The organism is Bradyrhizobium sp. (genome assembly GCF_035935975.1).
Lineage (GTDB): Bacteria > Pseudomonadota > Alphaproteobacteria > Rhizobiales > Xanthobacteraceae > Bradyrhizobium.
On sequence record NZ_DASYWN010000024.1, the window covers coordinates 110,997 to 341,682 of the forward strand.

Below are 230,686 nucleotides of genomic sequence, written 5' to 3' on the forward strand. Positions count from 1 at the left end.
TTTGGAAACAATCGACGGGGCCGGCCCTTGGATAAGGTCGCGAGCCTCCGGGCCTTCGTGAAGGTGGTCGAAAGCGGCAGTTTTGCAGAGGCGGGCCGGCAACTGCGGCTGTCGCGCTCGGCGATCAGCAAATACATCGCCGATCTCGAGGAGAGCCTCGGCGTCCAGCTTTTGAACCGGACCACGCGGCACGCCAGCCCGACCGAGAACGGCCAGCGCTATTTTGAGCGCGCGGTGGTGATCCTCTCGGAGATCGAGGCGGCCGACCAGGCGGTGACGCAGGCACAGTCGGCCCCGCGCGGACTGTTGCGCGTCAACGCGCCGATGTCGTTCGGCACGATGCGGCTCGGGCCGGTGCTGGCGGATTTCATGGCGCGCTATCCGGAGCTTCAGCTCCAGATCGTGCTCAGCGACGATCTGCTCGATCCGGTGCAGGATGGTTTTGACGTGACGCTGCGCATCGCGGAGCTGGAATCCTCCAGCCTGATCGCACGAAAGATCATGCCGGTGCCACGCATGATCTGCGCTTCGCCCGATTATCTCGCGCGTCACGGTACGCCCAAGCATCCGCAGGATCTGCGCGAGCATGCATCGCTCACCTACGGCTTCCTGCTCACCGGCAATCAGTGGAAGCTCACCGGCAGCGACGGCGATCACTGGATCCAGCCGGCCTGGTCGCTCTGCGTCAACAATGCCGAGGTGCTCCGCGACGCCGCGATCAAGGGCAGGGGGCTCGCGCTGCTGCCCGAGTTCATCGCGGCCGATGCCTTGCGGAAGGGCGAGTTGCGAACTGTGCTGGACGATTATTCTGCGCCGCCGCTTTCGCTTTATGCAGTCTATCCGCCGACCCGGCATTTGTCGGTGAAGGTGCGGCTGTTCATCGATTTTCTTGTCGAGCGGTTTGGGCGGGACGAGGAGACTCGCGTGGGGACGGGCTGAGGCTGAGACTCGTCATGCGTTGAGCCTGCCGACATCTGACTGGGCCGAACAGCCGCCAAGCAGTGGGAATGTGCGGTCACTTCGTCTTTGGGCCATAACCGGACCTTTCAAAGGGACTGCACTGGCGGCTCGTCTGGATCAATCAACGCCAAGGTGATCCAGTGCGCTTCGATAGCTGGCCTGATCATACCTTCAACTTCTACCACCGTGTCCCATGCTGACTGGATAGACACCGCGCGCTCGGTCAATCCAATTAGACGGAATTTACCTCGGACCCGGGCTCCAGATTTAACCGGGCTAAGGAAACGAACCCGCTCGAACCCGTAGTTGACACCCATTCGCATCCCCTCGACGCCCGGCATCGCATCGAAAGCGAGCGCTGACAGGAGCGATAGCGTGAGAAATCCATGCGCAATTGTTCCTCCGAAGGGCGCTTCGCTCTCGGCTCGTTGACGGTCGGTGTGAATAAACTGGTGATCGTGGGTGGCATCGGCGAACGTGTCGATCATCGACTGATCGACCACCAGCCAATCCGACACGTGCTCGGGGCCGTTGAGAAGCTGACGGTACGCTGTCAGAGGAATAAGCTTTCGGCGGATAGCTTCGCGTTCAGCGGCTCGCTTGATGTCTGACACCTTCGACCTCTGCAATGATGATTTAACCCCGTTTAAGCGAGCCCACCGCATCGCACCAGTGGTAAGATAGGTTCGGCACAGACCGTCCTTGTGACGGCTGAGAGCCGCTCGAAATCTGGTCGGCTGTGGGTCAATAGGCGACGCGAAAGCGCCGCGGCGCTGTGACCAACTGCCTGTCTCCGCCCGATCAGGAAGGCATTGCAGCAGGCAGGATAAACTCGTTCAGCAGAATTTCCTCTGGAAGGGTCATCCGTTTCGGCAGCCATGCGAGGGCAAGCGCGACCAGACCCAAATCCGGAACAATCATCAATCGCTGACCGCCCCAGCCCATGGCCCCGGCCCATTCGACGACTTTTCCGCGGCAGAACGAGCGCCCGAGCCACCAATGATAGCCGTACAGGAACAATCCAGGTCCATTGTTGTGAGGCTTGATCGAGTCCGCGATCCAAGCCGACGGGACAATCTGCCGGTTATTCCAGACACCGCGATTTATCACCAGCTGACCAAGCTTCGCCCAGTCGCGTGGGCGAGCCCGCAATGCACCGCTCGCCTGCGGCTGACCATCCGGCAATTGTCGATTCCATTCGACGTCCTCGATGCCCAGCGGCTCGAACAATTCGTCTCTCGCCAGCGAGTCAAGGGACTTGCCACTCGTCTTCCGCAAGACCGCGCCAATCAACTCGGTCGCTCCGCTATTGTAGTTGTAGGTGTGCCCGGGCGGCGCAGCGGCCGGCTGTTCCAGGACGTAGCGATAGGCGTCCTTCGCGCCACGCATCTTGCCGAAGCTATCGAACGGCGGCTTGAACTCGGACCAATCAAGGCCGTCCGACATTGTCAGCAGATGGTAGAGCGTGATCGCGCCCCTCTCCGGCGTGCGCAGATCGGCATATTCCGGAAAGTAGTCCAGAACCGGTGCATCCAGAGTTTTGATCCAGCCACGTTGCAGGGCGACGCCGACCAGGAGCGAGATCACGCTCTTGGTCATCGAGTTACCATTGTGCTTCGTTGCCGCGTTGAAGACCGTATGCTTTGCCGGCTCAAGACCATTTTGATCCTGTCCGGCCGCGTATTGCTCATAAACGAGCACACCGTCGCGCGCGACGATGATGGCGTGAACGTTGTCGAGCCGGCCATCGGCCACGCGCCGGCGCATATCCTGCAGCAGCGCGGGGTCGAACCCATGCCATGTAGGATTTCCGACACGCCAACCGTCACGAAGATCCTCAGGACTGTCCGACACGCTCTCCGAAGTCATCGGGGCCCCCTTCGCCGAACCGTGCCCAGCCAACAGCAATGCTCCGGAGCCGACAATGACGGCGCGTCGATCCACTCTGCAAATCACGTTGCAAACTTCTGTAAATGAGAACGAGAAGTTGTCTCTTCGGCGGTAAAGAATCAAGACCAACTACGCTGTCATGCCAATTCTATTGCTCCGATCACAAGGCGACGCGACCCAGGCCTCTTTCCGGCTCCAAAGGTCCGCTTCGGGTCACAAGGGGACGCCTCGCTTGTGCTCGGAGGGTCCGCCAAAGGAAAAGCCGAGCTGAGACACGCCAGTTCGGCTTGTCTTTCTATTTCTTCCCGTCGAGAAACTCGCGCACCGCCTTGATGGTCGCGGCCGGATCCTCCTCCATCAGCCAGTGCCCGGCGCCGGAAATCACCACCTCAGTCACGTCGGTCGCCGCATTGCGCATCACAACCGCTTCCATCTTGCCGAATGATTTCTCGCCGCCGACCGCAAGCACGGGAATGGACAACTTGGTTGCAATCGCCTTCTTGTTGTCTTCGGCGTCGGTGCGGATCGACCTGAACTGGGCGAATGCGGCGCGCATCGCGCCCGGCCGTGCGTAAAGCTCCGCGTAATGACGGCGCGTCGCTTCCGTGATTTTCGACGGCGTGCCCGCAAAATCATTCCAGAAGCGATCGAGATAGATGCGCTCGCGGCCCTTGACCAGCCGCTCCATGTCGGGGCCGCCGAGATCAAAGTGCCAGAGCAGGGGGCTGCGGACGACCTCGTCCCACGGCGGCACGCCGGGCACCGGGGCATCCATGACGACCAGTTTTTCGGTGAGGTCGCGATACCGGGCCGCATAGGCATAGGCCACCATGGTACCGATGTCGTGTCCGACCACGACGGCCTTGTCGATGCCGAGCGACTGCAAGACAGCGCGCATGTCGGCCGCCTGGGTCCATTTGTCGTAGCCGCTGTCGGGCTTGGCTGAGAGGCCCATGCCGCGCAGATCGGGTACGACCACGGTGTGATCACGCACGAGGTCCGTGCCAAGCTTGGCCCACATGTCGCCGGTGTCGCCAAAACCGTGGATCAGGATCACGGCGGGCCCCTTGCCGCCGACGCGCACGTGAATTTGCGTGCCGTTGGCCGGGACGGTCTTGGTCTGGAAGCTGGAAGGGAACGACTCCTCGGCGCGGGCGGCAGGCGCGAGCAGCATGAGGAGAATGGCGAGACATCTTGCGCGCACGGGCGGCCCCTATCATCTTGTATGTCGGTCGGCGAGAGCTATTGTAGATCGATCGATCTACAATAGGCAAGCGGAACGTATTTGCGCACGAGGGTGGATCATGAATGCTGGGCGACCTCGCGAATTCGACATGGATCAAGCCGTCGAGCGCGCGCTCGCCCTGTTCTGGCAGCGCGGGTACGAGGGGACATCGATGTTCGATCTGACCGATGCCCTCGGCATCACGCGGGCGAGCCTTTATGCGGCGTTCGGCAGCAAGGAGGGGCTGTTCCAGCGCGTGATGGATCGGTACGAGGCCGAGGCAGGCGGCTACAGGATCGCGGCCGATCAGGCGCCGACATCTCTGGAAGCGGTGCGGCTCTGGCTGACCGGGCCGGTCGAGCTTCACGGCAACAAGAAGAATCCGCCCGGCTGCCTCGGCGTGCAGGGGGCGCTGGCCTGCGGCGTCGAATCGGACGCGATCCGTAGCGATCTGGCATCGCGCCGCCATCAAGGCGAGCTCGCGATCCGCCGCCGCCTCCAGCGCGCTGCGAAAGAACACGATCTATCGGAGGATGACGATCCCGCGGACCTTTCGCGATATCTCTCCGCCTTGATTTACGGCATGGCCGTGCTGGCGGCAGGCGGGGCCACGCGCGGCGAGCTGAAGGGCGTGGCGGACGTCGCTTTTCGCCATTGGCCCAAGTCAAAGGAAAAGCCCAAGGAAGGGACCAAGGAAAAACCCAAGTCGAAGCGTGCTGGCCGACGTCCGGGGGCTGGCTGACCGAGCGCGGCTCGGTGGTCGGGCTCTAGGGTTCTCCCTCACCACACGACAAGTTCTTCAATCCCAGCACTTGCCTGCTTTGCTCGGACAGTCGTTCGAAGCTCTGTGTGCGGTACGACCAGTTGAAGAGCTGGTTGCTCTGTGTCAGGAGCAGGGCATGGAAGTCCCATTGGCAGCAGTCTCCCGAGCCGCCGGCGCCGCGCGGAGAAAACATGTGCCATCCGGTGAGACCCCAATCGTCCGGCACCTTGCGATATCCGCCCGAGAAGATTCGCCCGTCTGAAACGAGCAGGCAATATGGCTCGCCTTGCGAGACCAGCGGCGCATTGACTTTCACAATGCCGATATTGGCGACGGACCACACGGCAAATCCGAACGGAATTGCAACCAATCCGATCAGTCCAAGCACCAGGACGTTCGTGCCTTTGTAAAACCACTCCCACCACAATTGAGGGAGTACCGCGACTGCGGTAATGAACAGTGTCTGATGCGCATAGGGCAGCACCCCGACGCCAAAGGACGTTACGCCGGCGAGCAGCATCAGTGCCGCCGCGAGCACAAGGCCGTAACGAATATGCCGTCTGCGCGGCAGATAATGAACTGCCAGCTGCAAGGCCGCTGTTCCAAATCCAATAGCCAAGGGAGCCGTCATGACCACGCCGCCTCGATTGCTGGCACCTATGAAGACGGAGAGGGCAAAGCACCCAATCAACTCAAGAACGACGATCGCAATGATCACTGTCTTTGTCTCCCGAGTGGAAGCGGCGGACGCGAGTCTTCGCTAGCCGACTGACCGCTGCTCCGCAGGCCCGAGCAACTCGTCCAGCGCGTTCATCGAGGCCTTTTGAAGCACGGCGAGCTCGCGTGCGGCGTCCTGGCATTCGGCGGCGGACATCGAGGGGGCCGCGAGCTCGATCTCGCGGCAGCGCTCGAACAGGCGGACGAGGCCGAGCGCGCCGGCGGCGCTGCCGAGCTGGTGCGTGAAGCGCGCGAGCTGCCTGTGATCGCCGATTGCCGCAGCTTTGGCGATGTCCTCGATCAGTCTGTCGCTGGTCTCCTGGAGCAGATGATGGAGCTTTGCGATCTGCGTCGGTCCCAACAATTCTCGCTGGTCGTCGAGGAAATGCCGGTCGATCAACGCGCCCGCGGCGAGTTGCGCGGCGGGCGGCGCGGCCGGGGTGTCCTCGATCGCCTCGCGCAGCGCGTTGATCAGGATCGGCTTGCTGACGATCTTGGCGATGCCGGCGCCGGCGAGACGCTCGCGGGCGCTGGGTGAGACGTCGGCCGTCACGGCGATGATGCGCGGCATCTTCGGCAGATCGAGCTTGCCGATCCGCGAGGCCGCCTCGACGCCGTCCATGTCGGGCATGTGCAAATCCATCAGGATGATGTCGAAAGCCTGATCGCGGGCGAGCGCGACGGCCGAGGCGCCGTTGCCGGCCATGGTGGGGCGATGGCCGAGCCGGTTCAGGATGGCTTCACCGACCTCGCGATTGACGGGGTCGTCGTCGACCAGCAGCACGCGGAGCTGCCGCGACGGCGGCGGCAGCGCACCTTGCGCGATGCCGCTCGCGGCGCGGCCGAGCGGCACTTCAAGCGTGAACGTGCTGCCCGCGCCCGGCTTGCTTTCCACCGTCAGCTCGCCGCGCATCAGGCGCGTCAGGCGCCGCGCGATCGCAAGGCCAAGGCCGGTGCCGCCGAACCGCCGTGCGATGCTGTCGTCGGCCTGGACGAAATCCTCGAAGATGCGCTCATGCATGTCGGGCGCGATGCCGATGCCGGTATCGCGCACCGTGATGTGCAGCAGGATGTGATTGTCGAATTGCTCGGCGGATGCCTTAAGGCCGATCCCGCCGCGCGGGGTGAACTTGATCGCATTGCCGATCAGGTTGAGCAGGACGCGGTTGAGCCTGACGGGATCGCCGTGCACGGAGGTGTTGACCGTCGCGTCGCAGGCGAGGTCGAAGGAGAGGCCCTTGCCGAACGCCTGCGGACGCATCAGCTCCGCGGCGGTCTCGATCAGCTGGTCGAGGCGGAAGTCTCGCGTTTCCAGCGTTTCGGTGCTGGCTTCCAGGCGGGCGTATTCGAGAATGGCATCGACCAGCGCGATCAGCGTTTCGCCCGATGCGGCGGCGGTCGCGAGGTGGCGGCGCTGCGCGTCGCTGAGGCTGCCGTCATCGAGCAGTTGCAGCACGCCCATGACGCCGTTGAGCGGCGTGCGCAGCTCGTGGCTGACGACGGCGAGGAAGCGCGACTTGGTCTCGTTGGCCTGCACAGCCGCGCTGCGCGCGCGCTCGGCTGCATCATGCTCCGCAAGCGCGTGATCGCGCGCCTTCTCGAGCTCGGAGGTCCGCTCGATGACCTTGCGCTCGAGCGTCGCGTAAGACTCGTGCAAATGGGCGGCCATCCGGTTGAACTGGTCGCCGAGCGCTTCCAGCTCGTCGCCGGTCTTGATGTCCAGCCGGAGTCCCAGATCGCCGCTGCCGATCCGCCGCGCGCCCTGCGTCAGGATCTGGATCGGCACCGTCATGCGCCGGCTGAGCCAGAGCGACACCAGCACCGCGCAGGCCAGCAGGATGACCAGCAGAAACGTCGAGCGGCCGATCGACGCGTAGATCGGCGCGTAGGCCTCGCTGAGCGGAAGCTCGACGAACACCAGCCAGCCAAGCGACGGCACCGTTGCATAGGTCGACAGCACGCGCTGGCCCGATAGGTCTTCCTTGACGAGGCCACCCGAGGGCGGGCCGACGCCATCGAGCGCGGCGCGCACGTCGGCATGCGAGGAGAGATCGCTGCGGCGCAACGCGGGCCACAGATCGGGATGCGCGATCAACAGCCCCATGCGGTCGACCACGTAGGCCTTGCCGGTGTTGCCGACCCTGATGCCGGCGACGAGATCCCAGATGAAGCGCAGATTGACTTCGGCAACGACCACATTGGGCGCAGGCCCGTTGCCGCGCGTGGCGAGCGTCATGAACGGCTCGGTGTCGCCGAAGAAATAGACCGGCCCGTAATAGGCGCGACTGTCATTGGCGCCGCGAAAGGCGGCCGAATCCGAGAGGTCGGTCTTGCTGCCGATCCTGTCGGCGACGCGGCGCGACACCCGCACCTGCTCGCGGCCCTGCGCGTCGAGCTCGGTGATCTCCGCGATCGCGGGCGATAGGCGCAACAGCCGGATGGCGTTCAGGCGATCGTCTTCGTTGCTCGACAGCTCCGGGGGCAGGCGGGAGAGCCATCTGATCTGATTCTCGATCTGGCCGATGAACTGGCCGATCTGGATCGCTGCGCTTGCGGCTTGCTCGCGCTGGGTCGCCGCAAGGAGCTGCTTCTGCTCGCGATAGGAGAACCAGACGTCGAAGCCGGTGCTGATGGCGAGCGCGGCAAAGGCGAGGGCGACGATCGAGTAGAGATATTTCCGGAACAGCCTGCCGGGAGGCGTCCGCAAATATCGCTGGTCGATCGGCTCGTTCACTCGCGGATCTCATCGGCGCGGGCGAGCAGCGTGAAGGGAATCGTCAGTCCGAGCGCGCGCGCGACCGTGCGGTTGATCAGCAGCTCGTATTTCCGCGGCGATTGCACCGGCAGATCGCCGGCTTTGGTGCCGCGCAGGATCAGATCGACATAGTCGGCCGAGCGCACTTCGAGCGTCGGCCCGTAGCTCATCAGCCCGCCCGCATCCATGAAATAGTGGAACGGATAGATCATGGGGACGCGGTACTTCTCGGCTGCCGCGATGATTGCCTTGCGGTTGATCACCAGAAAGCTGTCCACCAGAGAGATCATTGCCGCCCGCGGCGGTTCGGCAAAGCGGCCGATCGCACCGTCGATGTCCGCTGGCGCGCTGACGGGAGCGAGGACGACGGCAAGTCCGGATGCCGCGGCCTCCTGCTCGATGGAATCGAGGAAGAAGCGGCCGGCGCGCGGCGTCGTCGCCGGATTGAACAGCACGCCGACGCGCGCGATGTCAGGCACGGCCTCGCGGATGAGCTGAAACCATTTGCCGCCCATCTCGGCGGTGCTGCTGGTGAAGCCGGTGACGTTGCCGCCGGGATGGGCGAGGCTTTCGACGAAGCCGTTTCCGACCGGGTCGTTCGCCGTCGCGAAGACGATCGGGATCGTCTTTGTGGCTGCCATGACAGCCGCGGTTTCGACCGTCGAGCCGGTCAGGATCACGTCCGGCTTGAGATCGATGAGCTCGCGAACCGCGGTCTTCATCTTGTCGGGCCCACCGAACGTCGAGCGAATCTCGAAGCGGTAGTTGACCCCTTCGACCCAGCCTCGCTGCTTCAGGCCCGCGATGAGTCCGCCGAGGCGAGAGGTCACGTTGCCGTCGGACATGTTTCGCTTGGTCAACTCGTCATCGAGCGACAGGCTCGTCAGCGAAGCGACGATGCGCATGCGATCCGACGTTGCGCCAAGCGCAAAAAATCCCGCCGCAGTTGTGCCGGCGAGGCGAAGGAAATCGCGGCGGTCGACCGCCGGCAAATCGCGGGCAGGAGCGGACCGCTGAGTCATGAAATGTTTCGCAAAAATTGTCCCTGACGTTGTGCATAACGCGAAAGCCTAACGACCACAATTGATGAAAAAATGCGCTTGTGAACCTTCATTCGCAGCCATGCGCAGTCCGATACCGTATTCCTACGCCCGCTGAGGAGTCGTTGTTTCGATCCTTCTCTACTCCGTGACATTTCGTAACGTCTTGTGGCGTTGCAATATTTTCCGTCCCGGTCGCGACGGCGGTTTGGAAAAGTCGATTCGTAGCAGCCGATTGTTGAAGCGTTGTTTCAAGCTTGTTTCGAAGGTTTTCGATGCGCAAAATCTATCTCGTTCCGGCTCTCGTCGGTCTTCTCACCACCGTTGCTGCGGGTCCGTTGGCTGCTCAGGGAGCAGTCCCGAAGCAGAAGGCCGCGCCTGCACCCAGGGCCGCCGCTGCCGGTGCGGCGCCTGCTGCCGCCGCCGGTGCGCCGGTGGCTGCTGCGACCGAGGCGCCGTCCACCGCTGCGGACGACAAGGCGGGCAAGGCGATCGACGGTTTCCGCTCCGCCAAGTTCGGCATGAACGACGCCGACGTCCGCGCCGCCATGACGAAGGATTTCAACGCCAAGCCCGACGCGATCCGGGCACAGGACAACGCGTCCGAGCTGACGCACAGCCTGCTGCTCTCCGTTCCGGAGCTGCTGCCGAACGGCGGCACCGCCGAGCTCTCCTATGTGTTCGGCTACAAGTCCAAGTCGCTGATCCAGATCGGCGCGGTCTGGTCGAAGACGACCGACACCGCGATGACGCCGGAGAAGCTGTTCTCCAACGCCAATATCCTCCGCGCGCATTTCCTCAACGAGGGCTTCAAGCCCGATTCCATCGCGGTCAACATGCCCGTCAGCGGCGGCATCGTGATGTTCCGCGGCAGCGACGCCAAGGATCGCTCGGTGATCCTGCTGCTGCAGGGCACGTTCGAGAACAAGGAGAACAACCAGCGTGTGCTGACGCCCGCCAGCCTGCTGCTGTTCTACGTGGCCGACGCCAAGAGCCCCGACATCTTCAAGCTGCCGCCCGGCCAGTTCTGAGACCGGACGCTTCTCTCGACATTCTCCCACCCGGTTGTGGATCGGCGCCAATGCCGATGATGAGGATCTGAAATGCGCGGACCATCTGCGACGCGAGACAAGAACGGGGTGACGACGCTGCGGAGGCTGGCGAGCTTCCGTTCGATGTCGCTGCTCTGCGCGATGCAGATGGTCTTCCTGCCGGTGTTCAGCGTCCGCCTCCAGGCGCAGACGGCGAACGTCATCGTTCCGGACGGACGCACGGGAACGAACCTGCAGACCTCCGGCGGCGTGACCAACGTCACGACGTCGACGGTCTCGGGCAACAACGCCTTCAACTCTTTCTCGCAGTTCAGCGTCGGGCAGGGCAACACCGTCAACCTGCAACTGCCGACCGGCACGCAGAACCTCGTCAACATCGTTCGCGACGCGCCGGTCTACGTCAACGGCACGCTGAACTCCTACATGAACGGTGCGATCGGCGGTAACGTCTATTTCGCCGATCCCAAGGGGTTCGTGGTCGGCCGTTCCGGCACGGTGAATGTCGGCAGCCTCAACGTTTCGACGCCGACGCGCGAGTTCACCGACAGCCTGATCGGCCCGGGTGGCGCGATCAACGGCACCGCCGTCGGCAATTTGATGGCGGGCTCGTTCCCGGTGTCGCCGGACGGCAACGTCAGGATCTACGGCCGCATCAATGCCATCGACGGCGTCCGCCTGACCGGGCAGAATGTGTTTGTCGGCGGCGCCAGCCAGCGCGATATCGCCAATCTCGATCACGCCGCGAAGTTCGCGGCCTCCGTCAATTCGAAGGGCCTGCGCAGCGCCAGCGCCATCACAGTCAGCAACGGCTCGATCCATATCGGTGCCGTCAACAAGGCAAGTGTCAACGGACGGCTGACCGCGCGCAGCACGACCACGACGCCCAGCAACATCACCGTCACGGCCGGCAACGCCATCGAAGTCGGCCAGAATGCGCGGATCAGCACCGCCAGCAGGACCGGCGATGCCGGCAACATCACGCTGAAGACCCAGGGTGACCTGACCGTCCGGAGCGGCGCCAAGATCAATGCCAGCTCCGCCAGGGGCAATGGCGGCCTGGTCGACTTCAGCGCCGACGGCAAGTTCGATATCGGCAACATCAAGGTCAATCTGGCGGCGCCGAACGGCAAGCAGGGCACGCTGGTCCTCGACCCCGAAGACATCATCATCGGCGACGCTGCCCAGGGCGACGCCAATGTCAACATGTCGAATGCGACGGTCGCGGCCGCGATCGCGGCGCTGAACGGCACCGGCACCTTCACGCTGCTGGCGAGCAATTCGATCACGATCAGCCAGCATGGCCGGGTCGACGCCGGTGCCAGCGGCGTCAACGTCACGCTGACCGCGCCGACCTTGAGCCTGCTGGCCGGCAGCTATGTGCGCGGCGATACGGTGCTGCTGGATGCCGGTGCTGCCGGCACCATCAACGTCAACGCCGCCGCCAATGGCGGCGCGCAGGTGGTGACCAGTACCGGGCTGCAGTTCATTGCGGCGCATCTGAATCTCACCAGCACGGCCACCGCGTTCGTTGGCGACGGCACCAGCTCTGCCAACAGGAACGCGGCGGGCTTCATCTCGAATGCCAGCATCGCCCGCTATTCCGCCGCGATGGGCGGGCTGGGCGACCTCACGGTGAGCGCGGCGAGCGCGCTGACCGTCGATGGCAGCGGTATCATCGATACGCGCCGGCTCGGCAGCGACGGCGTTTCGAACGGAAAGTCGCTCGACGTCACGCTCAAGGCGCCGACCATCACCATCGCCTCCGGCGGCCAGGTGCTGGCGCAATCGGTCAATACGTCGGACGTGATGTACACCGCCGGCAACATCATCCTCGACGCGACGTCGGGGGCGCCGGGTGCGGTGACGGTGGCGGGCCTGCTCTCCGGCGGCAGCGTCGCGCTCAAGGGCGCCTCGGTGGCGCTGAATTCCACCGCTGTTCTCGACACCCGCAACCGCGATTCCAGCGGCAACGCGCTCGGCAATTCCGGCGACGTCACGATCACCGCGAGCAGCATCACCGCTGTGGCCGGCAGCCAGATCCTCGCCGGCGCGATCAATTCCGGCAGCGATACCTATGTCGGCGGCACCGTCACCTTCGATGCGACCGCAGTCAGCGCCGGCACCCTAACCGCCAGCGGATCGATCACCGGCGCCAACGTCGCGCTGATGGCGGGAACCTTAGTCAGTGTCGGAGCTGCGGCCCGGATTGTGGCCTCCGTCCCGGCTGGCACGGCCGCGATCACGCTGCAGGCGCCGACCATCGGCGTGGACAGTGGCGCGCAGTTCACCGCAAGCTCCGTCGTCTACGACATCCAGCGCAGCGCGGTGATCGTCGGCGATCCCACGCTGGACGCGGCCGATGCGTCCAACGCCGGTTTCGTTTCCAACACCACGGTCGCCAATTACATCGCCGCGCTCGGCGGCTACGGCGTCGCCAAGCTGTCGGCGATCGATACGCTCGCGGTCGACGCGCATGGCGTGATCGCCGGTGGCGCTGCCGGCGTGGCGCTCACGGCGGGAACGTCGATCTCGCTGGCCGGCAACAGCACCGTGACCGGCAGCAGCGTCGACATCAACAGCCCGACCGTCACCATCAACGCAGGCGTGACCGGCGGCGCCGTGATCTCGCCGCAGCTCACGCTGGTGGCCTCGGTCCTCAATCTCACCAGCTCGGCCGACATGGTGGTCGGCGATTCCGCCAATGCGGCCGTCAACCTGACCAACGCCACCATTGCCGGCTATCTGTCCGGCAGCAGCTCGGTCGGCACGCTCAGGCTGAGCGCCGCGTCTTCGATCACGGTGAAGAACGGCGGCGTGATCGATCTCCGTCATTACGACGCTGCCAGCGGACATTCCTCAGGCATATCCGGAAGCCTCGCGCTGACCGCGCCGACGATCACGATCGAGAGCGGTGCCAGCCTGCGGACCGATGTCAGCAACGTCGCGGGGCAGACCTACTATACGCCGGGAAGCATCACGCTGGCGGCGTCGAGCATCACGGCCGGCGCCGGCACGATCAACGGCGGTGTCGTGACGTTCAACGCGGGAGCGGGGACGATCTATGTCGGGCCGGCCGGCGATCCGAACGGCGTCACTCCGCCGGCCGGCACGATCTTCCTGAGCAACGCGACGGTCGCGAGCTATCTCGCTGCGCTGGCCGGTTCGAGCACGTTCGCGTTGACCGCGACCAATTCGCTCTACGTCGACAACGGCGCCAGCATCGCCGCCGGCGCGTCCCGCAACGTCAACCTGACCGCGGGCTCACTGATCTCGTTCGCTGCCAATTCGACGCTGACCGGCAACACGGTCTTGCTGAACGCCGGCCGCAACGGCACGCTCGCGGTCAACGGCGCAAGGACCGGCGGCACGACGATCACGGCACAGGCGCCGCTTCTGCTGAATGCCGCCCAGGTGCTGCTGACCAGCACCAGCGACATGGTGATCGGCAATGCCGCAACCGACGTCAATGCCGGTGCGGCCGGCTTCATCGACAATGCCACCATTGCCCGCTACGTGACGGCGCTGGAAGGCGTCGGCCGGATTTCGCTGTCCGCCTCCAACTCGATCACCGTCGACGCCAGCGGCAAGATCGACGGCACGCTCAAGGGCTCGGGCTCCAACTCGACCGCCAATGGTGTGGGCATCTCGCTCTCGTCAGCCTCGGTGACGGTTGCCGCGGGCGCCGTGATCGATTCCCAGGCCGCCAATACGGCCAGCAGCCATTACACTTCCGGCACCGTTTCGGTCGCCGCATCCGGCCTGCTCACGGTCGCCGGGACGATCAAGGGCAGCACCGTCTCGCTGTCCGGGCACGGGATCAACGTCACCAATCCATCTGCGTCGCTGACCGCCGATAGCGGGGGCAGCGTCAAGTTCGGCTTCACGACCGACGAGAGCGTCGACAGCTCCAGCGGCAACAACGGTTCGACCGGCGTGCTGTCGAACGACGTGATCGCGACCTACATCGCGGCGATGCAGGCGGGCGGGACCTTCGTTCTGTCGACACCGAACCACGCCCTGACGCTGACCGCGAGCGCCAGGATCAATGGCGGCAGCACGGTCAATGTCGGGCTGTCGTCCGGCACGCTCACGGTTACATCCGGCGCCCAGATTCAGGCGCGCGGGGTCGGCGTCGGCTTCGATCAGGACGACGTCATCATCGGGGCGGCCGGCGACCCCAATTCCGGCGCCGCCGGGTTCGTCAGCAACGCCACGGTCGCCAATTTGATCCTGGCCGCGGTCACCGCGGACACGTTCACGATCGCGGCCAACAATTCGATCACCATCGATGGCGGCGGCATCATCGACACGCGTTTCCTCAACGCCTCCAACGTCTCCCAGCACAATGCGCTCGGCGTCACGCTGAATGCGCCGACGATCACGATCGCGCAGGGCGCCGAGATCAGGGCGCAGGCGATCAACAGCGGCGGAACGACCTACACCGACGGCGACGTCAGGCTGACGGCGACCGCGAGCCAGACGCTGCTGTCCGGACTCGCGAGCGCGACCACCGCCATCAACATCGACGGCAAGATCACCGGCGGCGCCATCATCATCCAGGCGATATCGACCGCGACCTCAAACCTGACGAGCACGACGCTCGGCAAGCTCGCGACGATCGCCGAGATCGTCGGCACGACCATATTGGGCGTCAACGGCGGGTACGTCGCCGCCGATACGGTCGCCAAGGTGGCGATCATGAGCCACGCCGATCTCAACGCCCGTGGCAACGTGCTGATTTCCGCCCGCGGCACCCAGGACGCCGAAGATCCGGTGATCGCCTCCGGCTTTCTGTCGCCGCTCGGCGCGGCCGTCGTCGTCGGCAAGGTGACGGCAGACGTCTCGACGATCGTGTCGTCCGGCGCCGCGATCAGGGCGGGACAGGGCATCCTGGTCGGTGCCGCCACCGATACCACGCTGAACGTGTCGGCGCTTTCGGTCACGACCCGCGGCCAGTTCCTGGCAACGGTCGCGATCGGCCTCGCCGACATCAAGACCCAGGCGATCATCAATTCGGGCGCGATCCTCGACAGCGGCAGCCAGGGTCTGCAGGTCAGCGCCAACAACTACAGCAACTTCTCGGTCAGCGCGACGGCATTCGCATTCAACCCGCTGGTGACGAGCTCCAGCGATCCGGGCGGTGTCGGCGCCGCGGTGGCCCTGAGCAACCTCAATGTCGCAACCACGGCAATCCTGGGCGCCAATTTCGGCAGCAGCGGCGCCAACGAGTCCGGTAACGTCCTGGTGGCCGCCGCGACCAACATCGCGAAGAATTCGACCAGTTCGTCCGTCACGCTCGGAACGCCCGGGTTGCTCGGGGCCATCATTACCGGGGCGGCCGGCAAGGCCGACACGACGCCCTACAAATTCTTCGATGGCTTCCTGAAGCCGCTCGCCAGCGTCAGCCTGCCCTTCAAGGTGGCTGGTTCGATGTCGCTCGCGACCACCACGGAATCCGCCAACGCGGCCATCACGAGCACGGGCGGCGGCGCGGCGCCGCAGATCTACACGACCGGCGATGTCGGCGTGGTCAGCCAGCTGATCGACGACCAGATCCGCAACAACTCCTCGTCGACGGTGAACGTCAGCACCGCGGACAACGGTCCCAAGGTCGCGATTGCGGCCGCCATCGCCTACGGCGATTACACCCATAATTCGAACGCCTATATCGGCTCGAACGTGGTGATCCGCGCCTCCGACATCGGCGTTTCCGCCTCAACGACGATCCCCAACACCAACTCCTGGACGGAGTGGAACGGCATCAGTGAGGTGCTCGGCCATCTCAATGCAAACTTCGGCGTCGTCAACAATATCGTCACCACCTATGCCAATGCGAACTCCAGCGGCGGCCAGACCGTTTCTGTTGCCGGCTCGTTCGCCTATTTCGGCTTGCACGACAACACCACGGCCTGGGTCGGCAGCGGCGCCAATCTGACATCGACGCATGCGCTGAGCAGCGCCGGCTCCTGGACGGCGACGGCGTTCGCCAACATCGACGGCGTGATCATTTCGCAGGGCTTCGCCTCGGCGCTGACGGTGTCGGCCAACACCTACAACATGTCGATCGACATCGGCGGCGTGTTCGGGCCTCTGGTGCTGCTGCCGGGCTCCGACAGCCCCGGAACCGCGGCGGGCGGAACGCTCAACCTCATTCAATCCACCAGCAACACCATCGCCGGCGTGTCTTCCGGCGCGACGCTCACTTCCGCAAGCGACGTCTCGGTCACCGCCAACACGACCGACATGCTGTTTGCGATCGCGCCGACATCCGGCTCGTCGTCCGGCAGCCTCGCGCTGAACGGCATCCTGTCGATGGCGTTCATCAACAACACGACCCACGCCTCGATCAGCTCGCTGGCGACCATTCTCTCGCCGCGTTCGATCAACGTCTCGGCCAATCAGAACGTGTCGCTGTTCTCGCTGTCGGGCGCGATCCAGCTCGGCACCACTTCCGGCGTCGGTGTTTCCGCCGCCTACATGACGGCGGTCACCGATACCGCGGCCTATATCGGCGATAACCGCAAGGACATCACCGACGGCCCGTTCAGCAGCGACGATTCGAACCCCATGAGCGGTTCGGGCGGTCACGTGACCACCAAGAGCCTGCAGGTCAACGCCGCGACCGCGGGCCGGGTGACGGTCGCCGCCGTGGCGGCGGTGGAATCGGATCCATACGCCCAGGTCGGCTATGTGAAGAAGGCCGGGGCGCTCTACAGCGCGCCGGACTTTGGAGGCTTGGGGGCCCTCGAGGTCGCCAAGCAGGCCGCCGCGAAGAAGAACGGAACCTCGAAGTTCAGCATCGATATCGCCGGCAGCTCCGCGGTCTCGGCGACGTCCCTCGGCACCACAGCCTACATCAAGGGCGTCAGCGTCAACAGCGGTTCTCCGTATACGGCCACGGACGCGCCCGTCGTCCAGGTCCAGGCGCTCAACAACACCATCACCACCAACGGTTCCGGCTCCGCCGCGCTCAACCTTTCGGGTGGGAATATGACGAGCGCTGCGATCGCCGGTGCGATCGCGATCGCGCTGTCGAGCAACTCGACCACAGCCTACATCGCCAATTCGACCATTGTCGATGTCACGGCGGTCAACGTCCGGGCGCTCAGCGGCGGCTCGCAGACGGCGGTGGCGCTGGCACTCGCCGCGACGCGCACCGGCACTGCCGCCTCGGTCTCGGTGTCGGTCGGCTCGATCTCGGATACGGCGACCGCCTATATCGACGGCTCGACCATCACCGGCGTGAGCGGCGGCACGGCGAACGCAGCCAATGTCAACGCCTACCAGACCTCCAACATCGCGATCGGCGGCGGCTCGCTCTACCTCAACGGCGACAAGAACGCGTTCGGTATCGCGCTGACCTATGCCGAGATCCGCAACCCCGGCGGCGGCAATGCCGTCGATGCGCATATCTCCAATTCCACCGTGACAGCGCTCAACTCGCTGACGGTCATCGGCGACGACGCCGCCGTGATCGCGGCCGGCGGCGCGTCCGGCGGCTTGGCCGATAACGGATTGGCCGGGGCCATCGTCATCAGCGAGATCAGCCCGAGCGTGCTCGCCTATATCACCTCGAGCACCGTCACGGTTTCGGGCGGCAACGTCATCGTCAACGCCGAGAGCGTCGATATCGCCTCGCTGGACGACGCGCTGGGGACGCTGGTGCGCAGCACCAACAGCGGCCAGCTTGCGCATGACAATTGCACGACCTCGAGCGGGTCGCAGGCCTGCGTGGACTTCACCGGCGCCGCGCTGAACGGCGGCGTCGGCACAGGACCCGGCGCCGCCATCACGTCGGTTGCCGGCATCATCCAGGCCGGCAAGAACAATGTCGGCGTGGCGATCGTGGTCGACGGCATCAGCACGACCCATTCGGCCTACATCACCAAGACCCTGATGACCGTGACGAGCGGCGACGTGCTGGTCACGGCGGAGGACTCCTCGAAGATCAAGTCCGTTGCGGTCGGCTTTGGTCTCGCGACCGGGCAGTTTGCCGGGCAGGGCGGGGCCGTCATCAGCACCATCAGGAACAACGTATCCGCGGCCATTGGCGATGGCTATTCGACCACCTCCAATACGGTGGTGAACGCGGGCAACGTGACCGTCCAGGCGTTCGACACCGCCGCGATCAACGCCACGGCGGCGGTCGCGGGCGCGTCCACCCAGGGCAGCGCCGGCGGTCTCTCCCTCGTCTATAACGAGATCGACAACCAGGTCAGCGCCAACATCACGAGCGCGCAGGTCGTCGCCGGCAGCGATACCGTGGTCAAGGCCACCTCGGTCAGCACGATCTCGACCGTCGCCATCGGCGTGGCGATGTCCACGCAGGTCGGGCTCGCCGGCTCGGTCGTCACCAGCCTGATGGGGACCAACGTCAGCGCCAGCATCACCGGCGGCGCCGATGTCATGGCAACCAACAATGTCGGCGTGCTCGCCAGCAATTCGGACAAGCTGTCGGCGATCGCCGGCGCGCTTGCCATCTCGACGGGTTCGGTCGGCGGCGCCGGCTCGCTGGTCGTGAGCCAGATCACCGGAAGCACTGCGGCCTATATCAGCGGTGCCAACACCAGGGTCGATGCGCTCGGAACCGATTCGTCCGATACGCTGTCGGTCAACAACGGCACGCTGGTCCATGCCTTCGATCTCGGCACCGCCCACGCGCCGACCGACACCACGCCCGACCTCTCCGAGAACCGGGACAATGTGCGCGGTCTTGCCGTCGTCGCGAGCTCGCACCAAGCCGTCGTGACCAACGTCGCTTCGATCGCCGCGAGCAGCGGCATCGCCATCATGATCAACCCGATCACCAATGTGATGAGCGGATCGACCAAAGCCTATATCGACAGCGCATCCATCGACACGCGCCTGACCTCTTCCACGCTGGTGCCGCAGATCGAGGTGGCCGCGTCGAGCTTCTCCTATTCCGGCGCGTTCGGCTCCGGCATCGTTCCGCCCACCGGCACCGGCGGTGGCGGCGCCACCATCATCAGCACGACGATGATGCGCGATACTTTCGCTTACATCACCAATGCCACGGTCGGCGGCGTCCAGTCGTCGAGTCCGACGGTCGGCGCCGTCATCGTGAAGGCCAATGCCGAGCAGGATGCGTCCTCGATCGCGGTCGGCTTCAACACCGGCTCGGTCGGCCTGAACGTCTTCCAGGCGACGACCGAAGCCTATGTCGACGGCGGCGCGCTGACGGCCCAGTCGCTGACGGTGAACGCCAAGAACAACACCGGCATCTTCTCGGCGAACGGCTCGGGCGCCTATGGCAGCCAGGCCGCGATCGGCGCGGCGTTCCTGGTCCAGGTCTCCTCGAACCGCACCGAGGCCTATGTCGGCGACGAGTTCGCCTATCACGGCGGATCCGCAACGCACACGACCGCGATCAACCTGACCGGCGCGCTCGACGTTGAAGCCACCACCAAGAACCGCTTCGAGGCCTATGCGGTGGGCGGCGCGCTCGCGACGGGCTCGGCCGCGGTCGCGGGCATGGCGAACGTCGAGATCGCCAGCAACACCACGATCGCCGGCGTCTACGACGTCACGCTGCGATCGCCGACGGGCGGTACCGCCGGCGCGGTCACCATCAACGCGACCGAGGACGTCGCGATCAAGGAGATCGCCGGTGCGCTCGCGGTCGGCGCCAGCGGGGGAGGCGTCGGTGTCGGCGCTGCCGCCAATGTGATCGTCTTCAAGAGCCAGACCACCGCGGAAAGCATCAACAGCAACCTGAATTCGGCCGGCGCGATCAACGTCAATGCGCTCAGCACCAAGGAAGTGCTGTCCTACGCGGTGACGGCCGGCATCGGCGGCAGCGTCGGCATCGGCGCGACAGTCGGCGTCATCATCATCGGCGAGAACCTCGGCGATGCGCACGAGCAGGGGCAACTCACCGGCACGCTCAATGCCGTCAATTCCGCAACCAATTCCTCGCACGGCAGCGACGCGGTCGCGAGCGGCACCGCCGGTAGTCCGAGCAATGCCAACGTGACGTCCACCTACAGCGTCAGCGGCGTGCTGACCGATGCCGGCCGCGACGGCGTCACGGCGCAGGTCCTGGGCGGCAATGTCACGGGCTCGCAGGTCAATGTCGCCGCCACCAGCGCCAATGCGGCCAAGATGTACCTGCTCGGTGCCGGCTTCGCCAAGGATCTCGGTATCGGCGCCGGCATCGGCTACACCAGCGTCAAGAGCTACGTGCTCGCCAACCTCACTGCGAACGTCACGGCGCCCTCCGTCACCGTCGCGGCGGTGGTCAAGGACGCCACCACCGGTCCCTATGCCGGCAAGACCATCGACACCGAGGCGATCGCCGGCGGCGCGGCGCTGTACTTCGGCGCGGATGCGGCCGTCGCGGTCGGCAATGTCGCCAACCAGGTGACGGCGCAACTCGGCGGCCACGTCAACGGCACCGGCGGAACCGGCGCCGCCGTCATGGCGATGGACTCCACCAGCCAGGTCGTCTTTACGGGCGGCGTCACGGCCGGTGCCGCGGCGGTCGGCGCCTCGGTCGCGACGGCAGGACGATCGAGCACGGTCGAAGCGCAGGTTCTGGACGGCGCCGTCGTCAATACGACGGCACTGGCTGTCGGCGCATCCGGCGCCGGCACCGTGTCCACGACCGCAACCGCGCTGGGCGGCGGTATCATCTCCGGAATCGGCGCGGATGCGGAGGCTCACGAGACCTCGAACGTGACGGCCGAGATCGGTTCTGGCGCCACCATCACCACGTCTGCGACCGGTGCCGGCACGTTGGTCTCGGCGTCGATCACGCCCAATCTCAGAAGCGAGGCGTACGGCGTCTCGGTTGGTGGGGGTGCCGTCGGCGTCGCCATCGCCCAATCGACGGTCGGAGCCACGGTGACCGCCGATGTCGGTGACAACGCCATCTTCTCGGGCGGTGCGCTCGCGGTGACGGCCATGGCGCTGGTGCCGGCGGGCACCGGCACGTCGACCTACGCCAAGGCCCTCGCGGGCGGCGGCGGCTCGCTGATCGGCGCGCAGGGCAGCTACGCCAAGGCGTCAGAGAACGCGACGGTCAGCGCCTATGGCGGGACCGGGATCACGCTTCCCAACGGTGACGTGGTCATCGCGGCCGAGAACGACAGCGCCCAATATGCCGAGGCGACCGGCCTTTCGAGCGGGTTCCTGGCGGTTGGCGCGAGCGTGGCGCAGACCTCGTCGAGCTCGCACACCTACGCCTATCTCGGCGCGGGCGCGATCACGTCGGCGTCCAACACGGGCGTTCTCCAGATCACCGCGACCGGCACGGATGCGAACGTCTCCAGCGCCATCGTCGGCGCGGGCGGCACCTATGCGGGAGCCGCGGCTGTCGGCACGACCAGCTCGACCGCCGTGACCAACGCCACGCTCTATGGCAACGCGACCGACAACACGCTCTATTTCGGCGGCCTCAACATCCGCGCCAAGCACACCACGAATTATTCAGCCAGCGGCGATGCCTATCAGGCCTCGACGGCCGGCGTCTCCGGCGGCAGCGCCACCAACACCGTGACCTCGACCACCACCGCCGAGGTCGGTACCCACCTGATCGCCAACTCGGCCGGCGGCGACATGGACGTCATCGCCAACGACATTGTCAATCAGGCCGGCGGCGGCGCGCGTTCGGGCTCGGGCGGCATGTTCTCGGGCGCTGCGGCGCTCAGCAACTCGACCGTCACCCAGACCGTCAACACCAACGTCGACGCCGGGACGATCCTGAGCCTCAACGCCGATCCGCGCACGACGACGGCTGCGATCAACATCGAGGCCTACAACACGCTGAGCACGAACGACACGGCGAGCATCGCCACGGCCAGCTTCTTCGCCGGCGGCGGCGCCGAGTCCGACATGATCGCGAACGCCACGCTCACGGTCAACATCCAGGCGAGGGAGCTGTTCAGCGCCGGCAACATCTATATCGGCTCCGCCTCGCGGATGGCGGCCAGCAACAATGCCAACGCCAACATCTACGGCGCGATCGGCGGCGTCGGCGCCAGCACCAACACCTGGGCGCATGCGACCCAGAGCGTCAATGTCGGCGGCAGCTCGACGGTGGAGGCCTGGGGCAAGATCAACATCGCAGCCGGCCTTGCCGGCGACGGCAGCGTCTACAGCAGCATTTCCGCGGCCGCGACGACGGTCGTCTACAACAACACGGTCATCCCGATCTCGGGCCTCTATCGCGGCACGGCCAATGCCGACAACGACACCAGCCTGACGCTCGCCATCGGCTCGAAGGTGCTCGGCGCCAACGACATCAACCTCACCGCGACCCCGGGCCTGGTCGCCGCATCCGGTCTCGGCAGCAACTACAATCCCTATCTGGAGATGTTCAGCCAGAAGAACAGCGACAACCACAGCCATATCAACGACGGCGGAACCGGGACCGTCGCGCTCAATGGCCTGGTCGTGGCCGGCATCCACAACGACGAGTTGATCACGATCGCGCTCGGCGCCAGCGCGCCGACGCTGTCGACCACGAGCCCCTACGATCCGCTGTCGCTGGAATACGTGGCCGACGTCAATCACTTCAGTGCGGTGAAGAGCTGGAACCACCAGAAGATCCAGTACACCATCGTCGGCGGCTTCAATCCCTACCAGACGATCGTGTCCCAGATCGCCACGCTGAGCGGGTTGACGACGACGCAGGTCCAGACCGCGCTGACCGCGACGCATCCCGAGATCACGTTCACCGGCTCCGACCCGACCGGCGACATCCAGCGTCAGATCAACACGCTGATCCAGCAGGCGCCCTTCGCCGCCAACGCGGCCGGCAACGCCTTCGCGTTCGGCGACATCCTGGTGTCGGGCGGCAACGTCTCGATCGTCGCGAAGACGCTGACCGGGGCGGGTGGTGCGGGCAATGCGGCGCCGTCCGTGATCGCGCGCTCCTCGCCGCTGATCAAGATCGAGAACCAGGGCCTCGACTTCATCGCCCTGTCGAACCTGACCATCACCAATGTGACCGGCGGGCTGGTCACGCACCCGGACGTCGCTGCCGGCTCCGGGTCCAACGTGACCTTCACGTCCAACAACAGCGCCACGCCGTTGATCGACATCTCGGCGACCTACAACACGCGAGATCCGTCGACCGGTCTGCCCGTCTACAACGGCCAGACGCTGACCCGCACGCCCGACATCTATTTCGACGGCGTCGTCACCAACCAGAACGGCCTGCTCAAGATCACCAACAACCTCGGCAACGTGGTGGCGTCGCAGACGCTCGATGCCGCGACGATCCAGATGGTGGTGCCGAACGGCTCGTTCACCTTCAACGGCGGTGTCGGCAGCATCTTCAGCACCAACCACGACGTGGCCTCGCAATGGGCCAACACCGAGTACAAGCCGGATGACTGGGATACGCTGACGGCGGTGATGGCGGCCGCGACCTATCTCGGTGCGTACGGCGACTGGAATTCCGGCGTCTATATCAACGGCGCCGGCAACCTGCATCCCTATTCCGCGTATTGCTGCACCGGCACCGGCACGCCCGCGTCGAATGCGGTCTTCACAGCCCGCCTGCTGGATTTGTTCTTCGACGGACAGTCGCTTTATTCGGCGATCTTCCTGCCGATGGGACAGGGGACTCCCGGCAATCCCGCCGTCGGCATGCCGAACGCAGCCACGCTGCCGTCGATCGAGGGCCCGACGCGCCAGACCATCACCACCTCGCCGTGGGAGGCCGCAACCTTTGACAACCGGGGCGTCTACACCAACAGCAGCCCGTTCAACTGCGCGCGCTGCGCGGAGTACTTCCAGGTCATCAACATCCAGAATGAGGTGATCACGCCGAAGACCGCGCCCGCGGCGCAAAGTCCGCCCGACAACGCGCCCTTCATCGTCGGCAAGGCCATCATCCTGTCGGCATCGGTGCTGAACATCAACGGCACGATCCAGAGCGGATCAAGCAGCAACTACTCCGTCAACATCGGTGACAACGCGCTGCAGGCCATCAACGACCTCAAGGGCAATGCCACGGCCTTCGCGCAGGCCCAGACCAACGCGCAGCACGGCAGCTACATCGACCTGACGCAATACCTGTCGAAAGTGAACACCTCCGACGTGCAGGTCGGCGCCAAGTATAACGCCGCCACAGACCAGATCATCCTGAGCAGCGTGGTGCAGGGTTCGGGCGGCTACGTCTATCTGAACGGCAAGATCATCTCGACGTCGACCGACGGAACCGTGCAGGGCAACATCATCGTCAACGGCGGCGCCGGCACGATCACGGTGAACAACACGACCGGGGTCCAGCTCGTCACCAACACGATCAACACCGGCGTCAGTGCCAACAGCGTGATTCAGATCGTCGACCAGCTCAAGGGACAGACGACCTGGTACGTCTACAATCCGGCAGCGCCAGGCGGCCAGCAGGTCACGGAGTATCGGGCCAACGACGTCACGACGAGCCAGTACACGTCCGCGGCGATCAGGGCGGTGACCGGCACGGCGGGTATTCAGTACGAGACGACCCCCAACATGTACTATCAGTGGGTCGACCAGGCGACGCTCGCGCGTCCGAGCACCAGCACCCAGTTCGACTATGGCTGGCAATACACCTCGCGCGATCCGAACAGCGGCAGCGTCTTCGTTCGTACCACCAGCCTGGTGTCGGACGTCAAGAAGGTGGTCAACGGCGTCGTCACCAATGATTTGCAGGACACCAACTTCCAGGAGGTCGTCACCGCGACTGGAAGCTATCATGGGGCCGGCTACAACACGACGGCTGACAAGTGCTGCGGTGCGGACGGTCATTACAACTGGTACCAGCAGATCTATGACAACCTGACCCTGACGCTGACCAACACGGTCAAGGCGTCGAACCCGATCAACATCAAGTTCAACGGCGGCGGCACCAGCACGGTTGCGGTCACCTCGAACTCCGGCATCGTCATCAACGGGCCGATCAACAACCTTCAGGGCACCACGACGATCACCGCCACTGGCGCCAACTCGGCGATCACGGTTGGTGCGAATGCCAACAATCCGGTCATCTCGGGCACCAGCGTGACGCTGTCCGCGGCCGGCGGCATCGGCACGATCGGATCGGGCGGGGCGCCGGTTTCGGTCCAGGTCTATGGCGGCAGTCTCACCGCCAACACCATCGACCACGACATCGCGATCTCCGCCATCGGCTCGCTGTCGATCAACCAGGTAAAGGTCAATTCGGCGGTCGCCGGCAATGCGCCGCGGGGCAGCGTCTTCCTCTCGGCGACCGGCGACATCAACTCGGCGTCGCCCTACAACGTCGCCAACCCGGTCGTGGTCGGCAAGAACATCGAGATCAACTCGATCAACGGTGCGATCGGTGCGAAGTCCGGTGTCAGCGGCGGCAACGCCGTGCTCACCGACATCAACCCGCTGGTGATCCAGGCGACCGGTACGACGCTGGCCGACGGCAGCGTCGACGGCGGCCTCTTCAACAGCTCGTCGAAGACCGGCACCTATATCGTGCAGTCGAAGGGGGACCTGCGGCTCGGCACGGTCCAGTCGCAGGCCGGCCCGGTGTTCCTCGAAGCCGCCGCTTCCGACGGGAACCGCGCCAGCATCCTGAACGGGTTGACGTCGGGCGGCCTGACCGCCGAACAGAGCGCGCATCTGGCCGATGTCTGGACCAGCCTCGACCTGCTCAGCGGCAATGCGCGCACCGTTGCGGTCAACAGCTACCAGTCGATGGTGACGTCCGCCTACAACGATTACTTCCAGCTCCAGAACATCGCTTTCCCGAACGGCGGCGCCTACAATCCGACCGCGACGGGGCTGACGGTGCTGCGGGCGCAGGTGGCGGCGAAGCTCGGCATCGATCCTTCCGCCGTCACGACGACGGACATGAAGATCGAGGCGACGACGCGCCTGCTGAAGGACCAGTTCCTGCTCGGCATGATCAGCACCGATCAGCTCAAGACCTCGCTGACCACGTTGTATGGCACGGCGCCCGCGGATCCGCTGGGCACGTTGTTCGGCAGCTCGCTGTCGTCGACCCTGTTCACCAAGCTGTTCGACGGCGTGACCGCTGATCAGCAGTTCATGCCGACCAACGCCGCGCTGCAGGCGGCGCTGACCCCGGGCAACTACAGCTCCAGCTATACCTACACGCTGGCATCGACCGAGCGGGTCTACGGCATCATCACCGCGGGCTCGCAGTGGTCGCAGAGCCAGCTCGCCTACACGGTGTCCTCGTCGGCCGTTGGCGCGCCGCCGCCGCCGATTGGCGACAACACCGTGCCCAACATCAAGGCCGACCAGGTCATGCTGTACACGCCGAACGGCTCGGTCGGTCAGCTCGCGGCGCCGCAGACCTTCACCTTCACCAGCGTCAACGCCTCGTCGCTGACGGCTGCGCAGAAGGGGCTGCTCGCCTCGGCCGGTCCCGGACAGCTCGTCGTCGACTCCTCGACCGACCCGACGACCGGCATCGTGACCTACCACGTGACCCTGTCGCAGCAGAGCCTCGTGATCCTCGATAACCCGATCGCGGTCACCGCCAAGGCGGCGTCCGAGGTCTATCTCGGCAGCAAGGGCAGCCTCGTGCTCGGCGGTATCGACGCCGCGAAATACGGCCCGATCGCCGCCGCACAGGCCAATGGCATCCAGATCACCGGCCGGGGCGACGTCAAGCTCGACGCCGTCACCAGCATTTCCGCAGGCGTGACCGGCGTGCCGGTGATCTCCGGCGACATTCCGAACCTCACCCTGATCGCCGAGCACGGCAATATCGGCGGTGCCGACACCTCCGGAAACGGTCCGGCCAACAACCCGAACGCGCTCCAGATCGCCTTTGCAAGCCCGACGACCGATCATCTCGACCAGGTCTCGGCCGTGCAGGGCAACGTCTATGTGAAGCAGACCACCGGCGACCTCGTCCTCGGCAACGTCTCAGCGAACGGCACGATCCAGCTTGCCGCGACCGGCAGCATCTATGCCGAAGCCGGGTTCACCGATCGCACGGCCGTGCACATCGTGGGCGCCGATCTCGATCTGCGCGCCGGCGGCAACATCAGCTTCAACGGAACCACGTTCCAGCCCTTGCAGGTGCACCTTTCGGGCGCGCTCACCGGCTCGTCGGTCGGTGACCTCAGCATCCTCGCGGTTGCGGGCGATCTCAATGTCGGCACGACCGGCACTTACGGAACGCTGACCGCGGGCGGCACACTGACGCTGAACGTGCCGCATGGAGCGATCAACATCAACGCCGACGTCAGCAGCACCGGCCTGATGCAGTTGCTCGCCAATGGCGCCGTGACCTTTGCGGACGGCACCAGCGCGGCACCGGTGGTTGCGACCAGCTCCACCGGTGGCGTCACGCTGGCCTCCGCCTCGCTGACGATGGGCGCCTATTCGGCCATCAACGCGGCCGGCGTGATCTCGGTGACCACGACGGGCGATGCGATCATCGGTCAGCTCAACTCGTCGCTGTCCTATGCGGCCGCCTCGAATGCGCCGTCGATCGTCGTCACCGCCGGCGGCGTCGCCTCGCTCGGGGCGATCGTCGACAATGGCGACGGCCAGACCAAGTTTGTCGCCTCGGGCTCGGGCGCCGAAGTCTCGTTGAGCGCATCCAACGGCATCGGCAGCGCGACGAACCGGCTCACGCTCAGCGCTGCGCTGCTGTCGGCGAGCGCGAGCGCCGGCGACATCTATCTGAAGGCCCTGACCGATACCGAGGCCAGCCTGCTGTCCGCGGTGAAGGGCAATGTCGACATCCTCGGCACCGGCAGCCTGACGCTCGACCAGGTGTTGGCGGGCACCGCGACCGGCGCAAGCGGCAGCTTCAAGGCGGTGGCGAGCAATGGCAGCATCGTCATCGGCACCGCCGGCAGCAGCGGCTCGCAGACGGTCCACGCCACCCGGAATGTGACGTTCAAGTCGCTGGCGACGACCGGCAACAGCGGCGACATCGGCAATATCGACGTCACCGCCGACAACGGCTTCATCCTGGCGCAGACGGTGACCTCGGGCGGCGTGACCACGCTGGGCTCGGTTTCGGCCAATGGCTCGGCGAGCCTGGTTGCCGCCACCACCATCACCGGCAACACGCTCGCGGCCACGACCGGCTCGGCGATGCTGACCGCCGCTGGCCCGATCAACTGGAACACCCTCAACGTCGCTACGACCTTGGGTGCAACGTCGAGCCAGAGCAGCATCACCTTCAGGACCGCACAGAGTGGGGGCACGCAGACCATCCACGCCCGCGACAACGTCACCTTCAACGCGCTGACGGCGACGGGCATCGTCGGCGACATCGGCAACATCAACGTCACCGCCGACAACGGCTTCATCCTGGCGCAGACGGTGACGTCGGGCGGCGTGACGAGCCAGGGCTCGGTTTCGGCCAACGGCTCGGCGAGCCTGGTTGCCGCAACGACGATCGCCGGCAATACGCTGGCCGCCACCACCGGCTCGGCCATGCTGACCGCCGCTGGCCCGATCAACTGGAACATCCTCAACGTCGCCACGACCTTGGGTGCAACGTCGAGCCAGGGCAGCATCACCTTCCAGACCGCGCAGAGCGGGGGCACGCAAATCATCCATGCCCGCGACAACGTCACCTTCAACGCGCTGACGGCGACGGGCATTGCCGGCGACATCGGCAACATCAATGTCACCGCCGACAACGGCTTCATCCTGGCGCAGACGGTGACGACGGGCGGCGTGACCACGCAGGGCTCGGTCTCGGCCAACGGCTCGGCGAGCCTGGTTGCCGCGACGACTATCACCGGCAACACGTTCGGCTCCACCACCGGCTCGGGCCTGCTGACCGCCGGCGGTTCGATCAACTGGAACACGCTCAACGCAGCGACCACGCTGGGGGCGACGTCGAGCCAGGGCAGCATCACCTTCCAGACCGCGCAGAGCGGGGGCACGCAGACCATCCACGCCCACGACAACGTCACCTTCAACGCGCTGACCACGACGGGCATTAACGGCGATGCCGGCAACGTCAACATCAATGCCGACAATGGCTTCATCCTCGGGCAGACGGTGATGTCAGGCGGCGTCCCCACGCTCGGTTCGGTCGCGGCCAACGGCTCGGCCAGGCTGATCGCGGCGGGGACGAACACCGGTCACACTCTCACGACCGCGACCGGCAACGCCGTGCTGCAAGGCACGATCGTCAATTGGGACAATCTCAACGTCGCCGGCACGCTCGGCATCACCGCGACATCAGGGGCGATCACGCTCGGCACGGCCATCAGCGGCGGCACGCAGACCCTGCACGCCGTGAACGACATCGTCTTCGCCCAGCTCACGACCACGGGCATCCCGGGCGATGCCGGCGATATCGACCTGCGCTCCGATGCGGGCTCGATCCGTGGCGGATCGATCTCCGCCAACGGCGACACCCATTTCGACTCGGCGGGCTCGATCTCGCTCGACCGCATCCGGGGCAACACGGTCAGGCTGTCCTCGCCGGGCGACCTGACGATCGGCTTCGTCAGCGTGGTGAAGGAGCTCGACCTCGCGGCCGACACGATCAACGTCAGGGGTGAGCAGATCCGCTCGAACCCGCCGATCCCGCTGATCATGAACGTCACGGGTTACAACGGCGGCGTCGCGACCTCGGCCGACATCTCGATGGATCCGAGCAGTCTCATCATCAACCAGTTCAGGGTGGTGGACGCGAACCTCTTCACCGATGCGCACGCCGTCGCGATCCTGAACGGCTATGTCCCGGGCCAGCTCGTTCTCACCACGGCCACGGAGCAGGTGCTGATGAACAACCGCTCGCCTTCGCCGACCACCGGGCCGACGCTCCAGCTCTACCAGCCGAGCGGCGTGTTCACGATGACCCAGATCGGCAACGTCAATGTCAGCAACGCCTATGTGGTGTTCTACACCGGCGACATCTCGGCGACCGTCACCAACTACCTGCCGAGCCACACCTGCTGCGCCGACTTCACCGGTGCCAGCGCGATGCGCAACATCTCCGTCGACGGCGAGGGCAGCGAGAGTTTCGAAAGCTGGCTTGCGCAGAAGGACGGCGGGGCGTTCTACCTGCTCGGTCTCTCGGGCAAGGCGCGGCTCGATGCGTTGCTGATGCCGCGGCCGGTCGAGACCATCGGCTCCGGTCCCGCCGTCAACATCGAGGGACTGAGCGACCTGCGCAAGCGCTTCCGTCACGGGCAGCGCGGCGGTCGCATCGGCTGGAGAGACGCTTCTGTTGAGATGGCGAAGCCGGCCGTTGGCCGTCTCGCACAAGCATGGTAGCGGGATTCGGGATGCGGATTTGGGGGGCAGTGATGGGTGTGGGGCTTGCAGCTTGCTGCATCGTGCCCGCGCGCGCCCAGATCCCATCGATCAATCCCGGCGCGATCCAGAACGACATCGATCGGCAGCGCCGCCAATTCGAACAGCAGAGCGCGCCGCCCAAGCTGACCGGGCCGGCCGTGGTCGGCGGCGAGCGGGAGAAGTCCATGCTCCTGAAGCCGGGCGGGCCGAAATTCCGTCTGCGCAAGCTGGAGTTCGACCCGTCCAAGTTCATCACGCCGGCGGAGCTCGACGAGATCGCGAAGAAATATGTCGGCAAGAATGTCGACATCGCCGCGCTGTTGCAGCTTGTCGCCGACATCAACGCCATCTACGCCGCGCGCGGCATCGTCACGGGAATCGCGACGCTGCCGGAGCAGGATCCCAGGGACGGCGTGGTCAAGATCAAGCTGACTGAAGGCCGGCTGCAGAAGACGACCATCCAGGGCAACAAGCAGACCCGCGCCGACTACATCCTTCAGCGCGTGAAGGAGCCCGAAGGTGAGGTCCTCGACGTTCCCAAGCTCAATCGCGACGTGATCTGGTTCAACCGGACCAACGACGTGCAGATCAAGGCGCTGCTCCAGCCCGGCACGAGTTTCGGCCTCACCGACCTCCAATTCGCGGTGATCGAGCCGCCGGTCGATACCTTGCAGCTCTTCACCGACAACCAGGGCGTGGAGAACACCGGACGCTGGGAGGGCGGGGCCTTCTACAAGCGCCACGGCCTGTTCGGCGTCGACGACCGCCTGACCTTCTACGGGGTGCGCGCCGACGGCAATCTGAACGGCAACGTCGCCTACAGCGTTCCGGTCAATCCCTGGGGCGGCCGCGCCGGCGTCAGCTATACCGAAGGCAAGATCAAGATCATCCAGGGACCGTTCGTCGCGCTCGACGTCACGGGACGCTCGAGCCAGGCGGCGGTCAATTTCAGCCAGCCGGTCTGGGTGACACAGAACTGGCTGGTGCTGCTCAACGCCGCCGAGACCGAAGGCAAGACGGTCAGCCGCTTCTCCAGCGTCTCCGTGACCGACGACCACTACGACAAGGCCACGGCTGGCGTTTCGGTGACGAATTCCGGCAACACCTATTCGATCACGGTCTCGCCGGCCATCAACTACATCGAATGGCAGGACCACGTTCTCTCCAACAACAACCGCACGTTCAACACCTATACCGGGTCGTTGATCGCGAGCAGCGCCGCCGGTCCCGCGAACTTCAGCGCCAATGTGCTGGCGAGCTGGCAGTACACGCAGGAAAAGCTGTTGCCGGGCGACCAGATCTTCTCGATCGGCGGCCCCACCACCGTGCGCGGCTATCCGACCAATGCGGCCTCCGGCGACAGCGGCTATTATGTCAACGCCGAGCTGCACTACAACTGGTCGCAATGGCTGAGAGGCTTTGACACCTATGTCTTCACCGACTGGGGTGCGGTGTATTCGACATTCCCCGGCGTGACCGAAATGGCCTCGGTCGGCGTCGGCTTCTCCTGGACCTACGCGCAATTCATGACGTTCGAGGCGAATTACGCGACGCCGCTGAAAATGGCCGTCTCGACCCAGAACCATTACGAGGCCTATGGCCGCGTCATCCTCCGGCCGCTGCTGATGTTCCAGAAACAGGAAAGCCCCGCGCCGGTTGCGGCCGCGGCCGCCAGGAGCAAGTCGTAGCAGCGCGTTGCGCTGTCTCTCCGCCGTCATTGCGAGGAGCTCTTGCGACGAAGCAATCCAGAATGTTTCCGCAGAGATATTCTGGATTGCTTCCGCCTTCGCCAAAGGCTTCGGCGGACAAGTCGCTGCGCTCGCAATGACGGAGGATGGTGCGATCGCTCGCGTCCGGCTGAGCCTGGGGTCAGCGCCGCAGCGTGAACTCGTCCGCGCCGCGCCGGTGCTCCCATTTCGCCTGCTCCAGCTCCGGCTGGTCGCACTCGACTTGGGGATAGCCGATGCAGAGATAGGCGATGAACTTCCAGGAGGCGGGTACGTCGAGAAGGGCGTGGATGCGGTCCGGATTGAGGATCGACACCCAGCCGAGGCCGATGCCCTCGGCGCGCGCCGCGAGCCACATCGCGGTGATCGCGGCGACCACGGAATATTCCGTCGTCTCCGGCATCGTCGCGCGGCCGAGGCCGTGGCCGATGTCGCTGGCCTTGTCGGCGAACACGGCGAGGTGGCCCGGGGCCTGTTCGAGGCCCGAGAGCTTGAGTGTGGCATAGCGCGCGGCGCGTTCGCCGGAATAGCAGTTCAGCGCATCGGCGTTGCACGTCTTGAAATCGTCGACCACGGCGCGGCGGCGCGCGGCATCATCGACGATGACGAAGCGCCAGGGCTGGCTCAGGCCGACCGAGGGCGACAGGCACGCTGTCTCGATCAAGCGGTCGATCGCGCCATCCGGCAGCGGATCGGTGCGGAAGCGGCGCACGTCGCGGCGCCACACGAACAACTCGTGCAGATGTTGGCGAAAGGTGTCGTCGAACTCGACCATGAGGTCAGCGTCCCATCTGGAAGGCGGCGGCGACCAGCAGGATCAGGATCTCGCCTGTTTGCTCGAATGCGCCGAGGATGTCGCCGGTCTGTCCGCCGATCTGGCGGATGGCGAGCCGCGCCAGCAACAGGCCGGCAAGCGACAGCAGGATCAGACTGACGAGCGCCTTGCCGGGTCCGAGGGCGAGGGCGAGGGCGAGCGTTCCAAGCGCGAAGGCGATGGCAACGCTGCGCCCCGGCGGTACGCCCGCGCTCGCTGAAAGCCCATCGGGCCGCGCCGGTGGCACCAGCGACATGAACGCCGGCACGCCCGCGCGCGCTGCGGCATGCGCCGCGCACAGCGCCAGTGTGACCGCCCAGGGACTTGCGATTGCCGCAAGCGCGCTCCAGCGCAGGCCGAACGACAGGATCAGCGCGCAGACGCCGTAGGTGCCGATCCGGCTGTCGCGCATGATCTCGAGCTTGCGGTCGCGCGTGCGGCCGCCGCCGAGGCCGTCGGCGGTATCGGCAAGGCCGTCCTCGTGCAGCGCGCCGGTGATGAGGGCGGTGGTCGCGAGTGCAAGCAGGGCGGCAAGGTTCGGCGTCAGCCCGAACCGGCTCGCGACCTTGTAGACGAACGCACCGGCAAGGCCGACCAGCAGTCCCGCGAGGGGAAGCGCCCAGGTCGCGCGCGCGACGGCGCCGTCGGCTGCGGGCTTCGACGATGCCACCGGGAGGATCGTGACGAACGACGCCGCCATCCTGAGATCCGCGACCACGTCTTTCCAAAATTCGGCGCGCGGCGTCATTTCAGTTTCATCGGCAGGCCGGCGACGACAAACTCGACCTCGTCGGCGACACCAGCAATGACCTGGTTCATGATCCCGGCGGCATCGCGATAGCTGCGCGCCAGGGCGTTGTCGGGCACGATGCCGAGGCCGACCTCGTTGGTGACGAAGACGACGGGGCTCTTCAGGCGGGGCAGGGCGCCGGCGAGCTCGCTCACCTCACGTTCCCAGTTGCGCTCGGCGTGCATCAGATTGGAGAGCCACAGCGTCAGGCAGTCCACCAGCCGCGCGCCGCCGCCATCGCTCGCGAGCAGCGCGGGCACGAGATCGAGCGGCACCTCGCGCTCGATCCAGTCGGTTCCGCGCCGCGCGCGGTGCTTTGCGATGCGTGCTTCCATTTCGGCATCGAGCGCCTCGGCCGTCGCGACATAGACGTGCTGCCCGGGGAAGGCGCGCGTGCGCATTTCCGCACGCTTGCTCTTGCCCGATCGCGCTCCACCCGTGATCAAGATGACGGCCATCAAAGTCTCCTGTGGGCCTGACTAATCACCAAACGCGGCCAAAGACAAAGCCGAAATCAGGCGGGTAGGGGCTTGCGCTCGCCGCTGGCTTTGCGCAACAGGGGCGGGACAGGAGGCGGGTTTGGGCTTTGCGGGCGCGATGGTGGTGGCGATGGCGGTGGATGCCCTCCTGGGCTGGCCGTCATGGCTGTTCGCGCGGATCGGCCATCCGGTGACCTGGCTGGGCCGGCTGATCGGTGCCGTCGATACCGCCTGGAATCGCGAGGCCGACACGCCGGCGCTCCGCCGCGCCGCCGGTATCGCCGGAGCGCTTGTGGTGATCGCGCTTTCCATTGCACTCGGCTGGGTGCTTCAGTCCATGCTCCCCCGGAGCTGGATCCAGATCGTGCTGGTCGGTGTCCTGGCCTGGCCGCTGGTTGCCTTGCGTTCGTTGCACGATCATGTCGCGGCCGTCGCAAATCCCTTGCGGGCCGGCGACATCGCCGGCGCACGTGAGGCTGTTTCGCGCATCGTCGGCCGCGATCCGGCGGCGCTCGATGAGGCCGGCATCGCGCGCGCGGCGATCGAGAGCCTCGCCGAAAACGCCTCGGACGGCATCGTCGCGCCGGTGTTCTGGGGCGCGCTGTTCGGCCTGCCCGGCATCTTCGGCTACAAGGCGATCAACACGCTGGATTCCATGATCGGCCATCGCAGCGAACGGCACGAAGCGTTTGGCTGGGCCGCGGCGCGCATCGACGATGTCGCCAACTTCATCCCGGCGCGCCTGACCGGTTTTCTGTTCGTGCTGCTGGCATCGCGGCGATCCGAGGCGCTGTCGTGCATGACGCGGGATGCGCGCCGTCACCGTTCGCCCAATGCCGGCTGGCCGGAAGCCGCGATGGCGGGCGCGCTCGGCGTGCGGCTCAGCGGCCCCCGCATCTATCACGGCAGCGCGACCGACGAGCCCTGGCTCAACGAAGGCGCGCGCGATCCGCTCGCCGCCGACATCGTCGAGGGCTTGACCGTTTACCGCCGTGCCATGCTCTTGCTCGCAGGCGTGCTTGCGATCCTCGCCTTCGCGTGAAAGAACAGGGCATGCGCGAGCACGGTGGAAATCTCGATCTGGCCCAGCAGCGTTTTGGCGGACGCGCGGAGGACTGGATCGATCTGTCGACCGGGATCAACCGGTTGCCTTATCCGGTCGGTGAGGTGAGTGCGCGCGCATGGAGCGCGCTGCCGTCGCGCGCCGAGATCGAGGCGCTGCACCTTGCGGCGCGGCACGCCTATCGCACGAGCGCGCCGATGATTGCGCTTGGCGGTGCGCAGGCCGCCATTCAATTGCTGCCGCAACTCGCCGCAGCCGGCCGTGCGCGCATCCTCGCGCCGACCTACAATGAATATGCCGGCGTGCTGTCGGCCGCGGGCTGGGATGTCCAGGAGGTCGCGCAACTCGACGCGCTGGTGGGCGCGGACCTCGCCATCGTCGTCAATCCCAACAATCCCGATGGCCGGAGTTTTGCGCCAAAGGATTTGCTGGCGTTGCTGCCGCTTGTTGGCCGTCTCGTCATCGACGAGAGCTTTGCCGATGCCGTCCCGCAATTGTCGCTCGCGCCCGAAGCCGACCAGCAGGGACTGCTGGTCCTGCGCTCGTTCGGAAAGTTTTACGGCCTTGCCGGCCTGCGGCTTGGGTTTGCGATCGGCAATGCCGCCGACATCGGCAAGCTCGCGGCATTGTCAGGCCCTTGGCCCGTGTCCGGACCGGCGATCGCGATCGGCAGCCGCGCCTTGCGTGACGATGCCTGGGCCGAAGCCACGTCCGCGCGACTTGCTGACGACTGTGACCGTCTCGATGAGATGGCGCGCGCGCAGCGCTGGACGCTCGTCGGCGGCGCATCGCTGTTTCGTCTCTATGAGACACAAGATGCATGCGCAGCGCAGGAGAAGCTGGCGCGCTGCCAGATCTGGTCGCGCGTCTTCGCGCAAAAGCCGACATGGCTGCGGCTCGGACTTCCCGGCAGCGAAGCCGAATGGACGCGCCTCGGCGAGGTCCTAGCGCGCTAGTGCGAGCAGGCCGTCGACGTCGAGATGTTTCTCGATGTGATCGGCGAGGGCATCGAGCGCGCTTTCGACCCTGGCGTGATAGGGCTCGTTGCCGGCAGGAATATCCAGTTTCGCCAGATATGCCTTGCGGAAATCATCCGACGTGAACAGGCCATGCAGATAGCTGCCCTGCACGCGGCCATCGTTGGAGACCGCGCCTTCCGGTTCGCCGTTGAGCTTCGCGAACGGGCGGACGCGATCGGGACCGTCGGTGCGGCCGATGTGGATTTCGTAAGCCGCGATCGGCTGGTCCGTGGCGGCATGCACGGCCGCGACACGCGTCAGCGTTTTCTGCGGACTCATCACCGTCGCCACGTCGAGAAGTCCGAGGCCCGGCGTGTCGCCGGCAGGACCTTCGATGCCATCGGGGTCGGCGACGCTGCGCCCGAGCATCTGATAGCCGCCGCAGAGGCCGAGCACATGGCCGCCCCTGCGGTGATGGGCGAGCAGGTCGATGTCCCAGCCTTGTGCGCGCAAAAAGGCGAGATCGCCGCGGGTGGATTTTGAGCCGGGGATGATGACGAGCCTGACGTCGCCCGGGATCGCTTCGCCAGGACGCACCATCACCAGGTCAACGCCGGGTTCGAGCTTGAGCGGATCGAGATCGTCGAAATTGGCGATGCGCGACAGTGCGAGGCAGGCGATCTTGCACTGGCCCGGCTTGCGCGCGTCGCTCAGGCCCAGCGCGTCCTCGGCCGGCAGCTCGCCGGCGCGCGAAAACCACGGCAGCACGCCGAGGCCGCGCCACGCGGTCTTCTGCGCGATCAGCTGGTAACCGTCGTCGAACAGCGTGGGATCGCCGCGGAACTTGTTGATGACAAAACCCTGGATCATCGCGGCATCGTCGGGATCGATCACCGTCTTGATGCCGACGAGCTGCGCAATGACGCCGCCGCGGTCGATGTCGCCCACCAGTACCACTGGAACGTCGGCCTTGCGGGCAAAGCCCATATTGGCGATGTCGGCCTTGCGCAGATTCACTTCGGCCGGACTGCCGGCACCCTCGACCAGCACCAGATCGGCGCGGGCCTTCAGCCGCTCAAAGCTCTCCAGCACCGCGCCCATCAGCGAGGGCTTCATCGCCGCGTATTCGCGCGCCCGCGCGGTTGCGATGCGTTTGCCGTGAACCACGACCTGTGCGCCGACATCGGTCTCGGGCTTGAGCAGCACCGGGTTCATGTCAGTGTGCGGCTCGACGCCGGCGGCCAGCGCCTGCAGCGCCTGGGCGCGGCCGATCTCGCCGCCATCGACGGTGACGGCGGCGTTGTTCGACATGTTCTGCGGCTTGAAGGGGAGCACGCGCAGGCCACGCCGCGTGAAGGCGCGCGCGAGGCCTGCGACGATGAGCGACTTGCCCACGTCCGAGCCGGCCCCCTGGATCATCAGCGCGCGTGCCATCGACGTCAGAACTCGACGCCGGCCTGCGCCTTGATGCCGGAGCGGAACGGATGCTTGATCAGCGTCATCTCGGTGACGAGATCGGCGATCTCGATGAGTTCGTCCTTGGCATTGCGCCCGGTGAGCACGACATGCGTCATCTCCGGCTTTTGCGTCGTCAGGAATTCGACGACCTCGGCGATGTCGAGATAGTCGTAGCGCAGCGCGATGTTGATCTCGTCGAGCACGACCATCCGCAGGTTGGCATCAAGGATCAGCTCCTTGGCCTTCTCCCAGCCGGCGCGCGCGGCGGCGATGTCGCGGGCGCGGTCCTGCGTCTCCCAGGTAAAGCCTTCGCCCATGGCGTGAAACTGGCAGAGCTCGCCGAAATGGCCGGTGAGCAGGCGACGCTCGCCGGTGTCCCAGGCGCCCTTGATGAACTGCACGACCGCGCAGGGGAAGCCATGGGCGACGCAGCGGACGATCATGCCGAAGGCGGAGGAAGACTTGCCCTTGCCGGCGCCGGTGTGGACGATGATGAGGCCCTTTTCACCGCTCTTGGTCGCCATGATCTTGTCGCGGGCGGCCTTCTTCTTCGCCATCTTCTGGGCGTGCCGGGCGTCGGTTTCCTCAGCGGTTTGGGTATCCGGTTCTGGCGTCATCGTACCCGGTCCTTCGGCTTGACAAGAGGCGGCCGGGGGCAAATGGTGGCCCGGCGTTGGTTCCTGTCCTATGACAGGCGAAGAGGGAATGCGATAGGGTCCGAATCGGCAAGATTTTGATCCAAACTGCAGCCGCCCCCGCGACCGTGACCGGAGAGATGCCCAAAGCCACTGATCCCTCAGGGGATCGGGAAGGCGGGGATCGAAGGGCCAAAACCCTGCTCCGCAAGCCGGGAGACCTGCCAGCGCGGACGAGTTTTGGACCGGCGGACGGGGTGTTCCGCGACGGGGAAACGGCCTCTCAAGTCAGGGTCCGTGCGCCTCATCGCCTCCCGCTGTTTATCCTGGAAGAGGCGATGACCGTCACACTTCACGTCTGTATCACCTGCCGCGCCGGCCAAACGCTCGGCGAGGGCGAGACCACCCCCGGCAAACGCCTACATGGCGCGATCCTCGAGGCCGGCGTGCCCGAGGGCGTGAATGTGGTTCCCGTGGAATGCCTGTCTGCATGCAGCCAGGGCTGCTCGGTGGCACTCAGTGCGCCCGGCCGCTGGTGCTATGTCTATGGCCGCCTGTCGGATGCGAACGCGCAGGACGTGATCGCCGGTGCCGCCGCCTATGCCGCCGCGCCCGACGGCCTCGTGCCCTGGCGCAGCCGCCCTGAAATCTTCCGCAAGCAGTCGCTTGCCCGCATTCCCCCCATTGCCGTGTTGCCGGAGGCCGCTGAATGAACTCGCTCGCAAAAGTCCCGGTGACGGTGGTCACGGGCTTCCTCGGCTCCGGCAAGACGACGCTGATCCAGCACCTGCTCAGCAATGCCAACGGCAAGAAGCTCGCCGTGCTCGTCAACGAGTTCGGCAGCGAGGGCGTCGACGGCGAGATCCTGAAATCCTGCGCCGATGCGAACTGCCCGGAAGAGAACATCGTCGAGCTCGCCAATGGCTGCATCTGCTGCACCGTCGCCGACGATTTCATTCCGACTATGGAGCAGCTCTTGGCGCGCCCGGTGCGGCCCGATCATATCCTGATCGAGACCTCGGGCCTCGCGCTGCCCAAACCGCTGCTGAAGGCGTTCGACTGGCCGGAGATCCGCTCGCGCATCACGGTCGACGGCGTGATCGCGCTGGCCGATGCCGAGGCCGTCGCGGCCGGCCGCTTCGCGCCGGATCCGGAGGCGGTCGAGGCGCAGCGCGCGGCAGACGAGAATCTCGATCACGAGACGCCTCTCTCAGAGGTGTTCGAGGACCAGATCGCGTGTGCGGATATCGTGCTGCTGACCAAGGCGGACCTTGCCGGTGCGGCCGGGTTGGAAGCTGCCAAGGCGGCGATCACTGCCGAGATGCCGCGCCGTGTGCCGATGCTGCCCGTCACCGACGGCGCGATCGATGCGCGCGTCATCCTCGGCCTCGGCGCTGCCGCCGAGAACGATCTCGCCGCGCGCCCCTCGCATCACGATGGCGAGGAGGAGCACGAGCATGATGATTTCGCCTCCGTCGTGATCGATCTTCCGGAAGTGGCGGATGTCGATGCGCTGGTCGCGTCGGTGCAGAAGCTGGCGCGCGAGCAGAACGTACTGCGCGCCAAGGGCTATATCGCGGTCGCGGGCAAGCCGATGCGCCTGTTGCTTCAGGCGGTCGGTGAGCGCGTGCGCCACCAGTTCGACAAGCCCTGGGGCGCGGGCAGCCGGCAGTCGAAGCTCGTCGTGATCGGCGAGCACGGCGATATCGACGAGGCCGCGATCAAGGCGGGATTGGGAGTCTGATGCACGTCGTCTTCCGCGAGAGCCGCGGTCTGGAGGAGACCGCGACGCCAAGAGACATCGGCCAGGACCCGGCCGATCTCGTGGTGCTCTCGTACTCGGATTCCGACCTTGCGGCGTTTGCGGCCGGCTGGCGGCGGGGGCGCAACAGCCTGCCGTCGCTGCGGCTCGCCAATCTCGCGGAGCTGCGTCACCCGCTGTCGGTCGACACCTATATCGAGCGCACGCTGTCGCAGGCGCGCGGCATTCTGGTGCGGCTGATCGGCGGTGAGTCCTATTGGCCGTATGGCCTCGCGGCGCTTCAGCAACTCGCGAAGGATCGTGGCATCGTGCTGGCCGTGCTGCCGGCCGATGGCCGCGACGACACGCGGCTGGATTCGTATTCCACCTTGCCGGTCTCGACGCTGCGCCGGCTCAAGGTGCTCTGCGACACTGGTGGGCCGGTCGCGGCGCAGGCGGCGATCGCGCAACTCGCGCTGGCCTCGGGCCTCTATGCGGGACCGGTCGTCGGCGAGATGACTGTGCCCGAGATGGGCTTTTACGATCCGGCGCGTGGCGTCATTGCCGCGCCGACAGCCGGCGAGGGGAAGCCGCGGGCGCTGGTGACCTTTTATCGATCCTATCTCACCGCCGCGGACACTGGCCCCGTCGATGCGCTGATCGTCGCGCTGCGCGAGAAGGGATTTGACGCCCACGGCGTGTTCGCCACCTCGCTGAAAGCCCCGGGCGTCGCGGACTGGCTGTGCGAGCATCTTCCGCAAGTTCCTCCGGCGGCGATCGTCAACGCGACGGCGTTCTCCGCCATCGGCGACGACGGCACGACGCCGTTCGATGCGGCCTCTTGCCCCGTGTTCCAGGTCGCGCTCTCCACCGCGCGGCGCGAGGACTGGGCGGAATCGCTGCGCGGCCTGTCGCCCGGCGATCTCGCGATGCATGTCGTGCTGCCCGAGGTCGATGGCCGCATGTTCACGGGCGTGGTGAGTTTCAAGTCCGCCGCGGAGCGCGATCCCGATCTGCAGTTCTCGCATCTCGCGCACCGAGCCGACGAGGAGCGCGTGAGCGCCGTGGCCGCGCGCGTTGCGGCGTGGCGGCGCCTCGCGGAAAAGCCGGCTGCGGAGAAGCGCGTCGCCATCGTGCTCTCGAACTATCCGGGACGTCCGCACCAGATCGCGCATGCGGTTGGTCTGGATGCACTGGCTTCGGTCGAGGCCCTGGTGTCCGACCTCGCAAAGGCCGGCTTCGACGTCGCGCCGGTCCAGGCGCTCGGCGAGACGCTGCTGAAGCAGCACCTAGCCTGGAGCGTTGCCGATTACCGCGTCGCGCTCGCGCACCTGCCGCAAACCTTGCAGGATGATCTCGCGCAGGCCTGGGGCGCGCCGGAGACCGATCCGAGCTGCCGCAAGGGGGCGTTCCATTTCCCGGCCCTCGCGTGCGGCCGATCAATCATCGCGGTGCAGCCGGAGCGCGGCGATGCGGTGACGCGCGAGAGTGATTATCACGATCTCGCCCGCACGCCGCGCCACGCCTATGTCGCGTTCTATCTCTGGCTCCGCGGGCAGCGGATCGATGCCGTCGTGCACATGGGCGCGCATGGCACGCTGGAATGGCTGCCCGGAAAGTCCGTGGCGCTGTCTTCGCAATGCTGGCCGGAAGCGCTGATCGGCGATCTCCCCGTCATCTATCCCTTCATCGTCAACGACCCCGGCGAAGCCGCGCAGGCCAAGCGGCGCATCGGTGCCGTCACCATCGGCCATCTGCCGCCGCCGCTCGAAACATCCGCGGTCCCCGAAAGCCTGCGCCGGCTCGAACGCCTGCTCGACGAATATTCGACCGCCGATGGTCTCGATCCCGCCCGCCGCCAGCGCCTGATCGCCGCGATCCGCGATGAGGCGCGCGCAGCGGGCCTCGAAGACGATCTCGGTCTCGATGCATCGGCAGCGCCGGCCGAAGCGATCCCGCGCATCGATCGCTTCGTCTGCGATCTCAAGGAGAGCCAGTTCGGCGACGGTCTGCACGTGTTCGGGCGCGGCGCGTGCGGCGATGCCGAGCGGGACGCGCTGCGTGCCGCGCTCGCAGGGCAGCGCGTTGCGCCGGGACCGTCAGGCTCGCCCTATCGCGGGCGCCAGGACGTGCTGCCGACGGGACGCAATCTGTTCGCCGTCGATCCGCGCGCGGTGCCGACGCCGTCGGCGCATGCGCAGGGGATCAAGCTCGCCGAAGAGCTGCTCCGCCGCCATCTGCAGGATCACGGCGACTGGCCGAAGGGCCTCGTCGTCGATCTCTGGGGCTCGGCGACGATGCGCACCGCGGGCGAGGAGTTTGCGATGGCGCTGCATCTCGCCGGCCTCGCGCCACGCTGGGATCATGCCTCCGGCCGCGTGACCGGCTACGACATCATCGCGCCGGCCGAGCTCGGCCGCCCGCGCATCGACGTGACGCTGCGGGTCTCAGGCCTGTTCCGCGATGTCTTCGCTGGCCTGGCGCAATTGTTCGAGGCCGCCAGCGAAGCGCTGGCAAGCCGCGAGGATGAGGGCGAGGAGAATCCCTATCGCCATCGCGTCTCACGCGTGTTCGCGCCGCGCCCCGGACAATACGGCGTTGGCCTCTCGGCGATTCCCGATGCCTTCACGGCAGAGACCCGCGACGCCGCCGGCGAAGCCTGGCTGTCGGCATCGTCCTGGGCGTTCTCCGCCGATGGCGAGATCAAGCCGGATCGCACCGGCATCGAGCAGCGTCTTGCATCTGCCGATGCGTTCGTCCACGTCCAGGATCTGCCGGAAACCGATCTGCTGCTCGCCGCGGACTATGCCGCGCATGAAGCCGGCATTGCGGCGGCCGCCGCCCATCTCGGCGCTGCGGGACCCTCAATCTATCATCTCGACACGACGCGGCCCGACGAGCCGCACGCGCGCACGCTGACGGAAGAGATCTCTCGCGTCGTCCGGGCACGCGCGGCCAACCCGGCCTGGATCGCCGGCATGATGCGCCACGGTTTTCGCGGCGCGGCCGAGATCACCGCGACGTTGGAGCACATGGCGGCGTTCGCGCATCTCGCTGGTGCCGTGCCGCCGCATCTGTTCGATCTCTATTATGACGCGACGCTCGGCGATGCAGACGTATGCGCCTTCATGGCCCGCGAAAATCCGGCGGCGCTCGCCGCGATGGAGACCTGCTTCACGCGCCTGCACGAGGCCTCGCTCTGGCGGACGCGCCGCAACTCGATTGCGGCTGCGCTGCGGGAGGCGTCATGAGCGCGTCCGCGATCAAGGGCTGGTGTCCCGGCGCCTTGCGCCCGATGCTATCGGGCGACGGGCTCGTAGTTCGCGTGCGCCCGTTCGGCGGACGGCTCGATGCGGCGCAGATCTCGGGGCTTGCGCATCTGGCGGAGCGCCACGGCAATGGCCTGATCGACGTGACCAGTCGCGCCAATCTCCAGATCAGGGGTGTTACCGAGACCAGTCACCGCCTGCTGCTTGACGGTCTTGCGCAGCTTGCGTTGCTCGATCCGGACACAGAGACCGAATCCCGCCGGAACATCCTCGTCACGCCGTTCTGGCGCGACGGTGACGAGAGCCAAGCGCTCGCCGCGGAGCTCGAGGAGGCGCTCGAGGGCTGTGCGCTCGCGCTTCCGACGAAGTTCGGCTTTGCCGTCGATGACGGCACCTCGCGCGTGCTGGCCGGCGATTCCGCGGATGTGCGGATCGAGCGCGATCGCGCCGGCGGCCTCCTGGTGCGGGCTGATGGTGCGAAGCTCGGCCGTTCCGTTGTGCGCGGCGAGGCCGTGGCCACTGCACTCGCGCTCACCAACTGGTTTGTGACGTCGGGCGGTGCGAAGGGCGGGCGCGGCCGCATGGCGGCGCATCTTGCTGCCGGGGCAATCCTCCCCGAGACGTTGCGTGGCGAGGCCGAGCCCGCGCCGATCATGGCAGCGGCGCGCCCCGGCCTTTATCCGCAAGGCGCAATGGTCGGCGTCGCCTTCGGGCAAATGCCGCATGCGACGCTCAGCCAGTTTGCAGGCTGTGGGCATGCGCTGCGCATGACGCCCTGGCGCATGGTTTTGAGCGAAGGCAAGCGAATGATGCCGTCCGCGGCGGGCCTCATCACGGAGGCCTACGATCCGGCGCTGCGCGTCATCGCCTGCAGCGGCGCGCCGCGTTGCCGCGAGGCGCATGCCGACACCCGCGCGCTGGCGGCAGCACTCGCGCCGAACATCGGCTCAGCCGCGCGACTCCATGTTTCCGGCTGTGCCAAGGGCTGCGCCCATTCCGGCGCGGCCGCGGTCACGCTGGTCGCGACCGGCGCCGGCTTCGACCTCGTGCGCGGCGGATCGACGCGCGATGAGCCTATCCTGCGCGGCCTGGATCGCGACGACATCGTCAAAAATCCCTCCATCCTGATGGGAGGGCACTGATGCCGCACGTTTACGAAACCGACGGCGCGGCGATCTACCGACAATCCTTTGCGACCATCCGCACTGAGGCCGATCTTGCCCGCTTCACGCCCGACGAGGAGCAGGTGGTGGTGCGGATGATCCATGCCGCCGGCATGGTCGGCCTGGAAGCGCATATCCGCTTCACATCAGGCATGGCGACGGCTGCGCGCGCCGCGCTGCAGAAGGGCGCACCGATCCTGTGCGACGCCCGCATGGTCTCGGAAGGAATCACGCGCGCCAGATTGCCTGCGGCAAATGCCGTCATCTGCACGCTCGGCGACGAGGCCGTGCCTGCGCTGGCCCAGTCCATGCGCAATACGCGCTCGGCCGCGGCGCTGGAGCTGTGGCGTCCGCATCTCAGTGGTGCGATCGTCGCGATCGGCAACGCGCCGACGGCACTGTTTCATCTGCTCAACATGCTCGAGGACCAAAGCTGTCCGCGGCCTGCGGCGATCATCGGTTGCCCCGTCGGCTTCGTCGGCGCGGCCGAATCCAAGGCTGCGTTGATGGCCGATCCACCGGCGCCGGCGCTGACGGTCGAGGGCCGCCTCGGCGGCTCCGCGATCACGGTTGCCGCGGTGAATGCGCTGGCGAGCCGGAGCGAATAGAGATGGCACGCATCATCTGCTGCGGTCTCGGCCCTGGCGATCCTGATCTGATGAGCGTGCGTGCCGATCGCATGGTGCGCGGCACAAAGCACGTGGCCTATTTCCGCAAGAAGGGCAGGCCCGGCCAGGCAAGGCGCATCGTCGAGGGGATGCTGGCGGCCGACGTCACCGAATATCCCATGGAATATCCGGTTACGACGGAGATCGCGTTCGACAGTCCTGAATATGTCCAGCTCCTCGCCGGCTTCTACGACGAATGGGCCGAGCGGCTGGCGCGGCTTGCGCGCGCGGTCGACGTCGTCGTGCTCTGCGAGGGGGATCCTTTCTTTTACGGCTCCTTCATGCATCTGCACACGCGCCTGCAGGGCCGCGTCGAGATCGAGGTGATCGCCGGCATTCCCGGCATGGTCGGCTGCTGGAATGGCGTCGGCCAGCCGATCGCGCTCGGCGACGACGTCACGACGGTGCTGATGGGCACGCTGCCCGAAGCCGAACTCGAACGCCGTATGCGCGATTCCGATGCGCTGGTCATCATGAAGACCGGCCGCAATCTCGCGAAGGTGCGGCGCGCGCTCGCATCCGCCGGCCGGCTCGACGATGCCTGGCTGGTCGAGCGCGGTACCATGCCGGGCGAACGCGTGGCGCGGCTCGCCGAGATCGATGCCGCCGACTGTCCTTATTTTGCGATCGTGCTCGTGCATGGCAAGGGCCGGCATCTGGACGCCGCCGAATGACGGGCACGCTGACCATCGCGGGCCTCGGGCCGGGCAGCGATGCGCTGGTGACGCCTGAGGTCTCTGCGGCGCTTGCAGCCGCGACCGACATTCTGGGCTACGCACCTTACGTCGCGCGCGTGCCACCGCGGCCCGGTCTCAAGCTGCATCCTTCCGATAACCGCGAGGAGTTGCAGCGTGCGGGCGAAGCCCTGCGGCTTGCGGCTGAAGGCGGGCAGGTGGTCGTGGTCTCCTCCGGCGATCCCGGCGTGTTCGCGATGGCCTCGGCCGTGTTCGAGGCGCTGGAACAGGCGCCACAATATCAGGAGCTGCCGATCCGCGTGCTGCCGGGTATCACCGCGATGCTGGCCGCGGCCGCGCGCGCCGGCGCGCCGCTCGGCCATGATTTCTGCGCGATCAATCTCTCGGACAATCTCAAGCCGTGGACGGTGATCGAGAAGCGCCTGCGGCTCGCCGCCGAGGCCGACTTTTCGATTGCGATGTACAATCCGCGTTCGGCGAGCCGGCCTGAGGGCTTTGGCCGCGCGCTCGCGGTTTTGAAGGATGCTGGTTGTGGTGATCGCCTCGTGATCTTCGCGCGCGCGATCAGCGCGACAGGCGAAAAGATCGAGACCGTCACGCTGAACAACGCGACGCCCGAGATGGCCGACATGCGCACGCTTGTCATCGTCGGCAATTCGCAGACGCGCCGCGTCGGCCGCTGGATCTACGCACCGAGGCGGGTCGAATGACCGAGCCACTGCATGATCTCGGCCACGCTCTCGACCTGCGATCGCGCGGGCAGTTGCGGCCGCGCAATCATGATCACGGGCAGGCCGAGCATCCGCGCCGCGTCGATCTTGGCGCGGGCGCCATCGCCGCCGGAGTTGCGGGCAACGATCCAGGCGATGCCGCGCGTACGCATCATCTCCAGTTCGCCGCCAAGCGTGAACGGTCCGCGCGATACGATCACGTCGGCCGCGAAGGGCAGCGGCGCTTCGGCCGGATCGACGAACCGCAGCGTGTAGGCGTGCTGCGGCTTGCTCGCGAATGGCGCGATGTGCTGGCGGCCGATGGCGAGGAAGATGTTTGCCGGCGCCTCGGGCAGCGCGGCGACCGCGGCGTTGACGTCGGAGACCTCGATCCAATTGTCGCCGGGCACTTTTGTCCAGGAAGCACGCTCCAGCGCAATCAGCGGCGTGCCGGTGTTCGCGCACGCTTCGACCGCATGACGGCTCATCTCGGCCGCGAAAGGATGCGTCGCGTCGATCACATGCGTGATGCCTTCGTGCCTGACATAGTCGGCAAGTCCGATCACGCCACCAAAGCCGCCGATCCGGGTCGGCAGCGGCTGATCGGCGGGCGCGCGGGTGCGACCGCCATAGGAATAGACGGCATCGATGCCCGCGCGCGCGATCGCCGCCGCGAGCAGGCTCGCATCGGCGGTTCCGCCCAGAATGAGGGCGCGAATCATGGCTGATTCCTTGGCTGATCCCTGGCTGACCATCATCGGTATCGGCGAAGATGGCCTCGCGGGCCTGTCCGAAGCAAGCCGAAAGGCGCTTCAAGAGGCCGAAACAATCTTTGGCGGTGAACGCCATCTTGCGCTTGCCGGCGTGGCGGGCCGCGGCCGCCCGTGGCCGGTACCGTTCGACGCAAGTGTCGTGCTGAAGTGCCGCGGCCGGCCAACGGCGGTGCTCGCCTCCGGCGATCCGTTCTGGCACGGCGCCGGCGCAGGCCTTGCCGAGAAGCTCGGTGGCGACGAGTGGATCGCACATCCGGCGCCGTCGACCTTCTCGCTTGCTGCCGCGCGGCTGGGCTGGCCCATCGAAGCAACCGCTTGTCTAGGTCTCCACGCAGCGCCCTTCGAGCGTCTCGTGCCGCATCTGGCGAATGGCGCGCGGGTCATTTGTCTCGTACGTAATGCGAAGGCCGCAGGCGATCTCGCGAAATGGTTGACTGAACGCGGATGGGGCGCCTCACTCGTGTGGACTCTCGCGGCGCTGGGCGGCCCACGCGAATACATCGACCAGCATCGCGCCGATCTGTTTGCTAAGGATCTTGCTGGTAATCTGGTTGCCGTGGCCGTACAGGCGTGGGGAGGCCATGGCCTTCCCCGCAGCTCCGGACTTTCGGACGATCTCTTCGTCCACGACGGTCAGATCACCAAGCGGCCCGTGCGTGCGCTCGCGCTCTCGGCGCTGGCGCCCCGTGCGGGCGAACGGCTGTGGGACGTCGGCGCGGGCTCGGGTTCGATCTCTGTCGAGTGGGCGCTGTGCGGCGGGATGGCGATCGCGATCGAGGCCCGCGAGGATCGCGTCGCGAACATCCACGAGAACGCAGCGGCCTTCGGGCTGGCGCATCGGATCACGGTCATCACGGGAAGGGCGCCCGAAGCTTTTGTTGGGCTGGACGCGCCGGATGCCGTCTTCATCGGGGGCGGTCTCGATAGCGCGATGTTCGATGCGATCTGGTCGCGTCTCGCGCCGGGCGCACGGCTCGTTGCGCATTCCGTGACGCTCGAGACGGAAGCGCTGCTCGGCGAGCTGCACCAGCGCCATGGCGGCGAGCTGATGCGGGTCGAGATCGCGCATGCCGCTCCGCTCGGCCGCTATCGCTCCTGGGAGGCGGCGCGGCCGGTGGTGCAGTGGAGTGCGGTCCGATGAAGGTCGCTGGCCTCGGATTCAAGACGGATGTGACGCTGGCGTCACTGCGCGAGGCGCTGCAGGCGGCCGGCGGCATGGAAGGCCTTGCGGCGGTGGCAACCGTCAGCGACAAGGCCGATGCGGAGCCGTTGAAGCAGCTCGCGCGCGAATGCGGTGTGCCGATCAAGGCTGTTCCGGCCGATGTGCTCGCGCGCGTCGACACGCCGACGCAATCGAAGCTCGTCGCCGAAAAGTTCGGCACCGGCTCGGTCGCCGAAGCCGCGGCGCTCGCGGCGGCCGGCCCTCGCGCGCGGCTGATTGCGACGCGCGTGGTCTCGCAAGATCGCACCGCGACCGCGGCGATCGCTGAAGGAGATGGCGCATGACCGTGCACTTCATCGGCGCCGGGCCGGGCGCGCCTGATCTCTTGACGCTGCGTGGCCGCGATCTGATCGCGGCGTGCCCGGTCTGCCTCTATGCCGGCTCGCTCGTGCCCGAAGGCGTGCTCGCGCATTGCCCGTCCGGCGCGCGCATTGTCAACACGGCGCCGCTGTCGCTCGATGAGATCATCGCGGAGATTGCCGCCGCCCATGCCGAGGGCCAGGAGGTCGCGCGGCTGCATTCCGGCGATCTCTCGATCTGGTCGGCGATGGGCGAGCAGCTTCGTCGCCTGCGCGCGCTCGGCATTCCCTTCACGGTCACGCCGGGTGTGCCGTCCTTCTCGGCCGCAGCCGCCGCGCTGGAGGCCGAGCTGACATTGCCCGGCCTTGCGCAAACAGTGGTGCTGACGCGCACACCGGGCCGCGCCAGCGCGATGCCCGAAGGCGAAAAGCTCGCCTCATTCGCCGCGACCGGTGCGGTGCTTGCGATCCATCTGTCTATTCATCTGCTCGACAAGGTCGTAGCCGAACTGACGCTGCATTACGGCGCGGATTGCCCGGTCGCGATCGTCTGGCGCGCGAGCTGGCCCGACCAGCGCATCGTCCGCGCCACGCTGGCAACGCTCGATGCGGCCGTCGGCGCCGAGATGGAGCGCACCGCGCTGATCCTGGTCGGCAAGACGCTCGGCGCTGCGGATTTCGACGAGAGCCGCCTCTATGCCGTCGATTACGATCGCCGCTATCGGCCCGTCGGTGCCGAGCCGCGTTTTCCGGAGGCAACGTGATGGCGGTAGGCCTCGTCATCTCCGCACCGGCCTCCGGTGTCGGCAAGACCACGCTGACGCTGGCGCTTGCGCGCGCCTGGCGTCATCGCGGATTGAACGTGCAATGTTTCAAGAGCGGGCCTGATTATATCGATCCCGCATTCCATGCCGCCGCTACGGGCCGCGCCTCCGTCAACGTCGATAGCTGGGCGATGGATCGCGGGGCCATCGCGCATCTCGTCAGCCGGAGTGCCGATGCCGATGTCGTGCTCGCCGAAGGCTCGATGGGCCTGTTCGACGGCGTCGCCGCGCGCGGCGTCTCCGGCACCGGCGCTACCGCCGACATTGCGGAGATGCTGGGCTGGCCGGTGGTGCTGGTGATCGATCCTTCCGGACAGGCGCAGACAGCGGCTGCGATCGCCGCGGGCCTTCGCGACTATCGCGCGGGCGTGCGCCTTGCGGGTGTCGTGCTCAACCGTATCGCCAGCCCGCGTCACGAAGATCTCGTGCGGCGTGCGCTGAACGACGTCGGCATCGCCGTGTTCGGCGCGCTGCCGCGCCATGCCGAGATCAGCCTGCCGAAGCGGCATCTCGGCCTGGTGCAGGCCGAGGAGCAGGCGGAGATCGGCAAGCTGATCGACGAGGCCGCACGCTTCGTCGCCGAGCATGTCGATCTCGATGCGGTGCTGCGCTCGGCCGCCAGCTGGTCGCCGCAAGCTGCCGCGAACGGCCTGAATGTGACGCCGCCCGGCCAGCGCATTGCGCTCGCCCGCGATGCGGCGTTCTCCTTCGTCTATCCGCACATGCTGGAAGCCTGGCGGGCAGCCGGCGCCGAGATCTCGACATTCTCGCCGCTCGCCGACGAAGCGCCCGACGCGAGCGCCGATGTGTGCTGGCTGCCCGGCGGCTATCCCGAGCTGCATGCCGGCAAGATCGCGGCCAATGCGAACTTCCGCAGCGGCCTGCGCGCCTTCGCCGGGACGCGGCCGGTGCATGGCGAATGCGGGGGGTATATGGTGCTGGGAACTGCGTTGACCGATGCCGAGGGCGTCCGCCACGAGATGACGGGCCTGCTCGGGCTGGAGACGAGCTTTGCCAAGCGCCGTATGCATCTCGGCTATCGTCTCGCCGCGCTCGCAGCGCCGATGCCGGGCCATCAGGCAGGCGCGCGGCTGCGTGGCCACGAATTCCACTATTCGACCATCGTCGCCCAGCCCGATACGGCGCTGGCGGTCGTGCACGACGCGACGGGGGCCGTCATCGCCGAGACCGGCTCGCGCCGCGGCCACGCCACCGGCACGTTCTTCCATCTGATCGCGGAGGACCGGTGAGCGGTTTTGTCTCCTTCATCTCCGCCGGCCCCGGCGATCCCGAGCTGCTCACGCTCAAGGGCGCCGCGCGGCTGCGCGAGGCCGATGTCGTGCTCTATGACGATCTTGCGTCGGGCGCGATCCTCGATCTGGCCCGGCCCGGCGCCAATCTCGTCGCGGTGGGCAAGCGCGCAGGGCGTCCCTCGACCAAGCAGCACCACGTCAACCGCTTGCTGGTCGACTATGCCGCAACCGGCGCGCGCGTGGTACGGCTGAAGTCGGGCGATGCCGGCATTTTCGGCCGGCTCGAGGAGGAGCTCGACACGCTGCGCGAGGCCGGTATCGGCTACGAGATCATTCCCGGCGTCACCTCGGCCTGTGTCGCCGCCGCGCAGGCCGGCATTCCGCTGACCCGGCGCCATACCTCGCGCCGGGTGCAGTTCGTGACCGGGGCCGACGTCACCGGCGAGCTGCCGCAGAATCTGAACTGGGCGGCGCTGGCCGATCCGGAAGCGACGACCGTGGTCTATATGGGCCGGCGCACCTTTCCGGCGCTTGTCGCAAAATTGATCGAGCATGGCCTTTCGCCAAGCACCCCGGCGCTATTCGCCGAATCCCTCGGGCGCGAAGACGAGCGCCTGCTCCGCACAACTATTGTCGAGCTTGCGGAACAGCTTGCGCGCGGCGGCGCGGCTTCGACGGCGGCGGTGATCCTGTTCGGTGCGCTGGCGGGGGATTATCCGTCATGAACGCCCCTGCCGCTGGTCTCCCCTTGACGCCCGGCCGGCGAAAGGGGCACACAGGAGGGGCATGGTGCTCGACGCAGCGCAAAGCGCTGGAGCATAATCGGGAATGGGGGTGGGCGGACCCAGTTGCGGCGCCCAAAACCCCAGCCGCCCCCGCGACTGTAAGCGGTGAGGGGCTCCGATCAGCCACTGGGCCGCAAGGTCCGGGAAGGCCGGAGAACCCCAGTGAACCGCGAGCCAGGAGACCGGCCCTGCACGTTTTGAGGCCAAGGCCGTCGGGTGTGACGGCAGGAAGGATCTGAGCCATGCATATCGAACCCGGAATCGTGACGGGCGCCAAGCTCGTGTTGAGTTACGCAACCGGCATCGCCGCAGGCGGCGTTGCCTTGAAGCTCGCGGTCGAGACCGTGCGCGAGCAGGGCGTCGTTTCGTTCGCCGTGCGGACGCTCGCCACCACCGCCCTCGTGTTCACCTTCTTCGAGATCCTGCCGCACTTCCCGGTCGGCGTCTCCGAGGTGCACTTCATCCTGGGCTCGACGCTGTTCCTGCTGTTCGGTGCTGCGCCCGCCGCCTTCGGTCTCGCATTCGGCCTGCTGCTTCAGGGCGTGTTCTTCGAGCCGGCCGACCTGCCGCAATATGGCATGAACGTCACGACGCTGCTGGTGCCGCTGTTCGGCATCCAGGCGATCGCTTCTCGGATCATTTCGCGCAACACCGCCTATGTCGATTTGAAGTATCGCCAGGCGTTGGCGCTCTCGACCACCTACCAGGCCGGCGTGATCGCTTGGGTCGCGTTCTGGGCGCTCTATGGCTCCGGTTTCGCGATGAGCAACCTTGCGAGCATCGCGACCTTCGCGGCCTCCTACGCGCTGGTCATCGTGATCGAGCCGCTGGCCGATCTCGCCGTGCTGGCGCTGGCGAAGTCGCTGCGCGGTGTCACCGCGCCCGGCCTCGTCACCCCGCGCCTGCATAACGCGGCGTAAGAGACAAAGGGGCGGCCGTCACGGCCGCCCCTGCACGCGCGATGCTCACGCTCTCCCTGATAGGAATCGGTTGCGGCGATCCCGGGCAGCTCACGCGTGCCGCCATTCAAGCCATCAACGCAGCCGATCTCGTCCTGATCCCGCGCAAGGGGACAGCGAAGTCCGATCTCGCCGACCTCAGGCGAACGATCTGCGCGGACGTGCTCACCAACGACAAGACACGCATTGCCGAGTTCGACCTTCCCGTGCGCGATGCCGGCGAGGCGGATTATCGCAAGGGCGTGGATGATTGGCACGACGCTGTCGCCGCAACCTGGTCGCAGACGATCGCTGACCATCTCGACGGCGAGGGCAAGGTCGCGCTGCTGATCTGGGGCGATCCATCGCTGTACGATTCCTCGCTGCGCATCGCGCGGCGATTGAAGCCTTTGCCGAAGATCGAGGTCGTGCCCGGCATCACCTCGATCCAGGCGCTGTGCGCGGCGCATGCGCTGCCGCTCAACGACATCGGCGAGCCGTTCCTGGTCACGACAGGACGCCGCCTGCGCGAGGGCGGCTGGCCGCAAAGCGTCGATACCGTGGTGGTGATGCTCGACGGCGGCACCGCGTTCCAGTCGCTCGATCCTGAAGGCCTCCACATCTATTGGGGCGCCTATCTCGGCATGCCCGATCAGATCGTCCTATCCGGCGCGCTGGCCGAGGCCGGTCCGCGCATCGTCGCTGTGCGGCAAGAGGCGCGCGAGCGGCACGGCTGGATCATGGACAGCTACATTCTCAAGCGCAGACCGTAAGCGAGGCAGCATGCTCCCCGAATGGGTCACCCAGAAATGCCCCGACGTCTCCGCGATCCATCGCGACGCGGCGCTCGCGCGGCAGGCGCAACTGACAAAGCCGACCGGCGCGCTCGGCCGGCTCGAGCAGCTCGCGGTCGAGCTTGCAGGCCTGCAGGCGACCGAGCAGCCGCGTGCGGGACGCGTGCCGATCATCGTGTTCGCCGGCGATCACGGCATCGTCGCGCAGGGTGTCTCGGCCTATCCGCAAGCCGTGACTATCGCGATGATGGCGAACTTTGCTTCGGGCGGAGCCGCGATCTCGGTGCTAGCGCGCGAGCTGGGCTCGAGCCTTGAAGTCGTCGACGCCGGCACGCTGGCGCAGGAGGCGATGGCGGGCGTCGTCACCGATAAGCCGCGCAGCGGCACGCGCGATTTCAGCGTCGAATCCGCGCTCACGCCTGCGGAGCTGGTGTTTGCATTCGAGGCCGGCCAGCGCGCGGTGGCGCGTGCCGAGGCCAGCCTGCCTGACCTGCTGATCTTCGGCGAGATGGGAATCGGCAACACCACGACGTCGGCGGCGATTGCCGCGAGCCTGCTTGGCATCAGCGCCGGGGAGATCGCGGGCAGCGGCACCGGCGTCGATGCGGCGGGCCGCGCGCACAAGGCGCGCGTGATCGATGCGTCGATCGCGCAGCATGGCGTTGCGGGCGCTGCGCCCGAAAAGATCCTGTGCGCCGTCGGCGGGCTCGAGATCGCGGCGATCTGCGGCGCGATCATCGCGGCCGCACAGCGCCGTATTCCCGTCTTGATCGACGGCTTCATCGTGTCGGTGGCTGCGCTCGCCGCAGCGCGGCTCAATCCGTGGTGCCAGCCGTTCCTGTTGCCGTCGCATCAATCGGCGGAGCAGGGGCATCGGCTGGTGCTGCGCGCATTGAACGTGCAGCCGCTGATCAGCCTCGATCTCAGGCTCGGCGAGGGATCGGGCGCTGCCATCGCGCTGCCGCTGGTGCGCGCGGCCTGCGCGCTCCACAACGGCATGGCGACCTTTGCGCAGGCCAATGTGCCGGATCGGCCTAGCTGATCCGCTGATTGACGGAGACGACACGCCAGCCGTTCACGAGGCGATCAATCCGGGTCAGCGACAGCGGATCAATCACGAAGCGCAGGGCTGCCTGAGGCGTGAGATCCAGCGCGATGCAGAGTGCTGCGCGGATGGTGCCGGAATGGACGACCAGCGTTGCGGTGCCTGTGCCGATCCGTGACAGACCCAATCGGACGCGCGCAACCTGGTCTTCAAAGCTCTCACCGCCCGGCGGCTTTCCACGCGCCGGATCGCTCCAGAACTGCGCATAGGCCTCGCCGCCGGTCGCGGCGAGCGCGTCATGCCGATGGCCGGTCCAGTCACCAAAATCCTGCTCGCGGAAGTCGCTCACCAACTCCGGCGCGAGCCCGAGTGCGCGCGCGGTCTCGACCGTGCGGCGCGACGGGCTGGCGTAGCTCGCAGCATCCTGCGGCATGCGCTGCCGCAGTGCCTCCAGTTGCGCGCGGTCGCCGAGATCGGCCGGCGCATCGGGCGCATGGATCGTGCCTTTGACGCCGTCGACGGGCGCATGCCGTATCAGCCAGAGGAAGGTCTCGCCTTCCATGCTCATCTCCAAGGAAGTTGCTCGCTGTGGCAATAACGCCGCAGCTTGCACATTGACTCTGTCCTGATCGTAATCCTAGATGGCTTTGACGGTTTCCCCGAGAGGGGATGAAAAGGGAATGCGGTGCGGGGACGTTGTCCCCAATGCCGCGGCTGCCCCCGCAACTGTAAGCGGTGAATCCTTCGTCAGAAGCCACTGGGTCCTCGGTCCCGGGAAGGCGACGAAGCGGTCACGACCCGCGAGCCAGGAGACCTGCCGTCAGCCGTGGTCACACGCGAAGATGTCGGTCGGGGAGTACAGACATTCGGCTTCATCGGAAGGCTGAGCGCCGGAAGATGGGACCTTGGTTCGCTGTGACGTGCCACTGACGTCATACCGAGGTCCATACCCGTGTCTTCCATCCGTCTTGTACGACCGCGCGGCTTCGTGCTCGCCTCTGCCGCGCTGACATCCTTTGCCGCCATCGATCCGCCCGCCGCACTGGCACAGGAGGCGCGCGAACGCCTGCCGCCGGTCGAAGTGTCGCCCGCTCAATCCCGCAAGCAAGCAAAACCTGCCGGACGGGACGCGCAGAGCGTCCGCCGCGCGGTACCGCGCCGGTCCGCCACCGCGACGGCCGCGCCAAAACCGGCGGTGCCGGGCGCGGCAGCGCAGGGACAGGCGCAGACGCCGCTCAACAGCAATGCGGTCGCGGAAAGCGCTTCGCGGCTCGGCCTGACCGTGCGGGAGATCCCCGCGACCGTCGAGGTGATCTCGGCCGCGACGATGCGCGAGCAGGGCTATCGCACCGTGTCCGAGGTGGCGCAAGGAGCCGTCGGCGTCACCTCCGGCGACAATCCGGCAGAACCCGCGGCCTTCTCGATGCGCGGCTTCACCAACAGCCAGATCAACATGCTCTATAACGGCATCAAGATCGGTCCGCAGAACATGACCTCGCGGATCACCGACACCGCCAATCTCGAAGCCGTGGAATTCCTGAAAGGCCCGGCCTCGCTGATATCGGGCGAGGGCGCCGCCGGCGGCTCGATCAATCTCGTCACCAAGCAGCCACACACCGGGCCGATCCGCAATGAAGCCGATTTCTCCTGGGACTCGCTGAATTCATTCCGCGCGCATTACGGCTCGGGCGGCAGCACCAATGTGCAGGGGCTCGATTATCGCTTCGACATCAGCCGCGCCTCGCTCAGCGGCTTTGCCGACGACACCAACACCAAGACGTTCGATGTCTCGGGCCAACTCAACTACCGCATCTCCGACAGCCTCAAGGTCTGGGGCGCGATCGAGTATCGCGAAGACCGCTCGAAGGCCTATTGGGGCGCGCCGCTGGTGCCGATCGCCTTCAGCGGTTCGCATGCGACGAGCGGCATCGTCTCCGGCAATTACGTCTCGAACTACAACGGAACCAATCTCGGCGCCGTCACCATCGACGACCGCACCTTCAACACCAACTACAACGTGCTCGACAATCGCAACGTCGCGCAGGAGGTCTGGCTGCGCGGCGGCTTCGAGCTGAAGCTCGCGCCTGATCTGACCTTGAAGAGCCAGGCTTATGGCTATGGGGCGGAACGGAGCTGGTTCAACAACGAGGTCGAGGCGTTCAACGCCGGGACGAACCTGGTCGATCGCGAGCGCTTCTTTGTCGCACACAGCCAGCGCCTCGTCGGCAACATCACCGACCTGATCTGGGACTCGAACATCGCGGGTTTCGACAACAAGCTCGTCACGACATTGTCGTCGAGCTACCTCGACTTCGTCAGGCCGGGGGCTGCAAACTTCCCCGGCGATTCCGTTTCGCTGGTTGATCCCAATCGCGGCTTCTACGGCCTGCTCACGACGCAGCAGCAGACCGCGCGCATCGACAACGAGGCGCTCTCGTTCGAAGACCGGTTGAAGCTGACACGCAGCTTCGCGCTGGTCGGTGGCTTGCGCGTCGAGCATATCGGGCTCGACCGCAACTCGACCGACAAGAACGGGCTGGAGAAGGCGAACTTTCCGTTCACGCAGGACTGGGCACCGGTAACGGGTCGTATCGGCTACACGTGGGACGCCGTGCCCGGCCTGACCTTCTTCAGCCAGTATGCGACCGGCGCCGACATCTCGGCCAACAACATCTTCCTGCTCGGCCCGACCCAGAACCTGGACCTGACGACCGCGCGCACCGTTGAGACTGGCGTCAAGCATCTGCTCTGGGACAACAGGGCGGAGTGGTCGTTCTCGGCCTACGACATCGTGCGCAAGAACGTCTATGCGGCCGCCGGCGGCCAGACGCTCAACATTGCGGGACGGCAGGAGTCGAAGGGTGTGGAGCTTGCGGCCGCGGTGCGCCCGATCGAACCGCTGCGCCTGTGGGGCAACATCGCCTATGTCGATGCGCGCTACGCCGACTACAACTTTGCCGGCGGCTCGTTCTCCGGCAACACGCCGCCGAACGTGCCGCGCATCGTCGCCAATGCCGGCGCGTCCTACCGGTTCTTCACGCCCTGGCCGGTGGAGCTCGGCATTACCGGCCGCTATGTCGGCGACCGCTACAACACCGACGCCAACCTCGTGACGATGAAGGCGTATACCGTCGCCGACGTCTATGCGTTCGTCGACATCCCCAGGACGGTGTTCAACGCGGTCGACCAGGCCCGGCTGACGTTCCGCGTGCGCAACATCACTGACAAGCGCTACGCGGTCTGGGGCGATCCGTTCTACCCGGATCAGATCCTGCTCGGCGCGCCGCGCACCTATGAACTCTCGGCCGCGTTCAAATGGTAGGATGCTGACCAGATGATGAGCGCGATCGTCCTGCTGCACCGCTGGCTCGGGATCGCGTTCTGCCTGCTGTTCGCGATGTGGTTCGCGAGCGGGATCGTGATGCACTTCGTTCCGTTTCCGTCGTTGACGGAAGCGGAGCGTTTTGCCGGGCTTGCAGCAGTGCACCGTTCCGAGGTGAAGATCACGGCGGCCGAGGCCGCGAGCAAGGTTGCAGATGCGACCCGTGTGCGCCTGGTTCAACGGAACGACGGGCCGGTCTACATCGTGTCGGCGCCGTCGCTCTTGCGTGCGGTTCGTGCCGCTGACGGGCTGGATGCATCGGTGCACTCGCCTGAGGTCGCTCTCGCCATTGCGCGGGATCATGCGCGTCAACGCGGGCTCGATGCAGCGCGGGCGGTTGTCGTCGCACGCGCGGACTACGATCAATGGAGCGTTCCGAACGGCTTTGATCGCCACCGGCCTTTGTATCGCGTCGCCCTCGGCGATGCCGCCGGAACGGAGGTCTATGTCTCGTCGCGCACCGGCGAAGTTGTCCTCGATGCGACACGGAGCGAACGTGGATGGAATCTCGCCGGCAGCGTGCTGCACTGGATCTACCCGACGGTGCTCCGGAGCAATTGGGCCCTGTGGGATCGTGTGGTCTGGACGCTGTCGCTGCTGGCCATGATCGCGGCGGTGCTGGGCGCGGTGCTCGGGATCGTGCGGGCCAAGATTCGGCGAGGCCGGATCACGACGCCTTATCGCGGCTGGCACGCGCTGCATCACATCATCGGTCTTGTGGCCACGGTCTTCGTGCTGACCTGGATTTTTAGCGGCTGGCTCTCCATGGATCACGGCCGGCTCTTCTCGCGCGGGCAGTTGAGTTCGGACGAGGATGGTGTGATCAACGCTGCGCCGAACTGGACCACGGCTCCGGCGTTCGATCGTGGACCGACATCGCCGTTGGCCCGTGAGGTCGAGTGGTTCGCCCTCGATGGCAATCTCTATCGACGCGAGCGGATTGGTCTCGGGACGCAGATTGTGGTCGGACCGGATGGTCGCGGGTCGGCGGTCATCAGCGTGGAGGCGATCGGGAGCCTGATGGCGCGGCTTGCGGCGGGTTGCGGCACACCGTCGACCCTCGCGGATGACGACGACTATCCCGCGCACTCCGCCGTGCCCGGCGCGCCCGTCTACCGCTCGCGCTGCGGCGATGTCTGGTTCGACATCGACAGCGCCGACGGCAGCGTGCTGCAAAGGCTTGATGCGTCGCGGCGGGCCTATCGCTGGGCCTACAGCGCGCTCCACACGCTGGATTTTCCAATCCTCATGGCGCATCCGCGTTTGCGCGATGTCCTGATCGTGAGCCTCTGCGCGCTCGGGCTGGTGTTTTCGATCACCGGCATCGTCATCGGCTGGCGGCGGCTGCGGCAGTCTTTTGCCGGTTAGGACCCTCGATCAAACAAAAAGTGCGAAAACAACCCCATGCACAGTAGCCGGCGATAATGAAATCAATGGCTTACGCGGGCCATGATGCGATTTGACTCGTCGGGCAAAACAGGGGTATATTGCGACTATTCCGAAATCGCTCCGTTGCACGAAACTAGGCCTGCAACTGCGCCTCGATATGCTTTGCGGCGCGCAGCAGCGTGCGGTCCTGGCCGCGCCGGGCGATGATCTGGAGGCCGAAGGGAAGCCCGCGCTCGTCCGCGCCGCAGGGAATCGAGATCGCGGGCAGGCGGGCGTGATTGACGAACGGCGTGAACACAGCATGCCCACGCGGACTTGCGGCGCGGCCGCCGATCATGTCGGGCGCAAGCTGTGTGAACGGCCAGGCGACGCAGGGGACTGTTGGCGCCAGCAGCAGGTCGGCCTCGGTGAAGAAGGCAGCGAAGCCATTGGCGATTGCGGTGCTTGCGACCAGTGCGCCCGCAACGTCAGCGCCTGACCAGGCGAGCCCGCGCTCGATCTGTTTGGCGATGTCGGGGTCGAACACGGCCGCGTCCTTGCGGAAGGCATCGCCATAGAGCGCGGCGAGGCCGGCATGCTGAAGCGGCATGATGGCGTCTTCCGTCGCGCCCGGCGGCCAGACGGGATCGCGGTGAGAGATCTGCAGACCGGCGGCGGAGAGACGTTCAATGACGGAAACGAGTCCATTCGCGACGACATCGTCGACGGCGACGTCAAGTCCGAGGCGCGGCGAGAATGCGATGCGCAAGCCCGCGATGTCGTCGGCTTCTGGCGCAACAACAGCGGAATCCGGATCGCGCGGATCGGCGCCGGCCATGGCTTCGAACGCCAGCGTGATATCCGCGACATCGGCGGCGATCGGTGCGATCACGGAGAGACCGAAGAACGGCTCGGCAAAGCCGGGCCCGTACGGGATCGCGCCATAAGACGGCTTGAAACCGGCAACGCCGACATGGGCCGGTGGCCTGCGGCTGGAGCCGCCTGCATCGGTGCCGATCGCGAGCGGCACGAGGCCGGCTGCGACGGCCACCGCGGGGCCGCCGGACGAGCCGCCGGGTGTCAGCGTGGGATCGAGCGGATGCCGGGTTGGTCCGTACAGTTGCGAGGTCGTGACGCCCTTGCTGGCGAATTCCGACGTCGCACCGATGCCGACGATGACGGCGCCTGCCTTGCGCAGCCGCTCGATCGCAATCGCGTCCGTTGGTGCGATGAAATCGGCGAACAGGCGCGAGCCCTGCGTGATGCGCCAGCCGCCGGCCCAGATGTTGTCCTTGACGATGATGGGGACGCCGGCCAGCCGCATGGTCTCGCCGGCGCGCAGGCGCGCGTCGACCACTGCGGCATCGGCAAGCGTGCGGACGGGATCGATGGTCACGACCGCGTTCAGCGCTTTGGCCGCATCGATACGCGCAAGCGCTGCCTGTGCGGTGTCGACTGCGCTGGTTCGTCCGGCCGTCACGTCGGCCGCGATCTCGCGCGCGCTATTTGCTCGCTTTGTCATGGCCTCCCCCGATCAATGCCACTGTGCCGCACAGTGCAAGGCAGGCCAAGGCGAAGAATGCCGCGCCGAGGCTGGCTGCACCGTCGAGGATCGAGACCAGCGCCGGCGCCGCCAGCAGCCCGGCATAGGACGCCGTCAGCACCGCGCCGGTGGTGTCGCCAATCCTGTCCTGCGGGGCGAGGCGAGCGATCTCGGCGATGAAGACGCCGTTCCAGCCTGATGCCGTCAGGCCGAACAGCGCGGCAATCGCGAATTGCGAGGTGCGGCCGAGCGAAGCGCCATCGAGGCCGAGCAGCGCCGCACAGAACGCCATGCCGAGGCCGATGACGACGAGCACTGCGCGGGAGGCATTGAGGCGCATGGCAACATAACCCCAGCCGAGACGGCCGACGAGGCCGCCGGCTTGCGCGCAGGCGAGCGCCATGCCCGCCTCGATATGGCTGAGGCCGAGCTCGCGCGTGCCGAGCGTGACGAAGACGGTGTTGAGCGACACCTGCATCGCGCTGAACGGCATCGAGGCCAGCGCCAGCATCGCGATGCGCCGGTCTGCGGTGACAAGCGCCAGCCGCGCGCGGAGATCGAGCTCCGGAGGCGGGGCGGCCTTGCCGGCATAGGCCGGCCGCAGCCGCTCGTAGATCAGGATCGCGATCAGCGCACAGGCGCCGACGGCCGCGTAGCACCAGGCCGGTCCCAGCGCGATCGCGATCGCGGGCAGCAGCAGCGAGCCGCAGACGGCGCCGATCTGGTTGCCGGTCTGGCGCACCGAGAACACGAAGGCGCGCCGCTCGGCGGTCACGAGCCGCGCCAGCAGCGCTGCACTCGCCGGTGTTTCCGGTCCGAAGGCAAGTCCGAGGCAGAGCCCCGCGGCCAGCAGGGTCGCGGTCGTGCCGAGCGAGGCCAGCGCCATGCTGACCACGATCGCGGCCGCGCACAGGCTCGCGATCCGCAGCGAGCCCAGGCGGGCAATAAAGCCGCCGCCCCAGAACGAGGCGGGAATGCCGACGGCGAACACCGCGCAGGAGAACATCGAGAGCTGCCAGACCTCGATATGGGCGCGCGGTGCGACCACGCCCGGCGCAAACAAGGCCAGCGCCACCAGCGCCTGGAGCGAGGTCATCGCACCCAGGGCCGGCAGCAGCGCGGGCGCTGGCCGAACAGCCGTGTTTGCGTCTACCATGGTGTTGCGCTCACGGGAGGAACATGGTGGCAGGCGGTATTTCCATTCACGCGGTCGATGTGGCGAGCGGCCGGCCCGCGCAGGGTCTGCGCGTCGAGATCTGGCGAATTGGCCCGGACTCGTTGCGGATCGCCGACGGGCGGCTCGGCGCGAACGGCGTGCTCGATCATCCCATCGCGCAAGGCGCGGGCGTGACGGCGGGCGAGTACGAGGTCCTGTTTCATCTCGGTGAATTCTTCGGCGACAGCGACGGTTTCCTGACCGTGACGCCGTTCCGCTTCCGCATCAAGAACGTTGACGAGCATTTTCATCTGCCGCTGAAATTCACGCGCTGGGGCTATTCGCTGTTTCGCGGCGCCTGATCAGTTGGTCAGTCGGCGCGACAGGCCGGTGACGCGCTCCATCACCGCGACCAACGCGACGGTTGCGATGATCAGCACGCCCGACAGCGCGGCGATCGTCACGTCGAGCTTGCCCTCGAGATCCTGCCACATCCGGATCGGCAGCATGTCGGTGGCGGCATCGCGCAGGAACAGCGAGACCGGCACGTTGTCGAACGACGACATGAAGGCGATGAAAGCGCCCGCGATGATGCCGGGCCGGATCAGCGGCAGCACGATGCGCCGGAAGGTGTAGAGCCGGCTCGCGCCCAGCACCGCCGAGCTTTCAAGCAGGGTCGGTTCGAGCTGGGCGAGGGCGGCGACGGTGTTGCGCACGACATAGGGCACGCAGACCACGGTGTGGCCGATCACCAGCGTCAGCGGCGACACGGGGAGGCCGACCAGCGAGAACAGCATCAGGGCGGCGAGGCCGAAGGCGAGCGCCGGGAGCACCAGCGGCGACATGAAGAGGGAATCGAGCAGGCGCGCCGACAATGTCCGCGACCGCGAGATCGCCAGCGCAGCGGCAACGCCGAGCCCGACGGAGAGGCCCGTCGCCCACAGCGCGACGATGAGGCTGTTCTTGGCGGCGAAATGCAGCTGCCACGCATTCCAGAGCTCGACATACCAGCGCAGCGAATAGCCAGGCGGTGGGAAGCGCAGCGAGAAGCCTGAGGTGAAGGACACGATCAGGACCACCAGCGAGGGCGCGATGATCAGGATCAGCGCGATGATCGCCACCACGGTCATCACCAGCTCGAAGCTGAACGATTCCAGCGTGCGCTTGCGGCCGCTCATCATGCGCCTCCATAGCCGCGCGACATGCGGCCGAGCGTCGTGAACACGGAGACGACCGCGAGCACGGCGAGCAGGAAGATGATCGAGATCGCCGCGGCAAAGGGCCAGTTCTGCAATGTCGAGGCTTGTTGATAGAGGTACATCGGCATGAACAGCATCTGCCCGCCGCCGACCAGCGACTGGGTGATGAAGGCCGTGATCGCGGCGGCATAGGTCAGCGTGCAGCCGGCGATCACGCCGGGCAGCGACAGCGGCAGCACGATCCTGAAGAAGGTGCGCCAGCTTCCGGCGCCGAGCGAGCAGGAGGCGTCGTCGAGATTGGGATCGATCCGGCCGAGCGCGGTGATCAAGGGCAATGTCATCAGCGGCATCTGCACCTGCGCCAGCGCGATCACCACGCCGAACTGGGTGTAGAGCAGCTTCAAGGGCGTATCGATGATGCCCAGGGATTGCAGCGTTGCGTTGATGATGCCCTGGCGTCCCAGGATGACGATCCAGGCGAAGGTGCGCACCACCACGCTGGTGAGCAGCGGCAGCAGCACGATCAGGATGATGATGGTCTGCAGCCGCGGCCCGACCCGCTGATAGAGCCAGGCGATGGGAAAGCCGAGCACGAGGCAGACGGCCGTGACCTCGGCGCCTAGCAGCAAGGTCGAGCCGAGCACGCTGAGGCTGAAGGGATCGGTGAGGAAGTGCAAATATTGGCCGAGCCCCCAATGGAGCCCGGCCGTGTCGTTGTGCAGCGAGAGCCAGAGCAATTGCAGCAGCGGTGCGACGAAGAACAGCAGGAAGAACAGCGCCAGCGGCGATGCCAATCCCATTCCATAGGACGTGACGTCCCGTGATGCCGGTGCTGCGCCCATGGCTCAAGCCTTCAAGGTGCTAGATCTTGATCTCGCGGTTGAAGCGCTCGATCCAGGCCGAGCGCTGCTCGTTGATCTTCTTCCAGTCCTGGAACACGAATTTCTGCTTCAGCTCCGCGGTGTCCTTGGCGAGCACGCGGGCGATCTCGCCACCCATCGTCACCTTGGAATTGGTCGGCACGATCAGATAGGGCGGGTTCATCAGCGTGGTCTGCACCTCGGGCGCCAGCGCCGCCTCGATCAGCTTGAAGGCGAGCTCGCGGTTCGGCGAGTTCTTGACGATGTGGATCGTGGTCTTGAAGGCGATGGCGCCTTCCTTCGGCGCCACGAACTCGACCGGCACGCCACGGGCTTTCAGGATCTGGATGGCGTTGAAATTGCCGGGCGAGATGTCGATCTGGCCCTGCTGGAACAGGGTGGCGAGCGCGCCGGGATTGGCGGCGACCGCGGCGAGATTGGGCTTCAGTTCTTCAAGTGCCTTGAAGGCGGGATCGACATTCGCTTCCGAGCCGCCGCGCATCTTGGCGATCTCGACCAGCCAGCCGGTGCCGAGCGTCGAGTTGAGATTGGTGATGCCGACGCGGCCCTTGAACTCCGGCTTCCAGAGATCGGCCCACGAGGTCGGCGGCGTCTTGATGGCTTCGGGATTGTAGGTGAGGCCGACGACCTGGAAGAACGGGGCGGGGCCCATCGGCTCCTGCGCCTCACTGATCAGGTCCTTGTAGTACGCGCTCTTCTCGACCGGATAGGGCTCGACGAGGTCCTGGCCGATCGCGACCAGCGCCGGACCCGGATCGTGCAGCATGACGTCGATCGGCGGATTGGCCTTCGCGGCGTTGACCTTCGCGATCTGGTCGACCGACAGCATGGGGTCGAGCACGATCGCCGCATCGGCATTCGCCTTGCGGAAGGCCGGCACCAGCACGGCCTTGTGCGCTTCTTCCCAGCTTCCGGTGAAGGTCGCGAACACCAGCGGGCGGGCCTGGGCAAAGCTCAGTCCGGGAAACGCTTTCATGGCCCCGAGGGTGAGGGCCGTCGTCATCAGGCTGCGGCGGTTGAGGATCATGTCGAACTCCGTTGTGGACAATGACTGGAACTAAAGCGTTGCGGGAAAGGCGTTGGCGAGCGACGGGGCGAGCGGAGCGAGGCGCACGGCCGCGCCGCTCTCCAGCGCGCGCGTCTCGCCGATGCGCGCCTGGGAGACCTTGACGCCGGAGCCGTCGGCGGTGGTGACCTCGTGGACGACGGTGGCACCGAGCGGCAACGACATGCCGACCACGCCGGCAAAGCCGCTCTCGTCGCCGACGAATTGCAGATGCTCAGGCCGGATGCACACGGTGACGCGGCCGCCTTCGATAAGGCTGCCGGCCGCCGGCCGCGCGATGATCTCCGCGCCGGCATCGAGGCGCACCTTGGCTTCAGTACGGTCTGCCGAGACGACGATGCCGGGCATGCGGTTGGTCGAGCCGACAAAGGTGTTCACGAACAGGGTCTGCGGCCGGTCGTAGACGTCGGACGGCGTGCCGAACTGCTCGAGCTTGCCGTGGCTCAGCACCGCGACGCGATCGGCCATCGACAGCGCTTCTTCCTGGTCGTGGGTCACGATCAGCGTGGTGATGCCGGAGACGCGCTGCAGCCGCTTGACCTCGATCTGCATGTCGAGCCGCAGATTCTTGTCGAGCGCGGCAAAGGGCTCGTCGAGCAGCAGGATCGACGGCTTGATCGCGAGCGCGCGGGCGAGCGCGACGCGCTGCTGCTGGCCGCCGGAAAGTTGGCGCGGTAGCCGCTCGGCCATCGACGGCAATTGCACCAGCTCCAGCAGGCGCTGGGCCTCGCGCTGCCGCGTCGCCTTGTCGATGCCGCGGGCGGCGAGGCCGTAGCCGACGTTCTCGCTGATCGACAGATGCGGGAACAGCGCATAGTTCTGGAACACGATGCCGACGGCGCGCCTGTTCGGCGGCAGCGCATCGACGATGTCGTCGCCGATGATGATGCGCCCCTGAGTCTGCGCGATGAAGCCGGCGATGATGCGCAGCAGCGTGGTCTTGCCGCAGCCGGACGGGCCGAGCAGGGCGATGATCTCGCCGCCCTTGATGTCGAGATTGATGTTCTCGACCGCGAGCGCGCCGCTGGGATAACGGTGGGTGACGGCGTCGACGACGAGTGAACGCCCGCCTTGCGCTTCAGCCATGGTGTTGCCTCCGGTTCTCCCGAGGAAGAAAGCAAGTCTCGTGCCCGCCGCGCTCGCCTTTCGTTGCGAGGTTTGGCATGGTGCGGCGATGACATCGAAGCCATCGATCTGCGACCTCACTGCCAAAAACCTTGCGCGCGCCATCGCCAAGGGCGAACTCTCCTCGCACGACGCCGTCGAGGCGCATCTGGCGCGGATCCCGGAACAGGATTCGCGATTGGCGGCGTTCGTGACCGTCGATGCGGAGGGGGCCCGCCGTGCCGCTGACATCTGCGATGCCGCGGCCGCGCCGGTCGGCCCGCTGCATGGCGTGCCCGTCGGGATCAAGGATCTCACCGACACTGCGGGGCTTGCGACCACCTATGGATCGGTGCTGTTTCGCGATCACGTCCCGACCGAGGACGATCTCGTGGTCGCGCGGTTGCGGCGCGCCGGCGCGATCATTCTGGGCAAGACCAACACGCCTGAATTCGGCTTCGGTGCGCTCTGCACCAATAAATTGTGCGGGCCGACGCGCAATCCGTTCGATCCCGCGCTCACCTCCGGCGGATCGTCCGGCGGCTCCGCCGTCGCGGTCGCTGCCGGCATGGTGCCGCTCGCGCACGGCACCGATTTCGGCGGCTCGGTGCGCACGCCCGCCAGCTTTTGCGATGTCGCCTCGATCCGGCCGACGCCCGGCCGCATCCCGTCGCCGCGGCGTCCACTCGGCTGGGACATGCTGGCGACGCACGGTTTTCTTGCCCGCGGTGTTGATGATCTCGAACTGGCGCTGTCGGTCTGCGGGGAAGGCTATGCGAACGATCCGCTCTCGGCCGGTGTCGTCAATGACGATCGGCCGCTCGCAGGGCGGGCCAAGATCGCAGCCACGCCCGATTTTGGCGTCGCGATGGTTGCGCGCGATGTGCGTGCCTGCTTTGCCGCGGCGTGCGATGCACTCGCCGGCGTGGCCGATGTCGTGCCGTCCTCGCCCGATTGCGGCGGTGCGGTCGAGACCTTCCGCACGCTGCGCGCGGCGCACATCGCCAACAATTATGGCGAGCTGCTCAGGACACGCCGCGCCGAGCTGACGCCCACCGTGATCTGGAACATCGAGGCGGGCGCAAGGCTCTCCGCCGAGGATTACCTCAACGCCGAGCGGCGCCGCACCGCGATCTACCGCAGCTTTCGCGAACTGTTCGCCCGCGCCGATTTCCTGGTCGCGCCGGCCGCGTCCGTCTTCCCCTGGCCGAACGAGATCAGCGATGTCACCGCGATCGACGGCAAGGCGCTGGAGACGCCGATCGATTATCTCGCCGTCACCTTCGTCGTCTCGCTGGTCGGCTTCCCCGTGCTGACCTTGCCGGTGCGGCGGCAGGCGCACGAGCTGCCCTTCGGTATCCAGATCATCGCGCCGCCCGGGTGCGAATCCCGTCTGTTTGCCTTCGGCCGTGCCATCGAAAACGAATTGGGCTTTTCGCATCGGCGGCCAACGCTCCCCTAGCTGTCGCGATGCTCGAGCCGGGCGGCGAGCGCGTCGGCAAGACCAAGGGTGGGTTTGGCGGCGGGCCGGCGGTAGGTACCGGCAGTCGCTTTGCGCAGGCGCAGCGCCACCAGCGCCTCGGCCTGCTTCACGGCGGCGACGACCTGGTCGACGACGGGGACGGGGATCCGGTCGGCGACGCGTTCGGCAAGACCCGAGAGCGGCGCGCCCGCGAAGATCAGCACGTCAGCCTCGTCCTCGACGATGGCGCGCTGCGCGAGTTCGACGAGCAGATCCTCCTTCTCGGTGCCGACGTCCGAAATCGCCTTGAACGGCGTATCGAGCATGCGGATGCCGGCGCAGCGCTCGCGTAGCCCGTGATCGCGCACGCATTCCTCGTACCAGGGCCCGAGCGCCTGCGCGAAGGTGACGATCCCAAAACGGCGTCCGGCCATGCAGGCCGTCAGCATCGCGGCTTCCGCAAGGCCGATCACGGGAATGTCGAACGTCTCGCGCGCGGCGAACAGGCCGGGATCGCCGAAGGCTGCGATGATCGCGGCGTCGACCTTGGTGTGCTGCTCGGCCAGCATCTCCAGCGCGATGGCGCCGCCGATCTGCGCCTCGGTGCGCGTCGCGATATAGGGCACGCCGCGCGAGGCGGTGCAGGGGACGATCTCGGTGCCGGGCGCGGCGGCGCGCTGCCCGACATCGGTCATCAACTGCGTGACCGAGGCGCTGGTGTTGGGGTTGAGCAGCAGCAGCTTCATGGTCAGGCCGCCGTCAGCTTGGGTTTGGGGGCGAGGGTCTCGAGCAGCGCGGTGCCGGTCTGGCGGACATGGGCGCCGAGCAGGCGTCCCGCGGCCTCGCTGTCACGCGCCTCGAGGGCGGCGAGGATGCTGGCGTGCTCGTCGACCGAATTGCTCCAGCGCTTGTCGGCGCCGAGCGCCAGATAGCGCGCGCGTTCGGCGCGGGAGATCAGCGTCTCGTGCGCCTCGCGCAGCGGCGTGTTGCGGGCCATGCGGACGATGGTGTTGTGGATCTCGCCATTGATGGCGAAGTACTCGTCGAGCTTGCCGTTGCGGTGGTGACCCTCCATCCGGGTCTGGAGCGTGCGCAAGCGAGCGAGATCGCGCTCGGTGGCGCGCTCCGCGGCGAGCTCGGCCGCAAGCCGCTCGATGCCGGCCAGCGCCTCGAACAATTCCTGGATGTCCTCGACCGCGATATCGGCGATGCGCGGGCTGCGGTTGGGGCGCAGCTCGATCAGTCCTTCGGCGGCGAGGACCTTCATGGCCTCGCGCAGCGGGGTGCGCGACACGCCGAGCTCCTTCGACAGCCTGGTCTCCTGGGTCTGCGATCCCGGCGCCAGCTCGCCGCGAATGATCATCGTCCGCATCCGCGCGGCGGCGCGCTCATGCAGGCCCATCCTCTTGAGTTTGGGCGATTTTCGGCCCTTCGGGGTTTCCGACTTCTGCTGCACGCGCGCCTCTTTGCTTCAGTTCATCCTAGCCGTTTCCGGCCCCTTGGCTTGCCCAAAATACCGACGCATGTAGCTGAAAACAATGGCACAACGCGCAAATTGTATGCAGCATGCAAAAACCGGATTGCGTTGTCGCGAAGCCCGGCCAATGATCTGGCGCGACGCGCGAGATCTCGCGCCTTCCGAAAACGGAGTAAGCGATGCGGACGAGTTTGCGAGTGGGCCTCGTGGTGATGGCGGCGATGTTCGGCGGTGGCGATCTCGCCATGGCGCAGACCGCGAAGATCAAGCTCGGCTACGCCAAATGCGCGCACTGCCTGCCGATGTCGCTAATCCCAAGCATGGCGAAGGGCGTCGAGGTCGAGGCGACCGGCTTCAACTCGGGCAATGACGTGCTGACTGCGCTGGTGTCGAAGAGCATCGACGTCGCGCAGGTCACCTACCTCCATTACATCACCGCGCTCGACAAGGGCTTTGACGTCGTCGCCGTGTCCGGCCAGATCAATGGCGGCTCGGAATGTCTCTCGTCCGCCAAGCTGAACCTGCCGCCGGAGGACTGGGCCGCGTTCAAGGCGACCGTGACGAAGGCAAAGAGCGACGGCCAGCCGCTGAAGGTCGCGGCCTCCCGCGGCAACGCGCAGGACATCCACATGCGCGGCGCCTTCCTGAAGCAGGGCGTCGACCCCAACAAGGACATCCAGTTCATCAACATTCCCAACCCGTCCGACCACCTCGCGGCGCTGCAGCGCGGCGAGGTCGACATGATCTGCTCGGTCGAGCCGTTCGCCTCGCAGATCCGGCTTTCGGGAGCCGGCAAGCATTTCGTGCTGCCGTATGACCAGGCCGCGGGCAACCTGACCAATCTCATCGTCACCCGCTCCGACGTGATCGCCAGCCAGCGCGCCGGCGTGCAGGGCATCGTTACGGCCGTGGTCGAGCTCGACAACAGGCTGATCGCCGACAAGGGACCGTGGATCGAGGTCATCAACAAGCTCACCGGCCTCGACAAGACGGTCGCGACCGAAGCGCTGAACAATGCCTCGCCCGATCCGGCGATCCATCGCTCGCAGACGCTCGCGATCGCCGCGATGATGCGCGACCTCAAATACATCTCGAAGGACGTCTCCGCGGAAGCGGAGAAGAACATGGACTATTCGTTCCTGGAGAAGGCCACCGGAAAGGCCAAGAATGACCTCGGTTACTGACGTCACGCCCGCAAGACCGGGATTCCGGCTGACGCGGGCGTTCCAGGGGCTCGAACGCCTCATCGTGCCCGCGCTGCTGATCGCGGGCTGGGAGGCCTTTGCCCGCAGCGGCATGCTGCCGCCGGCGCTGCTGCCGGCGCCGAGCGCGGTGCTGCACGCGCTCGGCGACTGGGTGTTCGGCTTCGACGAGACCACGCAGACTTATTCCGGGCACTGGCTGCGCGACGCGCTCGCCAGCGCTCTTCGCGTGTTCGGCGGCTTTGCGCTGGCGAGCCTGCTCGGAATCCTCGCCGGTGTCGCGATCGGCTGGTCGCGCCTGTTCGAGAAGACGCTGGAGCCGACGCTGCAGATGCTGCGGCCGATCCCGCCGGTGTCCTGGATTCCACTCGCCATCATCTGGTTCGGCATCGCCGACAAGCCGGCGATCTTCCTCGTCTTCCTCGGCGCCTTCTTCCCCGTGCTGATGAACAGCATCCATGGCGTGAAGACGGTGGACCACAATCTCGTCCGCGCCGGCGCGATGATGGGCGCGAACGGGCGGCAGATGCTGACCGACATCGTGCTGCCGGCGGCGCTGCCCTCGATCTTCGCAGGCCTGCGCATCGCGGTCGGATCGGCCTGGATGCTGACGGTCACCGCCGAGATGGTCGCGGTCAAGAGCGGCCTCGGCTACGTGCTGTGGGATTCCTACTACTTCCTGCGCTACGACATCGTGCTGGCTGCAATGATCTCGATCGGGCTGCTCGGCTATCTCTCCGACCTCGGCCTGAAGGCGGTCATGGCGCGCACGCTGCGCTGGCAGCAGACAACCACCGTGCAGGGCAGGGCGGGCTGATGGCGGCAATCGAGCTTCGCAACATCGTCAAGGTGTTCTCCGACAAGCGGCGCGGCCGCGACCTGCTGACGCTGGACAACATCAATCTCGACATCGAGGCCAACGACTTCGTCTGCCTGCTCGGCCCGTCCGGCTGCGGCAAGTCGACGCTTCTGAACATCATCGCCGGCTTCGAGCAGGCGACGTCCGGCCGTACGCTGGTCGATGGCAAGCAGGTGGAGCGGCCCGGCTCGGACCGCGGCGTGGTGTTCCAGCAGCCGACCCTGATGCCGTGGCTGACCGCGATCGACAACATCGCCTTCCACCTCAAGCTCAAGGGCGTCGCCAAGGCCGAGCGCCACGACCGCGCCATGGAGTTCATCGATCTCGTGGGCCTGCGCGGATTCGAGCACCATCACCCTTCCGAGATGTCCGGCGGCATGAACCAGCGCGTCGGCATCGCCCGGGCGCTGCTGATGAACCCGAGCGTCATCCTGATGGACGAGCCGTTTGCCGCGCTGGACGCCCAGACCAAGCTCGAAATGCAGGAAGAGCTGGTCGCGATCTGGCAGAAGCGCCGCTGCACCATCGTGTTCGTCACCCACAGCGTCGACGAGGCGCTGGTGCTCGGCAACAAGATCGTGGTGATGACCAAGCGGCCTGGCCGGATCCGCGAGGCCGTCAATTTCGACCTGCCGCGTCCACGCGACATCACCAGCCCCGAATTCAATGACGCAAAGCGCCACATCCTGTCCCTGATCCGGGAGGAGTCGACGCGCCTTGCACAAGCGTCGTGACCATGGAATCCGCAACAACACCGCGCGCCTGTGATCTCCTGGTCAACGGCGGGCTTATCGTCACGCTGGATGGCGCCGATCGCATGGTCGAAGGCGGCGCGGTCGCCATCGAGCAGGGCCGCATCGTCGACGTCGGCGATGGCGACGAACTCGCGAAGCGCTGGTCGCCGAGGCGCACGATCGATGCGCGCGACAAGCTCGTGATGCCGGGGCTGGTCAACGTACACAATCATACCCCGCTGATGATCACCCGCGGCATGATCGAGGATCTCGGCTTTGCGCCGATGTTCACGGCCGGAATTCCGCAGGGACATCGACTGACCGAAGGCGAGGCCACGGCGCTGTCGCGACTCGGCGTCTACGAGATGTTGCGGACCGGCTCGACGACGATCGTCGATTTCTATCGCTACCCGGAAGCGCTGGCCAAGGCGCATGCCGAGCTTGGCTCCCGCGCCGTCATCGCGGGGCGGATCCACGACGCCGATCCGGAAGCCCTGACCCAGAAGCGCTACGACTATTCGGCCGCCATCGGTGCTGCGAGCATCGCCGAGAACGTCGCGCTGGTCGAGCGCTGGCAGGGCCACGACAATGGCCGGATCAGGTGCGACTTCGCCCCGCATGCACCGGACACCTGTTCGGACGAACTGCTGCGCGAGGTGGCCGGTCTCGTGCAGAGATATGGCGGCAATGTCCACACCCACGTCTGCCAGAGCCCGATCGAGGTGTCGCAAACCCAGGCGCGCAGCGGCCGGTCTCCGGTCGAGGTGCTCGATGCGGCCGGGCTGCTCGACCAGCGCCTGATCGCGGCACACTGCATCCATGTGACCGCCGATGACGAAGCCGCGCTTGGCGCGGCGAAGGCGACCATGGCCTATACGCCGATCGGCAACGCCAAGACCGGCCGCATCGCGCCTGCGGCCTCGATCGCGCGTCACGGCGCCCGGATGGCGCTATGCACCGATACGTTTTCGGGCGACATGTTCGAGGCGATGCGCTGGGCGGTTGCCATGCAGCGGATCCGCGGCGAGAAGGACGGGCTGAATGCGCGGACGGCGCTCCGGTGGGCGACACAGGGCGGCGCCGAAGCGCTCGGGCTCGGCGACGAGATCGGGTCCGTTACGGTGGGGAAGAAGGCCGACCTGGTCCTGCTCGACCTGTCCGAGCCGACACTCGCGCCTGTCATCGACGGTTTCGGCGCGCTGGTGTGGTCCGGTAACGGCAATAACGTGAAGACCGTCATTGTCGATGGCCGTGTCGTGATCGAGGACGGTCGCCTGCTGAGTGCCGACGGCGCCGAGCTGGTTCGCGAGGCGCAGAAGGTTGCGGAAGCGCTGTGGGCCAGACACAATGTCGCCCCCGTCAGGCAACGGGTCGCAGGAAGATGACCAGCATGCGCAAGCGCCTCGGCATGATCACGCCGTCCTCCAACTCGGTGCTCGAACCCGTCACCAGTGCCATGCTGGCCGGTGTCGAGGGCGTCACCGCGCATTTCTCGCGCTTCCGTGTCACCGAGATCGCGCTCGATGCGGCGGCGCTGAGCCAGTTCGATGCCTCGGTGATGCTGCCGGCGGCTGATCTGCTGGCGGATGCCAAGGTCGGCTCCATCGCGTGGAACGGCACCTCCGCAAGCTGGCTCGGCATTGGCCGCGACCGGAGCCTGTGCGAGGCGATCACGGCGCGCACCGGCGTGCCCGCGACGACGTCCACGCTCGCCTGCATCGATGCCGTCCACGCGCTCGGCGCCAAACGCGTCGGTCTGGTCTCGCCCTATACGGATGACGTGCAGCGGCGCATCGGCGACGTCTGGGCCGAGGAGGGCGTCGCCTCGCATGCCGAGCGGCATCTCGGCCTGCGCGACAATTATTCCTTTGGCGAGGTTGCGCCCGCGACCATCGCGGACATGATCCGCGCGGTGGCGGCAGAGGGCGCCGATGCCATCGTCATTCTCTGCACCAATCTCGATGGCGCCGCGCTCGCCGCATCGCTGGAACGGGAACTGAATATCGCGGTGCTCGACTCGGTCGCGGTCACGCTGTGGCGAACGCTCGAACTCGCCGGCGGCGACATCGGGGCTCTTGCGCAATGGGGCCGGATCTTCCAGACATCAGCAGGCATCAAGTGACGGAGACTCCTGTGACGCAGCTCGATCTCGCCATTCGCGGCGGCACCATCGTGACGGCCGGCGACGAGTTCCGCGCCGATATCGGCATTCGCGACGGTCGCATCGTCAGCATCGCTGACCGTATCGAGGGCGCCGCGCGGGAGATCGATGCGACGGGCCTGCTGGCGCTGCCGGGCGGAATCGACAGCCACGTCCACATCTCCCAGTCCTCGGGCCCCGATGTCGTCATGGCCGACGATTTCGCCTCGGCGACGCGCGCGGCGGCGGCCGGCGGCAACACCATGGTGCTGCCCTTCGCGCTGCAGGAGAAGGGGACCTCGCTGCGCACCTGCGTCGAGAACTACCGCAAGCTTGCCGAGGGCGAGTGCTACATCGATACGGCCTTTCACCTCATCATCTCCGACCCGACCGCGGTCGTGCTCGGGCAGGAGCTGCCGGCCCTCGTCAAGGACGGCTACACCTCGTTCAAGGTGTTCATGACCTATGACGACCTCGTGCTGAGCGACAAGCAGCTGCTCGAGGTGTTCGACGTCGCGCGCCGCGAGGAGGCGCTGGTGATGGTCCATTGCGAGGGCTATGACGCGATCCGCTTCCTCACCAGCAAGCTCGAGCGCGAAGGTCACATTGCGCCCTATTATCACGGCACCTCGCGGCCGCAGGCGGTCGAGCGCGAGGCGACGCATCGCGCCATCAGCCATGCCGAGGTGATCGGCGTTCCCATCATGATCGTGCACGTCTCAGGCCGCGAGGCGATGGAGCAGGTGCGCTGGGCCCAGCAGCGCGGTCTGCCGGTGCATGCCGAGACCTGCCCGCAATACATCACGCTGACGGCCGACGACATGAAGGGCCTCAACATGGACATCACGGGCGCGAAATATGTCTGCTCGCCGCCGCCGCGCGATGCCGAAAGCCAGCAGGCGATCTGGGAAGGCATCACCACGGGCGTGTTCCAGACTTTTTCGTCGGACCACTGCCCGTTCCGCTACGACGATCCCAAGGGCAAGCTGACGCCGAATGCGCGGACCTCGTTCCGCTGGGTGCCGAACGGCATTCCAGGCGTCGAGACGCGGCTGCCGATCCTGTTCTCGGAAGGAGTCTCGAAGGGACGCATCACGTTGCAGAAGTTCGTCGAGCTGACCGCGACCAACCACGCGCGCATCTACGGCCTCTACCCGCGCAAGGGCTCGATCGGCGTCGGCTTCGACGCCGACATCGCGCTGTGGGACCCGAAGCTGACCAAGAAAATCCAGCAGGCCGATCTGCACCACGGCTCCGACTACACGCCGTGGGAAGGCTTTGAGATCACCGGCTGGCCCGTCACCACCATCGCGCGGGGGCGGGTGGTGTACGAGCACGGCAAGATCGTCGGCGACAAGGGCGCCGGCGAAGTGCTCAGCCGCGGCAAGTCGAGCCTAGTGTGATCCTTACATAGGCTCAATGCCGATCTTCTTGATGATGCCGGCCCATTTGGTGGTCTCGGAGGTCATGAAGTCCGTCAGGCTTTTGGGGTCCATCACCAGCGGCTCGGCGCCCTGTTCGACGAAGAGGGCGCGCACTTTCGGATCGTTCACGGCTTCGACCATCGCCTTGTAGAGCTTGTCGACGACGGCCTTGTCGGTATTCGCCGGCGCGAGCAGCGCAAGCCAGGCGGCGCTCTCGTAATTCTTCAGGCCGGCCTCGGACGCGGTCGGCACGTCAGGCAGCGCCGTCATGCGGTTGTCGTTGGCGACCGCGAGCGGGCGCGCATCGCCGCTCTTGATCAGGCCGAGGACGTTCGGCAGGAGCTGGAAGCCGAGCGGGACCTGGCCCGCGATGAAGTCCGGCGTGTAGGCGGCGATGTTGCGGTAGGGAACGTGCGTGAGCTCGGTGCCGGTAAGCTGCTCGAAATAGGCCGCGGCCAAATGCTGCGACGAGCCGACGCCCACCGTTCCGTAGTTGAGCTCGCGGGGATGGCCTTTGGCGTAGTCGATCAGCTCGGCCAGCGATTTCGGCGGCAATTTCGAATTGATCACGATGACATTCGGCAGCGTCGCGAACAGGCCGATCGGAGCGAGGTCTTTCAGCGGATCGTAAGGAAGGTCCTTGTAGAGCGCCTTGTTCGCGGCCAGCGGGCCGGAGGTGCTCATCAGCAGGGTGTAACCGTCAGGGGCGGCATGTGCTGCGGCTGCGGTGCCGATATTGCCGCCGGCGCCGGGGCGATTGTCGACCACGAAGGCTTGTCCGAGCGACGTCGACATGCGGTTGAGCAGGATGCGCGTGATGACGTCGCTGGCGCTGCCGCCGGCAAAGGGCACCAGCACCTGCACGGGGCGGGCGGGATAGTCTTGCGCTTGCGCGGAACGCAGTCCGGTCGCGGCGACAGCGGCGCCGACACCGAGCGACAGCAGAGTGCGGCGGTCGGGACGAAACTCCTCAGCGTACGCGCTATCCGTGATCTTGCTGCGATCGAACCGTGTCATCTCGGACTGAATCTCCCGACTGTGTCTTGTTCTGCCAGACCTGGGACCGTCCGGGACAGGAATCGTCGGGATGAGCGCCAGGTCGCGATTTTCTACGCCTGGATCGTAGTTAGCTCGCGAATGCGACCGTCATGCCTGCTCGTCTCAAAACTTACCAACCCGTCTCATTCTGCAGTGGGCGCGACATCTTGTCCGAGTGAAGAAAAGCTTAATCGAGCCCGGTCTTGCCCAATGCCCAATAGGCCTTGGCCTTGATGCGCGATGACGCAACGCTTGCAGATTTCAGCGTGCGGCTGATGCGCTGGATCGCGGATGCCTTGCCGGTGAGGACGAACTGCGCTCCGTTTGCAGCAAGGCGCAGCATTTCCGCTTCAATGGCAGCGAGATGGTCCTCGCTGGTGCTGCGTGCGATCAATCGCGCCTCGCCAAGATTGATCGCGTCCAGTACCCGCCGCGACTCCACGATGTCCGTGGCTTCGAACATGTGGAGCGCACCGCCGGCCTGCAGATTGTTGCGCAGAGCTGCAGCGACGGCGAACGAGGTTTCGTCGCCGAACACAACGACAGGCGCCTCCAGACCGGCAAGATCGAGCGAACGGCGTGGGCCGAAGAATTGACAGGAATCGCCCGTGCGCAAGCCGCTCACCCAACGGCTCCCGGGGCCATCGCCATGCGCAAAGGCAAGCAGCCGCGTCTTGCCGTGGCCCGCATCCCATGACATCGGCGTATAGGTGCGTGCGCTGAGGCCCGCACCCATCGCGATCTGGATCTTTTGCCCGGCAGTCCAGGCGACGTCCCTGAGGGCCTCGCCTTCGAGGTCGATGAGTCGAAAGCGCGGCGACAGCGTCTCGATGGCGGTGACGCGCGCCGGGCGCATCAGCCAGCGCAGCAGCATTTTTGTGACTCGTCCCTGCGGGGCCTGCGATGAGTCGGAGAGGTGTGGTGACTGGCCGGGCTCGTTCAAGGCTTGGCTCCCGGATGATCAGGTCTTGATGGTGAGTTCGTTGCCGCGACCGGGGTCGAACGGCAGTGACATCGAGAGATAGCCGTTCTGGGGATCTCTGACGTAGTCGATATAGCCCGAGGCTTCCTCGAACGCGTTCTCGCCGACAATGAGCGCACCGGGCTTCAATTGCGGCTCCAGCAATTGGAGAATGGGAAGATAGAGCGTGAAGGCGCCGTCGAGCATCACCATGTCGATCTCACCGATGCCGGAGGCGAGCGTCTCGCGGGCATCGCCGAGCCTGAACTCGACGAAGTCGGTGAGCCCCGCGGCGGCGACGTTGGCGCTGGCGCGCTCGATCTTGCCGGGTTCGAGATCGGTCCCGATCAGGCGGCCGCCGCCCATGTCGCGCAGCGCGGCCGCCATGTAGATCGCCGAAATCCCCATCGACGAGCCGAACTCGACGATGCGCTTCGCCTTGCAGGCGCGGGCACACATGTAGAGGAAGCGTCCGAACCGCGGTGAAACGCTCAGAAAATTGTCCGCATAGGTCTGGTAGACCGCGTTGAGATCGCGGCTCTCGGCCGCGATGGCCTGGCTGATCATCTCTTCGCGGCTGCCGGCTTCATCGACGAGGGCCTGCATCAGCGGCGCGTCGGCAATCTCCGCTTCCTGGTGAAGGCGATTGAGGACGTCGGCGACGAGGTCCGTGCTGAGTGAATCCATGATGATCGGCTCCTTGCAATGCGCCACCGGCGCTTCGGAGCCTGGATACGAAATCGTCCCTCAAGCCGCATTCCGCGAACGGGACAATCGATTGCGATTTCCGGTCAGTGTGCGGCGATACGGCGTTCGGCGAGATATCGCGCCGGTGGCTTGCCCAGCGCCTTGCGGAACATGGTGACGAAGGCGCTTGCGCCCTCATAGCCGAGGTCGAGCGCCACTGTTTGCACCGATGCGCCCTGGTCGAGCCGCTGAAGCGCGATCAGGATGTGGAGCTGCTGGCGCCAGCGGCCAAAGCTCATGCCGGTCTCGCGTTGCAGGATGCGGGTGAGGGTGCGCGGGGCAACGGCGATGCGCCGGCCCCAATCGTCGATCGTGGCGCGATCCGACGGATCGGCGATCAGCGCGCTCGCGATCCGGCGCAGCCTCGTGTCGACGGGCATCGGGAAGCGCAGCTCCTCGACCGGCGCGACCGCGAGCTGGTCGAGCAGCACCGTGGCGATCCGGCCGTCGGCGCCGTCGACGTCGTACATCACGGGCATGTGGGTGGCATGGACCAGCAGGCTCGCCAGCAAGGGCGAGATCGACAGCGCGCAGCATTGCCGCGGCAGCGCCGGCACCGCCTTCGGTTCGATGAACAGGCAATGCATCTCGACATCGCCGATCACGCTGACGCTGTGCGGGACATTTCCGGGAATCCACACCGCGCAGCGCGGCGGCACGATCCAGACGCCGTGTCCGGCCTCCAGCCTGACGATGCCGCGCAAGGTCAGAACCAGCTCGTCCTTGCGATGCGTGTGCATCGCCAGCTCCATGCCCTTGGTGACCATGCGGCCACCGAAGGCGGCGAGGGTGCGCGGCACGGTCTCGGGGTCGAACTCCCCGAGATCGTCGGGGAGAACATGGTCGTCGTTGAGCCGGAAGAAGGGCATGGCGGGCGATGGTCGGCTTGGGGCGCGAGGAGCGGGCACAGGCAATATCTGGCGCGCGATCGCGACTTTCAACGCGAGAGGCTGCAATCTCGATCAGTTCTAACCGGCGCGATTCCGTGGCTTGCGCTGCTCCTTGCGGGACGACGCGCCTTTGCCGCCGGGGGAGGGCTCTACAAATTCGCGTGCCACGGCGGCGGCTTGCGCCAGGTCGTGGCTGATGACATCGAGTACGGCCTTGGCCGCGACCGATACCGCGCGCCGGGGGTGATGCACCCAGGCGATCGAGCGCACGATCCGCTGCTCGTCGAAGCGATGCGCCCGGATGGCGCCGCTCGCCAGCGATTGCCGGAGCGCGATGGTCGGCAGCACCGTGGCGAAATCGGTGGTCGCGATGACGTCGCAGAGCGCGGGCAGGGTGTCGAGCTCGAGCCGCGGCCGCAGGTCGATGCCGACCGCGGCAGCCTGCTCGTCGAGGATCAGCCGCAGGCCATGGCGCTTGGAGGGCAGCACGAGGTCGAAGCCAGCGATATGATCAAAGCGCAGCTTTGCCGGCGGCCTGATCGGGCTGTCCTTGCGGCAGGCGAACACCATCTCCTCGTCCATGATGTGATGCGCGGCGAGCGGCGTCTTTCGGCGCGGCACATTGATCAGTGCGAAATCGAGCTGGCCGGTGTTGACCCAGTCGACCAGCGTCTCGGTGTAGCCCTCGCAGGCCGACAGCGTGATCTCGGGATAGCGGCTCGCGACGGTGGCCGACGAACTCGCCATAGTGCTCTGCGCGACCGAGGTGATGAGGCCGACCGAGACGCGGCCCGAGATGCGGCCGCCGAGCTGCGCCATCTCCTGCCGGGCATATTCGGCATCGCGCACGATCGGTGCCGTCAGCCGCACCAGTGCTTCCCCGGCGCTGGTCAGCGTCATGCCCTGGACGCTGCGGTCGAACAGTTTTTGGCCGAGCTCGGCCTCGAGCTTGGCGATCTGCATGCTCAGCGCCGGCTGCACGATGTTGAGCTGGCGCGCGGCCCTTGTGACGTTCTTCTCCTCGGCCAGGCACAGGAAATATTGCATCTGCCTGAGTTCCACGGGGCTGTCCTTCGTTCGCCAATCCAGCTCAGTCCATCATCTCAGATGATGAATGATATAATCAATCATTATTTGTGGTGATGGCTTGGATTGCCTAGTCTTGCGGCGGACCGCGTAACCTCAGAGGCGCGTCCCAGGGAGCGAAATCAGACCTATGCAGGACGCCACCCCCAAGCGGATGATCATCGGCATTTCCGGCGCCTCCGGCGTGACCTATGGCGTGCGCCTGCTGCAGCTCCTGCGCAATGCCGGCGTCGAGACCCATCTCGTGATGTCGAAGACCGCCGAGCTGACCTTTGCCTACGAGACCGACCTGAAGATCGCGGAGGTGAGGGAGCTCGCCAATGTCTGCCATGCGATCGACGACATGGCCTCGGCGATCTCGAGCGGCTCGTTCCGCACCGCTGGCATGATCGTAGCGCCGTGCTCGATGCGCTCGATGTCCGAGATCGCCTCGGGCGTGACCACCACGCTTCTGACCCGCGCCGCCGACGTGGTGTTGAAAGAGCGCCGGCGCCTCGTGCTGATGGTACGCGAGACCCCGCTGCACACCGGACATCTCAGGACGATGACCGCGCTGTCCGAGATGGGCGCCATCATCGCGCCGCCCATGCCCGCCTTCTACGCCAAGCCAGAGAATCTCGAAGACATGGTCGAGCACACCGTCGGCCGCGTGCTCGACCTGTTCGACATCGATATCGGCGTAGTGCGCCGCTGGGGTGAGGACGAGGCGCTCAAGCGCCGCTCGCCGACGCTGCGCAAGGTCGCGCCCTGATCTGAAGACCAAGGAAAGCCCGTTACATGCAAATGGAAACTCCGGCCCGAACAGCTGCGAAGGCGCAAGCCGATCTGCGCGGCTGGCTCGCTTACCTCGCCGAGCGCGGCAAACTCGCGATCGCCCGCGAAGGCATTGGCTTGGCTGATGAGCTCGCCGCCGTCGCCAAGCGGCTGGAGCGCGACAGCGCGGTGCTGTTTCCGCGCCCCGACGGGCACGCGATTCCCGTCGTCGCCAATCTCTTCGCCGGGCGCGACTGGGTCGCCGATTCCATCGGCGTCACCGAGGACCAGTTGCTGCCGCGCTTCCTCGCCGCCGCGAGCCATCCGCTGCCGACCCATGAGGTCGCGAGCGGGCCGGTGCAGGAGGTCGTGCACCAAGACGTCGATCTGCTGCGTCAGCTTCCGGTGCCCAAGCATAATGAGCGCGACAGCGGTCCCTATATCACGGCCGGCCTGTTGATCGCCCGCAATCCCAAGACCGGTGTTCAGAACGTCTCGATCCACCGCTGCCAGATTTCCAGCAAGAACCGCATCGGCGTGCTGCTGCTGCCGCGCCACACCTTCTCCTATTATCGCCTCGCCGAAGAGCTGGGCCAGGCGCTGGAGATCGCGATCGTGATCGGCGCGCATCCGGCGTTGATGCTGGCCTCGCAGGCGATCGCTGCGCTCGACGAGGACGAGATGGCGATTGCCGGTGCGCTGCTCGGCGCGCCCGTCGATGTCGTGAAGTGTCGCACCAATTCGGTCCGCGTGCCCGCTCATGCGGAGATCGTGATCGAGGGGCGCATCCTGCAGGGCGTGCGCGAGCCTGAGGGACCGTTCGGCGAGTTCCCTCAATATTACGGTCCGCGCGCCAATCGCGAGGTGATCGAGGTCAATGCGATCACGCATCGCAAGGCGCCGATCTTCCACACCATCGTCGGCGGCGGCTTCGAGCATCTGATCCTCGGCGGCGTGCCGCGCGAGGCGACGCTGCTGCAACACCTGCGCCGCAGCTTTCCCAACGTGCTCGACGTCCGCCTGACGCGCGGCGGCACCTGCCGCTATCACCTCGCGATCAAGATCGACAAGGCTAATGACGGCGAGCCCAAGAACATCATGATGTGTGCCTTCGGCGCGCATTACGACATCAAGCAGGTGGTCGTGGTGGACAAGGACGTCGACATCTCTTCGTCCGAGGAGATCGAGTGGGCGGTGGCGACGCGCTTCCAGGCCGATCGCGACCTGATGGTCGTCTCAGGCGCGCTCGGCTCGAAACTCGATCCGACCACCGACAACGGCATCAGCGCCAAGATGGGCCTCGATGCGACCGCGCCGGTCAGCGCGCCCGAGCTTGCCTTCAAGCGCATCCGCGTCAAAGGCGAGGAGGACGTCGATCTCGCCACTGCGTTGCAGGCCGACCCGAGCGCCGCGGTCGCGCGCCTTCTCGCGGAGGCGCGTGCATGAGCCGATTACCGCCTCCAGGCAACTTGCGTCGGTTTGCGTCGTTGGAATATGAAGCGGGTGCCGGCTATAGTGCCGCGCCAACAAAGCAACCGTTTTGCAGCGCAATGCTGGGAGGAAGGAACTGATGTCGACGGCCCTGCGCATCGCTCATGGCGCTTTCGGCAGGGTCGCTCTGCTCGACATGGACCGTTCGCTGGTCCGCCACGCCCACCATCACTGCCACGTCCTGCTCAAGGTTGAGGGCGCCGACACGCAGTTCATGGTCGGTGACCAGGTCACGCCGCTGACCGACACCGCCGCCGTGCTGGTCGACGGCTGGAAGCCGCATGCCTATGTGCATGATGTCAACCGTCCGCGCACGCTCATCATGGCGCTCTATATCGAGCCGGAATGGTTGAAGGAGTTCCGCCCTGGTTGGGCCGCGAGCGGCGCGCCGGGCTTTTTCGAGCGTCCCTCGGGCGAGGTGTCGCCGCGCATTCGTCAGCTCACGCTGCATCTGGCGGCTGAAATGATGGCGAATCCCGATGCGGTGCGGACCCATGAGCAAACGCTGTCGGACCTCATGATCGCGGTGATCGAGCGGTTCACGCCCTGGCGCAGCTTCCCGACCTCGATCCGCGGCATGAGCGCGGTGAGTTGCGACTGGCGCATCCGCCGCGCGATGGATGCGATGCGCGTGCATGACTCCTACGCCAATGTCGATCAGTTCGTGAAGGGTGCAGGGCTCTCGCGCGCGCAGTTCTTCCGCCTGTTCGAGACCTCGCTCGGCGTCTCGCCAAAGATCTATCTCAACGTCGTCCGCATGGAGCGCGCGCTCGAGGCTGTGATGCGCGAGGACACGCCGCTCGGCGAGCTCAGCGAGCGCTTTGGTTTTCCGGAGCCGGCGCATTTCACGCGCTTCTTCCGCGATCACGCCGGCGTCAGCCCGCGCGAGTTTCGCAACGTCTCGCGTCTTGCGGGTTGATTCCTGCAAGCTGATATTGCGCTGCACGCTCTCGAATGAGACGATTTGGTAAGTCGTGAGAGCGGGCGGTATGGCTCCCGCACACCCAATCCTGACAAACGTCATCGTCGCGTCAAAGAGCGCGTCGGGAGGTATGCCGGGATATGCTGCAGGCGGTCAAATCCGCAAATCCGGGAAGTGGCGATGAGCCGTGGGTCGGACGTTCGATCGAGCGCGTCGAGGACGCCGCGCTGCTCAGCGGTCGCGGCCGCTTCATCGACGATCTCGGCGTCCAGCCCGGCACGCTGCACGCAACCATCCTGCGCTCGCCGCACGCGCATGCCGATATTCTCTCCATCGATGTTGACGCTGCCAAGCGCCTGCCGGGCGTAGCAGCAGTTCTGACCGGCAGCGACATCAAGGCCGTCACCACGAGCCTCGTCGTCGGCGTGAAGGCGCCGGTCGAGTGCTGGCCGATCGCGATGGATCGCGTGCGCTATGTCGGTGAGCCCGTGGCCGTGGTCGTCGCCACCGATCGCGCGCGGGCCGAGGATGCGGCCGAGCTCATCAATGTCGAATATCGCCCGCGTGGCGCCGTCGTCGATCCACTGGGTGCGATCGCGCCCGGCGCGCCGGTGCTGCATGACGGCTTCCCCAGCAATCTCGCCAGCGACCGCGCGTTCCGCTACGGCGATCCCGAGAAGGCCTTTGCGGATGCGCCGCATCGCTTCTCCATCGACATCAGATATCCCCGCAACTCCTGCACCCCGATCGAGACCTATGGCGTCGTCGCCTCGCACGATGCCGGCGAGGACGCCTATGAGGTGCTCGCCAATTTCCAGGGCCCGTTCAGCATCCACACCGTGATTGCGCGTGCGCTGAAAGTGCCGGGCAACCGGCTGCGGCTGCGCACGCCGCCGGATTCCGGCGGCAGCTTTGGCGTCAAGCAGGGCGTGTTTCCCTACATTGTGCTGATCGCCGCGGCCGCGCGCGTCACGGGGCGGCCGGTCAAGTGGATCGAGGACCGGCTCGAGCATCTCACCGCATCGGTCTCGGCGACCAATCGCGCGACGACGCTCTCGGCGGCGGTCGCGGCTGACGGAAAAATTCTCGCGCTGGACTGGGACCAGGTCGAGGATTGCGGCGCGCATCTGCGCGCGCCTGAACCGGCGACGCTCTATCGCATGCACGGCAACCTGACCGGCGCCTACGACATCCACAACGTCAAGATCCGCAACCGTGTCGTCGTCACCAACAAGACGCCGACCGGGCTCAATCGCGGCTTTGGCGGCCCACAGGTCTATTTCGCGCTGGAGCGATTGGTTCAGCGGATTGCGATCGGCCTCAAGCTCGATCCGCTCGATGTCATCAAGCGCAACCTGATCGATGCCGGTGCGTTTCCCTATCGCACCGCGACCGGCGCGTTGCTCGATTCCGGCAACTACCAGGAAGCCGTCGCGCGCGCAGTGGAGCAGGGCAGGCTCGCGGAGCTGAAGGCGAAGCGCGACGAGGCACGGGCGCAGGGGCGTCTCTACGGCATTGGCTTCACCGCGGTGGTCGAGCCCAGCGTCTCCAACATGGGTTACATCACGACCGTGCTGACGGCGGCCGAGCGCCGCAAGGCTGGTCCCAAGAACGGCGCGCAGGCAACGGCCACCGTCGGACTCGATCCGGTCGGCAGCGTGACCGTTCATGTCGCCTCGGTGCCGCAAGGGCAGGGCCATCGCACCGTGCTGTCGCAGGTCGTCGCCGACGTCTTTGGCCTTCAGCCGAAGGACATCCGTGTCAACACCGAGATTGACACCGCCAAGGATGCCTGGTCGATCGCTTCAGGGAATTACGCCAGCCGCTTTGCGGCGGCGGTGGCGGGCACCGCGAAGATCGCGGCCGAGCGCGTCGCCGGCCGGCTTGCGCGCATCGCTGCCAGCCAGCTCAACGTCGAAGCCTCCGACATCGTCTTCGCAAAAGGCTTCGTCGCCTCGAAGCACAATCCGGAAAACCGGATCGCATTCTCGCGCGTCGCCGCGCTCAGCCATTGGTCGCCGGGCTCGCTGCCTGACGATGCCGGCCAGACCATCCGCGAGACCGTGTTCTGGACCCCGCCGGAGCTGACGCCGCCCGACGAGGACGATCGCATCAACTCCTCGCTTTGCCACGGCTTCATCTTCGACTTCTGCGGCGTCGAGATCGATCCTGTTACGCTGGAGACGCGGATCGACCGCTACGTCACCATGCACGATTGCGGCACCATCCTGCATCCCGGCATGGTCAACGGCCAGATCCGCGGCGGCTTTACCCAGGCGCTCGGCGCGGCGCTCTACGAGGAATATGCCTATGCCGAGGACGGCAGCTTTCTGACGGGAACGCTTGCCGACTACCTGCTGCCGACCACCACCGAGGTGCCGGAGCCCGAGATCTTCCACATGGAGACGCCGTCGCCGTTCACGCCGCTCGGCGCGAAAGGCGTGGGCGAGGGCAATTGCATGTCGACGCCGGTGTGCCTCGCCAATGCGGTCGCCGATGCGCTCGGTGTTGCCGATATCACCTTGCCATTGGTGCCAGCGCGGCTTGCCGAACTCGTACGTGGCGCCGAACCGCCGCCGCCCGCGGGCGGCGCGACCGCCGCACCCATGCGCGAAGGCGACCGCCGACTGCGAGGCGAAGGACAGGCCTTGGTGAAGGGCGCGCCCGAGCAGGTCTGGGCGATGCTGCTCGATCCCGCCACGCTGCAATCCGTCATTCCCGGCTGCCAGCGCGTCGACAAGATCACCGACACGCATTTCCGCGCCGACGTCACGCTCGGCATCGGCCCCGTGTCCGGACGCTACCGCGCCGATGTCGAGCTGTTCGATCTCGATCCGCCGCGCGCCGTCACTTTGCGCGGCGGCGCGACCGGCGCGCTCGGCTTCGGCAACGCGGAAGGACGCATCACGCTCGCGCCCGATGGCAACGGCGGCACCAAGCTGACCTACAGCTATGACGCCGCCATCGGCGGCAAGGTCGCCAGCATTGGTGGCCGTCTGCTCGACGGCGCAACGCGGGTGATCATCGGCCAGTTCTTCACCGCGCTCGCACGAAAGGCCGGCGGCGGTAGCGCCGAGGGCGGCGGCTTCTCGCTGTTCGCGCTCTTGGCGAAAGTCGCCAGCCTGTTCGGGGGGCGTCGATGAAGCCGCCCGCATTCGATTATCTCCGCGCCGGGAGCGTCGGCGATGTCCTCGAAGGACTGGCGCAGCAGGGCGGCGATGCCCGCGTGCTCGCCGGCGGCCAATCGCTGATGGCGATGCTCAACATGCGTCTCGCCAAGCCAAAGCTGCTGATCGACATCATGCGGATCAGAGAGCTTCGCAAGATCGAGCGCAAAGGCGATGCCGTCGTGATCGGCGCCGGTGTGCGCCAGGCCGACCTGCTCGCATGGCCTGATCTCGCCGAGGCGCTGCCGCTGGTCGCGCTGGCGTTGCCCTGGGTCGGGCACATGCAGACGCGCAGCCGCGGCACCATCTGCGGCTCGCTCGCACATGCCGATCCCAGCGCCGAGATGCCGCTGGCGCTGGTCGCGCTCGGTGGGGAGGTGTTGTTGCGCAGCGCCAAGCGGCGCCGCCGGGTCGCCGCAAAAGACTTCTTCGCCGGCATGATGCTGACGGCGCGTGCCGATGACGAACTGATCGAAGGAATCTCGCTGCCTGTTGTGAAGGGATCGCGCGTCGCCTTTCGCGAGGTCGCGCGCCGGCATGGCGATTTCGCCATCGTGGCCTGCGCCGCGATGAAGACGCCAACGGGTGTGCGTCTCGCTGTCGGTGGCGTCGCCGACGTTCCGACTGCGCGCGACTGGCCTCGCCTGGAGGGCAACGCGCTCGACGATGCGCTCAACGCCTTCGCCTACGAGCTCGGCGCCCGCGACGACGTCCATGCTACCGCGCGCTACCGCCGCGACCTCGTGCGCATGATTGGTCGCGACCTGATCGGCGAGGTGCTGCAATGACCCGTCTCAAGGCCGATCACCGCCATCCCGTCCGCTTCTCGCTCAACGGCAAGGCTGTCGAGGGCGAAGCCGAGCCGCGCATGCTGCTGTCCGATTTCCTGCGGCACCAGCTTGGTGCGACCGGTACGCATGTCGGCTGCGAGCACGGCGTTTGCGGTGCCTGCACCATCGTCGTCGATGGCATGCTGACGCGGTCCTGCCTCACGCTCGCCGCGCAGGTCGATGGCTGCGAGCTCAAAACGGTCGAAGGGCTCGCGCCCTCGGCCGACCGGCTCGGCGTGCTGCAGCAGGCGTTCCGCCGCAACCACGCGCTCCAGTGTGGCTTCTGCACCGCCGGCATCCTGATGTCGCTCGACCACTATCTCGCGAAGAATCCGGCGCCGACCGAGGCGGAGATCCGCGATCTCCTCAGCGGGCATATCTGCCGCTGCACCGGCTACACCCCGATCATCCAGGCGGCACTCGAAGCCGCCGCCCAGCTCGCTTCATCCAAAAAAGAGACGTCAGATGCTTGATCTCGCCAGCAGCTTCATGGCCAGCGCCGCGCGCGATCCCAACGCCATCGCATTGGTCGACGGCGATCTCCGCCTGACCTACCGGCAATGGTACGACAAGATTTCCTCCCTCGTGGCGTCGTTCGACCGGCTTGGCCTCAAGCCCGGCGATCACGTCGTCACGCTGCTGCAGAACCGCTGGGAAGCGGCGACGCTGCACTGGGCCTGCCAGTTCGCCGGCCTCGTGATCACGCCGATCAACTGGCGCGCCAAGGCCGACGAGCTCGATTACTGCATCGAGAACGCCGAAGCCTGTGCCGTGTTCTACCAGGACATCTCCGCCGAGGCCGTGCAGGGATCGGCGCTCTCGCGCAAGCTGCTGCGCGTCTCCGTCGATCCCGGAACGGGTGAGGCGACGAGCTTCGCCGGTCTGATCAAGGACGCTGCGCTCGACGCCGAGCCGCGCGTCGGCGCTGACTCCTGGTCGATCATGCTCTACACCTCGGGCACGACCTCGCGGCCGAAGGGTGTGCCACGCAGGCATCGGGCCGAACGCGCCGCGGCGATCGCCCATGTCGCGCAAAATCTCTACGGCCGCGGCGAACGCACGCTCGGCGTAATGCCACTCTACCACACCATGGGCGTCCGCTCGCTGCTGGCGATGTCGCTGATCGGTGGTACCTTCATCTGCCTGCCGCGCTATGACAGCCGCCAGGCGCTGGCGCTGATCGAGCAAGAGAAGATCACCAATCTCTATCTGGTGCCGACGCTCTATCACGACCTCGTCCATCACGATGCCTTCGCCAAAACCGACGTCTCCAGCGTGCGCAAGCTCGGTTTCGCCGGTGCATCGATGACCGACGGCCTGCTGAAGAAGCTGAACGAGGCGTTCAAGCCCGACCTGTTCGTCAACCATTACGGCAGCTCGGAGATCTACACCTTCACGATCGACCAGAACGCCGCGGCAAAACCGGGCTCCGCGGGCAAGGCCGGGCTGAACCAGCACGTCAAGGTCGTGCGCATCGCCGCGAAGTCGGTCGCGGAGCTTGCTGCGGTCGGCGAGGAGGGCGAGATCATCGCCACGCTCGCCGGTGATGAGGCCTTTGAGGGCTACTGGCGCCGCCCCGAGGCGGACGCGAAATCGCTGCGCGAGGGCTGGTACTTTACCGGCGATACCGGCTTCGTCGATCCCGACGGCGATCTGTTCGTCACCGGCCGTGTCGACGACATGATCATCACCGGCGGCGAGAACGTCTCGCCGGTCGAGATCGAGAGCTGCCTGTCGCTGCATCCGGCCGTCGACGAGGTCGCGGTGGTCGGCGTGGCCGACGAGAAGTGGGGCAAGATCGTCGCCGCCTTCGTCAAGCGCAACCGCGCGGTCTCCGAGGTTGAGCTGGAGCAGTTCTGCCGCACCACGGGCCTTGCCAATTTCAAGCGGCCGCGCCGCTACGTCTTCGTCGACGCGATTCCAAAGTCGCCGGTCGGCAAGCTGCTGCGGCGACTGCTCGTCGCCGGAGAATACGAGGCCGAGCGCCTGCCGCCATCGGACGCGGCCTGATCATCACCCCATCAACAGAAGGAAGAAACCATGCCGTCACCCTATACATTTGCCGATCCTCGGCTCGCCAAGCTCGACGGGTTCAATGTCGAGATCGACGAGGCGCATGAGCGCGCCGACATCATCCTGGGCCGTCCGCCCTACAACGTCGTGGCGATGCCGCAGCGCGACCAGCTCCGCCTGACCTTCGAGACGCTGGACGAGGATCCGCGCGTCCGCGTCATCGTGGTGCGCGGCGAGGGCGAGCATTTCTCCAGCGGCGGCAATATCGGCGGCTTCATGGAAGCGAGCCCGGAGCACGTCTCCAAGCTCGCCTGGAACATCGCCGCGCCCGCACGCTGCGCCAAGCCCGTGATCGTTGCGAACCGCGGCTATTGCTTCGGCGTCGGTTTCGAGCTGTCGCTGGCCTGCGACTTCCGCATCGCCTCGGAGACCACGCAATACGCGCTGCCGGAGCAGAAGCTCGGCCAGATCCCGGGCTCGGGCGGCTCGGCCCGCCTGCAGAAGATGGTTGGCATCACCCGCACCAAGGACATCGTGATGCGCTCCAAGCGCATCTCGGCCAAGCAGGCCTATGACTGGGGCATCGCGACCGAGTGCGTGCCGGATGCCGAGCTGGAGAAGGCGACCGACAAGCTCGTCGACGAGCTCCGCACCTTCTCGCCGCTGGCCCAGCGCACCGCCAAGAAGCTGCTCAACGACACCGAGGATTCGACGCTCGCCATCGCGATCGAGCTGGAAGGCCATTGCTACAGCCGCCTGCGCCAGTCGGAAGACTTCAAGGAAGGCGTCGAGGCCTTCAATGCCAAGCGCCCGCCGAAATTTATCGGCCGCTGAGACGAGACTGAACGAACTGCCGCGGTTCGCAAGGACGCGAGCCGCGGCGCTACTCAAACGGGGGAGGTAAAACAACATGGCTGAGATGGATATGCCGGTCGCGGGTGCGCAAGCATCGGCCGATAACAAGCAGATGGTCAACGCGATCATCGCATCGGTGCTCGGATGGGCGCTGGATCTGTTCGATTTGTTCATTCTGCTCTACGTGGCGCCGGTCGTCGGCGCGCTGTTCTTTCCGTCGAGCAATGCGGCGCTGTCGCTCGCCGCGGTCTACGGCTCGTTCGCCGTGACGCTCTTGATGCGGCCGCTGGGATCGGCGGTGTTCGGACATTTCGCCGACGTGCACGGCCGCAAGCAGGCCATGCTGATCGCCATCATCGGCGTCGGAATCAGCACGGCGGCGTTCGGCCTGCTGCCGACCATCGCGCAGGTCGGTGTGGTTGCTCCGATCATCTTCCTTGTGCTGCGCCTGGTGCAGGGCATTTTCGTGGGCGGCGTCGTGGCGTCGACGCACACGATCGGCACGGAATCGGTGCCAGCGCAATGGCGCGGCGCGATGTCGGGCCTGGTCGGCGGCGGCGGTGCTGGCATTGGCGCGCTGCTCGCGTCCTTCATCTTCCTGATCACGTCTTCGGTGTTTCCCGGCGATGCGTTCGCGGTGTGGGGCTGGCGCTTCATGTTCTTCTCGGGGCTGCTGAGCTCGCTGCTCGGCTGGTTCATCTTCCGTAATCTCGAGGAATCCCCGTACTTCAAGGAGCTCAAGCGCCAGCAGGGCAACAAGCAGGCGAAGGTCTCGAAGGCGCCGGTCAAGGACGTGTTCTCCGGCGAGTATCGCGGCGTGCTGCTGGTCAATTTGCTCATCACCTTCGGTGGCGGCGCCGGCTACTACCTGACCTCGGGCTATCTGCCGAGCTTCCTGAAGGTCATCAACGCGGTCCCGAACCAGACCTCGTCGCTGATCCTGATGGGGGCGAGCGTGTCGGCGTTCTTCTCGGCCGTGGCGGTTGGCGCGCTGAGCGACGTCATCGGCCGCAAGAAGACGTTCCTCATCATCGGCGTTCTGGCCGCGGTGCTGCTGCCGCTGTGCTATCTCCATCTGGCCGGCGCCAAGGATACGACACAGATTACGCTTCTAGCGCTCGCGATCGCCTTCATCGGCAATGCCGGTTACGCGCCGGTGCTGATCTTCCTGAACGAACGGTTCCCGACCGCGCTGCGCGCGAGCGGCACGGGCCTGTCCTGGAACATTGGCTTTGCGCTGGGCGGCATGATGCCGACCTTCGTCTCGCTGGTGAGCGGCAGCCCCGCGGAGATTCCGATGTCGCTGGCCTACTTCGCGGTCGGCGTGTTCGTGATCTATCTGATCGGTGCGATCGTGATCCCCGAGACCAAGGGCAACTTCCGCTAAAGCATGATCCGGAAAAGTGCGCAGCGGTTTTCCGAAAAGATCATGCTCAAACAACAACCTAAAGCGCGATGACGATTCATCCAAATCTCATCGCGCTTTAGGCTCAATCGGCGCGGCTGCATCTGCGGCCGCGCCGATCCATCGAATTGCGCGACGAGACGGGAATGGATGAGCTGCATTTCGACGATGTGATCGTCGGCGGCGGGTCGGCGGGCTGCGTGCTCGCCAATCGGCTTTCTGCGGATGGGAGCCGCCGCGTGCTTCTCATCGAGGCCGGGATGGACACCCCGCCGGACGCGACGCCGCCGGAAATCCTCGACAGCTATCCGATGACGCTGTTCTTCGGCGACAAATACATCTGGCCGGGACTATCGGCCACGGCCGGCTGCAATGCCGAGGGCAGGCCGGTCGTCCGCGCCTATGAGCAGGGCCGGGTGATGGGCGGCGGCTCCAGCATCAACGTGCAATCGGCCAATCGTGGCCTGCCGCGTGACTATGATGAGTGGCGCGATCTCGGCGCGCGCGGCTGGGGCTGGACGGATGTGCTGCCTTACTTCCTCAAGCTCGAGACCGATCTCGATTTCGACGGCCCGCTGCACGGCAGAAGCGGTCCGATCCCGATCCGCCGCATCGCGCGCGAGGCGATGCCGCCATTCGGCAAGGCAGTGGGCGAAGCGTTGTCTGCAACCGGCCTGCTGTTCCGCAAGGACCAGAACGCCGAGTTCGAGGACGGCATTTTTCCGCCGGCCTTCTCCAACCGCAACGACCGGCGCGTCTCGACCGCCGCCGGCTATCTCGACGCGGCGACGCGGGCGCGGCCGAACCTCACCATCTGGGCCGACAGTGAGGTCGAGCAGGTCAAGCTCGAGGGCCGCCGTGCGACGGGCGTCGTGGTCTCGCGTGGCGGGCAGAAGGTCGCGGTTGGTGCCGGCCGCGTGATCCTCACCGCGGGCGCGCTGCAATCGCCGGCGATCCTGATGCGGGCGGGCATCGGCCCGGGCGCGGCGCTGCAGGCGCTCGGCATTCCCGTGGCCATTGATCTGCCCGGCGTCGGCAGCAATCTGCACGATCATCCCGCGCTGACCTTCTGCCAATATTTGCCGCGCGGCTTGCGGCTGCCGCTGGCCCGGCGGCGCCCGAACTTTGCGGCGATGCGTTTCTCGTCGGAGCATCCGGGTTGCGATGCCTCGGACATGTACATCACGGCCTCGGCCCGTGGCGGCTGGCACGCCCTGGGCACGCGGCTCGGGCTCTATTTTCTCTGGTGCAACCGGCCGCATTCGCGCGGCTCGCTGACGCTGACGAGCCGCGACCCCAGATCCTATCCGGTCGTCGATTTCAACCTGCTGTCCGATCCGCGCGATCTCGAACGGATGGTCGCGGCCGTTCGGCTGCTCGCGAGGCTTGTCGTCCATTCCGCGCTCAACCCGGAGGCGGGCGATTTCTTCCCAGCCTCCTATTCCCCGCGCATCAAGCGGCTGAGCCGGTATGGCACGGCCAACCGCATCGTCGCCTCGATCCTCGGGCCGATGCTCGACGTGCCAGCGGGCCTGCGGCAGCTCCTGATCCGTCTCGTGCTGCTCAATGGCACCGCGTTCCAGGCGACGCTGGCGGACGACCGCGCCCTGGAGGCCTTCGTGCGGCAGAGTGTGTTCGGCGTTTGGCACCCCGTGGGCACCTGCCGCATGGGCGATCCCGCCGATGCCATGGCCGTGGTCGATCCCGAGGGCAGGGTGATCGGCAGCGACAACATTTTCGTGGCGGACGCCTCGATCATGCCGCGGCTGCCGACGGCCAATACCAACATCCCCGTGATCATGGCCGCCGAGAAGATCAGCGATGCGCTGCTGCGGCATCATTGATCCCTTTCCGCCGGGCCCCTTTCGGTGTAGCTCTGCGCCCACTTATTAGGCGGCTGATCGCCGCTGAAATCATGCAGGAGACACCAGGGATGTACCCGAAAGTTCAAATGTTCATCGCCGGCGAGTGGACCGACGGCACGTCCGGCAAGTCGGAGGACATCCTCAATCCCGCCACCGGCCAGCCGATCGGCAAGACCCCGCACGCCTCGAAGGCCGATCTCGACCGCGCGCTGGAGGCTTCCAAAGCCGGCTTCGAGGTCTGGCGCAAGACCTCGCCGTTCGACCGCTACAAGCTGATGCGCAAGGCCGCGGACATCATCCGCTCGCGCGCCGCCGAGATCGCGCCCGTGATGACCATGGAGCAGGGCAAGCCGGTCGTGGAGGCCCAGGGCGAGACCATGCTCGCCGGCGACCTCATCGACTGGTTCTCCGAGGAAGCCCGCCGCGCCTATGGCCGCATCGTGCCGCCGCGGATGGGCAACGTCTCCCAGCTCGTGACCAAGGAGCCGGTCGGCCCGGTCGCGGCGTTCACGCCCTGGAATTTCCCGATCAACCAGGCGGTGCGCAAGATCTCGGCCGCGCTTGCCGCCGGCTGCTCGATCATCGTCAAGGGTCCGGAAGAGACGCCCGCAAGCTGCATGGAGCTGGTGCGCGCCTATGCCGACGCCGGCATTCCGCCCGGCGTCGTCCAGCTCGTGTTCGGCGTGCCGTCGGAAGTGTCGGAATATCTCATTCCGCATCCGATCATCCGCAAGATCAGCTTCACCGGCTCGACCGCGGTCGGCAAGCATCTGGCCGCGCTCGCCGGCCTGCACATGAAGCGCGTCACCATGGAGCTCGGCGGTCATGCGCCGGCGATCGTGTTCGCGGATGCCGATCTCGACAACGCCGCGAAGATCCTCTCGGCCAACAAGTTCCGCAACGCCGGCCAGGTCTGCGTCTCGCCGACGCGCTTCCTGGTGCATGAAAGCGTCTACCAGCCCTTCGTCGACAAGTTCGTCGCGGCCGCCAAGAGCCTCAAGGTCGGCAACGGCCTGGACAAGGACACCCGCATGGGGCCGCTGGCGAACCCGCGCCGCGTCGACGCCATGGAAGGTCTCGTCTCCGACGCGGTCCAGCGCGGCGCCAAGGTGCAGGCCGGCGGCAAGCGCATCGGCAATGAGGGCTTCTTCTTTGAGCCGACCGTCATCACCGACGTGCCGCGCGATGCCCGCATCATGAACGAGGAGCCGTTCGGCCCGCTGGCGCCGATCACGTCCTTCCGCAGCTATGACGAAGTGGTCGCCGAGGCGAACCGTCTGCCGTATGGCCTCGCGGCCTATGCTTACACCACCTCGACCAAGACGATGCAGGCGATCGGCTCCGACATCGAGAGCGGGATGGTCTCGATCAACCACCACGGCCTTGCGCTGCCGGAAGTGCCGTTCGGCGGCATCAAGGATTCCGGCTACGGCTCGGAAGGTGGTCTCGAGGCGATCGAGGGGTACCTGAACACGAAGTTCGTGACGCAGGCGAGCTCGTAAGAAAAGGTGCGTGGGGTGGGTTGCGTTTGCGTTACGCTAACCCACCCTGCAACGCCGCTGACTATGCGAGAGCGGCGATCGTAGCCCCGATGAGCGAAGCGACATCCGGGAGCGCTCTCGCCGTTGTCCCGGGTATCGCTTCGCTCACCCGGGCTACAAGAGCTTTCGGGATCTGAAAGCTTCGAACGAGAGCCCTCAAACCCTCAATTCGTCGGCCCATCCCCGCGGATGGCGAACGTCGTCGCCTTCAGCTTGGTCATGCCGAACTTGTCGAACAGCTTGTCGTAGGTGCCGTCGGCGCGGATCGCGGTGAGGGCATCGGCAGCGGCCTGAGCCAGCAGCTTGTCGCGGAAGGCGAAGGTGATGTCGGTGCCGGCGATGTCGCGGACCCAGATTTTTGCGATGCCCTTCTGCTCCAGCGCGTTCGCGGTTTCGTTGATGTTGAGGGCGGCTTCGAGCTGACCGGCGCGCAGCGCTGCCGACGTCGCGGTCACCGTCGCGAAGGTGCGCAGCTCGACCGGCTTGAGGCCCTTGGCCTCCATCGCGGTGCTGAACTCGCGCGCCTTGCGCTCGGTGTAGGTCGCCGATTCCACGCCGACGACGCGGCCGGCGAGATCCTCGAACTTTTCGAGCTTCAGGCTGGAGGAGGGATCGGTGTAGATGCTGATCGCCTGCTGCGCGTAGGGCACGAGATAGAGCATCTTCGAGCGCTCCTCGGTCCAGAACAGGCCGGTGTTGATGGCGTCGAAGCGGCCGGAGCGCAGCGCCGGGATCATCGGCGGGAAGTCCATGCGCAGGAACACCGCCTCGACGCAGATGCGCTTGGCGATCTCGCGGGCTAGCTCGACATTGAGCCCCTGCAGCTCACCCTTGTCGTCGACGAATTGCTGGGGCGGCAGCGTCGGGTTGATCGACATCTGCCATTTCGGCGCCTCGATCAGGCTCGATGCCGGCACTTTCGGCGTGCAGGTCTGCGCGCCGGCCGCCTGCGTCAGGCCGACCAGAACGGCGAAGGCGGAGAAGGTTTTTGGAAATCGCATCAAGGTACTCCTGTCAAATCGTGGGTGGCAGTTGAGCCGTCTCCGGTCCGACGTCTATTTCTTGACCTAAGTGGCAGCCGTCGCGTCGCGCACGGCCTGCCGGGTGAGGATCAGCGAGATGTGGCGCGCGGCGGTCACGACCTCGTCGCGCTGGTTGAGCAGGTCGAGCGTCTCGACGACGATGCCGCGCTCGGGGTTCTTGGTCGGCCGCTTCTCGACGAAGCGGAAGCGGACGCGCAAGGCGTCGCCGGCGACGATCGGGCCCTTGAATTTCACCTCGTCCCAGCCGAGAGAGGCGACCGAGGTCTCCTCATAGAGCTTCAGCTCCGACTTCAGCCCCTCCATCAGCGACAGGCCGAACAGCCCGTGGCCGATCACCGCGGGAAAGCCGCGTGACTTCGCGTAGCCTGAATCGACATGCAGCGGATGATGGTCGCGCGTGACGTCGGCGAAGGTCGCGATGTCGGCTTCCGTCACGGTGTGCACGGCCGTCTCGAATTCCGCGCCGAGCGCGATGTCCTCGTAACGGAGATTGATCGGGGCGCTCGTGTCCATGATGATCCCTCAGGCGACCTTGCGCGGCCGCGCCGGCAGCGCCTTGAAGCTCTGTGCAATCCCCATCGGCCCGGAGCGGAAGATGCGCGGGTCCATGTCTTTCAGCTGCGGGCTGATGCGCGGCCGGAAGCCCATATGGGCGAGGATGTCTTCCTCGAGCCGCACGCCCGGCGCGATCTCGGTCAAGGTCACGCTGCCGTTCTCCAGCTCGAACACGGCGCGCTCGGTGACGTAGCTGACGTGCTGGCCGCGCTGCGCGGCAAGCGAGGCGCTGAAGCTGATCTGGCCGACTTGCGGCACGAATTTGCGGAAGGCGCCGTCGCGCCGGATCGCGAGCCGGCCGTTCTCGACGCCGATGTCGAACTTGCCGCCGGTCATGGTGCCGCTGAAGATCAGCCGCTTGGCGTTCTGGGTGATGTCGATGAAGCCGCCCGAGCCGTCGCGGCGATCGCCGAAACGGGTGACGTTGACATTGCCGGTCTCGTCCACCTCCGCGAAGGAGAGGAAGGCGCAGGACAAGCCGCCGCCGTCGTAGAAGTCGAACTGATAGGCCTGGTCGAGAATGACGCGCGGATTGATGGCGGTGCCGAACTCGCGGGCGTGACCGGGCACGCCGCCGACGACACCGGATTCCACCGTCAGCGTGATCAGGTCGGAGATGCCTTCCTCGGCCGCGACATTGGGGATCATCGCGGAGATGCCGACGCCGAGATTGACGACGTCGCGCGGGCGCAGCTCGAAGGCGGCGCGGCGGGCGATCACCCGCCGCTCGGTGAGCGGATCGGGCGTGATCATCGCGACCGGCACGCGCGTTTCGCCGCAGCGCGCCGGATCGTAGACCGTGCCGTAGGTCTGCATCTGGTCCGGCTCGAGCACGACATGGTCGATCAGGAAGCCGGGGATCTTCACCATCTGCGGATGGATCGAGCCGCGCTTGACGATGCGCTTGACCTGGCAGATCACGGTGCCGCCGGCATTGTGCACGGCCTGCGCGATCGAGAGATCCTCGCGTGTCGTGCCCTCATGCTCCATGCTGACATAGCCGTCCTCGTCGGCCGAGGTGCCGCGGATGAGCGCGACATCGGGCGGGGCGGGGACGCGGTACAGCAGGTACGACTGGCCGTGCAGCTCGAGCAGATCGACCAGCGGCGCGGTGGTGCGCTTGTTCATGCGGCCGCCGTCCTGGCGCGGATCCATGTAGGTGTTGAGGCCGACATGGGTGAGCACACCCGGATGCTTCGCCGCCATGGCGCGGCAGAGCTGGCTCATCACGCCTTGCGGGAAGTTATAGGCGTCGATCAGCTCGTCGCGGACGAGGCGCATGAACGGCACCTGAAGCCCGAAATTGCCGCCGATCACGCGCGCGATCAGGCCTTCGTGGGCGAGATGGCAGATGCCCTTCTCGGTCACGGCGCCGACGCCGGTGATGTTGATCAGTGTCAGATTGTGCGGGCCCTGGCCACTGACGAAGCGCCGCTCCAGCGCGTCGAGGATGGATTCGGCAACGCCGGTGCCGCCATTGCCGCCGACGATCATCGTGTCGGTGTCGCGGATGAGGCCGGCGGCCTGCTCAGCCGTGATGATGCTCAGCATGAGTGCGCGTCCCGCATCACGCGGCCTCCTTCTCGACCTGGCGGGCGATGATCAGCCGCTGGATCTGGTTGGTGCCCTCGTAGATCTGGGCGAGGCGAACGTCGCGGAAGATGCGCTCGATGCGGTACTCGCGCGAATAGCCGTTGCCGCCGTGGATCTGCAGCGCGTTGGAGACGTGCTTCATCGCCATGTCGGTGGTGAACAGCTTTGCTTGCGCCGCTTCCTTGGCAATGGGCTCACCGGCATCGTGCAGGCGCGCGGCGTGGTGGATCAGCAGGCGCGCGGCGGCGATGTCGGTCGACATGTCCGCGAGCATGAACTGCACCGCCTGGAAGCCGATGATGGCCTGGCCGAACTGCTTGCGGTCGCGGGCGTATTTGGTGGCGTCCTCGAACGCGGCCTGCGCCATGCCGAGCGCCATCGAGGCCATCATCAGCCGGCTGAAGTTGAAATTGCTCATCGCCATCTTGAAGGCCTGGTTCTCCGGCCCCATCACGCTGTCCGCGGGCAGCCGCACGTCGGAGAAGGTGATCTGGCAGTCGTCGAGGCCGTGCATGCCGAGCAGCTCCTCGTTCTTGCCGCGCGCGATGCCGGGGAGGGCGCCGTCGACCAGCAGGCACGAGATGGACCGGTGGCCGGCATCCGCGCCGGTGCGCGCGAACACCATGATGCGGTCGGCGACGCCGCCGAGCGTGACCCAGGCCTTGGTGCCATTGAGCCGCCAGCCGTTGCCCTCGCGCACCGCATTGGTGCGGATGCCCGCGACGTCGGAGCCGTGGTCGGGCTCCGAGACGGCGGTGGCGGGAATGATGTCGCCGCTGAGAATCCTCGGGATCAGTTCCTTGTGCGCGTCGGTGCCGTGATGGTCGAAGAACAGCGCGGCTTCGACAGGAATGGCGAAGGCATTGGCGACCGCACCGGAGCAGCGCGCCAGCTCCTCCATCGCAATGCAGGCCGCGACCGCATCGAGGCCCGCGCCGCCGGCGCCTTCGCGCAGGCAGATGCCGAACAGGCCGAGATCGGCCATGCCCTTATAAAGTGTGCGGTCGAACCGGTCCTCGCGGTCGATCGCAGCGGCGCGCGGCAGGATCTCGGCTTCCGCGAAGCGGCGGGCGGTGTCGCGGAGAGCCTTCTGATCCTCGGTGTAAAAGCGGTCCATCGTGTGCTCCCGTCAGTCGCTGGCGAGCTTGGAATCGTGCGAGACCTCGCTGCGGTCGCGGTCGAGGAAATAGACCGCGACGTCGTCGCCCGGCACGCCGTAGGCGCTGCACACGCCGCGGGTCAGCGCGATCGCGGCGGCGCGCCGTTCGGCCTCGCTGCGGCGGAAGGCGTGGACCTTGAGCAGGATCCGCTGGCCGGTGGCCTCAGCGCCAAACCTGCCGGCATGGGCGTAATCGTCCGCGGCAATCGGCAGGAAATAGAGCGTGACCGTGTCGGCGGTCACGCCGAACGCCGACATCAGGCCGTCGGTCACGGCCCGCGCCAGCGCGGCCTTGCGCTGGGACGGAACTTGCGGGGCGAGCACTTCGACATAGGGCATCGATCAGACCTTCGCGGACTTGGCCGCAGATGATTTGGATTTCGAGGCGGGCGGCTTGGACTTGCCGCCCCTTCCGTTGCTTGTGGGCTCGTACTGGCGGCAGGAATCGCGCTGCACCAGGCGCGCACCGACGCGATATTCGCGGACGCCGTCATTGCCGTTGCCTTTGGCATCCATGCGATGCAGCAGCCTGTCGACGGCGAGATTGGCGAGATCGCGCGCGCCGTTGTCGACGATGCTGATCGCCGGGCGATGCCATTCGAACCAGGGCATGTCCTCGTAGCAGAGCAGCGAGAGATCGGCGGGGATGGCGATGTTCCGCTCCGCCGTGACGCGCAGCACGCCGAGCGTCGCCTCGTGATTGGCGACGAAGATCGCGCTGGGCGGGCGGGGCAGGTCGAGCAGCTTGCGGGCGCAGGTCGCGCCGGTCTCGGGCACGAAATGGCCCGCGTGAATCAATGTGTCGTCCTTGGCGATGCCGGCTTCGCGCAGCGCGCGGACATAGCCGGACAGTCGCTCGCGGCCGGATGTGGTGTCCTGACGGCCGACGATCAGCCCGATGCGCTTGTGCCCGAGCTCGATCAGATGGCGCGTGCCGAGATAGGCACCTTGCGGATCGTCCGCGAGCACGGTCTCCAGATCCGTTGCGTCATCGCGCCGCACCAGGCAGACGATCGGGACGTCCTTTGCCAGCGCCTCGAGCTGGGCGCCGTTCTTGCCGGTGGGAACGACGATCAATCCGTCGATGCGATGGTCGACCAGCGTGGTGAGGGTGTCGCTCTCCTGCTCCGCATCATCGCCGCCGATGCACAGAAGCATCTGATAACCCAGCGCCTTGAGGCGCGCCTGCACCACTTCGGCCATCACCTGGAACGAGGCGTTGGTGAGATTGTGGACCAGCAGCGCAACGAGCCGCGACTGCCCAGTCTTCAATCCGCGCGCGATCGGGTTCGGCCGGTAACCGAGCTCGCGCGCGATGCGCGTCAGGCGTTGCCGCGTGCGCTCACTCGTCAGCCCGGTTCCCGTCAGAGCTCGGGAAGCAGTGCTGACCGAAACGCGGGCCGCCTGTGCCACATCTTTGAGCGTGACGCTCATCAAACCTGCCGATAGACTGCAAACGATTGCAAAAAGCTAAGAGCTAATTCTACGCGGATCAAGCTCAAAAAATGGATGGTGTTGCCCAATGCAGAGCCAGTTTCGCAATCGTTTGCAGAAAAGATGCGGATATTCCGCAGGCGGCTCCCGCCCGCTCCATTCACCTGAATTCCCGGCAGTTTCCTGATGAAGACGTTTCGCGGCACCTACACCGTCATGATCACTCCGTTCACGGCCGCCGGCGAGGTCGATGTCGCGGCGTTGCGCGCCTTCGTGGACTGGCAGATCGAGGCGGGCATTCACGGCTTGATCCCGCTCGGCTCGACCGGCGAATTCCTCTCGCTCGACGATGATGAGAAGGCGCTGGTTGCCGAGGTCGTCATCGAGCAGGCCGCGGGGCGCGTGCCCGTTCTGATCGGCACCGGCGCGGAAGATACGCGCGAGGTGGTGCGTCTCAGTCGCCGTGCCGAAAAATTGGGCGCGGACGGCGTGATGATCATTCCGCCGTTCTATTCGACGCCGACCGACGACGAACTCGTCCACCACTACAAGACGGTGGCGGATGCGATCTCCTTGCCGATCATGGTCTACAACAACCCGGCGACCGCCAATGTCGATCTCAAGCCGCCGCTGGTGGCGCGCATCGCCGAGATCGACAACTGCCTCTATATCAAGGAGTCGACGCTAGAGGTGACGCGGGTGCGCGACATCATCCGCCTCTGCGGCGACAGGATGACCGTGTTCGGCGGCATCCTCGGCTTCGAATCCTTCGTCGAGGGCGCGCAGGGCTGGGTGGCGGTCGCCTCCAACGTCGTGCCGTCCGAGATGGCGCGCATCTTCAGCCTGGTTGCCGATCAGGGTGCGATCAAGGAGGCGCGCGAGCTCTACCTGAAATACCTGCCCGTGATCGAATTCGTCGGCGGTCAGGCCTATGTCGCCGGCAGCAAGGCGCTGCTCGGCCATATGGGTCTTGCGGTCGGCCATCCGCGGCCGCCGCGGCTGCCGCTGCCGGCCGCGCAGGATGCGGCCGCGCTGGCCCTCGTCAAGCGCTTCGACCTGGCATGGCGCGCCGCTGCATTATCGCGGGCGAGCGCATGACCGCATCACTGCCGCGCCGCCGCAATCCGGGCCGCGATTTCCTCGCGCGCATGCTTGATCAGGGATTGCGTCAGCCGCTGTTGCATGCGGCCGGCCGGCACGATGGCGGATATTGTGACCTCCGTCCTCGGCTTGAACGCCACGCTTTTGAGGCGGCTGTAGCGCTTGGAGGACGCCGTCAGCTCGTCCATGATGGTCACGCCGAGGCCTTCCTCGACGAAATGCCCGGCAACGTTCATGAAGCGCACGTCGATGGCGGGGGCGAAGTTGACCGCGCTGCGGCGAAACGCCTCCTGGATCAGGCTGCTGATGCGGCTCGAGGTGCGGGCGTTGATCAGCGGCGTCTCGCGCAGGTCGGTCGGGCTGACGAAGCTCAATTGCGCCAGCGGGCTGTCGGCGGGGCAGGCACAGACCATGTCGAGTTGCGCCAGCGGCAGATAGTCGAGCGTCGGGCGCGGATGCGGCTCCATGGCGAAGCCGATGTCGACGATGCCGGTCTCGACATATTCCAGCAGATCGTCGAGCCGCTGCGTCTCCAGCGAAATCTCGACGCCGCCATGATCGCGGCTGAAGCGCGCGACCACCTGCGGCAGCAGCGATTCCGACAGCTCCGAGGTCGCGACGATCCGCATCCGGCCCTTGCGCCCGGCGCGCAGATGCGCGGCCGTCTGGCTGATCAGGTCCTGCATCAGGAACAGCGGCTCGGCCTCGGCGAGCAGGATCTGCGCCTCCTGCGTCGGGATCATGCGCTTGTTGACGCGGTCGAACAGCAGGAAGCCGAGCGCGGTCTCCGCATGCTTGATGGCGTTGCTGACGGCCGGCTGCGACATGCCGAGATCCTTCGCCGCCGCGACCGTGGATCGCGTGCGCATCACGGCGCGCAGGATTTCAAGCTGTCGAAGATTCATCAGGTCGGTCCGGTCATGGATGAGCGTTGACAATGTGCATCATAGCTTTCGGTTATCAACCTCGCGCGGAAAATAATTGATGGCGATGTTGTCGATGGTTCAGGCGCCAGCTTACGCTTCACGCAACGACATCGCGCGATGGCCGCAGCATTTGCGAATGCGAAAGCCCAAGCGCCAGCATGGTGTGAATGCATGAACCTGCTCGACGGCGTCAAAATTCTCAGCTTCAATCATTACCTCGCGGGACCGCTCGCCGCGCAGACGCTCGCCGATCTCGGCGCCGACGTCATCGCGGTCGAGCCGATCGAGGGCGCGTTCCAGCGCAACTGGGCGGTCGCCAATCATTTCGTCGCAGGCGACAGCGTCAATCACCTGGCGACCGGGCGCAACAAGCGCAGCATCGCGGTCGATCTCAAGCATCCCGACGGCATCGCCGCCGTGAAGAAGCTGGTCGCGACATCCGACGTCGTGATGGAGAATTTCCGGCCCGGCACCATGGCCAAGCTCGGCCTCGGCTATGAGACGCTGAAGGCGATCAACCCCGGCCTGATCTATGCGGTCGCAACCGGCTTCGGATCGGACGGGCCGTACAAGGATCGTCCCGGCCAGGACCTGCTGCTGCAGGCGATGTCGGGCCTTGCCATGCGCACCGGGCGGGCCGATGGCGAGCCGACCGCGGTCGGTGCCGTCATCGTCGATCAGCACGCCGCCTCGCTCTATGCCATGAGCATCCTCGCCGCTCTGTTCGCGCGGACGAAGACCGGCAAGGGCCAGCTCGTCGAGGTCAACCTCTTTCAGGCCGCGATCGATCTCCAGGTCGAACCGCTGACGGCCTGGCTGAACGGCGCGCCGTCGCCGACGCCGCGTGGTCCGGCCGGCATCGCCGCCTGGTTCAGTCCCGGCCCCTACGGTGTTCACGCCACGGCCGATGGTCATCTCGCCATCTCGATGGCCGCGCCCAAGGCGCTGGCGATCGCGCTCGACAGCGAGGAGCTGAAGCAGTTCGGCGAGACCGACAGTTTTTCGAAGCGCGAGGAGATCACGCGGATCGTTGCGGCCAGCCTGAAGCAAAAGTCGACGGCCGACTGGTTGCCTTCGCTGGAGGCTGCGCGCGTCTGGCACGCGCCGGTGCAGGATTATAGCGACCTCGTGTCCGATCCGCAGCTCAGCCACCTCGGCGCCTTCAAGAGCGCCGAGAGTGCGGGCGGCGCACCGATCCGGATGGTCGCCCATCCCGCGCGCTATGACGGCCAGACGCCGGAGGTGCGGCTGGTGCCGCAACGGCTGGGCGCGCAGACGCGCGAGGTGCTCGGCGAGATCGGTTACGGCGCTGCCGACATTGACGCGATGATCGCCGGCAAGGCCGTGGGGGTGGCGCGATGATCGATTTTTCGCTGCCCGAGGATACCCGCCTCCTGGTCGATACCGTCCGCCGCTTCGTCGAGACGGAAGTGCAGCCGCTCGAGGACGTGGTGGAACAGACCGCAAAGGTGCCGCCCGACGCTTTGGCGACCACCAAGGCCAAGGCGCAGAAGCTCGGCCTTTACGCCATGAACATGCCGACTGACGTCGGCGGCGGCGGGCTGTCCTGCGTCGAGCACTGCCTTGTCGAGGAAGAATTCGGCAAGACCTCCGATGCGCTGATCCGCCGCGTATTCGGCCAGGTCTATCCGATGCTGATGGCCTGCAAGGGCGACCAGGTCGAGCGCTATTTGTTGCCGACGGTGAAGGGCGACAAGATCTGCGCTATGGCGATCACCGAGCCGGGCGCGGGGTCCGATGCCGCGTCGATCAGCACCACGGCCCATCTCGATGGCGACGAGTGGGTGCTCAACGGCACAAAGCACTTCATCAGCGACGGCGACATCGCCGACTACGTCATCCTGATGGCGCTCACCGACAAGGACAAGCGGGCGCGGGGCGGCATCACGCTGTTCCTGGTCGATCGCGGCACGCCCGGCTTCAAGGTCGCGCGCACCCAGCCGATGATGGGTCATCGCGGCTACGGTCATGCCGAGCTGAGCTTCGAGGATTGCCGCATTCCGAAGGCGGCCGTGCTCGGTGAGGTCGGCGGCGGCTTCAAGCTGATCATGCAGAGCGTGCTGCAGATCCGCCTTGCCCATATCGGCGCGCGCGCCGTCGGCATGGCGCAGCGGGCGCTGGAGATGATGCGCAAGCACGCCGGCGAGCGGCGCCAGTTCGGCCAACTGATCGGCGATTTCCAGATGGTGCAGAAGCTGATCGCCGATTCCGCGACCGAGATCTACGGCGTCAAGATGATGGTGATGAACGCAGCCTGGGACATCGATCAGGGGCGGGATGCGCGCGACAAGGTCTCGATGATCAAGGTCGCGGCCTCCGAGATGCAGGGCCGGGTGGTCGACCGCGCCATCCAGGTGTTCGGCGGCATGGGCTTCAGCAAGGACCTGCCACTGGAGCGCATGTATCGCGACGCCCGCGTCACCCGCATCTATGACGGCACCTCCGAAATCCACCGCATGCTGGTTGCACGCAGCACCATCAAGAACGGCTTGCAGCTCTAGGGAACGACCGATGTCTCACACACCTCTCAATCCCGGCGCCGCCTTCGCCTTTCGCAAGACCATGACGGTCGCCGAACAGGCCATGTTCACCGGCATCAGCGGCAATCTCGGCGGTCTCTATGTCGATGCCGTCCGCGCCAAAAAGGCGGGCGCCGCCAACATGGTCGCCTTCGAGCTCGCGGTCGGCGGTCTCGCCACCACCTGCCTCAGCCAGCTCGGCGGGCCGACGCGGCGGATCGGCAGCATTGCGCTGAATTTTGCGGCGCCGGTGATTGTCGGCGAGTCCGTCGAGGCCAGGGCCGAGATCGTCTCGGTCGCAGGCGAGGAGGCGACCTGCCGGGTCACCTGCACGTTGTCGCCGTCGGGGACGACCGTGATCGACGGCACCGCGACGCTGGTTCCCTTTGCCAAGGTCTGAGCCATGTACGAGCCAAAATCCTTCGACGATCTGAAGGTGAACGACAGGGTCAGCCTGAGCAAGACCATCACCGAGGCGGATGGCGCGCTCTATATCGCCGCGACCGGCGATTTCGGCCCCGTTCATGTCGACGAGATCTATGCCGGCGCGACGCGCTTCGGCCGCAGGCTGGCGCCGGGGATCATGGTCGCCGGCCTCTGCACCAGCATCCTCACCAGCGAGCTGGTGGGCACCATCGGCGTGTCGGTGGAGGACCGCTTCTGGTTCACCGGGCCGGTGTTCTACGGCGATACGCTCACCTTCGACGTCTGGATCGCCGAGCAGCACGACGAGACCCGCACCATCATCTGGGAGGCCAGCGCCCGCAACGAGGGCGGCCTCGAAGTGCTGAAGGCGCGGGCGAGCCTGAAATTCCCGCGGCGGAAACCGTCATGAGCAAGCCGATGACAAAACCTGATCTGCGCGGCGTCACGGTCGCGACCGTGCTGCCCTTCAGGGACGACAGCTCGATCGACTGGGACGGCTATGCCCGGGTTCTCGACTACTGCGCCTGTCCCGACGGGATCGCGGCGGTGTTCGTCAACGGCCATGCCGGCGAAGGCGGATCGCTCTCGGAGGACGAACGCCGCGCGGTGATCGAGCGGACGCGCCGGCAGATCGGCGGCAAGCCGCTGCTTTCCGGCATCATCGCGCATTCCACCGCGGAAGCGATCCATCAAGCGCAGCAGGCCGAGGCGGCCGGAGCCGACTGTGCCGTGCTGTTCCCGCCGGCGCCGCTTGGCGGCGGTGCATCGGCGACCTCGCGCGCGCCGGTGGCCTTCGTGCAGGCGGTCAGCTCGGCCATCGCGATCCCCGTGTCGATCTTCCAGTATCCGCTCGCGTCGGGCTTCGGCTATTCGCCGGAGACGCTTGCGAAGCTCGCAGCCCTCGATAGCGTGATCGCCATCAAGGAAGGCAGCGATACCATGCTGGCCTATGACGAGAACCGCCGCGCGGTGAAGCAGGCCGACCCGTCGGTCGCGATCCTGCCGTCGAACTTCAACTGGTTCCTGCCGCAGCTCGCGGTCGGAGGCGACGGCATTCTCTCGGGGCTTGTCAGTCTGGCGCCGCATCTGTTCGCGGAGCTGTGGCAGGCATCGCTCGCCGACGATCTCAAGGCGATGCGCGCCACCAACGAACGGCTCTATCCGATCGTCCGGGCGATCTACGGCCCGGCGCCGATCATGGACATGCACACGCGGATGAAGGTCGGACTCAAGGCACTCGGCCTGATCGGCAACGCCGATCCGCGGCCGCCGCTGCTGCCGGTCCTGCCGGCGCTGTGCGACTCCATCGCAACCACCGTCGGCGCGGCGCGCGCGGCCGGCGACATCAGGGTGGGATGAGGGACGCAGCCATGGCGGACGAAGCCTTCATCCACATCGTGCGGGTCGACATCGATCCCGAGCACGAGGCTGCGTTCAACGCCTGGTACGAGCAGCGGCATTTTCCCGATCTGCTCGCCTGTCCCGGCTGGCTGTCGGCCAAGCGCTTCGTCTCGGTCGGCGAGGGCCCGAAATACGCGGCCATGTACGAGGTCGCGGGACGGTGGGCGTTCGAGACGCCCGAGTTTCTGAAGGTGAAGGGATTCGGTCCGTTCGAATCCCTGGTGAAGAATTTCATGCGCATCCAGCTCAAGCCGATGTCGGGACCGGCCTGAGGGGATCGATGATGATGCAGCCTGCCGTGTCGAAAGATCCGGCCGGCGGCATCCAAGAACGTTGAGGGGGAAAGCCGGGCGAGGAATTGCATCGGTCATTGGCGTCTTACTGGAGGTACAACATGTTCTCGACACTGCTTCGCTTGAGTGCCGCTGCCGCACTCGTTCTCGCATCCCATGCGGCGCATGCCGCATGTGCGCCGGCGATCGCCGACAGCGATCTGATCGCGCCGGGGAAATTGCAGCTCTCGATCAACCCGACCAACCCGCCGCAGCAATTCGTCGACAAGGACGGCCAGTTGCAGGGCCTCAACGTGGAACTCGCTGCCGAGCTCGGCAAGCGGTTGTGTCTTCCGGTCGAACTCGTCCGGATGGATTTTCCGGCGATGATCCCGGCCATGGGCGCGGGCCGCATCGACGGTATCAACACCGGCATGTTCTGGACCGAGGAACGTTCGAAGCTGATGTACATGGTGCCCTATTCCATCCAGGCCATTTCGGTCGTGGTTGCACCGGATAGCGGCACAAAAATTGCTACCGAGTCTGACCTGATCGGAAAAACATCCGCGGTCGAGGTCAGCACCTACCAGATGAATTGGCTCAAGAAGCTCAGCGATACCAACGTGGCGAAGGGCGGCCCGGCCATCGAGATGCGCACGTTCCCGACCGCGACCAACGTCGTCAGCGCGCTGCTCGCGGGCCAGGTCGACAACGCGCTGCTCGTCGACAGCGTGGCGCGCGATCTCGTCGGCCGCGGCCGCGTGAAGGAAGTTTTGAGCGGGCTCGGCACGGCGCGGACCACGCTCGGCTTCCGCAACAAGACGGTGGCCGATACCGTCGTCAAGGCGCTCAACACGATGCGTGCCGACGGCTTTTATCAGAAGCTGTTCGACAAGTTCGGCCTGACCAGCATGCCGGCCGACCAGCCGCTCGCGATCGCCGGCCCCGGTCCGGCCTGATACCTACGGAGACGAGCCGATGAGCCATTTCAGTCCGACGGCCGCCGTCAGCTACTTCTTCAACTACTTCCTGATGAAGGGAGTGCTCGTCACCATCGGCTTGACGGTGGCGGCGGTCATCGGCGGATTGATCCTCGGCATGGGCATCGCGTTGATGCGCATGTCGTCCAATCCGGTATTGTCCGGCTTCTCGCGCTTCTACATCTGGTTCTTCCGCGGCACGCCGCTGCTGATCCAGCTCGTGGTGATCTACAGCGGCTTACCGCAGCTCGGGATCAAGTTCTCGGTGATCACCTGTGCGCTCGTCGGCCTGATCCTCAACGAGGCCGCCTATCTCGCCGAGATCGTGCGCAGCGGCTTCATGGCGGTCTCGGCGGGGCAGCGCGAAGCTGCCTGGGCGCTCAGCCTGTCGCCCTGGGTGACGTTCCGTCGCGTGACGCTGCCGCAGGCGTTCCGGCTGATGATCCCGCCGCTCGGAAATTCCATCAATTCGTTGCTGAAGGCGACCTCGCTCGCCTCGGTGATCTCGGTGGAGGAGCTCATGCGCCGCAGCGACATGCTGATGCAGGAGCATTTCCAGATCCTCGAGGTCTATGCCGCGGCAACGGCGTACTATCTGATCCTCACCTCGGTCTGGGATGCGATCCAGCGCCGGCTCGAGAAGCATTTTGGCCGGTCGAGCGCCGCGAAATCCCGGCGGGTCGCGGCAAGGGCGCCGGTTGCACAGGCACAGGCGAGCGTGGAGGCGAGGGCATGAGCGAGATGTCGATGGCCACGAATGGCGGCGTCGAGAGCGCAATGGTGGAGTCGCAGCTGCGCGATATCCCGGCGGTTCGCATGGAAGCCGTCTACAAGCACTATGGCGACTTCACTGCGCTCGACCAGATCGATCTCAAGGTCGCCAAGGGCGAAAAGATCGTGGTCTGCGGGCCCTCCGGCTCGGGCAAGTCGACGCTCATCCGCTGCATCAACCACATCGAGAAGCACGACGAGGGCCTGATCTACGTCAACGGCGTCGAGCTCGACCATCAGCGCAAGAATATCGATGCGATCAGGCGGGACACCGGCATGGTGTTCCAGAGCTTCAACCTGTTCCCGCACATGACGGTGCTGGAGAACTGCATCCTGGCGCCGATGACCGTCAACGCCATGACGGAAGCCGAGGCGAAGGACCTCGCCATGCATTTCCTCACCAAGGTCAGGATTCCCGACCAGGCCGAGAAATTCCCCGGGCAACTCTCGGGCGGCCAGCAGCAGCGCGTCGCCATCGCGCGCGCCCTGTGCATGCGGCCGAAGATCATGCTGTTCGACGAGCCGACCTCCGCGCTCGACCCCGAAATGGTCAAGGAAGTGCTGGAGACCATGAAGAAGCTGGCGGAAGAGGGCATGACCATGCTGTGCGTGACCCACGAGATGGGCTTTGCCCGCGAGGTCGCCGATCGCATCGTGTTCATGAACGACGGCAAGGTCGTCGAGCAGGCCGCGCCGGTGGAGTTCTTCAGCAATCCGAAGTCGGAGCGGGCGCGGACGTTCCTCGACCAGATCATTCACTAGCCGATGTCGGTCGGGACCCGCGCATTCGGCGATCGCCTTCGCGGCATTCATGCCGCCACGATCGTGCCGATGTCGCCTGACTTCGGGATCGACGAGCCGAAGCTCGCCGCGCATCTCGCTTCGGTCGCCTCCGCGCCCGGCATCAACGGGTTGCTGGTCAACGGCCATGCCGGCGAGAACTTTGTTCTGTCGCTCGCGGAAAAGCGGCGGGTGGTGGAGCTGGCGCGCGAGCACGCTCCGAAAGACTGCCTGATTGTTTCCGGCGTCAATCATGAATCCAGCCTGGAGGCCGCGCGAGAGGCGGCCACGCTGGAGCAGGCGGGTGCGGACGGGCTGCTGGTGTTTCCGCCCAACAGCTGGGCGCTCGGTCACGCCGACGACTGCGTCATCGAACATCACCGCCATATCCGCGATGCCACGACGCTGCCGTTGATGCTCTACGCCGCGCCGGTTGGTGCGGGCGCGATGGCCTATGCGCCGCGGCTTCTGGAGCGACTTGTCGCCGACCCTCGCTTCGTCGCGATCAAGGAGGGCAGCTGGGAGGTCGCGGCTTACGAGCAGAATCTGCGGCTGATCCGCAAGCTGCGGCCGGAGTTCGTCGTGCTCGGCTCCGGCGACGAACATCTGCTGACGAGCTACCTCGTCGGCTCGGCCGGCAGCCAGGTCAGCCTCGCCTGCGTGGTGCCGGAGTTCGTAGTCAGCCTCTGGACCGCAGCGGAGGCCGGCGATTGGGAGCGGGCGCGCGCGGCGCACGAGAAACTGTATCCGCTTGCGGTCGCGATCTACCGCGATGCGCCGGGCGGGCGTGCGACGGTGCGGCTCAAGGCCTGCCTGAAACTGCTCGGGCGTCTGTCATGCGACGCGACGCGACCGCCGCAGCCGCCGGCCACACCGGACGAGTTGCGCTCGCTCGAACAGGCGCTGCGAAGCGCTGGCGCGCTTTAGGCCGCGAAGAATGGATTGGCCGGCCGCGCGAGGCCGAGATGATCGCGCAACGTCGTGCCCTCATAGTCGGCGCGGAACAGCCCGCGCTCCTGCAGGATCGGCACCACGAGCTGGACGAAGTCCTCGAACCCTTCGTGGAAATAGGGCGGCATGACGTTGAAGCCGTCGGCGGCATGCTCTTCGAACCAGAGCTGGAGCGTGTCGGCGATCCGTTCGGCGGAGCCGCACAGCACCCAATGGCCGCGGGCGGCGGCGGTGAGATTATAGAGGTCGCGCAGCGTCATGTTCTCGCGACGGCCCTTGGCAAGCATGACGCTGGCGAAGCTGTGATAGCTGTCCGACGGTGCGATGTCAGGGATCGGCCCGTCGAGATCGTAGGCCGACATGTCGCGCCCGAAACGGTCGGACAGGATCGCGAGCGCATTGCTGCCACTGACGAAGCTCTGCAGCGTGTTGAGCTTCTCGAACGCCTCCTTGTCGGTGCGGCCGACAACGGGCATCACGCCCGGCAGCACGGTGACGTCCTCAGGTCTGCGGCCGAATGAGGGCAGGCGTGTCTTCAGTGACGCGTAGCCGGCCTTGGCCTCCTCGATGTCCTGCACCACGGAGAATACGATGTCGGACGTGCGCGCAGCGAGCGATTGTCCGGCCTCGGAGCCGCCGGCCTGGAGCACGACGGGACGGCCCTGCGGGCTGCGGCCGATGTTGAGCGGACCCTTCACCTTGAAGAACGCGCCGTCATGGTCGATCGGGCGGAGCTTTGCCGGATCGATGTAGAGGCCGCTGGCGCGGTCGGCGACGATGGCATCGTCGGCCCAGCCGTCCCACAGGCCCTTGACGACGTCGAGGAACTCGCCGGCCATCTCGTAGCGCCGGGCATGGTCGGGATGGGTGGTGCCGAAATTTGCGGCCGTCGCCGGATTGGCCGTCGTCACCGCATTCCACGCAGCGCGGCCTTTCGAAATGTGATCGAGCGACGCGAACACGCGCGCGACCGAGAACGGATCGCTGTAGGTGGTGGAGACGGTCGCGCCGAGGCCGATATGGCTGGTCGAGGTCGCGAGCGCGGCCAGCATGGTCAGCGGCTCCAGCCGCAGCGTGTAGGAGGGATGGGCGGCGGCATCGGCGTAGAGATTGTCGCCCATGAAGATCAGGTCGAACTTGCCGCGCTCGGCGGTGCGGCCGATCTCCTGGATCGCAGCAAAATCCTGGAAGCTGTCGACTGCGCCGGGATAGCGCCAGCCCGCGACATGGCTGCCGGTGCCCAGGATGAACAGCCCGAGATGCATCTGTCGTTTCATTGTGTGTTTCCTGGCGTCATGTCCAGAACAGGAGCTTGCGTTCGAGGAAGCCGATCAGGCCGAAGAAGGCGAGGCTCGCGGCGGAGGCGACGAAGATCGCCGACCAGACCTGGACGAAGTCGATCTGGAGCACGGCCTGATAGATCACCCAGCCGAGCCCGCCATGCGCGCCGAGCATCTCGGTAACGATCGCCACGATCACGCTGCGCACCGTCGAGACGCGCATGCCGGCCAGCAGCAGCGGCAGCGCGGTCGGCAGCCGCAGGCGCCACAGCACGCCGAAGCGGCTCGCGCCAAAACTCTTCATGAGGTCGACGGCGCGGCGATCGACGCGATCGAGCCCGGCCAGCATCGACAGCAGGATGGTGAAGCTCACCGCCATCGCCACCATCACGATCTTCGAGCTGACGCCGATGCCGAACCAGAGCAGGATCAGCGGCGAATAGCCGACCACGGGCACCGAATTGATCGCGGTCGCGAGCGGCAGGATCGCTGCGCGAAGCGCCGGCACCAGGGCGATGGCGACGGCAAGGCCGATACCGATCAGGCAGCCGAGCCCGTAGCCCGCCAGCGCCTCGAGCAGGGTGTAGCCGGCGGCGTCGATGAGGATTGCACGCTTGGACCAGAGACCGACGAGGATGTCGCTGACGGCGGGGAGCACATAGGCCGGCAGATGCAGCCCGCGCGCCGTGCCTTCCCAGCATGCGATCAGGAGGACGGCGCCGAGAATGCCGCGCTGGACGGCGAGCGAGGGGGAGGCGAGCGCGCAGCTCATTGCTCGGCGCTCCAGAACACGAGGTGACGCTCGACCGCGGCAACCACGGCATAGAAGCTGGTGCCGAGCAGGGCGGCGGCGAGCAGGGCGGCCCAGATCGCGACGACGTTCTCGGTGAACATGGCCTGGAGTAGCAGCACGCCGAGCCCGGTGGTGTCGCCGAACCACTCGCCGACGATCGCGCCGACAAGGCTCAGCGATGCCGCGAGCCGCAGCGCCACGAAGATCTGCGGCAAGGCGGTCGGAAGCTGCAGGCGCAGCAGGAGCTGCCGGTTGGAGGCGCCAAAGCTGCGCATCAAGTCGACCTGCTTGGGATCGACGGTCTCGAGGCCCAGCAGCGTGTTCACCGTCACGGGAAAGAAGGTCAGGTAGAACGCGATGATCGCCTTGGCGAGCAGCGTATTGCCGAACCAGAGCACGACCAGCGCACCGAAGGCGATGACCGGAATGGTCTGCGACACCACGAAGATCGGGAAGATCATCTCGCGCAGTGCGCGGACGCGGAAGAACACGACGCCCATGAGCACGCCGAACGCGCCGCCGGAGGCGAAGCCGATCAGCGTCTCGGCGAGGGTCCGCAGGAAGCCGTCGACATAGGCGCGGGGCGTTGCCGCCATCGCCATCAGGATCGTGCTGAGGCGCGGCAAATAATAGGGGCGGATGCCGAACAGCAGCACAGCGCCTTCCCAGATCACCGCCGCGATGGCGAGGCCGAGCACGAGCCGGATCAGCTTGCGCAGCGAATCCGGCATGGCGATGGGCCGCGCAGCCGCGCGGCCTTCACCCAGCGATGTCGCCGCAGGGCTGCTCACGGCAGCCGGTCCGCCGCCGGGACGCTCTGGATGAAGCTGGCGTCATAGGCTGCGGCGAGATCGACCGGCTTGGAGATCACGCCATACTTGAGGAAGAAATCATGCGCAGTCTTGACCGCGTCAGCATCAATCCAGAACATGCCGTTCTTGGCTGCCGCGCCTGCCGTCATCAGGCGCTTGACCTCGGTGAGCATGAACTCCTGCTGCGCGCGATCGAGCGTCGGAGCTACGGCCATCACGGTGTCGACGGCGCCCTTGGGATCGGAGAACGCATCCTTCCAGCCCTTCAGCGAGGCGCGCAGGAAGGCCTTGACGAGCTCCGGCTTCTCCTTGGCGGTCGCCTCGGCCACGATCAGCGTGTCGCGCGGGAATGTGATGCCGTAATCCTCGGCGACGAAGGTCTTCAGGTTGTCCTTCGGCATGCGCGACTGGATGGTGTAGAACTCGTTGTAATAGGTCGCGGTGACCACATCGACGCTGCCGTCCACGAACGGCGTCACCGACACCTGCTGTGGCTGGATCTTCAATTCGTCCGGCTTGATGCCTTCCTTGGCGAGCATGCCGTTGAGCACGTGGTTGGCGCCGGTAAACCAGGTGGTGACGGTCTTGCCCTTGAAGTCCTGGATCGTCTTCACCGGCCCGTCCTTGCGGGTGACGAAGATGAAGGGCGTGATCTGGTGCGACACGCCGATGCAGACGATCGGCAGTCCCTTGTCGCGCGCCGCGAACACGCTGTCGGTGCCGCCGGACAGGCCGAACGTGTCGGCGCCGGTCGCGACCAGGTTTTCGGTCAGCAAGTTAGGCCCGCCGGGATTGATGGTGAGGTCGATGCCCTCGGCCTTGTAGTAGCCCTTGGCGGCTGCGACGTAGAAGCCGGCGAACTGTGCCTGCGGCAGCCATTTCAGGCGCAGGCTCGCCTTCTGCAATTCGGCTGCGGGCGCGGCCGTGACCAGCGAGCCGGTCGCCAGTGCGACGGCGGAGAGGACGGAGAGGGCGTGGCGACGGCTCAACATGGTCATGCTCCAGAGGATGAAATCAATTGCGATAGGATGGATCGGTGCGGTCGAGCTGGCGCATCAGCGCAGGCCATTCGCGTTCGCCGGGCACGAGGATGTCGCCCTGCAACTCCCAGAACTGGCGGGCGGCCTTGTCGCAGACCTCGTGCGGCGGCATCACCAGCTTGGCGCCGGCCGCGGCCGCCGCCTGCATCTGGAGCTGGATCCGCGCGGCGCGCTCGAAATAATAGAGCAGCATGAAGGCTTCGCCCGGTGTCCGGCCAACGGTGAGGATGCCGTGGTTGCGCATCAACATCACCTTGTGCGGGCCGAGATCGCGCACGACGCGCGCCTGTTCGTCGAGGTCGATGGCAACGCCTTCGTAATCGTGGAAGGCCTGGCGCTCGTAGAAGCGCATGGCGAACTGGCTGAGCGGCAGTAGGCCCTTCTCCTGCCCGGAGACCGCAACGCTCGCGTCGGAATGGGTGTGCAGCACGCAGGCCGCGTCGTGGTTCGAGGTGTGGATCGCGGCATGGATCACGAAGGCCGCGACGTTGACGGCCTGGGGCGCGTCGTCGAGCTTGTTACCCTCAGTGTCGATCTTGACGAGGCTCGACGCGGTGATCTCGTCGAACAGCAATCCATAGGGATTGATGAGGAATTGATCGTCGTGGCCGGGAACGCGCAAGGAGATGTGATTGTAGATCAGGTCGTCCATCCCGAGCCTGGCGACCATGCGATAGCAGGCCGCGAGCTTGATGCGGGCATCCCACTCGGCCGGATCGATCCCGCGCGGTTCTCTCGCTGGCATTGCGTTCACTGCGATTTCTCCTGCGCGATGGAGGATTGGAACGATTTCATGCTTTCCTCCTCGATCGCATCGAGCAGCGTGCGCTTGAGGCGCACGAATTCGGGAGAGGTGACGATCTCGGGCCGGCGCGGCCGCGGAAGATCGACGACCTGTTCGAGCTTCACCGAGCCGGGGCGTGCCGTCATGACCAGCACGCGGTCGCCGAGAAAGATCGCCTCGTCGACGTCGTGGGTGATGAAGAGGATGGTGCGGCGGTATTTCTGCCAGACGTCGAGCAGCCAGCGCTGCATCATCGCCCGCGTCAACGCGTCGAGCGCGCCGAACGGCTCGTCCAGCAGCATCAGGTCGCGTTCGAACAGGAAGGTGCGCATCAGGGCGACGCGCTGGCGCATGCCGCCCGACAATTGATTGGGATACTGCTTCTCGAAACCGGCGAGGCCGAACTCGGGCAGCATCTTGAGCGCCTTGGCGCGGGCCTGGTCGCGTGGCATGCCCTCGACCTCGAGCGCGAGGATGGCGTTGTCCACCACGTTGCGCCAGGGGAACAGCAGGTCCCGCTGCGGCATGAAGGAGACGCGGCCGAGCAGGTCGGCGGCATGGCAGCTCTTGCCTTCGAAACGAAGGATGCCGCCGGCATCGGGCTCTTCGAGGCCGGCGACGATGTTGAAGAGGGTGCTCTTGCCGCAGCCGCTCGGGCCGACGACGGTGACGAACTCGCCCGGGGCGACGTTCGCCTGAAGTCCGGACAGTGCCGCCACGGCGCCGAAGGTCTTGTTGATCGCGCGCAGTTCGAGCAGCGGCTCAGGCGTCGGGTGAGCCTGCGGGGCTTCGGTGGCCGGTCCGGGATTGGGAAGGCGGGCAGCCTGCACCGGGATGTCCTTGTATAATGACGGCGGCCATTCGCATACGAAAGCGGACCGCGTTGAAATCTCTTAGCAACTCATGTGCCAGTGCGATTTTCCGGCAAATCAGGCATAAGACTTGCGAGATCGGCGGCGAACCTGCCGGGAGTTGCGGGTGTCTCCGCGAGAAAACCGGTCCTTTCGCTGAAAGATGAGTGCCATTTTGTATACTTGTATCGATATCGGAGAAACATGATGGCGGATATTGGTGCACATAGCGGAGGCAAGCGCGTGAAAAATGGGCACGAAACGCTTCCAGCAAGCCCGGGCATGACCCTCGCCGAGAGCCTGCGCCAGAAGCTCGAGGGCGCGATCGCGGCCGGCCATCTCGAGCCGGGCAGCCGGCTCGACGAGCAGGAGATCGCCCAGCGCTTCGGCGTCTCGCGCACGCCGGTGCGGGAGGCGTTCCGCCTGATGGCTGCCAACAATCTGGTCGAGCTCCGTGGTCGGCAGGGCGCGACCGTCCGCAGCATCAAGGCGCAGGCCCTGATCGAGATGTTCCAGGTCATGGCGGAGCTGGAGGGGCTCTGCGCCCGGCTTGCCGCAAGGCGCGTCTCGCAGGCCTGGGGAGCTGAAATAGGCGAGATTCACCAGCGGCTTGTCGCTGCGGGCGAAACCGGCGACATCGACGTCTTTTACGACATCAACCAGGAATTCCACGAAGCGATCTACGAGGCCTCGCGCAATTCGTTCCTCGCCGATCAAACCCGCAAGATGCGCAATCAGGTGGCGGCCTATCGCCGCCGGGTCACGCGGATGCCGAACCGGATTGCCGACACTGTCCGCGAGCACGAGGCGATCATGCAGGCGATCCTGGCGCATGATCCCGAGCGGGCGCACAGCGCCATGCGCGACCACGTCAACCTGCTCGGCGACAATCTTCTGGACTTCCTCGCCGCCTTCGAATGACCCCGGGCCTCTTGGTATGCAAATTGCTAGACCTTGTATATCTAGCTTGCATCCTGGAGACCCGGAGTGGACCTGAAGCTGACGAACAAGACCGCCCTGATCACCGGCGCGTCGAAAGGAATTGGACTTGCGGTGGCCGAACTCTTCGCCGCGGAGGGGTGTCATCTGCATCTCGCCGCCCGCAACGGCGAGGCGATGCTCGAGGCCAAGAAGCAGCTCGAAGCCCGCCATGGCGTGAAGATCACGATCCATGTACTCGATCTGTCGAGCACGGCTGCGATGGAGAAGCTCGCGGCCGAGGCCGGCGACATCGACATCCTCATCAACAATGCCGGCGACATCCCGGCCGGCTCGCTGGAGATCCTCGACGACGCCGCCTGGCGGCGCGGCTTCGATCTCAAGGTGTTCGGCTACATCACGCTGTCGCGCCTTTACTATCCGCGGATGAAGGGCAAGGACGGCGTCATCATCAACATCATCGGCAATTCCGGTGAGAACTGGGACGCGAGCTACATCGCGGGCTCGACCGGCAACGCCGCGCTGATGTCCTTCACCAAGGCGCTCGGCGGCCGCAGCCTCGATCACGGCGTGCGCGTCGTTGCGGTCAATCCGGGTCCGGTGGCCACCGATCGCATGCTCAAGATCATGAAGCGCAAGGCGATCGATATGCTCGGCGACGAAAGCCGCTGGGAGGAGCTGTTCGACAAATATCCGGGCAAGCGCCCCGCGACGTCGGAGGAGGTCGCCGATCTCGTCGCCTTCCTGTCCTCGCCGCGGTCCGGCTACATCACGGGCACCGTGGTGACGATCGACGGCGGCATTGCCGCGCGCGGCTCGGTGATCTGAGGCGTCGATGTCGGGGTCTCAATCCGCGGCGCTGGTCCGCAACCGCTATTTCGACGAGCTCTCGGCGACGCCGGGGCTCTACTGGCTCGGCCAGAACACCAACCATATCGAGAGCCATCCCGCCGTCCGCGAGGCGATGCTGCGCTCGATCGAGGCGGGCGAGTTCAACGCCTATGCCCCGCCGCTCGGCTTCGAGGCGCTGCGTGCCGCCATCGTCGCTGATCTCGGCACGCCGGGCGCAGAGGCCCTGGTGACCGAGGGCGGCGTCAACGCGCTGGCGATGATCTGCCGCGCGCGCTGCAAGCCGGGCACCACGCTGGTGACGACCGATCCGACCTGGAAATGGCCGTGCCTGTTCGCGCGCCAGCAGGGCGCCGAGGTGATCGAGATTCCGATCTACGATCCCGCCTGCAATTACCGCCTGACGGCGGAGGCGTTGAAGGCGAATGTCGATGAGCGCACCGCGATCATCTATCTCGTCGATCCCAACAACCCGCTCGGCATTCGCTACACCCGTGAGGAGATCGAAAGCTTTGCCGCGATCGCGCGCGATTGCGGTGCCCTGCTGGTACACGATTGCACCTATCGCGATTTCGCCGATGGCCACACGCCGGCGCTTCATGTGGCTCCGAAAGGCTCGGTGGTCTCGACCAGCTTTTCGAAATGGCTCGGGCTTGCGGGCTTGCGGATCGGCGCGCTCGTCGCGGCGCCCGATCTGTTCGAGGAACTGGCGCAGACCTCCACCAGCGTGCTCGGTGCGAGCGTCATCGCACAGCGCGCGGCGCAGGCGGGGCTGTCCGTCAAGGCCGAATGGATGAAGAAGGTCCGCAGCACCGACCGGGCCAACAAGGCGATGATCCAGGAGGCGGCGGCCGGGATCGAAGGGCTGGCGCTGCCGATCATGCCCTCGCACGGAAACTTCCTGGTGCTGGAGACCATCGCGGCCGGCATCCGCCCTGAAGCGCTGGTCGAATGCTATCGCCGTCAGGGCATCATGATCCGCCAGGGCACCTATCACACCCAGCGCTTCGGCGATCGTTTCGTGAAGATCAGCACCTCCGTGCCGCAAGCCTGGGTCGAAAAGCTCTGCACGCTGCTGCCGGAGATGGTCGCACAGGCGCGCACGCTGAACGACTTGCCGCCGCAATTCTAGGGACGATGTCGATGACGATGATCACAGCGAAAGACGGCGTGAAGCTCCATGTGGAGGAGGCGGGCGAGGGCACGCCGATCCTCTTCATCCATGAATTCGGCGGCAATCACGACAGCTGGGAGCCGCAGCTGCGCTATTTCAGCCGGCGCCATCGCTGTATCACCTACGCCGCGCGCGGCTATCCGCCGTCGGAGGTGCCTGACAGCGTGGAGGCCTATTCGCAGGCGATTGCCGCGGACGATGCGGTCGCCGTGCTCGACGCGCTCGAAATCGACAAGGCGCACATCGTCGGACTGTCGATGGGCGGATTCTGCACGGTCCATTTCGGCCTGCGCACGCCGGAGCGCGCGTTGTCGCTCACCGTGGCCGGCGCCGGCTATGGCTGCGAGAAGGAATTCGAGGACTATTTCCGCGGCGTCTCGCTCGAGGTCGCCGACAATTTCGAGAAGCAGGGCGCGAAGGAGTTCTCGAAGATCTATGCGCTCGGCGCGAGCCGGGTGCAGTTCCAGAACAAGGATCCTCGCGGCTGGAAGGAGTTCGCCGATCGTCTCGCCACCCATTCCGATCGCGGCGCCGCCAACACCATGCGCGGGGTCCAGGCGCGGCGGCCGTCGTTCTACGATCTGGAAGATGGCCTGAAGAACATGATGGTGCCGACGCTGGTCGTCGTCGGCGACGAGGACGATCACTGCCTCCAGCCCGGAATCTTCCTGAAGAAGACCATTCCGGCCTGCGGCCTCTCGGTCTTCCCCAAGACCGGCCATACGCTCAATCTCGAAGAGCCGGCGGCGTTCAACGCACTGCTCGCCGAGTTCATTGCGCAGGTCGAGGCCGGATACTGGCTGCCACGCGATCCCCGCGCGCTGCCGGGCCAGATCATGCGCACGAAGTAGCCGATGACGAGCCTGCCCCTGATCAACGCCGACCGGCTCTGGACCCGCTTGATGGCGCTCGCGGACATCGGCGCGACGCCGGCCGGCGGGGTCAACCGTCAGGCCTTGAGCGATGGCGAGATCGCGGCCTGGCGTCGCGTCATCGGTTGGGCGCGCGAGGCGGATCTGTCGCCTTCGACGGATGCCGCGGGGAACCTGTTCCTGACGCTGGCCGGCCGCGATCGCGCAGCGCCGCCGCTTCTCCTTGGCAGTCATCTCGACAGCCAGCCGACCGGCGGCAAGTTCGACGGTGCGGCCGGCGTGATGGCGGCGTTAGAAGCAGTCGTCTCGCTGGTCGAGCAAGGCGACAAGCCCGCGCGCGATGTCGTCGTTGTTGCATGGATGAACGAGGAGGGCTCGCGCTTCGCTCCGGGCATGATGGGCTCTGAGGCCTTCACCGGCGAGCGCGACATCGACACGATCCGCGCCGCGCGCGATGCCGATGGTATCACCGTCGGCGAGGCGCTCGATCGTCTGCACCAGGCCTTTCCCGATATGCCGCACAGGCCGCTCGGCTTTGCCGCCGGAGCCTATCTCGAATTGCACATCGAGCAGGGACCCGTGCTGGAAGCGGCTGCCTGCACCATCGGGGTTGTCACGGGCATCCAGGGCAAGAAGACCTTTCAGGTGGTGGTCGAGGGCGCCGAGGGCCATGCCGGTACGCTGGCGCAGCAGGAGCGGCGCGATGCGCTCGCGGCCTTTGCCCGGATGGCGACGGCGCTTCACGCCGAGATCGGCAGCATCGATGCCGACATCAAATTCACCATCGGCCGGGTCACGGTCACGCCGAACGCACCGTCGGTGGTGCCGTCGCGCGTCAGCTTCAGCATCGATCTGCGCCATCCCGATAATGCGGTGCTCGATACGGCCGGTGCGCGCATCAAGGCTCTTTGTGAGCAAGGCGCCCCGCCGTGCACGGTGACGGTGACGCCCCTGGTCGATGCTCCGTCGAACGCCTTCGATGCGCGCCTGCGGGCCAGCATCGCGGAAGCCGCGCGCGAGCAGGGGCATTCGGCCATGGCCATCCTCTCGGCCGCCGGTCACGACGCCCGTCATCTCGCAAAAATCTGCCCGGCCGCGATGATCTTCATCCCGTGCCGTGACGGTGTGAGCCATGTCGAGCATGAATGGGCCGAGCCCGATCATGTTGCCGCCGGCGCTTCTATGCTGGCGCAGGTGTTGCGCGGACTCGCCTTCGCGCCCGCCATCAAGATATGAGCGCTCCGATGGAGGACGTCGCCCCTCGGGATTACCGCGACGCGATGGCCTGTCTCGGTGCCGCCGTCAGCATCGTTACGACTGATGGAGCTGCGGGCCGCGCCGGATTTACCGCCTCGGCGATTTGCAGCGTCACCGACGATCCGCCGACGCTTCTGGTCTGCATCAACCGCGGCTCCTCCGCCTATGCCGGCGTGACGACCAACAAGGTGGCGTGCGTCAACGTGCTTTCGGCCCGGCATGAGCCGCTGTCGCGCCTGTTCGGCGGCAAGGTGCCGGCCGAGGAACGCTTTGCCGCAGCCAATTGGTCGACCCTCGCAACCGGCGCGCCGGTGCTGGTCGATTGTGCCGCTGCGTTCGACTGCCGGATCGTTGATGTCGTCAATGTCGGCACGCACGATGTGCTGTTCTGCCGCGTCGTGGCCCTCAAAAGATCCGGCTGCACCGACAATCTGATCTATTTCGGCCGCGCCTACCACACGGTCGGGAGGACCGAGCCAGCCGAGACTGGACCCGAATCCGCTTCTAGCCCATCCTGAGGCGACGCCGGCGGGGATCGCCGGCCATTCCAGCAACCGCCGCCACGTGATGGACAATAGCCGTCAACCGCACCCGCGCGTCTCCCTTGCGGGGATGCATATCGACCGGACTTCGGCCGTGCCGCTGCATCTGCAGATCGCGGCCCATATCCGCGACGGCGTATTGCGCGGCGTCTTTCCGGCCGGAACGCAGTTTTTGGGCTCGCGCGAGATCGCGCGGGAACTCGGCTGCTCGCGCACCGTCGTGCTGACCGCCTGGGATCTGCTCTATGCCGAGGGCTATCTGGAATCGACGCCGCGCGGCAGCGTCATGGTGGCCTCCGTCGCAACGCCGCATGCGAAGTCTCCGTCCGCGACGCCGCCTGCGACCGCGCCCGGCCATATGTCGGAGCGCTGGCGCTCGCTGCTGGCCTCCGACTACGAGACCAACTGGCCTTCGGAGTTCGCCCCCGGCGCGCCTGATATCTCGACATTTCCCTTCAAGGAATGGTCCCGCCTGCTGCGCCAGACCTGGCAGAACCCGAGAGAGCAGGAGTGCCTTGATCTTCCCTCCGAAGGGCACCCGCGCCTGCGCAGCGAGATCGCGAATTTCCTCGGCTCGGTGCGCGGGCTGGTTTGCTCGCCGGAAGAGGTGGTCGTAACCTCGGGAACATCAGGCGCGCTGGATTTCTGCAGCCGGATGATCCTCGATCCCGGCGACGAGGTCTGGGTCGAGGAACCCGGCTTCGTCGAGGCGCGCTGGGCGCTCACGGCGGCCGGCGCAAAGCTCGTTCCGATCCCGGTCGACGACAAAGGCCTCGTCGTCTCCGAGGGCATCCGGCGCGCGCCGCGCGCGAAGCTGATTGTCGTGACGCCGTCGCATCAATATCCGCTCGGCGTCAGCATGGGGCTGGAGCGGCGGCTCGAGCTGCTGGACTGGGCCAACAAGAACGACGTCTGGGTGATCGAGGACGATTACAATTCGGAGTTCAGGCACCAGGACAGCATGATCGCGTCCTTGCGCTCGCTCGATCGCGAGGGGCGGGTGATCTATTTCGGCACGTTCTCGAAGATCATGATGCCGAACCTGCGGCTCGGCTACATGGTCGCCAACAGGCATTTCATCGAGGGCTTCTCGAAGGGCCGCGCGCGGATCGAGGTCCACACCTCCGGCATCGGCCAGCTCGCGCTGGCGGAGTTCATGCGGGAAGGGCATTTGCTGCGGCATCTGCGCGGGATGCGGCGGCTCTATGCGGAGCGGCGGAAGGCGCTGATCGATGCGATCACGGCGCTGATGCCTGGCGATCTGACGGTGTCCTCCGCCGTCACGGGCCTGCATCTGGTAGCGCTGTTCACCGATGCGATGCAGGCGCGGATGAGCGACCGCGAGGCGGCGGCAGCGCTGAAGCAGGCCGGTCTCCACGTGCAGCCCTTGTCGCAGAATTTCCTGGAGCAGCCGACGCGGCAAGGCCTGGTGTTCGGCTACGGGCGGCTGCACGTCGAGGATGCGGCGCCGCTGCTCGCGAGAATCGCGGTGTGCATCGGCAGCGGCCGCCGCAATGCACCATCCGATCCGGCAATATCCTCCCGTACTGTTCGTACAATAATGAAAAGCTGAGCCGACGGCCGTGCATAGCTCGTAGGCATCTGATGATCCCGCAGTGCCGTTCAATCGCCTGCAAATTAGACAGACGATTTTGAGTGGTCAGATTGCGCTGCAGCGAGCGTCACGATTTGCGCCGAAGATTCCGTGGTGCGCTGCACTTTCTCCGCGTGGAACGATCGTCGTTCTTGTGCACTCCGCGCAGGCATCCCTGCACCAAAACGTGCAGCAGGTGGCGCGGCGCGCGGCTGCGGTCGTGTGCTGGTTTAGTGGTTTGCGACAACTCTGGCCCTATCCTGAGCCAGTCGCTCTGTCGCACGCTCGCAGTCGGTGGCATGACAAGGGATGCATGATGAGCGCTCTCGGTTTGGCATTGGACGTTGCGATGGACGGCAAGGACCCGGCGTCCGGTCCGGACGTCAAGCGTAGCTGACCCCTGCACATGAGCTCTTCCGAACATCACTGGGAAGTCGGCACCGATATCGGTGGCACCTTCACCGACATCATCGCCATCCGCCGCGACTCCGCCGAGGCGCGGATCGCAAAAGTGCCGTCGCGGCCGCAGGCGCCGGTTCAGGCCATGCTGGAGGCGATCGAGGCGGTGGGCCTGCGCAAGAGCGAGGTCAAGCGCTTCGTCCACGGCACCACGCGCGTCACCAATGCCATCGTCGAGAACCGGCTGCCGAAGGTGGCGCTGGTCGCGACCGCTGGATTTGCCGACGTGCTGGAGATCGCGCGCTATCGCCGCCGCGATCTCTATCGTCTCGACATTCCCCCAAAATCGCCGCCGCTGGTGCCGCCCGAACGGTGCTTCGGGCTTGCCGAGCGCCTCGATCACGAGGGGCGGGTGCTGAAGGCGCTGGACGAATCCGAGATCGAGCGTCTGGTGGCGTGGCTGAAAGAGAGCGGCGTGCAGAGCGTCGCTGTCGCGCTGCTCCACGCTTATGCCAATCCCGTCCACGAGAAGATGCTGGGCGAGCGCCTTAAGAATGTGGTCGCCCACGTCTCGCTGTCGCACGAGGTCAATCCCGAGGCGCGCGAATACGAACGGACCTCGGCGACCGTGTTCAACGCGGCCGCGATGCCCATCGCGGTCGAATATCTCAGCGAGCTGGAGCAGCGGCTGCCGATCGGCCCCGGCCTGCAGGTGTTTCATTCGGCCGGTGCCATGATCCCGATCTCGGCCGTGAAGCGGCGGCCGCTGGTGATGGCGATGTCGGGTCCGGCGGCCGGTGTCTCGGCCTCCGTCAGCATCGCGCGCCAGCTCGGCACGTCGCGGATGCTGACGTTCGACATGGGCGGCACCACGACCGACGTCTGCCTGATCGTCGACGGCCAGGCCGAAATGACCGACGGTCGCATGCTCGGCGACAAGCCGCTGCGCCAGCCGATGCTTGCGGTTCATTCGATCGGCGCGGGTGGCGGCTCGATCGTGCGCAACGGTCCCGGCGGCCTGACGGTCGGGCCGGAAAGCGCCGGCTCCGAGCCGGGCCCGGCCTGCTATGGCCGCGGCGGCACCGAGCCGACCATCACGGACGCTAATGCAGTGCTCGGCTATCTCAATCCCGAGACGAAACTCGGCGACCGCATCGGGATCGACATCGAAGCTGCAAAGCGCGTCATCGAACCGATCGCGCGCGCTTTGGGCCTCAGCCTGACCGAAACCGCGCTCGGCATCATCAAGGTCGCGAATGCGACAATGGCGCGCGCGCTTCGCCGCGTCACGGTCGAGCGCGGCATCGACGGCCGCGACTGTACGCTGCTCGCCTTCGGTGGCGGCGGCCCGATGCATGCCGCAGGCCTTGCCGATCTCTACGGGATTGCGGAGGTCGTCGTGCCCAGCGCGTCGAGTGCGTTCTCGGCGCTGGGGTGCCTGACCGCCGATTTCAGCTTCCTGCAGCAGCAGACGCTGCGCGCCGCCCTCGACGGCATCGACCTTGCGCGCGTGTCGGACCGGATCGGGGCGCTGATCGAGGATGCTTCAGCGCCGCTGATCGCCAACGGCGTCGCGAGGGCCGAGATTCAGGTCGAGCTCGTCGCCATGATGCGCTACGCGGCGCAGAACGACGCTATCCCGGTGCCGTTCACGCTGCCGCTTGATGTCGGCAAGCTGAAGAAAGATTTCCTGGCGCGGCATCATGAGCTGTTCGGCTATGCGACCGGCGAGGCTTGTGTCATCGAATCCGTGCGCGTGCAGGCGCGCCGCCCGTCCACGACGGTCGTGAGCCGGCCGGCGACCGCGGTGAGGGCCGTGTCGACGGGCAAGCGGACCTGCTCGTTCGACGGCCTCCACGACACCGCGACCGCGATCATCGATCGCGCCGCGCTCACCGAAATGGTCAACGGCCCCGCCATCATCGAGGACGCCTGGTCCACCGTAGTGGTGCCGCCCGGCTGGCAGGCAAAGCCTGATGCCGCCGGCAATTTGTTCCTGACGCGGAGGGCGGCATGAAGCTCGATCCATTCGTCGTCGAGGTCATCAGGCACGGCCTTTCGGCCGCGGCCGAGGAAATGAGTCTGGTGATGACGCGTTCGGCGCGCTCGCCGCTGCTGCGCGAGGCCGGCGATCTGTCGTCGGCGATCACCGACGGCCACGGTGGCCTCGTCGGGCAGGGCCGCGACATCCCGATCCATCTCGGGGCGATGGCCTACACCATCCCCGAACTGCTGAAGGTGGTGCCGCGCGACAGCCTCAACGACGGCGATGTGCTGATCTACAATGTCGGCGCGCTCGGCGGCAATCATCTCAACGACGTCAAGGTCGTGCGGCCGGTCTTCGTGGACGGCGAGATCGTGGCCTTCGCGATCAGCCTCGCGCACTGGCCTGACATCGGCGGCACCTGGCCCGGCAGCTATTTTGCCAAGGCGATCGACACGTTCCAGGAGGCGATGCGGATTCCGCCGGTTCTGATCGCGACCGCGGCCGGCATCAGCGCGCCGATCGTGCAGTTGCTCAAGGCCAATGTCCGCGACGCCGAATCCTGCGAGGGCGATCTGCTCGCCCAGATCGCGGCGACCAAGGCCGGCGAGAAGCGCATCGTCGAGCTCTGTCGCGAGCACGGCAAGGCCGTCTTCATGGCGACGCAGTCGCGCCTGCACGATCTCTCGGAGATCGAGATGCGCGAAGCGCTGCGTGCGCTGCCGGATGGCGTCTACGAGGGCGAGGACTATCTCGACGACGGCAGCGTGAACAACGCGCCGGCGCGTATTCACGTGAAGATCACCATTCGCGGGGACGAGGCGACCTTCGACCTTTCGGGGAGCTGCGACCGCGTCTCGAACTTCTGCAACACGACGCCGTTCATGGCGCGCTCGGCCGTTGCCTATGCCGCGCGCATCATGAGCGGGCGCGACATGCATCAGAACGCCGGCGCGCTGCGGCCGCTGACCATCATCACGCGCCCGGGCTCGATCCTGGAGCCGGGCTGGACCGCGTCGGTTGCCGCCGGCAATCACGAGACCTCGATGCGCATCGTCGACGCGATCTTTCGCGCGATGCAGGACACCATCCCGGAGCGGCTGTCGGCCGGCGGCGCGACCACCGCAGGCGTGCTGTTCTTCGCCGAACCGCGGCAGAACGGATCGTGGAAGATGCTCTATGAGGTCCACGGCGGCGGCGAGGGCGCGCGGCATGACCGTGCCGGCATGTCGGCGACGCGCGTGCATCTGTCCAACACCTCGAACACGCCGGTCGAGGTGATCGAGGCGAATTACGCGATCCGCCTCGAGCAGCAGGCCATCCGCTGGAATTCCGGCGGCGCAGGTACCCAGCGCGGCGGTGACGGCTCCGTCCGCACCTATCGCGTCCTGGCGCCCTCGATGCATCTGACCACCTGTATTGAGCGCATGGTGGTTGCGCCCTGGGGCATGCAGGGCGGCGAATCCGGCAAGGCCTGCCGCATCTCGCTGGTCAGGCAGGGCGCGAACGTCGCCATCGACGGCAAATCGAACCTGGTGTTGCAGCAAGACGATCTCGTCACGATCGAGATGTGCGGCGGCGGCGGCTACGGCGCCGCGGCCGCGAAGTGAGGGGATTGCGATGAGCAGATTGTTGCGAACCGGGCTGAACGCTGGCGAGAGCGCGCCGATGGCCGTGGTCGGCGGCGAGGGCGTCTACTTCCATCTGTCGGATGGCCGCAAGTTGATCGACGGCAGCAACACCGGCGGCGGCCTCGGCCATCGGCATCCAGCGATGGTCGAAGCGATCCGCCGCGCGGCCGATACGCCTGTCGTCAACGAGGGATGGACCTGGGTCGGCCGCGAGCAGGCCGCCGACGATCTGATGGCGTCGGCCTTCCAGGGCGAGGAGGATTGGGTCGGCGCGGTGCGCTTCTGCATCAGCGGCAGCGAGGCCAACGACATGGCGCTGTCGCTCTGCCAGGCGCTGACGCAGCGCTCCGCACTGGCGACGCGCGAGCGCGCCTATCACGGCATCACCGGCCTGTCGCGCAGCATGACCGTGCAGCCGCAATGGCACGGCGGCCTCGCGGTGCACACAGGCGGCTCGAAACTGCCGGCGCCGATGGCGCCGGTGCGGATCCTGCCGGCGCCTGATGGCGCGATCTATGGGGCTCCCGCCAACAACACCCCGCCGAGCGAATATCTCGCCGATGCGACGCGACTGCTGTCCGATACGGCGGCGACGATCATCGACTATACCCAGGGCGGCATCTATTACGACGGCGCCTATCAGGACGAGGTGGCGAAGCGCGCGCGCGAGGCCGGTTCGTACTGGATCGCGGACGAGGTCGTCACCGGTGCGGGACGTGCCGGGCGCTGGTTTGCTTTCCAGGGCGCCCAGAGCCGCCCGGATATCGTCACGCTCGGCAAATCACTCGGCGGCGGTGCGGCCGCGGTCGCCGCAGTCGTGGTGTCGAAGGATATCGTCGAGCGGCTGAAGGGCACGAGCTGGCAGAATTACGGCACGTTGCGCGGCCATCCGATCAGCATGGCGGCCGTCAGCGCCTATCTGAAGGTCGTCACCGACGACAAGATCCTCGAGCACGTGCAGATGCTCGAAAAGGTGTTCATCCGCCGGCTGCTCGCGATCGCGCAAAAGCATCCGAGCGTGCAGCGCGTGGCCGGGCAGGGCCTGCACTGGACGGTGGAACTGCACGGTCCGGACTGGCGCACCTGGCATGCCGACACCACGGAGGTGCCGATCGCCTCGCGTGTCGCAGCGCGGGCGCTGGAGGCTGGTGCGGTGATCGGCACCAGCGGCGAGCAGACCTCGCTGTTCCTGGCGCCGCCGCTGGTGATCTCCGAGCGCGAGGCGACGCTGCTGCTCGATGCGCTCGACCACGGTCTCGATATCGCTGACGAGGAGCACCGGTGAACGAAGAGTCCGCAGCGTCCCGACGATCGCCGGCCTGGCCGGCGGACGAGCCCTGGCATCTCGCGATGCCGGAGGGAACGCTGTACGATGCGTTGGCACGTGTTGCGCGAGAACGGCCGTCGCACCCGGCGATGGCGTTTTACGGTGCAAGCCTGAGCTACGCCGAGTTGCGCGAGCGAGTCGACGCCTTGGCTGGCTTCCTGCAGAACGCTTGCGGCGTGGCGCGCGGTGACCGCGTCATGATCGCGCTTCAGAACTCGCCGCAATATGTCATCGCCTATTACGCGGTGATGCGGGCCGATGCCGTGATCGTGCCGGTCAATCCCATGAACAAGACCGCCGAGATCGCCTATCTCGCGGAGGACAGCGGGGCCAGGGTTGCGATCATCGGCAGCGAGCTGAGCGATGTGTTTGCGCCGCTGGTGGGCGAAGCCGTCACGCATGCGATCGTCGCGCAATATCGCGACGAGGTGCCTGCGGCCACGCCGTATACGCTGCCGTCATGCGTGACAGAGGCGCCCTCGGACGTGCCGTCCTTGCCGGGCTGGCAGTCCTGGTCGTCCGCGATCGCGCAAGGCTTGGCGCCGGCTGCGATGAGTGCAGGGCCGGACGATCTCATGATCCTGCCCTATACGTCGGGGACAACGGGAAAGCCCAAGGCGTGCATGCACACGCATCGAAGCGCGCTGTTCACCGCCGTCCTGCAGGCGCGCTGGTATGGCATGGGCGGCGGCGACGTGATGACCGGCTTCATGCCGCTGTTCCACGTCGCGGGCATGCAGGGCTCGATGAATGCGGCTGTTGTCGCGGGTGCCACCCTGCTGTTGATGGCGCGCTGGGACAAGGACCTGCTGCCTGATCTGTTCGAGACCTATGGCGTGACGTTCTGGAACGCGGCGCCGACCATGATCGTGGATGTGCTTGCCAGCGCCAGGTTCCGCGACCGTTGCTTTGCCAAGTTGAAAGTGCTGACCGGCGGCGGCGCGGCGATGCCGACCGCGGTCGCCGAGCGGTTGAAGAGCCGCTTCGGGCTCGATTTCGTCGAGGGCTACGGCATGACCGAGACGATGTCGCCGACCCATCTCAATCCGATGGCCGCGCCGAAGCGGCAATGCCTCGGCATTGCCGTGCAGGAGACCGATGCGCGGGTGGTCGACCCTGATAGCCTGATCGAACTCGACGACAATGTCGTCGGCGAGATCGTCGTGCACGGGCCGCAGGTGCTGCAGGGCTACTGGAACAGGCCGCAGGCCAACGCTGAATCCTTCATCGAAATCTCTGGCAAGCGGTTCCTGCGCACGGGCGACCTCGGCTATCGCGATGCCCAGGGCTATTTCTTCGCGGTTGACCGCCTGAAGCGGATGATCAATGTCAGCGGCTTCAAGGTGTGGCCGGCAGAAGTCGAGGCCGCGATGTACCAGAACCGCGCCATCCGCGAGTGCTGCATCGTCTCTGCCCCCGACGATTATCGCGGCGAGACCGTCAAGGCACTGATCGTCCTGGACGAGGCCGCGCGCGCAACGACCTCGCCGGACGAAATCGTGAGCTGGGCGCGCGAGGCGATGGCGAGCTACAAGGCGCCGCGCGCCGTCGTCTTCGTCGACGAGCTGCCGCGTACCGCGAGCAACAAGATCAATTGGCGGCTTTTGCAGGACGCCGAATGGGGCCGGACGGCATGAAAGCTGCTTGGCTGGAAAACCGGCGCAGAAGCGCGTTATGCTGCGCGCGCCGACACACCCCCGAAGCTGCGATCGCCAGCCTCACCAAGAAACTCGCGAAGAAATCAGGAACTCGCTGATGCGTATCGTCACCGTTGCCGCCGCCCAGATGGGCCCGATCCAGAAGGCCGACAGCCGCGAGGCCGTGGTCAAGCGCATGATCGCGCTGATGGACGAGGCCAAGGCGAAGGGCGCCGACCTCATCGTCTATCCGGAACTGGCGCTGACGACGTTCTTCCCGCGCTGGTACTCGGAGGACCGGGCCGAGGCCGACATCTGGTTCGAGCGCGAGATGCCGAACGCGGCGACCAAGCCGCTGTTCGAGCGTGCGGCGCAGCACCAGATGGCGATGAATTTCGGCTATGCCGAGCTGACGCCCGACGGCCACCACTTCAATACCGCGATCCTCACCGACAAGTCCGGCAAGATCGTCGGCAAATATCGCAAGGTCCATCTGCCGGGCCATGTCGAATACGACACCAAGCGCTCGCACCAGCATCTGGAGAAGCGCTATTTCGAGCCGGGCGATCTCGGCTTCAACGTCTGGCGCGAGCTCGGCGGCGTCATCGGCATGGCCATCTGCAACGACCGCCGCTGGCCCGAGACCTATCGCGTCATGGGCCTGCAGGGCGTCGAAATGGTGCTGATCGGCTACAACACGCCGTCCGTGAATGCCGAGAAGAGCGAGGAGGGCGTCGAGAAGCGCCTGTTCCACAACCGCCTCTCGGTGCAGGCCGGCGCCTACCAGAACGCGACCTGGGTCGTCGCGGTCGCCAAGGCCGGCAATGAGGACGGCCATCCGCTGTTCGGCGGCAGCCTGATCGTCGATCCCAATGGCGAGATCGTCGCTGAAGCGAAGACGGAAGAAGACGAGCTTCTGGTTCATCCTTGCGACCTCGACGCCACCACCTTTGGCAAGACCACGATCTTCAACTTTGCGGCGCATCGCCGCGTCGAGCATTACGGCCTGATCACCAGCCGCACCGGCGCAGTGCCGCCGCCGGAGAAGTGACGCCGATGGCGGACAAGGGCACATCCGGCATTTCCTTGCGCGAGCTCGATCCGCGCGATCGCTACAAGCTGCTCTGCGGCGTGATCGTGCCGCGGCCGATCGCGTTGGTGACGACGCTGGACGAGAACGGAGCGGTGAACGCCGCGCCGTTCAGCTTCTTCAATGTGTTCTCCGAGAGCCCTGCGCTGATCGTGCTGGGGCTGCAGCACAAGCCGGATCACGCGCCAAAGGACACGACCCGCAACATCCATCGCGACGGCGAGTTCGTCGTGCACATGGTGGACGAGGCGCTGTCAGGCGCGATGAACGACTGCGCGGTCGATTTTCCCTCCGGCGACAGTGAGGTCGCGGCGACGGGTCTGGCGACGCTTCCATCCGTCGACGTGAAAGTACCGCGCCTTGCCGCCGCGCCGTTCGCGCTTGAATGCCGCCGTCACGTCGTGCTGACCTTCTCGCCGGATCGCGAGCTGCTGGTCGGCGAGGTGCTCAGGGTGCACGCGCGCGACGGCCTTGTCGACGAAGCCAACATGTATGTTGATCTCGACGCCTACCGGCCGATCGGCCGCATGTTCGGCAATCTCTACACGACACAGCGCGACACGTTTGCGCTGTCGCGCGAGAGCCATGCGCAATGGCTCGCACGCCAGGACAAGACGGAGCTCAAGAAAGAGCTGAAGGACGCCTAGTGAGCCGAGAACTGCACCGTACCCAGCGCCATGGTGACGGCCGCCTGTGTCGGGTCGATCACGGGAATGCCGAGCGCGTCCTCGAGCGGGCGGCGATGGCGCGCCATGCCGGCGCAGCCCATCACGATGGCGTGGGCACCGTCCTCGTCGCGCAGCGCGCGGCCGATTTCGATCATCTTCGCCAGCGTGCCTTCGCCCGAGGCGGTTTCCGCAACGCTCATGTTGAGCGGGCGCTCGCCGGCGAGACGCTCGGTCAGTCCCATCTGCCTGAGATAGCGCATGTGGCGCGGGATCGAGCGCTGTGCGATTGCGATGACACCGAAGGTTTCGGCGCGGGCGAGAGCCGTCAGCACGCCGCATTCGGCGATGCCGAACACGGGACGGTTGGTGCCTTCGCGGCAGACCTGAAGCCCGGGATCGCTGTAGCAGGCGATCACGAAGGCGGCAGAACTGTTGTCGCCCTCGACCAGTTTTCGCAGCGGCATGGCGACACCGTCGACATCGGCCTGGCTTTCAATGCCGAACGGTCCCTCGGCCAGCGACTGGCAGACCAGTTCGGGACCGCCCTCGAAGCCGAGCGGCTTCAAGGCTTCCTCCAGCCCTTGCGTGACCGCAGGGTTGGAGTTCGGATTGATGACGAGAATGCGCGGCCGGGACATGCTGGTCTTCCTACAAAAGGGCGATCACTTGGCTCAGGCATATCATGGAGTGCCTCATGACTGAACCCACTTACGACCTGATCATTCGCGGCGGACGCGTCGCCACCACGACCGACGTGTTCGAGGCCGATGTCGCCATCTCCGGCGAGACCATCGCAGCGATCGGCCGCGGGCTTCCGCCCGCCAAGCGCGAGATCGATGCGCGCGGCAAGCTGGTGCTGCCCGGCGGCGTCGACAGCCACGCACATATCGAGCAGCTCTCGGCCGCCGGCATCATGAACGCCGACACCTTCGAGAGCGCGACCGTCTCTGCCGCTTTCGGCGGCACCACCACCGTGATCCCGTTCGCCGCCCAGCATGTCGGCATGAAGCTGCCGCAGGTCGTGGAGGACTATCACGCGCTCGCCAAGAAGGGCGCCGTGATCGACTACGCCTTTCACATGATCATCGCGGACGCGACCAAGGAGACGGTCGAGGAGCACATTCCGGCGCTGGTGAAGCAGGGCCACGCGTCGATCAAGATCTTCATGACCTATGACCGGCTCAAGGTCGACGATGAGCCGTTGCTCGACATTCTCCTCGCCGCACGTCAGTCCGGCGCGATGTTGTGCGCCCATGCCGAAAATCACGGCATCATCGCATGGATGGTCAAGCGCCTGCTCGCGCGCGGCTACACCATGCCGAAATACCACGCCGTCAGCCACGCGCGCGTGTCGGAAGCCGAGGCCTTTACCCGGCTGATCGGCATGGCGGCACTGATCGACCAGCCGATCATGATCTTCCATGTCTCGACCGCCGAGGGCGCCAAGGTCATCCGCGACTCCCGCGGGCAGGGGCTGAAGGTGTTTGCCGAGACCTGTCCGCAATATCTGTTCCTCACTGCAAACGATCTCGACAAGCCCGGCTCCGAAGGCGCCAAGTGGATGTGCAGCCCACCCCCGCGCACGCACGCCGACCAGGAGGCGCTGTGGCAGGCGCTGTCGCTCGGCGATCTCCAGACCATCTCGTCGGATCATGCGCCGTATCGCTACGACGAGACCGGCAAGCTGCGCGCCGGCCCCAATCCGAACTTCAAGCAGGTTGCCAACGGCCTGCCGGGACTGGAGCTGCGGCTGCCGCTGCTGTTCGACGCGATGGTGTCGAAGGGCCGGCTGGGCCTCGAAAAGTTCGTCGAGCTGACGGCGACGGCGCCGGCAAAGATCTACAATCTGCATCCGCGCAAGGGCTCGATCGCGGTCGGCGCCGACGCCGATATCGCGATCTGGGATCCCAACCGCGAGACCGTGATCGCCGACGAGATGATGCACGACCTCGCCGGCTACACCCCTTTCGCAGGCCGCAAGCTGAAGGGCTGGCCGGTGTCGGTGCTGTCGCGCGGCCGCGTGATCGTCGACGGCAACAAGTGCCTCGCGAGCGCGGGCAGCGGAAAGTTCCTGGCGCGGAGCGGCGGCGAGGCGGCCAGGCCCACCGGCCGGCTCGTGGCCGACATGGATCCGGAGCGGAATTTCGGGGCAAAACTGCTGTGATGATGGATCGCGCGCGATGAAGGTCATCATCTTCGGCGGTGCCGGTTTTGTCGGCCTCAATGTTGCTGAGGCGTTGCTTGCGCGCGGCCATGACGTGACGCTGCATGATCGCGCGGAGCTGCCGCCATCCGCGCGGCGATCTCTCGCTGGCTACGGCGCGGGGCTCAAAGCGGTGCAGGGCGATGTCACCGACGCTGCAGCCATCGACGCCCTCATCGCCGGCGGCTGCGATGCGATCGTGCTCGGCGCTGCGATCACGGCGGGCGACGAGCTCGAGCGGGCCTCCACCGCGCGCGTTCTCGAAATCAACGTGATGGCGCAGATCCCGATCCTGCTCTCGGCGATCCGTCATGGCGTTCGCCGTGTCGTCAATCTGTCGTCGGCCTCGGCTTACGGCGCCGCGGGTGGACGGGTCGAGATCCTGAGCGAGGACACGCCCTGCGATCCCGTCTCGTTCTACGCCATCAGCAAGTTCACCTCGGAGCGATCGGTCGCGCGTCACGCCGAACTCTTCGGCGGCGATTTCCTGAGCGTGCGGCTGAGTGCCGTGTACGGTCCGTGGGAACGGCCGGGCTCGGTGCGCGATACGCCGAGCCTCCAGTACCAGATCCTGGCCGCGTTCGCGCGCGGCGAGACGGCCATCATGCCTGAACCGGGCATGAGGGACTGGATCTACGCGCCGGATGCAGCCGAAGCCGTCGCGATCCTGGTCGAAGCCGAGCGGCCGCGCCACCGGCTCTACAACATCTCCAACGGCGGGTTATGGCCGGCGCTGCAATGGGGCGAGGCCTTTGCTGCGCTAAATCCCGGCCTTGAGTGCCGGCTCGCCGCGCCCGGAGAGAAGACTGTCATCAAGCTGCACGGGCCGGCTCGCGCGCCGCTCGCGATCAATCGGATGGAAGATGAATTCGGCTGGCGCGCGCGGTTCGGCCGCGCCGAATCCGCCGCCGCGATGAACACCTGGTTGACCGAGCACAAGGAGTGGATCTGAGATGCGGCTGCAAGGGCGCACGGCCATCATCACGGGAGCAGCATCCGGCATCGGCCGCGCCAGCGCAAAGCTGTTTGCAGACGAAGGCGCGAAGCTCGCGCTGGTCGATCGGGATGCTGCTGGGCTTGAGGAGACGCTCAAGCTGGTGAGCGAAGCAACGAGGCATGTCGGCGATGTCGGCGATGGCAAATTCGCCGAGACCGTCGTCGGCGAGGTCGTCGCGCGCCACGGCCGTCTTGACGTCCTCATGACCGCGGCCGGCTTCTCCTGCGGCGGCACCGTGCTGACGACGAGCCCTGAGGACTGGGACGCGGTGTTCCGCGCCAATGTCGGCGGCACCTGGCTGTGGGCGCGCGCGGCCGTGCCGCAGATGCAGCGGCAGAAGGGCGGCTCGATCATCACGCTGGCGTCGCAGCTCGCGATCGCCGGGGGCAAGGGCAACAGCGCCTATATCGCCGCCAAGGGCGCGATCGTCAGCCTGACCCGGACCATGGCGGTGGATTTTGGGACCGACGGCATTCGCGTCAACGCGATTGCGCCCGGCGCGATCGATACGCCGATGCTTCGCCGCAGCTTTGCCCGCCACGCCAATTCGGAGGAGGTGCGCGAAGCTTCCCGCAATCGCCACGCCATGAAGCGGTTCGGCCAGGCGGAAGAGATCGCCCAGACCGCGCTGCATCTGGCGAGCGATGCGTCATCGTTCACGACCGGGACCGTTGCCGTGGTCGACGGAGGCTGGCTCGCGGCATGAGTGACGCGCTGACAGAGCTCGAAGCGGGCGTTCGCGCGGATCTCGCCAGGATCGCGCATCCCCACGCCGCCTGGCTCGAACCGAAGACGGGACCGGACGGCAAGCCCGCGCTCGACGTGCTCATCATCGGCGCCGGCCAGTCCGGCATTGCGATCGGCTTCGGCCTGATGCGCTCGCGCGTCAGCAACATCCTGCTGCTCGACAAGGCCGAGGAGGGGAAGGAAGGCCCGTGGCTCACCTATGCCCGCATGCCGACGCTGCGCAGCCCGAAGGATTATACCGGTCCTGACCTCGATATCCCGAGCCTGACCTATCAGTCCTGGCACGAGGCGCGCTTCGGCAAGGAGAGCTGGCAGTCGCTGAACCTGATCCTGCGCGAGCATTGGGCTGAGTATCTGCTCTGGCTGCGGCGCACGATCGGCATGCCGGTGCGCAACGGCTGCGAGCTTCTGGAGATTGCGCAAGCCCCCGACGGCTTGCTCGCCGCGCGCGTGAAGCGGGCGGGCACCGTCGAAACGCTCTATGCCCGCAAGATCGTGCTCGCGACGGGGCAGGAGGGCATGGGCGACTGGATGATCCCTGAGCCGTTGCGCGATCTGCCGAAGAGTTCTGTCGCAACCGTTGCCGACGACATCGACTTCGAAGGCCTGCGCGGCAAGCGTGTCGCCGTGATCGGCGCCGGCGCCTCGGCCTTTGATAATGCAGCGACTGCGCTGGAGGCGGGGGCGGCCGAGGTTCATCTGCTCTGCCGTCGTCCAAAAATCCAGGTGATCCAGCCCTATCGCTGGCTAACCTTTCGCGGCTTTCTGCGCCATCTTGGCGATCTCGACGATGCCTGGCGCTGGCGCTTCATGCGCAAGGTCCTGGAAATGCGCGAGGGCTTTCCGCAGCCGACTTATGACCGCTGCGCGTGTCACGCCAATTTCACATTGCACGAGGGCGCGCCGCTCGAGGCCGCGCGCCAGACGGTCGCCGGCGTTGAACTGGAGACGCCGCGTGGGTCGATCATTGCGGATTTCGTCATCTGCGGCACCGGCATCGACATGGACTTTGCCGGGCGAGGCGAACTCGGCCGGTTTGCCGGCAACATCGCGACCTGGGCCGATCGCTACCAGCCGCCGGACGACGAGCGCAACGAACGGCTCGGCCGCTTTCCCTATCTCGCCGACGATTACGCTTTCACCGAGCGCGTGCCGGGTGCAACGCCGTGGATATCAGACATCCATCTCTTCGCCATCGCCTCCACCATGAGCTTTGGTCCGTCGGGATCGTCGATCAATGCGATGACGACCGCTGTACCGAAGCTCGTGAATGGCCTGACGCGCGGCCTGTTTCGCGCCGATGTCGAACGCCACTGGGCCTCGTTCAGCGCCTATGACGTGCCGCAGGCCGTGGTTGCGCGGCCGGCGCGAACAATGGGGCAATCGCAATGACCATCCATGCGCTGCCGCGACGATGCGCCCATCCTGATTTGGCGCGCAACTTGCTTCTTTCTTGACCAGCCTTGCCGACCTTCCTGCTCGAAAATTCAAGGGAAAACGAATGCGTTTTGTGTCTTTCAGGTCCGCGACCTCAGTCCTCGCCACCACTGCGCTGTTGCTTATCGCGACCGCGCCTTCGCAGGCGCAAACCCGGGCGGAGACGCTGCGCTACGTCACCGGCGCATCGGTCAATACGCTCGATCCCAACATCCCTGGCTCGACGCGCGAGTCCTTTGCGCTGAGCATGAGCACCTATGACCGGCTGGTCGCGTTCGGCCGCAAGCAGCTCAACGGCAAATGGGTGTTCGATCTCGACACCATCACCGGCGAGCTCGCTGAGTCCTACGACGTCAGCCCTGATGGCCTGAAGATCACGTTCCGTCTGCGCAAGGATGCCAAATTCCAGGACGGCTCGCCTGTTACGGCCGAGGACGTGAAGTGGTCGCTCGATCGCTGCGTCACCGCGCCGATCCTCGGCAAGGCGCAACTCCTGACGGGCTCGCTGACGTCGGCTGATCAGTTCAAGGTGATCGATCCGCTCACGATCGAAGTGACGCTGCCCAAGCCGGACAAGCTGGCGCTGCCCAATCTCGCCACCGTCTATCCCATGATCATCAATTCGAAAATCGCCAAGGAGCACGCGACCGCGGATGATCCCTGGGCGACCGCATGGCTGAAGGAGCATACGGCCGGCAGCGGCGCCTATACGGTCGAGACGTTCAAGCCCGGCGAGCAGGTCATCCTCAAGCGCGACGAGAGCTGGAATCGCGGCTCGGCCAACAAGCCGGCCTTCTTCAAGCGCGTGATCGTGCAGTCGGTGCCGGAGCCGGCGACACGCGCCAACCTGGTCGAGCGCGGCGATGCCGACATCGTCGTCGATCTCCAGGCCAGCGACGTGCAGTCGCTCGAGGCCAAGGGCAAGCTCAAGGTGATCTCGACGCCGCAATACAACGCGATCACCTACGTCTCGATGAACAACCAGATGCCGCCGTTCGACAACGTCAATGTCCGCCGCGCCATCGCTTACGCGCTGCCCTATGACGACATGTTCAAGGCCGCCCTGTTCGGCCGCGGCGCGCCGCTGTTCGGCGCGAGCTGGCCGGACGGCAAGCCGCTGAACGGCATCTATCCGTTCCAGCAGCCGGTGAAGCTCGATCTCGACAAGGCCAGGGAATATCTCAAGGCGGCCGGTCTTCCCGAGGGTTTCTCGACCACCTTCAGCTTCAACGTCGGCCAGTCCTCGACCGCCGAGCCGATGGCGGCGCTGGTGAAGGAATCGCTTGCGAAGATCGGGATCAAGGTCGACATTCAGAAGTTGCCGGATGCGCAGATGTCGACGCAGATCAACGAGAAGAAGCTGCCGTTCTACACCGAGGGCATCGTCGCCTGGCTGCCGTCGACCGACTATTTCTACCGCAACTTCTACACCGGCAACCAGCGCTGGAACTACAGCTCGATCAACAATCCGGATCTTGCCGCGATCGCGCAGGAAGCTCGCTTCGAGCCGGATAAGGCCAAGTATGAGGAAGCCGGCCGCAAGCTCAATGCGATGCATGCCGACCTGATGCCGCAGATCATGCTGTGGCAGCCGAACCAGGATGCGGTGATGGCGGCGTCGATCGAGGGCTACACCTACGAGTTCCATCGTCAGGTCGACTATCGCGACGTCAGCCGCAAGTGACATCCGCAAAGAGGAGCTCTGAAAGGTGACGACCGGTCTTGGTGCAACATTGGTGCGGGCGGGCAGGCGACTGTTGTCGTCACTGCCGGCGCTGTTCGGTGTGCTGGTGTTCACCTTCCTCCTGATGCGCGTCCTGCCTGGCGACCCCGCGGTGTTCTTCGCCTCGGGGCCCAATGCCGGCAAGGAGGAGATCGAGCAGATCCGCAAGCAGATGGGGCTGAACAGGTCGGTGCCGGAGCAGCTCGTGTTCTATCTCTCCGACATCGGCCACGGCAATCTCGGCCGCTCCATGATGACGGGGCAGCCGGTGCTGAAGGATCTGCGCGAGCGGCTGCCGGCCTCGCTCGAGCTGACCTTCACGGCGCTGCTGATTGCGCTGATCGCGGCGGTGCCGCTTGGCGTGATGGCGGCGCTCAGACCGGGATCGGTCGTCGATCACGGCGTGCGGCTGTTCTGCGCGCTCGGCGTCTGCGTGCCGACCTTCGTCTCGGGCCTGCTGCTGATCTACGTGTTCTACTATCTGCTCGGGCTTGCGCCTGATCCGACCGGGCGGATCGACGTCTTCACCTCGCTGCCGCCGCAGCGCACCGGATTCCTCTCGATTGATTTTCTGCTGGCCGGCGACATGGAAGGCTGGTGGGCGGCGTGCAAGCAGCTGATCCTGCCGGCGGTGAGCATGGCGCTGTTCGTGATCGCGCCGCTGGCGCGGATCACGCGCGCCTCGATGCTGGTTTCGCTCGGCAGTGATTTCGTGCGCACCGCGCGCTCGGTTGGATTGTCCTGGCACAAGGTCGTCGTCACTTATGCGTTGAGGAACGCGATCCTGCCCGTCATCACCATCGCCGGCATCGTGTTCTCGACCATGCTCGGCGCCAACGTTCTGGTGGAGAAGGTGTTCTCCTGGCCGGGCGTTGCCTCCTATGCGCTCGATGCGCTGTTGTCCTCCGACTATGCACCGGTGCAGGGTTTCGTGCTGCTGATGGCCAGCCTGTTCGTGTTGGTCAATCTCGTGGTCGATGTCGCCTATGGCATCGCCGATCCCAGGGTGTCGATCGAATGACCAGCGCCACGCTTCGCCATTCGGTCTGGATCCTGCGCGGCAACCCGCTCACGGCGGTCGCCGCGGCCGGCGTGACATTGTTCGTCCTGCTCGCGATCTTCGGGCCGTGGATCGTGCCGTACGACCCCGTCGTCTCCAACGTCTCGGAGGCGTTGCTGCCGCCGAGCGCCGCCCATCTGGCCGGCACCGATCAACTCGGCCGCGACGTGTTCAGCCGTCTCATCATCGCCGCGCGGCTTGACCTCGCCATTGCGGTGTCCGCGGTCGGCATCTCCTTCGTGATCGGCGCGGTCGTCGGCGCGTTCTGCGGCTATGCGGGCGGCCGGCTTGATCGCGGCGTTGGCCGCTTCGTTGATGTCATGATGGCGTTTCCGCTGTTCGTGCTGGCGATGGCGATGGTCGCCGCTCTCGGTAACCGGATCGAAAACATCGTGATCGCGACCGCGATCATCAATCTGCCCTTCTACATCCGCTTCGCGCGCGCCGAGGTGAACGTCCGTCGCAATGTCGGCTGGGTCGAGGCCGCGCGCGCCTGCGGCGAGAGCCATTTCTCGGTGGTGCTGCGCTTCCTGCTGCCGAACATCCTGCCGGCGATGGCGGTGCAGATCTCGCTCAATCTCGGCTGGGCCATCCTCAATGCAGCCGGCCTGTCCTTCATCGGTCTCGGCGTCAAGCCGCCGACGCCGGAATGGGGCATCATGGTCGCGGAGGGCGCGCGCTTCATTTCGACCGGCCGCTGGTGGCTGGTGGCCTTTCCGGGCCTTGCACTGATGATGGCCGTGCTGTGCTTCAATCTCCTCGGGGACGGGATGCGGGACATTCTCGACCCGCGCATGCGCACATGAGCGAGGATCTGCTCAGCATCGAGGATCTCCACGTCGCATTCTCGACGCGGCGCGGCATGGTCGAGGCCGTGCGCGGCGTCACGCTCTCGGTCGCGAAGGGCGAGATGCTCGGCCTCGTCGGCGAGAGCGGCTCGGGCAAGTCGGTCACCGGTTTTGCAACGACGCGGCTGCTGGATGCGGCCGGCCGCGTCACTGGCGGCAAGATTCTGTTCCGCGGGCAGGATGTGACCAAGCTCCGGGGCGATGACCTCCGTCATCTCCAGGGCGCCGCGATGTCGATGATCTTCCAGAATCCGCGGGCGGCGCTCAATCCGATCCGGGCGATCGGCCTGCAGATTGCGGATGCGATCCTCACCCACAAGCGCATCTCGAAAGATTCCGCGCGCGCCGAAGCGCTCGACCTGCTGCGCGCGGTCCAGATCCGCGACCCCGAGACGCGGATGAACGCCTATCCGCACGAGCTCTCCGGCGGCATGTGCCAGCGCGTCATGATCGCGATCGCGATCTCCTGCAATCCCGCGCTCCTGATCGCGGACGAGCCGACCACCGGTCTCGACGTCACCACGCAGAAGGTGGTGATGGATTTGCTGGCGGACATCGCCGCCGCGCGCGGCATGGCGACGATCCTGATCACGCACGACCTTGGCCTTGCCGCTCGCTATTGCCGTCGCATTGCCGTGATGGAGCGCGGACGCATCGTCGAGGAAGCCAGCCCCAAGACACTCTTCACCGTGCCGCAGCACGCTTACACGAAACGCCTGGTGGCGGCCTCGCCGACCGCGACCTCCCGGATCGAGGATCTCGTCACGGAGGAGGAGCGGGAGCGCAGCGCGAACATCGTGATCAAGCCCCGTCAGGAGCCGGCGCACGGCACGCCGCCGTTGCTGGAGGTGCGGAAACTCGCCAAGCGTTTCGACCAGGGCTCTGCGGCGGTTGCCGATTTCTCCATGACGATGGCGGGCGGCGAGAGCGTCGGCCTCGTCGGAGAATCCGGCTCCGGCAAGAGCACGACGTCGCGGATGATCTGCCGCCTGATCGACCCGAGCGAAGGCGACATCGTGTTCGACGGGCAGTCGATCGGCCACGTCGCGGCGCGCGATTTTCATCGCTCGCGCTTCCGCAAGGACATCCAGATGGTGTTCCAGGATCCGAACGAGAGCCTCAATCCGCGCTTCACGGCCTTCGACTGCATCGCCCATCCCCTGATGCGGCTCGACGGCATGCGGGCCGGCGATGCGCTGCGCAAGCGGGTGGAGGAATGCGCCGAGCGGGTGGGCTTGCCGCTCGATCTGCTGCCGCGGTTTCCGCACCAGCTCTCCGGCGGCCAGAAGGCCCGCGTCGGCATTGCCCGCGCCATCGCCTGCCGGCCGCGTCTGCTGGTGCTGGACGAGCCGACCGCGGCGCTCGACGTCTCTGTGCAGGCGGTCGTACTGCAACTGCTCGATCGTTTGCGACGCGAGAACGACATCGCACTGCTGTTCGTCAGCCACGATCTCAACGTGGTGCGCATGCTGTGCGACCGCACCATCGTGCTGCGCAACGGCGGCATCGTGGAGCAGGGAGAGAGCCGGGCGCTGTTCGACAATCCCAAGACCGACTACACGCGCAAGCTGGTCGAGGCGATCCCCCATATCGAGACCGGACCTGTGCTCGCGGCCGCTCTCTGAGACCATGGTCAAATCAACCTGGTTTGGCCCGAAAGTCGGCAAGATCCAGCTGGCGAGGGCGCATTTACTGGCATACCATTTGCAAGCTAATGGGCTCGGTTTCACTTGCCCTTGGCCAATGATTGGCCGGCATCACGGCATTATTGGAGGACTTCATGGATCGCAGGACCGTATTGAAGGGACTGGCTGGCGCGGGCGGTCTGGCATTGACGGGCGGCATCGCGGCCCCGGCAATCGCGCAGGGCGCAGCAGCCAAGACCCTGCGATTTGTGCCGCAGGCCAATCTCGCCAATTTCGACCCGATCTGGGGCACGCAATATGTCGTGCGCAATGCGGCCGCGATGGTCTGGGACACGCTCTACGGCATCGATGCGAAGTTTCAACCACAGCGGCAGATGGTCGAGTCCGAGCAGGTGAGCGACGACGGCACGACCTGGACCTTCAAGCTGCGATCGGGTCTCAAATTCCATGACGGCGAGCCGGTGCTGAGCAAGGACGTCGTCGCAAGCCTCAACCGCTGGGCGGCGCGCGATCCGATGGGCCTGATGATCAAGGCGGTCCAGCAGGAGCTCACGGCCGTCGATGACCGCACCTTCAAATGGGTGCTGAAGCAGCCTTTCCCGAAACTGCTGTTCGCGCTTGGCAAGAACAACGCGCCGGTCGCCTTCATCATGCCGGAGCGCATCGCGCAGACTGATCCGTTCAAGCAGATCTCGGAGTATGTCGGCTCCGGCCCGCTGAAGTTCGCCAAGAGCGAGTGGGTCCCCGGCGCAAAGGCCGTGTTCGAGAAATTCACCGACTATGTGCCGCGGCAGGAGAAGCCGGACTGGCTCGCCGGTGGCAAGCAGGTGATGATTGATCGCGTCGAATGGGTGATCATGCCGGACCCGGCGACCGCGGCGGCCGCGTTGCAGAACGGCGAGGTCGACTGGTGGGAGAATCCGATCGCGGATCTCGTTCCGGTTCTGAAGAAGAACAAGAACATCAGCGTCGATATCGGCGATCCGCTCGGCAATATCGGCTCGTTCCGCATGAACTTCCTCTATCCGCCCTTCAACGACGTCAAGGCGCGGCGCGCGGTGCTGATGGCGATGAGCCAGGAAGACTACATGCGCGCGCTCGTCGGCGACGACAATTCGCTGTGGAAGCCGCTGCCCGGCTTCTTCACGCCGGACACACCGTTCTATACCGAGGCGGGCGGCGATATCCTGAAGGGCAAGCGCGACTTGGATGCCGCCAAGAAGCTGCTCGCCGAGAGCGGCTATTCCGGCCAGCCGGTGACCTGCCTCGTCGCGCAGGACCAGCCGATCACCAAGGCGATGGGCGACGTGACCGCCGACCTCCTCAAGAAGCTCGGCATGAACGTCGACTTCGTGGCGACCGATTGGGGCACCGTCGGCTCCCGCCGCGCGCAGAAGACCCCGCCCGGACAGGGCGGCTGGAACATGTTCCACACCTGGCATGCGGGCGCGGATTGCGTCAATCCGGCTCCCTACACCGCCATTCGCGCCAACGGCGACAAGGCATGGTTCGGCTGGCCCACCAGCGCGGCCTCCGAGAAGGAGGTCGGCTCGTGGTTCGAGGCCAAGAACATCGACGAAGAGAAGGCCGCGATCGGTCGTCTCAACAAGGCGGCGATGGACGACGTCGTCTACGCGCCGACCGGCTTCTTCCTCAGCTACACCGCGTGGCGCAAGAACGTCTCGGGTGTCGCCAAGGGACCCGTGCCCTTGTTCTGGGGCGTGTCGAAGTCCGCTTGATCGTGCGTTGAGGCCAGATGCTCTCCTACATCCTCCGTCGCATCGTCGCGACCTTGCCGGTCATGGCAATCGTCGCGCTGTTCGTGTTCAGCCTGCTTTACATCGCGCCGGGCGATCCCGCCGTGGTGATCGCGGGCGACCAGGCGAGCCCGGAGGATGTGGAGCGCATCCGCCAGAGCCTCGGCCTCGACCGGCCGTTCCTGATCCAGTTCGGAAGCTGGGTCTGGCGCATCCTGCACGGTGATCTCGGCACCTCGATCTTCACCAATCTGCCGGTCTCGACGATGATCGGACAGCGCCTCGGACCGACGCTGTCGCTGATGATCGTCACCCTGCTGCTCACGATCGTCGTCGCCGTGCCGCTCGGCGTGGTGGCGGCGTGGAAGGCCGGCAGCCTGATCGACCGCGTCATCATGGGCTTTGCCGTGTTCGGCTTCTCGCTGCCCGTGTTCGTGGTCGGCTACATGCTCGCCTACATCTTCGCGCTCGAGCTCGAATGGCTTCCGGTGCAGGGCTACACGCCGATCACCGCAGGCTTCTGGCCATGGCTGGAGAATCTGATCCTGCCGGCGATCGCGCTCGGCTGTGTCTACATCGCGCTGGTCGCGCGCATCACCCGCGCCGCCATGCTCGAGGTGTTGCAGCAGGACTATATCCGCACCGCCAAGGCCAAGGGCATGGGGCAGGGCGGCATCCTGTTCATTCACGCGCTCAAGAACGCGGCCGTGCCGATCGTGACCGTGATCGGCATCGGCATCGCGCTGCTGATCGGCGGCGCGGTGGTGACCGAAAGCGTGTTCGCGATCCCCGGCCTCGGCCGGCTCACGATCGATGCGATCCTGCGCCGCGACTATCCCGTCATCCAGGGCATCGTGCTGCTGTTCAGCTTCGTCTACGTCCTCGTCAATCTGATGATCGACGTCACCTATACGCTCGTTGACCCGAGGATCCGCTATTGACCGACATCACCGTCAATCCTCAATCGCTTCCGGCCGGTCTCGTCCTCGCGCCGCAACTGCCGGACATCCTGCGGCCGGTCAAGATCCGGCGTGGCTTCTTCGGGTTCCTGCGCAGCCATCCCACGGTCGCGATCGGCGGCGCTTTGCTGCTGCTGCTGGTGCTGATCGCGGTCTTCGCGCCGTATCTCTGGACGGTCGATCCGACCGCGCTCGCGCCCGCCAAGCGCACAAGGGCGCCGTCGGCCGCCTACTGGTTCGGCACCGACGTGCTCGGCCGCGACATCTATTCGCGCGTGCTGTTCGGCGCGCGCGTCTCGCTCACGGTCGGCCTGTCGGTCGCGATCTTCGCGTCCGCGATCGGTCTTGCCATCGGCATGGTCTCGGGCTTCGTCCGCTGGGCCGACGGCATCCTGATGCGCTTCATGGACGGCCTGATGTCGATCCCGCCGATCCTGCTGGCGATCGCGTTGATGGCCCTGACGCGCGGCAGCGTCGGCAACGTCATCCTGGCGATCACCATCGCCGAGATCCCGCGCGTCTCGCGCCTCGTCCGCAGCGTCGTGCTGTCGCTGCGCGAGCAACCCTATGTCGACGCGGCGGTCGCCTGCGGCACGCGCACGCCGATGATCATCCTGCGCCACATCCTGCCCAACACGCTGGCGCCGATGCTGGTGCAGGCGACCTACATCTGCGCCAGCGCCATGATCACCGAGGCGATCCTGTCCTTCATCGGGGCGGGGACGCCGCCGACCATTCCGTCCTGGGGCAACATCATGGCCGAGGGCCGCGCGCTCTGGCAGGTCAAGCCCTACATCGTGTTCTTCCCGGCGGCCTTCCTGTCCGTCACCGTGCTTGCCGTGAATCTGCTCGGCGATGGCCTTCGCGATGCGCTCGATCCGCGCATGGCCAAGAGCCTGTGATGTCGAGAGGCTGAACACGATGGCGCTGCTCGAAGTCGAGAACCTCCAGACCCATTTCCGCACGCCCGGCGGCATCAACCGCGCGGTGGACGGAGTATCCTTCCATGTCAACGAAGGCGAGACGCTCGCCATCGTCGGCGAGTCCGGCTGCGGCAAGTCGGTGACCTCGATGTCGCTGATGCGGCTGGTCCCGGAGCCGCCCGGCAGGATCGCAGGCAGCATCCGCTTTGCCGGAAAGGATCTCCTGAGACTGTCCGACCGCGAGATGCGCGCGATCCGCGGCAACGACATCTCGATGATCTTCCAGGAGCCGATGACGAGCCTCAATCCGGTGCTCACCGTCGGCCGCCAGATCCGCGAGACCCTGATGATCCATCAGGGCCTCGACAAGCAGGCCGCCGAGGCGCATGCGATCGAGATGCTGACACTGGTCGGCATCCCCGAGCCGAAGCGGCGCGTGCGCGAATATCCGCACCAGCTCTCCGGCGGCATGCGCCAGCGCGTGATGATCGCGGTGGCGCTGGCCTGCAATCCAAAGCTCCTGATCGCGGACGAGCCGACCACGGCGCTCGACGTGACCATCCAGGCGCAGATCCTCAAGCTGATGCTCGACCTGAAGCGCCGGGTTGGTGCTGCGATCATCCTGATCACGCACGACCTCGGCGTCGTCGCCGAGATCGCCGAGCGCGTCATGGTGATGTATGCCGGCCGCAAGGTCGAGGAGGCGCCGGTGGCCGAACTGTTCCGTTCGCCGCGTCATCCCTATACGCAGGGACTGTTGGGCGCGGTGCCGCGGCTCGGCTCCTCGCTCGCGGGCACCGCGACGCGGCTCTCCGAGATTCCCGGGCAGGTGCCTGATCTGCGCAAGCCGATCGTCGGCTGCGTGTTTGCCGGACGCTGTGCGCTCGCGACCGATCTCTGCCGTCAATATGCGCCGGGGCTGGAGGAGAAGGGGCCGCGCCACATCGCCGCCTGTCATTATGCCGCCAAGGGAGCCGTTGCGGCATGAGCGTTCCGTTGCTCCAGGTCAACGACCTCAAGAAGCACTTCCCGATCAACAAGGGCCTGTTCGGGCGACAGACCGAATTCGTCTATGCGGTGGACGGCGTGTCCTTCGAGATCGCGCGCGGCGAGACGCTCTCGCTGGTCGGCGAATCCGGCTGCGGCAAGTCGACCGTCGGCCGCGCCATCCTGCGCTTGTTCGACATCACCTCGGGCCAGGTGATCCTCGACGGCCAGCGCATCGACGATGCGCATCCGAGCACGATGCGCCAGATGCGGCGCCGCGTGCAGGTCGTGTTCCAGGATCCGTTCTCCAGCCTCAATCCGCGCATGCGCGTGCGCGACATTCTCGCCGAGCCGATCCGCAATTTCGGCCTCGCCAAGTCCGCGGAAGACCTCGAGGTCCGCGTCACGGAGCTGATGGACACCGTGCGCCTGCCGCGCGAGGCGCTGAACCGCCGGCCGCACGAATTCTCGGGCGGCCAGCGCCAGCGCATCGGCATCGCGCGGGCGCTCGCGGCCGAGCCCGAGCTGATCGTCTGCGACGAGGCGGTCTCCGCGCTCGACGTCTCGGTCAAGGCGCAGGTCGTCAATCTGCTTCAGGACCTGCAGCAGAAATTCGGCCTCGCGCTGCTGTTCATCAGCCATGACCTCGCCATCGTCGAGCACATGACCCATCGCGTCGCGGTGATGTATCTCGGCAAGATCGTCGAGGTGGCGCCGCGCCGGGAGATCTTTGCCGCGCCGAGACATCCCTACACCAAGGCGCTGCTCTCGGCGGTGCCGCTGCCGGAGCCGGGCGCCCAGCGCAATCCGATCATCCTCGGCGGCGACGTGCCGAGCCCGATCAATCCGCCGAGCGGGTGCCGCTTCCACACCCGCTGCCCGTTCGTGTTCGACCGGTGCCGGACCGAGGAGCCGACGCTCCGCGCGGCCGAGGGCGAGCAATGGGTGGCGTGCCATTTGGATGCACTGCCGGCGTAAGTCCCTGGAACGGCATCAGCCGATCGCGGTCAGGGCACGGCGGATCGCCGCGAAGATGTCCGCGATCTGCTCTTCGGTGATGATCAAGGGCGGCGAGATCAGCAGCGTGTCGCCGCTGCCGCGGATCAGGATGCCGTCCTCATAGCAGCGGCTGGCGCACTCGCTGCCGCGTGCACCCGGCGCACCCTCGCGCGGCTTCAAATCGATCGCGGCCAGGAGCCCGATGTTGCGGATGTCCACGACGTGGGGAAGATCGCGCAAGCCATGCGCGTGGTTCTCCCACACCGGCGCGAGACGGCGCGCCCGCTCGAACAGGCCGAGATCCTGATACACGTCGAGCGCGGCGAGCCCCGCGGCGCAGGCGAGCGGGTGCGCCGAATAGGTGTAGCCGTGGAACAGCTCGATCGCGTTGTCCGGCCCCTGCATCAGCGCGTCGTAGACCTTGCCGCTGACGATGACGCCGCCCATCGGCACAGCGGCGTTGGTCATGCCCTTGGCGCAGGTGATGATGTCGGGCGTCACGCCGAAGGCGTTGGCACCGAATGCCGCGCCGAGGCGTCCGAAGCCGGTGATCACCTCGTCGAAGATCAGGAGGATGCCGTGCTGGTCGCAGATTGTTCGCAGCCGTTCGAGATAGCCGACCGGCGGCGGCAGCACGCCGCCGGAGCCGGTGACGGGCTCGACGATGACGGCGGCGATGGTCGAGGGATCGTGGACCTGCAGCTGCTTTGCAAGCTCGTCGGCCAGATGCGCGCCCCATTGCGGCTGCCCCCGGGAGAACGCCGCGTGCTCCGGATCATGTGTATGCGGGAGGTGATCTACCTCCGGAAGCAGCGGACCGAAATCCCGGCGGTGGCGGACGATGCCGCTGACCGACAGGCCGCCCCAGCCCATGCCGTGATAGGCCTTGGCGCGCGAGATGAAGCGGATGCGGCTGGCTTCACCGCGGGCGCGGTGATAGCCGCGCGCGATCTTGAGCGCGGTGTCGACCGATTCCGAACCGGAATTGGTGAAGAAGATGTGGTCCAGCCCGTCGGGCGCGATCTCGGTGATGCGGCGGGCGAGCTCGAAGGCCGCCGGATGGCTCATCTGGAACGAGGAGACGAAGTCGAGCTTCGCCGGCTGCGCCTGGATCGCCTCGACGATGCGCCGTTGCGCATGTCCCGCGTTCACGCACCACAGTCCCGCCATGCCGTCGAGAATGCGCCTGTTGTCGTCGGTGATGTAATGCATGCCCTCGGCGCCGACGAAGATGCGCGGTTTCGCCTTGAACTGCCGGTTCGGCGTCATCGGCAGCCAGAACGGCTCCATGGCCTCGCGGGTGAGGGGGCTGTTGGACGAGGCGAACGCATTCATGGTCATGGCAACTCTTGTACGTCGTTAGGCGGTCTTTGATGGGGCGGCGGAATTGGCGGGGCTGCGCTTGAGCTTCGCTGCGCCTTCGAGATGGCGGCGCAGCAGCGCGGCTGCAGCCTCGTTCTGGCCGGCTTCGAGCTGGTCGAGGATCGCGAGGTGCTCGCGGCAGTTCACGATCACGCGCTCATGGCCGAAGGTCCAGTCGTAGTTGCCGAAGCGCCGCAGCCGGTTCTGCTGCTGAACCGCGACCAGCAGATAGCGGTTGCCTGATGCCGCGGCGAGGCCTTCGTGAAAGGCCGCATTCATCTCGTAGAGCGCGATGCTGGCCGTATCGCTCCATGGCATCGCCAGCATCTCCTGATGGCGTCCGCGCATTTCGGTGGCCCAGGCCGGATCGAGCCGGAAGCCCGGCTCGAGCAGGCCGGCCGGCTCGATCAGCAGGCGATAGCGGTAGCTCTCGTCGCGCGCCTGCGTATCCGCAAGCGTCGGCTGGAAGCGCCAGCCGTGGCCGGGCTTGCGCTGGACCGCGGCGACTTCCGCAAGCTTGGTGAGCACGCGCTGCACGATCGGCCGCGTCGCATCGTAGCGCTGCATCAGGTCGCGTTCCGAGACCTCGTCGGGCAGGCGACCGGCACGGCGATCGCGCGCGATGGCGAGAAACAACCGATCGGTCTCGTCAGGGCTCGGCTTCGGTGGTGCCTTGTGCGGGGCAGGGGTGGTCTCGGCGACGAAATAGCCGCGGCTGGCGCCCGCATGCACGAGCTTGCGCCGCGCCAAAAGCTTCAGCGCGGCGCGCACCGGCGTGCGCGAGACCTGGAGGCGTTCGGCCAGCGCGACCTCGGCAAGCCTTGTTCCCGGCGCAAGCCCGTCGCTCCGGATCAGGTCGATGATCCCGGCGGAGAGTTCACGCTGGAGCCGGCTTGGAGACGTTTTTTCCACTGTCGATTTCGCGGTAGAAGATTTTTGTTTCATGTCATCACAAAATACATTACGCTTCCCGAGAAAGCAAAAGGAACTTGGCGTCCCATGGTCGAACCCTTTCCCCTCATCGAAATCTCCGGTGCTCCGCGCGAGCGTGGGCGTCAGTACGGGCAGAAGGCGGCGGGCCGCATCAAGAAGGGGACTACGCATTACTTCGCGCAGTTGAAGGAGCTCTCGCTCGATGCGAAGGGTGTCGCCGAGCTGGTGCGGGACTATCTGCCCGTCATCGAGGCCTTCGAGCCGAGCTACATCGAGGAGATGCGCGGCATCGCCGAGGGCGCCGACGTCCCGTTCGAGGATATCGTCCTGCTCAACGCCCGCACCGAGATCCTCAAGCTTGCCAATCCAAAGATCCGCGCGCGCCTGAAGACCCCCGACGAGCCCGATGGCTGTACCGGCGTCGTCGTGATGCCGCAGGCGACAGGTAGCGGTCGCCTGATCCATGCCCAGAACTGGGACTGGAAGCGCGAATGCGCGGAGACCGCGGTAGTGCTGAAGGTGCGGCGCGACGACGGTCCCGATCTCATGACCTTCACCGAGGCCGGCGCGCTCGGCCGCTGTGGCTTCAACGCGGTCGGCATCGCGATCACCGCGAACTATCTCCAAAGTGACCGTGACTATCGCCAGGTCGGCGTGCCGCTGGCGCTGATCCGTCGCAAGGTTCTGGAGCAGGAGCATGTCGCGCTTGCCATGCGGGCGGTCTATTGCACGAAGAAATCGGCTGCCAACAACATGATCGTCAGCCATCGCGAGGGCGTGGCGATCGATTTCGAATGTGCGCCGGACGAGACCTTTCAGGTGCATCCGCAGAACGGCCTGCTGGTGCACGCCAATCACTTCGTGAGTCCGGTTGCGCTTGGCAAGCTCAAGGACGCCGGTATCCAGGATACGCCTGACAGTCTCTACCGCGACATCCGCGTCCGCGACCTGCTCCAGCCGCATATCGGCAGCATTACCTTCGACACCGTCAAGAACGCGCTGTTCGACGAGTTCGCCTATCCCTGGTCCGTCTGTCGTCCGCCCCGCCGCAATCTCAGCAACAATCTCAGCGCCACCGTCGCGATGATCCTGATGGAGCCGGCCACGGGAACGATGCAGGCGGCGCCGCTGCCGGCGCTCAACCGTGAATTCACCGAATACCGGCTGGAGATCGACGAGATCGGGCGGGCCGCGTTCGAGCGGTCGGCCGCGGCGGGGGCAGCGTGATGCGGCGGCGTCGGCCATCACCGGCATGGGCGGTCGGTCTGGCCGCGCTCGCTTTGTGGGCCATGCTGGGGAAAGCCGGCGCCGAGACATTGTTGCGGACGCGACTCAACGCCGACATCCGCTCGACCGACCCCGGCACCAACCGCGACGCCAATACGGATGCGGTGGTCGCCCACATCGTCGAAGGCCTGGTCGCCTTCCGCGACGATACCTCGATCGGCCCGATGCTCGCCGACAGCTGGACCGTCTCGAACGAAGGCAAGACGTATACGTTCCGCCTGCGCCAGGGCGTCAAGTTCCACAATGGCGCGCCCATGACCGCGGATGACGTGGTCTGGTCGTTGAAGCGCTGGCTCGATCCGGCGACGCAGTGGCGTTGCCTGTCCGAATTCAGCGCGACCGGCATCGCGCGGATCGAGAAGATCGAGGCGCCCGATCCGCAGACGGTCGCCGTTACGCTCGACCAGCCGACGGCGTTGTTCCTTCCAACCCTGGCACGACCCGATTGCGGCCAGACCGCTGTCATTCACCGCGACTCCGTCGGCCCGGACGGCAAGTGGATTGCCCCGATCGGTACCGGCCCGTTCAAGCTCGGCGAGTGGAAGCGGGGGCAGTATATGGATATCGTCCGCTTCGACGGTTATGTCTCGCGCAGCGAGCCGCGCACCGGTTACACCGGCGCCAAGGACGTCAAGGTCGATCGCGTGCGCTTCAACGTGATCCCGGACAGTTCGGCGGCGAAGGCAGGGCTGCTCAGCGGCTCGCTCGACGTCATCATGAGCCTTTCGATCCCTGATCTCGAAGAGCTTAAATCGCGCCCCGAAGTGCAGCTCAGCATCACGCCCGCGCTCGGCCTCACCGGCATCCTGTTCCAGACCAGGGATCCACTGCTCAAGGACGTCCGGATCCGCCGCGCCATTGCGCTCTCGCTCGACACCGCGCAGATCGTCGATGCCGTGACGCAGGGAACGGCGCGCTCCAACAATTCCGCGTTGCCGCTCGGCAGTCCCTTCTACAGCCTCGTGCAATCCCGTGGTTACGCGCAGAACATCGCGGAAGCCAAGAAGCTCCTGGCGGAGGCCGGCTATCGCGGCCAGCCGATCAAGATGATCACCAACAAGCGCTACAGCTTCGTGTTCGATGCCTCCGTGCTGGTGCAGGCGATGGCGCAGGCCGTCGGGATCAATATCGAGCTCGAGGTGATGGACTGGGCGGCGCAGCTCGACCGCTACAATCGCGGCGACTACCAGTCGATGGCCTTCGTCTATTCGGCGCGGCTCGATCCGTCCCTGAGCTTCGAGATGCTGACCGGGCCGAAGGCGACGCAGCCGCGCAAGGTCTGGGACAATCCGGAGGCGCAGGAGATGCTGCGTCAATCCATGATCACGGACGATACCGTGAAGCGGCAGGCGCTGTTCGACGAGATGCACAAGCGCTTCATTGCCGACGTGCCGATGATCGTGCTGTTCAACGGTGCCGAGCTGACGGCGCTGCGCAAGAGCATCAAGGGCTATGCCGGCTGGCTCTATCCGGAGCCGCGGTTCTGGGGCGTCACGGTGCAGTAGGCAAGGGCGCGCCATGTTGGGTTACCTCGCAAGACGGCTGGCCATGACGATCCCGACGCTGCTGCTGGTCGCGATCGCCGTGTTTGCGCTGGTCCGGCTCATCCCCGGTGACCCCGTGCAGGTGATGCTCGGCGATGCCGCTGATCCCGCGCAGGCGGCGCAGCTCCGCGCCCAGCTCGGCCTCGACCAGCCGATCCCGGTGCAGTTCATGCACTGGATCGCAAAGCTTGCGGCCGGCGATTTCGGGCATTCCATCACCAACAATCTCGCGGTGCTGCCGCTGATCCTCGATCGCTTCCAGGTCAGCGCCGTGATCGTGCTGGTGGCGGTCGCGGCGGCAGCCTGCATCGCGGTTCCGGCCGGCCTCGTTGCCGCCTGGAAGCAGAACAGCCTGCTCGATCTTTCCGTCGTCGGCGGCGCCACGCTGCTGCTGTCGATCCCGAGCTTCTGGCTCGGCCTGCTGCTGCTGCTCCTGTTCGGGCTCAAGCTGAAATGGCTGCCGGTGATCGGCTATGTGCCGTTCGCCGAGAATTTCTGGCAGGCGGCGACCTTCATCGTGCTGCCGATTGCCACGCTCACCATGGTCGAGATCGGCGTGCTCACGCGCATGGCACGGGCCGCCTCGATCGAGGTGCTCAGGCTGGAATATGTCACCCATGCCCGTGCCAAGGGCGTGCCGGAATGGCGGGTGCTGGCCCGCCACGTGCTGCCCAACGCGTTCGCGCCGACCTGGACGCTGATCGGTCTCGTGCTCGGCCATCTCCTCGGCGGCATCGCGGTGATCGAGACGGTGTTCACGCTGCCTGGCCTCGGACGACTGCTGGTCGATTCCATCTTCGCGCGCGACTATCCGGTGGTGCAGGGCTGCCTGCTGTTCACCGCCGTGATCTATGTCGTGGTCAACCTCATCGTCGACCTCTGCTATCCGCTGTTCGATCCGAGGGTGACGGTGGCATGAGGATGCGCGCCAACACCGCGATCGGCGGCACTCTCATCGCGCTCCTGCTTGGCGCGGCCGTCACCGGCGCCTTCTGGACGCCGTTCGATCCGTTGCGCATCAATCTGCGCGCACGGCTTCAGGCGCCGTCGTCGCTGCATTGGCTCGGCACGGATGAATTCGGCCGGGATGTGCTGAGCCGCATCATGGTCGGCGCGGGCGCCAGCGTCGTGATTGCCCTGGTCACCGTGCTGCTGGCCGTTGCCGCCGGCATGGTGATCGGCTGCGCGGCCGGTTACATCCGCGGCTGGGCCGACCGCATCATCATGGCCGTCAACGACGCGCTGCTCGCGTTCCCCGGCATCCTGCTGGCGCTGGCCGTGATGATCGTGGTCGGTGCCAACAAGCTCGGGCTCATTCTCGCGCTCGGCCTTGCCTACATCCCGTCGGTCGTCCGCGTGGTGCGCGGCACGGTGCTGTCGATCCGCGAGAAGGAATATGTCGAGGCCTCGCGCGTGATCGGCAATTCCGAGGTCTACTCGATGCTCCGCCACGTGATGCCGAATGCGGTCGCGCCGGTTGCGGTGCTCGCGACCAGCATGTTCGGCTGGGTGCTGTTGGCCGAGAGCGCGCTGAGTTTCCTCGGGCTTGGCGTGCCGCCGCCGGCGCCGACCTGGGGCAACATGCTGGCGGCGAGCCGTCCGTTCATGGAGACCGCGGCCTGGCTCTCGATCGCGCCGGGCCTTTGCATCGCACTGACGCTGCTCGGCATCAATCTGCTCGGCGATTCCTTGCGCGATCGCCTCGATCCCAGGATGGCGCACGGATGACGCTGCTGTCGGTCGAAAATCTGCTCATCGAGGTCTCGGCCAGCAAGGCCGTGATCGTCGACGACGTCTCCTTCGCCGTCGACCGCGGCGAGTTCCTGGCCGTCGTTGGCGAATCCGGCAGCGGCAAGACCGCGGCGGCGCGCGCCGTGCTCGGCCTGTTGCCGCCGGGGCTGCGCAAGGCCGGCGGCCGTATCGTGCTCGACGGCGTCGATCTCGCGAACGTGTCGGCGCGCCAGATGCGGACGCTGCGCGGGCCGACCGTCGGCATGGTGTTCCAGGAGCCGATGGTCTCGCTCAATCCCGCCATCAGCGTCGGCGCGCAGATGGCGGAAGGGCTCGGCCTGCACGAGCGGCTCGGCAAGCGCGAAATCAGGCGCCGCTGTCTCGACATGCTCGCGCGGGTCCAGATCCGCGATCCCGAGCGGACCTATGACGCCTATCCGCACGAATTCTCCGGCGGCATGCGCCAGCGCATCATGCTGGCCTCGGTGATGCTGCTGAAGCCGAAGCTGCTGATCGCGGACGAGCCGACCACGGCGCTGGATACGCTGACCCAGCGCGAGGTGCTCGATCTCATGGTTGGCCTCGCGCGCGATCACGGTACGTCGGTGATGCTGATCACCCACAATCTCGGCCTGGTGTCGCGCTATGCGCAGCGCGCGCTGGTGCTGCGCCAGGGCAGGATGGTCGAGACCGGCACGACGCGGCAGATCCTGTTCTCGCCGCGCGAGTCCTACACCAAGCGTCTGGTCGAAGCCCTGCCGCGCCGCGGCGCCACGACCAAAGCGCGGCAGGCCGGCGAGCCGCTCGTCAGCGTGCGCGATCTCAAGGTCGGCTTCGCCGGGCGGCAGCGGCTGTTCCGCCGCGACACCGGTGTCTCCGCCGTCAACGGCGTCGATCTCGACATCGCCGCCGGCGAAACGGTCGCCGTCGTCGGCGGCAGCGGTTCCGGCAAGACCACGCTCGGCCGGGCCATGTTGCGGCTGATCCCGACGTCGGGCGGCGAGATCAGGTTTCGGGGCAGGGACGTCACCACGACGGTCGATCGCGACTTCCGTCTCGCTTCGCAGCTCGTGTTCCAGGATCCATACTCCTCGCTCGATCCGCGCATGCGCGTCGGCGAGATCGTCGCCGAGCCGCTGCGCCACGTGCCGCAACTAGCGGTCAGTGAGCGCGACAGGCGGGTGGAGGCGATGCTGGACGAGGTCGGGCTTGCGGGCCTCGGCAAGCGCTGGCCGCATGAATTGTCCGGCGGTCAGCGGCAGCGGATCGCGATCGCGCGCGCCATCGTGCGCGAGCCGGCCTTCGTCGTCGCGGACGAGCCGGTGTCGGCGCTCGACATGACCATCCAGGCGCAGGTGCTCAAACTGTTCGAGCGGCTCCAGGCGCAATACGGCTTTGCCTGCTTGTTCATAAGTCACGATCTCGCGGCCGTCGAGCAGGTCGCTGACCGCGTCGTGGTGATGCAGGGCGGCAAGATCGTCGAGCAGGGCTCGCGCGACGAGGTCTTCGACCATCCCCAGCATGACTACACCAAGGCGCTGCTCGCAGCCGCGCCCGTATTGGACTTCGCCGGTGAAGCGGCGGCGCGTGCCTCGGGTTAGACAGGATTTTGCGTATGAAGCGTTTTGTCGTTGCGTTGTGTCTGATGCTGGTATCGCTCTCCGTAGCCCGCGCCGAAAGCGTTTTGCGCAGCATGGTGACGACCGACATCCGCGGCCTGATGCCGGGCAACAGCCCTGACGACAACACCGGCCTCGTGTTGCAGCAGATCTATGAGGGCCTCGTTGCCTGGCGCGCCGACGGCACCGTCGTCCCGATGCTGGCCAAGACCATCGAGACGTCCGCGGACGGGCGGGCCTACACCTTCACGCTGCGCGGCGGCGTGACCTTCCATAATGGCGCGCCGTTGACCTCGAAGGAGGTGGCGTGGACCTGGGAGCGCTTCCTCGATCCGAAATCCGCTTGGCCGTGCCGGACCAATTTCGACGGCACGCGCAAGATCAAGATCGTCGAGATCACGGCGCCGTCGCCGGAGCAGGTGGTCTTTCGCCTCGCAGAGCCAAGCGGCGCCTTCCTCAGCACGATGGCGCGAGCCGATTGCGACGGCACCGGCATTGCACATCCGGATTCGGTCGGCGCCGATGGCGTCTGGCAGAAGGCCATTGGTACCGGTCCGTTCAAGCTCGCCGAATGGCGCCGTGGCCAGTTCATCGAGCTTGCCCGCAACGAGGCGTATACCGCGCGCAGCGAGCCGGCGGATGGCTTGGCCGGAGCCAAGCTTGCCAAGGTCGATCGTGTCAGGCTGTCGATCGTGCCGGACCCTGCGGCGGCGAAGGCCGCGATCCAGTCCGGCAATCTCGATCTCTGGCCGTCGGCCGATCCCAAATTCGCGGGCGAGCTGAAGTCGGCAGGCCTTGTGATCGCGTCGGCGCCGGTCGCCTCGCTGAACGCGATCGTGATGCAGACCAATGATCCGCTGCTGAAGGACAAGCGCATCCGCGAGGCGATCGCGGCCTCGCTCGACTATCCCAGCATGAGCGACAGCCTGACCGACGGCTATGCCAAGCCGAGCACGTCGCTGGTGCCGCTCTCAAGCCGTTACTATGGCGCGGTCGAGCAGGCCGGCTACAGTCTCGACATCGCGCGTGCGAAGAAGCTTCTGAAGGAGGCGGGCTACAAGGGCGAGCCGATCAGGATCACCACCAACTCGCGCTTTCCGGTCATGAACGACGTTGCCGTGCTGGCGCAGGCGATGGCGCAGCAGGCGGGCCTCAACCTCACCGTCGAGGTCGTCGAATTCGCGACCCAGCTCAGCCGCTACAACAAGGGCGACTATCAGCTCATGGTGTGGAACTACACGCCCTATCTCGATCCCGCATTCGGCCTCGACCGCTTCGTCGGCGACAAGGCCGCGCAGCCGGATCGCGTCTGGGGCAACGCTGTTGCGATCGACCTGCTCGGCAAGCTGATGGAGACGGCCGCGCCCGAGGCGCGTCAGCCGCTGTTCGATGCGCTTCACAAGCTGTTCGTCGACGACGCGCCGATGATCGTGTGGAGCTCGGGCGTCAACGTCTCCGCGGTCTCGCCCGCGGTGCGCGGCTATGCGCCGTGGGCCGGCCGCAAACCCCGCTTCTGGAACGTCGAGGTTGTCAGATGATCTCTCTTGCCCAACGCAGGCAACATGCCTGGCCGGATCGCGCGCGCTGCGTCGTCGGCCTCACGCTCGATTTCGACGGCACCTCGCTCGAGCGCGGTCGCGGGCAATTGCCGCTCGGGGCCCGCTCGCACGGCCGCTATTCCGCCAAATGCGGCATCCCGCGCTTCGTCGACATGTTCACGCGCCACAACGTGCCCTGGACGTTCTATGTCTCCGGCTACGACGCCGAGGAGAGCCCCGATCTCGTCCGCGACATCTCGCGCTCGGGCATCGAGATCGGCTCGCACGGCTATTTCCATGAGGGCGTCGATCCCGGCGATGCCGAGCCGGAGCTGCTGGAGCGGACCCACCGGCTGCTCACAGAGATCACCGGCATCGCGCCAAGGGGATGGCGCTCGCCGTCCGGGCACAAGACGGCGCGGACGCTGCGCAAGCTGCGCGAGCTCGGCTATGTCTACGATTCCAGCGACAAGGACTTCGACCTGCCGTATCTCGCGCGCTATGACGGCGAGGAGCGCAGCGACTATGTCTGCCTGCCCAACAACACGTCCAGCCTCGATGATTTTCCGTTCTACCGCGTCAGCTACACGCCGCCGTCGGAAGTCCTGACGCATTGGGAGCAGGAGTTCGACGCCATCTACGCCGAGGGCGGATACTACAACCTGACCTTCCATCCGCGCGTCGGCTACGGCTCCGGCTCGCCCGCGCGCGTCGCGGCGGTCGAGGGGCTCATCAACTACGCCAAGCGCCACGAAGGCGTGCGCTTCGTCGGCATGCTGGAGCTGGCCGAATGGTGCCTGAAGCGTCCGTCGGACTGGCGGCGGGAGTGGAGCGGACAATGACGCAGCCGATCATTCCCGTTGTCGTGACCGTCAATCTCCAAGGAAAGACGGTGGAGCTGACCCAGCTCCCTGAGGACGCGCTGTTCGGCCGTGCGTCGTACGGGAAATACGCTTACGCGGTCGGCTGCGAGCGGCTGTTCGGCCTGCTCGATCGCCACGGCATCAGATCCACCGTGTTCGTGCCGGGCGCGGAGGCGGAAGCCAATCCCGCTTACATCGCTGCGCTCGCCGGCCGCGGACATGAGATCGCCGCGCATGGCTGGGCGATGGAGGAGATGGACGCGGCTGGGATCGACGAGCGGGCGCTGCTGGAGCGCACGCATGCGGCGCTGTCGCGGATCGTCGGCCGCGCGCCGCGCGGATTTCGGGCGCCGCATGGCCGCCTCACGGAACGCACGCTCGGACATCTCGCCGATCTCGGCTACCGCTATGATTCGAGCTTCCAGGACGACGACCATGCGTATCGGCTCGATGCCGATGGCGGCCGTGGCATGGTCGAGGTGCCGCATGCCGAGATCCTGATCGACGCGATCCTCTACGGCCAGCGCCAGACGCATGATCGCGTCATGAAGATGTGGCGCGAGGAGATTGAGGCGATGCATCGCGAGCGCTGCCTGATCACGCTGACGCTGCATCCGCGCAGCGACTACGGCAGCGCGCGGGCGAGCCGCGTCGCCGCGCTCGACGGGCTGCTGACCTGGTTGCGGGGGCTCGACGGTGTTGTGTTCCTGACCTGCGAAGACGTCGCCGGCCAGACGCTTTCGTAAGGCCCATCGCGCGCCTCGTCCGCCCGGACGGCCTGCACATCCGGCGGGAATCCCGCCGGCGTAGCGGTGTGGTTGCATCCACCCCCGCCGGTCGCGCTTGTACCGTTCATCGGAATAAGCGGCAAATCGCCGCGCGATGCATCATTCCGGCCGGCCTCCCCTTCAAGCCGGCCGCGCGAGAATCCAGAAGGGGCTCGCCGACGAGGCGAGTCCCTTCCAGGTTTTGCGTCCGTCTGCCGGAACGGATCGGCCCTGTTTGCCTTCCTGGCTTCGCCCGCGGCTTACGCCGCGTGCGAGATGGAAAGCTGGGCCTGCGGCTGATCCACCGGATTGGTGATGACCGAGCCGCCATGGCCGTCCGCGGCGAGCGCGAAGTCTGCGGCGCTGTATTGGCCGAGCAGGTGCAGCGAGGCCGTATGCGTGCCGTTGGTGATCGTCAGCGTGCCGCCGGTGTTCTCGGCGTTTGCGGCATAGGCAAGCGCGGTGGTTTCGCCGAAGGCGATGTCACCGAGATCGAGCTCCACGCCATCCTGCCAGCCGGCGATCGTCCCGCTGAAGGCCGACGACTGCTCGAGCACCAGCTTCGCAGAGTCCCCGCCGAACGTGACGTCGGTGAGTGTGCCGCCGGTGTAGACGTATTCGAGACCGTGTGCGCCGATGGTGGTGTCGCTGGCGTTGCCACCGGCACCGACATACTGCGTCCCGGAGACGATCGTGGTCTCGCTCGCCGTGCCCCAGACGTACTGAACGCCGCCGTTGATGGTCGTGCCGCTGGCGTTACCCCAGTCGACCTGCATGCTGCCGGCGTTCAGCGTGGTGGCAATGGCAGTTCCGCCCGCATAGACGCGCTGCTCGCCATCATTGACAGTGGTGTGCGAAGCCGTGCCATGGATCATCTGCACGCCGCCGCTGCCGATCACAGTCTGGTCGACCGAGCCGTAGACGTCCTGCAACCCACCCTGGACGGTGGTGCCGGTCGCCGTGCCGCCGCCGTAGATGTCCTGCTCGCCGCCTGCGACGATCAGCGTCGTGCTGGCGGTGCCGCCGGCTTCGATCACCTGTCGGCCGGCGATCGTCGAACCGGTGGCGACGCCGTAGACATATTCCGAAGCACCGAGAGCCACGGCGGTGCCGTGCTCGGTGCCCCAGTTGATCTGCATGCTGCCGACGTTCAGGGTCGTGCCGACCGCCGTTCCACCCGCATAAATGTGCTGCTCCGCGCCGCTGCCGAGGACGTAGCCGGTCGCCGTTCCGTAGATATATTGATGGCTGCCGGCGCCGAAGGTCCGGTCGCTCGCAGTGCCGTACACGTAGTGCGACACACCGGTGTTGCCGGCCGCGTCGGTGGCGACGAGATCGATGGCGGTGTTGAACTGATCCCAGGACAGATCGGCGTTCCAGGCGCCGTTGCCGCCGACGGTCACAGTCGTGCTCCAGCCGCTGTTTTGCGACGTGCCGTCGCGCAGCGTGAGGGTCTGGCCGGCGGCGTCGAGGTCGACCGAACCGGAGAGCCCCGCAATCCACGGGCTGGTGGACGACACGCCCGTCAGCACCGGCACCGGCTTCACGGTATCGACCGAGAACATTTGCGCCTTGACGTCGGTGCCGTTGGCGTCCTGCCAGGTAACGACGAAGCGACCGTCGGCATAGGCGGCGATCGAGGGATGCAGCTGATTGGACGTCGTGCTGGTGTTGACCAGCAATTCAGCCCCGACCTTGCGCCCATCCGCAGTGAACACCTGGAGCTTGATGCTGCTGCCGCTGGCATCTCCGCCGGTGCCGCTCCAGTCCTGCCAGGCAATGGCGAAGTCGCCGTTGCTGAGCGCGGTCACCGTCGGTGTGAACTGGGAGTTCACCGTCGTGGTGTTGACCAGGAATTCGCCGCCGACCTTGCTGCCATCGGCCGCATAGATCTGCGCCTTGATGGCGCTGCCGCTGCTGTCGCCGCCGGCCTGGCTGAAATCGTACCAGGTCACGACGAAGCCGCCATTGGGCAGCGCCGAGATGGTCGGCTTGAGCTGGTCGGAGCTGGTTGCGGTGTTGACCAGGAATTCGCCGCCGACCTTGCTGCCGTCGGCAGCAAAGATCTGCGCCTTGACGCTGGTCGCATCGTCATCGCCGAGCGTTCCGCTGAGATCTTCCCAGGTCACGACGAAGCCGCCATTGGCGAGGCCCGTGATGGTCGCGTTGTCCTGGCTGCCGCTGGTCTCGGTGTTCACGAGGAATTCGGAGCCGATCTTGCTGCCGTCGGCCGCGAACAGCTGCGCCTTGATGCTGGTGCCGTCGTCGTCGCCGCCTTCGCCGCTGTCGTCGGTCCAGGTGATGGCGAAGCCGCCATTGGCAAGACCCGTGACTGTCGGCGCGAACTGCGAATAGGACGTCGCGCTGTTGACGAGAGTTTCCGATCCGACCGGCGTGCCGTTTGCCGAGAACACCTGCGACTTGATGCTGGTGCCCTCGCTGTCGCCGAGCGTCTGGCTGTTGTCGAACCAGGTGACGACGAAGCCGCCATTGGAAAGGCCGGTGATCACGGGCGCGAGCTGGTCGTCGGCGCTCTCGGTGTTGACGCGGAATTCCGAACCGACCTTGCTGCCGTCGGCGGCGTAGATCTGCGCCTTGATGCCGGTGCCGCTGGCATCGCCCAGCGTGCCGCTGGTGTCGTCCCACGTGACCACGAAGCCGCCATTGGCGAGCCCGGTGACTGCAGGCGCCTCCTGGCTGCCGGACGTATTGGTGTTGACGGAGAATTCGGAGCCGACTTTTACAACGGGAGCAGCCATAGTTCTGGATCGCTTTCATTCAGACTGTGCCGACTGCGGACATCGTCCGCCGGTTGACGGCAATAAGTTGCGAGAGCGCTCGTATTGCATCGCAATATATCACATATTTGATGATATGTTATGTATTGTGTGAATGACGCGGCGCCGGTGTGGATTGCAGCAATCTGCGTGCAGGCGTTGCGCAGCAACGCCCGGACAGGGCGCGATCGCTGTCGCAGCGAATGCAGCAGAAGATCGTGGAGCTCGTCGCAACGAGCTCCACATTGTCTGTGTCGGTGATCGCGCCGCTCGAGCATGATCCGGAAAAGTGCGAAGCGGTTTTCCGAAAAGATCATGCTCAAACGATAATCTAAAGCGCGGTCAGATCAGCTCCGGCGTGCGGTCAGCCATTGGTCGCGACCGATCGGACGGTAGACCATGCGAATCTCTCCGACCGCGCCGAAGAAGCCGTCGGACAGAACGCCATTCCACCAGCCGGCCCCGAGGATCCACGGCTGCGGCGTGCTCTGCGAGCGCATGCCGATCGCCGCATTGCCGACGTTGCGCAGCACCGGTGCACCGTCGATGTACATGGTGGTGGTGAGGGTCGCCGGATCGTTGACGATTGCGATGTGATACCAGCTGTCGCGAATGATCTCGCCGGACCAGTTGGTCTGCGCGTAGTGCGAGACCGACGCCGGCACCACTTCCCACTGCACTTCGCGTAGGTTCGAGATCGCGAACAGCACGCTCGACGCCTCGGGATCGCCGCCCTGATAGCCGCCGGGAACGTTGCCGCGATTGCCGACGCGACCGAGGATGTTGCCCCATTTGTGCAGGTTCGCGGTCCAGCCGGCCGGGATCTTCACGAAGGCCTCGACCGTGTAGCCGTTCCAGAAGCTGCGGCCGTTGAGCGAGGCGGCTGACGCCGTCAGGAAGGCGTTGAGGCGACCGACCGTGTTGTCGGTGTTGAGAAACACCACGCTGCCCGCGGCGGACGACAAGCGATGCTTGTCCGTGCTCCACACGACGTCGCCAAGCTGCGCGGATGCGACCAGCGCCGCACGCATCAGATCGTTGCCGCCGGCGACGTCCGGCAGGGCGCCGCCGATCGGCACGGCCTGACCGTCGACGAGCGAGGCGGGCGCGCGCCAATGCGCCACGGTGTCGGCGACGTGCGGATAGTCCTCGGTGTCCGCGGGCAGCGCGACTTCCGGCGTCGGCGGCTCGACGTAGCCGGCGAGCAGGTCGGTGCGCACGGCCGGAATGATCGCTGGTCCCGTCAGCGTCTTGCTCGGGCTGAAACGCGTGAAGCGGGCGAAGCGGTTCTTGAAGTTGATCGGGATCGAGAAGCTGTTGTTCGGCGCCGTCAGCTCGGCGTGATCGAACTGGTTGAGCGTGTTCTTGGGCTTCTGCACCACCCAGGGCGAGAACGACATCACGTCGATCTTGTTGTTGGTGAAGTCCACTTCGTAGAGCCGCATCATGGCGTTGCCGCCCTGATAGTCCATCTGGTAGTCGACCACCATCTGGTGGACCGGGTTGCCGAAATTGTTGGTCTTCGACAGATGCGCCGCACCGTGGTAGTGGCCGTTCAGCGTCATGAATATCTGATCCTTGTCGCGGATCAGATTTTCCCACAGCATCTTGCCGTAGTCGGTCTCCAGCGGCGACAGGCCGTCGCTGTCGATATTGAGCAACTGATGATTCGACAGAATGACCGGCAGCGCCGGGTTGCGATCGATCACGTCGCGGGCCCAGGCGATCGCGCCGTCCGAGATGCGCCAGGACAGCGAGAGCACCATGAACTTCACGCCGTTCGCCTGGAAGATGTGATATTCGTGGAAGCCGCTGCTGTCGCGCTCGCGGAACGTGGACTGCTGCGCCGCGCGGCTCGACGGGAACCACTTCAGATAGGGTTCGGAATTGAGCGTGCGCTGGGCGTCGGTGCCCGAGTTCTGATCCCAGGGATTGTGGTAGTCGTAGTCGGTGATGACGTCGTGGTTGCCGGCGAGGATCGAATAGGGGACCTTGGCATCTTCCAGCTTCTTCATCGCGGCGTCGGCGATGATCCACTGATTCGGCTTGTTCTGCTGGTCGACGACGTCGCCGAGATGGATGACGAAGCGAATGCCGTATTTCGCGGCGTTGTCAGCGATCCACTGGGTCTGCGCGTCGTAAGGCGTCGAGCCATAGGCCTTCTGAAACTGCTGGCTCTCGTCGGTCGTCGCATAGCGCGAATAGAACTGCGTGTCGGGCAGCACCGCGATCGTGAAGCTGTTCAATGACGGAGGAGTGGTCTGCGCCTTGGCCGCGCCCGCGCCGAGCGCCAGCACGGAGAGGCTGGCGGCGCCCTGAAGCACCGCGCGGCGATCGATCATTTGGCGCATGGAGTTGTTGCCGCCGGAACGATCGTTTCCAGCGCGGTCGATGTCGTCATTGCTCATAGAAGAAGCCCAATCCTACTCGGTCGGAGTTGTGAGAGTAGGCGGGTCTCTAGCGATCGTAGTTAACATTCAGATTAAAGAAATGTATCATGAGTAATGTTATCAGCAACTGCGCCGAGCATTGAATTTGTCGCGCGCGTTGTGCGAGACGAACCGGGCCGAACGCGTGGGCTCGCTCAGCTTCCGCCTGACAGCGGCATGCGGGATTTGGCCAGCACGCAGTGAATGCCCTTGTTGCCGTCGACGAGCTGCGTGACGCGCAGGTCGGCGGCGATCGAGCAGAGCGTATAGGCGTCCTGCGCGCTGAGGCCGGTTTTTTCGCGGATCAGCGCGATCATGTCGCGCAGCGCCGCCTTGGCTGCGTCGTCGAGATCTTCGTCGAAGCCCATGGTGATCCAGTCCGACGCGGTCTCGGCGCGCGGCGAGGTGAGGCGGAGATCGCGGCGGATGTGGAATTCGAAAGTGCCGGTGAGCGCGGCCTCGATCGCGGTCAGGCAGACCTCGCCGTCGCCCTGCAGCGCATGGCCGTCGCCGGCGGAGAACAGCGCGCCCGGCACGAACACCGGAAAATAGAGCGTGCTGCCGACGCCGAGCTCCTTGTTGTCCATGTTGCCGCCGAAGGCGCGCGGCTCCTTCGATGACAGCCGGCCCCAGGCCGGCGGCGGCGCTACGCCGAAATTGCCGAAGAAGGGCGCGAGCGGCAGCTCCTGCCCCCAGGGAAGTGTCGCGACGTTGCGCGCGCGGTCCAGCGGAATGTGGATGCGGCGGAATTCCGGGAAATCCTCCGGCAGCGTGCCGAGCGTCGGGACCTGGATATTCCAGCCCCAATTGCAGCGCAGCGCAATGTCGAGGACTCGCACCTCGAGGACATCGCGGGGCTCAGTGCCCTCGATGTGGATCGGCCCGGTGAGAAGGTGCGGCCCCGGACCGCGAAAAGTGCTTGCCAGCACCTCCGCATGTCCGGGGACGCTGTCATAGCCGAGCGCGGGATCGGGCAGATCGTCCGGCTCGCCCGAGAGCGTCTCGATGGTCACCCGGTCTCCGGATGCGATCCGGAGCACGGGTTTCAATCGTCCATCCCAGAGTCCCCATTGGACGTTCCCGGGTGTGGATCGCAGCACGTGGTCCATGACCGTGCGCTACCGGCCTGCGCTGCTCGCGACGATCGAGGAGGGCGACGTCGCGAACTTGCCCAGTGCAAGGTAGACAAGGGCCGAGACCCCGATGCCGAACAGCCAGCTCAGATCGGCGCCGCCGAGCAGATTGGTCGAGATCGGCCCCTGCAGCGCGCCGACGAGGCCGTCCTCGACCAGCCACCCGGAGACGAGGCCCGCGAAGAACGCGATCATGCCGGCCCAGTTGATGTCGCCATAGGCGCTGGTCTCTGGCGAGCGATAGAGCTCGGCGACCTCGATCTTGCCCTTGCGCTTGATGAAGAAGTCCGCGAGCACCACGCCGGCCCATGGGCTCATCCACAGCAGCAGGCTGATCATCCAGTTGTCGAACGCCTTCGCAAAGGACGGCGCGAAGATGAAGTAGAGCGTGACCAGATAGCCGGCGATGCCGACGATGACCGTGAGCCAGAAGCGCGGAATCTTCAGCCCCGCGCTCAGCGCCGCCAGCGTCGCCGAGTAGACGTTGAGGATGTTGGTGGCGATCGGGCCGTGCAGCACCATCAGCAGCACGAGGATGCTGACCGGCCCGCCGAACACCGCGCTGACCATTTTTGCAGGGTCGGTGTCCAGTGTCGTCGAGGCGATGGTCGCGCCGAGGATGCCGAGCCAGACCGTCGGCACGAACATGCCGACATAGCTGTACCAGAATACGGATTTCGACGGCACGCTTCTCGGCACGAAGCGCGAATAGTCGGACGCCCACGTGACCCAGGAGATGCCCCAGCCGACGCCGATCGCGGTCATCAGCAGCGTCAGCATCGCCATGTGCGCGCTTGGCGGCAGCGAGGTCGTGAGGCCCCAGTTGACGACGCCGGGGCGCGTCCACGCCAGCACGCTCATCAGCACCATGATCGCGATGGTCGGCGGCACCGTGTATTTCTCGAAGGTGCGGATCGCGTAGAAGCCGTAGACGCCGATCAGCACCTGCACCACCATCACCAGCGTGATGACGACGATCTCGATGAACCAGGTGTCGGGAACGCCGAACTGGCCGAGGATGCCCATCGACACCTTGACCGGGAAGTAGGTGTTCACCCCGATCCAGCCCAGCGTCATCAGGAACATCAAAATGCTGGGCAGGTAGGCGCCGCGGACGCCGAAGGCGGAGCGGCTCAGCACCATCTGGTTGACGCCGGTCTTGTGTCCCATCACCGTGAAGGTCGCGAAGATCGCGCAGCCCACGATGTTGCCGAGCACGATGACCGCGATCGTCTCCATCAGGCCGAGCTTGAGAATGATGCCGAGCGCGCCGAGCGCCCAGTTGACCGGTGCGATGTTGGCGCCGGCCCAGATCCACATCTGCTGCGGGCCGGTGGAGTCCCGGTCCGCATCGGGAATTGGCTCGATGCTGTGAATATCAGCGCGAAGTTCGGAATCCGTCATGACATCCCCCAAATACGAAGCACGCTTCGCATCATCGCAGCATAAATCGTGCCATGGGTTGTGGAGCGGCCGGAGCAGGGGCGCGCGTGGACGTCGGGTGCAGCGTCGCTCGCGCCGATTGCTGTTGCGTTTTCAAGTGTGCGCGCGACTTCTCACGCCGGCTCGCCGCTGCACGTTTGCGGAAGCGTTGCTTGGTTCGGGCCTGTCGCCGCGAGGCGGAGGAGGTTGCACGGCCGGGCAGCGGTACGATGATAAATTAAGCAGCCCAACTCAAAACGGCAGCAATCTCTTCTAGTCGAATAGGGCAGTGGCGCTGTCGCGACTGGGATTGCCGGCCACGATGCGCTGCATCATCTCGATGAACAGTGCCTGTTCGCGCTCGTTGAGATCGCCGAGCGTTGCACGATGCGCGCGCCTCGCGGCGCCCTCGATCTTGACCAGAAGGGCAGCACCGGCGGGTGTCAGGCGGCACGATCGCGCGCGGCGATCGTCCTTGTTGACGGCGCGCTCGACCAGGTTCCGCGCGGCGAGCCGCTTCAACGCGCCGGTCGTCGTGGTCCGATCGAGGGCGATATCGGCCGCCAAAGTGGTCTGATCGGCGGTTTTGCGCACCGCCAGCGCCGAGAGCAGGCTGTATTGCAGCGGCGTGACCTCGAACTCGCCGCAGGCATCCTGAAACAGCGCGACGTGAATCTGGTGCAGCCGCCGGATCAGATAGCCGGGGCGTTGCGACAAGGGCCAGGGCCTGTGCTTGCCCCCGCTGCGCCGCTTCTGTGCTTGCCGCAATGCACGCTCTCCCAACCCGAACCCCCGCCGCGCTTAGCTCGATTCGAGCGCGGCGGCCACCGCCTGATCATGGCACGATGCTTGCTTTTGTCAAAATACGAAGCATACTTCGTATTCAAATGCGAAGCATGCTTCGTAATCCGGGGCGGGACAACCGCCCGCGCGGGACCGAGGAGAGCACCATGTCCGTTACTGCCAGCTTCGACCTTCTGCTGCGAGGTGGTCGCGTGATCTGCCCGGCCTCGGGCGTGGACGGCATCAGGGACGTCGCCATTCGCGGCGGCAAGATCGCGGCGGTCGCGGCCGACATCCTGCCGACCAGCGCGAAGGAGGTCGTCGACGTCAGCGGCAAGCTGGTGCTGCCCGGGCTGATCGACACCCATGCCCATGTCTATCAATATGTCTCCGGCCGCTTCGGCATGAACCCCGACATGGTCGGCGTGCAGTCGGGTGTGACGACGCTGGTCGACCAGGGCGGCCCGTCCTGCATGACGCTGCCCGGCTTTCGTCATTTCATCGCCGAGCCCTCGGCCTCGCGCGTCTACGCGTTCCTGTCGGCCTACCTCGTCGGTGGCCTCGAAGGGCACTTCTATCCGCAGCTCTACAGCCCCGATGGCGTCGATATCGACGCGACCGTGAAGTCGGCGACGGCCAATCTCGACCTCGTGCGCGGCATCAAGGCCCATGCCGAGATCGGCGGCTTTGCGCGCTGGGGCATCCGCGTCATCGAGATGGCGGCGGAGATCGGCAAGCGCGCCGATCTTCCGGTCTATGTGCATTTCGGCCAGCTCTGGGGTCTGCCCGAGAGCGGCGCCAATGGCGAGGATGCCGACACGATTCTCACGCGCGTGATTCCGCTCTTGCGCGAGGGCGACATTCTCGCCCATCCGTTCACGCGCCATCCCGGCGGCTTCGTCAATCGCGAGGGCGAGGTGCATCCGGTGATCCAGGCCGCGCTCGATCGCGGCCTGAAGGTCGATGTCGGCCACGGCAGCCACTTCTCCTACCGGCTCGCCAAGAAGGCGATCGCCGCCGGCATCATTCCGAACACGCTCGGCGCCGACATTCACGGCTACAACACCCATGTGCCTGCACCGGCCGGAACGCCCGACCAGCACGAGGACGACGAGAACCATCCGTTTGCCGGCCAGGCCAAGTTCAGCCTGGTGCAGGCGATGAGCTCGATGATGGCGCTCGGCCTGTCGCTGGAGCAGGTGGTGCCGATGGTCACCGCCAATCCCGCAAAGATGCTCGGCCGCAGCGCCGAGATCGGCGCGCTCAAGGTCGGCATGGACGCCGACGTCTCCGTGCTCACGGAGCAGAACGGCCGCTTCGTCCTCAAGGACAATGAGAAGAACGAGGTGATCGCCGAGCGCCTGCTGCAGCCGGCCTTCTGCCTGCGCGCCGGCACGCGCTTCGACGCGGTCGCGCCGATCCTGCCGCAGGCCGTCGCGGCGTAAGGCCAGGCGGTGAAGGAGGACGCCTTCGTGCGCAACGAGCGGGAATTTCCTTCTGGCAAGTCCGGGCAGGGCGTCGGTGCGCGCCTGCCGCGGAAGGAGGACGATCGCCTGATGCGCGGCCGCGGCCAGTACGTTGCGGACATCAGGCTCGCGGGCCTTCAGGACGTCGCCTTTGTGCGCAGCCCGATGGCCCATGCCCGCATTCGCGGCATCCACGTGCCCGAACGCTATCGCGGCAGCGTGTTCACGGCAGCCGACCTCGTCGGCATCAAGCCGATCCGTGCGGTGTCGGGTCTTCCCGGCTTCAAGATCTCGGAGCAGCCGGTGCTGGCCACCGGAAAAGTGCGCCAGGTCGGCGAGCTCGTCGCGATGTGCCTCGCGCCGACGCGCGCCGAAGCGGAAGACATCGCGGCCGCGGTGACGCTCGACCTCGAAGAGCTGCCGGCGATCTACGACATGCTGAAGGCGCGCGACCCCGGCTCGGCGCTGGTGCACGAGCATTGGGGCGACAACGTCTTCCTCGAGACCAATTACGAGGTCGACATCTCCGCCGCGCTCGATGCCCCGATCAAGGTGACGCGCGAGATCTCGACCGCGCGGCAATGCATGTCGCCGCTGGAAGGCCGCGGCGTGGTCGCGACCTTCGATCCTCGGCTCGACCAGCTCACGCTGCATTCGGCGGCGCAGATGCCGCACATCACGCGCAGCGGCCTCGCCGAGTGCCTCGGCATGGAGGAGGGCCAGATCCGCGTCATCTCGCCCGATGTCGGCGGCGGCTTTGGCCACAAGGGCATCCTGCTGCCCGAGGAGGTCTGTCTGTCCTGGCTGACCATGCGCTGCGGCCATCCCGTGCGCTGGACCGAGGACCGCCGCGAGCATCTCGTCGCCAGCTCGAATTGCCGCGAGCATCATTACAAGATCACGGTCTATGCCGACCGCGACGGCACGCTGCGCGGCATCGATTGCGAGGCGACGGTGGATTCCGGCGCCTACTCGTCTTATCCGTTCTCGGCCTGCCTCGAGGCCGCGCAGGTCGCGAGCATCCTGCCCGGCCCCTACAAGATGCCGGCCTATCGCTGCCGCACCTTTTCGGTCGCCACCAACAAATGCCCGATCCTGCCGTATCGCGGCGTGGCGCGCACCGGCGTCTGTTTTGCGCTGGAACTGATGCTCGATCTCGTGGCGGCCGAAGCCGGGCTCGAGCCCGGCGAAGTGCGGCTGCGCAATCTGGTGCTGCCGGAGCAGATGCCGTTCGACAACATCACCAAGAAGCATTTCGACAGCGGCGATTATCCGGAAGCGATGCGCCGCGCGCTTGCCGCGATCGGTATCGAGTCCATTCGCGCCCGGCAGAGCCAGGGCGAGGCCGATGGCCGCCGCATCGGTGTCGGCGTCTCCATCTATTGCGAGCAGGCCGCGCACGGCACCTCGGTCTATTCCGGCTGGGGCATCCCGATGGTGCCGGGCCACGAGCAGGCATCGGCCCGACTGACGCCGGATGGCGGCCTCGAGCTGCGCGTCGGCGTGCATTCGCACGGGCAGGGCATGGAGACCACGCTCGCCCAGGTCGCGCACGAGATGCTCGGCATCGACATCGCCAAGATCCGCATCATCCTCGGCGACACCGCGATGACGCCGTATTCCACCGGCACGTGGGGCTCGCGCTCGATGGTGATGGCCGGCGGCGCGGTGGCGACCGCCTGCCGCGAGCTCGGCGAACGGGCAAGGCGCATCGGTGCAAAACTGCTGCAGCACGATCCGGCCTCGGTGGTGCTGCAGAACGGCGAGGTGCGCGGCGTCAATGGCAGCGTCAGCCTGAAGGCGATCGCCCACACCTGGTACCGCCGTCCGCAGGATCTGCCGGCCGACGTCGATCCCGGCGGGCTGGAAGTGACGCAAGGCTACAAGCCCGTGCGCGACAGCGGCACCTTCAGCTACGCCGCGCATGCCGCGGTCGTCGCGGTCGACCCTGATCTCGGCGAGGTCGAGATCCTCGACTACGTGATCGTCGAGGACGGCGGCGTGCTGGTCAATCCGCTCGTCGTTGACGGCCAGATCTATGGCGGCCTCGCGCAGGGCATCGGCACCGCGCTCTACGAGGAGATGCCGTTCGACGCCTCCGGCCAGCCGCTGGCGACGACGCTTGCCGACTATCTGTTGCCGGGACCGACTGAAGTTCCGGCCGCGCGCCTCGATCACATGGAGACGTCGTCGCCCTATACGCAGTTCGGCGTCAAGGGCATCGGCGAGGGCGGGGCGATCGCGCCGCCGGCCGCGATCGCCAACGCCGTCAACGATGCCTTGCGCCCGCTCGGCGTCGAGCTGATGCAGTCGCCGATCACGCCGTACCGTGTCGTCGAAGCCGTGCTCGCGGCGCGCGCCACTGAGAGGAGCGTGGCATGAAGCCGGCGCCCTTCAGCTATGAACGACCGTGCGATCTCGACACGGCGCTGTCGATGCTCGCGGCCAGCGGCGGATCGGCAAAGATCATCGCCGGCGGCCAGTCGCTCGGGCCGATGCTCAATCTGCGGCTGGTGCAGCCGGAGCTGGTGGTCGACATCTCCGGCCTTGCCGAGCTCAAGCGAGCCGAGATGTCTGGCAGTGAACTCGTACTCGGTGCTCTCGTCACCCATGCCGACATCGAAGACGGACGCACGGCCGACGTGACCCGCGGCGCCATGCGCGGCGTCGCCGCCAACATCGCCTATCGCGCGGTGCGCAACCGCGGCACCATCGGCGGCTCGCTCAGCCATGCCGATCCCGCCGCGGACTGGATTTCGGCACTCGCCGCCCTCGGCGCGCGGGTGACGCTGCGCAGTCTTGCCGGTGCGCGCATGATGGCCGTCGAGGCCTTCGTCGTCGGCGCCCTTGAATCGGCGTTGCACGCAGGCGAGATCGTCGAGGCGATCCACGTCCCGTCTCGCTCGGCCTCGGCGCATTGGGGTTATGCCAAGAGCTGCCGCAAGACCGGCGAGTTTGCCCATGCCATCGGCGCCGTGCTGGTCGATCCGGCCGTAGCCTCCGCGCGCGTCGTGATCGGGGCGATCGATACGACGCCGATCGTCGTGACCGATGCCGCCGAGCTGTTCGGCGGGAAGATTGCCGCCGACTACAAGCAGCGCTTCGACGTCCGCGTCGCCGACGCGATTCTCGCCAGGGCCGGCATCGACGATGCCGCGCAGCGCCATATCCATGTCAGTGTGTTGAAGCGCGCCGTCGTGGAGGCCACGGCATGACCACGATCGCGCTCAACGTCAATCGCCGCGCGGTCGAGCTGTCGGCCGAGCCGCGCACCAGCCTTGCCGATTTCGTTCGTGACAGGCTCGATCTGACCGGCACCCATCTCGGCTGCGAGCACGGCGTCTGCGGCGCCTGCACCGTGCTGCTCGACGGAGTTCCGGCGCGCTCCTGCATCACCTATGCGGTGGCTTGCGCGGGCGCCGATGTCACCACGATCGAAGGCCTCGACGAGGACGAGGTCACGACCGAGCTGCGCGCGGCCTTCACCCGCGAGCATGCCCTGCAATGCGGCTATTGCACGCCGGGCATGCTGGTGTCGGCGCGCGATCTCGTGCTGCGTCTGCCCGACGCCGACGAGCGGCGTATTCGCGTCGGCCTCAGCGGCAATCTTTGCCGCTGCACCGGCTATGTCGGCATCGTGCGGGCGGTGCAGTCCGTGATCGAAGCCCGGCGCGCACGCAACATCGCGCCGCAGGCCGATGGCGGCCGCACCAGTCTCGGCCCCGCCGGATCCGGGCACGCCACGTCGGGCGGAGAGGCATTATCTGCGCGGCAGGTGGCGGCGCCGGCATCTGAGAGTGCCGCTCCGGTCCGCATTCCGGACTTCACCCCGGCGACCGTGCTCGACCAGCGCTTCACGCTGCCGTATGCACCCGCAAAAGTGTTCGCGATGTTCGATGACATCGCTGCCATCGCGGCCTGCCTGCCCGGCGTATCGCTGAGCGCGCCGCCAAGGCCCGAGCGCGTGGAAGGCTCGATCCGTGTCAGGCTTGGACCGATCGCGGCGGCCTTCGAGGGCGCCGCGCGCGTCGAGCGCGATCCAGCAACGCTGTCCGGTCGCATTGTCGGCATCGGCGCCGACCAGCGCAGCCATTCGGCGACGCAAGGCGAGATCCGCTATCGCCTGCTTCCGCGCGAAGGCGGCGCGGCGACCGCCGTCGAACTTTCGATCGGCTACACGCTCACGGGAATGCTGGCCCAGGTCGGCCGGCCGGGCCTCGTGCGCGATCTCGCCAAGCGCCTCGTTGCCGAGTTTGCGGCAAATCTCGACCGCCACATGTCCGGCGCGACGTCGGCGCAGGCGGCCGCTACGGAGCTCAGCTTCTGGTCGATCGCATCGGACGTCTTGCGCGCCCGCCTTGCGCGCATGTTTGGCCGCGTCTTCACCGGAAAAGGTGACGCGGGATGATTGGCGCGCCGGCGCCGCAGAGTGACGAAGCCTGGACTGCCCTGGACATCAACAGCGTGGGATTTGGAGAGACAACATGACACGAGCACTCGGACTGGTTCCGGCCATCGCGCTGGCGACGGCCTTGTTAGGCGGCGCAGCGGGGGCGCAGACCATCAAGATCGGCGTCAACGAGCCGCTCACCGGCGCGTTCGCGGCGTCCGGCACCTATGTCGTCAACGGCGCCAAGATCGCCGCCGACGAGATCAATGCCAAGGGCGGCATCCTCGGCAAGAAGATCGAGCTCGTCATCGAGGACAACAAGAGCAACCCGACGGAAGCCGCTGCCGTCGCCGAAAAGCTCATCACCAGCGACAAGGTGCCGGTGCTGATGGGCGCCTGGGGCTCGAGCCTGACGCTCGCGGTGATGCCGAAGCTGATGGAGTACGAGACGCCGATGGTGGTGGAGACCTCGTCCTCCGGCAAGATCACGACGACGGGCAATCCCTTCATCTTCCGCATCTCGCCGCCCTCGGCGGTCGAGGCCGCGGCGTTCAAGGGCATCGTCGACAAGCTCGCGCTGAAGAAGGTCGACTTCCTCGTCATCAACAACGACTGGGGCCGCGGCACCGCCGAGGACTTCAGCAAGATGATGAAGGACAAGGGCATCACCATCGGCCTCGTCGAAACCATGGACCAGGGCGCGCAGGACATGAGCGCGCAGCTCTCCAAGATCAAGAGCTCGGATTCCGAGACTGTCATCGTCACCACCGCCGTCGACCAGCTCACCCTGATCTTCAAGCAGGCGGCTGCGCTCGGCCTGAAGAAGCGCATCATCACCACCGGCGGTTCGCAGAACCCGGACCAGATCATCGCCCAGGCGGGCGCTGCCGCCAACGGCACCATGCATCTGACGACCTTCCTGCCCTGGTTCCCGGACAAGACGCCGAACCCGGAGGCGACCAACTACTTCATCACGGAGTGGAAGAAGCGCGGCTTCGACTTCGCCGGCTGCACCGAGAGCTTCCGCGGCTATGACGGCATCCGCACCGCGGCGGCCGCGATCGAGAAGGCTGGCAAGGCCGAGCCGGCCGCGATCAAGGCGGCGCTCTGGGAGATCAATATTAAGGGACTGAACGGCGACATCGTGTTCCGCAAGTCCGGCCCCGAGGGCAAGGAGAGCGGACAGAGCCAGCCGAACGTCTATCTCATCGAGATCAACGACGGCAAGGTCGGGATGAAGACGCTCTAGAATCGCTTGATCAGAGGCGAGGGCGGCATACCGCCGCTCTCGCCGCATTATTGGTTCATCGGGAACGGTCTTGAGCGAGTTTCTCCAGCATCTGGTCAACATGCTCGTGCTCGGCGGCACCTATGCGCTGCTGGGCATTGGGCTGACGCTGATCTTCGGCATCATGAACGTCGTGAACTTCACCCACGGCGTGCTGTACACGTTCGGCGCCTACATCATGTTCATCGTGGTGCAGCAGCTCGGGCTGAACTTCTTCCTGGCCTTGCCCGTGGCGGTGCTGGCCGGATGGCTGCTCGGGGCGGCGATCGAGCTGACATTGCTGCGGCCGCTACGCGGCTCCGACATCGACATCACGATGCTGGTCATGATCGGCGCCTGGATCGCGATGCAGTCGGGCACGCTGTGGATCTGGGGCGGTGTCGCCAAATCGGTGGCCTCGCCGTTCCCGGAAGCGCCGCTGGTGCTCGGGCCGGTGTCGGTCTCCTGGCTGCGCCTGTTCGTTCTCGCCGCCGCAGCCTTGCTGATCCTGGTGACGTATCTGCTGATCAACAAGACCAGTCTCGGCCGCGCGATGCGGGCGACGTTCCAGGACCACGACACGGCCTCGCTGATGGGCGTCAATGTCGACATGATCTACACCTCGACCTTCGCGATCGGCTCGAGCCTTGCTGCCGCCGCCGGGGCTCTGCTCGGGCCGGTCTACGTCATCTTCCCGCAGATGGGTGATCTCGCCGCCGTCAAGGCCTTTGCCATCGTCATCCTCGGTGGTCTCGGCAACATCACGGGTGCGGTGATCGGCGGCTTCATCCTGGCGCTCGCCGAGGAGCTCGGCGCCGGTTACATCTCGTCGGGCTATCGGGATGCGATGGGCTTTTTGATCATCATCGCGGTTTTGATCTTCCGGCCGACCGGCCTGTTCGCGCGCGCGGAGCGGGTCGGATGAGAACAGTCGTCACCATTCTCGCGGTCGCGGCGCTGGCCTCGGTGCCGCTCTGGCTGCGCGATCCCTATCTCCTCAACGCGCTGATCACGACCGGCATCTTCGTGATCGGCGCGATGAGCCTCAATCTGCTGCTCGGCTTCACGGGCCAGCTCAGCCTCGGCCACATCGCCTTCTTCGGCATCGGTGCCTATGTCAGCGCGCTGACGTCGCTCGGCTTCGACATCGGCCTGCCCGGAGACATCCGTCTGGTCCACGCACCCTGGCCGCCGATCGCAGGCCTCGTGCTCGCGATCATCGTCGCAGGACTCTGCGGCTATTTCGTCGGGCTGTTGTCGTTCCGGGTCCGTGGGGCCTATTTCGTCATCGTGACGATCTCCTTTGCCGAGGTGGTGCGGCTCGTCGCGCTGAACTGGGTCGAGCTGACGCAGGGCCCGCTGGCGCTGACCAACATTCCCTCCATCGCGCTGCCTTTGCCCGGCTTCGGCGAGCTGACGCTACGCACCAAGATGCAGAACTACTATCTCGTGCTGGTGGTGGCGCTGATCGCCTATCTCCTGATCGCGCGGCTCGTTCATTCCCATTTCGGCCGCGCCATGCGCGGGCTGATGGAGAACGAGACGCTGGCGGTCTCAGTCGGCATCGACGTGACCAGGACGCTGACGCTGGCCGCGGTGATCTCGGCCGCGATCGCGGGGGCCGCCGGCAGCCTCTATGCGCACTACATCCGGATCATCGATCCAGAGGTGTTCGCCTTCATCAACACCGTCACCATGGTGATCATGGTCATCAGCGGCGGCAAGGGCTCGCTGGCAGGCCCCGTCGTCGGCGGCCTGATCTTCGGTCTGCTGCCGGTCGCGCTGCGTCCGGTAATGGCGCCGGAAGCGCAATGGATCGCCTATGGCGGCGTGCTGATGGCGATCCTGTTCGTGTTGCCGCGCGGCATCGTGCCCTCGCTCGCATTGCGCTTCGCCAGGCGGCGGAGCGGGACGGCGGCGCTGGCGCCGGTCGCGCTCAGTGATACCGGCGCCAAGGAGCCGGCGTGATGACGGCGCGCAGCGTAGCCATGACGATCGAGCAGGTCGCCGTCCGCTTCGGCGGGCTGGTTGCGATCTCCGACATGAGCTTTACCGTCGGCGAGGGCGAGATCGTCAGCCTGATCGGGCCGAACGGGGCCGGCAAGACCACGGCCTTCAACGTCATGACCGGCTTCCTGACGCCGAGTGCGGGCCGCGTCACCTATCAGGGCACGACGCTCACCGGATTGAAGCCGCACGAGATCGCCGATCTCGGCCTGATCCGTACCTTCCAGCGCACCAGCGTGTTTCCCAACGACACCGTCTACGACAATCTCCTGATCGGCCTGCATCGTCAGGGCAGGGTCCGGCTGCTCGACGCCATTCTCGGCCTGCCCGGCGCGCGTGCCTCGGAGCGCAAGCTGCGGGCGAAGGCGAGCGAGCTGATCGAATGGGTCGGGCTCGAACGCCGCGCACATGATGCGGCGGGTTCGCTCTCCTACGGCGAGCAGCGCCTCGTCGGCGTCGCACTGGCGCTTGCGGCGGAACCCTCGATGCTGCTGCTGGACGAGCCGGTCTCGGGCATGAACGCCTCGGAGACGCACCGCTTCGTCGAACTGATCCGCAGTGTTCGCGACCGCGGCATCACGATTCTGCTGGTCGAGCATGACATGCCGATGGTGATGACGGTCTCGGACCGCATCGTGGTGCTCAACTACGGCCGCATCATCGCCGAGGGGACGCCGGACGTGATCCGCAACGATCCGGCCGTGATCGAGGCCTATCTCGGACATGGAGCCGCGCGTGCTTGAGATCCGCGACATGGTCTGTAGCTATGGCGGCGTCACCGCGCTGCGCGGTATCTCGCTCGACGTGAAGGCCGGGCAGCTCGTCGCGCTGATCGGCGCCAATGGCGCCGGCAAGAGCACGACGCTGCGTGCGATTTCCGGCCTCGTGCCGCCGCGATCCGGGCAGATGCGGTTCGAAGGCATCGACATCACCGGTGCGAGGCCGCCGCGCGTGCTGGCCAGCGGCATCGCGCATTGCCCGGAAGGGCGGCGGGTGTTTCCGCACATGAGCGTCGAGGAAAATCTCGACATGGGGGCTTACCTCCGTCGTGGTTCAGGCGAGATCGCGGCCGATCGCGATCGCATCTACGCCGAATTTCCGCGGCTTGCGGAACGGCGCAAGCAGGCGGCGGGCACGCTGTCGGGCGGCGAGCAGCAGATGCTCGCAATCGGGCGCGCGCTGATGTCGCGGCCGCGGCTGGTGATGTTCGACGAGCCCTCGCTCGGGCTTGCGCCCAACATCGTCGAGCGCACCTTTGCGATCATCCGCGGCATCCGCGACGCCGGCACCACGGTGCTGCTGGTCGAGCAGAACGCGTTCGCCGCGCTCGAGATGTGCGACTACGCCTATCTGCTCGAGAGCGGCCGCATCGTGCTGTCGGGCGCCGGCTCCGAGCTGATCGAGAACGAGCATGTGCGGAAGGCCTATCTCGGTGGGTGACGCCGGCGCCGGTCCGGACGAGGGATGGACCGCTGTCTGCGATCTCGACCGGCTGAAGGCAGAGACGATCGTCCGCGTTGCCGGGCGCGATTTGCTCGTGATCTGGAACGACGGCGATGTCGTCGCCTGCGAGCGCGCCTGTCCTCACGAGCAGGCGGATCTTGGTCTGGGACGTGTAGCTGCGGGTCGGCTCTTTTGCCCGCGCCATGCAGCATCATTCGATCTGTGCGATGGAGCGATCACTGCGGGCTGGCCGAGCCCACCGCTACGGCTCTACCCGGTGCGCGTCGCGGGCGAGAAAATCTGGGTCGAGGTGCAGGAGCGCCGGCCGGGGCGATGATGACATCATGCTCCTGTTTTGCCCGACGAGTCAAAGTCACCTGCGGTGAAAATTTCGCCTTTGAAAACAACGCCGTTCTACTGTGCATGGGGTTGTTTTCAAAGTTTTTTAGTCAAGCAGCCGCCTTGCGGCCTCGACCAGGACGCCGTCCGGGCGCCGTAATGTCTCGAGAATGGTGAAATGGTCGGCGCCGTCGACCGGGATGAGCTTGCCGGGCGCGTTCGCGGCCACGCGCTTGTCGTGGAGAGCGATTGAATCGCAGACGAGCGCCGGCAGCTCGTTGGTGCCATAGGCGATGTCGAGCCGCTTCTGCGTCACCGGCAGGCGAAGCGGCGAGAGTGTGGCGATCTCCGCATCGGTCAGCTTCAGCGCGGTGTTGAGGCCGGTATCGCGGATCGGCGCGAGTTCGTAGACGCCCGATATCGCGAGCCCGGCATGGACGCGCGGATGGTCCAGCGTCATCGCAACGAGATGGGCGCCGGCGGACCATCCGGACAGAACGACCGGTCCGGTCACGCCATAGTCTGCGCCGTGCGCGGCGAGCCAGTCGAGCGCGCGCGGGATCTCGGCGACGATGTCAGTGAGGGATACTTCGGGCGCCAGCGAATAGCCGGGAAGGGCGACCGACCAGCCGTGTGCCGCGACGCCTTCGACCAGCATGGCGAACAGCTCGCGGGAATTGCGCTGCCAATAGCCGCCGTGAATGAACACCAGGCAGGGTGCATCGGGTTTGGCGGCCGGATAGAGATCGATCTTGTTGTTCGCGCGCGGACCGTAAGGCAAGTCAAGATGGGACTTCCGCGTGCTGCGCAGCCGCGCCGAGGCTTCGTTGCGCTCGGCGATCAGCGCCGGGCTGTTCTTGACGGCCGCGTTGTTGTCATACGCGGCGCTGCGTTCCGCCGGGGACAGTTCGGCCCATTTGCTGCGTGGGTCGAAGGGCCGGTGTATCGAGCTGGTGTCGTTTGCCATGGAGAGTCTCCCGCGCGGCGGCGTCGCTCGCTCCTCTTTGCCACGAATCCTGTTCGAGTTGAACATCGCTCGTGCTCAGGCGAGCAATGCGTCGCTCGCGGGCCTCGCTTCAGCAGGCGGTGGAAGGACGGGGACGCGGCGGCAGAACCGCCGACGGGAGCTGGCGCGCGAAGGCGCTCGTCTTTGGCTGAACGCGCGATCCGTCGATCACCTCGAGCCGGCCGCAGCGATTCAGCGTGTGCAGCTTCCGGCCGGGCCATGCCGGACCGGGCTTGAGCGAGTGGCGGACGATTTGCCTGAACGTCGTCGGCGTCAGCTCGACGACTTCAGCAAGGCCAAGCGCCGCACCATATCCAGCGGCGCAGTCCTGCACCGGTCGCCACAGTCTGCCGTTGATGGTGACGAAATTCCCCGCCGGTCGCGTGCTCGCGCGATCGATCATGACCGGGTTGCTGGCATGGGGCCGCCAGGGGCCGAGCAGATGATCGGCGTAGTAGATCGCAAGCGAGTCCGAATAGCCGCCGGTGCCGTCGCGCCAGGCGCCGAACAGATAGTGCAGGCCGTTGTGCCGTGTGATCGTGGCGTCGGCGAGCTCGAGGCCCGACAGCAGCGTCGCGTGCCGTTCCCATTTGTCCGGGAAGCGAACGCATTTGTAGAGGGCGACGTCGCCGTGGAGCGAGCTCTCCGGGATCATCCACAACTCGCCGTCGTCCTCGATCAGGAACGGATAGGAGAGGTGCCAGGGCTCTTCCAGCACGGGGATGACTTGTCCGATCGGTCCGGTGTCGCCGAACTCGATCGCCGAGATGATCCCTTTGCCGACGCGGTGATCGAGATCCTCGAAGAATACAAATGTCCGTCCCCGCCACGTGATCGGGAAGGGATCGGCGTAGAAATGGTTTCCGGGATCGCCGAGCACGTTCCAGCCCGGCCCGGAGAGATCGCCGGTCTGCCACACGCCGGCATTGTCGTTGAACCGCCAGCCGACATGCCAATGCGGGGCATAGCAGCAGAGGCGATAGATCTCCTTGGCGATCGACACGGCAAGGCCGCGCACGACGTAGCCGGCAGCTCCGCGGCGGCCGGCGTCGACGGCGGGCCGCGCGAGCTGCGGCACAAGGCGCGGCCGGCCCGACACGATAGCCGCCACCATGGTCAAGGTTCGCGCCATGACCGTTTCGAGCGCGCCGCTGAGGCCCGCTGCAATCTCTGCGGACGGGTGGCCGCGATCGAGCACCGCGCCGTCGATCTCGTTGACGATCTCGATCACCGGCAGGTCGCCGGCGAGAATGGCGGCGAGCGCGGCGTTCTCGCCGGCGGCGCCATTGAACAGCGGGCGGAGATACATTGAAGCCGGACAGTCGGGATCCCGCGCCGCGCCGGTGAAATCGACGATCACATCGGCCGCGCCGGTGCGCGCCTGCGTCCGTTCCGGAACGGCCTCTAGCCTGTCGGCGCCGCCGGGTGCGCCCCTGCGCAACACCACGCGTTCGAGCCCGAACAGCGCGTCGAGACCCGCGGGCCGCGGCTCCGCCGTCGTCGTCCATGCGATCTGCACCGGAACGTCCCGGCCGTCGACCGACAGCGTCTCGCGGTCCATCCAATGCCGCGCATAGTCACGTTCACAGCGAAACTCGATGATCATGTCGAGCCAATCTATTTCAGATTATCAGGTCAAATGACTTGGCCGAGAATTCGAACGTATTCCTCCACCATCGCGTCTACCGAATACCGCAACCTCAGGCCTTTGGCGTTTTGTCGCAGCTCGTCGCTCAGCGCCTGGTCGGTCAGGAGTTGGGAGACGGCCGCCGACAGCTTTGCGTGGTCGGCGGCGTCGACGAAGAGGGCAGTCGGCTTACCTTCGAAGGACAACACCTCGCGCAGCACCGGAAGATCGGTGACGACAGAGGGAACGCCCGCATTTGCGGCCTCCACTGCTGCGAGACCAAAGGTTTCGGCCTGGGTCGGAAATACGAACAGGTCGAGACAGGCGAGAAAGTCCGCCATCCGCCGCGGCGGGATTTCGCCGAGCAGATACAGCCGGTCCGATACTTTCAATTCATTTGCGAGCTGCCTCAGCCGGGCCTCGTCGGCGCCCTGGCCGGCCAATGCGAGATGCCAGGATGGTTGATCCGGCAACAGGCGGATCGCGAGATCGAGCCGCTTGTGCGGATGCAGCCTTGCGGCGCAGCCAAGCAGGACGCAGTCCGGCGGCAGGTTGAATGTCTGCCGCGCGGCCTGCTTCGACAGGGTGAGGGCCTTGTCGTCGAAGCCGTGCGGGACATGCATCATGCGCGAGCGGTAGGCCGCGGGGTAGCGCGAATATTCGCGCTCCATGTCCTTCGAATTGAGCGTGATGCGGTCGAAGAAGCCGAGGCTGCCCATGACGATGTCGGCGGTGCGGACCGGCCAGCTCATCGACAGCGCGGAAGAGACCTGATTGGCGACGACGGGCGCGCGGCTGACGAGGCGAGACACGCCTGCGCCGATCACGTTGCCGAAATGCTGGAACGTCAGAACCGCGTCGGGCTTGATGGTCCTGATCTGGCGGCCGAGCGTCCACAGCATGCGCAGCAGTGCCAGCGGATTTCCCGGCCGGCGCGATGCGCAATAGAGCGTATCCGGCGGCTCGTCGAAGGACTCCGACTTGCGGAAGAAGAACAGGTTGGTGACGCGATAGCCACGTGCTCGCAGGCCGGCACCGAGCAGCCGGGAGATCTCCTGCGCGCCTGCATTCTCGGCCTGGGTCTGGATGAGAAGCACATGCCGCTTCGCCCGACCGCCGTCCGGCGCTGCGTGGGCCGCCGCGGCCGACGGCAGCTTCGCGGCATCGCCCAGTTCTGCGCCTGGTTGGTAATGAAGCACGGATCCCGACCCGCTAATGAAACATTCACCTTCTTTAACCCGGTACCTACCATGCGGGCCCCGCGCAGACATCGATTAGCAACAAACGGAGTTAATGCATGGCCTGCTGAAAAGGCATCGCGCGTAGGGCAATTGCAGCGGTTTTCACTCGGAGCGAAGCAGGCGCGTTAACCAATTGGTCATAGTCGCGCCGAGGCGGGGTAACCGCGGATTAACCATAGATATTTACGGTGGAGCAGGCCACTGAACAGTGTTTGCCAGTTGAATCCGAGTAAAGTCCATGACGTTCGGTCGCCGCGCAGAGCCGACAGTTTCCGGATCGACCGGTGTCGCCGCGTCGTGGCAGACGCGCAGTGCGTCGAACGCTGAGGCCAGCGGTACTGCCGCGCGTTTCGGCGGCATTCTGACCGCCTCGGGCGCGCTCTCCTTCATTCGCGACAACGGCCGCCGCATCCTGATGCTTGCGCTCGCGATCTTCGCGCTCGGCGTCGTCGTCCTCCTGGTCATCCCGGTTCGCTTTGCCGCAACCGCGCTGGTCGTCGTCGATCCTCGCGAGCAACGCGTGACCTCGGAGCAGGATGTTCTGCCGGGCATCGGGCAGGATAGCGCGGCGTTACAGAGCCTCGTGGAAGTGGCGAAGTCCGACGGCTTTCTCAAGCCGCTGATCGAGCAGCTCAAGGTTCAGGACGACGAGGACATTTCCGGCGGGCACACCGACCCTGCGCGTCTGCTCGAGAGATTCCGCAACCGCCTCGATATTTCCCGTCGTGGGCTCACCTACGTCATCGCCATCCGCTTCACCTCGAACCGGCCGGAGCGGGCGGCCTATTATGCCAATGCGATCGCCGAGGCGTTCGTCGCGAGCCAGAAGAGCATTCGCACCGAGGCGACCGACGAGGCCGCCGACTGGCTGAGCAGCCGGCTCAAGACCTTGAACGACCGGTTGAAGACGTCGGAGGATGCCGTCGCCGCGTTCAAGCTCGAGCACAGGATCGTCAACGCCGGCAAGGATTCGACGACCCAGCAATTGCGCGTGACCGAGCTGTCGCAGCAGGTTGCCGCCGCGCGCGCCCGGACTGAAGAAGCGAAAGCGCGCTTCGAGCAGGCGCAGCGCGACGTGAAGGCCAATGTCGAGGCGCCCGCCAAGCAGGATCTGCTGAGCGCCCTGCGCGCCCAGCGATCGGCCCTCAACGATCAGATCGCGCAGAAGCGCGCGGTGTTCGGCGATCGCCATCCCGACCTCGTGATGTCGTACAGCCAGTTGAACGATCTCAACCGGCAGATCGAGGTCGAGCGCAGCAAGAGCATCGACACGGCGAAGTCGGAATACGAGGCCCAGCGCGATCAGCAGAAGGCGCTGGAGAGCCAGATGAAGGCGGCTGAATCGCAGCTGCTGGTCGACGGTCAGGCGCTGGTGAAGCTGCAGGAGTTGCAGCGCGACGCCGAGGCCAACAGGAACATCTACGAGCAGTTCCTGTCGCGCTCCAAGACGACGAACGAACAGCGCCTGTTGCAAAGCTCGCAGACCAAGATTGCGTCCTCCGCCATTCCGCCGCTGCGCTCGACGCTTCCGCCGCTGCCCTTGCTGCTCGCCGCGCTCGCGATCGGCTCGCTGCTGACATCGACCGCGGTCGTCGTCGCCACCGGACCCGGACGCGGGTCCGACAAGACCGTTGAGGAGGTTCGCTCTCCCGATCCGGCGCCGCGGCAGCCTCCGGCGTGGCCGCGTCCGCCGGTGTGGGCCCGCATTCCGGACCTGGTGCCCGGCGATGCGCCCCGGAACATCTGGCAAGGTCCGGTGTCCGCGACGGCTGAGCTCGATCTTGGCCCCTATCTGCGTCCGCTCGTCGATCAGCTGGAGAAATTGCCGGCTCCCCGTGGCAAGGTCGCTCTCGTCATGTCGGTCGGCAAGCGCGCCGGCGGCAACACCGTCGCGCGCTCGCTGAACCGGTGGGCGGTAAACAGGGGCAAGCTGAGCGTCCTGATCCGGGTCGAGCCGGATCTTGGCGGTGCCGGAGCCGGGCAGGCCAGAGGGCACGCGGACGGCACGACCACGGCGAGCTTTCCCGGTGTCGACGCGCTGCTGAGCGCCGGCAAGAGCCCCGAACTGGCGCATGCCGAGGACATCCGTTCGGAGTTCGATCTGGTCGTCGTCCACGCAACCTCGCTGGCCTTGCAGCCGGAGGCGGCGGCGCTTGCCGCTCACGCCGATCTGGTCATTCTGGTCGCGCGCGAAGACGCGGTCGACTCAGCCGCAATGCGCAGGGTGACGGCATCGCTCTCCCGCTTCGGCGGCGTGCCGACCGGGATCGTCGTCAATCGCGTGCCGGTTGATCCCTCGGCGCAACGACGCGGTGAAGTGCTCGGTTTGACCGGCTAGTCGCCGCTGTCGGCGCCGCGAACCACATAGGCGCCGCGCTTCCATGCCGAGAAGCGCAACAGCACCAGAATTGAGGGATCGACCCCGGTCCGTCGGCGGCAGAGGATGTTGAGCGCGACGGTCGCGAGCGCCAGCGATATGGTCGCCGAGATCGCAGCGCCAAGCACGCCGAGCCAGGGAATCAGGACGAGAAATCCGATCAGCCGCAGCGCCACATTGGCTGCGACGACGGGCACGTAGATACGCTCATGGCCGGTGAGCTGCAGTATCGCCGCAGCGGGGCCACCCGCGGCCTGGAAGGCCGTTCCGATCGCGAGCACGATCAGGACCCAGTGCTGCGCGGCGAAATGAGGCCCGAACAGGTTGAGCAGATACGGACTGCCGATCCAGATCAGGAGAAGTCCGCCGGCAACGCACAGTGCAGTCACTTCCGCCATCAACTGCAGCGTTCGCTCGAACTCCTGATGGTTCTTGCTGAAGTACAGCGACGGAAGCCGGCGCGCGCCGAAACTGTAGAGCGCGGCCGACAGCATGGCGAAGATGTTGGCGAGACGCGACGCGGCGAAATAGATTCCGGCGGTGGCCGGATCCAGCATCCAGTAGACCAGGATGACGTCGAAATACTGGTTCGCGGCTTCCAGGATCGAGGCGACCCAGAAATGAAGCGCGCTCGCGCGCCAGCGCGGCGTCTCGGAACGCGCCACGGTGTTGCGGAAGTCCGGCAGCGCTTGCGCAACCGAGATGATCTGCGCACCGAGGCCCACGGACATGGCAACCGTCATTACGGCGATCAGTTCGGCGGGATCGAGTTGATGATGACTGGTCATCACAGCAAGCAGAAACAGCACGACGCCGACCCGCCAGAAGAACTCGCGGTTACCTTCGCCCATGAGAATGCTGACCAGCGAGCGCGCGACCTGGCTGCCGAGCATCAGTCCCGCACTCACGACGGTGTAGGCCGCGACCGCGAGGATCAGCAGCCACTTGTCGCCTTTGATGTGCGCCACGATCGCGATCGCGCCGATCGCTAGCAGCATCGCGACAGACGAGATCTTCAAGCTCGACAGCAGCACGCCCTTGGTGAGATCGGGCCGATCTCCAACCTGGTACTCGTTGAGGAATCGCACCAGGAGCGATTCCTGTCCGACCAGTCCCACGACCGCTGTGATCTGGGCCACCGAAAGCCAGGTCGCGAAGATGCCGAAGCCATCGGGCGACATCGTCCGCGCGGCGAGCGAGAACAACGCAAACGCCAGCGCGCCGCTACCAACCTTGAGCAGGATGGTCCCGGCAACACCGCGCGTCACGTCGCGCCGCATGAACTGGATGATGGAGTCGATCATGGAGGGTTAAGGGGCGTCTCTCCCCAGCTGCGCATTACGATATCGGGAAAAGCCTAGCATGCCGGAAAACCGTGAGTGTTAATGGGCTCCCCGCGGTGGTCCGTCGGTCGTGCCGGGTATCGGGAAGGCGCACCCTGCGTCACCGTGAAACAGTTTCGTCCGGGCTGTCCCAGATAGGGCAAGCGCCGCCTGTCATCGAACGGCGATGTGACACCGCGCTGACGAAGAGTCGTCATTCATTCCACCGTAGCATTACTGGAGTCCGGACCTTGTCGCCCATCCCGAGCAAGACACGTGCCGCTGGGCTGCGCTGCCGGATCGGCTGTGGCATTCATTAACCTCGATCGACGGAATTGATCGCGCTCGACCCTTGGATGCGACATCAGGCGGGATAATTGCACCTGGAACCACTGTTATTCGTGGGAGCCTGAATGATGACGGCGGAGACAACCGTGACCGAGCCGCTTCCCGCAACCGGGGCCGCAACGATCGTTGCCGATATCGCCATCGTCGGCGGCGGCCTTGCCGGTTCGCTCGCGGCGGCCGTTCTTGCGCGAGCGGGGCATCGTGTCGCACTGATCGACAAGCGGGCCGTGCATCCGGACGAGTTTCGGGTCGAGAAGATCGGCGGCCACCAGTTGGAGATGTTCCGCAGGCTCGGCTTCATCGATGCGCTCGCGAACGCGGGATGCTCCTACGACCGCGTGCTCAATATCAGGGAAGGCAAGGTCGTCGATGTCAGCGTAGGCCAGGCCTACGGGCTTCCCTATGCCGATCTCGTTGGCATGGCGCGCAGCCAGCTGCCCGATCCGTCCAGCCTGATTGTCGACGAGGTCGCCGCGATCACCGCTGGTGACGATATCCAGCATCTCGCACTTGCGTCCGGACGGCGCGTGGAAGCGCGCCTTGTCGTTCTGGCCACGGGCATGGCGGGTGCACTCGGTTACAAGCTCGGCATCAAGCGCCGCGTGCTGGCCGAGCGCCATTCGGTGTCGTTCGGCTTCACGATCGCCCGCCGCGACGGGGCACCGTTCGATTTCGACGCGCTGACCTGTTACGGCGAGCGCACGGCAGACGGTGTCGACTATCTCAGCCTGTTTCCGGTGCGTGCCGGCATGCGCGCGAACCTCTTCATGTTCCGCGACCCGACCGATCCGGTGATGCGCGATCTGCGTCGTGACACGGAGGCGACGCTGCTGCGCTTGCTGCCGGGATTGCAGCCCTTCCTCGGCGATTTTCGCGTGATCGACCGTGTCCAGAATTGGGTGATGGACCTGTCCATCGTCGAAGGACATCTCCAGCCGGGTATCGTGCTCATCGGCGATGCCTTCCAGACCAACTGTCCCGCCGCAGGAACCGGTGTCGCCCGTCTGCTGGTGGACGTCGAGCGTCTCTGCACCGAACATGCCCCGCGGTGGCTCGCAACGGACGGCATGGGCACGGAGAAGATTTCGCAATTCTATTCCGACCCCGCCAAGATCGCGGCCGACCAGCAATCGCTGAAGATGGCGCGCTTCCGCCAGGCGCTGACGTCCCGCAACGACATCAGCTGGGATGTGCGGCGACGGCTGCACTTCCTGCGGCGCCGGCTCACCCATCAGGTCGATCAGATGCGGCCAGGTTGGCTCGCGCAGGTCCGAAGCGCGTTACGGGCCTGAGGGCTGCGCCCGGGTGCTGTTCAGCGCGTCGGCGTCGAGGTGCGGGGTGGCGAGAGCCTGAATTCCGAGACACGCTTGGCGGCCAGCTTGAGCCAGGGCGCCTGCTTCAGCGCGAACAGGGATATGGCACCTGCCGTGCTGCCGGCCTGCGTGACCGTCCACATCGGCGAGGGCTGAGCGCCGAACAATTTCTTGTACGGCTCGTCGCCGATGGTGAAGTCGAGCATCTGATCGCCGCGTTCGATGCAATCCTTCGCCACCTGCTCGAACATCAGCGCGCCCAGCGACTGGCTCTTGTATCCGTCAATGTCGAAGGCGCTCATGATGACGAGGAAGCTGTCGCGATGGTGCAGCCCGAGCACGGCAGCGATCACCTGGCCATCCATCTTCATGGCATAGAGCCGCACGAAGGAGCCGAGACCCCGGACCGCGACGTCGGAATAGAAGCCATAATATTCGGGACGCTGGAGCAGGTCCCCGTCACCTTGCGACTGAAACCGTGGGCCGCGAAACTTCTTCATCACGTCGAGCGCCTCGAGGACGGAGGCGCTGTCATCGCAGCACGCGAAGCTCAGCGCGCCCTTTTTCTGGAGCTGACGATATTTCTTGGCGAGCTCCTTCTGATAGGAGCGATCCATCGCACTCGCCCGCCACTGCTCGAACGGAGCGACGAGAACGGTCGCATAGGCATTGCTGTCTGTTGCCACCCGGCGGGGCGCGGCCAGGAGATTCTCGATCGGAAGTCGTCCGTCCGGCAGCTTGGTGATCCGGAGCAGATCGAAGGGGCGGACGAGATGGCGGATCTCCGCGCATGCATCTGCATCCCTGAGCAACTCCGCAAACACCTCCGGGCTGCAAACCGGCGCAAGATAGTCGGAGACGCGCAGATCAGCGAATTCAACGGTCCGTATCGGCCCGCGCCGGATCCGGAGCAGGGGCAGCACCATCGCAAGGCCACGCGTCGTGCGGTGGCGAGCCACCACCACCAGAGGAGTAGCCCCCGCATGAGACGCGAGCCTGGCGTAGAGGCTATGCAGCCAGAGCGGATGCTGGAACGCCGTCGCGGCCGAGCCCTCGAACAGCTCCGCATATTCCGGAGACAGAAAGTCGAATGCCGGCTCGACGGCGATTTCGAACGTATTGCCAGACGTATTCATGCGTAACCGGGAAAATCACATCACTCGGGAATGGTCGATCGCGCTGGGACTGAGGTGTATAGCAGGGGAGTGAGGAGCGAGATACCGACGGGGTATAATCTGCATTAATGCTTCGGACCGCGTACGTATCGTTACCGGAATCTTAACGACCCAAGGCCGGATGCGTGGGGGCAGGGCCGCGCTAGCAAATAATTAACCGCGATTAAGGAAGGTCGGTCCATGGCCAGCCTGCATACCGAGGTGGATTCCGGAGCACTCGAGAGCGCGATCTGGAAGACTCGCAGCGTTGGCGTCGAGAGGATTGCCAGGTTCGCAATCACCTGTTCGATCACCGTCAACGTGGTCGCGTCGATGGGCACTCTCAACAGCGCCCTGCTGCCGCCGGAGCTGACCTATCTGCAGCAGGCCATCGCGATCCTGATGTGGGTTGTCCTCATCTATGCAAGCGCGTTCGTGCGCCCGCGCCTGCGTTTGCAGATCAATCCCGATTTGATCGCGCTGGTCGCATTCTATACGCTCGCCGTCATGTCGGTGTTCTGGGCCGGCCTGAGCCTAGCCGCGATCATGAAGAGCGCGGCGCTCGCGATGACGACCTTCGGCGCGTTCTGCCTGATCACGCGCATCGACCCGGACGAGGTGATCGGGGCCACGGCTCTCGGGCTCTTCATCCTGGTCGGCGCCTCCGCCTTCTTTGCGCTCGCCGTGCCAGATATCGGGATCGACCAAAGCTGGATGCACAAGGGTCAGTGGCAGGGCATCTATGAATCGAAGCAGACGCTCGGCTTCGTCGGCGCGTATCTGATGTTCTTCGCCTGCTATCTGAAGATGAGGGGGCAGGGATGGCTGGCTTTCCTGGCGATGTTCCTGCTGGCGTCAACCTGCGTCCTGGCGTCGGAATCGCGCGGCGCCGGAGCCGTCGCCCTGGCCGCCTGTGCACTGCTCTTGACCTCGATGTGGTCGGTCATGTGCATGCGGATCTACGCGATCCTGCCGTTCGTCATGTGCCTGCTGGCCGCCGCGCTGATCTTCTACTTTTACACGACAGGATATGATTCCATCCATGTCGGCGACGCGACCATCGACCTGACCGAGCGGACTTTCATCTGGCACTACGCGATCAGCCATTTTGAGGACGCGCCCTTGCTCGGCTTCGGGATCAACGGCTTCTGGACGATCCCGTCGATCTACGATTATTTCGAGCAGAACCACGGCTGGGTGCTCGACAATTATCACAGCGGCTATATCGCGATCCTGATGGAAACGGGATTCCTGGGTTATGTCCTTTTCGCGGCAAGCATTCTTTTGTTTTCGAGCAAGGTCCTCCATCTGATTTCAGCGCGCGCGATCGACAGGTCGCACTGTGCCGTCATCATCGGGTTTGTCGTGCTCAGCTGCCAGACCAATTTTACGGAGACGACGTTCCTTCGATCGACGATGTTCACGTCGGTGCTGCTGGTAGCATTCTTCTTCGCGATATGCAGGCCGGTGCCGCAGGCGGATCTTTAGTTTCTGAGAATGGAAGCAGGATGACCGCGTTACGCGTTCGCTGGCCGAAGAGCCTCAGTTTCGCTGTTGCGCTGTTCTGCCTGGCGTCGTTGTGCGCGCATGCGCAAGGGGCCGGGCAGGGCGCTTCCCGTGACGCAGCCGGATTGGGACGTGGCATCAACATTCTCGGCTATGACGGGATCTGGGAGGGCGGCCAGAACGCGCCATTCCGTCTCGACAATCTGACCGCCATCAAGAAGGCGGGGTTCTCGCATGTCAGGATCAACTTCTTCGGCTTCAAGTTCATGGGCGCGGGCAACGTGCTCGACGAGATCGTCCTGAGGCGGCTCGATACCGTCATCGAGGAGGTCATCGCGAGAAGGCTCATTCCGGTCGTCGACGAGCACGATACCCATGTCTGCCAAAGCGACGTTTCCGGATGCGCCGAGAAGCTCAGGGCGTTCTGGCGCCAGATTGCCGAGCGCTATGCCGGGAAATATCCGACGCTGCATTTCGAGGTCTTGAACGAGCCCGGTGGGCAGATGAAGTCTGCCGAGTGGAATTCACTTCTCAACGAATGCCTTGAAATCATCCGCCGCACCAACCCGAAGCGGCCGGTCATTGCGGCCGTCCTCAACACGGATGACATCCCTGTCGACGAGCTGGCCCTGCCGGCCGATGACAGAAATCTCGTCGTCACGTTTCACTATTACGCGCCGATACGGTTCACGCATCAGGGCGCGCCGTGGTCGCGGACGTTTTCGCGGATCGGCCCGCTGGATTGGGGTAGTTCCGACGACGAAGCCAAGGTGGCCGCTGACTTCAGGAAGATGAGTCTCTGGGCCGAGAAGGAGCGGCGCCCGGTCTATCTCGGCGAGTTCGGCGTCTATGAGCGCGCGCCCTCGGAAAGCCGCCAGCGATATCTGGCATTCATGGCGAGGAGCGCCGACAGGCTCGGCTGGTCATGGGCCTATTGGCAGTTCGACCATGATTTCGCGGCCTTCGACAGCGCGCGTCAGGCCTGGAAGCCGGATATTTTGCGCGCGCTGATTCCGGCTCGCTGACATCGCCAGGCTAGGGCCTCGAATTCTGCGGCGTGCCTTCCGGGACGATGGTGCGGACGATGCTCTGATCGAGCGCTTCATAGTCCGCATAACCAATGGTGCGATAGAGCTCGGCGCGGGTCTGCATCTGATCGAGCATTCCGTGCGTGCTGTGGTCCCGCTTCAGGGTCGCATAAAGCCTCTCCTGCGCGCGTGCGGCGACGCGCAGGGACGACACCGGCCAGATCACCATCTTGTAGCCCATCGCCTCGAACTCGGGCGCGGTGAAGAACGGGGTGCGGCCGAACTCCGTCATGTTGGCTAGCAACGGGACGCCGGGCATGCGGCGCGAAAATTCGCGGAACATTTCGGAGTTGACCAGCGCTTCAGGGAAAATGGCGTCGGCGCCGGCTTCCATGTAGAGCCGCGCGCGTGCGACGGCGCCGTCGATCCCTTCGTCTGCCGCAGCGTCGGTTCGCGCCACGATGTAGAGATGCTGCCGCGCCTTTGCGGCCGCAGCGATCTTGGCGGCGAAATCGCGGGGGTCTGCGAGCTTCTTGTTGTTCAGATGCCCGCACTTCTTCGGCAACTGCTGATCTTCGAGCTGCACCGCGGCCGCGCCAGCATCCTCGAACGCGCGCACCATGTGCATGACGTTGAGCACTTCGCCGTAGCCGGTGTCGCCGTCGGCGAGGATGGGAAGATCCGCGGCGCGCTTGAGCTGGCGTATGAAGAACGCCACTTCATCCACGGTGATGATGCCGAGATCCGGAAGGCCCATCGAGGCCGTCATCGCGGCGCCCGACAGATAAAGCGCCTCGAAGCCCGCCTGCTTGGCCTGGAGAGCCGCCATTCCGTTGTGGGCGCCGGGCATCCCCAAAATACCAGGGCGCGCGAGAAGATCACGAAACCGAAGGCCGGGCGCGCGCGTGTTGGTATCGGCTGCAGTGAGATAAGGCATGCTTGTCGCTCCGGGTTCGTTACGCGCTGCGGCGCGCTTGCGCCGCGATTGGCGCGGCTCGGTAAAGGACGTTCCCCTCGAACAACCGTCGCGTGGTGCGATAGACGGCGCCGTGGATGGCGCGCGCGGCGGCGGGGTCATCGGCGTGCTCGACGGCGGCATCGACCACGGTCGTGCCGGAGGGATGCGCAATGGTGATCGGACCAGCGTCGGCGCGAGCCGTCCGGTTCGGGAGTGTGCCTGCAATACGCACGGCGATGGCAAGGCAGGTAGCACCGGTGATCGGAACGGCCCGGTGCGGCTGGCCGATCGAGATCATCCGGATGCCCAGCGACATGTCCGCGGGCTCCAGCCGCCGGCCCGACAAGGTCGTCATCGCTCGCGGCGGCACGATCATCGCGACCTTGGGCACGCTTGGAATCTTCGCTGCTGCCGCGATATCGGGTGCAAGGCCCATGGCGACGGAAGCGGCGCAGCGGATCGCTTCCATCCGTTCCAGAAATAGCGGATCGTTCTCGAGCGCGTCGGGCATCTCGCTGCCGTCCTTGCCGAGCGAGGCGGCTGCAACGAAGACGCAGGGGTTGGCGGCATCGACCAGCGATGCTTCGACGGGGCCAAGGCCGGGAATGTCGAACTGGTCGCAGACGCGCCCGGTCGGCAGCAGGCGTCCGGTTCTGGTGCCGCCGGGATCGATGAACTCGAGCCGGACGGGCGCAGCCTGTCCGCTGACGCCGTCGATCGTCATGTCGCCCTCGGTCGCGATCTCCCCCTCATGCATCGGGAAGCGGGCGACGATGATCTTGCCGGTATTGGTGTTGTGGATGCGCACGACGGCTTCGCCGTTCACGGGAGCCTTCACGAGCCCCTCGCTGACCGCGAATGGTCCCATCGCCGAAGACATGTTGCCGCAATTTGCGCTGTAATCGACCGCGGCGCTCTTCACCGAGATCTGCGCGAAGGTGTAGTCGATGTCGGCGTCCGGCCGCGTCGGCGCGCCGACGACGCAGACCTTGGAGAGCGACGACAACCCGCCGCCCATTCCGTCCAGTTGGCGCCCGTTCGGATCGGGTGAGCCCATCACCGACAGGAAGATCGGATCCCATTGTGCTGGATCCGCCGGCAGGTCCTGTCTGTTGAACACGACGGCTTTCGATGTGCCGCCGCGCATGAAAGTCGCCCTGAGTTTGGCCTGTGGCATCGCATCCGCTCTTTTGCATACCATTGTATACTTTGGATACCAGTGTATACATCAACTTGCGAGGCTGCTACCCTTATTGTTATCGGCCTGCGCATGTTGCCTTCGTTCAAGCCGGGCGGTGGCCAACATCGATCGAGCGATGCGCGCGGCCGGAAGAACGGATGCCTCTGGATGAGCGGCGGTTGGACGTGTCCACTGGGTGCGAGCCTGCTTCAGCCGAATCAGATTGGATGACTTGATGAGCGACGACATGGTGCTGCCGGACCGCACGAAGTTCGCATCGGCTGCCGACTATGCTTATGCAGCGCTGCGGCGAGAGATCATCGAAGGGCGGTTCGCGCCGGGCCGGCGCATGCGCGAAATCGAATTGGCGGAGCACCTCGGCATCAGCCGGACGCCGACGCGTCAGGCGCTGACGCGGCTCGAGCTCGAGGGCCTGTTGAATCTGCGGCCGCGGACCGGACTTGTCGTCTCCGTGCTCGACATGGATGCGGTGGAAGAGCTCTACGAGATGCGCGCGGCCCTCGAAGGCACCGCCGCAGCGCTCGCCGCGAAACATGCCAGCCCGAAGGATCTTGCCGCGCTGGCGAGACTTGTCGCCGAGGGTGAAAAGCTCGAACGCGAGCCCTTCAACCTTTATCGGCACAACCGCGAACTGCACGACGCAATTCAGACTGCCGCCCACAACCGCTATCTCGAAAAGAGCCTGTCGGCATTGCAGGATGCGATCGCGCTGCTGGGGCCGACGACCTTGGCCGAGAAGGGCCGCTTCGCCGTTGCGCAAGCCGAGCATGCTGCGATCGTGCAGGCGATTTCGCAGCGGGAAGGGGAGAAGGCCGAGCGCCTGGCGCGGGCGCATGTTCTGAGCGCGCTTGAGACGCGCCGGTCGATCCTGGCGAAAGAGCGCGAACTCGAGTCGCGCCGCGAGCAAGACGGCGCATGACTGAGAAGAGTGCGGGCTGATTTTTTTTCGCTTGCACCGCGCCTTCGACCTCTAATCTCACCTCATCATCTCCATAACGCCCTGTCCTGAAAGGATTTTCCGCCTCGACCGGCGTCGTGCAAACTTATCTTGCATTCCAATGTATACATTGGTATTCAAGAGAATACAGGGGCTCAAAAGCGAAGACGCGGCGGGAAGGAACGGAAATGCACGAAGAGTTCGATGTGATCGTCGTTGGCGCGGGAAATGCTGCACTGGCTGCGGCAGTCTCGGCGAAGGAAAACGGCGCAGATCGTGTCGTCGTTCTCGAGAAGGCTCCCCGCGAGATGCGAGGCGGCAACACGCATTGGAGCGGCGGCGTGTTGCGCTTTGCCTATGACGAGCCGCGCGAGATCGGCGCTCTGCTGCCGGGCATCGAGGACGAGTTCGAGAATTTCTACGACGGCATTTCGCCCTACACGCAGGAAGACTTTCACGGCGATCTCGTGCGCGTCACCAACGGACGCACCGATCCGATCCTGTCTCGTCTCCTCGTGTCGAACTCGCAGGCGACCGTGCGCTGGATGAAGGACACCGGCGGCGTCAAGATGGAGCCGGCGATCAGCCTGTCGGCCGTCAAGAAAGACAACGTCATGGTCTGGGCGCGCGGTCTCGTCGTCCGCGCCGCGCACGAGGGCGTCGGGCTCTCGCGCAGCTGGTTCTCGACCTGCGAGCGCATGGGAATCGAGGTGCGATACGGCAACGCCGTCTCGGAGCTGCTTGTCGACGAGAACGGCCGCGTCGTCGGCGTCAAGACCAAGGACGACGAGGGCGTCCGGTCGCTCAGTGCGAAAGCCGTCGTGCTCGGCTGCGGCGGTTTCGAAGCCAACGTGCAGATGCGCACGCAGCACATCGGCCCGCTGGTCGGCGCGGCGAAGGTTCGCGGCACGCCTCACAACCAGGGCGACGGCCTGCGCATGGCGCTCGCCATCGGCGCCATGCCGTGGGGACAGTGGAGCGGTTGCCACGCAACGCCGATCAGCGCGGACTGGGGCGATTTCGCGCCGCGCGAGATGACCGACCGCAGCAATCGTCTGTCCTACGTCTATTCCGTGATGATCAACCGCAAGGGCAAGCGCTTTGTCGACGAAGGCGAGGACGGCGCGCTCTTCACCTATGCCAAGTTCGGCCGCGCCATTCTCGCCGAGCCGGGCGCCAAGGCGTATCAGCTGTTCGACAGCAAGGTGATCCACCTGCTGGAGCCGCGCTATTCGACCAGCGATCCGATCAAGGCCAATTCGCTCGAAGATCTGATCGCGCAACTCGATATCGACGACAAGGCGCAGGCGCTCAAGACCGTCGTCAACTACAATGACCACGCGCGATCGGCGGACGAAGGCTTCGATCCCACCAGGAAGGACGGCCTCTCCACCCAAGGTCTCGATCTCGAAAAGACCAACTGGGCGCTTCGGCTCGACAAGCCGCCTTATTATGCCTACAGCGCCACGGGCGGTATCACCTTCACCTTCGGCGGCCTCAAGATCAACGAGAATGCCGAGGTGATCGGCACCGACTGGCGTCCGATCAAGGGCCTGTACTGCTGCGGCGAACTCGTCGGCGGCCTGTTCTACGACAACTATCCTGCGGGCACTGGTCTGGTCTCGGGCGCGACATTCGGCCGGATCGCAGGCCGCAACGCCGCGAGCCAGCAGAGCGCGGCACCGGTGCAGAAGGTGGCGTCGCGATGAGCGTGAGCGCCACGATGCCGGGCCCCAATGCCTGGGCCGAAAACCTGGCCGACCAGATCTGCGCCTCCGCTGCTCGGCAGCGCGATGCCAAGACTGTCGGCAGGGCGAGGGCCGCAGTCATCACTGCATTCGGTCGCGCGCTGTCGGGTGCGCCGGCCACCTTCACCAAAGCGTTGTTGGCGGCTCCCGGCGTCGTAGCATCCGGCGGACCATCGCTTGTCTTCGGAACGGAACGGCGCACGAGCGCGGTCGATGCCGCGCTGGTCAACGCCACGGCGGCCGTGGCCGGGACCGATGCATCGCGCGATGCCGTGAGCTCGGCCTGTATCGTGGCGCTGTTCGGGCTCTGCGAGGAGCGCGGAAAGACAGGGCAGGAGTTTCTCGATGCATTGATGTCGGGCGCAGAGATTTCTCCGCTTCTCGCACCGGCTTTGTCACCGTCAGGCGGTCAGATCGGGCTCGCCTTATTCTGCGGCGTTGCGGCGGCTGCTCTCGTGCTCGAATTGAGCCGCCCGAAAATTGTGGCCGCGCTGCTGATGGCCGGGATGGCAAACGTCGACAGTCCTGCGGCCGGATCGGTTGGACCGCACCCGCTCGTGGTCGGTCTCAACCTGAGAAGCGGATTGCTGGCTGCTCTCGTTGCCGAAGCGCTGGACGAAACATCCTGTGCAGAGATGATCAGGAGTAAAGGGGCCGCGATCTCAACCGCGGACAACGCCGCGCCGCACGAGGCAGCTTTCGATCTTCTTGCGGTTCAATCGCCGCCGGGCGCCGATCTCTGGGATCAGTTCGAGCGACAAGCCGGTGCCGTCCTGCCGCGCGATACTATCGCGCCGCTGTTCGAGCGGCTCGAGACGATCGACAAGGTGCAGGATCTCGCAACGCTGTCGCGGCTGCTGCAGGCGCGCGGCATTCAAGCGGCACCGAAGAAAGTCGTGTTCGCGCCGCGGGGAACGCATGAGCCGGAGGAGACGAACTGGGTCCCGTGACCCGCGACGGACGACAAGCCTGAGCTGAGAAGAACAAGAGCAGGGCAGAGACAAGAGTAACATCTGGGGAGAGGTTGGAATGAAACGTCTTGAGTTGGTTGCTGTACTGGCTGCATCGGTCGCGTGCTCCGTGGCCCAGGCCGAAGACAGTGTCACGATCGGCGTGCACGCCAGTTTTTCCGGTGCCGGTGCGGCCTTCGCGGAAGGGATGCTCGCCGCCACCGACTTCGCCGCCGAAGATGTCAACAAGGCTGGCGGCCTCGAAGTCGCGGGCAAGCGCTACAAGATCCTGATCAAGCAATATGACGACCGCTATCGCGCCCAGGATGCGGTCACGGCGATGGATCGCCTCATGATCCAGGACGGGATCCGCTTCGTGGTCGGTCCGATGGGATCGGCGGCGGCTGTGGCGACCAAGGACCAGACCACCTCCGGAAAAGTCATCACCATGACCCTGGCCTTCACGCCGCGGGCGCTCGGCGCGGATGCGCCCTATGCATATCGGCCCGTCATCACCACCGGCGAATTCTCCGACCCGCAGGTGGCCTGGCTCATGAAGAACACTTCGGCGAAGCAGGTCGTATCGCTGCTTCCCAATGATGAAACCGGCCAGCAGATCGGCGTTGCGAACTTCAACTCATATGCCAAGGCCGGCGCGAAGCTGCAGGTCGAGTATTTCGAACGTGAGCGCGTCGACTTCGTGCCCATTCTGACCCGCATCCTGATGAAGGCCGACGGGCTCGAGCTCGGCGGCAACTCGCCGACCACCGCCGGGCTCATTCTGAAGCAGGCGCGCGAGCTGGGCTACAAGGGCCCGGTGTTCGTCACCGGCGGCGACGTCGCTGCCGAAATGCTCAAGGTGGCGGGCAAGGATGCAGCCGAAGGCGTCTACGTCCATCTGCCCATCGACACCGGCCTGCCGGATACGGCGGCCTACGTTGCGCGCTTCAAGGCAAAGTACGGGCCCAACATGAACGGGTTCAGCCCGTTCTTCTATGCAGGCCTGCAGATGCTGTTCACGGCCATGAAGAAGGCCGGGACCGTCGACGACACCACCAAGATCGCAACGACGCTCGATGGATTGTCCGACGTTCCGACCGCGATGGGCAAGGCGGGTTGGACCGGCGAGCAGAAGTACGGGATCAAGCACCAGATCGATCTTCCCTTCTATGTGGGCCAGATGAAGGACGGCGTGGTCACGAAGGTGGCCACCTGCGACGTCAACGCCTGCAAGTAAGCACCGCCGGAACAGGCGAGGCGCGGCGCGCCTCGCCGATGTGATTGGAGTTGTCGTCCCGTGAGCATGGGAACCATTTTAGTCCAGACGGTCGTGAACGGCCTCATGGTGGGCATGATCTACGTGCTGATGGCCATCGGCTTCACCATGGTGTTCGGCATCATGCGCATCGTGAATTTCGCGCATGGCGAGTTCTACATGGCCGGCGCGTTTCTGTTCGCGATCCTCTACGGCAGCAACGGCATGCCGTTCGCCGTCAGCGTCTTGCTCGCCGTCGGCGCGACGGCCTTGCTGGGCCTGCTGATGGAGCGGGTCGTCTTCCGCAAGTTTCGCGGCAACGAGCTCAACGGGATGATCGCGTCCGTCGGCGTAGCACTCATCCTGCAGAACAGCGCGCTGCTGATGTGGGGATCGTCGGCACGCACCGTGCCTCCCGTGATCTCCGGGGTGCTGTCGGTCGGCGGTATCGTGTTTCCGTGGTCGCGGCTGGTGGTCATCATCGGCGCGATCGTTGCCGTCGTGTCGCTCAATCTGTTGATCGGCCATACCCGGATTGGCCGCGCCATGCGCGCCGTCGCCCAGGATGCGGAGATTGCACAGGTGCAGGGCATTCGCGTCGACATCATCTTTCCGGTCGCGTTCGTGCTGGGCGTGAGCCTTGCAGCCTTCGCCGGCGTCCTGATGGCTCCGGTCCTGTCGGTCTCCCCCTTCATCGGGCTCGCGCCGACGCTGAAGGCATTCGTGATCGTCGTCATCGGTGGGCTCGGCAGCGTTCCCGGCGCCGTGGCCGGCGGATTGCTCATTGGCCTGATCGAGAGTTTTGCCGGCACGTTCGTGAGCGCGTCGCTGTCGGAGATCCTTCAATTCCTCGTGGTCATCGGCGTCGTGCTGCTGCGCCCGCAGGGCCTGCTCGGCCGAAAGGAGCGTGAGGCGTGACTCCTCCCACAACCAAGCCGATGTCTTATGTCGGGATCGCCGTCGCCGTCGGCCTCGCAGCGCTGCTGCCCTGGTTCGCGCCGAACCAGTTCTACATCCATCTGGCGACGGTCGGCTGCATCAACCTGATGCTCGTGCTCGGCCTTGCCATTATTGCCCGGGCGGGTCAGCTGTCGATGGGCCACGGCGGCTTCGCGCTGGTCGGCGGCTATGTCTCGGCGCTACTGTCGATGCGGGGATGGCCGCCGTTGCTGACCTTGTTCATCGCAGGCGCGGTCGCGGCCGTCATCGCCGCTGCCCTCGGCTGGATCATCTTGCGTCTGCGCGGCGTCTATTTCGTGCTGGTGGCGTTTGCGTTCAGCCAGATCGCGGTGCTGCTGGCGCTGGACATGGCCTCCGTGACCGGCGGCGCGAACGGGCTCGTCGGCGTGCCCCCGATTTCGATCTTCGGGATCGTGCTTCGCGCCAAGCCGCAATTCTATCCCTTTGCGCTGGCCTGCGCGCTGACGACGCTGCTGCTGACCTGGCTGCTCTACCGGTCGCCGCTCGGCACGATGATGGCCGCCACCGCCGAAAATCAGCGTCTCACCGAATCGAGCGGCATTGATACGCATCGCGTCCAGGTGATCGCCTTTACGATCGGATCCGGCATCGCAGGCTTCGCCGGTGCGCTGTCGACGCATTATCTCCGCTTCATTTCGCCGGATTCATATACGTTCTGGGAGTCGGTATCCTACCTGACCATGCTGGTCGTTGGCGGACGGGACGGGGTGCTGGGGCCGGTCTTGGGTGTTCTGGTTCTCACGCCGCTGCCGGAGCTGCTGCGCTCGACCGAGGGCCTCCAGCATATCATCTATGGTGCCGTGCTCGTGCTCTGCCTGATGTTCGTTCCGAATGGCCTGGCGAGCCTCGTCCAGACCTGGCGTTCGCGCCAGCGGGTTGCGGCAACCCGCACAGCGCGCGTGGCCGAGGAGCTGCCATGAGCATGCTCGAGGTCGACAGCCTGAAGCGTTCTTTCGGCGGGCTTGTCGCCGTCCGGAACGTCTCCTTTGACGTCAACGAGGGCGACTTTGTCGGCCTGATCGGCCCGAATGGTGCAGGCAAGACCACGTTGTTCAACGTGATCTCGGGCGTGCTGAGACCTTCGGCGGGGACGGTCCGGTTTATGGGCCGGGATATCTCCGGGCAGCCGGCCAATCAAACGGTGCGCCAGGGGCTGTCCCGGACCTTCCAGGCCGCGACGATTTTCCCGGAGGCGACGGTCATCGAGAATGTCGCGCGCGGCACGCTGGCCGCGAGTCTGTCCGGCCTGTGGGGCGGCTTTGTCTCGAACAAATGGCGCGTGGCGGCAGAAGAGAAGGCGCATCACGTGCTCGACCTGTTCGGGCTGACGCGCCGTGCGGGCCTGAAAGCACGCGAGCTGTCCTATGGCGAGCAGCGCCGTCTCGGCGTTGCCATTGCGCTGGCGAGCGAGCCCAGGCTTCTGATGCTGGATGAGCCGGTCGCCGGGCTCAATCCCGAGGAAGCCGCCGAGCTCGCCGCGGTCCTGCGCCGGGTGAAGTCGGAGCGCGGCGTCACGATGGTGATGGTCGAGCATCACATGCGCACCGTCATGGGCCTGTGCAACCGCGTCGTGGTGCTGGATCATGGCACGCTGATCGCGCAGGGGACGCCGGCGGAAGTCGTGGCAAATCCGGTCGTGATCGAGGCGTATCTTGGCAAGGAAGCGGTCCATGCTTGACGTTCGCGGGATCAGCGTCGCCTACGGTCCGCTCACGGCGGTCCGCAATTTGAGCCTTTCAGTCGCCGACGGCGCCATCGTCTCGCTCATCGGCTCGAACGGCGCGGGCAAGACCACCACGATGAAGGCCATCATCGGCCTCAAGCCCGTGAGCGGCGGCGAGATCTATCTCGACGGCGAGCGCATTGACGGCGCCTCGGCGCCCCAGCGCGTGGGGCGCGGTATCGCGCTGTCGCCGGAAGGCCGGCGTGTTTTCCCGCAGATGAGCGTGCTCGATAATCTCCTGGTAGGGGCCTACTCGCAACGTGACAAGGCGCACCAGAAGAAGACGCTGGACCAGATCTACGGCTATTTTCCGCGCCTCGTGGAGCGGCGGAGCCAGATGGCGGGCTCGTTGTCGGGCGGCGAGCAGCAGATGGTCGCCATCGGCCGTGCGCTGATGGCGCGGCCGCGCCTGTTGCTGTTGGACGAACCCTCGCTCGGCCTTGCGCCGATCATCGTCGACGAGATCGCGCGCATCATCGTCGAGATCAACCGCGATATCGGCATGTCGATCATCCTCGTCGAGCAGAACGCAAAGCTTGCGCTCAACCTCTGCAATGAGGCCTTTGTGCTGGAGACCGGCGCGGTCGCGCTAAGCGGGAAGGGAAAGGACCTTCTGGCCAGCGACTACGTACGGCGCGCCTATCTCGGCATCTGAATATTCCTCTATCTGGAAATCCCGGAGTTATGACATGACTGGCTCTTCGACCTTCGGCTTCATCGGCTTGGGCGTCATGGGTGAACCCATGTGCAGGCACCTCGTGCAGAAAACCAGGCAGAAGGTGCTGATTCACGACATCAACGCCGAGCCCGTGGCGCGCCTGGTGCAGGCCGGCGCGGTCGATGCCGGTTCGGTCGCTGCAGTGGCCAAGGCCGACATCGTTTTCATTTCGATGCCGAGCGGCGCGCATTTGAAGAAGATCTGCGAGATGCCGGAGGGACTTCTTGCGTTCGCACGCGCCGGCCAGACTTTCGTCGATCTCTCCACCAGCCCGCTGAAGCTGACGCGCGAGCTGGCCGGCGCCTTCGCCGCAAAGGGAGCCGATTATGCCGACGCGCCCGTCGCCCGCACGCGCGCGGCCGCCGAGGCCGGGACGCTTGCGATCTCGGTGGGGGCAGCGACGGACGTGTTCGCGAGGATCGAGCCGCTGCTGCGCTGCTTTGCCTCCGAGGTCACCCATTGCGGCGATGTCGGATCGGGCCAGGTCGTGAAGATACTCAACAACATGGTCGTGGTGGGGACCGTGACGGCGCTGTGCGAGGCGGCCGCGATCGCGAAATCGGCGGGCGTGTCCACGGACACGTTGTTCGATGCCTTCTCCAAGGGTTCCGCCGACAGCTTTGCGCTGCGAAATCACGGCTACAAGGCGGTCGCCAAGGAGGAGTTTCCCGAGAGGGTGTTCTCGACTGACTACATGCACAAGGATCTCTCCTACGCGCTCGACATGGCGAGGGACGCCGGCATCGAGGCCAGGGAAGCGGCCCTCGGCGCCACTCTCCTCGCCGAAGCCTCGCAGAAAGGTTTTGGCGCGAATTACTGGCCGGTGATCCTGAAGGTCATCGAGCGCTCTTCGAAATAGTCATGAGCCTTCCGAAGGGGCGCAAAGCCCCTTCGGCCCAATCAATCACAATAACTGACTAGGGGAGGGTTTTGTGCGGGTGCTGTTGTTGACGATTGCCCTGCTGCTGTCGCAGTTGAGTGGGGCAGGGGCGGAAAACTATCCCTCGCAGCGGATCACGGTGATCGCGCCGTTCGCGCCCGGTAGCGGCACCGACGGCGTTGCGCGGATCGTGTTCCAGCGGTTGTCGGAGCTGCTGAAGACCACGATCGTCATCGACAACCGCGTTGGCGCCAATGGCGCGCTGGGCGCCACGGCCGCGGCGCGCTCGGCGCCCGACGGATATACCTTGCTGGTTGGCGGAACGTCCACGCACGCAGCCAATCCCAGCATGCTGAAGTCGATACAGTACGATCCCATTGCCGACTTCACGCCGATCTCGCAGTTCGGCCTGTTTCCATATTTCCTGATCATCGACCCCGATCTCCCCGTCAAGAGCGTGGCCGATCTCGTCGCGCTGGCGAAGAACAAGCCGGGTTCGCTGACGTTCGGCTATGCCAACGCGCTCGGTCAATTGTCCGGCGAGGCATTCAAGCGGCGGGCCGGGATCGACATTGCCGCCGTGCCTTATCGCAACAGCCCGCAGGTCGTCACCGACATCATCGCCCAGCGCGTGTCGATGACGTTCATGGACATGGCGCCCGCGGTCTCCCAGGTCGAGGCGGGCAAAGCTCGCGCGCTCGCAACGACAAATCCGGCCCGTAGTTCGCAATTCCCTGAAATCCCGACCATGAAGGAGGGAGGGCTCGAGTTCCTCAACATCTCCGCATGGAGCGGGCTGTTCGCTCCCAAGGACACGCCGCCCGAGATCGTCGCGAAGCTCTCGGAAGGGGTGCGCGAGGTGCTGGCTGAGCCGGAGATCCGCAGACGCCTCGCCGATATCGGCTTCGAGGCCCAGTGGATCGGGCCGGCGGAGTTCGCCAAGCACGTCAAGAGCGACATGGAATTGTGGGCGGCGACAACGAGGGAAGCTGGCATCGAGCGCCAGTGAGCTATGACATGTCCGAGTATGAAATCTATGCGATCCGCTACGCCCGGAAGGATCAGCGGCGCTCGTCGGAAAACTTCGTCGAGAACGATGCGCCCGACACGCCAATGCCGATGGACTTCTTCGTCTGGGCGCTGGTCAGCCAAAAGCGAACGGTGATCGTCGATACCGGTTTCGACGAGAAGGCCGGCAAGGCCCGCAACTACGCCGTCACGCGACCGGTCGCCGAAGGCTTGAGACAGATCGGGATCAAACCGGATAACATCAAGGACGTCATCCTGACCCACATGCATTGGGACCATGCCGGCAACCACGATTTGTTTCCCCATGCCCGCTATCACGTGCAGGAGCGCGAGATGCATTTCTGCACGGGCCGGTGCATGTGCGATGCCCAGCAAGCCAGGGCCTATAATGCGGCCGACGTCAGCCATATCGTCCGGCGCAATTTCGAAGGGAGCGTGACCCTTCACGATCTCAATTCCGACTTCGATGACGGGATATCCTTGCACTGGCTGGGCGGCCATACGGCGGGACTTCAGATTGTGCGCGTCAGGACGAGACGCGGCTACGTGGTGCTCGCCTCGGATGCGTCGCACTATTACGCCAACATTCTGCAGCGCCGGCCATTTCCTGTGTTGTTCGACATGAACCAGATGCTGAACGGTTTTGCCGTCATCCAGAAACTGGCCGACAGCCCGTCGCACATCATCCCGGGGCACGACCGGCAGGTGCTGTCGCTGTTTCCCGCCGCGCGCGAAGGGCTCGACGGGATCGCGCGGCTGGACGCTGATCCCCTCGGAAGTCCCGCCTGACACCAAGCCAACCCGGACGAGAAGGCCGGCGCGGATGCTAATCGCCGGATCAAATGCACAACAATTCGCCAATTGCGGAGATGACGGATCATGTCGAAGAAGTATGGACTTGCGATCGCCAACGAGACGGTGAGTGCGTCGAACCAGGAATGGTTCGCCGCCATAAATCCCTATAGCCGCGAGGAGTGGGCGCAGGTGCCGCAGGCAAGCCCCTCGCAAGTCGCCGATGCGATCGCCGCCGCCCGAAAGGCCTATGACACCGTCTGGAGCAAGGCGACCGGCCTTGCGCGCGCGACCATGCTCAACAAGCTGGCCGACCTGCTCGACGCTCGGGCCGAGCGCATGGCCATCATGGAGAGCACCGACAACGGAAAAATCATCCGCGAGACCCACGGGCAGATGCATTTTGCGGCGCGCGCCTATCGGTTCTTCGCGGGCTGCGCCGACAAGATCTTTGGCGACACGATTCCGCTCGACCAGCGTGACGTCTTCGATTTCACGCGCCGCGAGCCGATCGGCGTTGCGGTCCTCATCACGGCCTGGAATTCTCCGATGGGTCTGCTCGCCAACAAGCTCGCGCCGGCGCTTGCGGCGGGCAATTGCGTGGTCATCAAGCCATCCGAGCATGCGTCGGTGACGACGCTGGAGTTCGCCGAGCTGGTCCGGGAGGCGGGGTTTCCGGCCGGAGTCGTGAATGTCGTGACCGGCGACTACAGGACGGGACAGGCGTTGCTGTCGAGCGGCCGGATTGACCGCGTCAGCTTCACCGGGAGCCCGAATGTCGGCCGCCAGATCGCAGCTGAAGCCGGCCGTACGCTCGTTCCAGTGACCCTGGAGCTGGGCGGAAAATCGCCCAACGTCATTTTCGAAGATGCGGACCTCGACAAGGCGATCGTCGGCGCTCTCGCCGGCATTTTCGGTGCGACCGGACAAACCTGCATTGCCGGCTCGCGGCTCCTTGTCCAGCGCTCAATTCACGACGAGGTCGTGCGCCGGCTCGTAGCCCGCGCGCAGAAGATCAGGCTGGGCGATCCGTTGGAGAAAACGACGGACATGGGAACGGTGGCGAACGAGCCGCAGTTCAAGCGCATCCTCAAATGTATCGATGATGCCAAGAAAGAGGGCGCAATTCTCGCCTGCGGCGGGCGGCCTGCAACGGGCGAGGGTCTGGGAAAGGGTCTCTTCATCGAGCCGACCATCTTCACCGGCGTGGAGAACAAGATGGCCATTGCGCAGGAAGAGGTGTTCGGACCTGTCTTGTCGATCATTCCGTTCGATACCGAGGATCACGCGATCGATATCGCCAACGATACGAAATACGGCCTGGCCTCCGGGATCTGGACAACGAACGTGTCGCGAGCTCTGCGGGTGTCGCGCGCGGTTCATGCCGGAACGGTCTGGGTGAATACCTATCGCGCCTCCAGCGCGATGGCTCCGTTCGGCGGGTTCAAGGACTCCGGGTTCGGCAAGGAACGCGGCGTGGCGGCACTGGACGAATTCCTGCAGACCAAGAACGTCATGATCGACTTCTCCAACGACGAGCGGGATCCGTTCGCGCTCAAGCTGTGAAGCAATCCGGGTAGCAATGCCCGGGCGAGGCGTTGAGACTTCCACCTCCCTGAACCGATAAATCTGCGAGCCGGGCCAGCATGCCCGGCTTTCGGCCTTTGTGCTGCCGATTCGGCGCTGCGGAGGCGGCGGGCGCCCCGGCGGCCACCCAGAACCCACCTTGACAAGGCCCGCGACAAAATATTTTATACTTAAAACAATTTCGGTGACAGCTTGGCACACGGCGCGGCGCGCGAAAGCGAGGGATCATGCGCATAGTCTGTATCGGCGGCGGTCCGGCCGGTCTTTATCTGGGCCTGCTGATGAAGCGCCGGCATCCCGAGCACGTCATCAGCGTCGTCGAGCGCAACAAGCCCTACGATACGTTCGGCTGGGGGGTGGTGTTTTCCGATGCCATGATGTCGGCGATGCGCCTGGCCGACCCCGAAAGCGCGGCCGAGATCGAGGACGCCTTCAATCACTGGGACGACATCGAGCTGGTTTTCAAGGGGACTCGCCAGCGCACCACCGGCCACGGCTTCATCGGCATCGGCCGCAAGCACCTGCTCAACATCCTCCAGAGGCGCTGCGAGGCGCTGGGGGTCGAGCTCGTCTTCGAGCGCGACGTCGAGTCCGATCTCGAGTTTCCCGAGGCCGACCTGATCGTCGCCTGCGACGGCGTCAATTCCAGGATCCGCGCCCGCTATGCCGAGCAGTTCCAGCCCGACATGGTGATCCGTCCCAACCGCTACATCTGGCTCGGCACCAAGAGGGCGTTCGACGCCTTCACCTTCGATTTTCAGAAGACCGAGCACGGCTGGTTCCAGGCGCACATCTACAAGTTCGACGCCGAGACCTCGACCTTCATCGTCGAGACCACGGAAGAGGCGTACAACGCCCACGGGCTCGGCGAGCTCGATCAGCAGGCCTCGATCGAGTTCTGCGAGAAGATCTTCGCCGAGACGCTCGATGGCGCCAAGCTGCTCACCAATGCCCGCCATCTGCGCGGCTCGGCCTGGCTCAATTTCAGCCGCCTGATCTGCGGCAAGTGGAGCGTGTTCAACGGCCGCTCCCATGTCGTGCTGATGGGGGACGCCGCGCACACCGCGCATTTCGCGATCGGATCGGGCACCAAGCTCGCGCTCGACGATGCCATCGAGCTTGCCAACCAGTTCGATCGCCATGGTCACGGCCGCGACGGCATCGAGACCGTGCTGGAGGCCTATGAAGAGGTGCGCCGTGTCGACGTGGCGCGGATCCAGAACGCCGCGCGCAATGCCATGGAATGGTTCGAGGTGGTCGGCCGCCGCTATGCCGATACGCTGGAGCCGCCGCAATTCTTCTATTCGATGCTGACACGCTCACAGCGCATCAGCCACGAAAATCTCCGTCTGCGCGATCGCACCTGGCTGGAAGGCTTTGAGCGCTGGTTCGCGGCGCGCTCGGGCATCGCCGTCAAGGACGGCGAACGGGTGCCGCCGCCGATGCTGACGCCGCACCGCGTGCGTGGCCTGTCGCTCGCCAACCGCATCATGGTCTCGCCGATGGCGATGTATTCGGCGCAGGACGGGCTGATCAACGACTTTCATGTCGCCCATCTCGGCGCGCGCGCCATGGGGGGCGCCGCGCTGATTTTTGCCGAGATGACCTGCGTCTCGCCGGATGCGCGGATCACGCCGGGTTGCCTCGGGCTCTGGAACGATGAGCAAGAGGCACAATGGCGACGGCTGGTCGGCCTGATCCACAGCCTTGGACACGCCAAGGTCGGCATCCAGCTCGGTCATGCCGGGCGTAAGGGATCGACACGGCTCGCCTGGGAGGGGATCGACCAGCCGCTGGATGAGGGCAATTGGCCGCTGATTTCCGCATCGGCCTTGCCTTATCTGCCGAACAGCCAGTTGCCCCGCGCGATGAACCGCGACGACATGGACCGCGTTCGCGACGATTTCGTCGCGGCAACCCGGCGGGCGGCGGCGGCCGGTGTCGAATGGCTCGAGCTCCATTGCGCCCACGGCTATTTGCTGTCGAGCTTTCTCTCGCCGCTGACCAACCGGCGCACCGATGAGTATGGCGGCAGTCACGAAAACCGTGCGCGCTTTCCGCTGGAGTTGTTCAAGGCGATGCGTGCGGCGTGGCCGTCCGATCGGCCGATGTCGGTGCGCCTGTCGTGCCATGACTGGACCGAAGGCGGCAACACCCCGGCTGACGCAGCGATCTTCGCCGCGATGTTCAAGGCGGCCGGGGCCGACGTGATCGATTGTTCGTCGGGACAGGTCTGGAAGGAGGAGCGGCCGATCTACGGACGTCTGTTCCAGACGCCGTTTGCCGATTTGATCCGCAACGAGGTCGGCGTCGAGACGATCGCGGTGGGAGCAATCTCCGAGGCCGATCACGCCAACTCGATCCTCGCGGCCGGCCGCGCCGACCTCTGCGCCATTGCCCGGCCGCATCTCGCCGACCCCGCCTGGACGCTGCACGAGGCCGCGCGCATCGGCATCACTGCGGTCAGCTGGCCGAAGCAATACATGTCCGCCAAGGGACAATACGAAACCAATCTCGCGCGCGCTGCTGCGGCGGCCGCGCAGTGAGCGGAGGAGCGATCGAATGAGCTCGGCAGCGAAGGTGATCCGGCGCGAATGGCTGGACTGGCCGTTTTTCGAGGCCCGTCATCATGCCATCGGCGAGGCGCTCGACCGCTTCGTGCAGTCGGGAGCCCTCGACAAGATCGACCACAACGATGTTGACGATGCCTGCCGCAAGCTCGTGCGCGCGATGGGGCAGGCGGGGCTGCTCGATTGCGCGGTCGCCGCGCCCGACGGCGATGCGACCTCGATCGATTCCCGTTCGATCTGCCTGTCGCGGGAATCGCTGGCCTATGCCGACGGTCTTGCCGATTTCGCCTTTGCCATGCAGGGGCTGGGCTCCGGCGCGATCGCGCTCGGCGGTTCAGCGGAGCTGCGCAAGGCCGTTCTGCCGAAGGTGCGCTCCGGAGAATGGCTTGCGGCCTTCGCGCTGTCCGAGAAGGAGGCAGGCTCCGACGTCGCGGCAATGTCCTGCACCGCGCGCGTCGACGGGAACGACTACATCATCGACGGTGAGAAGACCTGGATCTCCAATGGCGGCATTGCCGACGTCTACACCCTGTTCGCGCGGACGGGTGAGGCGCCGGGCGCGCGCGGCATCTCGGCCTTCGTGGTGTTTCCCGACGATCCCGGCTTTGGCATCGCCGAGCGCATCGACGTGATCGCGCCGCATCCGCTGGCGACCCTGCGCTTCAGCAATTGCCGGATTCCGGCGAGCCGTCGCCTCGGCGCGCCCGGCGGCGGGTTCAAGCTCGCGATGCAGACGCTGGATATTTTCCGCGCCTCGGTCGCAGCCGCAGCCCTCGGCTTCGCCCGCCGTGCGCTCGACGAGGCGCTGTCGCATGCACGCAGCCGGAACATGTTCGGTGGGACTTTAGGAGACCTTCAGCTGACCCAGGCTGCGCTCGGCGACATGGCGACCGATACCGATGCTGCCGCGCTGCTGACCTACCGCGCGGCCTGGCGCCGCGATGTCCAGAAGCTTCCGACGACGCGCGAAGCTGCAATGGCAAAACTGACCGCGACCGAGACCGCGCAGCGCGTCATCGACCGCGCCGTGCAGATGTTCGGCGGCCGCGGCGTGCGCAAGGGCGAGATTGTCGAAAGCCTCTATCGCGAGATCCGGGCCTTGCGCATCTATGAGGGCGCGACCGAGGTCCAGAAGCTGATCGTGGCGCGCGATCTCCTGAAGCCGCGTTGAGGTGACACGCCTCTTCCTCGGCGCTTTGACGAGGCGCTCGCCCGAATTGGGGTCATGACGCCAGGGCGAGGCTTCCCATCATCAGGCCGATGGCCGCGATCCAGCCGCCGAGCGCACGAACGGCGATGGATCGCCAGGATGTTGCGCTGTCCGAACTCGTTCGCTTGAACATCGCGGTCAGCGCCATCGTCAGCGTGATGACTGCGTAGCCCGCACAAACCAGTCCCGCCGCAAACAGCAGCCGGTCGGTCTCGGGCGCGAGGTCGGCGCCGTTCGCTGCACCCCGCATCACCGCGACGGCGAAGGCAATCGCACACAGCAGGAGCGCGGGAACTTGCACCGCTGCTGCGAGCAGCATGCCGATTGCGAGCATCATGCCGGCATCCGCTAGCTGGCTAGACGTTGCGCCGAACACGTTTCCAAGAGGCAGGCCGACCAGCAGCCCAAGGGGAAACACCGGGATGAGCCAGCGCCCCTTGGCCGCTCCGAGCGTGCCAGCGAGCACGCCGATCGCGATCCAGAGAACGATATCCTGGAGATCGGTGAGGGGATGCGCCGCACCCGCATAGAAATCGCCGAGGCGCGCCGCGACGATATGGGCCTCGGCGGCATTCACCCCGGCCAGCGGCATCGCTGCGCCCAGCAAGGCCCGTGTGAGTTTCAGCTTCATGCGAGGGCTCCGACGCCCTGGGCGAGGAAATAGCAGCCAATTCCCGCGATGCCGGCACCCAGTCCCTGAATGAGACGCTCGCCGGCGGGCCAGCGCGTCAACGTGCCGATCATGATGCCGAGCAGATGCAGCAGGCCGGTCGCGGTGACGAAGCCGATGCCGTAGGCCAGCGCATTGGCTGCGCGCGGAAGCTCGGCGCCATGCGCATGGCCGTGAAAGATCGCGAAGATCGCAACGACGACGGCGGCTGCGGCAAAGGGCAGGCGCAGCCGGGCGGCAACCGCAACCCCGAGGATCACGGCCGATGCGGCAATCATCACCTCCGGCATCGGCAGCGGAACATGCAGCACGCCCAGCACGCCGCCGACCGCCATGACGAGCGGGAAGGTGATCGGCAGGATCCAGATGGCCGGCGCGCCGAGCTGCGCGCCCCAGATCCCGACCGCGACCATGGCGATCAGATGGTCGATGCCGGTGACCGGATGCAAGAGGCCACTGACGAGGCCGCCGGCGACGCCAGCCTGCTCGTGGGCGAGCGCCGGCTGCGTCAGTGCGAACGAGACGATCGCGATCGTGAGGGCTCGGGGAACGCGTAAGGACATTGTATGTGACTCTCGCTCAGATCGCGACGAACACGCGCGCCAGACGGCCGAAGAACCAGAACATCGACACCGACCCGATGAGATAGGCCGGGATGGCCTCGCCCCAGCGCGGCACGACGGCATCAAGCCGCCGGTGCGCCCAGATCAAGGCGAGCACGAGCAGCACGAAGGCGAGCTGCCCGATCTCCACGCCGATGTTGAAGAACAGCAATGCTGCGGGAAGGAGTCGGCGTTCGAGTCCAAGTCCGGCGAGGGCGCCTGCGAAACCGATGCCGTGAACCAGGCCGAAGGTGAACGCCACTATCCAGGGATAGCGTGCGGTGAGTCCGATCTCGCCGCGCTGCTGCTTGACGATTTCCACGCCGACGAAGGCGATGCTCAATGCGATGCAGGCGTTGAGTGGGCGTTCGGGCACGCCGATCACGCCGAAGGCCGCCGCGGCAAGGGAGGCGCTGTGTCCGATCGTGAAGGCCGTGATCGTCTTCACCAGACGCCAGCCGCCGCCGACGATCCAGATCAGGCCCAGCACGAACAGCAGGTGATCGGCGCCGAGCAGGATGTGATCGATGCCGTAATTCACATAAGTCTTGGCCAGCTCGATCCACGCTTCCAACGTCGGGGCGCCGGTGCCGAGCACGGAGACGACCGGATTGGCCGTCGAGATCGTATAGCTGCGCGGCTCGCCCTCGATCGGGATGACCTTGATCAGGACGACCGACATGTTGGAGCCGAGATTGGTGATCGTGATCGGACCGACCAGCCCCTTCTGGCCGCAGTTCATCTCGGGCAGGCGGAGAAAACAATGCGGCGGCATCCGCAGATCGACCCGCGAGGCGCCGATCGAGGGCTCGATGCTCCAGCGGCCGACGAATGCGCCGGGCCGGACCTCGCGGAATTCCAGCACGCCCATCGCCGCTTCATGCGCGTGGAGCGCCGAGGGCCGGATGAGTGCGGCCAGCGCCAGGGTCAGCGCCAGCAGCGTCAATCGCAGATATCGGAACGTCTTCACTATTCGTACCGCACTTGGTAGGACGCCTTCAGCCGCTTGACCGCTTCCCAGGCCAGCTTGCGGGTTTCTTCGGTATGCCAGATGCGGGCGGCCTCATCGCGCACCTTGTCGAGGCTGGCGAGATCTCCCGGACGCCGTGAATCCAGCCGGGCGACGTGCCAGCCGTCCTTGGATTGCAGCAGCTTCCATTCGCCCTCCGGCATCTTCAGCAGGTTATCGCGGAAGTCTTCGCCGAAAGATGCGGCGAGACTCGCGACCGGCCGGGCGAGGATGGCGCGCGTCAGATGCTGCAGCTCCTCGGATTCGCGCTGCTCGACGATGTCAGCGAGCCGTTGCTGTGCGGTGGCCTGGTCCGTCGGCGGCGTGATGTAGAACGACACGCGCTCGGGCTCGTCGAAGCGGGTGTGATTTTCCGCGAACCATGCCTGCAGCTGCTCGTCGGTAGGCCGCGGCACGCGGATCTGATCGAAGATCAGCAATTGCATCTTGTAGGCGATCCGGTCGCGGATGGTTTCGTCGCCGCGGTCCACCGCAAGCGTCTTGCCTTCGCGATAGAGGATCTCGCTGGCGACCCAGGCGTCGATCATCTTCTGGAGCTGTTCGCTGGAAGGTGCGCGTTCCTTGTCCTCGTCGAAATTGTCGATGAAGGACTGCCGCATCGCCTTGGTCACCGTGATGACCTTCTCGTCCTTGGCGGGCGGATGCAGCAGGGCGTCGACGCCGAAGATGATCGCTCCGATCAAGGTGAAGTGCAGCAAGGGTTCGCGCGCGAGCCGAGCAAGCACAGAGGCAGGGGAACGCGAAGGCTTCGTTGCGCCATCCGAACCTTCGCTGTGCGATCTCGGAAAGGATTGCACTTCAACTGGTGTCGCTTGCATTGACATATGGTTGTCACAAATTCCCGCAGCACGGCGCTGCCGCGCGCGTTGTGCAGCAGAGCATTTCATCCGTCGTCTTCTATCGCTCACGACGCGCGGGAAAATGCAACAGGCAAATGCAAGAGACAAGATGCCGCACCGTCAGTGCGGGCCTGCGTTGGTCGAACACAAATCTTTCACGAAGCTGTATCGGAACTCTGGTCTCTATCGCGACCGTAGGGAGCCGCTGACGCGGTCAGGCCACCCGGTCTTCAATCCCGGCACTTCCGTGCATTCGCGATATCTGACTTGAAATGAGGGGCGACATGTTTCCATCTGGCAAGACAATCCTATTGACCGCCGCTTCGGCATCGCTGGCGCTGACGCAGAGCGCTGCAGCCGAGGGCTTTGGGCACAACGAACGCCGCGGCAATCCGTATGTCGCCGGTGACATGCACAACCACAATACCTGCACGGACGGCTCGGTTGCCGCCGGCTACACCATCGACCGCGCCGTCGGGCGCGGCACCGCGTCCGCGGGTGGCAACAATTTCGATCTCGACTGGTTCACGCTCGGCAACCACGGCGGTTCCGGCAATCGCGACTGCCGCTTCAGCGACACCAGCGCCAATCTTCCGGGACAGACCACGACGACCTGGAGCCAGACGCTCGGCCAGACCATCGACGGAATCACGATCAGCAGCCTGAAGGGCACCCCGAACGGCTCCGGCTCCGGTGCGCAGATGTGGCGCTGGCAGTCGATCCGCGAGATCGAGTATCCGACCATCGTCGATCGCTCGGCGAAGTACGACAAGGTGCTGATCGAGGGTCTTGAGTGGATCGCGCCTGGCCATGAGCACGTCGACGTGGCCGTCATCACCGGCCAGCATCCGATGCACAAGAAGAAGGGGCCCGGCAACGCGGACAAGATGGCGGAATTCGAATACCGCTTCGACCGCGCCGACACCGACGCGATCGGTCCCGTCATCGACGCCGGCGGCAATCAGCTCTGGCCTGGCAAGGACAACGTCAACAACACCGGCACCGCGGGCCACCAGAAGGCGCTCACCGGCGTCAAGTGGCTGCAGGCGAACTATCCGCTGCAGTCCTACATCATCCCGACCCACACCGAGCGTCAGGGGCCGTTCAGCGCGACTGCCAACAAGGGTTACAACATCGAGCACTTCCGCGACTTCAACAACGCGGGCCCGACGGTTGCGTTCGGCATCGAATCGCCCGGTCACTTCGCCGAAGGCGGAGCCACCGGCGGTTCCGGCTCGTACACCACCAGCGCGGTCGGCGGCGGTACCTACGGCATGAGCGGCATCTACACCGCGAAGGTCGGCGGCCTCTGGGACGGACTGCTTGGCGAAGGTCGCAACTTCTTCATGTATGTGAGCTCGGACTGGCACAGCCGCGGTGCGGGTGGTGCACGCGACTCCTTCACGACCGCCGACTTCATCCCCGGCGAGTACACCAAGCTGTATGTTCCGAATGCCGGTCGGTTTTCGTCGCAGCACGTCATCGACGGCATGCGTTCGGGCAACTCCTACTCGGTCAACGCCGACCTGATCGGGCCGGACATGGTGTTCCGTGCCAAGACGCGCGGCGACGACTGGAAGACCATGGGCGAGACCCTGGTCGTGCGGCCCGGCGAGAAGATCACCGTCGAGATGGAGCTGACTGTCCCGAAGGAGAACAACAGCCCCTACAGCTTCAACAACCCGCTGTTGCTGCCGGTGGGCATCAAGCAGCCGCTGAACAAGCCGACGCTCGACCACGTCGATCTGATCACCGGCCAGATCACCGGCGTCGTTGCGCCTGACGCGGCCAATTACGCGGTGGCAAATGCCGCGGGCACGGCCGGTGCGGCGATCGTGTACAATCCGTCGGCGACCATTGCCCGGCAGATCTCCTCGGAGCAGATGCAGCGCGAGCATCGCGGCGACCGTGATGGCGTGCGGCTGCGGTTCACGACGACGTTCGTCGCCGGTACCAAGCCGTTCTACATCCGTGCGCGCGGAACCAACATTCCGAACGGCACTCCGAACGTTTCCGACACCGCCGGCAATCCGCTGCTCGACGCGAACAACGCGCAGGTCAGCTGCACCGATCCGGCGTGCCCGACGCATCTGGAGACCGTGAATGGCGCCAAGAAGGTGACCCACGACGTTCAGGCCTATTCGAACGTCTGGTTCTACGCCAACCCGATCTTCATCCGTCCGGAAGGTTCGCCGAAGCTTCTGGTCGAGACCAATGCCGAGCTGGCGCGCAAGCTCGGACAGCGGGCTGACAACGATCACGATCACGACCACGACGATCATCATCACGACCACCACTGACGTGATGTGAGGCCATCCGGCGGGGCGCAACGATCGGTGCGTCCCGCCGTACTCTTTTTGAAGCGGGCTCATGCCCCCGGCACGACTGACATGCATCTGTTTCGTATCACCTTCTGCGCACTGAGCCTGTTCGCAGGCACCGGCGGCGCCGTGGCCGCCCCCGCTGCCGGCGTCCCCGTCTCGGAGGAGCCGACCCGGGAAGAATGCAACGCTGCGGTTGCTGAGGCGCGCGCATTGGCGACAAGTTTGCCGGCCGACCATCTCTCGCGCTATTTCGCCGAACGGCACCTGCACCAGGCGCTGGTCGAAGCCGGTAACGGCGAGTTCGACGAATGCCTCGACATGGCGGCGCGTGCCTCCGACGAGGTGCGCGAACGGCGCCACGAGCTACGACCGGGCGAGACGCTGAAAGTGCTCGGGGCCGACGATTAGCTGGACCTGAGAATTTTGCAGATCCGGCGCGCTGTCATCGCAACGTCATCTTTGCCCGCGCATTGTCTGCCCGCGTTTCAAGAACAGGTAGACGTTGCGACATGGATCAGATCGAGCCGCTTTTTCCGATTCCGCTGCTGCGCTCGCCGGGGCTGCTTCCGCCGGCGCTGAACGAAGCCGCCGTGGCGGCAATCCGGGACACCAAGATCGAGGGCAATCTGCGGTCGGGCCAGCTCTTCCACACCGAGGTCGCCGACCCCCGCGATAACGAGCTGTTTCGCCAGATCGCCGAGCTTGCGGTTCCGAAGCTGGTCGATTTCGGCGTCCTTCTGTTCGGCGAGAAGCTGCGCTGGACGGTCAAGGAGATGTGGACCAACATGCTCGAGACCGGCGGCAACCAGACCCTGCATTCGCACGCCAACAGTTTCGTCTCGGGCATCTTCTATCTGACGCCCTCGCATCCGGCCTGCAAGACGGTGTTCGTGCGGCCGCCGGGTGGTTTCGATTTCTCCTTCCGGCATCACACGCGGAGCGCCGCCATTGGGCCTTACAATGCCGGCAAGTACGCCCTGCCGGAGGCGGAGCCCGGCGATCTCGTGCTGTTTCCCAGCTACCTCTATCACGAGGTGCCGAGGAATCAGGGCGGGCAGAGAATCACGATCGCCTTCAACGCCATTCCCGATCATCTCGACTGCTGGGGCTATCGCATCAACTTCGCGCCGTAAGGCCCGTCGATCACTGGTTTCTCAGGCCGAATTCGCGCAGCAGCAGATCTCGCGCCTCGCGGCGTGACGGCGCTGCCTCGTTGATCTTGCGCAGCAGGCGTGCGGCGGCGGCGCGGTCCGAGCCGAGCAGGGATCGCGCCATGCCCATCAGCGGCGCATAGGCCGGATCGAATTCGGGGCTCAGGCGCAGCGCCTCGATAAGGCCCGGCGAAGCCGCTTCGATCAGCGCGGCGCCACGCGGATCGCCCGGCAAGGACGCGCCGGCTTCGAGAAAGCGGTTGCGCGCGGCCCAATAGGCGCTGAGGCGCGCGCCCAGCGCCTCGCGCTCGGCTGCGCGCGCGAGCAGCTCATTCGGATCGGAGCGAATGTCTTTCGTGACAGCAAGCAGCAGCGACCAGGGGGCCGCCGTGAGCGCACGGACGTTGCGCCGGGCATCGAAGGTCACGAACGGATAGTCGTCCGTGTTGCGCGGGCCATCGCCGGCGAACGCGGAGAGCGCGTGCGGGCCTGCCAGATATTGGCCGAGGAGATCGATCGGTGCCTCGAACCCGAGCGGGCGGACGACTGATACGGTCGCGGGATCACGAAGCCGCGCGGCGAGCGCCTCGGTGTCGAGACGGCCGCTATCCCGCGTTCCAATCAGCGCAAGCATCGGCGTGCGGACGCTGTAGTGATTGAGCCAGGCCGAGCCGTCGGGATAGACGTCGAGAAAGCCACGGACGATCGCGCGCAGGGAGGGCAGGTCGAGCTGGTACAGCGGCAGCCATTGGCAAAAGATGCCCCCAGGCGCCAGCCTGCGTTTCACGGCTGCGAAATGCTCCACCGTGTAGAGCGCGCCGCTGCCGTCGAGCGCGGGATGAAACAGGTCGGCGATGATCACGTCATGCTGGCCCGTATCGGCCGCGACGTAGCGGCGGGCATCCGCCACGGTCACCCGCGGCATTGACGCCGGTGCCGGATTGACGAACCAGGGCAGCAGTTCCACCACTTCGCGGGAGAGTTCGACACCCCGCGCGCTGACGCCGGGCATCTGCGCCCCGCCGACAATGGTGGCGCCGGTGCCGATGCCGAGGAACAAGGCGCTGCGGGGAGCCTGGTGAAGCAGAAGCGGCAGCATCGCCTGTCGGTAATCGGACCGCGTTGAGCTCGTTCCGCCCATGCGGAAATGCCCGTTGATCTCGAGATAGCGCGTGCCCGCGGCGTCATCGACGACGCTCGCCGTCGCCATCGGCCCTTCACGGACCGCAAGCAGCGTTCCACCGGCCGGCACGCGCGTCAGCGATGGCGCGGGATTGAGCCACAGGACGAGCACGGAGATCGCCGGTGCCGCGGACCACAACAGCGCCGATCGGCCGGGCGGCAGCAGCAGGAGATAACCCACCGCAACGGTAAGCAGCGCCGTCCATGCACCGAGGGTCGGGATCAGGAATTGCGCTGCCAGCAGCGGCGCGATGCAGGCGCCAAGGCTGTTGATGCCGATCGCCGATCCGACGGAACCGCGCTGGTTGCTCACCCGTTGCGCCAGCAGGCCGAACAACGCGCCCATCGCGGTTGCGGGCACCAGGAACAGCGCGATCGCCACGGCAAGCTCACCGTAGATGTCCGCAGCCGATACGGCTTCGACCAGCCGGCCGGCATAGGGTGCAAGCACCGCGGTCGCGATGCAGGCGAGCGCTGTTGCGGCGAGCAGGCCACGGAGATTTCCATCATCTGCATCTCGTCCGCTCCGCTGCCAGAGCAGGCTCCCCGCCGCGGTGCCAAGCAGATAGGCAGCCAACAGTCCGGCGAAGGTGTAGACGGTGTCCTCCATCACCTGCGCGGCGAGCCGGACCACGAGGACCTCGAAGGTGATTCCCAAAAGGCCCGTGGCGAACAAGGTGATCGTGAGCCGCAAATCGCGAATTCGCTCCGGCCGCCGTTCCCGGGCATCAGCCTTGCCCGCCGCCGATCCGAGCGCGAGCGCGCCGATGGCGCAGAATGCGTTGACGCCGGCGAGGCTGATCAGCGTTCCCGAGAATCCGAGCGCTGGTATCAGCAGAAATGTTGAGGCGAGGGTGCCGGCCAGAGCTCCGGCCGTATTCGCCCCATAGACTCCTGCCGTGACGCGGGCCTCGCCGCGTGCGTCCCGCATCATCCGTTCCAGGGCAGTCAGCGTTCCGCCCATCGCCATCGTTGCCGGGAGCAGTACGAGGGTGGGCAGCGCCAGGCTGCCGGCCCAGAGCAGGGCAGCGGACGGTTCGGTGCCGAGCAGGGGAGACAGGGCGCGGCCGGCCGCGGGCAGCAGCCAGACGCTGATCAGGCCCCACACCGCGATGACCGCTTCGAGCATCGCATAGACGCGCCACGGCGATGTCGGGCGGCGGATCGGCCCATCGAGCGCGAATGCGCCCAGCGCAAGGCCGCCGAAGAACCCGGCAATGACGCCAAGCACCGCCATCATCTCGGTGCCGAGCGCGAGGCTCAACTGGCGCGTCCAAACGATCTCGTAGCCAAGGCCCGCAAAGCCTGATGCCGTTACGATCGGCACGAGGGCCCAGGCGCGGCTTGCAGCCTGACGCGTCCGCGCCGGTGCGACCTCGTCCTGGGCCGCGCCGGCGAACCGGTCGGCCGAAGCGATCGCCATGCTGTCCGGCTCAGATTGCATTCCCCTCACTCCTGTTTCGAACGCGAACCGGCTGTGTGGGTCGCATCTTGCTCCGGTCGAGCCGCTGGTCGCGGCTCGATCAGAGCATTTGCTCTATGTCAGATTTTTTCAGGATTTGTGACGGCCGGTCAGTGCCCGCCGTCGGTCGCGGTCAGAACCGTGCCGCCACCGTCAGCCGCACCGCGAGGGGCTCGGCCGGATGGACGTGACGATCGGCAACGCCTTCGATCGGCTCTCCCGGCAAGCGCGACAGATAGTAATATTCGATCTGGTTGGTCTGGGCGTTGAAGAGGTTGAGCACGTCGAGCTGGACCCGCAGGCCATTGTCGAATTTGTACCCGGCGCGCGCATTGAAGATCAGCGACGACTTCGAACGGACGCTGTCGTCCTCGATGAGGGGACGCGGACCGAAATAACGCGCCTTGAGAGCCCCGAACCAGCCGGTGTCGCCGCCCAGCGTGATCGCGCTGCTGGCCACCCATGCAGGCGCGCCGGGGATTCGGGATCCGGCAGGGTCGTAATCGGTGAAGCGCGCATGGGTCTGGGCGACGTCGAGATCGACCGTCATCCACGGCAGGGGCTTGTACGTGTTCGTCCACTCCACGCCGACGCGGCGGCTGGGCCGGCTCGGCTCGGTGGTGCCGGCGTCGCCGACGAACAAAAGCTCCGAGTCGAAATCGAGCACGAACACGGCGACCGTGCTGGTGAGACCCTCGATCGGCCTGGTGCGGATGCCGACCTCGGCGCCGCGCGAGCGCACCAGCAGCGGCACGCGGTCGAGCGGGGTCGTCTTGTCGTTGGGATCGACGGTGATGGTAGCGCCGCGGATGTCGTTGCTGTGCAGGCCGTAGCCGGCATTGCCGTAGAATTCGGTCTTATACCAGGGCCCGAGCACGATGCCGGCCTTCGGGCTCGCCATCGACGCCTGCGCATTGCCCGAATTCTCCGGCGTATCGCTGAGAACGTGTCCGGCGAAGAAATCCTCGCGGATGCCGACCGTGGTGCGCAGCCAGTCGTTCCAGCGCGTGGTGGTGTCGGTCCACAGGCCGACATTGCCTTCCTGCACACGGTCATCGCGCACGGTCGAGAGCCATGTCCGCTGCTCGGTCTTGAACAGGCCGACATGGATGTCGTCATAGCGGGTCCGCACGCCGACGCGGGTTTGTGACTCGAGGCCGCCGAAGCGCCAGTCGAACGCATGCCGCGCATCGAAGCCGCCGAGCGTACGACCGTCGAGCTGGCTGAACTGGTCGCCGTTGACGGGGTTGCCGAGAAAATAGGTGAAATTGTTGAACAGCCGCAGGTCGGAGCGCACCACATAGGCGCCGACATTGGTCTGTCCGTAGGCGCTCGATTGCGCCCAGTTGCCCGACAGGCTGAAGCGGCTGGAGGTGCCACCGTCGGTCGGATCGAGCGTGCCGAGCCGGTTGATCAGGCCCTGGTCGATCGCGCGTTGCGGGACCTGGTCGGTCGAATTCCAGCCGTTGGAATAAGCCATCGCCGTCAGCGTCAAACCGTCGGTCGCGGTGCCCTGGCTGTAGCGCAGGACGCCGTTCAGCTTGCGCACATCGTCGGGCACGTCCCACGGTCCGTCATATTTGTTGGCTTCGAACGCCGCCAGCAGCGTGCCGGCCCCCACGGCGGTCGATCCCGCCGCCAATGCGCGGCGATAGCCGAAACTGCCGAAGGTCATCTCCGCGAAGTTGTTCGGCAGCTTGTTGACGTAGTTGATCGCCACGGCGCCGGCCGAGGCAAAGTCACCCTGATCGGCGAAATACGGTCCCTTGCGGACGTCGACGGACTGGATCAGCTCGGGGATCAGGAAATTGATGTCGGCGTAGCCTTGCCCATGCCCGTGGGTCGGCATGTTGACGGGCATCCCGTCGACACTGATCGCAAGATCGGTGCCGTGATCGAGATTGAAGCCGCGCAGGAAATATTGATTGGCTTTGCCCTCGCCGGAGTGCTGCGTGACGATCAGGCCTGGCACCACTTCCAGTGCCTCGCCGGGCCGCGAGAACGGGACCGCGTTGACCTCCTTGCCGCTGATGCGCGTTGCGCTGGCGGCAGTGGGTTGCAAAGCCGGGGCTCCGTCGGGCGCTGCGCCGCCCGCACCGGCGCCCTCGGTTGGACCGTCCGCGCGGGCGGCAGTCTGACTGCGAGCACCCGCGCTTTTCGGTGGTTTCTTGCGGGCGTGCCGATGGGGATGCGGATGGTCCGGCGCCGCGACGGAGATAGGCGGAAGCTCGCCGGGCGCGACCGCGCGCTCGTGGGCTTCGGCCGGGAGTGTACACAGGGCGGATGATGCGGCGGCGGAAAACAGCCGCAAAAAGGTTCTACGCATCACCACGTCTCTGCACCACAAGCATTTCAATTCAACAGAGCCGGACTTATGCCGGATGAGTATGACGATTTAGCAACAAGATCATACTGGCCTCCGGCGGCCCTGGGCAATGGCAAAATCGCATCGGGCCAGCGAGGCGTGTTGCACGCCATTTGCCGGCAGAATAGTTCGTTGAAACATCGGCCAGGTGACGGCCGCTTCGCACGGGTGTCACATGGGCGGCTGATAAGCCTTGTTCTCCTCGGTTTTATGCGCGACGAGTCCCGCTTGTCGAACGCAGGTTGCCGACTTTTCCTGACTGAGAAATCTTGCGCGTTGCTGTCGCCGATGACGAGGGACATGAGAGGACATCGGGCGATACGACGGCTCCCAGCATGGCTCGTGTCCATGCTGACGCCGTTGCTCGTCGTTTCCGCCCCGACCTTCGCGCTCCCCGCGGATTTCGCCGATGTCGATGTGCCAGGCTTCACCGAGACGGGGCCCGGCCGCCCGCTTGCGGATATTCCTGCAGCATCAGTTCCGGTTGTAAATCCTGTGGTGCCACGCTCTCCGTCTTCCGTTCCGCGTGAGGCGATGAAGGGCAATCCGCTCTGGACGGTCCCTCTCGCAATACTGTCGGAGACGAGCGAACGCCCGATCTTCTCGGCCTCGCGGCGGCCGCCGCCACCCGTGGTTTCGGCGTCCGTGGCAAACGCGCCACCGCCACCGCCGCCAACGCCTCCACAAGCGGAGCTGCATCTGGTGCTGATCGGAACCGTTATCGGCGGTGATCAGAGCATCGGGATCTTCTTGGACGAGAGCAGCAAGGCGACACTGCGCCTCAAGCTCGACGCCGACTATCAGGGTTGGCAACTCCGCTCGGTGCATCGCCGTGAGGTGATCATGGCGCGCGGTGAGCTGACCGAGACGCTGGAGCTCACGAAATCAGCCGGTGGTGCACCCGCAACCGGGACGGCAGTTGCGGAAACTAAGGCGACGCGAGGCAGTTCGCACACGGCGCAGTACGACTGATTGAGCCAGTCGCTCGGTCCTTCGCACCATCGGGAGATGATTGCATTCTGCTCCTGTTTCGCCCGACGAGTCAAACTCGGGGGCGTCGCGAATCTGGTTGCGAATTCGCCAGTCGAAACAACCTCATGGCTACTGTGCATGGGGTTGTTTTCGCACTTTTTGGTTTGGCCTCAGCCTTTTTTCGGTTTGGCCTCAGCCTTGGCGGCGCAGGAAGCCCGTGATCGTGACCTTCTCCCAGATGCCGGCGGCCGCGAAGGGATCGGCGCGGTTGAACGCCTCGACTTCCGCACGACCGGGCGCCTCGATCAGGAACAGGCTGCCGATCATGGTCGCGCCGTCGTCGGAAACGAGCGGTCCCGACATCACGATCTTGACGCCGAAGGGCGAGGTGTCGCCGAGGAACGCCTTGTGGGCGTCATAGTTGGCGAGGCGGGTGGGAAGCGCGCCGGCGCGGTCGACGGCGTGGATTGCGAAAAGCATTGTGTCTCCATTGTCTCGGGACGGCCGCGCGCGCGGCCGTCCGTGTTTGTCGTGCTTGGTTGATCTACTTGGCGCCGAGCTTGCCGGCTTCCTCGAAGGTCGGGCAGGTGCGTTGCTCCAGCGGCACGTCGAACGGCTGGTAATTGTCCTTGGTGATGACGGTGGGCTTCAGCACGATCTCGTTGATAACGGGCTGGTTGCGCAAGGAGCGAACCGCCATCATGGTGCCAAGGCAGCCCTGCGCAAAGCCGTTGTAGTCGCCGCTCGCGAGCAGCTTGCCGGACTTGATCGCGTCGATCGCTTCCTTGGTGCCGTTGATGCCGATCACCTGCGCCTTGCGGTTGGCGCCGTCGAGCGCCTCGATCGCGCCGACCGCCATGGCGTCGTTGGCGGCGAGCACGCCGTCGATCTGCGAGTTCGACTGCATCAGATTCTCCATGACCTGGAGCGCCTGCAGCCGCTGGTAGTTGCCGGGCTGCGAGGCCAGCAGCTTGGCGCCGGGGGTCTCCTTCAGCGCGTCGTTGAAGCCGCGGACCCGGTCGACATTGGTCAGCGAGCCCTTGACGCCCTCGATGATGACAATGTTGCCCTTGCCGCCCAGCGTCTTGAGCAGGAAGCGCGCGGTCTCCAGCCCAAGGCTGTAATCGTCGGCGCCGACGAAGGACAGGAACTTTCCGCCGGCCGAGCGGTCGGTGATGTTGACGACGGGGATCTTGGCCTCGTTGATCTTCTCGACGCCCGGCACCATCGCCTTGTAGTCGACCGGCGTGAACACGATCGCGCTCGGCTTCTTCACCACGACGTCCTCGATCTGGCTGAGCTGCTCGGGGATCGAATCCGGCTTGGTCGGGATGTATTGCAGCGTCTTCGCATTCAGCGCCTTCGCCATGTTGTCGGCACCGACACGCACCGTCTGAAAGAACGGGTTGGTCTGGTTCTTGGTGAAGACGGCGATGGTCTCGCCGTCAGCGCGCGCCTGCGTGGTGAACGCGGCCGCCATCAGCAGCGGCACCGCGAGATAGCCCAGTTTCTGTTTCATGTTACCTCCATCCCTCATTCTGCTTGTTGGATTTTCAAGAACTCATTGCGCGCGGCGGCGGGTCTTCATGTCGAGCCAGACCGCGAGAATGACGATGATGCCGGTCACCAGCGGCTGCCAGTTGGCGCTGACCGAGAGCAGATTCATGCCGTTCAGCACCAGCGTCAGGATCAGCGCGCCGATGAAGGTGCCGAACACGGTGCCGACGCCGCCGAACAGCGAGGTGCCGCCGATCAGCACGGCTGCGATCGCCGGCAGCGTCAGGCTTTCGCCGATGTCGGCCTCGGCGGAGTTGAGCCGCGACAGGAAGATGATCGAGGCGAGCCCGGCCATGGTGCCGGAGACCGCGTAGACCAGCAGCAGGCGGCGAGCGACCGGAATGCCGGAGAGGCGGGCCGCGACTGGATTGGCGCCGATCGCATAGATCTCCTGGCCCCAGATCGTCCGCTGCGCGAACAGCGTTCCGATGCCGAGGAACACCAGCAGCAGGTAGACCGGGATCGGCAAGCCGAACAGATAGCCGCTGCCGATCTGGCGGAAGCCTGCCGGGAAGCCGTGCAGCGTCTCGCCCGCCATGTACCAGTAGGTGAGGCCGTTCAGCACCCAGAGCATGCCATAGGTGGCGATGAAGGAGGGGATGCGCAGCGCGGTGACCATGATGCCGTTGAGGAGGCCGACGATGCCGCCGCAGGCCAGTCCGGTGAGGATGCCGAGCGCCGGCGAGCCGGTCTTGTGGATCACAGTGCCGGCGATGCAGGCCGACAGTGCGACGTTGGCGCCGACCGAGAGATCAAGGCCGGCGGTCAGCACCACCAGCGTCAGGCCGGAGGCAATGAAGAAGGTCAGGCTCGCCTGCCTCAGCACATTGAGGATGTTGCCGAGGCTGAGGAAGGAATCGCTGAGCACGGCGAGCACCGCGCAGATCAGCAGCGCCGCGAGCAGGCGGTAGAACACCTGGATCGCGTCCTGCGACAGGAACGAGCGGGGCGGCATCATCGCCTCTTTGGAGATGTCGGTCATGCGCGGCTCCGGAGGCCGTCGAGGAACAGGGCAACGATGACGAGGACGCCGACGCTTGCGACCTGCACCGAGGACGGCAGCGAGATCAGGTTCAACCCGTTGCGCAAGATGCCGACGGAGAGGACGCCGAGCAGGGTGCCGAGCAGCCAGCCATTGCCGCGCTCGAACGAGGTGCCTCCGACCGCGACGGCGGCAATCGCGTCGAATTCAAGCCCGAGGCCGGCGGTGGGATGGCCGGAGTTCATCCGCGCGGTCATCAACAGGCCCGCAATGCCGGCCATGGCGCCGCCGATCGCGTAGACCGCGATCAGCAGCTTGTTCGGCGAGAGGCCGGCATAGCGCAGCGCCTCGCGGTTGCCGCCGAGCGCGAAGATGTAGGTGCCGAAACGCGTATGATAGAGCAGGCCGTGGAAAGCCGCGTAGGTGACGAGCGCCATGACGATCGGCACGGGAACGCCGAGCAGCGTTGACGAATAGATATCGCGCACGCTGTGGGGGATGCCGACGACGCTCTGGCCGTCGCTGACGATCAGCGACAGGCCCTGGGCCATGCCGAGCGTGCCCAGCGTTGCAACGAAGGGCGGGATACCCAGGATCGCGACCAGCCAGCCATTGACGACGCCGAAGGCCGCGCCGACCAGCAGACCGGCCCCTAGGCCCAGCAACATCGAGTGGGTCGCGAGCGAGACGATCGCGACGCAGAGCGATGTCAGAGTCAGCACCGCGCCCATCGACAGGTCCAGCCCCTCGGTCATGATGATCAAGGTCATTGGCAGCGCGAGCATGGTCAGGATGGTCGACTGCACCAGCACGTTGGAGAGGTTGGCGACCGAGAGGAAGCCCGGCGCGATGGCGCTGAACAGCGCGATCAGCAGCACCAGCACGATGGCAACGCCTGGAATGCGTTGCAGCGGATTGGGTTGAGAGACGACCGCGGCCTCACGCATGATGCATCCCCAGTCGCACGATGTTCTCCTCGGTGAGTTCATTACGGGTCAGGTGCCCGGCAATGCGTCCCTCGCGCATCACATAGGCGCGGTCGCAGACATGGCAGATCTCGACCTGCTCGGACGAGATCATCAGCGCCGCCGCGCCTTCCGCCACCAGCCGGTCGATCAAGGCAAAGATCTCCGACTTGGCGCCGATGTCGATGCCGCGCGTCGGCTCGTCGAAGATGAAGAGCTTCGAGCCGGCCGCCAGCCATTTGCCGATCACGACCTTCTGCTGGTTGCCGCCGGAAAGCAGGCCGACGGTCTGGCGCGCGCTTGGCGTCGCAATGCGCAACTGACGGATCAGGGCGTCGGACGTGCGCTGCGCCCTGCGCTGGTCGAACAGCCCGCTTGGGAACAGTTTTTTCAGCGCCGACACCACAAGATTGTCGCCCACGGACCGGAGCAGCGCGAGGCCTTCGCTCTTGCGGCTTTCCGGGATCAGCGCGATGCCGCGGCGGGCGGCGAGGTCAGGCTCGCCGGAAATGCTCTTGCCGTCGAAGATAATCTCGCCGGAGCTGACAGGATCGGCGCCGAAGATCGCGCGTGCAACCTCGCTGCGACCGGAGCCGACCAGGCCGCACAGGCCGACGATCTCACCCCGGCGCACCTCGATATTGATGTCGGAGATACCGGTCGACGCCGACAGACCTTTGACCTCGAGCAGCAGCTCGCCGGGCTTGTCGGCAAAGTTGCGAGGGTAGGTCATGTCGACGTTGCGGCCGACCATCATGCGAACGAGCTGGTCCGGCGTGACGTCGGCCGGTTTGACGCCGTCGATGCGGCGCCCATCGCGCAGCACGGTGATGCGGTCGCCGAGCGCGAACACCTCGGCCATGCGGTGGGAGATATAGACGATCGAGACGCCGTCGGCCTTCAACCTTGCGATCAGCGCGAACAGCAGCTCGGTCTCACGGTCGGACAGCGCCGCGGTCGGCTCGTCCATCACGAGGATGCGGGCGTACTGGCTGATCGCTTTCGCGATCTCCACCATCTGCTGCTGCGCCACGCCGAGCTTGTCGATGGTGGTGGTGGGATCGATGTCGAAACCGATCGTGTCGAGCACGCGCCTGGCGTCGGCCAGAATCCGGCGGCGGTCGATGGTGCCGGGAATGCGGCCCTTCGGCTCGCGGCCGAGGAAGATGTTCTGGGCGATGTCGAGATAGGGGACCAGCGAGAATTCCTGGAAGATCACGGCAATGCCGAGCTTCTGCGCATCAGCGGTCGAGCCGATAGCGACCTTCTCGCCCTTGTAGTAGAACTCGCCGGCATCGGCGCGGTAAGCGCCGCACAGCACCTTCATCAGGCTCGATTTGCCGGCGCCGTTTTCGCCGAGCAGCATGTGGACTTCGCCGGGATAGACCGCAAATGATACATCGTCCAGCGCCTTGACGCCGGGAAACTCCTTGCTGATGCCGCGCAGCTCCAGCAGCGGCGTGGGCGAGGTGACCTCGATCGGGAGCGCGTCGCTCATGCCTTGGCTCCGCTCGCAAAAATCTTGCCGGGGTTCATCAGTCCATTCGGATCGAGCGCGGCCTTGATCGACCGCATCACATCGACGGCTTCGCCGAGCTCGTCGGCGAGGTAGTCGATCTTGCCGAGCCCGATGCCATGCTCGCCGGTGCAAGTGCCGTCCATGGCGATGGCGCGGGCGACCATGCGGGCCTGCAGCGCCTTGGCGGCTTCGGTCTCCTCGGGCTTGGCCGGGTCGATCAGGATCAGCATGTGGAAATTGCCGTCGCCGACATGGCCGACGATCGGCGCGGTGAACCCGTGCTCGTCCGCGTCGCGCCGCGTCTCGGTCAGGCATTCCGCGAGGCGCGAGATCGGCACGCAGACATCGGTGATCACCGCGCGCGCGCCGGGACGGAGGCCCAGGCCCGCATAGAGCGTGTTGTCGCGGGCATGCCAGAGCCGGCTGCGGTCCTCCGGCGCCTTGGCCCAGGCAAAACCGTGGCCGCCATGGTCGGCGGCGATCGCCTGCGCCGCCTCGGCCTGCTCGGCGACCGAGCTCTCGGAGCCGTGGAATTCGAAGAACAGGGTCGGGGCCTCGCGATAGCCGAGCTTGGCGTAGGCGTTGATGCCGCGCATCATGACATCGTCGAGCAGCTCGATGCGCGCCACCGGGATCGCGGACTGGATCACGGAGATGGCGGTGTCCACGGCATCGTGCAAGGTGTCGAAGCTGCAGACCGCGGCCGAGATTGCCTGCGGCACGGGGTGCACTTTCAACGTGATCTCGGTGATGACGCCGAGCGTGCCCTCCGCGCCGACGAACATGCGCGTCAGGTCATAGCCGGCAGCCGACTTCCGTGCGCGCTTCGCGGTCCGGATCACGCGCCCATCGGCCAGCACCACCTCGAGCGCCATGACATTGTCCTTCATGGTGCCGTAGCGCACCGCCATGGTGCCGGAGGCGCGCGTCGACGTCATGCCGCCGATCGAGGCGTCGGCGCCGGGGTCGATCGGGAAGAACAGGCCAGTGTTACGCAGCTCCGCATTGAGCTGTTTGCGCGTGATGCCCGGCTGCACCACGACATCCATATCGCTGTCGTGCACGCTGAGCACCTTGTTCATGCGCGCGAAGTCGAAGCAGACGCCGCCCGCGACCGCCGCCGCGTTGCCTTCGAGCGAGGTGCCGGCGCCGAAGGGCACGATCGGCATGCCCGCACTCGCGCAGAGCTTGACGATCTCCGCGACCTCCTGCGTCGTCTCGGGGAACACGACGATGTCGGGCGGCAGGTTCCGATAATGCGACTCGCTCTGCCCATGCTGATCGAGCACGCCGCGCGCAACGCTCGCGCGCGGGCCGATCATGCCGGTGAGGCGTTCGGCCAATATGCTTGTGCTGACCCGCGGTCCCATCCTTGGCTCCCGTCTGCTCCCTGTCGCCGGACTCTTGTTGGTCCGTCGCCGTTCAAAGTCTTAAGCGGCTCTTGCGTTGCTCGCGACCTGCT

The 230,686-nt window shown here is 65.8% G+C and carries 187 protein-coding genes and 3 riboswitches (1 of these 190 running past the window's edge); of the genes, 120 read left to right on the plus strand and 67 right to left on the minus strand.

All coding sequences use genetic code 11. The features are described 5' to 3' along the window. Positions 1–27 precede the first annotated feature (27 nt). Positions 28–939, plus strand: a complete 912-nt coding sequence (locus VGR99_RS12300) for a LysR family transcriptional regulator (protein WP_326898633.1) — start codon at positions 28–30, stop codon at positions 937–939. 107 nt (positions 940–1,046) lie between these two features. Here VGR99_RS12300 and VGR99_RS12305 read toward each other — a convergent pair whose 3' ends face one another. From VGR99_RS12305 to VGR99_RS12315, 3 genes are all read right to left on the minus strand, one after another. Then, positions 1,047–1,574, minus strand: a complete 528-nt coding sequence (locus tag VGR99_RS12305) for a MaoC family dehydratase (RefSeq protein ID WP_414645116.1) — start codon at positions 1,572–1,574, stop codon at positions 1,047–1,049. 187 nt (positions 1,575–1,761) lie between these two features. Further along, on the minus strand, positions 1,762–2,979 hold the full coding sequence (locus tag VGR99_RS12310; protein ID WP_326898634.1) for a serine hydrolase: 1,218 nt from the start codon (positions 2,977–2,979) through the stop codon (positions 1,762–1,764). A 166-nt stretch (positions 2,980–3,145) separates the two neighbouring features. Continuing rightward, positions 3,146–4,024, minus strand: coding sequence for an alpha/beta hydrolase (locus tag VGR99_RS12315; protein WP_326898855.1), 879 nt, complete (start codon positions 4,022–4,024; stop codon positions 3,146–3,148). A 160-nt stretch (positions 4,025–4,184) separates the two neighbouring features. Here VGR99_RS12315 and VGR99_RS12320 point away from each other — a divergent pair, with 160 nt between their 5' ends. Further along, positions 4,185–4,817, plus strand: a complete 633-nt coding sequence (locus VGR99_RS12320) for a TetR/AcrR family transcriptional regulator (RefSeq protein WP_326898635.1) — start codon at positions 4,185–4,187, stop codon at positions 4,815–4,817. A 25-nt stretch (positions 4,818–4,842) separates the two neighbouring features. On the opposite strand, the gene VGR99_RS12325 is transcribed toward VGR99_RS12320, so the two are convergent. Genes VGR99_RS12325 through VGR99_RS12335 form a run of 3 tightly spaced genes read right to left on the minus strand, consistent with a single transcriptional unit; the run spans position 4,843 to position 9,332 of the window. Continuing rightward, positions 4,843–5,556 (minus strand): hypothetical protein, encoded by a 714-nt coding sequence (locus tag VGR99_RS12325; RefSeq protein ID WP_326898636.1) that lies wholly within the window; start codon positions 5,554–5,556, stop codon positions 4,843–4,845. Between the two features lie 42 nt (positions 5,557–5,598). Next, a complete protein-coding gene (locus VGR99_RS12330; protein WP_326898637.1) occupies positions 5,599–8,289 on the minus strand; it encodes a hybrid sensor histidine kinase/response regulator in 2,691 nt (896 codons plus the stop codon). Beyond that, positions 8,286–9,332: an ABC transporter substrate-binding protein gene (locus VGR99_RS12335; RefSeq protein ID WP_326898638.1), complete on the minus strand. Its 1,047-nt coding sequence runs from the start codon at positions 9,330–9,332 to the stop codon at positions 8,286–8,288. Before VGR99_RS12335 ends, VGR99_RS12330 begins: the two co-directional genes overlap by 4 nt. 293 nt (positions 9,333–9,625) lie before the next feature. On the opposite strand from VGR99_RS12335, the gene VGR99_RS12340 reads away from it, so the two are divergent. The 3 genes from VGR99_RS12340 (at position 9,626) to VGR99_RS12350 (ending at position 32,325) form a co-directional block, all read left to right on the plus strand. Further along, positions 9,626–10,381 carry a hypothetical protein gene (locus tag VGR99_RS12340; protein ID WP_326898639.1) on the plus strand — a complete coding sequence of 252 codons (756 nt, stop codon included), beginning with the start codon at positions 9,626–9,628 and terminating at the stop codon, positions 10,379–10,381. Positions 10,382–10,453: 72 nt separating this feature from the next. Then, positions 10,454–30,616: a leukotoxin LktA family filamentous adhesin gene (locus VGR99_RS12345; protein ID WP_326898640.1), complete on the plus strand. Its 20,163-nt coding sequence runs from the start codon at positions 10,454–10,456 to the stop codon at positions 30,614–30,616. A gap of 11 nt (positions 30,617–30,627) precedes the next feature. Beyond that, positions 30,628–32,325, plus strand: a complete 1,698-nt coding sequence (locus VGR99_RS12350) for a ShlB/FhaC/HecB family hemolysin secretion/activation protein (RefSeq protein ID WP_326898641.1) — start codon at positions 30,628–30,630, stop codon at positions 32,323–32,325. 181 nt (positions 32,326–32,506) lie between these two features. Here VGR99_RS12350 and bluB read toward each other — a convergent pair whose 3' ends face one another. Genes bluB through cobU form a run of 3 tightly spaced genes read right to left on the minus strand, consistent with a single transcriptional unit; the run spans position 32,507 to position 34,426 of the window. Continuing rightward, positions 32,507–33,139, minus strand: coding sequence for a 5,6-dimethylbenzimidazole synthase (gene bluB / locus VGR99_RS12355; protein WP_326898642.1), 633 nt, complete (start codon positions 33,137–33,139; stop codon positions 32,507–32,509). A 4-nt stretch (positions 33,140–33,143) separates the two neighbouring features. Further along, complete coding sequence (gene cobS, locus VGR99_RS12360) at positions 33,144–33,926, minus strand: adenosylcobinamide-GDP ribazoletransferase (protein WP_326898643.1); 783 nt, start codon at positions 33,924–33,926, stop codon at positions 33,144–33,146. After that, positions 33,923–34,426, minus strand: a complete 504-nt coding sequence (cobU, locus tag VGR99_RS12365) for a bifunctional adenosylcobinamide kinase/adenosylcobinamide-phosphate guanylyltransferase (protein WP_326898644.1) — start codon at positions 34,424–34,426, stop codon at positions 33,923–33,925. Before cobU ends, cobS begins: the two co-directional genes overlap by 4 nt. A 121-nt stretch (positions 34,427–34,547) precedes the next feature. Here cobU and cbiB point away from each other — a divergent pair, with 121 nt between their 5' ends. Beyond that, on the plus strand, positions 34,548–35,489 hold the full coding sequence (cbiB, locus tag VGR99_RS12370; RefSeq protein WP_326898645.1) for an adenosylcobinamide-phosphate synthase CbiB: 942 nt from the start codon (positions 34,548–34,550) through the stop codon (positions 35,487–35,489). An 11-nt stretch (positions 35,490–35,500) separates the two neighbouring features. After that, positions 35,501–36,466, plus strand: coding sequence for a threonine-phosphate decarboxylase CobD (cobD, locus tag VGR99_RS12375; RefSeq protein WP_326898646.1), 966 nt, complete (start codon positions 35,501–35,503; stop codon positions 36,464–36,466). Here cobD and VGR99_RS12380 read toward each other — a convergent pair. Both VGR99_RS12380 and cobO read right to left on the minus strand, forming a co-directional pair. After that, positions 36,455–37,903, minus strand: a complete 1,449-nt coding sequence (locus VGR99_RS12380; RefSeq protein ID WP_326898647.1) for a cobyric acid synthase — start codon at positions 37,901–37,903, stop codon at positions 36,455–36,457. The genes cobD and VGR99_RS12380 overlap by 12 nt on opposite strands. Before the next feature lie 5 nt (positions 37,904–37,908). Beyond that, positions 37,909–38,544 carry a cob(I)yrinic acid a,c-diamide adenosyltransferase gene (gene cobO / locus VGR99_RS12385; RefSeq protein ID WP_326898648.1) on the minus strand — a complete coding sequence of 212 codons (636 nt, stop codon included), beginning with the start codon at positions 38,542–38,544 and terminating at the stop codon, positions 37,909–37,911. A gap of 40 nt (positions 38,545–38,584) precedes the next feature. Next, positions 38,585–38,805, plus strand: a riboswitch (cobalamin riboswitch). 95 nt (positions 38,806–38,900) lie between these two features. On the opposite strand from cobO, the gene VGR99_RS12390 reads away from it, so the two are divergent. From VGR99_RS12390 to cobJ, 7 genes are read left to right on the plus strand one after another with little or no spacing between them, the layout of a single operon-like run. Further along, complete coding sequence (locus VGR99_RS12390; RefSeq protein WP_326898649.1) at positions 38,901–39,275, plus strand: DUF1636 domain-containing protein; 375 nt, start codon at positions 38,901–38,903, stop codon at positions 39,273–39,275. Then, entirely contained in the window at positions 39,272–40,306 is a 1,035-nt protein-coding gene (gene cobW / locus VGR99_RS12395) for a cobalamin biosynthesis protein CobW (protein ID WP_326898650.1), read from the plus strand. Before VGR99_RS12390 ends, cobW begins: the two co-directional genes overlap by 4 nt. After that, the gene (gene cobN, locus VGR99_RS12400) at positions 40,306–43,554 is read left to right on the plus strand and encodes a cobaltochelatase subunit CobN (protein ID WP_326898651.1); all 3,249 of its coding nucleotides are present in this window, start codon (positions 40,306–40,308) and stop codon (positions 43,552–43,554) included. Before cobW ends, cobN begins: the two co-directional genes overlap by 1 nt. Next, positions 43,551–44,714 carry a precorrin-3B synthase gene (cobG, locus tag VGR99_RS12405; protein WP_326898652.1) on the plus strand — a complete coding sequence of 388 codons (1,164 nt, stop codon included), beginning with the start codon at positions 43,551–43,553 and terminating at the stop codon, positions 44,712–44,714. The genes cobN and cobG overlap by 4 nt, the downstream gene beginning before the upstream one ends. Continuing rightward, positions 44,714–45,343 carry a precorrin-8X methylmutase gene (locus VGR99_RS12410; protein ID WP_326898653.1) on the plus strand — a complete coding sequence of 210 codons (630 nt, stop codon included), beginning with the start codon at positions 44,714–44,716 and terminating at the stop codon, positions 45,341–45,343. Before cobG ends, VGR99_RS12410 begins: the two co-directional genes overlap by 1 nt. 2 nt (positions 45,344–45,345) lie before the next feature. Beyond that, positions 45,346–46,077, plus strand: coding sequence for a precorrin-2 C(20)-methyltransferase (locus tag VGR99_RS12415; RefSeq protein WP_326898654.1), 732 nt, complete (start codon positions 45,346–45,348; stop codon positions 46,075–46,077). After that, complete coding sequence (gene cobJ, locus VGR99_RS12420; protein ID WP_326898655.1) at positions 46,074–46,808, plus strand: precorrin-3B C(17)-methyltransferase; 735 nt, start codon at positions 46,074–46,076, stop codon at positions 46,806–46,808. The genes VGR99_RS12415 and cobJ overlap by 4 nt, the downstream gene beginning before the upstream one ends. Here the strand turns inward: cobJ and VGR99_RS12425 are convergent. Beyond that, a complete protein-coding gene (locus VGR99_RS12425) occupies positions 46,784–47,530 on the minus strand; it encodes a cobalt-precorrin-6A reductase (protein WP_326898656.1) in 747 nt (248 codons plus the stop codon). The two genes, cobJ and VGR99_RS12425, sit on opposite strands and share 25 nt — an antisense overlap. Positions 47,531–47,540: 10 nt before the next feature. On the opposite strand from VGR99_RS12425, the gene cbiE reads away from it, so the two are divergent. The 8 genes from cbiE (at position 47,541) to cobT (ending at position 54,738) form a co-directional block, all read left to right on the plus strand. Beyond that, a complete protein-coding gene (gene cbiE / locus VGR99_RS12430) occupies positions 47,541–48,722 on the plus strand; it encodes a precorrin-6y C5,15-methyltransferase (decarboxylating) subunit CbiE (RefSeq protein ID WP_326898856.1) in 1,182 nt (393 codons plus the stop codon). Then, positions 48,719–49,087: a cobalamin biosynthesis protein gene (locus VGR99_RS12435; protein WP_326898657.1), complete on the plus strand. Its 369-nt coding sequence runs from the start codon at positions 48,719–48,721 to the stop codon at positions 49,085–49,087. Before cbiE ends, VGR99_RS12435 begins: the two co-directional genes overlap by 4 nt. Further along, positions 49,084–49,866 carry a precorrin-4 C(11)-methyltransferase gene (gene cobM, locus VGR99_RS12440; protein ID WP_326898658.1) on the plus strand — a complete coding sequence of 261 codons (783 nt, stop codon included), beginning with the start codon at positions 49,084–49,086 and terminating at the stop codon, positions 49,864–49,866. The genes VGR99_RS12435 and cobM overlap by 4 nt, the downstream gene beginning before the upstream one ends. Then, positions 49,866–51,176, plus strand: coding sequence for a cobyrinate a,c-diamide synthase (locus VGR99_RS12445; RefSeq protein WP_326898659.1), 1,311 nt, complete (start codon positions 49,866–49,868; stop codon positions 51,174–51,176). The genes cobM and VGR99_RS12445 overlap by 1 nt, the downstream gene beginning before the upstream one ends. Next, positions 51,173–51,904 (plus strand): uroporphyrinogen-III C-methyltransferase, encoded by a 732-nt coding sequence (gene cobA / locus VGR99_RS12450; protein ID WP_326898660.1) that lies wholly within the window; start codon positions 51,173–51,175, stop codon positions 51,902–51,904. Before VGR99_RS12445 ends, cobA begins: the two co-directional genes overlap by 4 nt. A 45-nt stretch (positions 51,905–51,949) precedes the next feature. Further along, positions 51,950–52,169, plus strand: a riboswitch (cobalamin riboswitch). A gap of 37 nt (positions 52,170–52,206) precedes the next feature. Next, on the plus strand, positions 52,207–52,884 hold the full coding sequence (locus VGR99_RS12455) for an energy-coupling factor ABC transporter permease (protein ID WP_326898661.1): 678 nt from the start codon (positions 52,207–52,209) through the stop codon (positions 52,882–52,884). A 41-nt stretch (positions 52,885–52,925) separates the two neighbouring features. Next, a complete protein-coding gene (cobF, locus tag VGR99_RS12460) occupies positions 52,926–53,675 on the plus strand; it encodes a precorrin-6A synthase (deacetylating) (RefSeq protein ID WP_326898662.1) in 750 nt (249 codons plus the stop codon). Positions 53,676–53,685: 10 nt separating this feature from the next. Then, positions 53,686–54,738 (plus strand): nicotinate-nucleotide--dimethylbenzimidazole phosphoribosyltransferase, encoded by a 1,053-nt coding sequence (cobT, locus tag VGR99_RS12465; RefSeq protein WP_326898663.1) that lies wholly within the window; start codon positions 53,686–53,688, stop codon positions 54,736–54,738. On the opposite strand, the gene VGR99_RS12470 is transcribed toward cobT, so the two are convergent. Beyond that, positions 54,731–55,303, minus strand: a complete 573-nt coding sequence (locus VGR99_RS12470) for a histidine phosphatase family protein (RefSeq protein ID WP_326898664.1) — start codon at positions 55,301–55,303, stop codon at positions 54,731–54,733. The genes cobT and VGR99_RS12470 overlap by 8 nt on opposite strands. Positions 55,304–55,375: 72 nt before the next feature. Further along, a riboswitch (cobalamin riboswitch) is annotated at positions 55,376–55,577 on the plus strand. Between the two features lie 116 nt (positions 55,578–55,693). Between VGR99_RS12470 and VGR99_RS12475 the strand changes: the two genes are divergently transcribed. After that, positions 55,694–58,063 carry a TonB-dependent receptor gene (locus tag VGR99_RS12475; RefSeq protein ID WP_326898665.1) on the plus strand — a complete coding sequence of 790 codons (2,370 nt, stop codon included), beginning with the start codon at positions 55,694–55,696 and terminating at the stop codon, positions 58,061–58,063. A gap of 12 nt (positions 58,064–58,075) precedes the next feature. Beyond that, positions 58,076–59,491, plus strand: coding sequence for a PepSY domain-containing protein (locus VGR99_RS12480; protein ID WP_326898666.1), 1,416 nt, complete (start codon positions 58,076–58,078; stop codon positions 59,489–59,491). Between the two features lie 154 nt (positions 59,492–59,645). Here VGR99_RS12480 and VGR99_RS12485 read toward each other — a convergent pair whose 3' ends face one another. Together VGR99_RS12485 and VGR99_RS12490 are read right to left on the minus strand one after the other, a co-directional pair. Next, the gene (locus VGR99_RS12485) at positions 59,646–61,013 is read right to left on the minus strand and encodes an amidase (protein ID WP_326898667.1); all 1,368 of its coding nucleotides are present in this window, start codon (positions 61,011–61,013) and stop codon (positions 59,646–59,648) included. Further along, positions 60,994–62,190 carry an MFS transporter gene (locus tag VGR99_RS12490; protein WP_326898668.1) on the minus strand — a complete coding sequence of 399 codons (1,197 nt, stop codon included), beginning with the start codon at positions 62,188–62,190 and terminating at the stop codon, positions 60,994–60,996. The genes VGR99_RS12485 and VGR99_RS12490 overlap by 20 nt, the downstream gene beginning before the upstream one ends. A gap of 26 nt (positions 62,191–62,216) precedes the next feature. Between VGR99_RS12490 and VGR99_RS12495 the strand changes: the two genes are divergently transcribed. Beyond that, the gene (locus VGR99_RS12495) at positions 62,217–62,552 is read left to right on the plus strand and encodes a hydroxyisourate hydrolase (protein ID WP_326898857.1); all 336 of its coding nucleotides are present in this window, start codon (positions 62,217–62,219) and stop codon (positions 62,550–62,552) included. On the opposite strand, the gene VGR99_RS12500 is transcribed toward VGR99_RS12495, so the two are convergent. Genes VGR99_RS12500 through VGR99_RS12515 form a run of 4 tightly spaced genes read right to left on the minus strand, consistent with a single transcriptional unit; the run spans position 62,553 to position 66,422 of the window. Next, positions 62,553–63,368: an ABC transporter permease gene (locus VGR99_RS12500; protein ID WP_326898858.1), complete on the minus strand. Its 816-nt coding sequence runs from the start codon at positions 63,366–63,368 to the stop codon at positions 62,553–62,555. It lies immediately after the preceding gene. After that, positions 63,368–64,231 carry an ABC transporter permease gene (locus VGR99_RS12505; RefSeq protein ID WP_326898669.1) on the minus strand — a complete coding sequence of 288 codons (864 nt, stop codon included), beginning with the start codon at positions 64,229–64,231 and terminating at the stop codon, positions 63,368–63,370. Before VGR99_RS12505 ends, VGR99_RS12500 begins: the two co-directional genes overlap by 1 nt. Positions 64,232–64,250: 19 nt before the next feature. Next, entirely contained in the window at positions 64,251–65,297 is a 1,047-nt protein-coding gene (locus tag VGR99_RS12510) for an ABC transporter substrate-binding protein (protein WP_326898670.1), read from the minus strand. A gap of 30 nt (positions 65,298–65,327) precedes the next feature. Further along, entirely contained in the window at positions 65,328–66,422 is a 1,095-nt protein-coding gene (locus VGR99_RS12515) for an ABC transporter ATP-binding protein (protein WP_326898671.1), read from the minus strand. Between the two features lie 88 nt (positions 66,423–66,510). Here VGR99_RS12515 and VGR99_RS12520 point away from each other — a divergent pair, with 88 nt between their 5' ends. Further along, entirely contained in the window at positions 66,511–67,902 is a 1,392-nt protein-coding gene (locus VGR99_RS12520; RefSeq protein ID WP_326898672.1) for an amidase, read from the plus strand. Here the strand turns inward: VGR99_RS12520 and VGR99_RS12525 are convergent. Then, entirely contained in the window at positions 67,899–68,648 is a 750-nt protein-coding gene (locus tag VGR99_RS12525) for an aspartate/glutamate racemase family protein (protein WP_326898673.1), read from the minus strand. The two genes, VGR99_RS12520 and VGR99_RS12525, sit on opposite strands and share 4 nt — an antisense overlap. Before the next feature lie 2 nt (positions 68,649–68,650). Further along, complete coding sequence (locus VGR99_RS12530) at positions 68,651–69,358, minus strand: GntR family transcriptional regulator (protein WP_326898674.1); 708 nt, start codon at positions 69,356–69,358, stop codon at positions 68,651–68,653. A gap of 200 nt (positions 69,359–69,558) precedes the next feature. On the opposite strand from VGR99_RS12530, the gene VGR99_RS12535 reads away from it, so the two are divergent. Genes VGR99_RS12535 through hydA (VGR99_RS12560) form a run of 6 tightly spaced genes read left to right on the plus strand, consistent with a single transcriptional unit; the run spans position 69,559 to position 75,717 of the window. After that, the gene (locus VGR99_RS12535; protein ID WP_326898675.1) at positions 69,559–70,563 is read left to right on the plus strand and encodes an ABC transporter substrate-binding protein; all 1,005 of its coding nucleotides are present in this window, start codon (positions 69,559–69,561) and stop codon (positions 70,561–70,563) included. Beyond that, entirely contained in the window at positions 70,547–71,398 is an 852-nt protein-coding gene (locus tag VGR99_RS12540; protein ID WP_326898676.1) for an ABC transporter permease, read from the plus strand. The genes VGR99_RS12535 and VGR99_RS12540 overlap by 17 nt, the downstream gene beginning before the upstream one ends. Further along, positions 71,398–72,174, plus strand: a complete 777-nt coding sequence (locus VGR99_RS12545) for an ABC transporter ATP-binding protein (RefSeq protein ID WP_326898677.1) — start codon at positions 71,398–71,400, stop codon at positions 72,172–72,174. The genes VGR99_RS12540 and VGR99_RS12545 overlap by 1 nt, the downstream gene beginning before the upstream one ends. 2 nt (positions 72,175–72,176) lie before the next feature. Next, the gene (locus VGR99_RS12550) at positions 72,177–73,559 is read left to right on the plus strand and encodes an amidohydrolase family protein (protein WP_326898678.1); all 1,383 of its coding nucleotides are present in this window, start codon (positions 72,177–72,179) and stop codon (positions 73,557–73,559) included. Then, positions 73,556–74,296, plus strand: coding sequence for a maleate cis-trans isomerase family protein (locus tag VGR99_RS12555; protein WP_326898679.1), 741 nt, complete (start codon positions 73,556–73,558; stop codon positions 74,294–74,296). Before VGR99_RS12550 ends, VGR99_RS12555 begins: the two co-directional genes overlap by 4 nt. Next, entirely contained in the window at positions 74,257–75,717 is a 1,461-nt protein-coding gene (gene hydA / locus VGR99_RS12560; RefSeq protein ID WP_326898680.1) for a dihydropyrimidinase, read from the plus strand. The genes VGR99_RS12555 and hydA (VGR99_RS12560) overlap by 40 nt, the downstream gene beginning before the upstream one ends. A 3-nt stretch (positions 75,718–75,720) precedes the next feature. Here hydA (VGR99_RS12560) and VGR99_RS12565 read toward each other — a convergent pair whose 3' ends face one another. The 5 genes from VGR99_RS12565 to VGR99_RS12585 all read right to left on the minus strand — a co-directional run bounded on the left by VGR99_RS12565 (position 75,721) and on the right by VGR99_RS12585 (position 80,421). After that, the gene (locus VGR99_RS12565; protein ID WP_326898681.1) at positions 75,721–76,755 is read right to left on the minus strand and encodes a tripartite tricarboxylate transporter substrate binding protein; all 1,035 of its coding nucleotides are present in this window, start codon (positions 76,753–76,755) and stop codon (positions 75,721–75,723) included. Positions 76,756–76,963: 208 nt separating this feature from the next. Next, entirely contained in the window at positions 76,964–77,650 is a 687-nt protein-coding gene (locus VGR99_RS12570; RefSeq protein WP_326898682.1) for a siderophore-interacting protein, read from the minus strand. Positions 77,651–77,737: 87 nt separating this feature from the next. Further along, a complete protein-coding gene (locus VGR99_RS12575) occupies positions 77,738–78,424 on the minus strand; it encodes an O-methyltransferase (RefSeq protein ID WP_326898683.1) in 687 nt (228 codons plus the stop codon). Between the two features lie 104 nt (positions 78,425–78,528). After that, on the minus strand, positions 78,529–79,353 hold the full coding sequence (locus VGR99_RS12580) for a helix-turn-helix transcriptional regulator (RefSeq protein WP_326898684.1): 825 nt from the start codon (positions 79,351–79,353) through the stop codon (positions 78,529–78,531). Between the two features lie 99 nt (positions 79,354–79,452). Continuing rightward, entirely contained in the window at positions 79,453–80,421 is a 969-nt protein-coding gene (locus tag VGR99_RS12585; RefSeq protein WP_326898859.1) for a LysR family transcriptional regulator, read from the minus strand. 169 nt (positions 80,422–80,590) lie between these two features. Here VGR99_RS12585 and VGR99_RS12590 point away from each other — a divergent pair, with 169 nt between their 5' ends. The 11 genes from VGR99_RS12590 (at position 80,591) to VGR99_RS12640 (ending at position 95,263) form a co-directional block, all read left to right on the plus strand. Continuing rightward, a complete protein-coding gene (locus VGR99_RS12590) occupies positions 80,591–81,211 on the plus strand; it encodes a UbiX family flavin prenyltransferase (RefSeq protein WP_326898685.1) in 621 nt (206 codons plus the stop codon). A gap of 26 nt (positions 81,212–81,237) precedes the next feature. Continuing rightward, entirely contained in the window at positions 81,238–82,659 is a 1,422-nt protein-coding gene (locus tag VGR99_RS12595) for a UbiD family decarboxylase (RefSeq protein WP_326898686.1), read from the plus strand. Between the two features lie 124 nt (positions 82,660–82,783). Then, positions 82,784–83,623: a helix-turn-helix transcriptional regulator gene (locus tag VGR99_RS12600; protein WP_326898687.1), complete on the plus strand. Its 840-nt coding sequence runs from the start codon at positions 82,784–82,786 to the stop codon at positions 83,621–83,623. A 143-nt stretch (positions 83,624–83,766) separates the two neighbouring features. After that, positions 83,767–86,769, plus strand: a complete 3,003-nt coding sequence (locus tag VGR99_RS12605) for a xanthine dehydrogenase family protein molybdopterin-binding subunit (RefSeq protein ID WP_326898688.1) — start codon at positions 83,767–83,769, stop codon at positions 86,767–86,769. Continuing rightward, entirely contained in the window at positions 86,766–87,581 is an 816-nt protein-coding gene (locus tag VGR99_RS12610) for an FAD binding domain-containing protein (RefSeq protein WP_326898689.1), read from the plus strand. Before VGR99_RS12605 ends, VGR99_RS12610 begins: the two co-directional genes overlap by 4 nt. Beyond that, positions 87,578–88,096: a (2Fe-2S)-binding protein gene (locus tag VGR99_RS12615; RefSeq protein ID WP_326898690.1), complete on the plus strand. Its 519-nt coding sequence runs from the start codon at positions 87,578–87,580 to the stop codon at positions 88,094–88,096. The genes VGR99_RS12610 and VGR99_RS12615 overlap by 4 nt, the downstream gene beginning before the upstream one ends. Then, a complete protein-coding gene (locus tag VGR99_RS12620; protein WP_326898691.1) occupies positions 88,089–89,633 on the plus strand; it encodes an AMP-binding protein in 1,545 nt (514 codons plus the stop codon). Before VGR99_RS12615 ends, VGR99_RS12620 begins: the two co-directional genes overlap by 8 nt. A 30-nt stretch (positions 89,634–89,663) precedes the next feature. Then, positions 89,664–90,470 (plus strand): enoyl-CoA hydratase/isomerase family protein, encoded by an 807-nt coding sequence (locus tag VGR99_RS12625; RefSeq protein WP_326898692.1) that lies wholly within the window; start codon positions 89,664–89,666, stop codon positions 90,468–90,470. Between the two features lie 76 nt (positions 90,471–90,546). Further along, positions 90,547–91,878: an MFS transporter gene (locus tag VGR99_RS12630; protein WP_326898693.1), complete on the plus strand. Its 1,332-nt coding sequence runs from the start codon at positions 90,547–90,549 to the stop codon at positions 91,876–91,878. A 164-nt stretch (positions 91,879–92,042) separates the two neighbouring features. Further along, positions 92,043–93,740 (plus strand): GMC family oxidoreductase, encoded by a 1,698-nt coding sequence (locus VGR99_RS12635; RefSeq protein WP_326898694.1) that lies wholly within the window; start codon positions 92,043–92,045, stop codon positions 93,738–93,740. Positions 93,741–93,829: 89 nt separating this feature from the next. After that, positions 93,830–95,263 carry an NAD-dependent succinate-semialdehyde dehydrogenase gene (locus VGR99_RS12640; RefSeq protein ID WP_326898695.1) on the plus strand — a complete coding sequence of 478 codons (1,434 nt, stop codon included), beginning with the start codon at positions 93,830–93,832 and terminating at the stop codon, positions 95,261–95,263. A 203-nt stretch (positions 95,264–95,466) separates the two neighbouring features. On the opposite strand, the gene VGR99_RS12645 is transcribed toward VGR99_RS12640, so the two are convergent. The 6 genes from VGR99_RS12645 to VGR99_RS12670 form a co-directional block, all read right to left on the minus strand. Then, the gene (locus VGR99_RS12645; protein WP_326898696.1) at positions 95,467–96,303 is read right to left on the minus strand and encodes a transporter substrate-binding domain-containing protein; all 837 of its coding nucleotides are present in this window, start codon (positions 96,301–96,303) and stop codon (positions 95,467–95,469) included. A gap of 66 nt (positions 96,304–96,369) precedes the next feature. Beyond that, complete coding sequence (locus VGR99_RS12650) at positions 96,370–96,858, minus strand: MaoC family dehydratase (protein WP_326898697.1); 489 nt, start codon at positions 96,856–96,858, stop codon at positions 96,370–96,372. Between the two features lie 9 nt (positions 96,859–96,867). Then, positions 96,868–98,451 (minus strand): acyl CoA:acetate/3-ketoacid CoA transferase, encoded by a 1,584-nt coding sequence (locus VGR99_RS12655; protein ID WP_326898698.1) that lies wholly within the window; start codon positions 98,449–98,451, stop codon positions 96,868–96,870. A gap of 16 nt (positions 98,452–98,467) precedes the next feature. After that, complete coding sequence (locus VGR99_RS12660; RefSeq protein ID WP_326898699.1) at positions 98,468–99,610, minus strand: acyl-CoA dehydrogenase family protein; 1,143 nt, start codon at positions 99,608–99,610, stop codon at positions 98,468–98,470. A 12-nt stretch (positions 99,611–99,622) separates the two neighbouring features. Continuing rightward, on the minus strand, positions 99,623–99,991 hold the full coding sequence (locus VGR99_RS12665) for a hypothetical protein (protein WP_326898700.1): 369 nt from the start codon (positions 99,989–99,991) through the stop codon (positions 99,623–99,625). Positions 99,992–99,994: 3 nt separating this feature from the next. Further along, positions 99,995–101,086: a LacI family DNA-binding transcriptional regulator gene (locus VGR99_RS12670; RefSeq protein WP_326898701.1), complete on the minus strand. Its 1,092-nt coding sequence runs from the start codon at positions 101,084–101,086 to the stop codon at positions 99,995–99,997. 183 nt (positions 101,087–101,269) lie between these two features. Between VGR99_RS12670 and dapA the strand changes: the two genes are divergently transcribed. Continuing rightward, positions 101,270–102,184: a 4-hydroxy-tetrahydrodipicolinate synthase gene (dapA, locus tag VGR99_RS12675; protein WP_326898860.1), complete on the plus strand. Its 915-nt coding sequence runs from the start codon at positions 101,270–101,272 to the stop codon at positions 102,182–102,184. A gap of 5 nt (positions 102,185–102,189) precedes the next feature. On the opposite strand, the gene VGR99_RS12680 is transcribed toward dapA, so the two are convergent. Next, positions 102,190–103,092 carry a LysR family transcriptional regulator gene (locus VGR99_RS12680; protein WP_326898702.1) on the minus strand — a complete coding sequence of 301 codons (903 nt, stop codon included), beginning with the start codon at positions 103,090–103,092 and terminating at the stop codon, positions 102,190–102,192. Positions 103,093–103,284: 192 nt separating this feature from the next. Between VGR99_RS12680 and VGR99_RS12685 the strand changes: the two genes are divergently transcribed. The 10 genes from VGR99_RS12685 (at position 103,285) to VGR99_RS12730 (ending at position 111,210) form a co-directional block, all read left to right on the plus strand. Beyond that, a complete protein-coding gene (locus VGR99_RS12685; protein ID WP_326898703.1) occupies positions 103,285–104,475 on the plus strand; it encodes a CoA transferase in 1,191 nt (396 codons plus the stop codon). Then, a complete protein-coding gene (locus tag VGR99_RS12690) occupies positions 104,472–105,635 on the plus strand; it encodes an acyl-CoA dehydrogenase family protein (protein ID WP_326898704.1) in 1,164 nt (387 codons plus the stop codon). The genes VGR99_RS12685 and VGR99_RS12690 overlap by 4 nt, the downstream gene beginning before the upstream one ends. Positions 105,636–105,645: 10 nt before the next feature. Next, positions 105,646–106,053 (plus strand): MaoC/PaaZ C-terminal domain-containing protein, encoded by a 408-nt coding sequence (locus VGR99_RS12695; protein ID WP_326898705.1) that lies wholly within the window; start codon positions 105,646–105,648, stop codon positions 106,051–106,053. Between the two features lie 3 nt (positions 106,054–106,056). After that, positions 106,057–106,488 (plus strand): MaoC family dehydratase, encoded by a 432-nt coding sequence (locus VGR99_RS12700; protein WP_239622921.1) that lies wholly within the window; start codon positions 106,057–106,059, stop codon positions 106,486–106,488. Beyond that, on the plus strand, positions 106,485–107,438 hold the full coding sequence (locus VGR99_RS12705) for a dihydrodipicolinate synthase family protein (RefSeq protein ID WP_326898706.1): 954 nt from the start codon (positions 106,485–106,487) through the stop codon (positions 107,436–107,438). Before VGR99_RS12700 ends, VGR99_RS12705 begins: the two co-directional genes overlap by 4 nt. 11 nt (positions 107,439–107,449) lie before the next feature. Beyond that, positions 107,450–107,752: a hypothetical protein gene (locus VGR99_RS12710; protein ID WP_326898707.1), complete on the plus strand. Its 303-nt coding sequence runs from the start codon at positions 107,450–107,452 to the stop codon at positions 107,750–107,752. A gap of 122 nt (positions 107,753–107,874) precedes the next feature. Next, positions 107,875–108,711 carry an ABC transporter substrate-binding protein gene (locus VGR99_RS12715; RefSeq protein ID WP_326898708.1) on the plus strand — a complete coding sequence of 279 codons (837 nt, stop codon included), beginning with the start codon at positions 107,875–107,877 and terminating at the stop codon, positions 108,709–108,711. A 19-nt stretch (positions 108,712–108,730) separates the two neighbouring features. Next, the gene (locus VGR99_RS12720) at positions 108,731–109,468 is read left to right on the plus strand and encodes an amino acid ABC transporter permease (protein ID WP_326898709.1); all 738 of its coding nucleotides are present in this window, start codon (positions 108,731–108,733) and stop codon (positions 109,466–109,468) included. Next, positions 109,465–110,265, plus strand: coding sequence for an amino acid ABC transporter ATP-binding protein (locus tag VGR99_RS12725; protein ID WP_326898710.1), 801 nt, complete (start codon positions 109,465–109,467; stop codon positions 110,263–110,265). The genes VGR99_RS12720 and VGR99_RS12725 overlap by 4 nt, the downstream gene beginning before the upstream one ends. Before the next feature lie 3 nt (positions 110,266–110,268). Next, positions 110,269–111,210 (plus strand): dihydrodipicolinate synthase family protein, encoded by a 942-nt coding sequence (locus tag VGR99_RS12730; RefSeq protein WP_326898711.1) that lies wholly within the window; start codon positions 110,269–110,271, stop codon positions 111,208–111,210. Here VGR99_RS12730 and VGR99_RS12735 read toward each other — a convergent pair. From VGR99_RS12735 to VGR99_RS12760, 6 genes are read right to left on the minus strand one after another with little or no spacing between them, the layout of a single operon-like run. Further along, on the minus strand, positions 111,207–112,511 hold the full coding sequence (locus VGR99_RS12735; protein ID WP_326898712.1) for an LLM class flavin-dependent oxidoreductase: 1,305 nt from the start codon (positions 112,509–112,511) through the stop codon (positions 111,207–111,209). The two genes, VGR99_RS12730 and VGR99_RS12735, sit on opposite strands and share 4 nt — an antisense overlap. A 16-nt stretch (positions 112,512–112,527) precedes the next feature. Then, the gene (locus tag VGR99_RS12740) at positions 112,528–113,286 is read right to left on the minus strand and encodes an ABC transporter permease (RefSeq protein WP_326898713.1); all 759 of its coding nucleotides are present in this window, start codon (positions 113,284–113,286) and stop codon (positions 112,528–112,530) included. Continuing rightward, the gene (locus VGR99_RS12745) at positions 113,283–114,098 is read right to left on the minus strand and encodes an ABC transporter permease (protein ID WP_326898714.1); all 816 of its coding nucleotides are present in this window, start codon (positions 114,096–114,098) and stop codon (positions 113,283–113,285) included. Before VGR99_RS12745 ends, VGR99_RS12740 begins: the two co-directional genes overlap by 4 nt. Beyond that, the gene (locus tag VGR99_RS12750; RefSeq protein WP_326898715.1) at positions 114,095–115,111 is read right to left on the minus strand and encodes an ABC transporter substrate-binding protein; all 1,017 of its coding nucleotides are present in this window, start codon (positions 115,109–115,111) and stop codon (positions 114,095–114,097) included. Before VGR99_RS12750 ends, VGR99_RS12745 begins: the two co-directional genes overlap by 4 nt. A gap of 22 nt (positions 115,112–115,133) precedes the next feature. After that, positions 115,134–115,913, minus strand: a complete 780-nt coding sequence (locus VGR99_RS12755) for a class II aldolase/adducin family protein (RefSeq protein WP_326898716.1) — start codon at positions 115,911–115,913, stop codon at positions 115,134–115,136. Further along, positions 115,910–116,773, minus strand: coding sequence for an ABC transporter ATP-binding protein (locus VGR99_RS12760; protein WP_326898717.1), 864 nt, complete (start codon positions 116,771–116,773; stop codon positions 115,910–115,912). Before VGR99_RS12760 ends, VGR99_RS12755 begins: the two co-directional genes overlap by 4 nt. Positions 116,774–117,076: 303 nt before the next feature. On the opposite strand from VGR99_RS12760, the gene VGR99_RS12765 reads away from it, so the two are divergent. The 13 genes from VGR99_RS12765 to VGR99_RS12825 all read left to right on the plus strand — a co-directional run bounded on the left by VGR99_RS12765 (position 117,077) and on the right by VGR99_RS12825 (position 132,736). Then, positions 117,077–117,715 (plus strand): GntR family transcriptional regulator, encoded by a 639-nt coding sequence (locus VGR99_RS12765; RefSeq protein ID WP_326898718.1) that lies wholly within the window; start codon positions 117,077–117,079, stop codon positions 117,713–117,715. A gap of 66 nt (positions 117,716–117,781) precedes the next feature. Beyond that, positions 117,782–118,561 carry an SDR family oxidoreductase gene (locus tag VGR99_RS12770; RefSeq protein WP_326898719.1) on the plus strand — a complete coding sequence of 260 codons (780 nt, stop codon included), beginning with the start codon at positions 117,782–117,784 and terminating at the stop codon, positions 118,559–118,561. A gap of 7 nt (positions 118,562–118,568) precedes the next feature. Then, a complete protein-coding gene (locus VGR99_RS12775; RefSeq protein ID WP_326898720.1) occupies positions 118,569–119,714 on the plus strand; it encodes a pyridoxal phosphate-dependent aminotransferase in 1,146 nt (381 codons plus the stop codon). Positions 119,715–119,725: 11 nt separating this feature from the next. Then, positions 119,726–120,607 (plus strand): alpha/beta hydrolase, encoded by an 882-nt coding sequence (locus VGR99_RS12780; protein WP_326898721.1) that lies wholly within the window; start codon positions 119,726–119,728, stop codon positions 120,605–120,607. Between the two features lie 3 nt (positions 120,608–120,610). Beyond that, positions 120,611–121,864 (plus strand): Zn-dependent hydrolase, encoded by a 1,254-nt coding sequence (locus tag VGR99_RS12785; RefSeq protein WP_326898722.1) that lies wholly within the window; start codon positions 120,611–120,613, stop codon positions 121,862–121,864. Positions 121,865–121,872: 8 nt separating this feature from the next. Then, positions 121,873–122,403, plus strand: coding sequence for a flavin reductase (locus VGR99_RS12790; protein ID WP_326898723.1), 531 nt, complete (start codon positions 121,873–121,875; stop codon positions 122,401–122,403). Positions 122,404–122,521: 118 nt separating this feature from the next. Beyond that, positions 122,522–124,000, plus strand: a complete 1,479-nt coding sequence (locus tag VGR99_RS12795) for a PLP-dependent aminotransferase family protein (protein ID WP_326898724.1) — start codon at positions 122,522–122,524, stop codon at positions 123,998–124,000. A 427-nt stretch (positions 124,001–124,427) separates the two neighbouring features. Beyond that, a complete protein-coding gene (locus VGR99_RS12800) occupies positions 124,428–126,437 on the plus strand; it encodes a hydantoinase/oxoprolinase family protein (protein WP_326898725.1) in 2,010 nt (669 codons plus the stop codon). Continuing rightward, positions 126,434–128,014, plus strand: coding sequence for a hydantoinase B/oxoprolinase family protein (locus VGR99_RS12805; protein WP_326898726.1), 1,581 nt, complete (start codon positions 126,434–126,436; stop codon positions 128,012–128,014). Before VGR99_RS12800 ends, VGR99_RS12805 begins: the two co-directional genes overlap by 4 nt. 10 nt (positions 128,015–128,024) lie before the next feature. After that, a complete protein-coding gene (locus VGR99_RS12810) occupies positions 128,025–129,320 on the plus strand; it encodes an aminotransferase class III-fold pyridoxal phosphate-dependent enzyme (RefSeq protein WP_326898727.1) in 1,296 nt (431 codons plus the stop codon). Continuing rightward, complete coding sequence (locus VGR99_RS12815; RefSeq protein WP_326898728.1) at positions 129,317–130,999, plus strand: long-chain-fatty-acid--CoA ligase; 1,683 nt, start codon at positions 129,317–129,319, stop codon at positions 130,997–130,999. The genes VGR99_RS12810 and VGR99_RS12815 overlap by 4 nt, the downstream gene beginning before the upstream one ends. Before the next feature lie 118 nt (positions 131,000–131,117). Further along, positions 131,118–132,050, plus strand: a complete 933-nt coding sequence (locus VGR99_RS12820; RefSeq protein ID WP_326898729.1) for an N-carbamoyl-D-amino-acid hydrolase — start codon at positions 131,118–131,120, stop codon at positions 132,048–132,050. 5 nt (positions 132,051–132,055) lie between these two features. Continuing rightward, positions 132,056–132,736 carry a flavin reductase family protein gene (locus VGR99_RS12825; RefSeq protein WP_326898730.1) on the plus strand — a complete coding sequence of 227 codons (681 nt, stop codon included), beginning with the start codon at positions 132,056–132,058 and terminating at the stop codon, positions 132,734–132,736. Here the strand turns inward: VGR99_RS12825 and VGR99_RS12830 are convergent. Continuing rightward, positions 132,733–133,395: an aspartate/glutamate racemase family protein gene (locus VGR99_RS12830; protein ID WP_326898731.1), complete on the minus strand. Its 663-nt coding sequence runs from the start codon at positions 133,393–133,395 to the stop codon at positions 132,733–132,735. The two genes, VGR99_RS12825 and VGR99_RS12830, sit on opposite strands and share 4 nt — an antisense overlap. Before the next feature lie 56 nt (positions 133,396–133,451). Here VGR99_RS12830 and hydA (VGR99_RS12835) point away from each other — a divergent pair, with 56 nt between their 5' ends. The 13 genes from hydA (VGR99_RS12835) to VGR99_RS12895 all read left to right on the plus strand — a co-directional run bounded on the left by hydA (VGR99_RS12835) (position 133,452) and on the right by VGR99_RS12895 (position 149,022). Beyond that, positions 133,452–134,921 carry a dihydropyrimidinase gene (gene hydA, locus VGR99_RS12835; protein ID WP_326898732.1) on the plus strand — a complete coding sequence of 490 codons (1,470 nt, stop codon included), beginning with the start codon at positions 133,452–133,454 and terminating at the stop codon, positions 134,919–134,921. Between the two features lie 16 nt (positions 134,922–134,937). After that, positions 134,938–135,912, plus strand: a complete 975-nt coding sequence (locus VGR99_RS12840) for an NAD(P)-dependent oxidoreductase (protein WP_326898733.1) — start codon at positions 134,938–134,940, stop codon at positions 135,910–135,912. 1 nt (position 135,913) lies between these two features. Further along, positions 135,914–136,663 carry an SDR family oxidoreductase gene (locus tag VGR99_RS12845; protein ID WP_326898734.1) on the plus strand — a complete coding sequence of 250 codons (750 nt, stop codon included), beginning with the start codon at positions 135,914–135,916 and terminating at the stop codon, positions 136,661–136,663. Beyond that, complete coding sequence (locus VGR99_RS12850; RefSeq protein ID WP_326898735.1) at positions 136,660–138,096, plus strand: NAD(P)/FAD-dependent oxidoreductase; 1,437 nt, start codon at positions 136,660–136,662, stop codon at positions 138,094–138,096. The genes VGR99_RS12845 and VGR99_RS12850 overlap by 4 nt, the downstream gene beginning before the upstream one ends. Before the next feature lie 109 nt (positions 138,097–138,205). After that, the gene (locus tag VGR99_RS12855) at positions 138,206–139,825 is read left to right on the plus strand and encodes an ABC transporter substrate-binding protein (RefSeq protein WP_326898736.1); all 1,620 of its coding nucleotides are present in this window, start codon (positions 138,206–138,208) and stop codon (positions 139,823–139,825) included. A 25-nt stretch (positions 139,826–139,850) separates the two neighbouring features. Beyond that, positions 139,851–140,885 (plus strand): ABC transporter permease, encoded by a 1,035-nt coding sequence (locus VGR99_RS12860; protein ID WP_326898737.1) that lies wholly within the window; start codon positions 139,851–139,853, stop codon positions 140,883–140,885. Next, positions 140,882–141,730, plus strand: a complete 849-nt coding sequence (locus VGR99_RS12865) for an ABC transporter permease (RefSeq protein WP_326898738.1) — start codon at positions 140,882–140,884, stop codon at positions 141,728–141,730. Before VGR99_RS12860 ends, VGR99_RS12865 begins: the two co-directional genes overlap by 4 nt. After that, complete coding sequence (gene nikE, locus VGR99_RS12870) at positions 141,727–143,397, plus strand: ABC transporter ATP-binding protein (protein WP_326898739.1); 1,671 nt, start codon at positions 141,727–141,729, stop codon at positions 143,395–143,397. The genes VGR99_RS12865 and nikE overlap by 4 nt, the downstream gene beginning before the upstream one ends. A gap of 155 nt (positions 143,398–143,552) precedes the next feature. After that, entirely contained in the window at positions 143,553–145,157 is a 1,605-nt protein-coding gene (locus tag VGR99_RS12875) for an ABC transporter substrate-binding protein (RefSeq protein WP_326898740.1), read from the plus strand. 17 nt (positions 145,158–145,174) lie between these two features. After that, a complete protein-coding gene (locus VGR99_RS12880) occupies positions 145,175–146,116 on the plus strand; it encodes an ABC transporter permease (RefSeq protein WP_326898741.1) in 942 nt (313 codons plus the stop codon). Next, positions 146,113–147,036 carry an ABC transporter permease gene (locus VGR99_RS12885; protein WP_326898742.1) on the plus strand — a complete coding sequence of 308 codons (924 nt, stop codon included), beginning with the start codon at positions 146,113–146,115 and terminating at the stop codon, positions 147,034–147,036. Before VGR99_RS12880 ends, VGR99_RS12885 begins: the two co-directional genes overlap by 4 nt. A 19-nt stretch (positions 147,037–147,055) precedes the next feature. Beyond that, positions 147,056–148,045, plus strand: coding sequence for an ABC transporter ATP-binding protein (locus VGR99_RS12890; protein ID WP_326898743.1), 990 nt, complete (start codon positions 147,056–147,058; stop codon positions 148,043–148,045). Beyond that, positions 148,042–149,022 (plus strand): oligopeptide/dipeptide ABC transporter ATP-binding protein, encoded by a 981-nt coding sequence (locus VGR99_RS12895; RefSeq protein ID WP_326898744.1) that lies wholly within the window; start codon positions 148,042–148,044, stop codon positions 149,020–149,022. Before VGR99_RS12890 ends, VGR99_RS12895 begins: the two co-directional genes overlap by 4 nt. Before the next feature lie 15 nt (positions 149,023–149,037). On the opposite strand, the gene VGR99_RS12900 is transcribed toward VGR99_RS12895, so the two are convergent. Beyond that, on the minus strand, positions 149,038–150,384 hold the full coding sequence (locus tag VGR99_RS12900) for an aspartate aminotransferase family protein (RefSeq protein ID WP_326898745.1): 1,347 nt from the start codon (positions 150,382–150,384) through the stop codon (positions 149,038–149,040). 18 nt (positions 150,385–150,402) lie between these two features. After that, complete coding sequence (locus VGR99_RS12905) at positions 150,403–151,317, minus strand: GntR family transcriptional regulator (protein WP_326898746.1); 915 nt, start codon at positions 151,315–151,317, stop codon at positions 150,403–150,405. Between the two features lie 87 nt (positions 151,318–151,404). On the opposite strand from VGR99_RS12905, the gene VGR99_RS12910 reads away from it, so the two are divergent. The 8 genes from VGR99_RS12910 to VGR99_RS12945 are packed head-to-tail and all read left to right on the plus strand — an operon-like array spanning position 151,405 to position 160,666. After that, on the plus strand, positions 151,405–152,565 hold the full coding sequence (locus tag VGR99_RS12910; protein ID WP_326898747.1) for a C45 family peptidase: 1,161 nt from the start codon (positions 151,405–151,407) through the stop codon (positions 152,563–152,565). Then, entirely contained in the window at positions 152,565–154,130 is a 1,566-nt protein-coding gene (locus VGR99_RS12915; RefSeq protein WP_414645117.1) for an ABC transporter substrate-binding protein, read from the plus strand. The genes VGR99_RS12910 and VGR99_RS12915 overlap by 1 nt, the downstream gene beginning before the upstream one ends. Before the next feature lie 13 nt (positions 154,131–154,143). Beyond that, a complete protein-coding gene (locus tag VGR99_RS12920) occupies positions 154,144–155,088 on the plus strand; it encodes an ABC transporter permease (RefSeq protein WP_326898749.1) in 945 nt (314 codons plus the stop codon). Beyond that, on the plus strand, positions 155,085–155,897 hold the full coding sequence (locus tag VGR99_RS12925) for an ABC transporter permease (RefSeq protein ID WP_326898750.1): 813 nt from the start codon (positions 155,085–155,087) through the stop codon (positions 155,895–155,897). Before VGR99_RS12920 ends, VGR99_RS12925 begins: the two co-directional genes overlap by 4 nt. Further along, entirely contained in the window at positions 155,894–157,501 is a 1,608-nt protein-coding gene (locus VGR99_RS12930) for an ABC transporter ATP-binding protein (protein ID WP_326898751.1), read from the plus strand. Before VGR99_RS12925 ends, VGR99_RS12930 begins: the two co-directional genes overlap by 4 nt. Before the next feature lie 14 nt (positions 157,502–157,515). Next, positions 157,516–159,057, plus strand: a complete 1,542-nt coding sequence (locus VGR99_RS12935) for an ABC transporter substrate-binding protein (protein ID WP_326898752.1) — start codon at positions 157,516–157,518, stop codon at positions 159,055–159,057. Then, positions 159,054–159,899: a polysaccharide deacetylase family protein gene (locus VGR99_RS12940; RefSeq protein ID WP_326898753.1), complete on the plus strand. Its 846-nt coding sequence runs from the start codon at positions 159,054–159,056 to the stop codon at positions 159,897–159,899. The genes VGR99_RS12935 and VGR99_RS12940 overlap by 4 nt, the downstream gene beginning before the upstream one ends. Then, positions 159,896–160,666: a polysaccharide deacetylase family protein gene (locus VGR99_RS12945; protein WP_326898754.1), complete on the plus strand. Its 771-nt coding sequence runs from the start codon at positions 159,896–159,898 to the stop codon at positions 160,664–160,666. The genes VGR99_RS12940 and VGR99_RS12945 overlap by 4 nt, the downstream gene beginning before the upstream one ends. Positions 160,667–160,947: 281 nt before the next feature. Here VGR99_RS12945 and VGR99_RS12950 read toward each other — a convergent pair whose 3' ends face one another. From VGR99_RS12950 to VGR99_RS12970, 5 genes are all read right to left on the minus strand, one after another. Further along, entirely contained in the window at positions 160,948–163,446 is a 2,499-nt protein-coding gene (locus VGR99_RS12950) for a hypothetical protein (protein WP_326898755.1), read from the minus strand. 365 nt (positions 163,447–163,811) lie between these two features. Next, entirely contained in the window at positions 163,812–165,872 is a 2,061-nt protein-coding gene (locus VGR99_RS12955; protein ID WP_326898756.1) for a metallophosphoesterase, read from the minus strand. Between the two features lie 176 nt (positions 165,873–166,048). Then, a complete protein-coding gene (locus VGR99_RS12960; RefSeq protein ID WP_326898757.1) occupies positions 166,049–167,002 on the minus strand; it encodes an acetamidase/formamidase family protein in 954 nt (317 codons plus the stop codon). Between the two features lie 9 nt (positions 167,003–167,011). Continuing rightward, entirely contained in the window at positions 167,012–168,430 is a 1,419-nt protein-coding gene (locus VGR99_RS12965; protein WP_326898758.1) for a cytosine permease, read from the minus strand. A 291-nt stretch (positions 168,431–168,721) separates the two neighbouring features. Continuing rightward, entirely contained in the window at positions 168,722–169,165 is a 444-nt protein-coding gene (locus VGR99_RS12970; protein ID WP_326898759.1) for a MarR family winged helix-turn-helix transcriptional regulator, read from the minus strand. A gap of 233 nt (positions 169,166–169,398) precedes the next feature. On the opposite strand from VGR99_RS12970, the gene VGR99_RS12975 reads away from it, so the two are divergent. The 10 genes from VGR99_RS12975 (at position 169,399) to VGR99_RS13020 (ending at position 180,141) form a co-directional block, all read left to right on the plus strand. Further along, positions 169,399–170,676: an amidohydrolase/deacetylase family metallohydrolase gene (locus VGR99_RS12975; protein ID WP_326898760.1), complete on the plus strand. Its 1,278-nt coding sequence runs from the start codon at positions 169,399–169,401 to the stop codon at positions 170,674–170,676. A 9-nt stretch (positions 170,677–170,685) separates the two neighbouring features. Beyond that, positions 170,686–173,079, plus strand: a complete 2,394-nt coding sequence (locus VGR99_RS12980) for a xanthine dehydrogenase family protein molybdopterin-binding subunit (RefSeq protein WP_326898761.1) — start codon at positions 170,686–170,688, stop codon at positions 173,077–173,079. After that, on the plus strand, positions 173,076–173,912 hold the full coding sequence (locus tag VGR99_RS12985) for an FAD binding domain-containing protein (protein ID WP_326898762.1): 837 nt from the start codon (positions 173,076–173,078) through the stop codon (positions 173,910–173,912). The genes VGR99_RS12980 and VGR99_RS12985 overlap by 4 nt, the downstream gene beginning before the upstream one ends. Beyond that, complete coding sequence (locus tag VGR99_RS12990; RefSeq protein ID WP_326898763.1) at positions 173,909–175,105, plus strand: xanthine dehydrogenase family Fe-S subunit; 1,197 nt, start codon at positions 173,909–173,911, stop codon at positions 175,103–175,105. The genes VGR99_RS12985 and VGR99_RS12990 overlap by 4 nt, the downstream gene beginning before the upstream one ends. 76 nt (positions 175,106–175,181) lie before the next feature. Next, on the plus strand, positions 175,182–176,336 hold the full coding sequence (locus VGR99_RS12995) for an ABC transporter substrate-binding protein (RefSeq protein WP_326898764.1): 1,155 nt from the start codon (positions 175,182–175,184) through the stop codon (positions 176,334–176,336). 70 nt (positions 176,337–176,406) lie between these two features. Beyond that, a complete protein-coding gene (locus VGR99_RS13000; RefSeq protein ID WP_326898765.1) occupies positions 176,407–177,279 on the plus strand; it encodes a branched-chain amino acid ABC transporter permease in 873 nt (290 codons plus the stop codon). After that, the gene (locus tag VGR99_RS13005; protein WP_326898766.1) at positions 177,276–178,322 is read left to right on the plus strand and encodes a branched-chain amino acid ABC transporter permease; all 1,047 of its coding nucleotides are present in this window, start codon (positions 177,276–177,278) and stop codon (positions 178,320–178,322) included. The genes VGR99_RS13000 and VGR99_RS13005 overlap by 4 nt, the downstream gene beginning before the upstream one ends. Continuing rightward, positions 178,322–179,104 carry an ABC transporter ATP-binding protein gene (locus VGR99_RS13010; RefSeq protein ID WP_326898767.1) on the plus strand — a complete coding sequence of 261 codons (783 nt, stop codon included), beginning with the start codon at positions 178,322–178,324 and terminating at the stop codon, positions 179,102–179,104. Before VGR99_RS13005 ends, VGR99_RS13010 begins: the two co-directional genes overlap by 1 nt. Next, a complete protein-coding gene (locus VGR99_RS13015; protein WP_326898768.1) occupies positions 179,097–179,801 on the plus strand; it encodes an ABC transporter ATP-binding protein in 705 nt (234 codons plus the stop codon). The genes VGR99_RS13010 and VGR99_RS13015 overlap by 8 nt, the downstream gene beginning before the upstream one ends. Further along, on the plus strand, positions 179,794–180,141 hold the full coding sequence (locus VGR99_RS13020; protein ID WP_326898769.1) for a Rieske (2Fe-2S) protein: 348 nt from the start codon (positions 179,794–179,796) through the stop codon (positions 180,139–180,141). The genes VGR99_RS13015 and VGR99_RS13020 overlap by 8 nt, the downstream gene beginning before the upstream one ends. A 108-nt stretch (positions 180,142–180,249) precedes the next feature. Here the strand turns inward: VGR99_RS13020 and VGR99_RS13025 are convergent, their stop codons facing one another. The 3 genes from VGR99_RS13025 to VGR99_RS13035 form a co-directional block, all read right to left on the minus strand. Beyond that, positions 180,250–181,110, minus strand: coding sequence for an alpha/beta hydrolase (locus VGR99_RS13025; RefSeq protein WP_326898770.1), 861 nt, complete (start codon positions 181,108–181,110; stop codon positions 180,250–180,252). Between the two features lie 109 nt (positions 181,111–181,219). Then, positions 181,220–182,755, minus strand: coding sequence for a glucosamine inositolphosphorylceramide transferase family protein (locus tag VGR99_RS13030; protein WP_326898771.1), 1,536 nt, complete (start codon positions 182,753–182,755; stop codon positions 181,220–181,222). A gap of 29 nt (positions 182,756–182,784) precedes the next feature. Beyond that, the gene (locus tag VGR99_RS13035; protein WP_326898861.1) at positions 182,785–183,975 is read right to left on the minus strand and encodes a glycosyltransferase family 4 protein; all 1,191 of its coding nucleotides are present in this window, start codon (positions 183,973–183,975) and stop codon (positions 182,785–182,787) included. A 280-nt stretch (positions 183,976–184,255) separates the two neighbouring features. Between VGR99_RS13035 and VGR99_RS13040 the strand changes: the two genes are divergently transcribed. Further along, positions 184,256–186,355 carry a GumC family protein gene (locus tag VGR99_RS13040; protein ID WP_326898772.1) on the plus strand — a complete coding sequence of 700 codons (2,100 nt, stop codon included), beginning with the start codon at positions 184,256–184,258 and terminating at the stop codon, positions 186,353–186,355. On the opposite strand, the gene VGR99_RS13045 is transcribed toward VGR99_RS13040, so the two are convergent. Further along, entirely contained in the window at positions 186,352–187,698 is a 1,347-nt protein-coding gene (locus VGR99_RS13045) for a lipopolysaccharide biosynthesis protein (RefSeq protein WP_326898773.1), read from the minus strand. The genes VGR99_RS13040 and VGR99_RS13045 overlap by 4 nt on opposite strands. Before the next feature lie 434 nt (positions 187,699–188,132). Between VGR99_RS13045 and VGR99_RS13050 the strand changes: the two genes are divergently transcribed. Further along, the gene (locus VGR99_RS13050; protein ID WP_326898862.1) at positions 188,133–189,356 is read left to right on the plus strand and encodes an NAD(P)/FAD-dependent oxidoreductase; all 1,224 of its coding nucleotides are present in this window, start codon (positions 188,133–188,135) and stop codon (positions 189,354–189,356) included. Positions 189,357–189,376: 20 nt separating this feature from the next. Here VGR99_RS13050 and VGR99_RS13055 read toward each other — a convergent pair whose 3' ends face one another. Then, on the minus strand, positions 189,377–190,513 hold the full coding sequence (locus tag VGR99_RS13055; RefSeq protein ID WP_326898774.1) for a GNAT family N-acetyltransferase: 1,137 nt from the start codon (positions 190,511–190,513) through the stop codon (positions 189,377–189,379). Positions 190,514–190,732: 219 nt separating this feature from the next. On the opposite strand from VGR99_RS13055, the gene VGR99_RS13060 reads away from it, so the two are divergent. Both VGR99_RS13060 and VGR99_RS13065 read left to right on the plus strand, forming a co-directional pair. Next, positions 190,733–192,019 carry an O-antigen ligase family protein gene (locus VGR99_RS13060; RefSeq protein ID WP_326898775.1) on the plus strand — a complete coding sequence of 429 codons (1,287 nt, stop codon included), beginning with the start codon at positions 190,733–190,735 and terminating at the stop codon, positions 192,017–192,019. Positions 192,020–192,039: 20 nt separating this feature from the next. Continuing rightward, a complete protein-coding gene (locus VGR99_RS13065; RefSeq protein ID WP_326898776.1) occupies positions 192,040–193,062 on the plus strand; it encodes a glycoside hydrolase family 5 protein in 1,023 nt (340 codons plus the stop codon). A gap of 10 nt (positions 193,063–193,072) precedes the next feature. On the opposite strand, the gene prpB is transcribed toward VGR99_RS13065, so the two are convergent. After that, positions 193,073–194,002 carry a methylisocitrate lyase gene (prpB, locus tag VGR99_RS13070; RefSeq protein ID WP_326898777.1) on the minus strand — a complete coding sequence of 310 codons (930 nt, stop codon included), beginning with the start codon at positions 194,000–194,002 and terminating at the stop codon, positions 193,073–193,075. 19 nt (positions 194,003–194,021) lie between these two features. Continuing rightward, the gene (locus tag VGR99_RS13075) at positions 194,022–195,200 is read right to left on the minus strand and encodes a 2-methylaconitate cis-trans isomerase PrpF family protein (RefSeq protein WP_326898778.1); all 1,179 of its coding nucleotides are present in this window, start codon (positions 195,198–195,200) and stop codon (positions 194,022–194,024) included. 238 nt (positions 195,201–195,438) lie between these two features. On the opposite strand from VGR99_RS13075, the gene VGR99_RS13080 reads away from it, so the two are divergent. The 14 genes from VGR99_RS13080 to VGR99_RS13145 all read left to right on the plus strand — a co-directional run bounded on the left by VGR99_RS13080 (position 195,439) and on the right by VGR99_RS13145 (position 211,565). Then, positions 195,439–196,143: a GntR family transcriptional regulator gene (locus VGR99_RS13080; RefSeq protein ID WP_326898779.1), complete on the plus strand. Its 705-nt coding sequence runs from the start codon at positions 195,439–195,441 to the stop codon at positions 196,141–196,143. A gap of 206 nt (positions 196,144–196,349) precedes the next feature. Next, positions 196,350–197,870 (plus strand): FAD-dependent tricarballylate dehydrogenase TcuA, encoded by a 1,521-nt coding sequence (tcuA, locus tag VGR99_RS13085; RefSeq protein ID WP_326898780.1) that lies wholly within the window; start codon positions 196,350–196,352, stop codon positions 197,868–197,870. Continuing rightward, entirely contained in the window at positions 197,867–198,859 is a 993-nt protein-coding gene (locus VGR99_RS13090) for an MmgE/PrpD family protein (protein WP_326898781.1), read from the plus strand. The genes tcuA and VGR99_RS13090 overlap by 4 nt, the downstream gene beginning before the upstream one ends. Positions 198,860–198,938: 79 nt before the next feature. Further along, the gene (locus VGR99_RS13095; protein ID WP_326898782.1) at positions 198,939–200,096 is read left to right on the plus strand and encodes an ABC transporter substrate-binding protein; all 1,158 of its coding nucleotides are present in this window, start codon (positions 198,939–198,941) and stop codon (positions 200,094–200,096) included. 66 nt (positions 200,097–200,162) lie between these two features. Continuing rightward, positions 200,163–201,032 carry a branched-chain amino acid ABC transporter permease gene (locus VGR99_RS13100; protein ID WP_326898863.1) on the plus strand — a complete coding sequence of 290 codons (870 nt, stop codon included), beginning with the start codon at positions 200,163–200,165 and terminating at the stop codon, positions 201,030–201,032. Continuing rightward, complete coding sequence (locus VGR99_RS13105) at positions 201,029–202,015, plus strand: branched-chain amino acid ABC transporter permease (protein WP_326898783.1); 987 nt, start codon at positions 201,029–201,031, stop codon at positions 202,013–202,015. The genes VGR99_RS13100 and VGR99_RS13105 overlap by 4 nt, the downstream gene beginning before the upstream one ends. Continuing rightward, on the plus strand, positions 202,012–202,773 hold the full coding sequence (locus VGR99_RS13110) for an ABC transporter ATP-binding protein (protein ID WP_326898784.1): 762 nt from the start codon (positions 202,012–202,014) through the stop codon (positions 202,771–202,773). Before VGR99_RS13105 ends, VGR99_RS13110 begins: the two co-directional genes overlap by 4 nt. After that, positions 202,766–203,473 (plus strand): ABC transporter ATP-binding protein, encoded by a 708-nt coding sequence (locus VGR99_RS13115; RefSeq protein WP_326898785.1) that lies wholly within the window; start codon positions 202,766–202,768, stop codon positions 203,471–203,473. The genes VGR99_RS13110 and VGR99_RS13115 overlap by 8 nt, the downstream gene beginning before the upstream one ends. A 34-nt stretch (positions 203,474–203,507) precedes the next feature. After that, a complete protein-coding gene (locus tag VGR99_RS13120; RefSeq protein WP_326898786.1) occupies positions 203,508–204,395 on the plus strand; it encodes an NAD(P)-dependent oxidoreductase in 888 nt (295 codons plus the stop codon). 73 nt (positions 204,396–204,468) lie between these two features. Next, the gene (locus VGR99_RS13125) at positions 204,469–205,425 is read left to right on the plus strand and encodes a tripartite tricarboxylate transporter substrate binding protein (protein WP_326898787.1); all 957 of its coding nucleotides are present in this window, start codon (positions 204,469–204,471) and stop codon (positions 205,423–205,425) included. After that, a complete protein-coding gene (locus tag VGR99_RS13130) occupies positions 205,383–206,234 on the plus strand; it encodes an N-acyl homoserine lactonase family protein (protein WP_326898788.1) in 852 nt (283 codons plus the stop codon). Before VGR99_RS13125 ends, VGR99_RS13130 begins: the two co-directional genes overlap by 43 nt. Before the next feature lie 90 nt (positions 206,235–206,324). Then, positions 206,325–207,803, plus strand: coding sequence for an aldehyde dehydrogenase (locus VGR99_RS13135; protein ID WP_326898789.1), 1,479 nt, complete (start codon positions 206,325–206,327; stop codon positions 207,801–207,803). Between the two features lie 248 nt (positions 207,804–208,051). Further along, on the plus strand, positions 208,052–210,370 hold the full coding sequence (locus VGR99_RS13140; protein WP_326898790.1) for a bifunctional salicylyl-CoA 5-hydroxylase/oxidoreductase: 2,319 nt from the start codon (positions 208,052–208,054) through the stop codon (positions 210,368–210,370). A 16-nt stretch (positions 210,371–210,386) separates the two neighbouring features. Then, entirely contained in the window at positions 210,387–211,565 is a 1,179-nt protein-coding gene (locus VGR99_RS13145; RefSeq protein WP_326898791.1) for an acyl-CoA dehydrogenase family protein, read from the plus strand. Positions 211,566–211,617: 52 nt separating this feature from the next. Here VGR99_RS13145 and VGR99_RS13150 read toward each other — a convergent pair whose 3' ends face one another. Genes VGR99_RS13150 through VGR99_RS13165 form a run of 4 tightly spaced genes read right to left on the minus strand, consistent with a single transcriptional unit; the run spans position 211,618 to position 214,730 of the window. Further along, a complete protein-coding gene (locus VGR99_RS13150) occupies positions 211,618–212,235 on the minus strand; it encodes a HupE/UreJ family protein (protein ID WP_326898792.1) in 618 nt (205 codons plus the stop codon). Continuing rightward, entirely contained in the window at positions 212,232–212,837 is a 606-nt protein-coding gene (locus VGR99_RS13155; protein ID WP_326898793.1) for a HupE/UreJ family protein, read from the minus strand. Before VGR99_RS13155 ends, VGR99_RS13150 begins: the two co-directional genes overlap by 4 nt. A gap of 16 nt (positions 212,838–212,853) precedes the next feature. Further along, positions 212,854–213,846 carry a HupE/UreJ family protein gene (locus VGR99_RS13160; RefSeq protein WP_326898794.1) on the minus strand — a complete coding sequence of 331 codons (993 nt, stop codon included), beginning with the start codon at positions 213,844–213,846 and terminating at the stop codon, positions 212,854–212,856. Continuing rightward, positions 213,846–214,730, minus strand: coding sequence for a peptidyl-prolyl cis-trans isomerase (locus VGR99_RS13165; protein ID WP_414645119.1), 885 nt, complete (start codon positions 214,728–214,730; stop codon positions 213,846–213,848). The genes VGR99_RS13160 and VGR99_RS13165 overlap by 1 nt, the downstream gene beginning before the upstream one ends. A gap of 299 nt (positions 214,731–215,029) precedes the next feature. On the opposite strand from VGR99_RS13165, the gene VGR99_RS13170 reads away from it, so the two are divergent. The 3 genes from VGR99_RS13170 (at position 215,030) to VGR99_RS13180 (ending at position 218,202) form a co-directional block, all read left to right on the plus strand. After that, positions 215,030–217,045: a hypothetical protein gene (locus tag VGR99_RS13170; RefSeq protein WP_326898796.1), complete on the plus strand. Its 2,016-nt coding sequence runs from the start codon at positions 215,030–215,032 to the stop codon at positions 217,043–217,045. A 90-nt stretch (positions 217,046–217,135) separates the two neighbouring features. Continuing rightward, the gene (locus VGR99_RS13175) at positions 217,136–217,477 is read left to right on the plus strand and encodes a hypothetical protein (RefSeq protein ID WP_326898797.1); all 342 of its coding nucleotides are present in this window, start codon (positions 217,136–217,138) and stop codon (positions 217,475–217,477) included. A gap of 101 nt (positions 217,478–217,578) precedes the next feature. Continuing rightward, positions 217,579–218,202: a 2OG-Fe(II) oxygenase family protein gene (locus tag VGR99_RS13180; protein WP_326898798.1), complete on the plus strand. Its 624-nt coding sequence runs from the start codon at positions 217,579–217,581 to the stop codon at positions 218,200–218,202. Between the two features lie 10 nt (positions 218,203–218,212). Here the strand turns inward: VGR99_RS13180 and VGR99_RS13185 are convergent, their stop codons facing one another. After that, positions 218,213–220,846 carry a spermidine synthase gene (locus VGR99_RS13185; protein ID WP_326898799.1) on the minus strand — a complete coding sequence of 878 codons (2,634 nt, stop codon included), beginning with the start codon at positions 220,844–220,846 and terminating at the stop codon, positions 218,213–218,215. Positions 220,847–220,997: 151 nt separating this feature from the next. Beyond that, complete coding sequence (locus tag VGR99_RS13190; RefSeq protein ID WP_414645118.1) at positions 220,998–223,190, minus strand: TonB-dependent receptor; 2,193 nt, start codon at positions 223,188–223,190, stop codon at positions 220,998–221,000. A gap of 387 nt (positions 223,191–223,577) precedes the next feature. On the opposite strand from VGR99_RS13190, the gene VGR99_RS13195 reads away from it, so the two are divergent. After that, positions 223,578–224,201: a hypothetical protein gene (locus VGR99_RS13195; protein WP_326898801.1), complete on the plus strand. Its 624-nt coding sequence runs from the start codon at positions 223,578–223,580 to the stop codon at positions 224,199–224,201. A 192-nt stretch (positions 224,202–224,393) separates the two neighbouring features. Here the strand turns inward: VGR99_RS13195 and VGR99_RS13200 are convergent, their stop codons facing one another. The 7 genes from VGR99_RS13200 to VGR99_RS13230 form a co-directional block, all read right to left on the minus strand. Then, positions 224,394–224,681 (minus strand): YciI family protein, encoded by a 288-nt coding sequence (locus VGR99_RS13200; protein WP_326898802.1) that lies wholly within the window; start codon positions 224,679–224,681, stop codon positions 224,394–224,396. 64 nt (positions 224,682–224,745) lie between these two features. After that, positions 224,746–225,720, minus strand: coding sequence for a sugar ABC transporter substrate-binding protein (locus VGR99_RS13205; protein ID WP_326898803.1), 975 nt, complete (start codon positions 225,718–225,720; stop codon positions 224,746–224,748). A 42-nt stretch (positions 225,721–225,762) separates the two neighbouring features. Further along, on the minus strand, positions 225,763–226,740 hold the full coding sequence (locus VGR99_RS13210; RefSeq protein WP_080139777.1) for an ABC transporter permease: 978 nt from the start codon (positions 226,738–226,740) through the stop codon (positions 225,763–225,765). Further along, complete coding sequence (locus VGR99_RS13215; RefSeq protein WP_326898804.1) at positions 226,737–227,687, minus strand: ABC transporter permease; 951 nt, start codon at positions 227,685–227,687, stop codon at positions 226,737–226,739. The genes VGR99_RS13210 and VGR99_RS13215 overlap by 4 nt, the downstream gene beginning before the upstream one ends. Then, positions 227,680–229,203 carry a sugar ABC transporter ATP-binding protein gene (locus tag VGR99_RS13220; protein ID WP_326898805.1) on the minus strand — a complete coding sequence of 508 codons (1,524 nt, stop codon included), beginning with the start codon at positions 229,201–229,203 and terminating at the stop codon, positions 227,680–227,682. Before VGR99_RS13220 ends, VGR99_RS13215 begins: the two co-directional genes overlap by 8 nt. Next, on the minus strand, positions 229,200–230,594 hold the full coding sequence (locus VGR99_RS13225) for an FAD-linked oxidase C-terminal domain-containing protein (protein ID WP_326898806.1): 1,395 nt from the start codon (positions 230,592–230,594) through the stop codon (positions 229,200–229,202). Before VGR99_RS13225 ends, VGR99_RS13220 begins: the two co-directional genes overlap by 4 nt. A gap of 60 nt (positions 230,595–230,654) precedes the next feature. Continuing rightward, positions 230,655–230,686 carry the end of an intradiol ring-cleavage dioxygenase gene (locus VGR99_RS13230; protein ID WP_326898807.1) on the minus strand. 853 nt of this gene lie beyond the right edge of the window, so 32 of the gene's 885 nt are visible here — the last part of the coding sequence; its start codon lies off the right edge, out of view — the gene reads right to left on this strand; it ends in the stop codon at positions 230,655–230,657.

Bases quoted from the DNA above. Each gene is read 5' to 3' on its own strand.
- VGR99_RS12315 (WP_326898855.1), bottom strand. From the start codon at position 4,024: ATGCTGCTCGCGCCTGCCGCCCGCGCCGAGGAGTCGTTCCCTTCCAGC.
- VGR99_RS12320 (WP_326898635.1), top strand. From the start codon at position 4,185: ATGGATCAAGCCGTCGAGCGCGCGCTCGCCCTGTTCTGGCAGCGCGGG.
- VGR99_RS12335 (WP_326898638.1), bottom strand. From the start codon at position 9,332: ATGACTCAGCGGTCCGCTCCTGCCCGCGATTTGCCGGCGGTCGACCGC.
- VGR99_RS12340 (WP_326898639.1), top strand. From the start codon at position 9,626: ATGCGCAAAATCTATCTCGTTCCGGCTCTCGTCGGTCTTCTCACCACC.
- VGR99_RS12345 (WP_326898640.1), top strand. From the start codon at position 10,454: ATGCGCGGACCATCTGCGACGCGAGACAAGAACGGGGTGACGACGCTG.
- VGR99_RS12350 (WP_326898641.1), top strand. From the start codon at position 30,628: ATGCGGATTTGGGGGGCAGTGATGGGTGTGGGGCTTGCAGCTTGCTGC.
- bluB (WP_326898642.1), bottom strand. From the start codon at position 33,139: ATGGTCGAGTTCGACGACACCTTTCGCCAACATCTGCACGAGTTGTTC.
- cobS (WP_326898643.1), bottom strand. From the start codon at position 33,926: ATGACGCCGCGCGCCGAATTTTGGAAAGACGTGGTCGCGGATCTCAGG.
- cobU (WP_326898644.1), bottom strand. From the start codon at position 34,426: ATGGCCGTCATCTTGATCACGGGTGGAGCGCGATCGGGCAAGAGCAAG.
- cobD (WP_326898646.1), top strand. From the start codon at position 35,501: ATGCGCGAGCACGGTGGAAATCTCGATCTGGCCCAGCAGCGTTTTGGC.
- VGR99_RS12380 (WP_326898647.1), bottom strand. From the start codon at position 37,903: ATGGCACGCGCGCTGATGATCCAGGGGGCCGGCTCGGACGTGGGCAAG.
- cobO (WP_326898648.1), bottom strand. From the start codon at position 38,544: ATGACGCCAGAACCGGATACCCAAACCGCTGAGGAAACCGACGCCCGG.
- VGR99_RS12390 (WP_326898649.1), top strand. From the start codon at position 38,901: ATGACCGTCACACTTCACGTCTGTATCACCTGCCGCGCCGGCCAAACG.
- cobW (WP_326898650.1), top strand. From the start codon at position 39,272: ATGAACTCGCTCGCAAAAGTCCCGGTGACGGTGGTCACGGGCTTCCTC.
- cobN (WP_326898651.1), top strand. From the start codon at position 40,306: ATGCACGTCGTCTTCCGCGAGAGCCGCGGTCTGGAGGAGACCGCGACG.
- cobG (WP_326898652.1), top strand. From the start codon at position 43,551: ATGAGCGCGTCCGCGATCAAGGGCTGGTGTCCCGGCGCCTTGCGCCCG.
- VGR99_RS12410 (WP_326898653.1), top strand. From the start codon at position 44,714: ATGCCGCACGTTTACGAAACCGACGGCGCGGCGATCTACCGACAATCC.
- VGR99_RS12415 (WP_326898654.1), top strand. From the start codon at position 45,346: ATGGCACGCATCATCTGCTGCGGTCTCGGCCCTGGCGATCCTGATCTG.
- cobJ (WP_326898655.1), top strand. From the start codon at position 46,074: ATGACGGGCACGCTGACCATCGCGGGCCTCGGGCCGGGCAGCGATGCG.
- VGR99_RS12425 (WP_326898656.1), bottom strand. From the start codon at position 47,530: ATGATTCGCGCCCTCATTCTGGGCGGAACCGCCGATGCGAGCCTGCTC.
- VGR99_RS12435 (WP_326898657.1), top strand. From the start codon at position 48,719: ATGAAGGTCGCTGGCCTCGGATTCAAGACGGATGTGACGCTGGCGTCA.
- cobM (WP_326898658.1), top strand. From the start codon at position 49,084: ATGACCGTGCACTTCATCGGCGCCGGGCCGGGCGCGCCTGATCTCTTG.
- VGR99_RS12445 (WP_326898659.1), top strand. From the start codon at position 49,866: ATGGCGGTAGGCCTCGTCATCTCCGCACCGGCCTCCGGTGTCGGCAAG.
- VGR99_RS12455 (WP_326898661.1), top strand. From the start codon at position 52,207: ATGCATATCGAACCCGGAATCGTGACGGGCGCCAAGCTCGTGTTGAGT.
- cobF (WP_326898662.1), top strand. From the start codon at position 52,926: ATGCTCACGCTCTCCCTGATAGGAATCGGTTGCGGCGATCCCGGGCAG.
- cobT (WP_326898663.1), top strand. From the start codon at position 53,686: ATGCTCCCCGAATGGGTCACCCAGAAATGCCCCGACGTCTCCGCGATC.
- VGR99_RS12470 (WP_326898664.1), bottom strand. From the start codon at position 55,303: ATGGAAGGCGAGACCTTCCTCTGGCTGATACGGCATGCGCCCGTCGAC.
- VGR99_RS12480 (WP_326898666.1), top strand. From the start codon at position 58,076: ATGATGAGCGCGATCGTCCTGCTGCACCGCTGGCTCGGGATCGCGTTC.
- VGR99_RS12485 (WP_326898667.1), bottom strand. From the start codon at position 61,013: ATGACAAAGCGAGCAAATAGCGCGCGCGAGATCGCGGCCGACGTGACG.
- VGR99_RS12490 (WP_326898668.1), bottom strand. From the start codon at position 62,190: ATGGTAGACGCAAACACGGCTGTTCGGCCAGCGCCCGCGCTGCTGCCG.
- VGR99_RS12500 (WP_326898858.1), bottom strand. From the start codon at position 63,368: ATGAGCGGCCGCAAGCGCACGCTGGAATCGTTCAGCTTCGAGCTGGTG.
- VGR99_RS12505 (WP_326898669.1), bottom strand. From the start codon at position 64,231: ATGGGCGCAGCACCGGCATCACGGGACGTCACGTCCTATGGAATGGGA.
- VGR99_RS12510 (WP_326898670.1), bottom strand. From the start codon at position 65,297: ATGATCCTCAACCGCCGCAGCCTGATGACGACGGCCCTCACCCTCGGG.
- VGR99_RS12515 (WP_326898671.1), bottom strand. From the start codon at position 66,422: ATGGCTGAAGCGCAAGGCGGGCGTTCACTCGTCGTCGACGCCGTCACC.
- VGR99_RS12520 (WP_326898672.1), top strand. From the start codon at position 66,511: ATGACATCGAAGCCATCGATCTGCGACCTCACTGCCAAAAACCTTGCG.
- VGR99_RS12525 (WP_326898673.1), bottom strand. From the start codon at position 68,648: ATGAAGCTGCTGCTGCTCAACCCCAACACCAGCGCCTCGGTCACGCAG.
- VGR99_RS12535 (WP_326898675.1), top strand. From the start codon at position 69,559: ATGCGGACGAGTTTGCGAGTGGGCCTCGTGGTGATGGCGGCGATGTTC.
- VGR99_RS12540 (WP_326898676.1), top strand. From the start codon at position 70,547: ATGACCTCGGTTACTGACGTCACGCCCGCAAGACCGGGATTCCGGCTG.
- VGR99_RS12545 (WP_326898677.1), top strand. From the start codon at position 71,398: ATGGCGGCAATCGAGCTTCGCAACATCGTCAAGGTGTTCTCCGACAAG.
- VGR99_RS12550 (WP_326898678.1), top strand. From the start codon at position 72,177: ATGGAATCCGCAACAACACCGCGCGCCTGTGATCTCCTGGTCAACGGC.
- VGR99_RS12555 (WP_326898679.1), top strand. From the start codon at position 73,556: ATGACCAGCATGCGCAAGCGCCTCGGCATGATCACGCCGTCCTCCAAC.
- hydA (WP_326898680.1), top strand. From the start codon at position 74,257: ATGGGGCCGGATCTTCCAGACATCAGCAGGCATCAAGTGACGGAGACT.
- VGR99_RS12565 (WP_326898681.1), bottom strand. From the start codon at position 76,755: ATGACACGGTTCGATCGCAGCAAGATCACGGATAGCGCGTACGCTGAG.
- VGR99_RS12570 (WP_326898682.1), bottom strand. From the start codon at position 77,650: ATGCTGCTGCGCTGGCTGATGCGCCCGGCGCGCGTCACCGCCATCGAG.
- VGR99_RS12575 (WP_326898683.1), bottom strand. From the start codon at position 78,424: ATGGATTCACTCAGCACGGACCTCGTCGCCGACGTCCTCAATCGCCTT.
- VGR99_RS12580 (WP_326898684.1), bottom strand. From the start codon at position 79,353: ATGCCCTTCTTCCGGCTCAACGACGACCATGTTCTCCCCGACGATCTC.
- VGR99_RS12585 (WP_326898859.1), bottom strand. From the start codon at position 80,421: ATGCAATATTTCCTGTGCCTGGCCGAGGAGAAGAACGTCACAAGGGCC.
- VGR99_RS12590 (WP_326898685.1), top strand. From the start codon at position 80,591: ATGCAGGACGCCACCCCCAAGCGGATGATCATCGGCATTTCCGGCGCC.
- VGR99_RS12595 (WP_326898686.1), top strand. From the start codon at position 81,238: ATGCAAATGGAAACTCCGGCCCGAACAGCTGCGAAGGCGCAAGCCGAT.
- VGR99_RS12600 (WP_326898687.1), top strand. From the start codon at position 82,784: ATGTCGACGGCCCTGCGCATCGCTCATGGCGCTTTCGGCAGGGTCGCT.
- VGR99_RS12605 (WP_326898688.1), top strand. From the start codon at position 83,767: ATGCTGCAGGCGGTCAAATCCGCAAATCCGGGAAGTGGCGATGAGCCG.
- VGR99_RS12610 (WP_326898689.1), top strand. From the start codon at position 86,766: ATGAAGCCGCCCGCATTCGATTATCTCCGCGCCGGGAGCGTCGGCGAT.
- VGR99_RS12615 (WP_326898690.1), top strand. From the start codon at position 87,578: ATGACCCGTCTCAAGGCCGATCACCGCCATCCCGTCCGCTTCTCGCTC.
- VGR99_RS12620 (WP_326898691.1), top strand. From the start codon at position 88,089: ATGCTTGATCTCGCCAGCAGCTTCATGGCCAGCGCCGCGCGCGATCCC.
- VGR99_RS12625 (WP_326898692.1), top strand. From the start codon at position 89,664: ATGCCGTCACCCTATACATTTGCCGATCCTCGGCTCGCCAAGCTCGAC.
- VGR99_RS12630 (WP_326898693.1), top strand. From the start codon at position 90,547: ATGGCTGAGATGGATATGCCGGTCGCGGGTGCGCAAGCATCGGCCGAT.
- VGR99_RS12635 (WP_326898694.1), top strand. From the start codon at position 92,043: ATGGATGAGCTGCATTTCGACGATGTGATCGTCGGCGGCGGGTCGGCG.
- VGR99_RS12640 (WP_326898695.1), top strand. From the start codon at position 93,830: ATGTACCCGAAAGTTCAAATGTTCATCGCCGGCGAGTGGACCGACGGC.
- VGR99_RS12645 (WP_326898696.1), bottom strand. From the start codon at position 96,303: ATGCGATTTCCAAAAACCTTCTCCGCCTTCGCCGTTCTGGTCGGCCTG.
- VGR99_RS12650 (WP_326898697.1), bottom strand. From the start codon at position 96,858: ATGGACACGAGCGCCCCGATCAATCTCCGTTACGAGGACATCGCGCTC.
- VGR99_RS12655 (WP_326898698.1), bottom strand. From the start codon at position 98,451: ATGCTGAGCATCATCACGGCTGAGCAGGCCGCCGGCCTCATCCGCGAC.
- VGR99_RS12660 (WP_326898699.1), bottom strand. From the start codon at position 99,610: ATGGACCGCTTTTACACCGAGGATCAGAAGGCTCTCCGCGACACCGCC.
- VGR99_RS12665 (WP_326898700.1), bottom strand. From the start codon at position 99,991: ATGCCCTATGTCGAAGTGCTCGCCCCGCAAGTTCCGTCCCAGCGCAAG.
- VGR99_RS12670 (WP_326898701.1), bottom strand. From the start codon at position 101,086: ATGAGCGTCACGCTCAAAGATGTGGCACAGGCGGCCCGCGTTTCGGTC.
- VGR99_RS12680 (WP_326898702.1), bottom strand. From the start codon at position 103,092: ATGAATCTTCGACAGCTTGAAATCCTGCGCGCCGTGATGCGCACGCGA.
- VGR99_RS12685 (WP_326898703.1), top strand. From the start codon at position 103,285: ATGAACCTGCTCGACGGCGTCAAAATTCTCAGCTTCAATCATTACCTC.
- VGR99_RS12690 (WP_326898704.1), top strand. From the start codon at position 104,472: ATGATCGATTTTTCGCTGCCCGAGGATACCCGCCTCCTGGTCGATACC.
- VGR99_RS12695 (WP_326898705.1), top strand. From the start codon at position 105,646: ATGTCTCACACACCTCTCAATCCCGGCGCCGCCTTCGCCTTTCGCAAG.
- VGR99_RS12700 (WP_239622921.1), top strand. From the start codon at position 106,057: ATGTACGAGCCAAAATCCTTCGACGATCTGAAGGTGAACGACAGGGTC.
- VGR99_RS12705 (WP_326898706.1), top strand. From the start codon at position 106,485: ATGAGCAAGCCGATGACAAAACCTGATCTGCGCGGCGTCACGGTCGCG.
- VGR99_RS12710 (WP_326898707.1), top strand. From the start codon at position 107,450: ATGGCGGACGAAGCCTTCATCCACATCGTGCGGGTCGACATCGATCCC.
- VGR99_RS12715 (WP_326898708.1), top strand. From the start codon at position 107,875: ATGTTCTCGACACTGCTTCGCTTGAGTGCCGCTGCCGCACTCGTTCTC.
- VGR99_RS12720 (WP_326898709.1), top strand. From the start codon at position 108,731: ATGAGCCATTTCAGTCCGACGGCCGCCGTCAGCTACTTCTTCAACTAC.
- VGR99_RS12725 (WP_326898710.1), top strand. From the start codon at position 109,465: ATGAGCGAGATGTCGATGGCCACGAATGGCGGCGTCGAGAGCGCAATG.
- VGR99_RS12730 (WP_326898711.1), top strand. From the start codon at position 110,269: ATGTCGGTCGGGACCCGCGCATTCGGCGATCGCCTTCGCGGCATTCAT.
- VGR99_RS12735 (WP_326898712.1), bottom strand. From the start codon at position 112,511: ATGAAACGACAGATGCATCTCGGGCTGTTCATCCTGGGCACCGGCAGC.
- VGR99_RS12740 (WP_326898713.1), bottom strand. From the start codon at position 113,286: ATGAGCTGCGCGCTCGCCTCCCCCTCGCTCGCCGTCCAGCGCGGCATT.
- VGR99_RS12750 (WP_326898715.1), bottom strand. From the start codon at position 115,111: ATGTTGAGCCGTCGCCACGCCCTCTCCGTCCTCTCCGCCGTCGCACTG.
- VGR99_RS12765 (WP_326898718.1), top strand. From the start codon at position 117,077: ATGACCCTCGCCGAGAGCCTGCGCCAGAAGCTCGAGGGCGCGATCGCG.
- VGR99_RS12775 (WP_326898720.1), top strand. From the start codon at position 118,569: ATGTCGGGGTCTCAATCCGCGGCGCTGGTCCGCAACCGCTATTTCGAC.
- VGR99_RS12780 (WP_326898721.1), top strand. From the start codon at position 119,726: ATGACGATGATCACAGCGAAAGACGGCGTGAAGCTCCATGTGGAGGAG.
- VGR99_RS12785 (WP_326898722.1), top strand. From the start codon at position 120,611: ATGACGAGCCTGCCCCTGATCAACGCCGACCGGCTCTGGACCCGCTTG.
- VGR99_RS12790 (WP_326898723.1), top strand. From the start codon at position 121,873: ATGGAGGACGTCGCCCCTCGGGATTACCGCGACGCGATGGCCTGTCTC.
- VGR99_RS12800 (WP_326898725.1), top strand. From the start codon at position 124,428: ATGAGCTCTTCCGAACATCACTGGGAAGTCGGCACCGATATCGGTGGC.
- VGR99_RS12805 (WP_326898726.1), top strand. From the start codon at position 126,434: ATGAAGCTCGATCCATTCGTCGTCGAGGTCATCAGGCACGGCCTTTCG.
- VGR99_RS12810 (WP_326898727.1), top strand. From the start codon at position 128,025: ATGAGCAGATTGTTGCGAACCGGGCTGAACGCTGGCGAGAGCGCGCCG.
- VGR99_RS12820 (WP_326898729.1), top strand. From the start codon at position 131,118: ATGCGTATCGTCACCGTTGCCGCCGCCCAGATGGGCCCGATCCAGAAG.
- VGR99_RS12825 (WP_326898730.1), top strand. From the start codon at position 132,056: ATGGCGGACAAGGGCACATCCGGCATTTCCTTGCGCGAGCTCGATCCG.
- VGR99_RS12830 (WP_326898731.1), bottom strand. From the start codon at position 133,395: ATGTCCCGGCCGCGCATTCTCGTCATCAATCCGAACTCCAACCCTGCG.
- hydA (WP_326898732.1), top strand. From the start codon at position 133,452: ATGACTGAACCCACTTACGACCTGATCATTCGCGGCGGACGCGTCGCC.
- VGR99_RS12840 (WP_326898733.1), top strand. From the start codon at position 134,938: ATGAAGGTCATCATCTTCGGCGGTGCCGGTTTTGTCGGCCTCAATGTT.
- VGR99_RS12845 (WP_326898734.1), top strand. From the start codon at position 135,914: ATGCGGCTGCAAGGGCGCACGGCCATCATCACGGGAGCAGCATCCGGC.
- VGR99_RS12850 (WP_326898735.1), top strand. From the start codon at position 136,660: ATGAGTGACGCGCTGACAGAGCTCGAAGCGGGCGTTCGCGCGGATCTC.
- VGR99_RS12855 (WP_326898736.1), top strand. From the start codon at position 138,206: ATGCGTTTTGTGTCTTTCAGGTCCGCGACCTCAGTCCTCGCCACCACT.
- VGR99_RS12865 (WP_326898738.1), top strand. From the start codon at position 140,882: ATGACCAGCGCCACGCTTCGCCATTCGGTCTGGATCCTGCGCGGCAAC.
- nikE (WP_326898739.1), top strand. From the start codon at position 141,727: ATGAGCGAGGATCTGCTCAGCATCGAGGATCTCCACGTCGCATTCTCG.
- VGR99_RS12875 (WP_326898740.1), top strand. From the start codon at position 143,553: ATGGATCGCAGGACCGTATTGAAGGGACTGGCTGGCGCGGGCGGTCTG.
- VGR99_RS12880 (WP_326898741.1), top strand. From the start codon at position 145,175: ATGCTCTCCTACATCCTCCGTCGCATCGTCGCGACCTTGCCGGTCATG.
- VGR99_RS12890 (WP_326898743.1), top strand. From the start codon at position 147,056: ATGGCGCTGCTCGAAGTCGAGAACCTCCAGACCCATTTCCGCACGCCC.
- VGR99_RS12895 (WP_326898744.1), top strand. From the start codon at position 148,042: ATGAGCGTTCCGTTGCTCCAGGTCAACGACCTCAAGAAGCACTTCCCG.
- VGR99_RS12900 (WP_326898745.1), bottom strand. From the start codon at position 150,384: ATGACCATGAATGCGTTCGCCTCGTCCAACAGCCCCCTCACCCGCGAG.
- VGR99_RS12910 (WP_326898747.1), top strand. From the start codon at position 151,405: ATGGTCGAACCCTTTCCCCTCATCGAAATCTCCGGTGCTCCGCGCGAG.
- VGR99_RS12915 (WP_414645117.1), top strand. From the start codon at position 152,565: ATGCGGCGGCGTCGGCCATCACCGGCATGGGCGGTCGGTCTGGCCGCG.
- VGR99_RS12920 (WP_326898749.1), top strand. From the start codon at position 154,144: ATGTTGGGTTACCTCGCAAGACGGCTGGCCATGACGATCCCGACGCTG.
- VGR99_RS12925 (WP_326898750.1), top strand. From the start codon at position 155,085: ATGAGGATGCGCGCCAACACCGCGATCGGCGGCACTCTCATCGCGCTC.
- VGR99_RS12930 (WP_326898751.1), top strand. From the start codon at position 155,894: ATGACGCTGCTGTCGGTCGAAAATCTGCTCATCGAGGTCTCGGCCAGC.
- VGR99_RS12935 (WP_326898752.1), top strand. From the start codon at position 157,516: ATGAAGCGTTTTGTCGTTGCGTTGTGTCTGATGCTGGTATCGCTCTCC.
- VGR99_RS12940 (WP_326898753.1), top strand. From the start codon at position 159,054: ATGATCTCTCTTGCCCAACGCAGGCAACATGCCTGGCCGGATCGCGCG.
- VGR99_RS12945 (WP_326898754.1), top strand. From the start codon at position 159,896: ATGACGCAGCCGATCATTCCCGTTGTCGTGACCGTCAATCTCCAAGGA.
- VGR99_RS12950 (WP_326898755.1), bottom strand. From the start codon at position 163,446: ATGGCTGCTCCCGTTGTAAAAGTCGGCTCCGAATTCTCCGTCAACACC.
- VGR99_RS12955 (WP_326898756.1), bottom strand. From the start codon at position 165,872: ATGAGCAATGACGACATCGACCGCGCTGGAAACGATCGTTCCGGCGGC.
- VGR99_RS12960 (WP_326898757.1), bottom strand. From the start codon at position 167,002: ATGGACCACGTGCTGCGATCCACACCCGGGAACGTCCAATGGGGACTC.
- VGR99_RS12965 (WP_326898758.1), bottom strand. From the start codon at position 168,430: ATGACGGATTCCGAACTTCGCGCTGATATTCACAGCATCGAGCCAATT.
- VGR99_RS12975 (WP_326898760.1), top strand. From the start codon at position 169,399: ATGTCCGTTACTGCCAGCTTCGACCTTCTGCTGCGAGGTGGTCGCGTG.
- VGR99_RS12985 (WP_326898762.1), top strand. From the start codon at position 173,076: ATGAAGCCGGCGCCCTTCAGCTATGAACGACCGTGCGATCTCGACACG.
- VGR99_RS12990 (WP_326898763.1), top strand. From the start codon at position 173,909: ATGACCACGATCGCGCTCAACGTCAATCGCCGCGCGGTCGAGCTGTCG.
- VGR99_RS12995 (WP_326898764.1), top strand. From the start codon at position 175,182: ATGACACGAGCACTCGGACTGGTTCCGGCCATCGCGCTGGCGACGGCC.
- VGR99_RS13005 (WP_326898766.1), top strand. From the start codon at position 177,276: ATGAGAACAGTCGTCACCATTCTCGCGGTCGCGGCGCTGGCCTCGGTG.
- VGR99_RS13010 (WP_326898767.1), top strand. From the start codon at position 178,322: ATGACGGCGCGCAGCGTAGCCATGACGATCGAGCAGGTCGCCGTCCGC.
- VGR99_RS13025 (WP_326898770.1), bottom strand. From the start codon at position 181,110: ATGGCAAACGACACCAGCTCGATACACCGGCCCTTCGACCCACGCAGC.
- VGR99_RS13030 (WP_326898771.1), bottom strand. From the start codon at position 182,755: ATGATCATCGAGTTTCGCTGTGAACGTGACTATGCGCGGCATTGGATG.
- VGR99_RS13040 (WP_326898772.1), top strand. From the start codon at position 184,256: ATGACGTTCGGTCGCCGCGCAGAGCCGACAGTTTCCGGATCGACCGGT.
- VGR99_RS13045 (WP_326898773.1), bottom strand. From the start codon at position 187,698: ATGATCGACTCCATCATCCAGTTCATGCGGCGCGACGTGACGCGCGGT.
- VGR99_RS13050 (WP_326898862.1), top strand. From the start codon at position 188,133: ATGACGGCGGAGACAACCGTGACCGAGCCGCTTCCCGCAACCGGGGCC.
- VGR99_RS13055 (WP_326898774.1), bottom strand. From the start codon at position 190,513: ATGAATACGTCTGGCAATACGTTCGAAATCGCCGTCGAGCCGGCATTC.
- VGR99_RS13060 (WP_326898775.1), top strand. From the start codon at position 190,733: ATGGCCAGCCTGCATACCGAGGTGGATTCCGGAGCACTCGAGAGCGCG.
- VGR99_RS13065 (WP_326898776.1), top strand. From the start codon at position 192,040: ATGACCGCGTTACGCGTTCGCTGGCCGAAGAGCCTCAGTTTCGCTGTT.
- prpB (WP_326898777.1), bottom strand. From the start codon at position 194,002: ATGCCTTATCTCACTGCAGCCGATACCAACACGCGCGCGCCCGGCCTT.
- VGR99_RS13075 (WP_326898778.1), bottom strand. From the start codon at position 195,200: ATGCCACAGGCCAAACTCAGGGCGACTTTCATGCGCGGCGGCACATCG.
- VGR99_RS13080 (WP_326898779.1), top strand. From the start codon at position 195,439: ATGAGCGACGACATGGTGCTGCCGGACCGCACGAAGTTCGCATCGGCT.
- tcuA (WP_326898780.1), top strand. From the start codon at position 196,350: ATGCACGAAGAGTTCGATGTGATCGTCGTTGGCGCGGGAAATGCTGCA.
- VGR99_RS13090 (WP_326898781.1), top strand. From the start codon at position 197,867: ATGAGCGTGAGCGCCACGATGCCGGGCCCCAATGCCTGGGCCGAAAAC.
- VGR99_RS13095 (WP_326898782.1), top strand. From the start codon at position 198,939: ATGAAACGTCTTGAGTTGGTTGCTGTACTGGCTGCATCGGTCGCGTGC.
- VGR99_RS13100 (WP_326898863.1), top strand. From the start codon at position 200,163: ATGGGAACCATTTTAGTCCAGACGGTCGTGAACGGCCTCATGGTGGGC.
- VGR99_RS13110 (WP_326898784.1), top strand. From the start codon at position 202,012: ATGAGCATGCTCGAGGTCGACAGCCTGAAGCGTTCTTTCGGCGGGCTT.
- VGR99_RS13115 (WP_326898785.1), top strand. From the start codon at position 202,766: ATGCTTGACGTTCGCGGGATCAGCGTCGCCTACGGTCCGCTCACGGCG.
- VGR99_RS13120 (WP_326898786.1), top strand. From the start codon at position 203,508: ATGACTGGCTCTTCGACCTTCGGCTTCATCGGCTTGGGCGTCATGGGT.
- VGR99_RS13135 (WP_326898789.1), top strand. From the start codon at position 206,325: ATGTCGAAGAAGTATGGACTTGCGATCGCCAACGAGACGGTGAGTGCG.
- VGR99_RS13140 (WP_326898790.1), top strand. From the start codon at position 208,052: ATGCGCATAGTCTGTATCGGCGGCGGTCCGGCCGGTCTTTATCTGGGC.
- VGR99_RS13145 (WP_326898791.1), top strand. From the start codon at position 210,387: ATGAGCTCGGCAGCGAAGGTGATCCGGCGCGAATGGCTGGACTGGCCG.
- VGR99_RS13150 (WP_326898792.1), bottom strand. From the start codon at position 212,235: ATGAAGCTGAAACTCACACGGGCCTTGCTGGGCGCAGCGATGCCGCTG.
- VGR99_RS13155 (WP_326898793.1), bottom strand. From the start codon at position 212,837: ATGTCCTTACGCGTTCCCCGAGCCCTCACGATCGCGATCGTCTCGTTC.
- VGR99_RS13165 (WP_414645119.1), bottom strand. From the start codon at position 214,730: ATGTCAATGCAAGCGACACCAGTTGAAGTGCAATCCTTTCCGAGATCG.
- VGR99_RS13170 (WP_326898796.1), top strand. From the start codon at position 215,030: ATGTTTCCATCTGGCAAGACAATCCTATTGACCGCCGCTTCGGCATCG.
- VGR99_RS13175 (WP_326898797.1), top strand. From the start codon at position 217,136: ATGCATCTGTTTCGTATCACCTTCTGCGCACTGAGCCTGTTCGCAGGC.
- VGR99_RS13180 (WP_326898798.1), top strand. From the start codon at position 217,579: ATGGATCAGATCGAGCCGCTTTTTCCGATTCCGCTGCTGCGCTCGCCG.
- VGR99_RS13185 (WP_326898799.1), bottom strand. From the start codon at position 220,846: ATGCAATCTGAGCCGGACAGCATGGCGATCGCTTCGGCCGACCGGTTC.
- VGR99_RS13190 (WP_414645118.1), bottom strand. From the start codon at position 223,190: ATGCGTAGAACCTTTTTGCGGCTGTTTTCCGCCGCCGCATCATCCGCC.
- VGR99_RS13195 (WP_326898801.1), top strand. From the start codon at position 223,578: ATGCTGACGCCGTTGCTCGTCGTTTCCGCCCCGACCTTCGCGCTCCCC.
- VGR99_RS13200 (WP_326898802.1), bottom strand. From the start codon at position 224,681: ATGCTTTTCGCAATCCACGCCGTCGACCGCGCCGGCGCGCTTCCCACC.
- VGR99_RS13205 (WP_326898803.1), bottom strand. From the start codon at position 225,720: ATGAAACAGAAACTGGGCTATCTCGCGGTGCCGCTGCTGATGGCGGCC.
- VGR99_RS13210 (WP_080139777.1), bottom strand. From the start codon at position 226,740: ATGACCGACATCTCCAAAGAGGCGATGATGCCGCCCCGCTCGTTCCTG.
- VGR99_RS13215 (WP_326898804.1), bottom strand. From the start codon at position 227,687: ATGCGTGAGGCCGCGGTCGTCTCTCAACCCAATCCGCTGCAACGCATT.
- VGR99_RS13220 (WP_326898805.1), bottom strand. From the start codon at position 229,203: ATGAGCGACGCGCTCCCGATCGAGGTCACCTCGCCCACGCCGCTGCTG.
- VGR99_RS13225 (WP_326898806.1), bottom strand. From the start codon at position 230,594: ATGGGACCGCGGGTCAGCACAAGCATATTGGCCGAACGCCTCACCGGC.